Source organism: Mesorhizobium sp. C120A, from assembly GCF_030323105.1.
In the GTDB taxonomy this organism is placed as follows: Bacteria; Pseudomonadota; Alphaproteobacteria; order Rhizobiales; family Rhizobiaceae; genus Mesorhizobium.
Window position 1 is genome coordinate 4,591,638 of the sequence record NZ_CP100476.1, and the last position, 222,766, is coordinate 4,814,403.

Below are 222,766 nucleotides of genomic sequence, written 5' to 3' on the forward strand. Positions count from 1 at the left end.
CATGAACAGCCGGGCGATGCCCAGGTAGAACCTGCCATTTGCCAAGCTCAGCTTCATGACCCAAACAGTCTCCGGCGTCAGATGCGATGGCGGAGCGCGTCAATGATCACCGCCATCGCGGGCGAAAGCTGTCGCCTGCTCGGATAGTAGAGGTGATAGCCGGCAAATGGCGGGCTCCAGTCGTCAAGCACGAGCCTGAGGCGTCCCTCGGCGATGTGGTGGCTGACGAGGTTTTCCGGGACGTAGGCGATCCCGAAACCGCTTGTCGCAGCCTCGATCATGGGAATGGACGAATTGAAGGTGAGTTGGCCTTCCACCCGCACACGAAGGTCGCGGCCATCCCTGGCGAATTCCCAGGCATACAATCCGCCGAACGTCGCCTGCCGCATATTGATGCAGTCATGATCGACCAGGTCCTGGGGCGCGCTCGGAACCGGATGGCGGGAAAAGTAGTCCGGCGAAGCCACGGCCACGAGCCTCCAATCCGGCCCGATGCGCACTGCGATCATATCCCTGTCGATGCTCTCGCCAAGCCGCACGCCTGCGTCGAAGCGCTCCTCCACAATGTTCTTCATGCCGTTGTCGCTGTAGAGCTCGACGCGCACGTCGGGATTGTCGCTGAGCAAGGGCTGGAGCTTCGGCCAGACGGTCGTCTGGAGCGCATGGTCGGACAGGGTGATACGGACCGTTCCGGAGGGCTTGTCGCGGAAGGCCACCAGGCTTGCGAGGTCGGATTCGATTTCCTCGAAGCGGGGAACGAGAGATTGGAAAAGTCGCTCGCCGGCCTCGGTCGGAGAGACGCTCCGCGTCGTACGCGTCAGCAGGCGGACGCCAAGACGAGCTTCAAGCTCCTTGATTGTCGAACTCAGGGTCGACTGCGAGGTTCCGAGCTTTGCCGCCGCCCTGGTGAAACTGCGCTCCCGGGCGACCGCCACGAACCAGAGCAGATCCTTCATGCCATCGCGCTGCATAGGGCACCTCCCATCGGACATTCATATCATGAGCAGATAAGTCCATGCGGATTGCTTAGTCTACTTAAATGGGTTCCCCTGCAATATCTTCTGGCAGCGACGGGAATTTGCGGCTGATCCGTCCGGCGCTTTGCCAGGATGCCAATCATGGAAACCACATACGACACAAGGCTTGTTGAAAACCGCGCCGCATGGGGCGCGGTGTTGTCGATGGCGCTATGTGTTTTCGTGCTCATCGCATCGGAATTCATGCCGGTCAGCCTGCTGTCGCCGCTAGCGGCCGATCTCGGCATCACCGAGGGCCGCGCGGGACAGGCGATCTCGATTTCGGGCGCTTTCGCCGTCGTGACCAGCCTGCTGGTCGCCGGCCTCACGCGCCACATCGACCGCCGACTGGTCGTGACCGGCTTCACCCTCCTCCTCATCGTGTCCGGTCTGGCTGTCACCTTCGCGCCGAACTACGCGTTGCTCATGGTCGGCCGGGCGCTGCTCGGCATCGCGATCGGCGGGTTCTGGTCGATGTCGACCGCGATCGTCATGCGCCTCGTGCCGCAAGACATGGTTCCGAAGGGTCTCGCCATGCTGAACGCCGGCAATGCCATTGCGGCCACCATCGCGGCGCCGCTGGGCAGTTTCCTTGGCGCCTATCTCGGCTGGCGCGGCGCTTTCTTCCTCGTCGTGCCGTTTGGCCTCCTGGCGCTGGCCTGGCAGTGGACAAGCCTGCCGGCGCTGCCGCCGCGCCGGCGGAAGCGTGCCGGCAATCCGCTGGCGCTGCTCGGCCGTCTTCCCGTCGCCACCGGCATGGCGTCGATCATGATGCTGTTCATGGGTCAGTTCGCGCTCTTCACCTATCTGCGGCCCTTCCTCGAGAACGTCACCCGGCTCGACATCGCCGCCCTCTCGGCGGTCCTGCTGGCGATGGGGCTGGCCGGGGTGCTCGGCACATGGTGCGTCGGCCGGCTTTTGCGCACGCGTCTGTTCAGCATCCTCATCGTCATCCCGCTGGTCATGGCTGCGCTGGCCGCCGCGCTCATCGCCCTCGGTGCACTCCCGGGTCCCACAGCGCTGCTGCTCGTTGCCTGGGGCTTCTTCGGCATGGCCGCGCCGGTTGGTTGGGGCACGTGGCTCAGCCGAACGTTGCCGAACGACGCGGAGGCCGGCGGCGGGTTGCAGGTAGCCGTCATCCAGCTCGCCATCACCGGCGGCGCCGCGATCGGCGGCACGCTCTTCGATACGGTCGGCTGGTGGGGACCGTTCACCCTGGGCGCGGTGCTGCTCTGCGGATCGGCGCTCGCCGCCCTTGCCGCAGCGCATATGGCCCGGAGGTCTTTGCCATGACGATCGAACATGCGCCGCTCAGCCGCCGGACATTGCTCGGCGTCGCGCTCGCGGCGGCGGCACTGCCTCGCACAGCCGCCAGCCAGGAAGGCCAATCTCCCGTCAGCCAGGAGCCCACCGACATGAAGATCAGGATGGTTTTCAACGGCCGCACCATGACCGCCACGCTCTACGACAATCCCTCGGCGCGCGACTTCTTCTCCATGCTGCCGCTCGACCTCGAGATCGAGGATTACGCCCATAACGAGAAGATCGCCTATCTGCCGCGCAAGCTGACCGAGGAGGGAAGCGGTCCGTTCGCCGACGAGCAGCCCTACGACCTGTGCTATTTCATGCCCTGGGGCAACCTGGCCATGTTCTACGCCGACTACCGCCATCCCGGGCTGATCAGGCTTGGCCGCTTCGACGAGGGCGAGCAGGCCCTGCACATTCGCGGCAAATTCCCGCTTCGCATCGAGCGCATTTGAGGACGCAAAGGAGATCACCATGGACATTCTTCGCGCCGGCACCAGGCCTTCCGGCAAGGGACCGCCTGACTGGTTCACCGGAACGGTGCGGATCGATCCGCTCTTCAATCCCTTCGACGCCGAGCGGGTTCAAGGCGCACAGGTGACCTTCGAGCCCGGCGCCCGCACCGCCTGGCACACGCATCCGCTCGGCCAGACGCTGATCGTCGTCTCCGGCCTCGGCCGAGTTCAGCGCGAGGGTGGCCCGGTCGAGGAAATCCGTCCGGGCGACGTCGTCTGGTTCGCGCCCGGCGAAAAGCACTGGCACGGCGCGTCACCTCGGACCGCCATGACCCACATTGCCCTCCAGGAGGTCAAGGACGGCAAGGTCGTGGACTGGCTGGAACATGTCAGCGACGCCGACTACGGCGCCTGATCTCTCCCCTCGAAAGGAACCAACATGCTTGCAACCGTTCTTCACAAACCGGGCGACATCCGCTGCGAGGAAATCGCCGATCCGAAAATCATGCGGCCGACGGACGCCATCATCAAGCTGTCGGCAAGCTGCATCTGCGGCTCGGACCTGTGGCCCTATCGCGGGCTGCAGCCGGTCGCGGGGCCGATGCATATGGGCCACGAATATTGCGGCATCGTCGTCGAGGTCGGCGCAGAGGTGCGCACGGTCCGCCCCGGCCAGTTCGTCGTCGGGTCATTCTGCCTCTCGGACAATACCTGCCCGCATTGCCGCTTCGGCTTCCAGTCGTCTTGCGTGCAGCGCGAGTTCATGTCGGGCGCGCAGGCGCCTTACGCTCGCGTACCCTTGGCCGATGGCACACTGGTCGCCACCGCCGAGGTGCCGCCGGCCGACCTCATCCCTGACCTGCTGGCGGTGTCCGATGTGCTCGGCACCGGCTGGTATGCGGCCGACGCAGCCGAGGTCCGCGAAGGATCGACGGTGGTGGTGGTCGGCGACGGTGCGGTCGGCCTGATGGGCGTGCTTGCGGCCAAGGAGATGGGCGCCGAGCGCATCATCGCCATGAGCCGGCACGCCAGCCGCCAAAAGCTCGCCCGCGAGTTCGGCGCCACCGACATCGTCGCTGAGCGCGGCGAGGAAGGCGTGGCCCTCATCAAGGAACTCACCAAGGGCGTCGGCGCGGACTCCGTGCTGGAATGCGTCGGCACGGGAGAATCCTTCGACCAGGCGCTGGCCTGCTCCCGCCCCGGCGGCACCATCGGCTATGTCGGCGTGCCGCACGGCGTGAACTTCGACGGCCAAAAACTATTCTTCGGCCAGAAACGCATGCTGGGCGGCCCGGCGCCGGTGCGCCGCTTCCTGCCCGACCTGATGGACCGTGTGCTGCAAGGTCGGATCATGCCCGGCAAGGTCTTCGACCTCAAGCTGCCGTTGGCCGAGGTCGCTGAAGGCTATCGCGCCATGGACGAGCGTCGCGCCATCAAGGTCATGCTTTCGGTGTGAGCAAGATCGGGCGGACGGCCTGTGCGCACCCACAACTCAGAAAAGGAACAACGACATATGACTATGAGATTAAAGATTGCCGCCCTTGCGCTTGCCCTTTCGGTCGCCACGCCGGCTCTCTCGCAAGAATCCGCGATCATCGGCGCATGGCGCATGATTTCGCTCGAGGCCGGCGCCGAGGGAAACCTGAAGCCCGTGTCCTATTCCGGCCAGGTCATCTTCACCGAGGCCGGCACCCTCTCGGTGCAGGCGCAGAACCCCGACCCCAAGGCGCCGGACACGCCTTACACGGCGAATGGCTACGAAGCCTATTACGGGCCGGTCGCCATCAACGACCAGGACAAGACCTTCGTCATCACCATCGAGTCCTCCCTGGTCCGCAACCTTGTCGGCAAGAGCATGAAACGCAAATTCGAGGTCTCGGACAACAAACTCGTCCTCACGCCTGACAACCCGGCCGAAGGCTGGCGCGTAACCTACGAACGCTACTGATCCGAACAGTTGGGCTGCCGATGACCAGGATGGCGCGGATGTCAGACCGAAATGGCGTCATGGCGGAACTGGTGCCGATCATGGCGGCTGTCTTCGCCGGCTTCCTGCTGATCGGCCTGGCGCTACCCGTCTTGCCGCTGCATCTTCACCAGCAGCTTGGCTTCGGCCCCTTCGCAGTGGGACTGGTGACGGGCAGCCAGTTCGTCGCCTCGATGCTGTCGCGCATCGGCGCTGGCAACTATGCAGATGGGCGCGGCGGCAAGCGGGCCGTCGTCGTCGGCCTCATTGCCGCTGCCCTGGCCGGGTTATTTTACCTCGGCTCGCTGGCATTGCTCGACCGCCCGGTAGCGTCCGCATCGGCGCTGTTTGCCGGCCGGGCGGTACTGGGCGCGTCCGAGAGCTTCATCATCACCGGCGGCGTCGCCTGGGGCCTCTCCGTTGCGGGCGGACAGAACTCCGGAAAAGTCATAGCCTGGGTGGGCACGGCGATGTTTGCGGCGCTCGCGCTGGGGGCGCCGGTCGGATCTGCGCTTTATGCGGCGAGCGGTTTAACCGCGATCGCGCTCGCGACGATCATCCTGCCGCTGGCGACGCTGCTTGCCATCCTGCCGATGCGCGGCACCAGCGCCGCCTCGGGCAGCGTGCCGCAGTCATGGAGGAGCGTGGCGAAAGCGGTCTGGCTTCCTGGCGTCGGAGCTGCTTTCAGCAGCCTCGGCTATGGTGCTATTCTGGGCTTCGGCGCCCTGCTCTTCGCCGAGCGGAGCTGGCAGCCGGTATGGCTTCCCTTCACGGCCTATGCCGCGTCGCTGACCGTGGCAAGGCTGTGCTTCGGCCACCTGCCCGACAGGCTTGGGGGCGCACGCGTCGCCGTGATCTTCGTCGCGGTCGAGGCGGCAGGGCTGATGCTGATCTGGCTTGCGACCGGGCCTGTTGTCGCCGCGATCGGAGCGGGTCTGACTGGCCTCGGCTACTCGCTGGTCTATCCCGGCCTCGGCGCCGAGGCCGTAGGCCGTCTTCCGTCGCGCAGCCGCGGCCTGGCAATGGGACTCTACACCGTCTTCCTCGACGTGGCGCTCGGCTTCGGCAGTCCGGCGCTCGGCTTGGTCGCCGCGTCGACCGGGCTGCAATTCGTCTTCTTCGCCGTTGCGGCGGCAACGCTTCCGGCGTTGGGCATCGCTCTGCTGCTGGGTCGCCGTAACGCCCCATCGTAGACAGCTCGCCGGCGCCGTCCGCATGAGGTTCGCTCATAGTCTCTTTCCGGGTTGCCACGGAGGCTGAACCCTCCCCCGCAAGGTGCAGCGAGCGGCCGGCCAAGCTCCCCGCCCAGACACACTCCAGAAACAAAATTCAACAGTTCGGAAAAACCGGCGAAAAGATCGGGTGGCATAAGCTTCCCGGTCGGGATTCCGGGCACTTCCTTTTTGGAAGCCCTCCACCAACAAAATCGCAGCGGCGGCGCAGTGCCTCCTCCAGCGGCGGCATGAACAGCCGGGCAATGCCCGGCGAGGACGAGAAAGTATGGACATGGACTACGATATCGCCGAACTGGACAGCGACGCGGCAACGGCGATCGGCAGCCTGGCAAGCATCGATGCGCTGGCAAGGATCGCTCGCGCCGCGGCAAGGGACGGCCAGGTCCTGACGGGCGCCGACTTTGCCCTGCAGCCGGGTGAGCGGCTCGATACGGTGTTCGAGCAGCTCGCCGTGACATTCGCCACGTTGCCGGCGGTGATCTCCGACGGGCGCGTCTGGACGTATCAGGAGCTGAACAGCCGTGCCAACCAGTGCGCCCGCATGCTGATCAAGCACGGCGTGCGGCCGGGCCACCGGGTCGGGCTCATTCTCGACCGGTCGGCGGAGACCTATGTGGCGTTGCTGGCGGTGATGAAGGCGGGGGCTGCCTTCGTGCCGCTGGCCACCGCGTTTCCGCAGGAGCGGATGGCGCTGATCATCGAAGACGCCGCCGTCAGCATGATCGTCACCATCGCCGCCTATGCGTCGCGCGCCGGTCAACTGCCCGTTCCCCATGTGCTGATCGACAGCGCCGCCGCCGAAATCTCCGCACAGTCGCCCGCGCCGCTGAAGCAGCAGGCGACGGACGACATTTGCTACATCCTCTATACCTCGGGCACCACCGGCAAGCCCAAGGGCGTGGTCATCACGCACCAGAGTTTCGTCAATTTCATACACGTCGCGGCCGCCTCCTACGGCTACCGGCCGGGCGACCGGGTGTATCAGGGCATGACCATTGCCTTCGACTTTTCCTCCGAAGAGATCTGGGTGCCGTTCGTCGCCGGCGCGACGGTGGTGCCGGCACCTGGCCAGATGCCGCTGGTGGGCGAGGAACTGGCGGATTTCCTGCGCCTCCATGACATCACCTGCATGGCCTGCAGCCCGACATTGTTGTCATCGATGACATCGGACGTTCCCAGCCTGCGCACGCTTCTGGTGGGCGGCGAGGCCTGCCCGCACAATCTGGTGGTGCGCTGGTCGAAGCCGGGCCGGCAGATCCTCAACACCTACGGGCCGACCGAGGCGACCGTCACCGCAACGATGGGGGCGCTGACGCCGGACCGTCCCGTCACGATCGGCGCGCCGTTGCCGACTTACTCGATCGTCATTCTCGACGCTTCGCTGCCGCAACTTGCCGAGCCCGGTGAACTGGGCGAGATCGGCATTGCCGGCATCGGGCTCGCCGTCGGTTATCTGAACCGGCCGGACTTGACCGACCAGAAATTCATCGCCGATTTCGTCGGCCTGCCGAACAACCCGTCGCAGCGCATCTACCGCACCGGCGATCTTGGCCGGATCAACGATAGCGGCGAGATCGAGTATGCCGGGCGCATCGACACGCAGGTGAAGATTCGCGGATATCGCATCGAGCTCGGCGAGATCGAGGCGGTGCTGCTCGACCAGCCCGAGATCGCGCAGGCCGCCGTCACCACCTGGGAGATCGAGCCCGGCCGCGTCGAACTGGTTGCCTATTACGCGCTTAAAACCGGCTTAGCTGCGATTTCCCGAGGGGATCTCGCCCAGACGATGAAGCGGCGGCTGCCCGACTACATGGTGCCCGCCTATCTGGAGGAACTGCCTGCCATCCCGATGACCGTCTCCAACAAGGTAGACCTGCGCCAGCTGCCGAAGCCGACGAGCATCCGGCTTTCGGCCGATCGCACGATGGTGCCGCCCGCCAATGAGGACGAGCGTTTCCTGGCGGAAGCGCTGGCCACGGTGCTGAAATTCGACGCGGTGTCGGTCGAGGATCACTTCTTCGACGATCTCGGCGCCAACTCCTTGCTGATGGCGCATTTCTGCGCGCGCGTGCGCACCAGGAAGGAATGGGCGACGACGTCGATGCGCGACATCTATCTCTATCCCACAGTGGCGCGCCTGGCGCTGCATCTGGGGGTAGCGGAGGAGATGACGACGGCAACCAACGAGCCGGTCCTCACCCGCCGGGCCTCGAATTTCGCCTACTGGACCTGCGGCGCGGCGCAGCTTTCGTTCTACGGCCTCTACAGCTACGTGGCGCTCTGGGCGATCAATGACGGCCTCAACTGGATGTATGACGCGCTCGACGATCCGCTGCAGCTCTATATCCGGTGCGTGGCGCTCTCGGCCGCCGTGTTCTTCGGCATGTCGGGCTTTGCAGTCCTGGCGAAATGGGTGCTCATCGGCCGCTGGAAGGCCGAGGCGTTTCCGATCTGGGGCGTGCGCTACTTCCGCTTCTGGGTGGTCAAGACGTTGATCCGCACCGCACCCGTCGTGCTGTTCCGCGGCAGCCCGCTCTACAGCCTCTATCTGCAGCTGCTCGGCACCAAACTCGGGAAAAACGCCGTCATCGAATCGAAGTCCGTGCCCGTCTGCACGGATCTTATTTCCATCGGCGCCAACACCATCCTGCGCAAGGAATCGATGATCCTCGGCTTCAGGGCCCAGTCCGGTTATATCCACACCGGGCCGCTGACCATCGGCCGCGATGCCTTCGTCGGCGTCGGCTCCACGCTCGACATCGACACCAGGATCGGCAACGGCGCCCAGCTCGGCCATTCGTCCTCGCTGCATCGCGGGCAAAGCATTCCCGACGGCGAGCACTGGCATGGATCGCCGGCGGTGCCGACCACGGCGGACTATTGCAAGGTGCGCAATGTCAATCCTTACCAGGTCCGGCGCTTCCTCTATGAAGCGCTGCAGCTGGTCGGCCTGTTTGGCCTCGTCACCCCGCTGCCGCTCCTGTTCCACAGCTACTGGGAATATGTCGGCGACGACTATCAGGAGACGATCGGCCTTGTCGCAATCGGCACCACGGTCACGCTTTTCGGCTATATCGCGGCGGCTTTCCTGGCAGCGACGCTGGTGCCGCGCCTGACGAGCCTGATCTTGAAGCCGGGCCGCACCTACACGCTTTACGGTTTCCGCTACTGGCTGCAGACCGTCGCCGAATTCGCCAGCAATTCCCGCGTGCTCGGGCTCCTGGCCGGCGACAGCTCGGCGATCGTGCACTACATGCGCGCCATCGGCTGGAACCTCAACAGAGTGGTGCAGACCGGTTCCAATTTCGGCTCCAACCAGCAGCACGAAAACCCGCTTCTGTGCGAGATCGGCACCGAGACCATGGTGTCGGACGGGCTGTTCATGATCAACATGCACAAGTCCGCCTCGGCCTTCAGGCTCGAGCCGACGCGCATCGGCGAGCGCAACTATCTCGGCAACAACATCTATTATCCGCCGGACGGGCGCACGGGCGACAACGTCCTGCTCGGCACCAAGGTGATGATCCCCATCGACGGGCCGTTGCGCGAGAATGTCGGCCTTCTCGGTTCGCCCGCCTTTGAAATCCCGCGCATGGTGAACCGCGACAAGGAGCTTATCGCGGGCGTCGACGAGGCAGACCGGCGCCGGCGCATCCCGTTCAAGAACCGCCACAACCTGGTGACCATTCTTCTGTTCCTGGCAACGCAATGGGTCATGCTGTTCGTCACGCTGGCGATCTGGGACCGGGCGCTGAACTACTATACGGAATGGGCGGAGGTGGCGCTGTTCGCCGCCGTCATCTTGACCTCGGCGATCACCATTCCGTTCTACATTCTGGTCGAGCGGGCAAGTCTTGGTTTCCGCGGCTTGAAGCCGCAGATGACGACCATCTACGACGTCGCCTTCTGGCGCCACGAGCGCCACTGGAAGCTGGCGGATTCGCCCATCGTGCGCCTGTTCGCCGGCACGCCGTTCCGGCCGATGATCCTGCGCCTGCTCGGCGTCAAGGTCGGCAGCCGGGTCTATGACGGCGGCAGCAATTTGACCGAGCGTTCGCTGGTCGAGATCGGCGACGACGTCACGCTCAACGAGGGCTGCGTGATCCAGGCCCATTCGCTGGAAGAAGGCGCGTTCAAGTCCGATTTCATCCGCATCTGCGATGGCTGCACGCTCGGGCCTTCCGCCTTTGTCCACTACGGCGTGGTGATGGGCAAAGGCTCGATGGTCGACGCGGACTCCTTCGTGATGAAGGGCGAAGAGCTGGAGCCCAACTCGATCTGGCGGGGCAACCCGGCCAAGCTGCATCGCTTCGTCGAGCCGCTGCCGGAGGATAGCGTCAAGGCAACGGCTTGATGGGCGCAGACGTCCGTCTCGTTTCGGTGACTGCGGCCAACCGGGCCCTGGTCGCGGCTCTGGAACTGGCCGCGGATCAGATCGATTTTGTCGCCAGCAATGCGGAGTCGCTGGACGAAGCCGAAACCGACGGGGACGCACGGCCGCGCGTCGTCATGGCAGGGGATCGCGTCGTCGGTTTCCTGATGTATGAGGCGCCAGAGGACGACGACGAGGCGCGGATCTACCGCTTCATGATCGATCGCGTCCATCAGGGCCAAGGCTACGGCAAGGCCGCTTTGCGCGAAGTGCTGGATGAAATCATGCGGCTCGGCCACATCAGCCACGTTTCGATCTGCTACGAACCTGAGAATGAAGCGGCACGCCGCCTCTATCGCGCTGCCGGTTTCGTCGAAGAAGGGCCCGACGAGGACGGGGAAATGATCGCCGACCTCGCTCTGCGGGGCGAACAGCCATGACGCGCCCGCTCGATGCCGGCGCCAGCCTGTCGGCGCAGTTGCTGGCGGCGATGGCCGCCATGGCACCCGCCGGCGTTCGGATCGGATGCCGCACGATCCGCGAAGGCGATGAGAACCATTTGCTGCCGCAGGAAGCACGCTCCATCCCGTCACGCCTGCCGCTGATGCGGCGGGCGAGTGGCGCGGCGCGGTGGATCGCGCACGAGTTGCTGGCGGATATGGGCTTGAACGACGTCGCTATCCTCCGCGGCTCCTCCGGCGCACCGGTATGGCCTCATGGAGTAACGGGGTCGCTGGCTCACGACGACGAGATGGCCGTGGCGGCCGTCGCGCCGCTCTCCCACGTCGCCTCGCTCGGCATCGATATCGAGCCCGCTTTGCCCCTGCCCGACGACATCTTCGCGCTGGTTGCAGCCCCCGCTGACCGGATCGACGCAACCGACTTGTATCTTGCCGGTCGCATCCTTTTTGCCGCCAAGGAAGCTGTCTACAAGGCCGCCTACCCGCTTGATGGCGAAGTGCTGGGCTATGAGGACATCACCGTCGATCTCGACGCAAGCGACGCTGTGACGAAGACGGGCCGCAGAGCGAGACTGGTTTACTGCGTTGCTCCGTGTGTGGTCGTTCTGGCGTTTGTCGATGGTGTCCGAAGCGCCCCCCTTTAAGCGCGATGGGCCAGCGCCCGACAGCAACGCCTGCTCAACAAAGCGCTTTTTTTTCGCAGAGCGGTCGCAAAAGGCTCACACGGTTCGTCCTTTGACAGAAGAAGGAGAGCGCCATGAGAAACCTTATTGTCACCGAATTCATCAGCATCGATGGCATCGCCGAGGTCGAGAAGCTGCCCAGCGTGACCTGGAACGATGAGATGCAAAGGTTCAAGGAGGACGAGCTTGCCGACAGCGGGGCCATGCTTCTGGGGCGCACGACCTACGAGATTTTTGCCGGCTCTTGGCCCAAGGAAACCGGAGACTTCGCCGACCGGTTCAATGCGCTGCCGAAATATGTCGCGTCGACAAGCCCGAAGGCACTCGACTGGAAACCGGCCGAGTTGCTGAAGGGTGTGTTGCCGGAAGCGGTTCGGGCGCTGAAGCAAGGCAGCGGCGGCAACATCTATGTGCATGGCAGCCTGAGCGTCGCGCGGGAATTGCTGCGCCATGGTCTGGTCGATCGCGTCAGGCTGCTGAGCTACCCTGGCTCCGTCGGGGAGGGCAAGAAGCTGTTCCCGCCCGATATGCCGGTGGCGTTGGAGCCGATCTCGACCGTACAGTTCAGCAATGGCGTGGTGGCGCTGGAATATGCGGCTGGGAGGGTGTGAGACGCTGGTGGGGTAATCTCCCCTTTAGGGGAGATGTCGCCGAAGGCGACAGAGGCGGTCGGTCCGTCCTGACGCAACCTCCTATCGACAGTAGGAGGTCTAGCTTCACGCGAGACGACCCCTCTGGCCTGCCGGCCATCTCCCCCTCGAGGGGGAGATCGGCAGCTCACCCTACTTTCTTCCCCCGCTTGCCCTTGGCACGCGCCTCGACCACTCTTTCCACCTCGCGCTTCAGTTCGTCCTTGACCTCCTGCGTCTCGGCCATCAGCGTGTCGATCTTCATGAAATCGAGCACGCGGTATTTCGACACTGGCGGGCGGATCAATATGTCTGGTGGGCGCTGGTTCAGCTTGTGGGCGATGATCGACTGCATCATCAATTGCGTCGCGCCGTACATCAGGTCGACCGTGGTCGGGTGCTTGCGCTCGGCCTCGCTCGGCGCGCCGACGACGTCGATGGCGATGATGATGTCGGCGTCGTTTTCGATGAGGTCGAACGGCACCGGATTGTAGATGCCGCCGTCGATCAGCACGCGGTCGTCGCGCGTCACCGGGCGGAACACGGCGGGAATGGCAGCCGAGGCGGCGAGCGCCGAATGCAGGTCGCCCTCGTCGAAGACGGCCAGCTTGTGACCGAAATAGTCCGTCGCCGTCACCTTCAGCGGGATTTTCAGCTCGGCGAAGGTTTCCGGGATGGCTTCCGGCAGGAACGCCTTCAAGATGCGCTCTATGTTGAACTGGCTGACTCGGATGCCGCCCTGCATCGCCTCGGCGATGGTGCCGGGACGCGAGCGCCACATGCGCGCCGCCACCTCGGCGCGGCGGCCGAGGATCGAGCGGGCGTAGTCCTCGATGTCCTTGCCGCTCATGCCCGAGGCCATGCCGGCGCCCATGATGGCGCCGATCGAGGAGCCGGCGATGGCCACGGGCTTGATGCCGAGCTCGTCCAGCGCCTCGACGATGTGGATATGGGCGAGGCCGCGCGCGCCGCCGCCGCCAAAGGCGATACCGAAAGTCGGACCTGTCATTTGGCCTCCAGCTTCGGCCCGATGCTCATGATCGCGGGCGCCGGCGTCAGCAGCTTCTTCGCCGCTGCCTTGACCTGATCGAGCGTCACGCCGTTGATGAGCGCCGCGCGGCGCTGCACGTAGTCGATGCCGAGATTGTCGAGCTGCAATTCCACCAGGGTCGCGGCAATGGCGCTGGAAGAATCCAGATTGCTGATAGCATAGGAGCCGACCATGTATTTCTTGGTCGCGTCCAGCTCGGCCTCGGTCGGCCCCTCCTGCGCCATCTTCTTGACCACCTCCTTGACGATGCCGAGCGTCTCGGCGGCGCGGTCGGAACGCGTCGCCGTGGTGATGATCAGCGCATTGGAATGCTGGTGGTCGACCAGGTTGGAATCGACGGAGTAGGCCAAGCCGCGCTTTTCCCGCACCTCGTCATAGAGGCGCGAGGTGAAGGTGCCGCCGCCGAGAATCTGGTTCATCAGCACCGCAGGGAAGAAATCCGGCGCATCGCGCTTCACACCGGGATAGGCAAACTGCAGCGAGGTCTGCGGCAGGTCGTAGTCGACCTCGAGCTGCTGGCCGAGCTTCAGCTCGGTATCGGCAACCGGTTGCAGCACCTGCTTTTCCGGCAGATCGCCGAAGACCTCGTCGAGCTTCCGTTTCAGCGTCGCGGCATCTATGTCGCCGACCACCGCAACATGCAGGCCGCTGCGGGCGAAATTGGCCTTGTGGAAGGCAGCCAGATCCGCCGCCGTGATGGTGGCGATGCTGTCCTTGGTGCCCTGGTCGGGCCTGGAATACGGATGTTCGCCATAGATGGCGCGCAGCCATTTGGTTTGCGCGACGGTGTTGGGGTCACGCTCATTGGCGATGATGCCGGACAGGATCTGGGCGCGGATACGGTCGATCGGCGCCTGGTCGAAGCGCGGGCTGGTGACCGCCAGCCTGAGCAGGTCGAAGGCCGCATCCTTCTGCTCGGCCAGCATCCGCATCGCGCCATAGGTGCCGTCGCGCGCCGCTTCGAAGCCCATTTCGGCGCCGGCATCGTCAAGCTTGATCTGGAAGGCCTCGCTGTCGAGGTCGCCGGCGCCCTCGTCGAATAGGCCGGTCATCAGATTGACCAGCCCTTCCCGCCCCGCCGGATCCTGCGTCGAGCCGCCATCGAAGACGAAGCGGATGGCGACGATCGGAATGGAGTGGTCCTCGACCAGCCAGGCGTTGACGCCTTTCGATGAGGTCACCGGCTGAATGTCCATCGCGTGCGCGGCAAGCGCCGGCAGGATGAGGAAGAAGATGCCGAGGAACAGTGTGGCGAAGACGTGGAGAACCGCGATGCGCCTATGAGTAATCGCATCAGGCCATTGATCGCCAAGGTCAGCTCCGCCCCTCATCGCGCTGCCGGGCACTTCTCCCCGTATAGTGACGGGGAGAAGGGGTCTCGCCGCGACGCTGGCGCTCTTCTTACGACGCTGATGGTTGGCGAAATCGACGATGACAGCGCCCCTCTCCCCGTCACTATAGGGGGAGAGGATGCCGGCAGGCAGGTGAGGGGCAGCGCTAACGCTCAATCTCGTCATCATCAATTCCCCGCCTGTTGCTGCGGCAAGAGATAGCCGGTCGTCGTACGATCGAGCAGCAGATAGCGTGCGGCGACCGCCTTGATCTCATCGGCGGTGACCTTGCGAATGCGGTCCGGCCATTCCTCGATATCCCTGACGTTGCCGCCGGTGGCGAGCTCGGCGCCGTAGAGATTGGCCATCTCGTCCTGCTTGTCGCGGGCGAAGATCATGGCCCTGATATAGCGGGCCTTGGCCTTCTCCAGCTCATCGGCGGTGACGCCGTCCTTGACGATGCGGGCGATCTCGGCGTCGACGGCCGCCTCGACGTCGCTCAGCTTGGCGTCGCCGCGCGGCGCGCCATAGACGGTGAAATTGGTGGCGTCGAGCATCGTACCCTGGAAGAAGGCGCCGGTCGCCGATGCGATGCCTTGCTTGACCACGAGTTGCTGGTAGAGCCTGCTGCGGCTGCCGCCGCCAAGGATCTCTCCCAGCAGGTCGAGCGCCTCGGCCTCGCCGGGTTTTGCCGTGTGGTAGGACGGAACCACCCATTGCGTCGAAAAGCTCGGCACCGAAACGCGCCCATCGGTGAGCGTCACCGTGCGCTTGGTGTTCTGCTCCGGCTCGACCGGGCGGATGCGCGGGGGCAGGTCGGGACCGCGCGCGACCTTGCCATAGGTTTTTTCGGCCAGCGCCTTCACGACCTCCGGCTCGACATCGCCGGCCACGATCAGCACCGCATTATTGGGGCGGTAGTATTTGTCATAGAAGGCAACCGCATCGGTGCGGTTCAACTGCTCCATCTCCTGCATCCAGCCGATCACCGGAATGCGGTAGGGCTGGTTCTGCCAGAGCGTCGCGTCGACCTCTTCGTCGAGCACCGCCTGCGGATTGCTGTCGATGCGCGCGCGGCGCTCTTCCAGGATCACGTCGCGCTCGGTCTTGATGACCTCGTCGGTCAAGATGAGGTTGCGCATGCGATCGGCCTCGAAGCTCATCATCTCACCAAGTGCCGAGGGCGCCACCGTCTCGTGGAAGGCAGTGTAGTCATATGAGGTGAAGGCGTTGTTGGAGCCGCCGATGGCCGATATGGCGCGGTCGAACTCGCCCGCGGCGTGGTTGGTCGTGGCCTTGAACATCAGGTGTTCGAAGAAGTGCGCTATGCCGGACTTGCCTGGCGGCTCGTCGGCGCTGCCGATCTTGTACCACACCATATGGGTGACGATGGGGGCGCGATGATCGGGAACGACCACCACCTCCATTCCATTGTCGAGCAGGAAGTTGGCCACCTTGCCATCATCCGCGGCCAGGGCCGGGCCGGCCATGGTCAGCGCGGTGGCGAGCAAGGCTCTCCGCAGCCATTCAGTATGAAATGTCATTGATGGCTCCGGTTGTTATCGCGCGACGATAGGCAAGGTTAGCCGCGGAGGCAAAGTGAATTGTGCGTCATTTTGAAGGCGCCGGTCGCCCCACCCTTACGCAAGCTCGACGAACCGGATCACCGTCTCGCCGAAGTTTCGTTCATCAACCACCGAGAATTCCGGCCCAATCTCGAAGGGCGCCGAGGCGGCTTCCTCGACCACGCAGAGCGCGCCGGGCAGCAACCAGCCGCCATCCCTGGCCGAGCGCAGGGCGCGCTCGCCAAGGCCCTTGCCATAGGGCGGATCGGCGAAGACCAGGCCGAATGCCGCAAGCGTACCGGCCTCACCCAGGGCGGTCGCGTCGCGGCGGAAGATCTTGGTGCGGCCGGTAAGGCCAAAAGCTTCGACATTGGTGCGGATCAGGCCGCGCCCTTCGGCCGATTCCTCGATAAAGACGCCATAGGAAGCGCCGCGCGACAGCGCTTCGAGGCCGAGAGCGCCGGTGCCGGCGAAAAGGTCGAGCACACGCGCGCCGTCGAGCTTGTCGGCAAAGCGGTGCGCCAACACGTTGAAGACGGCCTCGCGGGCGCGGTCGGTCGTCGGGCGGATGGCATGGTCGCGCGGCGTCGCCAGCGGACGCCCGCGAAATTGGCCGCCGACGATTCTCATTTATGCCCGGGTCTCATTTAAGGCCGGATCTCATTTAAGTCCCGGCATCATCTGGTCCTCGGGGCCTTGGGACCGTTGCGTGGCCGCTCGCCGCCCCGACCGCCATCCGGACGCTCGCCACCCGGCTTGCCGAACGGCTTGGCTCCGCCCGGCTTGCCATCGGACGGCTTGCCATAGGACGGCTTGAACGACGCCTTGCGCGCCTTGGCCTCGGCCGCCTTGGCGGCATCGGCTTCCGCCCTGCCCTTGCCGATCGGACGCGCGCCCGGCGCCATCCAGACATTAGCCTTGCGCTGGCCCGGCGGATCGATCGGCCGCTGCTCGCGCTCGGGCTTCTTGCCGCCGCGCGGTTTGTCACCAAAGGCGCCGCGCGGCTTGTCGCCGAAGCCTCCACGGGGCTTGTCGCCAAAATCGCCGCGCGGCTTTTCGCGAAACTCGCTGCGCGGCTTGTCCGAAAACTCGCTGCGCTCGGGTCTCGGGCCGCGTTCGCCAAAGCTCTTTTCCGGCCTCGCGCCCCTTTCGGGACTGGTCGACAGCTTGCCGAGCGCTTCGTCGCGGCTGCCTTCGCGGCGCTTGCGGTTCTTGATCAGACCGCCCTCGCCGATCGGCCGATGGTCACCCTCGCGGGTGACTTTCGGCCGTTCCGGCTCCGCGTCACGCTCTCGCCGCACCGGCTGGTTGGAAAACGGCTTGATGATCTCGGCGTCGAAATTGGCGCCGGATTCCTCGACCAGTCGCTCGCCGAGCTGGTCGCGCAAGACGCGGCCCTTGATCTCCAGCACATGGCCTTCGGCGAGATCGTCGAGCTGGAACGGTCCGTAGGAGATACGGATCAGCCGCGTCACGTCGAGGCCGAGCGATCCAAGGATGTTCTTCACTTCGCGGTTCTTGCCTTCGCGCAGGCCGATCGTCAGCCACGCGTTGGTGCCTTGTTCACGATCGAGCGTCGCTTCGATGGCGCCGTAGAAGACGCCGTCGACGGCAATGCCTTCACGCAGGCCTGCGAGCATGCTTTCCTCGACCTTGCCATGAACGCGCACGCGGTAACGGCGCAGCCAGCCAGTGGCAGGCAGTTCGAGCACGCGCGACAGACCGCCATCGTTGGTGAGCAGCAGCAGGCCTTCGGTGTTGATGTCGAGGCGGCCGATGGTCATCAGCCGTGGCAATTCGGCCGGCAGCACGTCGAACACGGTCTTGCGGCCCTCGGGGTCGCGGTTGGTGGTAACGACGCCGGCAGGCTTGTGAAACAGGAACAGGCGGGTGCGCTCGATCGGCGGGATCTCCATGCCGTCGAGATGGATGATGTCGCCCGGCATGACGTTGAAGGCCGGCGAGGTCAAAGCCCGGTTGTTGACCTTGACACGGCCCGCCGCGATCAGGTCTTCGGCGTCGCGGCGCGACGCCAGGCCGGCGCGGGCCAACCGCTTGGCGATACGCTCGCCGGCTTCTTCCGCATCTGCCGGACGCGGGCGCGGCTTGAAGGCGCCGCCAGATGCTTGCGGCCGGTCACCACCGAAATCGCGCTTGGGGCGATCGCTGAAGTCACGCTTGGGACGATCTCCGGCGTCGCGCTGCGGGCGATCGCCAAAATCGCGCTTTGGCCGGTCAAAACGCTTTTCGCCCTCGGCGGAAGCAGGCCGATCGCCACGCGGTGCGTAGGGCTTGCGCGGCCCTTCACGCTTTTCGAAAGGCTTGCCTTCGGGACGCGGCCCCTTGCTGAATGGCCGATCGCCGCCCTTGAAATCGCGCTTTGGCCGCTCGCCATCGGCCGCAACCGGCCGATCGCCGCGCGGTGCATAAGGCTTGCGCGGCCCCTCGCGCTTTTCATACGGCTTGCGTTCACCCTCGGCCGCCATAGGGCGATCCCCACGCGGCGCATAGGGTTTGCGCGGCCCTTCGCGCTTTTCATACGGCTTGCGCTCGCCTTCGGCTGCCATCGGCCGGTCACCGCGTGGTGCATATGGCTTGCGCGGTCCCTCGCGCTTTTCGAAGGGCTTGCCTTCGGAACGCGGACCTTTGCTGAATGGCCGGTCGCCACTTTTGAAATCGCGCTTGGGCCGCTCGCCCTCAGCCGCTGCGGGCCGGGCGCCTCGCGGTGAATAGGGTTTCTTGGCCCCGAAGGAGGGTTTGCCGCTTTTGCCGGCGGCGCCATCGCGGCGCGGCCCCGCGGCTCCAGGGCCGCTTTTGCCCGGGCCTTTGTGGCGCGGAGATTTCTTGTCGTTGTCGTCCATGTGGCCTTTGCCTTGTTGCGCTGCTACAGCGTGGCGCATCCTTTCGGACGCGCAAAGGACGCTATAGCACTTTGATTTGGCGCATGATCATTTCCGAAAATCTGTTCCGATATTCGGGTTGACGCGCTCCATAACAGGATCACCGCCAAGTGGCGAGGAGATAATCGGAATGGAAACCGCGTGAAGCGGCCGGATTTCATGGCGCTGGCGCTGAAAGAGGCGCAAGCCGCCGCCTTGCGCGGAGAAGTTCCGGTTGGCGCCGTCATCGCCAGCGGCGACACGGTGGTGGCATCCGCCGGTAACCGCACCCGCGAACTTGCCGATCCGACGGCGCATGCCGAAATGCTGGCCATCCGCGCGGCCTGCCAAACGCTCTCCAGCGAGCGGCTGACCGGCCACGACCTCTATGTGACGCTGGAACCCTGCGCCATGTGCGCAGGCGCCATTTCCTTCGCCAGGCTGCGCCGGCTCTATTTCGGCGCGGCCGACGAGAAGGGCGGCGCGGTGGTCAACGGCGTGCGCTTCTTCGCCTCGCCGACCTGCCACCATACGCCCGACATCTATCCGGGCATGGCCGAGGCCGACGCGGCGCTGCTGCTCAGGGAATTCTTTCGGGAAAGACGCGAAACGTAGAGCCTTCAGCTACCGAAGGCGACGGTTCCTACCAGGAGGGCAGCCAGTCGAAGAGCCCGCCGCTCTTGCCCTTGGCGGCCGCTTCCTTCTTGAGGCGGCGTTCCTTCTTGTATTCATCCTCGCCGAGTTCGCCCTGCGGCGCCGTGTCGGAGGCAGCTCGATAGGCCAGAGGCGGCTCGCTCAGATATCTGCGAGTGTTGGGGTCGCCCTGCTTTTGCTCTGCGGTACGGCGCTGGATCTCGGCGGCGCGGCCCTTGTCTGAATCCTTCGGCGACCAGGCCGGTGGGTGGCTGGAGCCCGAATCCGCCAGCGCCTTCTTCACGGAAGCCGGATCGGTCTGCACGTCATCGACGATCCCCGATTGATAGGACGGGTCGTCCTGGTGGGCAGTGGCGTCGGCACGCAGACGGGCGCGGCGCTGCTCGGGCGATTCGGGCCAATCGGTGCTCGCCGTCTCGATGCTTTCCTGAGGCGGCGGCAGCACTTCCTTCTGCCCCGGCGCCGGCTTTACCAGCTCCGGACGCGGCCTGTAGTCGATCTGTTCCTTGTGCTTGGGCGTGATCGCGAAGGCGCCGGAAAGGTCGCCCGCAAGCTGCTCGCCAGCCGTCTTGTCGGTGCCGTAGGTCGGCGAACCCATGCAGCCGGACAGAGCGAGGCCGGACGCGACAAACGGCGCCAGCAGCGCAACGCGCGCATAAGTTCTCTTGGTCATGCCAAAAAGTCCCACTCTAGACAGCCTCTCGATCGTCACCGGCCGAAGGCCCGGTCCCCATCGTCCACGCTCTTGCGACGGAATTCCGGCGACAATTTGTCTTCCGGAGTTTCGCGTGTTTATCTCAACCACTCGTTAAGGGCAACGCGCGGGCGCTTTTCACCCGCCCGCCGTGGCATTTGTGCACCGGCTTTGAGCACTCACAAACGTCCCAGAGCCTTGAGTTCATGCAGCACGGCGGCATCGCGGGCAGACACGTCGGGGAATTCCACGTCCTGCCCGACATCGGCGGTATAGCGCCACGAGCGCGCGCATTTGACCAACCCACGGTCCTCGGCCTTTTCAACCACCACCGCGACACCCTTGACGTCGTCGAGCGCAAAGGCGCCTTCCGGCGCCTTGCCGTGGGCGATGACGAGATCGCTGGTGATCGCCATTTCGGCCATGTCGACATCGGCGATCGCGGCTTCAAGCGCGGCATCGTCGAGGGTCACGACCGGCACGGCTTCCAGCGAGGCACCGATGACCTTCTGAGCGCGTGCGATCTCGAGCGCGCCGGTGACGACACGGCGGACCTGCCGCACCTTGCGCCATTTTTCCGCCAGTGCCTCGTTCTTCCAGTCGGCCGGAATCTCGGGGAACTGGTCGAGATGCAGCGAGACAGCATCCGGATGACGGTCGAGCCAGGCTTCTTCCGTGGTGAAGGGCAGCATCGGCGCCAGCCATTTCACCAGGCAGTCGAAAAGGTGGCGCACCACTTGTACCGAGGCCTTGCGCTTCACGCTGGCGGGTCCCTCGCAATAGAGCGCGTCCTTCCTGATGTCGAAATAGAAGGCCGACAGCTCGACCACCATGAAGTCGAGCAAAGTGCGGGTGATGCGTTTGAACTCGAACGCGTCGTAGCCCGAGCGCACGACCTCATCGAGCTCGGCCAACCGATGCAGCATCAGCCGCTCCAGTTCCGGCATCTTGTCCAGCGGCACCTCCTCGCCATCGTCATGGGCGAGCGTGCCCAGCATCCAGCGGATGGTGTTGCGGAGCTTGCGGTAGGCGTCGATGTTGGTCTGCAGCACGTTCTTGCCGAGACGCTGGTCTTCCCAATAATCCGTCGTCACCACCCATAACCGCAGAATGTCGGCGCCGGACTGCTTGATGACGTCTTGCGGCACCACGGTGTTGCCGAGCGATTTCGACATCTTTCGCCCCTCCTCATCCATGGTGAAGCCATGGGTGACGACGGTGTCGTAAGGTGCCCTGCCCCTGGTGCCGCAGCTTTCGAGCAGCGAGGAGTGGAACCAGCCGCGATGCTGGTCGGAGCCTTCGAGATAGACGTCGGCCGGCCATTTCAGGTCCGGACGGTCTTCCAGCGTGAAGACATGCGTCGAGCCCGAATCGAACCAGACGTCAAGGATGTCCATCACCTGCTTCCATTTGGAGGCATCGTGATTGCCGAGGAAACGCTCCTTGGCGCCGGCAGCGAACCAGGCGTCGGCGCCTTCCTGTTCGAAAGCATCCATGATGCGCTGGTTGACGGCTTCGTCCTTCAGCACGTTGCCATCCTCATCGGCAAAGACGGCGATCGGCACGCCCCAGGCGCGCTGGCGTGACAAGACCCAATCCGGGCGTTCCTCGATCATGGCGCGGATACGGTTCTGGCCGGCCGCCGGCACGAAGCGTGTGTCGTCGATCGCCTTCAGCGCACGGCTGCGCAACGTCGTGCCGTCGCCGAGGTCCTTGTCCATATAGACGAACCATTGCGGCGTGTTGCGGAAGATGATCGGCTTCTTCGACCGCCAGGAATGCGGGTAGGAATGCTTCAGCCGGCCGCGCGCGAACAGCGCGTTGCGCTTGATCAGTTCGTCGATGACCGCCTGGTTGGCATTGCCCTTCTTGCCGTTATCGTCGATGACACGCGCGGCGCCACCTTCGCGATCCGGGCCAAAACCCGGCGCGTCCCTGGTTAAGAAGCCGGCATCATCTACAGTGAAGGGGATGGCAGGGTCGATGCCACGTGCGCGCAAATCCGATGCCGCATCCATCCAGGCATCAAAGTCCTCGCGGCCATGGCCGGGCGCGGTGTGGACGAAACCGGTGCCGGCATCATCGGTGACATGGTCCCCGGCAAGCATGGGTACGGCGAATTCGTAACCACCGCCGAGACCTTTGAAGGGATGTGAAAGTGTGAGGCTTCCAAGCTCTTCGACCGAAACGCTGCGAAGCCGATTCAAGGTGACGTTGGCCTTGGCCGAGGAGTCTTCGGCAACCGCATCTGCAAAGATCAGCTTCTCACCGGGCTGTGGACCGAACGAATTTTCGGCTGCGGTAACTTCATAAAGGCCGTAGCCGATCCGTGACGAATAGTTGACGGCACGGTTGCCGGGGATCGTCCACGGGGTTGTCGTCCAGATGACGACGTGGGCCTCCAGCAAATCCTGGAGCGCCTTCTTCCAACCATCGCCAGGGCCGTCGACGACGAAAGGACCCGAGCCGGTGTAGCGATCCGGGTCGACGGGAAATTTCACCCAGATCGTGTCGGACTCATAGTCCTGGTATTCGATCTCGGCCTCGGCCAGTGCGGTGCGCTCGACCACGCTCCACATCACCGGCTTGGAGCCGCGATAGAGCTGGCCGGACATGGCGAACTTCAACAACTCCCCGGCGATGCGCGACTCCGAGTGGAAAGCCATCGTCGTATAGGGGTTCTTGAAATCGCCGACGACGCCGAGCCGCTGGAACTCGCCGCCCTGCACCGTGATCCAGTTCGCGGCGAAGTCGCGGCATTCCTTGCGGAACTCGTTGACCGGCACCTCGTCCTTGTTCTTGCCCTTGGCGCGGTACTGTTCCTCGATCTTCCATTCGATCGGCAGGCCGTGGCAGTCCCAGCCGGGCACGTAATTGGAGTCATAGCCGCGCATCTGGAACGAACGGGTGATGACGTCCTTGAGGATCTTGTTCAGCGCGTGGCCGATATGGATGTTGCCATTGGCGTAAGGCGGGCCGTCATGCAGCACGTATTTTTCGCGGCCGGCGGCCGCCTCGCGCAGCTTGGCGTAAAGGTCCATATCCTGCCAGCGCTTGACCAGCAGCGGCTCTTTTTCAGGCAAGCCGGCGCGCATCGGGAAATCCGTCTGCGGCAGATAAAGCGTCTTGGAATAGTCGATCGTTTCAACAGTGTCGGTCATTGGTCTGCCATATGCATGCCCGGCGGGCGTAAAAGCTCGGGCGTGAACTATCATGATTGGAAAAGCGCGAGGGGGCGCGCAAAACTCCCGGCGGCTCCGGCGGCCCTCAGGCCGCCCGGAACACCGGGCCTGTAATTCGTATCGTCAGCGCGCGAAGGCGTGAAAAGCTCGTCATTGCCGGGCTTTTAGCCGAGAAAGCCGCAGGAATAAAGCGTCTCTTGTTCGATTCACTTACATCGCGAAGTCGAAGCGATAGGTGGTCGAGACGCCGACCGTGAACTGGTTACGGTCGCCGCGCTCCTTGACCAGGCTGGAATCGGCGGCCGGGCCCATCAGGCGCGCATATTCGCCGAACAGGCTGGCGGTCATCGGGTCGGTGACCTTCCAGGTGATGGCGCCGCCGAGGCCGGTCGATTTCAGGCCGCCGCCAGGATGGTATTCGCTCAGGCCCGAGGCCACAGCCTCCTTGGCGTTGACGCCATAATAGGAGTCGAAATAGCCCGACGAGGCAAAGGACACGCGTGGTCCGCCCGAAATTCTGACAGTCGGCGTCACGTCGTAGAAAGCATCGGCGGCGATGTCGGCGACAAAGCCATCATGGGCACGAATGCCGTGGCGCAATTCGGCGCGGGCGCGCAACCAGTCCGTCGGGTAGAATTCGAAGAAGCCCCCGACCTCACCGCCCCAGCGCACCGGGTCGAGGCCCTTGAGTTCATCCTTGCTGTCGCGTGAAAACAGGAACTTTCCGGTCAGGCCGGCGCGGACGCCGCCATCGTCGACCAGCGCCAGCGAGATGTTGTCGTTGCGCGAGGTAAAGCGCGCGGCCGGGCCGGCCTTGCCCAGCGAGATGATCGGCGATGCGCTGAGCAGATAGCTGTTGGAGCCCTCGAATTTCGGCGCGACCATGCCGGTGGCGCCAAGCGTCAGGTACCAGTCGCCGGACATCCAGCCGAAGGCACCCTCGCCCGCATTGGCGGTGGACACAGTGAGCAGCGCCGAGGCGAGAAACAGCGGAATCGTCCAGACAATACGCATCATCACCCCATACGCGAAACAAACGGAGAGAACACCCGGCAGCCAAAGCCATGGCGCCGGTTCGGTAAAATTTGACTTAAAATCTACAGCAGTGGCGGCAACTGCGACCCTGTTTTTTGCGCTGTGGCCCATTTGAACAGGGCGCCGCCGGGCCTGTGGCGATTTGACAGAAATAGCGAGGTTGCCTAAATTCGCGTTAGTGCAGACTAACATGAACAGATGGACCGCGCTTGGCGACCCGACCAGGCGGACGATCTTCGAACTGCTGGTCGAACAACCCTGTTCGGTCGGGGAATTGGCTCGTGCGCTTCCTGTCACCCGGCCAGCGGTCTCGCAGCACCTGAAGGTGCTCAAGGACGCCGGCCTCGTGGCCAACACACGGCTAGGCAAACAACGCATCTACCGGGTCGAACCGGAAGGCTTGGCCAGCCTGCGCGCCGAACTCGACCGGTTCTGGAGCAAGACCTTGGCGGCCTACAAAGTGGTCGTCGAACAGCCCTTGAAGGAGCAGGAATGAGCACACATCAACCGCCCGTGAGGCACTCCATCCTTGTCGAGGCTCCGATCGCACATGCCTTCAAGGTCTTCACCGAGGACTTCGGCAGTTTCAAACCCAAAGAGCATAACCTGCTTGCGGTGCCGATCGCGGAGACGATCTTCGAACCCCGCGTTGGCGGTCACGTCTACGACCGCGGTGTGGATGGCAGCGAGTGCCGCTGGGCACGGGTGCTGGCCTACGAGCCGCCGAACCGACTGCTTCTGAGTTGGGATATCAGCCCTCAATGGCAGATCGAGACCAATCCGGACAGGACCAGCGAGTGGGAAGTCCGGTTTACGGCGGAGACGAATAGCCGGACCCGCGTCGAGATCGAGCATCGCAATCTCGAACGTCATGGCGAAGGCTGGGAAGGCGTGCGCTTTGGGATTGACGGTGATCAAGGCTGGCCGCTGTATCTCAGGCGATTCCAAGATCTTTTTGCCGGCAAAGTGACCTGAAGGAGCACAACTATGGAACCCTATTGGCTAAGCATCCTCGGTGTACTGATCCTCTGTCTTTTGTCAGTCGCGCTGGCGGTTTACTCGGGTTCGTCCAAGGGATTTGCCGGAGCGCTTTCCGGTCCGGTGATCCCGGCCGACGACGCCAATCTCCTCTACAGGATCGACCGCGTGCATATGAACTCGGTCGAGGCGCTGGCGCCTTTTGTCGTCCCGGCGGTGCTGGCCATGATGGTTGGCGTTGGGTCGGCCACGTTGGCGACCATTGTCTGGGTTCATGTGGCGATACGCCTGCTTCACCTGGGGGTTTACCTACGCGGCGGCAATGCCGCCAAGGGTGGCAGTGTCAGAACGATCGTCTACGTCTCTGGAGCGATCGTCACGCTTGTCCTCGTCCTTGTGACTGGGTGGGCTGCCATAAATTGACACGTACGCGCGAACCTCAAGCCACCGACGCTTTGTTTGTTTGCTAGCCGTCGCCATCGGCTGGACGTCCGCTATAGCCGGGGCTAACCTCCCGGCAAGGTGCCAGGCGATTTCGAGGAGATGCAGCAATGTCCCTGCACGGTGATACCCTGAAAGATGCGATCGGCCGGACACGGGACAAATGGGGGTGGTTCGTCGCGCTCGGCGTGCTGCTGCTCATCTTCGGCGGCATTGCCTTCGGCAATCTGTTCATCGCCACCGTCGCCTCGGTCTATGTCGTGGGCTGGCTGATGCTGATGGCCGGCATCATCGAGATCGTGCATGCCTTCGGCGTGAAGACCTGGAGTCGCTTCTTCTATTGGCTGCTCAGCGGTCTACTTTATGCCGTTGCCGGTTTCTTTGCCTTCGACAATCCGCTGCTGGCCTCGACGGTGCTGACCTTGCTGCTGGCGGTGGCGCTGGTCGCTTCAGGCGCGCTCAGGGCCTGGGTCGGCTATAGCCACCGACCGGAAAAGGGCTGGGGCTGGGTCGTCGCGGCGGGCCTGATCAGCGTGCTGGCGGGGCTGACCATCGCCATGGGCTGGCCAGTCAACAGCCTGTGGGTGCTCGGCCTGTTCCTGGCCATCGACCTGATCTTCCAGGGCTGGAGCTTCATCGCTCTCGGACTGGCGTTGAAGAAGTAGGGGCTTGAAGAGGTAAGCGGCCGGAAGGCTCAAAAAGCGATGGCGCCGTCCAGATCCGAAAGCGGCCTGACGCCGGCCAGCAGCGCGCGCGCCTCCGCCTCGTCGCGCTTCATTTGTACCACCAGCCCATCGAGCCCATCGAACTTCACCTCGGGGCGCAAAAAGCCGAAGAACGATACGTCGCAGATCTCGCCGTAAAGATCGCCGGCAAAGTCGAAGACGAAGGTTTCGAGCAGCGGCGCGCCATTGTCGTCGACAGTCGGGCGACGCCCGAAGCTGGCGACACCATCATAGAGCGTGCCGTTGGCGCGGCGAAAGCGGACGGCATAAATCCCTTCCTTCAGAGTTGTTTCCGGCGAAAGCCTCATGTTGGCTGTCGGGAAGCCGAGCGTGCGGCCGAGCTGCTGGCCGCCGATCACTTCGCTTTCGACGGTGAAGCGGTAGCCGAGCAGGCCTGCGGCCTCGGCGACCTCTCCCTCGCAGAGCAGCTCGCGGATACGGCTCGACGACACCACCTCGGCGCCCTCGTCGCGAAAGGCGTCGACCAGGGTGACGCCGAAACCATGGCGCTCGCCTGCCGCCATCAGAAACGCAGGACCGCCCTGCCGGTCCTTGCCGAAGTGAAAATCGAAGCCGGTGACGGCATGGGTGATGCCGAGGTTCGTCTCCAGCACATCGGTCACGAAAGCCTCGGCCGACAGGCCGGCAAAGGCGCGCGTGAACGGCTGTTCGACGAGTGCGGCAAAGCCCAGATGCGACAGCAGCCGCGCCTTCATCGGCGGCGGCGTCAATACGAACAGCGGCATATCGGGCCTGAACACCTTGCGCGGATGCGGCTCGAAGCTCAGCACTAGCGCCGGCACGCCTCGCCGCCCGGCTTCGGCAAGCGCGCGATCGAGCACCGCCTGGTGGCCGCGATGGACGCCGTCGAAATTGCCGATCGCCACCACGCCGCCGCGCAAATGCGGCGGCAGCGGCGCGGTTGCTGAAATGTGTTCGAAAGCTGCGCTCATGCAGCAACCCTACCGCAGTCTCGGAATGACGGCGACCGGCCGGTAGCCGTGCTTTTGCAGAAAGGCTGCAAGCCTGGCGGGGTCCGGCTGCATGGGATCGCCATAGTCGCGCGCGTGAATGCCGCCCGAGACGTAAAGCACGTCGATGCCGTTGTCGGCGGCGCCCTTGACGTCGGTCATCATGCCGTCGCCGATGGCCAGCACCTCGGTGCGCGCGACGTCTCGGCCGAGAAGCACGGCAACCTCCCGCAGCGCTACGTCATAGACCGGCGCATAAGGTTTTCCGGCGATCAGCGTGCGGCCGCCAAGCTGGGCATAGTCGCGCGCCAAGGCGCCGGCGCACCAGATCATGCGCTCGCCGCGTTCGACCACGATGTCGGGATTGGCGCAGATGAAAGGCAGGTTCCTGGCGCGCAGCCGGCGCAGCAGATCGGCGTAATCCTCAGGCGTTTCCACCTCGTCGTCGAACAGCCCGGTGCAGACCGCGCCGGAGGCCTCGAACTCCTCGACGAGCTCGACGTCCAGACCGTCATAGAGGGTGAAATCGCGGTCGGCGCCGATATGGAAGATTTTTCGTGGGCCTTCGGCGATAAGGTCGCGGGTCACATCGCCTGAGGTCACGACGCGGTCGTAGGCGGCGGCGGGAACGCCGATCGCATTCATCTGCGCCACCACATCGGCATTGCGGCGCGGCGAGTTGGTGATCAGGACGACCGGGACCTTCGCCGCACGCGCGGCGGCAAGCGCTTGGGCAGCCGCCGGAAAATGCCATTCGCCATTGTGGATCACCCCCCAGACATCGCACAGGATGGCCGAGTAGGCGCCCGACAAATCCGCGAGCGAGCCGATGATATCAGGCGAATCCGCCATGCCGTTTACCTGCTGTGACGATCGTTGCGAGAGCTGCAGCCGACGGTCCGCCGCAACCGGCCCCGCATTAACCGAAGCGTTTCATCCTGTCACCAGCTTTTCGGCACTTGCCAGGCTGTTGCGCAACGGGCTGATCGAAGGTTGCACAGGCAGGAACCACCCTTCTCCGAGCTTTGGTCTATCGAAACAATGTCGCACCGCTGATCACCAGGGCCGAGTGGTTAACGAGCCTTGAAAAGATCGGCCTATGTTGAACGCATTTCAGCAACCTGAAATTTAACGATTTTGTGGGCATCTTCGGACCGATATTGGGGTCCTGGCAGGGGTGCTGAAGGCATGATCCGCAGATTTCTGAACGACAGACGCGGCAACTATGCCTTGATGACAGTGATCACCATGGTGCCCTTGATGGGCGCGCTGGCGCTTGCCATCGACTACACCGATCTCTTGCGCCAAAAGCAGAACATGCTGAACGCGCTGGATGCCGCCGGGATTGCCACGGCACAGCAGATCGTCACCGGGGCGACCGACACGGCAGTCAAGGCCTATGCGAAGGATTTCTTCGAAGCCAATCTCGGCCGCGTCAAAGCAGCCAATACGGTCCTGACGGTGACGCTTCCCAACAACAACGCAGGTGGTGGCACGCTGAAGCTGTGCGCCGAATTGACGTACCACCCCTATTTCCTGCCGGCAGCGGCCATGATGATCGGAAGAACCGCCGCCGACGTCACAACATCGGCATGCTCGGAGATCCGCCTCAAAAACACGCTGGAAGTGTCTCTCGTGCTCGACAATTCCGGCTCCATGAGCATCAACGGCTCCGGCACCGGCCAGCCGCGAATAGATTTGCTCAAGAAGGCCGCGACGGAGCTTGTCAATACAATGGCGCTCCAGGCCGCACAAATGAAGCAGGTGACCAAGCCGGTGCAGTTCTCGCTGGTCCCGTTTTCTGCGTCGGTCAATGTCGGCGCTCCGATCCCCCCGGCTCCATTGCCGACGTGGCTGGACACGACCGGCATTTCCCCGATCCATCATCAGAACTTCGATTGGTCGACGATGACAGCGGCAGCAAATGCCACCAAATGGATCGAAAAAGTAGGCAGCGTTTACTACCAGCGCGGCACGGGCTGGGGCACTGACAAAGACAAGGAGATGACGCGTTTCACCCTCTATCAGGACATGATGGCAACGACCTGTACGAAGAAAAACTCGAACGGCACTTGCAAGACCTCCGTCGTCGCCAAATACGAAGCCTGGAAGGGCTGCGTGGAGGCGAGGCCGTATCCCTATAATGACGACGACACGTCGCCGACCACTGGCACGCCCGCCACCATGTTCGTGCCGATGTTCGCGCCGGACGAAGCTGGCAATTTCTGGACCGACACAACTCGCACCAGCACATCGACGTGGGGTTACGCCAACAATTGGTGGATCGATTATTCCGACACGCTGACTGTCCCCAAACGCCAGGCGGATATGCGTAAGTATTTTCTGACAAAGCCCTGGGACGCAGCAGCCGCTGCGGCCGATGATGGACCCAATTCGGCATGCACGACCGCCGCGATCACGCCGTTGCAGGACATAACCACCACCGATGGCAAGAAAATCCTGACGGATGCCATCAATGCCATGGCCCCGACGGGCAACACCAACGTGCCGGAAGGGCTGGCCTGGGGCTGGCGGACGGTGTCGAGCAACGAGCCTTTTACGCAAGGCCGGCCGAACACCGAAAGAGGCAACGACAAAGTGGTCATCGTCCTGACCGACGGCGCAAACACCTATAGCATCGGCCCCAGCAACGACATGACCAGCAACTACGCCAAGAATGGATCGACCTACGCCGCCTATGGCTACACCGGCCCTAATTTTCCGAAGCCAGTGGAGCCTGCGACCCGCCTGTTCGTCAACACGACCGTCGCCAAGACAACCTATACGGCGACCAACTACACGGCCGCGCTTGACGAGCAGATGCAAACCCTTTGCGCCAATGCGAAGAATTCGAACATTCTCTTGATGACCGTCTCGCTCGACCTTGTTAGTTCCAAGCCGGCGGAAAAGACTGCCATAGATGCGCTCAAGAAATGCTCCTCGGATTCGCGCTTCCGCAAGGATCCGACCGACCCGAGCAAACCGGCGAAGCTGTACTGGAACGCGACCGGCGCCACCTTGTCGCAAAGTTTCAAGGAAATCGCCGACGAACTGTCGAACCTGCGCATCGTCAGCTGATCGGCGCGATCTTTCGAACAAGGCGCTCCGCCTCGGCGGGGCGTTTTGCGTTCGGCAGCTGGCGCATTTGGTTAGCGCCTGGTGAAGCGCTATCCGCGCAATCGAGCAGTTTCCCAAACCCGTCCTTCAACGTTTTGTGAAACTGTGGCGGCATTGAAGAATCCGCAGGCGGGGCCGCTTACATCACATGCGTGAACTCTGGCGCACATTCCGGCGTGACTTCTGGCGTGACCGCCGCGGCAATTACGCTCTGATGACCGTTGTGGCGATGGTGCCACTGATGGGCGGCGTGGCCATGGCCGTCGACTACACCGGCGTGGTCAGCGAGAAGCAGAGGGTGGTCAACGCGCTCGACGCCGCCAACTTCGCCACCGCGCGCCGGCTGGTGGAAGGCGCCACCGACGACCAGTTGCGGGCCTATGCGCTCGACTTCTTCAAGGCAAACCTCAACGACGTCGATCCCGCCGACACGACGCTCAGCGTTACGCTGCCCAGCAGCACGACCGGCGGCGGCATCGTCAAGCTGTGCGCCAGCCTGGTCTACAAGCCCTATTTCCTGCCGGCAGCGGCGATGCTGATCGGCAGGACGTCGGAAAACGTCACCTACTCCGTGTGTTCGCAAGTCCGGCTGAAGAACACGCTGGAAGTGGCCATGGTGCTCGACAATTCGGGGTCGATGTCGAACACGGGCACGGGTGCCGGACAAAAGCGCATCGACCTTCTCAAGCAAGCCGCCAAGCAGCTCGTCGACACGCTTGCCTTGCAGGCCGCGATGATCAAGCAGATCGACAAGCCGGTCCAGTTCAGCCTTGTGCCGTTCGCCGCCTCGGTCAATGTCGGCGCCAGCAACGACAACGCGTCGTGGATCGACGCCTACGGGCTGTCGCCCATCCACAATGAGAATTTCGCCTGGTCCACGCTTAACGCAGCCGACAAATATGCCCAGAAGATCGGCGGCATCTGGTACAAGAAAGGCACTGGCTGGGGTGAGCAGGAGGGGCAGATGCTGACCCGCTTCTCGCTCTACCGCGACATGAAGGTGGTCACCAGCCACGAGCGCATCGTCGGCAGCAAACGCGTGGTCTGCGACAAATATCGCGCCAATCATACATGCTCGGACAGCCACAACGAATACGACTACAACGACACATACGGACCGTTCGCCAGCTGGCAGGGCTGCGTCGAAGTGCGGCCCTATCCCTATAATGTCAACGACGCGCCGGCCTCCGGCGGACCGAACAACACCGGCACCGGCGTCGGCGATCCCGCGACCATGTTCGTGCCGATGTTTGCGCCGGATGAGCCGGGCAATCATTGGTACATAACGCAGGACCCCGACGAGGTGGCCCCCAAGACCTATGGCGCGGCCAACAGCTGGTGGAACGACGATCCGGCGAGCACCACCGGCAAGACCAGGCAATCCAACATGGCCAAATATTTCCAGCCACGGCCGATGAACGCGCCGGTGCTGGGGACGGGTGCCGGTCCGAATTACAGCTGCACCACCACGCCGATCACACCCCTGACCGACGTCGCCAACGCCGCCGGGCTGACAAAGATCAAGGCTGCGATCGACCTTATGGCGCCCAACGGCAACACCAATGTGCCGGAAGGCATGGCCTGGGGCTGGCGCACCGTCTCCAGCACGGAGCCTTTCACAGGAGGACGTCCTGAGACGGAGCGCGGCAACGACAAGGTGGTCATCGTGCTCACCGACGGCGAGAACACCTATTCGACGGTGAGTTCCGACCCCGCCGGCAACAAGTCGACCTATGCCGGCTATGGCTATGCCGGCGTCGGCTACAACGGCACTGCGGTCACCCGCCTGTTCGGCGGCACGTCGAGCGCCATCGGCCAGCTCAACTATTCGTCGAGCAACTACACCGCCGCGCTCAACGAGCAGATGGCGACGCTGTGCAACAACGCCAAGGCGGCCAACATCATGGTGATGACGGTGGCGCTCGATATGTCGACGACCGACGCCGGCGACAAGAGCGCGATGGAGGCACTGAAGACGTGCTCGTCGGACTCGCGCTTCCGCAAGGATCCGACCGACCCGAGCAAGCCTGCAAAACTGTTCTGGAACGCGACCGGCGCCACGCTGTCCGACAATTTCAAGGAAATCGCCAACGAGCTCTCGAACCTGCGCGTGGTGAGCTGAGGGTTGAAGCTGCTGATCTTCCCCCACCTTGCGGGGGAAATTGGCGGCTTCGCCGCTTTCGCCAATTTTCGACGCTGGCGCAAAGGCTCCGGCCATCATGCTCTTGCGGTGAGGTCAAAACGCGTGGTGGGTATCGTCACCGCTTCCCGGAGATTGCCAGTGCCCGAAACCGCCAACCATCTCGCCTTCGCGCTGGTCTGCCTGGGCATGGTGCTGACGCCCGGGCCGAACATGATCTACCTGATCTCGCGCTCGCTGTCGCAAGGCCCGAAGGCCGGGCTGATCTCGCTCGGCGGCGTGGCGGCCGGCTTTCTGTTCTATGTCGTATCGGCTGCGCTGGGCATCACCGCGCTGCTGCTTGCCGTGCCGTTTGCCTATGACGCACTGCGCATTGCCGGCGCGCTCTATCTGCTATGGCTCGCCTGGCAAGCGGTGCGGCCCGGCGGGCGCTCACCATTCCAGGTGCGCGAACTGCCGAAGGACAGGCCGCGCAAGCTGTTCGCGATGGGCCTGATGACCAATCTCCTCAATCCCAAGGTGGCGGTGCTTTATCTGTCGCTGCTGCCGCAGTTCATCTCGCTGGGCAACGGCCATGTGCTGTCGCAGCTTCTGGTGCTCGGCGCCACGCAGATCTCGATCAGCCTGACCGCCAATGCCATCATCGCGGTAACGGCCGGTTCGATCGCCACCTTCCTTGCCGGACGGCCGCTATGGATGGTCATCCAGCGCTGGATGATGGGCACGGTGCTCGCCGCGCTGGCGCTTAAAATGGCGACCGACGCGCAACGCTGATCGGACGCAGCGCGCCGAGACTACATCGGCCGCCGACCTTCCCATTCGAATCGGCCGGCCGAACCTGCACGGAGGCCAGCGATTGAGATTTTCGCAGCCCTGCCCGGCAAAAGCCATGATCGCCGCTAAGTCAGGCAGGCATGACAATGATCTGCACCACCAATCATCCGCTCGCGCAAACCCGCTCTGGCGCAGCAAGTCCAAAACCAAACAGGCGCCTGCTGCTGATCGGCCTTGCAGCCATGGCCGGCCTCGCTGCTTGCAGTACGGTCTCGGTGCCGACCGGCGAAGGCGCCGGTGTGTCGTCCTCGGCCACCGCGACGCTGGCCGGCATCCGAGCTTCGGCCGGACTGCCGGCGCTGGTGCCGGACGCCCAGCTCGAGCAGGCCGCTCGGCAGCAGGCCGGCTATATGGCCTCACGCGAACGCATGAGCCACACGACGGGCTGGGGAAAGGATTTCGCGTCGCGGATGAAGGACAATGGGGTGCAGGGCGCCGCCGCCGAGAACATCGCGGAGGGCCGCTTCGACCAGCAGAAACTGTTCGACATCTGGATGCATTCGGCCGGCCACCGCCGCAACATGCTCGATCCGGATTTCAGCCGCTTCGGCCTCGCCTATGTACGCGACGGGCGCGACAGCGCCATCCGTTACTGGAGCCTGGTGCTCGGAAAATAGCAGCCAGCGGTTACGGCGCGAGCCAGCCGTCAGCCTTTCGCGATCAGCTTGCCGATATCCCCAGCCGACAGGGGTTTGCTGAAATAATTGCCCTGCACCTCGTCACAATTGTTCTTGCGCAGGAAGGCGACCTGGTCTTCCGTTTCGACACCTTCGGCCAGCACCCGAAGGTTCAACTTCTGCCCCAGGGAAATCACGGCGCCAGTGACCGCCTGATCGTTCTCGTCGGTCGCGAGATCGTTGATGAAGGACTTGTCGATCTTCAGCCGCGCCACCGGAAACGTCTTGAGGGCGCTGAGACTGGAATAGCCTGTTCCGAAATCGTCGATCGATATCTGCACGCCGAGCTTTTGCAGTCCGTTCATCGTTGCGACCGCCAGCTCGAAATCCTGCATGATCAGGCTTTCCGTCACTTCGAGCTCGAGATACCTCGCCTCCAGGCCGCTTTCCTTCAATGCGTTGACGACGCGGTCGATCAGGTTCTTCTCCCGGAACTGCCGCGCCGACACGTTGACGCAGACGGTTACGGGCGACAGACCGGCGCGCTGCCAGGCTTTGTTCTGCCGGCAGGCTTCGTGCAGGATCCAGTCGCCGAGCGGCACGATCAGCCCGGTCTCCTCGGCGGTCGGGATGAACATCGCCGGCGAAACCAGGCCTCGCGTCGGGTGGTTCCAGCGCACCAGCGCTTCGACGGCGAAAACCTGCCCCGATCGCAGATCCACCTGTGGCTGATAATGCAGAGCGAATTCCGACCGGGCGAGCGCGTTTCGCAATTCCTCCTGAAGCAGGAATTTTTCATGTGCCGTTGAGTTGAACTCCGGGGCATAGAACTGGAAATTGTCGCGGCCGAATTCCTTGGCGCGATACATGGCGGCGTCGGCATTGGCCAACAGCGTATCCGGGCTGGTCCCGTCCTTCGGGTAATTTGCGATGCCGATGCTGGCCGTCGTTCTCAGCCGATGCTCTCCGACAAGAACCGGTTCCGCGATCGCATCCCTGATCGTCTGCAGGGTTTCCGAGACCACATCGACATTGGTGGTTTGGTCGAACAGGACGATGACAAATTCGTCGCCGCCAAGCCGCACGACGGTGTCGGTGGCCTTCACGCATCCAACCAAACGGCTGGCGACGGTCTTGAGGAGTTCGTCGCCGGCATTGTGGCCAAACGTATCGTTCACCAGTTTGAAATTGTCGAGATCGATGAACACCACCGTCATCCAGCGATTGTATCGCTGCGCGTAGAGGACCGCCTGGGAAAGCCGATCCTCCAGCAAAGCGCGATTGGGCAGGCCGGTCAGCGCATCATGGTTGGCCATGAAGTGGATCTGGTCTTCCGCCAGTTTGCGCTCGATCGCGATGCCGGCAATGTGTGTGGTGAATTCGATCAGGCGGGTCTCGGCATGGGTGGGTTCGCGCACGGTCATCGAATACATGGCAAAGGCGCCCAACACGACGCCCCGATGCGACAGGATCGGGGTTGACCAGCACGAACGATAGCCATGGGGTGCCGCCAGTTCGCGGTAATCGTCCCAAAGCGGATCCTGCAGAATATCGGTAACAATGACCGGTTCCCGCCGGTAGATGGCGGTTCCGCAGGATCCCACCTTGGGACCGATGGCCGCCCCATCGATGGCGCTCGTATAGGCTTTCGCCAGGCCCGGCGCCGCACCGTGACGCAAATGAATGCCGTCCTTGTCGAGCAGCAGGACGGAACCGAATATTCCCTTCAACTGAGCCTCGACGAAGCGCATGAGGCGGTCGAGCACGTCCTCCAGCGGCGCGCTCGTGGCAATCATTTCGAGGATCTGCGCCTGCCCGCTGCGAAGGACATCCGCCTGCTTGCGGGCGGTGATGTCGTGGGCAATGCCAACCAGGCCGAAGATTTCATTTTGGCGATTGCGCAACGGCACCTTCGTCGACGAAAGCCATTTGCCGTTCCCCGACGCATCGACGACAAACTCTTCCGCGTCGATCACTGGTTGTCCGCTCTTGAGCAGGCGCTGCTCGACCAGGCGAAATTTCCGCGCAACTTCCGGGGCGTGGAGATCAAAATCGGTCAAACCGATCATGTCGCTGGTCTTGTTGCGCCCGCTATCGGTCGCAAGGGCGCTGTTGACCACGACGAAACGGCTTTGCGTATCCTTGACCCAGAGATAATCCGGCACCCAGTCGATCAGCGCCTGCAGCGAAATGCGCTCGTCGACGATCTGCCGATTGGCGAGAAGTTCAGTGATGTCCTCATGCGTGGCGATCCAACTGCCATCGGGCATGGGCTGGTTACGGATCTGGATTGTGCGACCGTCGACAAGTTTGGCGGTCCAGAGCCGCGAAGCCTTGCCCGAATTGATCGAGCGAGCCGTTGCGAGATAGGTGTCGGCGGCCGTCGCCGCCGTGCCGGCGGCGACGCGGCGTTCGACGATTTCGCTCAGTGTCACGCCAGGCCGCAATTCCTCGGGCGCAATGCGGTAGATTTCCGCATAGCGCCGGTTGCTCAGGATCAGCCGTTCATCGGCATCGAAAAAGCAGATGCCTTGCGAAATATTCTCGATCGCAGTCTCGAAGCGCAGGGTCTGCCCTTCGAGACCCGCAATGGTCGTGCGAAGTTCTCCCTCGAGCGTATCGTAGGAAACGTCAGCCAGTCTTGCCAATGCGGCTACGCCCACCGGCCCGCGCGCCCCGACGGATCTTCTGGATGACTTCGTGACCAAACAGACCTCCTCCGGTTTGGCACCTGAAACAAGAAAGGGCCTCTGTCGTGCCAGACGAAAGTCGACTGACAATGTTACAGATGTGCTAATTCAAGATGAACTGTAACGGAATTGGAGGCGTCAGCAACCAGATACCAAAGGTGCAAATGTCATTTCAAATCAACTTCCAACGGCTCATAATCGATATTCTTTTGCACACGCGGGTTTTGACGATCATCCGAGCAACAAATCATCAGGGGCAACCAGCTTGCTGCCAGCGCTACCGGCGCCCGCCTCAATCCATATGCGCGGCAGGAGCTGCCGCGCCGGCCGGAGCGGTCTTCGGCTTGCGCAGCAGGAAGACAAACGGAATGGCAACCAGCGTCATCACCATCAGCAGTTTGAAGTCGTTGACGTAGGAGATCATCATCGCCTGGATGTTGACCATGCGGTCCACCTGCGAAAGTGCCGTCGGATCGCCGCCTGCTGCCGCCGGCGAGGCCGCCCACAAATTGGGGTTGAACGGGTTGATGAAAGCCGACAGTTCGGTGTGATTGACCTGCGTGTTGCGCACCATGAGAACCGTCACCACCGACACACCGATCGACGAACCGAGATTTCGAACCAGGCTGAACAGGGCCGTGGCGTCGGTGCGGAAGCGCACGTCGAGCGTGGCGAAGGCCACCGTGGACAGCGGCACGAACACCATGCCCATGCCCAGGCCCTGGATGACGCCGGAGCTGAGGATCAGCCAATTGTCCATCTGCGGCGTGAAGGAGGACATGGTGTAGAGCGACTGCGCGGTGAGCAGAAAGCCGATGACGACGAGGATGCGGGCGTCGATCCTGCTCATGAGCCGTCCAACGACAAGCATCGAAATCATCGTGCCGACACCGCGCGGCCCCAGGACGACGCCGATGGTGACGGTCGGATAGCCGAAGATGGTCGACAGCATCGGCGGCAGCAGCGACATCGAGGCCAGGATCAGCACGCCCATGACGAAGATGAAGGCCAGACCGGTGACGAAATTGCGGTCGAGGAAGATCTTGGGGTCGATGAAAGGACGTTCCGCCGTCAGTGTATGGATGATGAAAACCCAGAAGCCGGTGATCGAAAGAGCAAGCTCGATCCAGATTTCGACCGAGGAAAACCAGTCGACCTCGCCGCCGCGGTCGAGCAGCAGCTGCAGTGCGCCGACGCCGAGCGAAATCATGGCGAAACCGAAGAAATCGAAGCTGCGTATCCGCCGGGCAATGACCGGCAAATAGGCTGCCATGCCGAGGAAGGCGATGATGCCGACCGGCAAATTGATGAAGAACACCCAGCGCCAGTTGAAATTCTCGGTCAGCCAACCGCCCAGCGTCGGACCCAGGATCGGCCCCAGCATGATGCCGGCGCCCCAGATGGCCATCGCCTGGCCGTGGCGTTCCCTGGGGTTGATGTCGAGCAGGAAGGTCTGCGACAGCGGCACGATGGCTGCGCCGAACACGCCCTGCATCAGCCGGAAGAACACAATGCTCTCCAGGCTCCAGGCAATGCCGCACAGCATCGAGAACACGGTGAAGCCGACAACCGCCGCCAGGAACAGTTCCTTGCGGCCGAAGCGGTCGGCCAGCCAGCCGGTCACCGGCGTCATGATCGCGGCGGCAACGATGTAGGAGGTCAACACCCAGTTGATGTTGTCGGGCGACGCGCCGAGGTCGCCGGTCATGGTCGGCAGCGCGACATTGGCGATCGTGGTGTCGAGCGCCTGCATGACCGTCGCCAGCATCAGCGCCACGGTGATCAGGCCGCGATGCGGCACTTCCTTGAAAGGTTCTGGTGTGGTCATGATGCGGAACTTCCGACAGGTAACAATAACGTGTACACTAGGTTTCCGGGCGGCGAGGCCTTCTCTGGTGAAGAGACCCTCATCGCGGTGGGACGCGATCTATCGATGTGGGGGTTACATCGATCGAAGGTCTCGACACATCAGGCGCTTGCCGCCCGGAAATCCAAGGTCCGAAGGATGGGCGCCGAGATGGTCCAGGTTCTGGGCAGCCCGCAATGCGGCCCGGTCCAATCCACCCCTCGTTCAACCTGCCGTCGGACCGATCCTGTCATCTCAACTTCACCTCGCCTGCGGCGGGCGTTCTGCCGGGCCGTGATCCTGCTTTTCGAGATCACGGTCCATTCACAGTCTATTGTGCTTCGCCTGCGGTGGCGTGGCCGAAGATAGCGGGGAACCCGCGTGCCACGCCGGTATCCACCGTAACCGAGGCGCTCATGCCGGTGCGCAGCGCCATTTTGGCGTCGGCATCGGTCAGCTCCAGGCGCACCGGAATGCGCTGGGTGACCTTGACCCAGTTGCCGGTGGCGTTTTGAGCCGGCAGCAGCGAAAACTCCGCGCCAGTGCCGGCGCCGATCGCCTTGACGGTGGCCTCGAAAGTTCTGCCCGGATAGGTGTCGACGACGATCTCGGCCTTCTGGCCAGGCTTCATGTGGGTAAGCTGGGTTTCCTTGAAATTGGCATCGATCCAGGTGTCGCCGGTCTCGACCAGCGCAAACAGCGGCGTGCCGGAACCGACATACTGGCCGATCTTGAACGAGGAGGCCTGGCTGATGACGCCGTCGGCCGGCGCCTTGACCGTGGTCTGCGCCAGATCGTAGGCGGCCTTGTCGCGCGCGGCGAGTGCGGCCATCACCGTCGGATGCTTGTCGGTCTCGATATCGGGATTGCCGGCGAGAGCCGCCTTGGCGCTGATGATGCCTTGCTCGGCAACGGCCAGTTGCTGCCTGGCCTTGTCGAGATCGTTCTTGGCCTCGTCCAGCGACGATTTGGCGTTGATGCCCTTCTGGGCAAGGTCGGCGGCGCGGTCATACTGCGACTGCGCGTAGTCGACCTGGCTGGCATCGGACTTTTCCTGCGCCAGCGCCTGGCTGTAGGCGGCGCGCAGCTGTTCGATACCGACGCGTGCGACTGCGACCGCCGCGTCGGCCTGCGCCAACGCGATCCGGTAGGGCTCGGGGTCGATGGCAAACAGCACATCGCCCTGCTTGACCTGCTGATTGTCCGAGATGCCGACCTGAACGATGCGGCCGGCGGTGTCCGAGGCGATCGACACCTTGGCCTGCTGCAAATTGGCGTTCTCGGTTTCCTGATAGCGGCCGCCGGTCACCCAGACATAACCGCCACCAATGGCCAGCGCGGCTGGCAGGGCAACCATCAGCAGCAAGCGGCCGATGCGGCGCTTCTTGACCGGAGTCGGAGCGGGTTGAACCGGGGGAGCCACCGCGACAGGTGCTGCGGCCGGCTGTGCAGGCGCTTCGGCAGCAGGCTGTGCCGGCGCTTCGGCAGCCGGCTGTGCCGGCGTCTCGATCTTGGTAACATTCTCGTCTAGTTTGGCTGCCGCGTTCATGCTGCTGCCCCTTCCGTACTCTTCAAGGACGACGTCTCGCCGTCCGCCAGGTTTTGCACGATGGTGTCCAGCGCCCGGATCAGGACGCGGCGGTCGTCCGGCGAAACGCCGACCAGCGATTCCTCATAAACTTCGCCGGCAAGGCTTTTGACCTCGGCATAGGCCGCGTTCGCCTTGGCTGTCGGGAAGATCATGCGCACGCGCCGGTCAGTTGCATCGGAGCGCCGTTCGATCCAGCCGCCCTCCTCCATCCGGTCGACGAGGCGTGAAACGCTGATCGGCTCGATTTCGAGAAGTTCGGCGAGGCGAGCCTGGGCGACGCCGGCCTCCTTGGCGACGCGAACCAGAAGCCGCCATTGTGCCGAGGAAAGGCCAAGACCGCTGGCGCGCGCCTCGAAGCGCTTGCGCATAAGGCGCTGCACGTCGTGGATCAAAAAGCCCAATCTATCTATGCCGTCGGAAACCATGAGCGGTATATATTATAAGCGTGCTTACCATTCAAGGCGCCGCATTGCACCAGAGCCGAAAAAGAGGGATGGCAGCCATGCAGATGCGGTCATGGCACAGTCAATTACGGTTGCGGATGACCTCCCGACCGAGACGTGAATTGCCGTCGAGAACGCCGCGAGGAGAAAGGTCGTCTTGCGCGTCCTCGCCACCGGCACATCTAGGCTTTCGGCGGCATTTTCGCCGGCGGGGAAGGCATCGAGCCGGCGGTGGTTCCACAGGGCAAAGGCAAGGATGGTGCCCGCACCCAGCGCGCCCGGATATTGTCCCAGCGAGCCAGGCCGAGGCCGCCCAGCAGCGGCTTTCCACGATGGTGACCTGCCACAGTCGACCAGCGCCCTTCGATTTTACGACAGGCGCAATTTCGATCAAACTGGCCTCGCAAAAAGCCGGCAGCATGGTGTGGCCAAATGCGAGGAGACTCATGAACCCGACCGAGAAAGCGCTGTGGTTTGTCGAGAGCCATTTGCCGGAAGCGATCTCGCTTGAGGATGTCGCGCAAAGCAGCGGCGTCTCGCGCTTTCATGTGACGCGCGCCTTTGGCGCCGCCACCGGCCGTTCGGTGATGGGCTATATGCGCGCGCGCCGGCTGACCGAAGCGGCGCGCAAGCTGGCTTCCGGCGCGCCCGACATCCTCGCGGTCGCGCTCGATGCCGGCTACGCCTCGCACGAAGCCTTCACCCGCGCCTTCCGCGATCAGTTCGGCACGACGCCGGAACTGGTGCGCGCGCAGGGCAGCCTCAGCAATCTCGACCTGGTGGAGCCGATCCTGATGGACCAGTCCTTCCTCGCCTCACTGCCGCCGCCGCGCTTCGAGACCGGCCGTCCCTTCCTCATTGCCGGCCTCGGCGAGCGCTACAGCTGCGAAACCAGCGCGGCTATTCCGATGCAGTGGCAGCGCTTCGGTCCCTATATCGGCAACATTCCGGGCGAGACCGGCGACGTCGCCTATGGCGTCTGCGTCAACGGCGACGATGCCGGCAATTTCGACTATATCGCCGGCGTCGAAGTTTCGGATTTCTCGGACCTGCCGAAGGAGCTTTCGCGGGTGCGGGTGCCGGCGCAGAAATACGCCGTGTTCACCCATGCCGAGCACATCTCCACGATCCGCCGCACCGTCAACACGATCTGGAACAAATGGCTGCCGGCCTCGGGGCACGATATAGCCGACGGCCCCGAATTCGAACGCTACGGCCCGGAGTTCGATCCGCGCAGTGGCAATGGCGGGCTGGAGATATGGATTCCGGTTAGAGTGTGAGAGCGTTTGCGCGCGATCTTGCCTTCTTCCGGTGAAAAGGCGCTACAGCTCCAGGTTCCAGTTCTGGCCGACCAGATCCTTGCCGAAGGCGTGATGGCGCTCTTCGTCCACCAGCCTGAAGCCCGCACTCTCATAGATGTGCCGGGCGGCGGTCAAAATGTCGTTGGTCCACAGGGTCAGCGTCTTGTAGCCCCTGGCGCGGGCGAAGCCGATGCACTCCTGAACCAGCCGCTTGCCGATGCCGAGGCCGCGCGCCGATGGTTCGACATAGAGCAGGCGCAGCTTCGCCACCGCGTCGGATTTGCGCACGACGAAGACCGAGCCGACCACCTCCCCTTGCCGTTCGGCAATCCAGCTGCGTTCCCATTCTGGATCGAAGGATTTTACGAAGGCGCCGAGGATTTCGGCGACCAGCGCCTCGTAGGTTTCGTCCCAGCCATAGTCCTGTGCGTAGATCTGTCCTTGGCGGCGCACCACCCAGCCGATGTCGCCGACCTGCAAGGGGCGCAGCATATACGGCACTTTAGACTCCGGGCTGTCGCCCAGGAGTTGCTGCACCGTCTGCATGGCCTTGACCAGCCGGTCCTGTTCGGCAGCAGGAAGCCGCTCCAGCAAGGCCGCGACCTGGTCGTGCGAAGCCCGGTTCAGCGGCGCGAAGGCCTGCCGGCCCACCGGCGTCAGCGTGATCGACGACTGCCGCGCATCCGACGCCAGCGGCGCGCGCGCAATCAGCTGCAGGTGCTCGAACTTCTTCAGGAGCCGGCTGACATAACCGGCGTCGAGGCCGAGATCGCGGATGAGATCGCTGGCGGTCAGGCCATCGCGATGCGCCAGTTCGTAGAGCACCCGCGCCTCGGTCAGCGAGAAGGCGCTTTTCAGCAGGCCTTCGTCGAGCAGACCTATCTGGCGGGTGTAGAAGCGGTTGAAAGCCCGCACCGCGTCGATGCGTTCCTTGCCGGGTTGATGATGGATCGTCATGGGAAGCCTCCTGCCCATCAACGATCGGTCATTTATTTGACTTAGTCAAGTATCGAGGAGATGCTCCCCCGGTCGTGTCTCAGGCGATGGCGCGGCGGCGCCGTGCGATCAGGACGAACAGGCCGAGCAGCACAACGCTGGCCGCAGCACTGGCGGCGGCAAATTCCGGCACCGGCCGAAAATCCTTGCCGTCGATCAGCAGCGATGCCGCGACCGGGCCGATCGCCAGACCGAAAAGCTGGGCCGCCGGCACCAGAAGCACGGCCGTGCGCGTCTCGTCGGCGGTGATCGCCAGCCGGATCTGATAGGGCACGATGAACAGAAGGATGAAGCCCATGATCAAGGCCGCGACCCAGAAAACCGTCAGGCCGGGGCTGCCGGCGAGCACCACGGAACTGGCGACGGCGACCACGCCGATCGCCACGATGGCGAAGCGGTAGTCGATACGCGCCTCGAAGACGGTAGCCGTCATTGCGCCCAGCACCTGCAATGCCAGGCTGGCCGAGACGATCAGGCCGACGCTGCGGCCATCGATGCCGTATTGTGCGCCAAGCGGCTCGAGAAACGCCCAGACCGAGCCGAAGAACATAAAGTAGCAGAAGACGCACAGCAAAGCGGCAAGCGAAGGAACGGTCAGCACATTGCTGAACTGTTCCTCCTTGGCCAGGTCGGCATAGCTATCCGGGACGATGAAGGCGACGGCCACCGAGGCGATGCAGACGACGGCAAGAACGATGAAGCCGCCCGCCGATCCGGCGGCCGGGATGACGTAAAGCGCCAGCAGCAGGGCAAGGGCGCATTGCGCCAGGGTCTGAAGGGTGACGAAGAAGCCGCCGATGCGCTCGGCCCGGCGTGAACGGGCGATCAGTTCCGTGGCGACCGCCACCAGCCCACCCTCGGCGAGGCCTGCCACCGCGCGGGCGGCAATCAGCGAGGTCGAGGTCAGCGCATAGGCGGTCGCGCAGTTAGCCAGCGCCAGCAAGAGCAGAAGGACGGCACTTTTCAAGCGCATATTGTGGGCGGACAGCATCATGGCGATGGCCGCCGATCCGATGCCGATGGCGATCATCTCCGCCGTGGCGACCAGCGCGAGTTCGTCACCGCTGACATGCCCTTCGGTGTAGAGCGCGCCGAGAAGCACCGGCTGCAGCCCGAGAATGAGCAGCCCGACCGAGCCGATCCACAATGCCGAGGCGAGTTGCGCCCCAGTGGGGTTGCCGACCAGCCAGTCGCCGTTCCCGGCATCCGCGTTACCAGCAGAAGTCACGGTCGCCTCCCAACGTCCTTGCCTGACGGCAAAAAAACTGACAGTCTGTCAGCATTTAGAAACTGATACTCGATCATATTCGTTTGTCAATCAGTAGCGGGACTTGGCACCAACAAGGCTGGGGATGGTCTTGGCGATCGAATGGTCTGGGCGATCGAGAGGATGGCGGCATGAACGAAGCAGTGCAGATGACGACCGAACCGAGGCGCAGGCCCAAACAGGAGCGCAGCCGCGAGCGCATCGACGCCATCCTGTCGACGACCATGCGGCTGATCGGCGAGAAAGGCATCGACGCCGTCACCATGAAGGAAGTCGGCGCACAGGCCGGCGGGCCGATCGCCACCGTCTATCATTACTTCCCCAACAAGTCGGCGATCCTGGCGATGCTCTACGAGCGGTTCTCCGAAGTGAGCCGCTCTCGGCTTGCCGCGATCGTCGCCGACATTGGCGGGCTGGGCGACGTCATCGCGGCGGCCGACCGGCTGCTCGACGACTACTATGAGCGCGTCGCCGGCGACCCCGCCATTCAGGACCTGCAAAACGCCATACAGGCTGACAAGGCGCTGAAGAATCTCGACATCGCCGAAACCCGGCGCCAGGCGACGATGTTCTGCGACCATGTCGGCCCTTTCTCGCGCCAGAGCGACGCAATGAGTTCGGCCGTATGGTTTTCCTGATCTTCCAGCTGGCCGGCGGCGTCGTGCGCATGGCGCTGACCCAGGACCAGGAGGAAAGCCGCCACACCATCGAGGACTACCGGTCGATCATCCATACGCAGTTGGGACTGTTTCTCTAGCGCCCGATTCGACCCCGTCCGGTCTGGTGGATGAGGTTTTCGAAGCCGTCGGCCAGGTTGGCTGTGCCGGCGGCAACAATCTTCGACAGGTTCCTGGCGCGACCTGGGGTCTTGTTGGCATCGAGCAGCACGGCCCTGCCCTCATGCACGACAAAGTCGAATTTGCCATAGTCGAAGCCCAGCTTCCGACGCAAGGCGCGCAGTTCGTCGGGAACCGCAACCGGCTGCCGGCGGACGGTGTCGTCGCCCTTGACCAGGCGCTGCGGCGAGACATAGCGGGTGCAGCGCTCCCGATCGCCGCAGAATATCCAGAACCGCGCCGCAAACCCGTCGGGCTCGATTTCGGGAATGAATTTTTCCACGATCAGGTCGGCACGCCTGAAAATCTCCGGCGCCACATCGGCCAGCGAGGCATGCACCTGATAACGGTCGAAGGTCTGAGCGCCCGGGAAAGGCACTGCCTTGCCGGCGCGAACGGATTTTCGGTTGAGCTGCTCCTCGGGCGTCCCCCAATGATTGAGGTTGCTCTTGACGATGACCTGGCCGCTCCAGTTGGCACCCTCCTCGAGGATCGCACCGCTGATGCGGCGCTTGGAAATGTCGGTTGCACCAAGATTGAGACAAATCGGAAATCCGCGCGCGTAGTCGACATAGTCCGATGGCGTCACTGTCGCGTCGACATGCAGGACGGCAATATCGGCGTTATGACTTGCCGAGGGTCCACGCATGATCTGCACGGAGTGACCGCGCCGTTTCAGCTCCGCCAGGACGTCGAACAGCATGTAGGGGCTGTCCTGGCGCCGCAGGAGGCCCCGCCGGCTCTGGAAGCGGTCAAATTCATGCGTTATGACGGCAATGCGGGCCATGGCCTTTCCTGCATGAGGTAACTCGCAAGGCAACCAACAGCCTGGAAGGAAATATGTCCAGCCTTTCCCCAAACCGTTCCGCATGACTGAGCATTGGGACGCAATTCGCCGTCATTGGCGGCTTCTCGGGTCGCCGCTGTGTCCACCCCCGGAAGCTGTCGCCGCCTATGAGCGCGAACTTAGCCTGCAATCAGTCGATGTGGTGCTGCTCGGGGTCACGCCGGAGCTTGCCGGCCTCGGAAGGACCATGCTCGCGATCGACGAGTCCACTGCCATGATATCGGGCATCTGGCCGGGCGATACCGCCTCACGCAAGGCGGTGATCGGCAACTGGCTGGAGTTGCCGCTGGGCGACGAAAGCGCCGGGGCGGTGATCGGCGACGGCTGTCTGTCGGCGCTGGACTCCTCGGTTGCACGGCAGGCGCTGCTTGCCGAGATCGCGCGTGTGCTGAAGTCCGATGGGCGGGCTGCATTGCGCGCCTATGCAAGCCCTCAGGTGCCGGACGATCTGCAGGAGGTCCGGGCGCTGACGCTGTCCGGTGGTGTCGCGACCTTCCACGAACTCAAATGGCGCATTGCCATGGCTTGTGCCGGCGGCGATCCCGACCGCCCCATTCCGGTGCGGGCGATCCTCGACGCCTTCGATGCGCTGTTTGCCGACCGGGAGGCCCTTGCCGCGACGACCGGATGGGAGATGCCGGTCATCGGCACCATCGATGTCTATGCGAATTCGCAGACTGTCTACAGTTTCGCCCCGGCGGCGACGCTGGTCGAAGAGGCGAGCCGGTTTTTTGACAGTGTCCGCCTCGCGCCGACAGGGACCTATGGGCTGGCTGAACGCTGTCCGCTTCTGGTGCTTAAATCGCCGCGGCGCCGGTAGGGTCTGCCGTCGGATCGCGGCACGGCTCCAATTGGCACAATTGTGCTCACCGTTCGCCTTGACTCTCGAAAGCCACGCGCTTATTTCAGCGCACGTTAGCACTCTCCCCAGGTGAGTGCTAACGCACATCCGGCACCGCCGGATCGAGGAACAGCTCTCACCGTTCTCATTCGAGGAAGAAAAAATGGCAAAGTCGAAGTTCCGCCCGCTTCATGACCGCGTGGTCGTACGCCGGGTCGAATCCGAATCCAAGACCGCCGGCGGGATCATCATCCCGGATACGGCAAAGGAAAAGCCGCAGGAAGGCGAGATCATCGCCGTCGGCTCCGGCGCTCGCGACGAAGCCGGCAAGCTGGTCCCGCTGGACGTCAAGGCCGGCGACCGCATCCTGTTCGGCAAGTGGTCGGGCACCGAAGTCAAGCTCAATGGCGAAGACCTTCTGATCATGAAGGAATCCGACATTATGGGCATCATCGGCTGATCATCGGCCTCACCGTCAACTAATTTCGGGCTTGATCGCAAGCCCCCTGCCAGGAGCTAAAAAATGGCTGCTAAAGACGTAAAATTCTCCCGCGACGCCCGCGAGCGCATGCTGCGCGGCGTCAACATCCTCGCCGACGCAGTGAAGGTCACGCTCGGCCCCAAAGGCCGTAACGTCGTCATCGACAAGTCGTTCGGCGCACCGCGCATCACCAAGGACGGCGTCACCGTCGCCAAGGAAATCGAGCTTGAAGACAAGTTCGAAAACATGGGCGCGCAGATGGTCCGCGAAGTTGCTTCGAAGACCAACGACATCGCCGGCGACGGCACCACGACCGCGACCGTTCTGGCGCAGTCGATCGTCCAGGAAGGCCACAAGGCCGTTGCCGCCGGCATGAACCCGATGGATCTGAAGCGCGGCATCGATCTGGCCGTCACCGAAGTCGTTGCGGCTCTCGGCAAGGCTGCCAAGAAGATCAAGACCTCCGAGGAAGTTGCCCAGGTCGGCACGATCTCGGCCAATGGCGACGAGTCGGTCGGCGCCATGATCGCCGAAGCGATGCAGAAGGTCGGCAATGAAGGCGTCATCACGGTTGAGGAAGCCAAGACCGCCGAGACCGAGCTGGAAGTCGTCGAAGGCATGCAGTTCGACCGCGGCTATCTCTCGCCCTACTTCGTCACCAACGCCGACAAGATGGTTGCCGAGCTCGAGGACGTCTACATCCTCCTGCACGAGAAGAAGCTGTCCAACCTCCAGGCCATGCTGCCGGTTCTCGAAGCCGTCGTGCAGACCTCCAAGCCGCTTCTTATCATCTCGGAAGACGTCGAAGGCGAGGCTCTGGCCACGCTGGTCGTCAACAAGCTGCGCGGCGGCCTGAAGATCGCCGCCGTCAAGGCGCCGGGCTTCGGTGATCGCCGCAAGGCCATGCTGGAAGACATCGCCATCCTGACCGGTGGCCAGGTCATCTCGGAAGACCTCGGCATCAAGCTCGAGAATGTCGGCCTCAACATGCTCGGCCGCGCCAAGAAGGTGTCGATCTCCAAGGAGAACACCACCATCGTCGACGGCGCCGGCAAGAAGGCCGAGATCCAGGGCCGCGTTGCCCAGATCAAGCAGCAGATCGAAGAGACCACGTCGGACTACGACAAGGAGAAGCTGCAGGAACGTCTGGCGAAGCTCGCCGGCGGCGTTGCGGTGATCCGTGTCGGCGGCGCGACGGAAGTCGAAGTCAAGGAAAAGAAGGACCGCGTCGATGACGCCCTCAACGCGACCCGTGCGGCCGTGGAAGAAGGCATCGTTGCAGGCGGCGGCGTCGCTCTCCTGCGCGCTTCGGCCAACATCAAGGTCACCGGCGTCAATGCCGACCAGGCTGCCGGCATCAACATCGTTCGTCGTGCACTGCAGGCTCCGGCCCGTCAGATCGCTTCGAACGCAGGTGCTGAAGCTTCGATCGTTGCCGGCAAGATCCTCGACAACAAGGGCGCGACCTACGGCTACAACGCCCAGACCGGCGAGTATGGCGACATGATCGCCATGGGCATCGTCGACCCGGTCAAGGTCGTTCGTACCGCTCTCCAGGACGCGGCTTCGGTCGCCGGCCTGCTCGTCACCACCGAAGCCATGATCGCGGAGGCTCCCAAGAAGGAGTCTGCTGGCGGCGGCATGCCTGGCGGCATGGGCGGCGGCGGCATGGGCGGCATGGGCGGCATGGATTTCTAATCCAAGCTATCCGGCTTATGCATACGGAAAGGGCGCCGAGAGGCGCCCTTTTTGTTTTGGAAAGCGGATGGTTAGGCGGCGCTGTCCGCCTGCCGCGCAACCTTGCCTGCAAGCACCGCCTGCTCGACAAGCGCCGCCACCTCGTCGGCCACCACCAGCACCGGTGCACGGTCGCGGGTGGCCCTCGCAATCACCATCAGCCCTTCCAGCGAGGATTCGACCAGCAGTGCCAGGGCATGCGCCCGGCGTTCGGGCACTCCTGCCCTGACAAAGGCCTGTCGCAGCAAGCCGATCCATTGCTCGAAAGCCGATCGGCAGAGTTCCGCCAGTTCCGGCACATCGGTGGGTGAATCCAGCACCACCGGCGCGATGGGGCAACCCAGCGAAAAATCATTGTCCTCCAGCATGCGCCCGACCGACTGGTAGATGTGATGGACGGCCACTGCAGGATCGCTCTCGGCTGCCAGTGCTTCGCCCAGCCTTTTCGTGACGTCGGCAACGCTGTTGCGCGTCACCTCGATGACCAGTTGGTCCTTGCCGCCTGGGAAATGAAAATAGAGCGAGCCGCGCGGCGCCCCGCTGGCCCCCAGAATGTCGTTGAGCGAGGTGCCGTGATAGCCGCGCTGCCTGAGCAACAGGCCTGTGGTCTCGAGTATGCGGGTGCGGGTGTCGTTGGCCATGTCAACCTCTGTCAGCAGTGACGCATTATAGGCCTTGCCAAGAATATGACAATCGGTCTATATAATATGTAGATCAGTCTATAGATTATAAGGAGAATGACATGCGCAGCTACCGTCTTGAAGGGTTTGGTGGAACCGAATCCCTGGCGATGCGCGACGAGGCGCGGACGGAACCGAAACCGCATGAGATCGTGGTGCGAGTCCGCGCCGCCTCGCTCAATCGGCGCGACACGATGATCCTTGGCGGCACCTATCCGTTGCCGCCGCGGCAAGGCATCGTGCCGCTGAGCGACGGCGCCGGTGACGTCGTCGCAATCGGCGATGCCGTCACCCGTTTTGCCGTCGGCGACCGCGTCACCGGCAGCTACTTCGCCCGCTGGATCGATGGCCGCATCAATGCCGGTCTGATCGACCAGCTCGGCTGTACGCTGGACGGCATGCTGACTGAGTTTGCCGTGCTCGACGAACAATGGGCGGCGCGACTGCCCGATCATCTGAGCTGGCACGAAGCGGCGACGCTGACCTGCGCCGGCGTGACGGCCTGGAACGCGGTGACCGGGACCCGGATTCCGAAGCCTGGTCAATGGGTTCTCACCATCGGTTCGGGTGGCGTTTCGCTGTTTGCTCTGCAGTTCGCCAAGTTGCTCGGCTGCCGGGTTATCGCCATCACATCGCGCGCGGAGAAGGCCGACAGGCTGCGGGCGCTGGGCGCCGACCTCGTTGTCTCCAGCACCGACATACCGGAATGGGGCGGCTGGGCGCGCGAGCAGACAGGCGGCATCGACCTCGTCGTCGAAACCGGCGGCCCGGCCACCTTCGCGCAGTCGCTGATTGCCAGCACGCTTTATGGACACATCGTGCTGCTGACGCTGCAGGACGCCAGTGGCAGATCGATCGAGATGCCGGCAGCGCTTTATCAGCGCAGCCTCGCCACCATCAGCCGCCTGTTCGTCGGCAGCCGCAGCAATCTCGAGGCCATGCTGCGCGCCGTGTCGCAGCATCGCCTCAAGCCCGTTGTCGACAGGGTCTTCCCCTTTGCCGAAGCCCCCGAAGCGTACCGCCACTTCCAGCAGGGCGACGTGTTCGGGAAGGTTGTCATCGACTGCGCCTGACCCAATTGCCCGCTTTTCAACCCCGAACCAGGAGAACGACCATGACCATCCGTGAAGCTTCCGCAGAATGGCAAGGCACGCTGAAGGAAGGCGGCGGCCGTCTGCGGCTTGGCAGCGGCGTCTTCGAAGGCGCCTATTCCTTTCCGTCGCGGTTCGAGAACGGTCCGGGCACCAATCCCGAAGAGCTGATCGGGGCAGCACATGCCGGCTGCTTCTCGATGGCGCTGACCTTCATCCTCGGCCAGGAAGGCCACGTCGCCCGCACCATCCGCACCGTCGCCAAGGTGCATCTCGGCGCGACCGCCGCCGGGCCGACGATCACCCGCATCGAGCTCGAAACGGAGGCGGAGGTCACGGATCTCGCCGAAGACGAGTTCGAACGCCTGGCGCAGTCGGCCAAGGCGACTTGCCTCGTCTCGCGCGCCTTGGCCGGCGTGCCTCAGATCACCCTAAAGGCCGTGCTGGTCAAAGCCGTCAAAGATCAATGAAACCGGGAGAATATGATGAAACAGGAGCTTATCATGGACGCAGCCGGGAATGATTTGTCCCGGCAGACGGCCGAGATCATGCATCGCTTCAACGATGTGTTCCAGCTGCACGATCCGTCCGCGCTTGCCGAGTTGGTGGCGCAGGATTGCGTTATCGAAAACACCGTGCCGGCGCCGGACGGCGCCCGCCATGCCGGCAAAGAGGCGTGCATTGACCTATGGTCGGCGATCGCCACCCAGCCCGGCACGCGCTTCGACCTCGAGGAAACCTTCGTCGCCGGTGAACGGGCGACGATCCGCTGGCGCTACTTCATGGCCGACGGCAACTCCATCCGCGGCGTCAACCTGATGCGTGTCGCGGACGAGCTGATCGTCGAGGCGATGGGTTACGTCAAAGGATAGAAGCGTTGCCCGGCACTCCCGTTCCCAGCCCGGAATCTCGCTCAAGTCGAGTTTCCGGGCCGGTTTTCTGGTCACTGGATGACGCGGTGCAGCTTCACCGTGGTGCTGGGACTGTTCTGGATGGTCTGGAAGATCACGCAATAGCGATCCGTGAGTTCGAGCAGTTGGTCGAGCTGACTTTGGGGAGCGTCGGTGTCGATGTCGAACCGCAAGCGGATTTCCTTGAAGCCGACTGGAACACCCGCAGTCACGCCGAGCGTGCCGCGAAGATCGACGTCACCTTCCGCGGAAACTTCGGCGGACCTGATCGGAATTTCGAGCACGGCCGCCGCCGCGCGCATCGAGACACCGGCGCATGCGATCAGCGCCTCCAGCAGCATGTCGCCGGAGCACAGTTCCTGGCCGCTGCCCCCGGCCATCGGATGGATGCCGGCAAGCGCCAGCCCGCGTCCGGTCTCGACCTGGCAGGTGACGGTGGACGCGTCGGCGACGCCTTTGGCCTTCAAGGTGAGGAACGCGGCCTTCGCATCCCTGCGATAGAGATCCTTGATCGGCTCCTGCGTGGCGCGAAATGTTGCGATTTCCATGAACAATCTCCTGTCTTGAATTGTCGTTGTCAAAAATGGCGAGCAGTGGCCGGGCACCCTTATTCCGGCACCGCGATGCCGGAGCCGCCGAGCTCAGCCGGAAAGTCCCTGAGCTTGGGCAGCCCGTCCTTCATCGGCAGCACGGTCTCAGCGTAGTTGACGTGAACCCCAGGCGTGAATTTCACGCCTGGTATCGTTGCCGCATAGACATCGACCAGGCCGAGCGGCGGATGAACGGTCATCAGATGACCACCGCATTTCGTGCAGAACTGGCGATCGCTCATTTCGGTCTTCTCGAACCCGGACAGGAACTCCGCGCCCCCGGTGACCTTGACGTTCTGAGGCTTCCACAGCGTGAATGCGTTCACGGGAGACGCCGACCACGATCGACAAGAACCGCAATGGCAATAGCCCATTGCCTCGGCGGCTCCGTGCACTTCGATTTCCACGGCGCCGCAAAAACACCCGCCCTTATGTACCGTCATGACTTTTGTCCCTGGTTGGTTTCGACAGCACTCAGCGCCCACTCTCGGCAGCGCTTGAGCACCGGTGCAGGTTTAGGAGTTCTGGCCGCGAACTGAATGATACGGCGTCCGCCTCGCTTGACAGCGCGTCCGGAACTCGAAAGGGATGGCTCACCGGCTAGCCGGGTGCGGGACGAAACGGAATGGCCGGGGATGCTCTGTCTGACCTGTTGAGGACGGTACGCCTTACCGGCGCGACGTTTTTTGACATTGAGGGCCACGAGCCGTGGGCCGTCTGCTCGCCGGCGCCATCGTCCATCCTGCCGAAGATCCTGCCCGGTGCGGACCATCTGATCTCCTACCATGTGGTAACGGCCGGTCGCTGCTTCGCGCGCATCGTCGGCCAGGAAGCGATCGCGCTGGAGGCCGGCGAAGTCGTCGTCTTCACCAGGAGCGACCCGCATATTATGTCCAGCAATCCGGCGCTGCGCGCCGATCCCCCGACAGCCGACGTTCTCGACATCGCAACAGCCGGCCGGATGCCGTTTTACATCAACTGCGCCGGCGACGGCGCGACCTCGGCCAGGCTGGTTTGCGGCTATCTCGCCTGTGATGCACAGCCTTTCAATCCACTGCTCGAGGCTTTGCCGCCGGTGATCAAGGCCGGAGATGCCAAAGGCGATGGCGGCTGGCTCAGCCAGTTCATCAACCTGGCTGTCACGGAGGTGGCGCAAAAGCGCGCAGGCAGTGAAACGGTGCTCACCAAACTGAGCGAACTGATGTTTGTCGACGTGTTGCGCCGTTACTTGGAATCGCTGCCGCCACAAACCACGGGATGGCTGGCTGGCCTGCGCGATCTGCACCTGGCGAGGGCACTGGCGCTGATCCACGACCGGCCGGCGCATAACTGGACGGTGGAGGCGCTGGCGAAGGACTCCGCGCTGTCGCGCAGCGTGCTCGCCGAACGCTTCACCAGGCTGGTCGGCATGCCGCCAATGCATTATCTCGCCAAATGGCGCATGCAGATCGCCTCGGAACTGCTCAGCGCCGGCTCCAGCAACATGGCCAGCATCGCCGCTGAAATCGGCTACGAATCCGAGGCAGCGTTCAGCCGCGCCTTCAAGAAGATGATCGGCCTTCCGCCCTCGGCCTGGCGTCTAGGCATCCGGACCGGATCCGGAACCGACGAAGAGTAGGCCGAGGCCTGGCAGCTCCTGTTCTATCGATCAGCCAGCGCCAGCTTGGCGCCGAGCATGACAAAGGCGCCGGCGAAGGTGCGGCGCATCCAGGTCAGCACCATCGGCCGCGACACGACATGGCTGCGGATCGAGGCCGCAAAGATCCCGTAAGCGACGAAGACGACGAAGGTCAGCAGCATGAAGACGCTCGAGAGTTCGAGCATCTTGGCAAATGCGTTCGGTTCGGTCGTGCTGACGAATTGCGGCAGGAAGGCAAAGAAGAAGATCGACAGCTTCGGGTTCAGGATGTTGATCAGGATACCGGAGGTGATGACCTTGGCTGCCGAGCGGGGTGCCGCGTTTTCATCGACGCTCAGGCCGCCCTTCTCCTTCAGCGTGTTCCAGGCCATGTAGAGGAGATAGGCGACGCCGAGATATTTCAGCGTCTCGAAGGCGACAGCACTTGTGTGCAGCAGCGCCGCCAGGCCGGTGATGGCGGCGGCCATATGCGGGATGATGCCAAGCGTGCAGCCGAATGCAGCAGTGATCGAGGCGCGCGCGCCTCGCGAAAGCCCGGCGCTCAGCGTGTAGAGAACGCCGGTGCCGGGCGAAGCCACGACGATCAGCGACGTCAACAGGAATTCGATGCTCATGGTTCCTCCAACGCCCTGCCCGTGGTGGAAGCTATCGGGGGATGTGGGATCAGGCAAGGTGGGCGTCGACTAGATCGTTGGCATCCCGTGCGCCTTGCGCGCCATCAGGCAATCGTCGCCGCCAGGCATGCAGGCGTGGCAGACGTCCGGGCGGATCTCGTAGATGCCGCAGGCCGTGTGCTTGCCGATCTCGCCCGTAAGCGCCGAACAGCGCACGCCTTCGCAGCGCATCCCGGACAGGTCGGCGGACACGAACTTTTCCGGAATCCGGTCAAGTTGCGCATCGTCCTCGGTCGAGAAGCGCGGCCATTCGGCCGAGTAGGAGCAGCAGGCGCCGCAGCTCTGGCAATCGAAAACCGGCTGGTCGTCCTGTTTTGACGAACGGATATCCCTGGCGGCCAACGCGACCAGCCCAGGCGCTGCGAGATTGCGATCGGCTTGGTGCGGCAAGGCGCTATTTCTTCTTGCCTGCCTTGCCCTTGGGCGTGGCGGCTGGCGCCTCGAACAGATCGGTCGCCGACGGTTCGGCGGCCTTCGGCGCGGCAGCGGGCTTGGCCTGCTTTGCTGTGGCAGCAGCCGGCGCTGCCGGCTGGTCCTTGGTGGAAAACTTTATGGCCATGTCAGTCCTCGTCGGAAAAGCGGGATGATGGTGCGCGCGGATTGCGCAAGCGGCCGATCAGCGCCGAGACCGCTGTGATGTTCATTTCCTCGGGCGACCAGTTCCTCGCCTCGGCAATGTGGTGCGCCGCCAGTTCGCGATGCGTGCTGCCGCTATAGGCGGCATCCTGGTAGGTCACGCGCTCCTGGGTCTTTTTGTCCTCGCGGACATATTCGACCAGATAGTTCGGGGCTTCGGCACGGCCGCGCACGCCGACGCGCACCTGGGCATCGCCATGCGCGCGCTTGCAGCGCTCGAGCTTTTCCAGCACACGGCGGACATATTCGACCGGCTTGTCCAGGCCCGGGACCATGGACGCTATGGTCGCATCGGCATCGATCGGCGTCGGCGGTACGCGCTTGGTGGCCATCAGCGTTTGCCTGCCCGCTTCGGCAGCGCCGCAAGGGCTGCGGCCGCTGCCATGTCGTCGGCTTCCTTTTCCTTGCGCAGTTCGCGCAAGCGCGCGGTCTTGGCTTCGCGAGCCTCGCTGACGGCATCACGCTCGGACAGGATGCGGTTGAGTGACATCGACTGGGTTTGCGTCTTGCTGAACAGCGAGCCGGCCTGGTCGGCAGTCTTGGATTGAGTGGTCAAAACTTTCTCCTGTCGGGAGCCTGGTGCCGATAGAGCGAGAGCGGTCTTCGATTACGACCAAAGCAATACGGCAGCGGGGCAGTATGGGCGGTTCAGATTGCTGGATCGTCCCTTAGCACGTTCCGGCCGGCGTGCGGCGCACTTTTAGCGGCATGACGCACAAAATGAAAAAGGCCAGGCACCGCCTGACCTTCCATGAAAGCGCCGCGCATCCAGTTGGATGCGCAAGGCGCTCCTTTCAGCCTTTCATCGGTGCCAGTACATCCGTGGTCACCGGAAGGCCGAATTCCTTATCAGGCCGCCTTCAACTGGTCGGCGGACATCTTGCCCGACTTGTTGTCGCGGGTCATCTCGTAGCCGAGCTTCTGGCCCTCGACGATGTCACGCATGCCGGCGCGCTCTACGGCCGAGATGTGGACAAAAACGTCGGCGGAGCCGTCGTCAGGCTGAATAAAACCAAAACCTTTGGTGGCGTTGAACCATTTCACTGTGCCGGTGGCCATGAAGAACCCTTTCCCTGGCAAATATTCGTTCACCATCGTGCGACTGCACAACAGCGTTTTGTCTCGATTTTTGATGGGGAAGTTCGTCAAAGGCGCGCATCATGCGCGGATAACAAAAGTCGGTCAAACAAATATCGACATGTTTCTTATAGACTTCTTTTAGCGCCGAGTCAATTTCTGGTTGGCCGGAGCCCAAATTCAACCTGAGGGTGCCTGAGGCATAAGCCTCAACTGACGAGGTGGCGGAGCTCGAGGCGTTCCAAAAAATATTCCACGCCCCGGAACCAGTCGCAAGCCGGCGCATTTCCGTGGTGTCAGCAATTCAGAGAGCAATCTCGGTAATGCTGGCAAAAGAACGCCTCCCGCACATTAAACGGTGCGAGAGGCGTTCTTGTAAGTGCCGTTGTCTGACGCAATTCCCAAGGGAAAACCGTTTCACACTTTCCTTAAACTCACGCTGGCGGCCTACAGGATCGCGCTGATCAGCGGCAGGATCTCGTAGTGGAAACCGCGGCCGGAGCTCGACACCGGATCGCCGTCGGTGACCGCTCTTGCCTCGGCTTCGCTGCCGACACGCAGGATCAGCAGACTCCAAGGGCCGGCCGGGTCGGCGACCGGCCCGGCGAGGATCATGGTGCCCTCGGCAAGCTTGCCGCGCAGATAGTCGGCATGCCGGCCCATCAACTCCCTCTCCTCCTCCGTCAGGGTGAAGGCGAAGTCCGGCCGAGGCGGGATCAGCCGGCAGTGGAAGATTGTTGGCGCGGTAGTCTCACGCGGTCCATCATTGCTGGCCATCGGTCACTCACCGTGATGTCATTAGTGGTCCTATTCGTCCGGGCCGGGTTCCGGCCAGGTCTCCTTCGCTGCTTCCGCATACCAGTGCCGCATCGCCGGCGTTGCCAACACGGCGTCGACATAGGCGCGTGTATCCGGCGCCAGTTCGCCGCCATAGGTGTCGAATCGGGTGACAACAGGTGCATACATGGCATCGGCCGCGGTGAAATGACCGAACAGGAAGGGGCCGCCCTTGCCGTATTGTTCCCGGCACTGGCGCCAGATCGTTTCGATGCGCGCGCGCTGCATTTCGCCTTCGGCGTCGAGCGGCTTGTGGGCCTTCGGCCGGCGCAAATTCATCGGCCAGCCATAGCGCACCTCGCGAAAGCCGGAATGCATCTCGGTCGCCACCGAGCGGGCCAGCGCTCGGGCGCCGATATCCTGAGGCCAAAGCTTTTTCTCCGGAAACAGGTCGGCCAGATATTCAAGGATGGCAAGGGTTTCCCAGACAATCCTGCCATTGTGATTCAACACTGGCACAAGGCCGGTGGGCGAGACTTTCGCCAGAGCGGCAAAGGTTTCGGGCGTGCGCAGGCGCACGAAACCTTCCTCGAAAGGGATCTCCAGATGCTTCATCGCCACCCATGGCCTCAGCGACCAGGACGAAAAGCACTTGTTGGCGATGATGAGCGTAAATTCAGCCAAGGCGGTCTCCCCAAAATTTCGTCACACTAGTCACACGATACGACGCGGCAAAGCGTTTCGGCGACCATATAAGCGACCATATGCGACGATGATCGGCCGCCCAGGGAACCTAAGCCAAGCCGGCCCGTTTGCCTCCTGCGAAGGGATCCCCGGAAACCCCAGGAGATGTAAAGATGGTGAACAAGGATCAGGTTGCCGGCGTGGCCAAGCAGGTCAAGGGCTCGGTCAAGGAGGCCGGCGGCAAGGCGACCGGCAACAGGCAGACCCAGGCCGAAGGCACGGCCGACAAGACCGCCGGCAAGGTGCAGAAGGTCTATGGCGACGTGAAGGACAAGATCAAAAAGGCGCTCTGATTCGATCTTGCAGGCAATGAGGAAGGCGGCTCAAGGCCGCCTTTTTCTTGTCAGACGCTGAGGCTTTTGCTGAAGGCGCTGGTGAACTTGACCTCGCCGTGGTCGCCGGCCGCCTCGCCCAGCACCACGTCCATGCTGTCCCCGGTTACCCTCACCAGCGCGAAGCCACCCAAATAGGCAGCCTTCGGCTTGAACAGGTCGAGGCCATCGCTGTTGTAGATCATCGGCACTTCGTGCTGATGGCCATGGAAGATGGCGATGACATTGTAGCCCTTCAGCGCCGCCAGCATCGCCTGGCGGTCGGCCTCGCTCCACCAATGCGGCGCGCCTGCGCCGTCATCGTCATAGGTGCGCTTGGCCGGGTCCCAGCGCTCGACCGAGAAAGTGTCCCAGCCATAGTGCTGGAACAGGATGACGGGACGGCCATCCGCCGCGTAGGTCGCCAGATCCTGCTTCAGCCACGGCAGGCTGCTCACCGCGCCATGGCCGGTGTCGCCGGCAAAGCGGTGGGTCTGGACGAGATGCAGGCCGCCCCAGTCCCAGGAATAGCAGTCGGTGTCGACATCGTATTCGGTGGCCGGCACCGGGGGCTTGAAGAACACGCCGGGGCGATGGTTGACCTCGACATAGTCGCGCAATTCGCGCCGGTACCAGTCGACGTGCGGCGGCGAGCCGTTCTGGTCGAGATCGTGGTTGCCGAGGCCGACATAGACCGGCATGTGCACGCGATCGGGACCGACGCCCTGTTGATAGCGCTGGCTGAACTGCAACAGTTGCGTGCCTTCGCTGGGCTCGGTGATCTGGCCGCCGCCATCGTCGGTGATGTCGCCGCCGACAACGAGGCCGAGCGGCGCATCGATGCGGCCGCCGGCCGAACGCAGGCGGGTTGCAACGCCATCGATCTCGACTGGCCATTGCCGGCCGGCCAAGCCATTGAGGACAGCGACATTGCGCAACAGCGCGGCATCGGTCTTGCCTTCCTCCAGGCAGTTGGGGCTGAGGCCGCTCGACATGCGGCAGGCATGGACATCGGCGATGAACAGAAAGGTGGCGTCGATGGGCTGGATGCGCTTGCCGGTCTGGCCAAGCGCGGCGCGCGGCAGCATGCCAGCCATGGCAAGGCCGGCTGCCTGTGCGAGGAAATTGCGACGGGAGAGGACGAGCTTGCGATTCATGACCTGAAATTCAGCACAGCCGGCGCCCCACCGTCCAGTTGCCAGGAATGGCAGGTCGACACGGCACTGAGGCTCTGGCATTTCTTGGGTCATGCTGGCGCGCAGCAAATACAAGCAGAGGGGAGGATTTCATGAGAGCCGTTTCGATAGGCGTGGTGCTGGCTGGGTTGCTGCCGGCGGCTGCGGTGCATGCCGCCGATTGTGTCGACGCAAAATCGGCCAAGGCCGGCTTCGTTCTGGAAATGCCCGGCGTCCGCAGCGAGTTTCGGCCGGTGGCCGGCGGCATGGTCTCCGTTGCCAACACCTACGAATCGCAATCGCCGCAGACACAGTTCCTGTTTGCCGGCCTGGTCGAAGTGTTTCGCGACAGCGATACCGGACGGGTGGCGACGATCCCGTTTTCCGATCTGCGAAAACTGTTTCCGCTGAAGACGGGAGCCAAGAGCACGATCGAATTCGTCGAGCTGTCGCCGAACAAGCAGCCGAAGAGCACCAAGACGCTGAGCCTGGTCGTCAAGGGCAAGGAGACGTTCAGTGTCGGCGGCTGCAAATACAACGTGCTGGCGGTCACGGAGACCTTCAAGAACGGCGCCGGCGAAACGCTGGACACATTTACCGCGCTTTATGCGCCTGATCTGCAAGCGTCCCTCGCCCGGCGCTACGACGAAGGGACCAGCGCGGAATCGGTGAACGGTTACGAGACGATCAAGCCGCTTTCCAACTAGAACAGCGCAGTTCCGGCCTCAAGGTTTTCCCGGCCGCAGCAGGATCCTGCTACGCCGCTTCGCTCTGCTCGGGAATGGCGGCGTTGAGCTACCCTGAAGTTCGGCCAGGCAATCGCGCAGCACGCTGGCATCCTGTGCCGCCTTGGCCATCGACATGGCGCCGGAATAGGCGGCGATGGCGAGTGCCGCAAAGCGCTCGGGGTCGGTGCCCTGCTCCCTCCCCGACTGCTGGTCGGCTCGCACCTTGTCGGCAACCGCCTGACGCCATCCGGCAAAGATATCGTCCAGAGCGGCGCGGAAATCCGGGTCAGCGAGCGACAGTTCATGCGCCAGATTGTTGAGCGGACAGCCGCGCACGAAGCCTTGCTGCTCAAGCTCGGTCGCCACCGCCTCGAACACCGCGCGCACGCCTTCGCGCGCCGAGCCTGCCGCCCGTACAGGGTTGATCCAGGTTTCATCGAGGGCCGCTGCCACGCGCTCCTCGATCACCGCCAGAGCGAGCGCCTTCTTCGTCGGGAAATGATGATGCAGCGCGCCGCCGCTGACGCCTGCGGTCGTCATCAGCTCGCCAAGGGCGGATGCATGATAGCCACGCGCCTGGAACGACGCTTCGGCGATATCGAGCACCTTGTTGCGCAGCCCTTCGGGATCGTTGGTGCGTTTTCGCGGCGGCCCTTTCGGAGCCCGAGCAATCTCTGCTGACATTTGCCAACGATAGCAGATTGACAAAACAGGACAACCGGTCTGTTTTAACCGGATGATCATCCTGTTTTTTGGAGACGACACAATGACCGTACCCCTGAATGCGCCTGCGGCGGCAAAACTGCTCGCTTCGCCTGTCGTCGAGTTGCGGCAGTACACGCTGAAGCCGGGCCGGCGCGAGACGCTGATCGACATCTTCGACAGTCGGTTCATCGAAGGCCAGGAACACGCCGGCATGACCATCATCGGACAGTTCCGCGACCTCGACCGCCCCGACATATTCGTCTGGCTGCGCGGCTTCGGTGGCATGGAAGCGCGGAAGCAGGCGCTCACCGCCTTCTATGACGGGCCGGTGTGGACGGCGCACCGCGACGCCGCCAATGCGACGATGATCGATTCCGACGATGTACTGCTCTTGAAGCCGGCATGGCCAGGCGCCGGCTTCGATCTGTCAGGCGCGCAGCGAGGCGCCATGCCGCCGGATGGAAAGCTGAGAGCAGACAATCGCTTGACCGGTGTTGTTGTCATCCAGATTCATCATCTGCGGTCTGGCGCCGAAGCCGATTTCGCCGGCAATTTCGACACATATGCCCTTCCGGTCCTTATCGGCGCCGGCGGACGGTTGCTTGGCGCCTTCATCACCGAGCACGCCGAAAACAGCTTTCCCCGCCTGCCGGTGCGCTTGAGCGAAAACGTCTTTATCGCGGTGACGGGTTTCAACAGTCCCGAGGCGCATGCCAATTACGAAGCCGCAGTTGCCGCTTCGCTCCAATGGCAAGCGGCCGATGTGACCTGGCGGACCGAAACCTTGCGCCTGACGCCGACGTCGCAGTCGCTGCTGCGGTAACCGGATCGGCACGCGGCCAACCGAAGTTCATACTGAGCGATAGGCCGGCGGCTTGACCGCCCTCGCCGATCGGCATTGCCTTCGTGACGCGGGCAACAGCGAGAGCATTCGATGCGACTTGGCCTTCAATGAGACTTTCTGGCAAGCGAGCACTGGTGACCGGCGGCTCGGACGGCATCGGCCTGGCGATATCGGAAGCTTTCTTGCGCGAGGGCGCCGACGTGCTGATCGTCGGTCGCGACACCAGCAAGCTCGAGACCGCCCGCGAGACACTTGCGGCGGCGGGCAACGTCGGCACCCAGTCGGCCGATCTCTCGACCTCTTCCGGCATCGATGCCGTGGTCGATCGCGCGAAAGCAACCGGCCCACTCGACATCCTCGTCAACAATGCCGGCGTCGCTTATCTGGTGCCTTTCGAGACCGTCACCGAGCACCAATTCCAGCAATCCTTCGCGCTCAATGTGACGGCGGCGTTCTTCCTTACCCAGCGGCTGCTGCTGCATCTCGGCGCCAACGCCTCCGTCATCAACATCTCGTCCTACTTCGCCGACAAGATGATCCCGAAGCGGCCGTCGAGCCTGTATTCCTTGTCCAAGGGCGCGCTGAATTCGCTGACCAAGTCGCTGGCCTTCGAGCTTGGTCCGGGCGGCATCAGGGTCAATGCGATTGCGCCCGGCACGGTCGATACCGCCATGCGGCGCAAGTCGATCGACAACCTGCCGGCGGCAGCGCAGGCCGAGCTGAAAACCTATGTCGAGCGCAGCTACCCGCTCGGCCGCATCGGCCAGACCAGCGATCTTCCGGCATCGCCGTCTATCTCGCCAGCGACGAGGCGGCGTGGACCAGCGGCGGCATTTTCGCGATCGATGGCGGGTATACGGCGGGGTGACCGTTTGGACGGCCCTCTGCCTCGAACAAGCGGGCACTTGACCAAACTTCCGATACCGCGTCTGTCTGCAGATTGAGCAATGCTTCAGACATTCGTGGTGCCATGCTGTCTATCGATCCACTGATCCTCTTCTACACAACGTTCTTCAGCAAACCCGTCGATATCGCGTCGATACAGTGCGAAATGCCCGGGCGGTGGACACTGGACAAACGACGGATTTCCGAGGCCGCGGCAGTCGTCTTCCATATTCCGAACTTTCGCGAAGTTGGCGATGCCTACAAATACCCTGGTCAATATTGGGTCGCCTGGTCGATGGAATGCGGCCAAAACTACAAGCGACTTGCTGACCCCAAAATCATGCGGCACTTCGATATCATCATGACGCATGAATCCCGGTCCGATGTCTGGGTACCCTACCTTCCGCGTGCGGTGTGGTGGAAAGATGCGCTGGCCAGACCAATCGTGCCGAAAACGGAAGAAGCGCCGGTCGCACTCTTCCAGTCGGCCGGCCTGAATTATAGCGGCCGTGTCGATTTGGCGAACGAACTGGCGCGCCACATCAAGATCGATTCTTATGGCCGATATCGCAACAACCGATCGGTCTCTGGCCCCGATCTGGGCTCGAAGACCAAGATCGAAACCATTGCGCGGCACAAATTCTGCCTGGCCATGGAGAACTCGATCGAGGCCGACTATGTCACCGAGAAAATCTATGACGCGTTCATGGCGGGCACGGTGCCGATCTACCTTGGCGCTCCCAATGTGGACGAGTTCGTTCCGGAGCACTCCTTTATTGACGCCAGTGCCTTCGCCAGCGCCAGCGATCTTGCAGCCTATCTCCAGCACCTGATCGCAACGCCGCAAGACTACGAGGCTTATTTCGACTGGCGCTCAAAGCCATTGCCCGACAACCTCGTCAAACGGGTGCAATCATTGGAAACACCCGCGTTCTGCAGACTGATGAGCGTCGTGCGCCAGCGTCTGGAGGCGCGGACAAGCAAGCCTTCCGGACGGCGAACACTTCCGTTCGGCTATAGATCCTATCTCAGGACAAAGCTGCGCCGTTGGAGGAAAAAGGTTCCGAGCTGACGGTCCGCGATCAGGCGCGCTTTCAGCAAAATACGGAGAACAAAGAGCGTCTCTTGCGACGTCGAGACGGCTTCGACCTTGCCGCCATGCATCTTGGAAATCTCCGAGGCTATGTGGAGGCGCTCCCAGGGTGGACTTGAAATTCTCGGTTTCGCGATCCGAAGCTCGATCCGGATGCGATGCCGGATTTTGGTCGGGAAACTGAACAGAAGGACAAGTGCATAAGCTACCTCATCGCTGCTGTTGCCAGTGAGACGCCGGCACGGATGGTAGTTTGTGTGGCAGTGTCGCTCGTAGGTAGAGTAGGTAGACATGAATTGCGCATTGCTGATCCTGGGGGAAGTTTGCGTAGAGCAATCCGCCAGCTCGACATGATCTTATCGAGCTAAATCCGCAAGTTTCCGTCCACTTCATGGGATCAAGCCGCACTGAGGAGCAATTTCCTTCACACGAAAGTGGAGGGTGCAGGATCCCGAAGGCCGGCGCTACTGCTTCAACCGATTTACTGCCTGCCGGCCGCAATCTCTGCTTGAAGGCCATTGTGCAACGCGATACGCCGTTGCCGAATTCGATCGTCGGAGAGATAAGTGACCGCTGCCAGTACCAGAACCGAAACCGACACGTTCGGCCCCATCGAGGTTGCCGCCGACCGTTACTGGGGCGCGCAGGCGCAGCGTTCCCTCGGCAATTTCAGGATAGGCTGGGAAAAGCAGCCGGCCTCGATCGTGCGTGCGCTCGGCATCGTCAAGCGAGCGGCGGCGGAAGCCAATATGGAGTTGAAGCGGCTCGATCCGGCAGTCGGCAAGGCGATCATCGAGGCGGCGCAAGAGGTGATCGACGGCAAGCTGAACGATCATTTCCCGCTGGTCGTCTGGCAGACCGGCTCGGGCACGCAGTCCAACATGAACGCCAACGAGGTGATCTCCAACCGGGCGATCGAACTTCTGGGCGGCGTCATGGGCTCGAAGAAGCCGGTGCACCCTAACGACCACGTCAATATGAGCCAGTCGTCGAACGACACCTACCCGACAGCCATGCACATCGCGTGCGCCGAGCGCATCGTGCACGATCTGCTGCCGGCGCTGAAGCATCTGCACGCTGCGCTCGAGGTCAAGACGAAGGCCTTCGCCCACATCATCAAGATCGGCCGCACCCATACGCAGGACGCGACACCCCTCACGCTGGGCCAGGAATTTTCCGGCTACGCCGCGCAGGTGGCCTCTTCGATCAAGCGCATCGAGATGACGCTGCCCGGCCTGCAGGAACTGGCGCAGGGCGGCACCGCCGTCGGCACCGGCCTCAACGCGCCGGTCGGCTTTGCGGAAAAGGTGGCGGCGCGCATCGCCGAAATCACCGGCATTGCCTTCGTCACCGCGCCGAACAAGTTCGAGGCGCTCGCCGCGCACGATTCCATGGTGTTCTCGCATGGCGCCATCAACGCGGCGGCCGCCGCCCTCTTCAAGATCGCCAACGACATCCGCTTCCTCGGCTCCGGCCCGCGCTCGGGCCTCGGCGAACTGTCGCTGCCGGAAAACGAGCCGGGTTCCTCGATCATGCCTGGCAAGGTCAACCCGACGCAGTGCGAGGCTCTGACGCAGGTCTGCGTGCAGGTGTTCGGCAACAACGCCTCGCTGACCTTCGCCGGCAGCCAAGGTCATTTCGAGCTCAACGTCTACAACCCGCTGATGGCCTACAACTTCCTGCAGTCGGTGCAGTTGCTGGCCGACGCCTCGATCTCCTTCACCGACAATTGCGTCGTCGGTATCGAGGCTCGCGAAGACAACATCAAAGCCGCGCTTGACCGCTCGCTGATGCTGGTGACGGCGCTGGCGCCGACGATCGGGTACGACAATGCCGCCAAGATCGCCAAGACCGCGCACAAGAAGGGCACCACCTTGCGCGAGGAAGCACTGGCTACTGGGCTGGTCAGCGAGGCAGACTACGACCGCCTGGTACGGCCCGAAGACATGACGCATCCGGGTTAAAGCGATTCCAGGGAAAGTGCCTTGCGTTTCCTCGGGAAGCGCGCAGCCCTTCCTCTTGGGAATTGCGTCAACTAGAAATCCGAATCGTGTGGCGGGACAATTTGCTCCCGCCGCTGCTGGCAGCGACAAGAATTTTGCGTCGGTCGAACGATCCCGAAATGTACGTGCTGTGAACAATGTGTCGCCGGACTGGCGGCTTTGGTGAACAGTCGGCTTGGTCTATCTGACGAGGCATCAACCCTTTTTCGGAGAGCCACCATGTCCATCAACACTTCCGCTGCCGGCGCCGGCATCGCGTCCAACAGCTCCACCACCGTCCTGCTCGGCCGCATCCTGCTCGCCGCCATCTTCCTGCTTTCCGGCTTCGGCAAGCTCACCGCCATTTCCGGCACCGCCGGCTATTTCGGCGCCATGGGCCTGCCGGTGCCGACCATAACGGCCATTGTCGTCGGCGTGATCGAATTGCTCGGCGGCCTTGCCGTGCTCGTTGGCTTTCAGACCCGCATCGCCGCCTGGGTGCTCGCGGTCTTCACCATCGCCTCGGCCTTTGTCGCCCATACCGGCTGGGCCGACCAGAACCAGATGATCCATTTCCTGAAGAACGTCGCCATCACCGGCGGCTTCCTGCTGCTGGCTTCCTCAGGCCCTGGCACCTACTCGATCGACGCCAAGCGCGGCTGAGCTTTCCCTTCCCAAGCCTGAAAAAAGCGGCGTGGAATTTTCCACGCCGCTTTTTCGTTGTCTGCCCAAGCGCACGCTCGACCCATCCCTGCTAGGATCGGTCTCGAAACAGCCGGCGGACAGACAACGGAGATGACCATGCCCCGCGATGCATTGCTTCTGATTTCCCGGCTGCTGCTCGCCGTCCTGCTCGTTCCCTCCGGCTACCACGCGCTCGCCGACATTGCCGGGACGACCGGCTATTTCGCCGGCCTCGGCATGCCATTGCCGATGCTTGCCGCCTGGGGCACCGGGCTGTTCGAGTTGATTGCCGGTCTCTTGATACTGGTCGGCTTTCAGACGCCGGTCGTTGCGATACTTCTTGCCGCTTTCTGCATCGTTGCAGGCTCCATCGGCCACTACGGCCAGGGCGGCGATGACCCGATGCTCACCTTCCTGCACCAGCAGATGCTGATGAAGGATATTGCTATCGCCGGTGGATTCCTGGCGCTAGCCATGGCCGGCGCCGGGGCCTTGTCGATCGACGGGCGCCGCGCCGCGGTCTGATATCGTCAAATATCGTCCCAGGTTGATCCCTCGCCGAGGCAGGTCGACCCCCACTCCGTCTCGGCTCCGCCGAGCCACCTCTCCCCCGATCGACGGGGTAGAGGAAGGGCTCGAGCCTATTGCCGCCAACGCTTTCCAACGAGGCTCCCTTCCTTTCCCTCCGGAGGGGAGGTGGCGGTGCGAAGCAGCGACGGATTGAGGAAGCCGGTCCTCGAACGCGAGGCCGACGACGACATGGTTTTGCTGTCAGGCCGCGCCTACTTCACCGACACGCTCTGCCCACCCTCGACCGCCAGCACCAGCCGGCGGTTGGTGATCCGCGCCAGTTGCGCCAGCCGTCCGGCCGGGCGTTCGCCGTAAAGATCGGAAAGTGAGGCCGGCAGCACCAGCGCCAACGTGCCATTGCCGCGGTTTTCCCATTTCAGCCGCGGCATGACGCCGGGCATGGCCGCAGTCAGCAGATAGACGACGCGCAGCACCGCCGCCAGGATGCGGGCTCGCTCGAGATAGCGCGGCGTCGCCAGGCCGCGGATTTCCGGCGCCGCATCGTTGAACACGCCTTCGTGGCGGAACAGGCCGACCAGCGCCAGGAAGGCACGGCCGGGGTGATCGACGCCAATGAAGGAGGCGTGGGCAATGATGTTGAGCGACTGCTTGCCGCGATATTCCGGGTGTGCGCGCCAGCCTATATCGGCCAGCAGACAGGCAGCGTGGCGATAGCGCGCCTCATCCTCCGTCTCGTCGATGCCGAAGGCGGCAAAGGTCTTGTCCGTCCATTCGACAAGCTCATGCGCATGGGTGACCGAGCGCGACCGCAGCCGCGCCAGTTCCTCCGAAGCGGAGACCAGCGGATCGGCCTTCTGCTCGGCCGGGTCGAGCAGCGAATAGAGAAAGCCTTCGCGCACTCCCAATGCCGAGACGATGATCTTCGACGGCTGCATCGCCGCCATGATCTCCTGCAGCACGACCGCGCCATAGGGCAGCAGTGAACGGCGGTTCTTCGACACGCCTTCGATGCCCTTGACCTTCTCGATCTCGCCTTTCGCCACCTGCTTCAGGAAATTGGCGGCGCTGTCGACACCGATCTCATAGTGGTGCATGACGCCAAGCGGGTAGTTGGTCATTTCCATGTGCAGCCGGGCAAGGTTTCGCCAGGTGCCGCCAACGGCGTAGAAGGGCCGTCCCTGCCCGCCCTTCAACATTTTGGCGCGCGCCAGTTCGTCGCGGGTGATCTTTGCCGCCTGGGCGAGCGAATTCCTGGCCATGTCCTGCAGCCGCAGGCCACCCAACGGCAGCGTGATGCCGTCGCCGATCGCCTCGCCATTGATGTCGATAAGCTCCAGGCTGCCGCCGCCAAGATCGCCGGCAATGCCATCGGCGGGGTGGAAGCCCGAAATGACGCCAAGCGCCGAATAATGGGCCTCCTGCCGGCCAGTGAGCACGCGGATCTCGGTCTTGAGCACATCCTGGGCGCGATGGATGAAGTCGGGTCCGTTGATCGCTTCGCGGGCCGCGGCCGTTGCCAGCACAAACATGTGCTCCGCACCCGCCTGGTCGGAGAGCGCGCGGAAACGGCGGAACTCCTCCATCGAGCGCGTCACCGCCTCGGGGTCGAGCTTGCCGGTCGAAACGATGCCGCGGCCGAGGCCGGCCAGCATCTTTTCGTTGAACAGCAAGGTCGGCGAGCGCGCCAACCCTTCATAGACGACAAGGCGGATCGAGTTCGAGCCGATGTCGATGATGGACAGCGGCCGGCGATCCTGCAGCCGGCCTTGGGACGTTGAAATCATCAGCCGGTGTTCTTCTTGCGACGCTTGAACTGCGCGATGCGCTTGGGCGCATGCGACTTCAGCGCGTCACCCCGTCCCGACAGGCTCGGATTGGTCATGAAATATTCCTGCGCGTTGAACGGTTCCTCACCCTCCTCCAGCACGACGCGCCGGGAGGTTCCGTCAGCCAATACGTCGAAACTTTGCTGGTTGTCCATGATGTTGCCCAGCATGATCTGGCCAAGGATCTGTTCATGCACCGTTGGATTGGTGATCGGCACCATGGTCTCGACGCGGCGGTCGAGATTACGTGGCATCAAGTCGGCCGAGGCGATGTAGACGATCGCCTCGTCCGACGGCAGGCCATGGCCGTTGCCGAAGCAATAGATGCGGCTGTGTTCGAGGAAGCGGCCGACGATCGACTTGACCCTGATGTTTTCCGACAGGCCGGGCACATGCGGCCGCAGGCAGCAGATGCCGCGCACGACGAGATCGATCTCGACGCCGGCACGGCTGGCGTCATAGAGCGCGTCGATGATGTTGGGGTCGACGAGCGCGTTCATCTTCATCCAGATGCGCGCCGGACGGCCAGCCAGCGCGTAGGCGACCTCGTCGGCAATGTGCTTGAGGATACGGCTGCGCAGCGTAAACGGCGAGATGGCGATCCGCATCTCATCCGTCGGCTCGGCATAGCCGGTGATGAAGTTGAACAGCTGGGCGACATCGCGCGCGATCGTCGGATCGGTGGTGAAGAAGGACAGGTCGGTGTAGATGCGCGCGGTCACCGGATGGTAGTTGCCGGTGCCGAGATGGACATAGTTGCGCAGCTTGCCGTCCTCGCGCCGCACCACAAGCGACATTTTCGCATGGGTTTTGAGTTCGAGGAAGCCGAACACGACCTGGACGCCGGCGCGTTCGAGGTCGCGCGCCCAGCGGATGTTGGCTTCCTCGTCAAAGCGCGCCTTGAGCTCGACCAGGGCGGTTACCGATTTGCCGGCCTCGGCCGCGTCGACCAAGGCGCGCACGATCGGGCTGTCGTTGGAGGTGCGGTAGAGCGTCTGCTTGATCGCCACCACCTCCGGGTCGGCCATCGCCTGGCGCAGGAACTGGACCACCACGTCAAAGGATTCATAGGGGTGGTGGACGACGATGTCCTTCTCGCGGATGGCCGCGAAACAGTCGCCGCCATGCTCGCGAATGCGCTCGGGAAAGCGTGGATTGTAGGGGGTGAACTTCAGGTCGTCGCGCGGCACGGCGACGATCTCGGAAATCTGGCTGAGCGCCAGCGGGCCGGTCAGAACGCTGATGCGGCTCGAAGAGACGCCAAGCTCGCCGGCGACGAACTCGCGCAATTCGCCGGGCATCGACTTGTCGAATTCGATGCGGATGACCGAACCGCGGCGGCGCCGCTTCAGCGCCGTCTCGAACAGGCGCACGAGATCTTCCGACTCTTCCTCGACCTCGATATCGCTGTCCCGGATGATGCGGAACGTGCCGGAACCCTTGACCTCATAGCCGGGGAACAGCTTGCCGATATAGAGGCCGACAGCCTCCTCCAACGGAATGAAGCGAACGTGCTGCTTGCGGTCGGGCAGACGGATGAAGCGCTTCAGCGCCACCGGCAGGCGCAGAAGCGCGCTCATCTCCTCGCCATTCTTGCGATGGCGCAATTGCAGCGCCATCGAGAAGCCGAGATTGGGAATGAACGGAAACGGATGCGCCGGGTCGATCGACAGTGGAGTCAGCACCGGGAAAACCTGGTCCTGGAAATGGTCTTCCAGCCAGACTTTTTCATCCTTGGTCAGTGCGTCGCGGGTGATGCTCTCAATGCCTTCCTTGTTGAGCAGCAACATCAGCGCCGAAAGGCTGTTCTGCTGGTCCTCCTGCAGCCGCTCGACCTCGCGCAGCAATTGTTCCAGCTGCTGCTCCGGCGTGCGGCCGTCGGGGCTCTTGAGCGCAATGCCTTCGCGCACCTGGCCCGCAAGGCCGGCGACGCGGACCATGAAGAATTCATCGAGATTGGCGGCCGAAATCGACAGGAAACGGACGCGTTCGAGCAGCGGATGGTGCTCGTTCTGCGATTCCTCGAGCACACGCCGGTTGAACTGCAGCCAGGAGAACTCACGGTTGACGAACCTATCGGGGTTGCCGCCGTCGGGGCTCGCCACCTCGACATTGATGAATTCGCTCTGCACCGGCTTCAGTTCGTTCATGGTTCCTGCTCTTCCCCGCCAACCGTCCCTTGGAGCGCCGCTGGACGTGCCATGCCTCTAACACGCTTTTGTAACGCATGACCCTTCGGCGAAAACCATTCCGATTTCAGGGACATGCACTTAACCGGCTCACCGTATCCTCTGACAGGCTTTTGCGACAGTTTCATTTCATCGATCTTGCAAACAGGCCTGTTATGTTCCAGATGCTTTTCGACGAGATCAAGGAGACGACGATGGCAGGCGGTTCCATTCCCCATTTCCAGAACGATGCGGGCCATCCGGCAATCGACATCGGCGTCAAGGAATTCATGTGCACCGGCGCCAACCCGCCCTTCGACCACCCACATGTGTTCCTCGACATGGGCGACGACAATGAAAAGGTCTGCCCGTATTGCTCGACGCTCTACCGCTATTCGGCGAAGCTGAGGGCGACGGAAACGCTGCCGGCTGGTTGCCTTTATATCGACCAGGCCGCCTGATCCTTCCGCGACAAGCCCGATGGAAGACATAAGGTCCCGGCAGGTCATAATCGCCGGGGCCGGCATCGCCGGGCTGACCGCCGCCCTTGCCTTCGCCGGACGGGGTTATCCGGTAAAGCTTATCGAACAGGCACAGCACCTAGAAGCGGCCGGCGCCGGCATCCAGCTTTCGCCCAACGCAACACGCATTCTTCGAAAACTCGGCGCGCTCGACCGGCTGTTGCCGGCAGCGTTGCGGTCGGAAGCGGTCGTGCTCAAGGACGCCCGGACGCTGCGCGAACTGGCGCGGGTACCGCTCGGGCACGCCGCCGAAGCGCGCTGGCAGGCGCCCTATCTTGTCGCCCATCGCGCAGATGTGCAGGCAGCGCTGTTGGCGCAAATGGCTGAACGGCCGCAGATTGAGCTCATCACCGGCGCCCGCGTGACCGGCATCGTCAAAGACGCGCAATATGTCGCCGTGACCGCCGAAGTGGACGGCCGCGAGATCGAGGCACGCGGCAAACTGCTGGTCGGCGCCGACGGCGTCTGGTCGGCGGTCAGGGCGCAACTCGCAGGCGAGGACTTCGTCAAAAGCCGTTTTTCGGGCGAACTCGCCTGGCGAGTCACGATCGCGGCCGAGAGCGCCGCCGGCGAAGCCTTTGTCGCGATCGGCGCCGCCGACTGCGTCACCACGTTCCTGCATCCAGGCTTCCACATGGTCGCCTACCCCGTCAGCAAAGGCCGGGCCTTCAATCTCGCCGCCTTCACCAAGGGTGAGCGCATGGCCGAAGGTTGGTCGGGCCATGCCGATCCTGCGATCCTCACGGCTGCCCTGCGCGGCACCGCGCCGGGCCTGACGAAGCTTGTGGCACTGGCCGGCCCATGGACGGCCTTTCCGATCCACACCGTCGAACAGAAGCGGTGGACGAGCCCGCAGGGCATCGCGCTGATCGGCGACGCCGCGCACGCGATGACGCCGTTTGCGGCGCAAGGTGCCGCGATGGCGATCGAAGATGCCATCACGCTTGCCGAGGCTATCGCCGATTTCCCTGGCGATCTGCCCAGAAGTTTTCGAATCTGGGAAAATCTTCGGCGGCCGCGTGTCGCCAAGGCCGCGCGTCGTGGGGCCGTAAACCGCCTCGCCTGGCATGCTGCCGGCCCGGTGGCGATCGCCCGCAATCTGTTCCTGGCCATGCGCTCGCCCGACAAGCTCGCCGCCGACCTCGACTGGCTCTATGGATGGCGAGCGGACACTCGGCAGTCTAGATCGTCGACGTAGCGATCCTTCCCACCCCTCTGTCCTGCCGGACATCTCCCCCGCAAGGGGGGAGATTGGATGTCGCCGTCGCCTTCGCCAAAATCGCCGGCGTTGCAGCACGAGCGCCGCGGGCAAAACGGCTGATCTCCCCCCTTGCGGGGGAGATGGCCGGCAGGCCAGAGGGGGGTGCTGTCCCGCTGACTTCAAAAGATCCAACACTGTCGCGGTGCGATGAAGGACTGCTAGTTATAAAACCGCATCGACAAGCCCAGCGAGGCCGGCAGCGGGTTCCACCAGCCGGTGCGCAGGCCGGCGGTGCGCAGGCCGGCGGCTGTCCAGGTGTTACAGCCGACAAGCGCGTTGAAATGGCCGTTCGCCTCGAAGAAGCGGTCGAAGCTGGAATAGGCGGCGTTCTCGATGACGACCGGACCATGCGGCCCTTGCTGGAAACTCGCGTCGATATAGTTGAGCAGCGCTGCAAAACGTTCCTCATCGATGTCGAAACCGGTGACAGCAGGGTGCGGCTCGGCGATGGTCCCGGCGATATCGACATGCATGACCGAGGCGTCCAGTGTCAGCGCCTTGAGGACGGGCACTGCTTTCAGCTGCGACCAGCTCGGCGTCTCCAGATAGAAGGCCCGGCCGCCCCAGCCAAAGACGATGTAGCGCACTTCCGGGGCGTCGACAGGGATGCCGGCAGCGACCAGGAAATGGAAGCGCCGGCGCACCTCGTCATCGACTGGAATGGCGATGTCGGTGTGGATCGGATTCTCCAGCACCAGAATATGGCGCGTGCCCTCACCCGCCGCTGACGCCGGCCACAGCGGACGCGGCACCAGCGTGCCGAGCGCGGCAGCGAGCGCGACCACGATAATCAGCATGGCCACGAAACGCAGGGCTTTTCTCATGCGGCGGCGGCTTTGTGTTTCAATGGAGAAGATCAACCCCCCAGATAGCAAAAGAGCCCGGCCGCATTACGGCCGGGCTCTTTTGGTTCGCATGAAAATGCTCAGTGCAGGATCTGCGACAGAAACAGCTTCGTGCGCTCGTGGCGCGGATGGTCGAAGAACTCGGCCGGCGTGTTCTGTTCGACGATCTGGCCCTGATCCATGAAGATCACCCGGTTGGCGACTTTGCGGGCAAAGCCCATTTCGTGAGTGACGCACAGCATGGTCATGCCTTCCTCGGCCAGGCCCACCATCGTCTCCAGCACTTCCTTGATCATTTCGGGATCGAGCGCCGAGGTCGGCTCATCGAACAGCATGATGCGCGGGTTCATGCACAGCGAACGCGCTATCGCCACGCGCTGCTGCTGGCCGCCCGACAGCTGGCCCGGATATTTGTTGGCCTGTTCGGGGATCTTGACGCGCTTGAGGAAGTGCATGGCGATTTCCTCGGCCTGCTTCTTCGGCGTCTTGCGCACCCAGATCGGCGCCAGCGTGCAGTTCTCCAGGATGGTCAGATGCGGAAACAGGTTGAAGTGCTGGAACACCATGCCGACCTCGCGGCGCACCTCGTCGATCTTCTTGAGATCGTTGGTGAGTTCCTTGCCGTCGACGATGATCTTGCCCTTCTGGTGCTCTTCCAGCCGGTTGATGCAGCGGATCATGGTCGACTTGCCCGAGCCCGAAGGACCGCAGATGACGATGCGCTCGCCGCGCATCACCTTGAGGTTGATGTCCTTCAGCACATGGAACTCGCCATACCATTTGTGCATGCCGATGATGTCGATTGCGACATCGGTGGTCGAAATGTGCATCTTCTTGGCATCGACCTTGATCTCTTCGGCGCTGACGGCGTTTTCTATGACCATGGCAGGTTCCCCTTTTTGTTCTGTCTTTTAGCTATGATGCATGTCGTTGTCCCAAAACCGCTAAACACTTTTGGGCGACATGCATCAACGTTTGTGGCCGGTGTCGAGCCGGCGTTCCGTGTACATCGAATACCGCGACATGCCGAAGCAGAACAGCCAGAAGACGAAGGCTGCAAAGATGAGACCGGATCTCGCGGTCTGTGGGGTCGCCCAATTGGCGTCCGAGAAGTTCTGCTTGACGACGCCAAGCAGGTCAAACATCGAGATGATGATGACGAGGCTTGTGTCCTTGAACATACCGATGAAGGTATTGACGATGCCGGGGATGACCAGCTTCAGTGCCTGCGGCAGCACGATCAGCACCATCTTCTGCCAGTAGCCCAGGCCAAGCGAATCCGCACCCTCATACTGGCCCTTGGGGATCGCCTGCAGGCCGCCGCGCACCACTTCGGCCATATAGGCGGCGGCAAACAGCGAGACGCCGATCAGCGCCCTGAGATATTTGTCGAACGAAACCCCGGCGGGCAGAAACAGCGGCAGCATGACGCTGGCAAAGAACAAAACGGTGATCAGCGGGATGCCGCGAACGAACTCGATAAAGACCACGCACAGTGTCTTGACGATCGGCATCTTGGAGCGCCGGCCAAGCGCCAGCACGATGCCCATCGGCAGCGACACGGCAATGCCGACAAAGGACAGGCTCAGCGTCACCAGCAGCCCGCCCCATAGCTGGGTCTCCACATGCGGCAGGCCGAAGATGCCGCCGACCAGGAGCACGAACGCGATGATCGGCAATGCCAGGAATAGAAGAATGGCGTTCAACCCCTTGCGCGGCACGCGTGGCATCAGCAACGGCACCAGCAGCGCCACGAACAGGACGGCGACCAGGATCGGCCGCCAGCGCTCTTCCAGAGGATAGCGGCCAAGCATCAACTGGCCGAACTTCGCGTTGACGAAGGCCCAGCAGGCGCCTGACCAGCCGTCCGGCTGGATGCCGCCTTGCGCCACCGTGGCGCATACAGTCCGGTCCGGCCCCGTCCACTGGGCGTTGATGAAGGCCCAGTTGACGACGGGCGGCACGATCATCACCACCAGCGCAATAGCCACTATAGTCAGGATGACGTCGCCCACCGAACCGATCAGGTTCTTGCGAACCCAGGCCAAAGGCCCCCGCACGCCGGCCGGGGCTTGTTGAGCGAGTGCCATTTCGGTCCGCACCCAGGAGGTATCATGTTCCTGCATGGTCTTACCTCTCCACCAGCGCCATCCTGGCGTTGACCACATTCATCACCGCCGACGTCACCAGGCTGATGATGAGATAGACGACCATCATGATCAGCACACCCTCGACCGCTTGACCGGTCTGATTCAGCACTGTGCCGGCGATCGCCGTCAGGTCGGGGTAACCGATGGCAATGGCCAGCGACGAGTTCTTTGTCAGGTTGAGATACTGGCTGGTCAGCGGCGGGATGACGATCCGCATGGCTTGGGGAACGACGACAAGCCGCAGGATAGATCCCGGCCGCAGCCCCAGGGCGCCAGCCGCTTCGGTCTGACCCTTGCTGACGCCGAGAATGCCGGCGCGCACGATCTCGGCGATGAAGGAGGCCGTGTAACAGGACAGCGCCAAATAGAGAGACAGGAACTCCGGCCCGATCTGAAAGCCTCCGGTCAGGTTGAAGGTCGATTGCTTTGGAAAGTCGAAGCTCAAGGGAAAGCCGCTCAGCGCATAGGCCAGGAGCGGAAGGCCGACGATCAGCGCCGCCGAAGTCCAGAATACGGGAAACTGCTGGCCGGTTGCCATTTGCCGCTGGCGTGCCGTGCGCGCGACAAAAAAAGCCATGGCGATGCCGACAAGCAAGGCGACAAACATCAGCCAGGAGCCGTCGCCCCAGATAGCGCGCGGAAAATAGAAACCGCGTTGGTTGAGGAAAGAGCCGAACGGCAAATTGAAACTGTCGCGAGGCGCCGGCAGTACCGCGAGCACGCCTGAATACCAGAAGAAGATCACCAGCAGCGGCGGGATGTTGCGGAACACCTCGACATAGACCGTGCAAATCTTGCGAACCAGCCAGTTGCGCGATAACCGGCCGACGCCGACAATGAAGCCAATGATGGTCGCGGTGATAATGCCGGCAACGGCGACGATAATGGTGTTGATAAGCCCGACGACAATGGCCTGGCCATAGGTCGAATCGGAATCATAAGCGATGGGCCTGACTGGAATGTCAAAGCCTGCTCGGTTGTTCAGGAAGCCAAAACCGGAAGTAATATGCAGGCGCTGCAGGTTGACGATGACGTTGTGGACGATCCACCAGACGCCCGCCACCAGCAAGATGACAACCACCGCCTGGAAGAAAAACCCGCGGACTTTCGGATCGTTGATGAAGGAACCGCGGCTCGGCTCCTCGCGAAGAACTTCCTGCGATGCCATTGCTCATCCCCTGGAAAGAGAAACCGGAAGGCAGATGATCTGCCTTCCGGATCACATTTCGATCAGCGGATCGGCGGTGCGTATTGCAGGCCGCCCTTGGTCCACAGCGCATTGATGCCGCGCGCGATCTTCAGCGGGCTGCCGGTGCCGACATTGCGCTCGAACATCTCACCGTAATTGCCGACTGCCTTGACGATGTTGACGACCCAGTCATTGCTCACGCCAAGGTCGGTTCCGATCTTGGTTTCGGCTTCCTGACCGAGCACGCGCTTGATCTCCGGATTATCCGAGGTCTTCATCTCTTCGACATTGGCCTGGGTGATGCCCAGTTCCTCTGCCTGCAACAGGGCGAAGTAGGTCCACTTGACGATGTGGTACCACTGGTCGTCCCCCTGGCGTACGGCGGGGCCGAGCGGCTCTTTGGAGATGATCTCGGGCAGCACGACATGGTCGGCCGGCGCACTCAGCGTCAGGCGGATGCCATAGAGGCCGGATTGGTCGGTGGTGTAGACGTCGCAGCGGCCGGCGTCATAGGCAGCGTTGACCTCTTCCAGCTTTTCGAAGACGACCGGGTTGTACTCCATCTTGTTCGCCTTGAAGTAGTCGGCGAGGTTGAGCTCGGTGGTGGTGCCGCTCTGCACGCAGACTGCCGCACCTGAAAGCTGCAGCGCCGAATTGACGCCAGGCAGTTTCTTGGCGTTGATCATGAAACCCTGGCCGTCATAATAGGTGACGCCGATGAAGTTCAGGCCAAGCGCGGTATCGCGATTGATGGTCCATGTGGTGTTGCGCGACAGGAGATCGATCTCGCCCGACTGCAACGCGGTGAAGCGCTCCTTGGCGCTGAGCGGCGTGAACTTGACCTTGGAGGCATCGCCGAAGACTGCACCAGCAACAGCGCGGCAGAAATCCGCGTCGATGCCTTTCCAATCGCCTTTGTCGTCAGGCGCCGAGAAGCCGGCCAGGCCCGTCGAGACACCGCACTGGATGAAGCCCTTCGCCTTGACGGTATCGAGCGTTGTCGCCGACGCGGCCGAAGCCATCCATCCAAGCGCAGCGGCACCGAGAATGCCAATTGCAATATGTTTCATAACCCACAGACCCTTTTCTGTTTTCAGGTAAACCCTGATCCTCAGGCAAATCCTGATCTTTGCCCGCGTGAACCCGGCTCCCATCCGGCTCATTCCGGAACCTCGCGTCGTAACCGACGCCCGGCCCCTCCCATTCACGAACTGCATCGAAGGCGATTATCTCTGTGAGGTCAAGGGAAATGACCGTTTCACGACAGCTTTGAAAACCAATTGCCGCAAATGCCTGAATTGCGGACAACACCCTCAGGAAAGCAGCAAGCCCCGCAAACAAAAACGGCAAAGTCCGTCGACGCTAATCCACATCCACTCATGAAATCCGCGGCTCTGGATTGCCGCGCGTTCCAGACTATTCATAAGGGAATTGGCCTATGCAAAGGGCACCGCCTGGCGGGCGCCCACTGTTGCACGGCCAATGCCGCCGCTCTATGGCTAGCGCTTTCACCACGAGGCGAAGAGCAATGGCGACTGACGGCAACGAAATGGGTATCAACACGCGGCTTGCCCATTCGGGCAACAATCCGCACGACTATTTCGGCTTCGTCAATCCGCCGATCGTGCATGCCTCGACCGTGCTCTATCCCAATGCGTCGGCGATGGCGGCGCGCAGCCAGAAATACACCTATGGCACACGCGGCACGCCGACCACCGATGCGTTGGCGCATGCGATCGACGCGCTGGAAGGCTCCGCCGGCACCATAATCGTGCCGTCGGGCCTGGCGGCGGTGACCGTCCCGTTGCTGGCGTTTCTCTCGGCAGGCGATCACATCCTGATTGTCGATTCCGTCTACCATCCGACCCGCAATTTCGCCGACACGATGCTGAAGCGGCTGGGTGTCGAGGTCGAGTATTACGATCCGCATGCCGGCGCCGGCATCGCCAGCTTGATCAAGCCGAACACCAAAGTCGTGTTTACGGAATCACCGGCCTCCAACACCTTCGAGGTGCAGGACGTTCCGGCGATCGCCAAGGCGGCGCATGAAACGGGCGCCATCGTCATGATGGACAACACCTGGGCAACGCCGCTCTATTTCCGTCCGCTCGACCACGGCGTCGATATCTCGATCCATGCGGCGACGAAATATCCGGCCGGGCATTCGGATGTGCTGCTGGGCACAGTGTCTGCCAATGCCAACTGCTGGAAGCAGCTTTGCGAGACGTTCTACACGATGGGCTGCTGCGCCGGCCCCGACGACGTCTACCAAGTCCTGCGCGGCCTGCGCACGATGGGCGTTCGGCTGGATCACCATCAAAAGAGCGCGCTTGCCATTGCCGTCTGGCTTGAAGGCCAGCCCGGCGTGGCCCGCGTGCTGCACCCGGCGCTCCCCAGCCACCCCGACCACGCGGTGTGGAAGCGTGATTTTTCCGGCTCGAGCGGCATCTTTTCCATCGTGCTCAAAGGCGGCGGCCAGAGACAGCAGCATGCCTTCCTCGATGCGTTGAAAATCTTTGGTCTCGGCTATTCCTGGGGCGGCTATGAGAGCCTTGCCGTGCCGGTCTTCCTCGGCGACCGTACCGTCGCCAAGGGCCCCTATGACGGCCCGCTGATCCGGCTGCAGATCGGGCTTGAGGATGTCGAGGACCTCAAGGCCGATATCCTGCGCGGGCTGGAAGCGGCCGCTGCGGCATGACACCAGCAAACTTGCGAAGCTGATTCCGCTGGTCCGCCCAACCCGTTGAAAGGATTGGCGAGCGACTTTCGCAGGCGATCGACGTCGCAAAGCCGCTCATGGGTCGACCAAGCGCAATGTTATTTCCCCAATGCGCGCTTTTTCGGATCGGTTTGACTTTCAAAATCGTCGGTCCAACGCCATTGCAGGCGCTGCGCGCACAATTCCAGCAGGACTGAGCTTGCCATGGCCTTTCGTCTCTTTGTCCCCATTCTCGCCGGCGCGACGCTGCGCGAGCGCCTCATCGCCTGCATCGGGGCGATGATCGGCATTGCGCTGACCGGCGCGATCGGCGCGCTGGTGCTTGGCAATGGCCCGCATGTGCCGCTGCTGGTGGCGCCGATGGGGGCGTCGGCGGTGCTGCTGTTTGCGGTGCCTGCAAGCCCGCTGGCGCAGCCATGGTCGATCATCGGCGGCAATACAATATCGGCGCTGGTCGGCGTGATCGTGGCCCATTTCGTCCATCAGCCCGTTCTCGCCACGGGCATTGCCGTGGCGATGGCGATCGCCGCCATGTCGTTCTCACGCTGCCTGCATCCGCCGGGCGGCGCCGCCGCACTGACCGCCGTGCTCGGCGGGCCGGCCGTGATCGGTGCCGGCTTCCTATTTCCGTTCGTGCCGGTGGCGCTGAACTCCATGATGCTGGTCGCGCTCGGCTATGCTTTCCACAGGCTGTCGCGACGCAGCTACCCGCATGTGCCGGCCCCTGCCCCGAAAAGCACGCACGGAACCATCGATCCGCCGGCTCAGGAGCGCATCGGCTTCCGGGCCGAGGACATCGATGCCGCGCTGGCTGCACTCGACGAGACCTTCGACATCGACCGCAACGATCTCGAACAGCTGCTGCGACAGGTCGAACTGCAAGCGACGATGCGCGCACACCGAACCATGTTGTGCGAGGACATCATGTCCCGCGACGTGATTTCGGTCGATGAACACGCGTCCGCCGATCGGGCGCGTCATCTGCTGCTCGACCACAATATCCGCACGCTGCCGGTTGTAGACAAGGACGCCAGGCTGGTCGGCACCGTTGGATTGAGGGAATTGGCGCGAGCCGACGAAGCCGTCGGAAGCGTTACGTCGACAGCGTCGACCGCCGCCGCCTGTACGCCCGCCATGGCCCTGCTACCGGTGCTCACCGACGGCCGCACCCATGCAGTCATCATCTTGGACGGGGACAGCCGCATCCTTGGCCTGATCACGCAGACCGACCTGCTTGCGGCCACGGCGCGAGTGCAGGCTGCTGACAAGCCGCTGGCGGAAGCAGTATTCTAGGCGCCGCCGGAGCCGGGCGAAAATGGCCGGGAACCTTTTGCCGGCGATGTCATCCAATGTCTTGATCGAGGTTTCGGACGGGGATCGGATCGAGGAACTGGCCATGCCTGCTATGTCTCTACCAATGCCCACTGCTGCTTCAAGCGAGATGCTTCTCGTGCGCCGCGCGCTGGCACGCGAAGGCAACGCCTTCCGCATCATCATGAAGACCCATAATCAGCGGCTCTATCGCATCGCTCGCGGGGTGGTGCGCAACGATGCTGAAGCCGAGGACATCGTCCAGGAGGCCTATGTCAGAGCCTTTGCCCATCTCGATGCCTTTCGCGGGGAGTCCTCATTGGCCACCTGGCTGTCGCGCATCGTCATCAACGAGGCGCTCGGCCGTCTGCGCAAAAGGCGGCGGACGGTGGCGAAAAACCCGCAAGCCGAAATCATCCAGTTCCCCCTCAATCCCAGCGACGATCCGGAGCGGACGATGGCGCAGCGGCAGATCCTCGAGTTGGTGGAACGGGCGACCGACAGCCTACCCGATGTTTATCGGACGGTGTTCGTGGCGCGGGTTATCGAGGGGCTCAGTATCGAGGAGACCGCCGAGCTGCTTGGCGTGCGGCCGGAAACCGTCAAGACAAGGCTACACCGCGCCCGCGCCCTGGTACGCAAGGCACTCGACGACCAGATCGGGCCGGTGCTGCTCGACGCCTTCCCGTTTGCCGGCCGGCGCTGCGACAGGCTGACCAGCGCCGTCATGCAGCGGCTCGGCCTGGAGAGCTGATCATCGGCTGATTTGGCCGATTTCCCCGGGAACGTTTGCCACCGCTGCGCATCCAATGACCGTCAACTGAAAAACATGGCCCGGCGCGATCCCGCGTCCGGGCGAAGGAGATGCCATGCTTACCCGACACACCGCCGCCCTCGCTGCCTTGCTGCTGCTTGGCGCTGCCCCACTCGCACAAGCCGCCGACAAGCCGACGGACCCGCAGATCGCCCACATCGCCTACACGGCAGGCGTCATCGATGTGGAAGCCGCCAAGCAGGCGATCAAGAAATCGAAGACCAAGGAGGTCGTGGATTTCGCCAACGACATGGTGCGCGACCACGAAGCGGTCAACGCGCAGGCACTGGAACTGGTAAAGAAGCTGAAGGTGACGCCGGAAGACAACGCAACCAGCCAGGCGCTGACCAAGGCTGCGGCCGAGGAGCGGGCGAAGCTCGCCAAACTCGACGGCGCAGCCTTTGACAAAGTCTATGTCGACAACGAGATCGCCTACCACAAACAGGTCGACGGCGCGCTTGAAACCCTTTTGATCCCATCGGCCAGTAATACCGAGTTGAAGAGCCTGCTGGAGACCGGCCTGAAGATTTTCCAGGGCCATGAACAGCACGCCGAGCATGTTGCAGGTATGCTGAAGTAAGGACCAGGCTATGTCGAAACGGCAGCTGTGGATTGCACTGGCGCTGGTCTTCGGGACCTCACCCGTGCAGGCCGAAACCATCCAGGTCACCATCGACAAACTTATCTTTTCGCCGGCCACCGTCGACGCGAAGGTCGGCGACACGATCAAGTGGGTGAACAAGGACGTGTTCGCACATACGGCTACCGTCAAGGGTGGCTGGGAAGTGATGATCCCGCCGAAGACAACAGTGAGCCTGACCCTGCGGAAGGCGGAAGCGGTCGAATATTTCTGCCGCTTCCACCCCAACATGAAAGGTCATGTGGCCGTGACGGCGCCTTGATCCAGGTCCGCAAGCCCGTCCTGCTGCGTTGAGGCTCACCTGGCTTCATCCGGCCGGGTGATGTGCGTCCACGAGCCGTCACAGCCCGGCTGGCGCCGTGCGATCCAGGCATCCAGCCCTTCGCGCAGATCAGCGGTCGGAGCCATGCGGGCGAACTGCTCGGCCTCGACAGCCAAGCCTTCCGCGATGCTCTGGCTCAGGCCGCGCGCCACTGCTGTGAGGATCGAGGCAATTGCTGCAGGAGAATGCCTGGTCATGCGCCGGGCGAGATCAATTGCGGCGGGCATCAGCTCCTCATGCGGCACCACCTGGTTGACGAGGCCGAGTTCGACGGCGCGCGGCGGCGGGAACCAATCGCCGGTCAACAGCAGCTCGAGCGCCCTCTTGCGCCCTGCCAGTCTCGGAAGCCGCTGCGTGCCGCCGAAAGCAGGCGGCATTGCAAGGTTGATCTCAGGCTTGGCGAACAAGGCGCGGTCGCTGGCGATAGCGAGCGGCACGGCTTCGGTGATCTCGCAGCCGCCGCCGAAGGCGATGCCGTTGACGGCGGCGATGACGGGCTTGCGGAACGCCTCCAGCCTTGCCGTCAGCCGCTGTCCGCGCATGACGAAGTCGCGCAGGGCAACGTCGACGCCGATGGCCACGCTGCCTGAGAATTCATGGATGTCGCCGCCGGCGGAGAAGGCGCGCTCTCCTGCTCCAGTGAGGATGACGACGCGGATGGCATCGTCGGTTTCGGCGGCATCGAGGAGCACAAGCAGGCGATCAATCAGCGCGTAGCTCAAGGCGTTGAGCTTTTCCGGCCGATTAAGTGTGAGGATGGCGATCCCGTTGCGGGCCTCGGTGAGCACAAGCTCGGTCATGTCTTTTCCTTCCCTGTGTTTGTCGACGGAGAGGATCAGGCTTTCGGTTGTATGTATATTCACTAGTCGGTATACTTGCGTATGAGCGAAGCACCAAGCCCTACCCGCAAACGCATTGTCGATGCCGCAACGAAGCTGTTCTATGCCGAGGGGATCGGCCGCGTCAGCGTCGATGCAGTGGCGGAAAAAGCCGGGCTGACCAAGCGCACGCTCTACTATCATTTCAAGAGCAAGGACGATTTGATCGCGGCCTATCTCGACGGTCGCGACCAGCCGAACCTCAAGCAGATGGCCGGCTGGTTCGAGATGGCCGAAGGCGATGTCGAGCGCAAGGTCGAGGCGATTTTCACCAATCTGGCGCGCGTGGCGAAGCACCCGAAATGGAGAGGCTGCGGCTTCCTGCGCACGGCAGCCGAACTCGCTTCAATGCCCGGACACCCGGCCGTTAAAGCGGGGGCGCGGCATAAGCAGAATTTCGAGACCTGGCTGGCCGGCGAACTCACAGGCCACGGCGTCGACGAGCCGCAGACCCTGGCGCGCGAAATCGTGCTTTTGATGGACGGAGCGTTCTCGATCATGCTGATCCACCGCAACCCCGATTATGTCGAGGCGGCCGGACATGCCGCTGCAACGCTGGTTCGAGCAAGGTCAGGATCGGCGACTATCCGCTAGAGCGTTCACCGTTTAGTGGAGACGGCGAAACACGCTATCTCTTTGTTTCGACGCAATTCCGGACCGAAAAACCGCTTCACACTTTTTCCCGGAATTGCTCTAGAATCCAGCCGCCAGCCATGCCGTCCCGACGGCAAGGGTCAGCAGCGTCAGTGGCAGGCCGACCTTGAAGAAGGCTGAGAAGGACAGCTGCGTGCCGGCCGCCCGCGCCTGTTCGGCGACGATCAGGTTGGCGACCGAGCCAAGCAAGGTGAAGTTGCCGGCCAGCGTCGAGCTCATCGCCACCACCAGCCAGGCACGCCCGGGGTTTTCAAGGCCGGGTATGAATGGCCGCAGCGCCAGCACGGCCGGAACATTGCTCATGATGTTGGAGAGCATCGCGGTGAAGCCCGATAGCCGCCAGACGTCGTCCAGCCCTAGGTTCTTGGCCGATGCGATGATGTCGGGCGTCAGCAGCGTCTTTTCGGCGCCGGCGACAACGATGAACAGGCCGGCGAACATGAACAGCAGCGGACCGTCGATCTCGCGGTAGATGCGCGCCGGCTTGATGGCGCGGGTGAGCAACAGGATGGCGCCGCCGATGAGCGCTGCCTTGGCAACCGGAACGCCGGCGAAGAAGGCGATGGCCAGGCCGATGCAGACAACCACCGCCTTCAGCACCTGTCCCGGCAGCATGCGGCCGCGATAGACTTCCGGGTTGAGATCGGCGGTGCGGGCGAATTCGGCGCGGTAGACGATGCGCACGATGACGATGACCGCGACGAGGCCGAAGAGGGCAACCGGCGCCAGGGCGGCCGAAAAGGCTGGGTAGGAAATTCCCGACAGCGCGCCGATGACCATGTTCTGCGGGTTGCCGGTGATGGTAGCGACGCTACCGCAGTTGGACGCGGTGGCGGTGGCGATCAGATAGGGAATGGGATTGCGGTTGATGACACGGGTGACGTGGACGACGATCGGCGCCATGACCAGGCAGATGGCGTCGTTGACCAGGAACGCCGACAACACGCCGGTCAACAGCGTCACCATCACCAGCAGCACGAAAGGCGCGTGCGCATGCTCGATAGCATAGGCGCCAAGCGCCCGGAAGGCGCCGGACACCTTCAGATGCGCCACCACGATCATCATGCCGAGCAGCAGCGTAATGGTGTCGAAATTGATGGCGCGATAGGCATCTTCCATACTGAGTGCGCCGATGGCGATCATCGCCGCACCCCCCAGCAAGGCGATCCCTGCCCGGTCGAGACGGAGGCCTGGAATACGCCCGATTGCGACGCCGGCATAAGTCAGGACAAGGATCAAAAGTGCCGCTGCGCCCATCAATGTCATTGGCAGACATCCTTGTCCAAACGAACCGACGCAGGAACGGACTGTTCCCCGCCCAGGCATTTGCCGGGCAGCTTTAACGCCGCTCCAGCAAAGCGAAAGCCTATAACGATCCGAATGCGAAAATCGGGGGCAAAATCGCGGTCGACCGATGCCGGGAGCGACCAGAGCTTGATCTTCAGACGGCCGAGATTGGGAATGAGACACGCGCGGCGGACTGCCGGTGGCCTGAGATTGCCATCCGCGAAACTTCCCCCTCGGGAGGCTCGCGGCTTATGTAATTAAATTCTAATTTAGGCTTTCCGGGTATGGATAGCTTAGCCATATTTCGGCCTTGGGGTTTCAGATGGTTCAGGTTCTTGAGAGGGAATGCCGTGTCTCGGAAAACGAGGCTCTGCTGGCCCGCCCGATTGAATGTCCACAATGCCACGGAACCCGCAAGGTGTTTGTCTGTGCCCGGTGGGCGAGCTCGAACGGCCATTGCTGCCCCGGAGGAACACACCGGCTCAGTTGCCCCGGTCACAGCGTCGCGTGCATGGAGTGCGAAGAGAACCTTGAGCCTATCTGAAAGCGAGCGCGACTATTTCCTGTCGGGAAAACGCAAAAAGCCCGCTCCGGCGAACCGGAGCGGGCTTTGCAACCATACGCCAAGAGTACCCTGCTGAGACCAGTACCCTGCCGAGAGCCGACCCGCTTTGCGTTTCCGCCACCGCAATAAATTGGTAGCGGCACTTCCAGAAAAAGCGATTGTAGGCTAACCGCCGTCGAATTACTCGCCCGACTGGCCGTCGCCAGTCACACTGCTGCCCAGAATTCCAAAGTCCTGAGACTTAGTTCCTTGTCCCGCAGTCAGGAATCCATCCGCATCCAGGCCGCGCCGCAGCAGTTCCCGCACCGCCGCGGACCGGCTTGGCATGCGCTTTTCGAAGCGCCAGTTTTCCAAGGCAGCCAATTCCTCGGCTGTCAGCATGATCTGCAGTCGCTCGGGTCGTTCCAGCTCGGCCATTCGCGCCTCCAACCGTCAAGACCAAAAATATGGTGAGTTAGTATGTGTCTCAATTGCAGTATAGCTAGGGGTCCCCGTGCAGCGCGTCAAGAGAGGCTGATGGGTGACTCACATACAAGACCAACGATGAGGAAGACACGCCGATAGCACAACCCGCGCAGTCTGCTAACTAGTTGATTTACTTGAGAATATTTAATATTCTTCTTGCCATCTGAAGGTCGTTGGCGCATCTTGATCACGACGGGACAACCGGCTCCTGAAAGGAAGGTTTCCATGCGCTACGGATATTCGGCTCGGCTACGAGAGGATCTCAATTCACGGGTCCTGGGCGCGCTGCGCTCGCGCGGAATGGTCAATATTGCGGTGGTTGCCGAGGACATACGATTGCGTAACCTGGACGAGAACGTCGCCCTTGAAGATGTCGAGCGGCTTGTGATGCAGACGGCCCAACTCTACGGCGCGGTGATGGAATTGGACGGACTGACCTCCGTCGAGGCGGGGAGATTGACTTCGCTTGCCGACGATAAGCACGAACTGCCTGGCATCGGCAATTCCGACACCACAGGCGGTCAAACCGCTCCCCTGCTGGGATTGTCCTAAGCGCGACCCTCTCTTTCAATCGACAAAATCCGCGAGAGAGATTTGGACCGAACTCGGCGGCGCTTTGAGCGTCCAGACGACGCCTTGTCCCCAAATTCCAGTTGTCCGGTGCCGCTAAGCGCTTGTGGCGCAACCCGCTGGAGGACGACGGATCCAAAACCGCGGCGCGTCGTCCCACTCAAGTTCGGCGGCCTCGTTGTAGAACGTGATGCGGCCCTGTGTGTCGATGGTGTAGGCTGCAACGGGCAACACTTCCAACAAACTGGCGGGCCTGACACTTGGGATTCCAATCCCCGCATGTTGGATGACGTATTCCCCTACCCCAAATTCCCCACCTGCTCGATTTGCCCGTTCCGCGGTAGCTGAGATGCACGTGCGAGGTTTCGGTTCCCGTCGTCCCCTTGGGACGGCAATTGTTCTCCTGCGAAAAGGCGATTACCCGCCGGGCGGCGGCGGATCTCAGGGCTTGCGCAAATGTCGACAACGAAGCGCAACTCAGGCCGTTTTTGTCGGAACCCCGTCAACCCGAGGCGGTTCTCCCGTTAGCCCAGCCTGACGCCAGCAACAAGTCGCCTGGAAACCGTGTCGCCGATGGCAAACGACAACCTTGCGGCAAACAGGCCCTGATCGGCGTTCAGCTTCAAAGGCCGCGGAACGCTGTTTCGCAGCCTTTACGTTGCCGATGGCTTCGCATCGACAGGAACCAATCTATGGCCAGAGCGTTTGCCGCTGCGTACTCTTCTCAGACGTAGCCAGACGGAGTGAGGGACATGGCTTCATCGGTACTTATCGGCATTCTGATCACTTTCCTGGTGATCGTCCTGGTGCTCTATCTCGTCCAGCGTCTGCCGCTCGATGGCCGCACGAGGCAGATCGCGCAGATCGTTGTCATCATTATCGGCATCATTTCGCTGTTGAAATACCTGGCCGTATTTTAGGATAAGGATCGCCATGGCATCCCAAACAATCGCATGGATCATTGGAACGGCGTTGTTTGCAGCAACAAGCACGGCCTACGCCCGACCCGACACGCGTTCGATGAGCTGCGAGGAGACGCAGCACCTGATCCAGAGCCATCACTCGGCGGTGTTGACGACCGGCCGGAATACTTACGATCGCTATGTCCGCCAATACGGCAACGAGTGCGACTGGCCGGAGGTGCCGGTCGCTGCCTCCGTTCCGACACGTGATGGCCAGTGCCGTGTCTATTGGTGCCGGGAACCGGTGTTCGATTTCCCGAACTGACATATCCAGCAGCCTTGCGGCGGTCGTTGCCATGGCGCTCCCGGGTTCAGACGATGCATTGCGCGAGGCGACATGGAACCCTTGCGCCGCGCGTGAATTGATTGTGCGCATGGCGCTGCAAGATGTAGCGGTGTGATGCCCAACCAGATGGAGGAGCGGTCATGCCCAATGATACAAGGCGGAGCGGCAGCTGCCTGTGCGGCGGCATCCAGTTTTCGGTGACGGGAGATCCCTTTCGGATTGGCCTTTGCCATTGCAAGGACTGCCGCAAGGCTAGCGGGTCGGCTTTTTCGACGTTCGCAGTGTGGCCGCTCGAGGCGTTCGAAACGACGGGTATCGTCAACAGCTACGGCGACAGAAGTTTTTGTCCCACCTGCGGCGGCCGGGTCCCTTTGGTTCGTGAGAATGAGGTGGAAGTGACGATTGGCAGCCTCGATGAGGTGCCCACGGAAGGGCTGGAGCCCAGCTATGAACTCTGGGTCAATCGCCGTGAGCACTGGTTGCAACCCTTGCCTGCCGCCCGGCAATTCGAGCACGACCGGGTCGATGACGAGCCGACAAACCGGACAGCCGGACCGATTTCTGACGGTGTCGAGACGGCGTCAAGCTTGCCGCAACGCAAGTCGGCCTAGCGCGAGCGGCGCAGACAGCCGGCTGGCAGGAAATTCATTCTCGAAACCGCCCGATGCCGACAGGACCGGGTCCGACAACATTTCACCCGGTAGAAGCCAAACGCAAAAAAGCCCGCCTTGGCGTCAAGCCAAGGCGGGCGGTAGATCGTCCGGCCTGCGCTGCCGTGGAACGACGGGTTGGCCAAAGCGCTGGGCTGAGACCCGGTGCCGTTTGTAACCGGCGATTGACTACGGAGCGGCCCGGTCAGCTGGAATTCGTCTTGTGGTTGCAAGGATGCTACATTTGTTTGGAAACGAGAGCTTAAGACCACGCAATATCGTTACGTCAACTACGCTGCCCAAGTATCTCGTGGTGTGAACTGGAGGAACCTTCCTGACTCGTACAAAAGAACGCTTTGTTTATTTTGTTTCCGTCACATAGTGTAGCGAATCTTGAAGCCGGATGGGGCGGCTGTCATGCAGCCAGCGCCTTCGCAGGATCGCGGTCCGCACGTGCAATATCCACTTCACGGCAATCTTCATGCAAGCATAGCCAGCGCAAAGTTCATACGCAGACGTTGGGGGGCACCGATGGACCAGCCGAGCAAAATGGAGAACCTGCAGTTCGCGCAAGGGATACTGCGGGAGCTTAGGCAGAAAGCCGAAGCCGACGGCGAGAAGCTTCTGACTTATCTCATCGACATGGCCTACCTTGAAGTCAGCGACCGCATCCGTGCACATTGGGTCGGCAATCACGAGCCCGAAAGCCGCAGGGCCATGGGGTAACCGAAACGCGGCGATGGTTGCCCCCACGGGGCGTTTTTAACCAGACGCCTGGGGCCGGCGAGACCATTGGGCGATACCGGCTGAGAGGTCAGCCAGAACCTCGCTCACCCGAGTTTCGCTGATGCCCCGCGTGTCCTTGACCCAGCTGGGCGTCGAAAGCGGCGGTTCGATAAAGCGAACATGGTTGTTTACGGGCCCATGCACATAGGGGCGATTCAGCCCGTAGATGAGCGCGCATGGGACGTTCAGGGCAGCGGCGGCGTGGGAAATGCCGCCATCAACCCCGAGGAACATGGTCGACGCAGCGATCTGGCACATCGCGTCAGCAATCGACGGGGTCGAGGTGAAGTCGATTGCCTCAGGAATGGCGGCGCGGATTTTTGCGGCACCGGCGTGCTCGCGCGGTCCGCCTACAATCCAGATTGCCCAGCCGCGATCATGATGGTCTCTGGCGATCGAAATGAAGCGCTCGACGGGCCATGAGCGGAAATTCTCAATGTCGGCAGTATAGAGCGCCAGTGCCGGTCGGTCGGCATCGATCTTCTTGTGCTGGCGCCATTCGTCCAGTTCGGCCGGATCGACCACAAGCCGGGGCGCCGGCCACTCTGCGCCCGCAGCCGGCTTTTCGCCAAGCGAGGCAATCGAGCAGACCTCCTCGAACAGCCGCGTCTTGCGGGGTCCGAAGGCCCGTAGATGGGCCAACCAGCCGGCGGGGAAGCGATTGAGGAGGCCGAATTGCAACTCCTGCGGATAGCCGATGCGCTCCTCTATTCCGGCCATGAACGCCATCAGCGCCGCCTTGGTGCTGCTGGTCATCAGATAGGCCGTACGGTAATTTTCCTTGCGCAACTCGCCAACCAGGCGGCTGCGCTCGCCAAAACCGGGGCGCTGATGACGCTTGGCAAGCGCCCAGCCCTTCCTGACATGCGGCATCAGGCGCGCCAGCGGCGCTGCAACGGGCGAGGTGACGACATCTATGGGGCGATCAGGAAATCGCGCGGCAATGATCTGGATGGCGGAATGGCAACGGACGAAGTCGCCGACCGCGGGGAAGCCGACGAAGAGGATTGGATCGCCGGTCGTCAAGGAAGCGCTTCGCCGTCAAGGATGCGGGCATAGAGATCCAGATAGCCGCGCGCCGCTTTTTGGATGGGAAATCTCGTCGCGGCCGATTCGCGGCATTGCTGAGGCGTAAGGTCGGCGACGGCCTCGAAAGCGGCCGCAAATTCTTCATCGGTCTCAAAGAAGCGCCCGCTGTCGGCATCGACCGTCTCGGGCAATGCGCCTCGCGTCGTCGTCAGCACCGGAGTGCCGCACAACATGGCTTCGACCGGTGCGTTGCCGAACGGCTCCTCCCAGGCGATGGGGTTGAGGAAGGCTCGCGCTTCGCCGAGAAGGCGAAGCTTCGGCTCGCCGTCAACGATTCCGTGGAAACGGTATCGCCTGCCAAGGCTCTTGAAAAACAACCCTTCGCGGCGGGTCTGACTTCGGCCCAGCAGTTTCCAACGCGAGCCACCGGCGATATCGAGACCGAAATCGAATTTTTTGGCGAGATCGACGGCGCGGTTGAGGCCTTTGCTTGATCGTGCAATGCCGGCGAGAAATAGCAGGCGGTCGCCCTTTGCAGCCGACAAACGATAGGCGTCCACCGGAAAGCCATTGTAGACGAATGTCTCGCGCCCATGCTGGCGGGCATGATTGGCGCTGATAAAGCTCCAGTTCGCAACTGGCATGGGCTGGTCCGGCATAAAGCCGCGCTGCGTATTCAGCGTTGGAAATGGCACCTCGACGGGCCAACTATGGGTGTGGACGATTTGCGTGTCGCGCGGAATGGCTGCCCGGCATTCGGCATCGGTCGAAGCGTGCCGGACTTCGAAGAGCGGGTGGCTGGAGCCAGGGCCAGCGATCACCACGACTTCGTGTCCGAGACGAACCATCTCCGTGGCCAGCCATTCGACCTGACGCTGAATCCCACCGTAACCTCGGCAGGGTATTACGCCCTTCAAAACGAGCGTCACCCGCATTGACCTTGCCTCACAATGCTCTCAAAGACGGCCCAGTTGCGTCACGGGCTGGGCATTGTCAAGGTCGCGCCAGAAACGCAAAAAGCCGCGGCGGCCTCGATCGGGTTACGGAATCGTTAATCAGCGCTTGCTACTATACCGGATGACCAAGAATCTCGGCAATGCACCCAGGACCATCTCCAGGCAACAGCCAAAGACCTCCGCTCTTGGTGGGCTGACGCCCGCCCTGTTTCCCCTTGTGGTCGTCGCGCTCGGATACATGATCGGTCGGCAATTTTTCGGCTTCTAGGGCGACTCGTCTAGGCGCGCACGGTAAAGGCTCGCGCCACGCGGGGGACGCCGTCAATGTCCACCCAACCTCCAAAACCAACCGGCGGCACCGTACGCCGCTACCCACTGCCCCGCACGTAAGCAAATTTTGTGCAATCACGGGAACGTGATATTCACTGATCACCGGACAAGGGGGCGCTGATGAGGTGTCTGGTGATCAATCTTGATCGTTCTCGCGATCGGCTGGCGCATGTCGCGTCCGAGTTCGGCCGGATCGGAGTACCATTTTGAGCGTGTCTCCGCCATCGATTGCCCCGATTGCTGCTCTGTCGCCAAAAGCCCGCTAAGCGCTGCTGAGGTTTGCTGTTTCCTGAGCCACCGCTCGTGTTGGGAGATCGTTGCGAACGGCGCGGATCAATATGGCGCGGTTTTCGAGGACGACGTCGTTTTCGGCGCGGGCGCCGGCTCGCTGCTTGCTTCCGATCGATGGGTGCCGCGCGATGCCGATGTGATCAAGCTGGAAACGCATTTTGCCAAAGTGAGGGTCGGACGCAAGGAAGTCGCTCTCGATGATGGGTTTTCGCTTGCCAGACTTTATGGCCTGCACGCGGGCGCCGCAGGCTATGTCATCTCCAGATCGGCAGCGCAAAGATTGCTGCGCAGGACCATGCATCTGAGAGGAGAGGTCGACTTCGTTCTTTTTCACCCAGGATTCATGACCTGCTCGCTCAACCGAATCTATCAGATCATGCCGGCGCTTTGCGCACAGCACCATTTTGTTTCGGGACGAGAGCGCTTTCCAAGCCTCGTGCGACGGCCCGGGAGGCGGCCAAAACCGTTTCTCGATCGAATTGTCGGAGAAGCGGTGCGAACCTTCGCCTATCTTCGAAACCAGAGCCTGACCGGAACAAAGAAGATCGAGGCCGTCGCGTTCTCAGGCTCTGAGGTCGACGGCAAACCCGTCCACGGCGCGTTCATCTATGGGCAGCCCGAGCACGGCCACCTCAACAAGGCGGCCGGCATACCGATCGCGCGGAAGAATAGTTCGACCGCCAGATAAGCAGACGATAGCGGCTGCGTTACGAAACAGCCTTTTCGCGGACCGGAAGCTTCCAGCCCGGCCTGACAAAGTGGCAGGTATAGCCGTTGGGGTATTTCTCGAGATAGTCCTGATGCTCTGGCTCCGCCTCCCAGAAATCGCCCGCCGGCGCAAGCTCGGTGACGACCTTGCCCGGCCACAGTCCAGAGGCATCGACATCGGCGATGGTGTCTTCGGCGACGCGCTTCTGCTCGTCGCTGGTGTAGAAGATCGCCGAGCGATAGCTCATTCCGACATCGTTGCCCTGGCGGTTTCTGGTGGTCGGATCGTGGATCTGGAAAAAGGATTCGAGCAATGTGCGAAAGCTGATCCTGGCCGGATCGAAAACGATCTCGATGGCTTCGGCATGGCTGCCGTGGTTGCGATACGTGGCGTTGGGCACATCGCCACCGCTATAGCCGACGCGGGTAGAGATCACGCCGGGATAGCGCCGGATCAAATCCTGCATGCCCCAGAAACAGCCGCCGGCAAGGACTGCACGTTCGGTGGACGTCGCCATATCATACCTCCATTGGATTGCTCCTTAGGTAGGCATTGTCGCTGGCTTCTTCCAGCATCTCAAGTGCATCACTCGTTGCCGGCCGAGCCGAACCGCCGCACGATGACCTCGAAGACGATGTCGGAAATCCACATGGCCGAGACGCCGATCAAAAAGGCGGCGGCGAGCGTCGTGGTATCGTCGGCCGGATCGGGGATAGGCATGCCGGTTGCCCTGACCCAGGCGACGGCAGGCAGCGTCAGATACGCAGCCGCCAGCGCCCCGCAGATCGGCGAGGCAATCATCTCGCGCAGCTTGTAGCGATGGCGCGACAGTGCTCGCAGCACGCCGCCGGCTAGCCCGGCGGCGACGACCGGCCCCTTGATGCCGAGCATGTCGAAGAGGTCGTGCATCGGCTAAGGCCTCCATCCGCAGAGCTTTTGTCCCTTGCGGTTGTGCGCCAGGAGCGCTCTCGCCTCGGCGTCCGACAGGACGTCGACGGCTTCGGCCGACAGGCGCAGCGGGCTCGAAATCGCGCAGAAGCCGCCCGAAGCAGTCGTGCACCCGGCAAGCGCCACAAGCAGCGCAAGCATCAGTCCCTTGCCCATGATTTCAGCTCCTTTCGAACAGCGTCCGCCGGCAATGCGCCGACGTCGTTCTGCACCTGCTCAGCGACCGCGCGCGCCGCGGCCTCAGCGGCCGCCAGTTTGCCGCGCTCGGCCCTGGCGCCGGCCAGCCGCTGGTGAGCGCCCCAGCAAAGGGCGGCGATGACCGATGCCAGGAAGCCCAGCAGCGCTTTGTTGCCAAGCAGGACGGCGAGGAGCGCGCTCACAGCAGCCACCCGGCGACAAGCCCGGCGGCAAAGCCGATAGCATAGGGTTTCGCGGCTTCGAGATAGGCGACGAGCAGTTGTTGAAACCCTTCCATGTCAGTGCTCCCAGCCGGATTTGCAGGCCAGCCAGTGCCAGGTCTCGGTGACCGAGGCGATGGCGAGACCGGCGGCGATCTCCAGACCAGCTTGAATGTCGGGGTCGGAAGAAAATGCCGCCGCGTCGTCGGCGCCGAGCAGGCCACGCGCGACCAGAACACCGGCGCCGTAACGCAAGCCGATGCGGATGAAGACGGCGATCATGTCGAACTCCTTGCGAAAATCGATTTCAGGATTTGAAGCAGCGCACGCCAGAACGGCAGGCGTTCGACGGGGCTGACGCGCCCGCCGGTAGACACCGGCGGCATCGCACTGCCGGGCTTCGGCGAGAGCGCTGATGGCTGGGGCGGGGTGCCCGGCAAGGTGCCGCGGGCTGTAGTGCCGACATCAACAGCGCCTGGGAACGGACCGACCGGATGCGATCGCTCCAACCCTTGCCGAAAACCGGCCAGGTCGGCAGCCGCCGCAGGAATGCCAGGCGGGCATCGCAAAGATCGTCGATGACTGCGCCCGGTGGCCTGGCGCCGACAGCTTTGAGCGTGGCCGGGCCGATCCTGCCGTCCTGTGCGGTGCCAACTGCCGCCTGCAGATATTTAGCCGCCCTGCCCGGCCCACTGTTCACGGCGAAGTCGAAGACGGCATAGTCGACACCGCCGGGAAGCTCGGCGCCCGCAGCGGCATCCCAATAGAAGCGGCGATAGACCGTGGCCACCTGAGCATCCGTGATATGGCGAAGGTCGTCCTTCGTCGCATCCGCCTTCACGTAGCGGCGGAAGTTGGCCAGCGTCACGCCCTTCATGGTTGCGCCGCCGGGATCGGCCGGATTGTCGGACCAGCCGCCTTCCGATTTGAGGACGAGCGCAAGCGCCCGCGCGAAGTTGCGGTCCATTGGGGTTTTCCTTTCTGCCCGCGAAAGGCAGGTTGTCGATTTGCGAAGCTGCTTGCGGTTAGGCGTCGATCATCGAGACAACGTCGCTGGAGACCTTGGCGGGGCGGTATTTGGTGGCGTCGGCCGGAAAGGAGATCGGAACGGCGAACCGAGCGACGGCACCATTGCCGTCGTCGCCGCTGCGATGGTGATCGAAGATGCACCTCCGTATGCAGTGTTAGGAAGAATTCCGGCAAAGGTGATCAAGAAGCGCTTCGACGACGAAAATAGCCGAGGCTTATTGAGATTCGGTGGTGGATTGGGCAGACGCCATATCTCGAAAAGAGAGAGCGGCCTTTTGATCTTTCTTTTGAAGAATTCACTGGAATTTATGCTAGGCCCATGCCCTAATGACAAGCCGCCAGCTTGCATTGGTAATATTTAGAAATCCACCAGTGTCTTTGCGTGTAATCTGAACGGCACTAGAAGCCTGCGACCCAAATCTAACGACCATATTTGTAGCATCGGGAACGACACTTAGGCCTCGATTGGTGCTCGCTTCGTGCGATCCAATCGAGACAGGTTCTTCGTCTCCAATAGAATAGCCACCCTCAGCAGTGGTGCACTGTAAGAATGCAAGGTAATTTTTCGGCTTCACCCCCAGCCCATGAGCCAACGTCAGCGACCCGCCGGATGTGATGGTCTGTTGCGGGCTTTCATAAAACTTCTGAAGCAACGCCGTGGACGACTGGACATAGCGTGCATCCTGTTCGGCCTGCGACCATTGCAGCTTGATCCATCCTCCCCAGGCACCGCCAGCCTGCCTGCGCCGCCATAGCTTTTGGTCTGCCGCCGTAGTGTCGTTGACGAAATCATGCACCGTCTGCGTCCGGTAGCCAGTGCTTCCGTGCGCTTCCACAAACCCCAGGAACCAATTTACGCCGTCTGGCGCATTAGCCGCCGCCGAGGCCATATACCAGCCGTTGTCCAGGGCGTTGTTCCAATCGGTGATCGTCTGCGCGACGACACCAAGGTTGGGTCGGCTATCAAGTTTCAGATCAAACCCAGCCTTGACGAACCCCGTTGTAGCCAATTGCGTGGTATTCGTTCCAGGCGCTGCGGTCGGCCCCGTTGGCGTCCCGGTAAATGTCGGGCTGGCCTTCGGCGCCAGGCTGGACACCGCGATCCCACTATCCTTCCCCACCTTGCCCGTGGTGCCCGCGAAAGTGACAATATTGTCGGTTGCCGAAGACGCAGGCCCCAAAAAATCTCCTACTCCCGTCCCGTCGGCGCCTCTGTCGCCGGCACGGTCGAACATCAGCCAGATGCCGTTGGCCACCGTCGGCAAAGTGCCGGCGCCGCTGACATAGGCGAGCGTCAGTTTGCGGTAGCGCGTCGCGGCCATCAAATCGTCGCGCAGTTTCACCACCTTGCCGTCCTTGCGATGGTAAAGCCGAAATTCCTCGAACCAGGGCAGCAGCGACGAGAACACCTTGAAGCGGCCGGACTGCATGCGGTCGAGCATCTCCATCAGCCCGGCCTCGACCGAGACCGAGCCGTCGGCGAAGCGGGCGTGGCCGGTGAGCATGTTCAAGCCGTGGGCGGCATATTGCCTGGCGAGCGCCGTGCCCGCCCCTTCCAGCGTCTCGCGGCGGCCGTCGCGCGGCCAGGCCCAGGGCAGCCATTCGCCCCATGGCTTCAGCGCCAGCACCTGCATCGCCGGCGTCTGCTGCGAGGCCCGCGCCGCCTTGGAGATATAGACGACATCGGCCTCCGTATCCCAGGCCAGCTCGACCGCGGCCGACGGATGGTCCCAGCCGAAATCGAGGGCGCCGATCCGCGGCCAGTAGCGCGGCAGCCGGAACGGCTCGCAGGCAATCAGCTCCTCGGCAATCGGAAAGATGCGGCCGGAGCCCAGCACCGGAATGCCCTTGGCCCTCGCTTCGCGCTCATGTTCGGGATAGGCGGCGATGATCGCGGCACGCTCGTCCGGCGAATAGTGTTCGACGTCGTCTATGGTCATGAAGGTGACGTGACGGGTCATGCAAGCATGCTCCAATAGAGTGTGGCCATTGATACCACCGCTCGTCAATGCGAAGCTGACCCAAGACTTGGGGGAACACATGATTCGGATTGCAATCGTTGTCGCCATTGCCGCCAGTGCATCGGCATGCACCAGCCAGGCGAATGTTCCTTACGATACGAGTAAAAAAATCTGCAGAACCCGTACCGATCCAGGAACAGGGTTCAAACGCGAGGTCTGCGTCCCCGACACTCCCAATCAATCCTGTATGCTCTATATATATCAGTATACCGGTCGAGAGAAAATATTGTGCGGCCCATTAACGCGCAAATCGCCAACCGCCGAAGGTCGTGCCAGGCAACTTGCCGGCACCAAATACCCCTGATTCGACTTATCAACTGGGTTTGATGCGGATCACCTTTGGCGCCTGCGCATCCATGAACATGTAGCACCTGCCAAGCAGCGCCTTTTTGCCGAGCTCATCGAACACATTCTGCCCCAGCGGCGTGATCAGCACCTCGCCCGTAGCCAGCCCATCCTGGTGGCGGGCCTCGATCTCTTGCCAATGCGCATTCGCAACGTCGGAAAGCACGACATTGAAGGCTGGATGATTGTAGCTGACCAGCACGTTGCCATCATCCATGTCGGACGGCTTCATGTCCGGGTGATAGTTGTAAATCATGGCAAGCGTCTGGATGGCGGCCATGGCTGCCGCCTCATCGGACAGGCCGGCTTCCGTCAGCACGCAGGTGCCGTTTTCAAGGATGGCAAAGTCACGGCCTCTGTCGAAGTAATAGCCGAACCGTTCCTCGATGCGATCGATGGGTTGTGAAAACGAGGGTCGCCATTTGGGCACCTGGGGCTTTGACACCTCAGCACCACCCGCCGGCGACACGACAAGCGACGACAAACCGCCTGTCAATACCTGCCGCCTGTTCATGGACTTGGTTCCTCGACAACCTGGCCACCAGTCTAGTCGCGGTTCGCGATTCCGCAACGCGCCGAAACGGGAAAGCTTCGCTCTCATCTTTTCCTTTATCGCTTTATGCGGTAGGTCTTGCCGTGCATCGGCGACATCGATGCGTCTGGGCTGGTGCATTCTGCGCGGCCTGTACTCTACGCGGGTGGGACAGCCACTCTTTGCCATGACAGATCTATTCGAGGCGATGCGCCTGTCCGCCGAGGACAGCGAGGTTGCTCATCTTTTTTTCAGCGAAGGCGGTAAGATCCTGCTGCCACTCGGCAAATCGACAAATGCCATGACAGGTCAGGAGATGCTGGAGCGGCTGCTGTCGTCCCCGCATGATGACGATGGCGCGCTTGCCCACGACCTTCTCGGCGAGCTCGGCAAGACGGTGCCGTTGGAAAGCCTTCGTCTCCTGCTGACATCTGCCAATGCTGAGACGCGAGCGGCGGGTGCGTTTATTGCCACCTTTCAAAACCAGAACATAAGTTCGATGGTGGGTGAGCTGGCCGCGCTGCTTGGGGACAGCAACCCGCGCACGCGCTTCGATGCCGTGGAGTCTATCTTGCGATGCAGTACGCGGAACGATGGTCAGCATCTCGCGCAGGCGTTGTTTGCCCTTGATGATTATCACGATGGTGTACGCATGGGAGCCGTCAAATTTGTGCGCTTTGCAAAAGACTGGCAGTTAAAGCTTGCGCGTCAGCACGCCGCGTTGCTCAGGCCGCAAACGCCGTTTTCGGCGATCGCCGATATCTCCGGGCAATGGCGAGATGATGCATCAGGCATGATCCGTGCGATGCTCGACCATTCAGAGCCGGCAGTGCGCCGTTACGGCCTGGGGCTGGCCAGCCGGGCGAGGTTGGTCGTTGTTGACGCGTTCGTCGAATGGGCGCAGGCGTCCGCCGATCCTGAAATCAGCAAACTGGCAACCGATTGCATCGAGCACAACCAGATATCGCACCACGCCGTATGGCAATCATCATTGCCGGCAATCGCCTGAGGCACCGCTGATCTCGAGGTCAAGATAGCGACGTGACAGGACGTAGAGCCTGCCGAACTGATTCAAAGTAATGGTCGTATGATGTTGTCCGCGCACGATATTTGCGTCGGGCGTGGCGGTTCTTACCTTCTCCCCTTGTGGGGTGAGAAGCGGTCCGCGTGGCGGACGAAAAGCCATTGCTTGGCTTTTCGAGCTTCGAACGCCCTGAGCCTGCGAAGGGCCAGGTGGTCGCCGATCCAACCTGCCGGGTCCCGGCTGCTCCGCAGCGTCCCGGCGTTCGCCGGCCTTTCGTCGTGCCACTGGCACGACGAATTCGCTTCGCGAACCAGCTGCTCACCCCACAAGGGGGGAAGGGAGAACCTCCTGCGCCGTCAAGAACCGCAACACCACGTCGCTCATGCCCAGCAGCGGCGTGAACGTCACGATGGTGATGCCGCCCGTCGCGTTGGTGCGGGTCAGGCCTTCGGAATAGATATCGAGCGGCGGCTCCTCGTCGAACCAGACGCCGTGCAGGGTTTCGCCCTGCCACTTTTCGCGGCCCTTCTCATAGCTCTTGAACGAAAGCACCGATTCATCGGCCTGCACGTCGCCGCCGCCGCCCCAGCGCACCACGATGCTGTCGAGCGCGCCCGGGGCGCCGCGGCCCATGGTCGTGTGCAGGATGGCGTTGGCCGGGATCATGCCGGTGCCCCATGCCGCCTGCTGCTGCGGCGGGCCGACCAGCACGCGCTGCGGGTTGTCTCGCGTGCCCTCGCCGGTCACGCCGGCAGCCCATAGCCTGACGGCGGTGTCGAAGGTCTTGCCCTGCCACCACGCGGGATAGCGGCCGGTGAGGTGCATGGCCCATTCGGCGCCGCCGGCCCTGGTCTTGCCCAGCTGGTTGCCGGCCATGAACAGCCGTTCGCGGTTCTGCGCGCCCGCGGCGTGAAACTGCGCCTGCCTGGGATAAGGCCGGTAGGCGGCAAGCTGGTTAGTCCTGCGCCTGCGGTCCAGCTCCTGCAGCAGCGCCAGATAGTGGCGGCGCGCCTTCAGGCTGGTCGCCAAACGGCCCGAGGACGGCTTCGAGGCCACGGATGCGGCGGCGGATCTCGTCATCGCTCAAGGCTTCCAGATTGTCAGATGAAACATGCAAATCCTTGGCCAGATCCTTGGGCAGCACCGATTGCACGATCTTCAGATACTGGTCGGGCTTGTCGGCCCGGACCGCGGCAATCACGCCGGCGCCATGGGCGCGGAAATCGGCGCGAACCGCGTCGAGGAAATCATCGCCAAGCGTCTTCTTCGTCCGCTTCGGCTTGGCAGCGGCGGCGGCAGGCGCCTTGCGGTCAGGGCGCGCACGCGGCGCCGTCCGGTCAGCCATGATCCGAGATCCCGGCGGGCTCGGCGGTCGCTGCCTGCTTCGCCGGCTTTGCCGGCCTTGCCCGCTTGATCTTGCCGGACTTGATCTTGCCGGACTTGCGCCGTGCCGATTTTGGCCCTGACCGTTTTGGGGCGGCCTTGCGGGCCGCATCAGCGGCCGGCGCGTTGCGTTTTCCGGCGGGCTCGGCTTTCAGGGTTGCCCTGGCAAGGGCGATCGCCCGGCCGTCGTGCGTGCCGCGCGGAAAACCGAAGCCGCCGATGGCATCGACAGGACCACCGCGAACCATGCCGATCAGCACGCCCGGCATACCGGCTCGATACGGCCGATGCGCGCCTGCGGGGCAGCGCCCTCGAACACGCCAATGGCGCTGACGACCTCGCGGCCGTCATCGTCGGTGATGATGGTGGCATAGCGGTTGGACAAGGGAGGCCTCGCGGATAAGGCAGAATGAACCGAGGATAGCGTTCCTTCACGCCCCCCTCTGTCCTGCCGGACATCTCCCCCTCAAGGGGGGAGATTGGCAGCTCCAGGGTCGCGACCAATTTGCAGCGCTGACGATTGGCGAAAGCAAGGCGGCAGTCCGATCTCCCCCCTTGAGGGGGAGATGGCCGGCAGGCCAGAGGGGGGTGCTGTCCCGCCGACATCCGATATCCGCACGTTGTGGGCATCAGGAAAACAAAACCCGCCTTGTGGGCGGGTCGCTGGCGCAAATCAGCACCATGGGTAAATAATAGCAAAGCTGCCCTACCCGTCAATGCAGATAAGAAATATTCCTACTCTGGTCAAAGCCGCGTCTTGGCGCGGCCGCGCATTGCGCAAGGGCAGCATCGATGGGATGCTGCGTCTCGTCGGAGAGCGCAATGAGCAATGTGACCAGTCACTATGGCAGCGGCGGCATCGTCGAGCGCATCCTGGCGGCTGTGCCGGACGCCAGGGCCGGCAGCCTCGCGGCCGAACAACTCTATCCGTTCGACCAGCTTCATGGCCGCGAGCTGATCGCCACGCAGGACCATGCCGCGCGTCTTGCGCCCTCCGTCGGCGATCGGGTTCTGGACATCGGCAGCGGCATTGGCGGCCCGGCCCGGTTCCTTGCCGAGACCTATGGGTGCAGCGTCGACGGCGTCGACCTGACGCAGGCGTTCGTCGAGGCATCCCGCCGATTGACCGAGCTCTGCGGCCTCGGCGACAAAGTGCGTTTCCATGAGGCCGATGCGACAAGGCTGCCTTTTGCAGACGACACATTCGACGCGGCAATCTGCTTCTATGTCGGCATGAATATCGCTGACAAGGCGGCGGTCATCGGGCAGGCGTGGCGCGTGCTGAAGCCGAAAGCCAGGCTTGTCTGGACCGAGGCGGTGCTGGCGGACGGCGAGCCTACCTATCCCTTGCCTTGGGCGGTGTCGTCGGCGGCCAGCCATCTTGTCGACGGCGAGACCCTGAAGGCTCTGTTTGCTTCAGCCGGATTCCGGGTCGACGATGTCATCGACGAAACCGGCGATCACGTCGAGCTGGCGTTGAAACGGGCAAATTCCAGCATCGTGCCCTCGCCCGCCCAGCAGCAGGCCAATGAGATCGTGCTCGGCGCCGAGTTCGTGCATCGGCGAAAAAACTACATAAGCAGCCTGAGCGAGGGAAAACTCGCGTCACTGGCCGTCATCGCTTCCAAGCCGGCCTGAAAAACAAAACCCGCCTCGGCGGCGGGTCGGCGGCGCAAATCAGCACCATGAACAAATCATAGCATAGCTGCCCTCACCGGTCAAGATATGTCAGGAAAGAATTCCTACATCGACATCGATCGGAGACTCGGCGATGCTAGCGCTACCACATCCGGCGTCAAGTCATATGCATATGTTCTAAAGTGCCATGCCGTCGGCGGATGTTGTCTGATAATTTGCCCTTTGGCATCAAGGGGGCAAAAGAAGCCATGTCTGAGGACAAAATCCGAAATATAAATCTGACCGCCGACATCGTCGCGGCATTCGTGCGCAACAATTCAGTGCCTCCGGATAGCCTGCCGGCGTTGATCGAGAGCGTCAATGCAGCGCTCGCGGCCGTGGACAATCCCGTTGCTCCGCCGCAACCTGCGCCTGAGCCCGCGGTCAACCGCAAGCGCTCGGTAACGCCGAATTTCATTTACTGCCTCGAGGATGGCAAGAAGTTCAGGTCGCTGCGGCGTCATCTCGGCTCCGCCCATGGCATGACGCCGGAAGCCTATCGCGCCAAATGGGACCTGCCCGGCGACTATCCGATGACGGCGCCCAGCTACGCCGCCAAGCGATCGGAGCTGGCAAAGGAGTTCGGGCTCGGCATCAGGACACCCGAGGCGCCGGCCGCCAAGGCGCCGGCCAAGAGCAAGACCAAGGCGTAAAGGCACGCCCCCTCCGTGCCGTACGCCTGCTGGAGGACGATCGTGGTGGCCGGAGAGCCCAATGACGTTCGCGTGGAACGTGTCGACCGCCGCCAATGGGCGGTGCTGGTTGCCGAGAATGGCACGGTGACCCAGCATCTGTTCATGGCCCAGGAAGCGGCCGAGGAGTTTGCCGACGGCGAGCGGACAAGGCTCGGCCTTCCCGCCAGGCCGCCGGCGGCGGATCCGCTGGCCTGAACAGTCCTTCAACCGGCTGCAGGATACAAGACGCAGCCTTCGACAGGCCGTCTAGCGACTGGTCATTAGCTGGCTCTTATGGAATCATTCCACTCCAACTCGGGGGAGAGCGGGATGGACAAACCAGCCATGGCATCCGTGTTCAGGATGCGGCAAGCGCCAGCCACTGTTTCGGGCGTTCGCAGCGTCGGCCAAGGCCAGGCCGATCCGGTCATCGGCAGAAGGCCGCTCGGCGAGGCGATCCGCTTCGTCATCGACGCCCATCCCCATTACGACATCAGCTGCGTTTCGATCGCCTATGGCGACGGCTCGGCCCCGCGCCTCGGCAGCCGGGAGGTCAAGGCGCTGTGGGCCGAATATGGCCGCCGCTGGATGGAAGAGTAGCGCAGGCCATCGGCCGACGCCTATCGCTTGCATCCCCGTCCGGATCGTAACAGCGGCTCATGCGTTGAGCGTGAGCCAAATGGGAGCAACAGCCATGAACGTCGCCAATCTGCAACTCGAAGGCCTGCTGATGGCCGTCGCCTCGATCAATCAGGTGCTGGTGCGCAAGGGCCTGCTCACGGTGGAGGATATCGACATTGCGCTGCGCAAGGCCGAGGCCATCGAAACCGGCGAGGAGCGGTCCGACGGCATGTCGGAGTCCAACCGCGACGCCGTCAACTTTCCGATCCGACTGCTGGAACTGGCCAATCAATGCCAGCCGGAGGCGGACATGCCGTCCTTCTCGAAACTGGCCCGCATGGTCGGTCAGATGAAGGAACCCTACAACGACCAGATGTGAGGCGGTCTGCCGACGCGGGGCCTCACCCTCGGCCAATCTTCGAGGCCAGCACGCTGCCCGGTCCATGCACGGCGGCGAACAGCAGGCCGGCGGCGAACGGGAAATGGGACATGAAGGCGCCGAACTCGGCCTGGTTGCCGGTCCAGTGCGACGGACCGTGGAAGGCAAAGCCGAGGAAGACCACGTAGACGGCGGCGACCAGGGCGGCCGGCGTGAAGAACGCTCCGGTCAGCAAGGCGATCACCAGCAGCGTTTCGAGGATCGCGGCGCACCAGGCCAGAAACAGCGGGAACGGGAAGCCGGCGGCGGCGATGTAGCCGGCGGTCATGTTCATATCCATGAACTTGAAGGCTGCTCCCATCGCGAACATGGCGGCCAGGGTCAGGCGGGCGATGAGAATGGCCGCGGTCTGCCACGGCGATTGAACGGCTTCCATGATGTGCTCCAAAGGTTTGCAACGGGTTTCGCCCCAAGGACGGGCGCCACGCCGCCGATCCTACACCAGCCCGCGAAATTCTTTCGCGGCAAAGCCGGACCTCGCAAAAGGAGGCGCTTGCAATCCTCTTGCCGCGCGTGGCCGCTCAGAGCTTCGCCATCAGCTCCCGCCCCAACCGTTTCGGCGGCTCGGCGCGCAGCACCACATTGGTCGTCACCGCGCCGTAGCGGCCGATGGCATCGACGATGCTTTCGAGGTCGGGCGGCGACGGCACGACCACCTTGACCAGAAAACAATCCTCGCCGGTCACCCGCAGCACCTCGACCACTTCCGGCATGGCCGCGAATTTCTTCAGGCAGGTCTGGATGTGCTCATGCGTGGTGCGCAGGCGGATCATGGCCATGGTGCCGAGACCGAGGGCGGTGGGATCGATCGCGGCCCGGTAGCCGGCGATGATGCCGCGCTCCTCCAGCCGCTTCACCCGCTCCGACGTCGCGGGCTGGGACAGGCCGACGCGGCGGCCGAGTTCGGAAATGCCGATGCGGCCATCCTCCTGCATGATCTCGATGATTGCCATGTCGGTGGGGTCGAGCCGTGGCCGGTAATCGCCGTTTGCCATGAACACCTTCAATCCATCGGAATTCTTCATCGCTTTCCGATGATCTCTCATTCCGCGAACAAGGAGAAGCCCTAGGATTGGGACATCATCTGCGGCGAAGAAACAGGATTTTCCATGACCGACTTCATCATTCTGCCGGGCAGCGGCGGATCGGGCGAGGCCCACTGGCAGACACGCTGGCAACAGGCCGACCCGGCGATGCGCCGCTTCAGCCCGGCAAGCTGGGAGCTGCCGGATTTCGACGACTGGGTGGCGGCGCTGGACGTCGCGGTGTCACAGGCACAGACCCCGCCGGTGCTCGTCGCCCACAGTCTCAGCTGCCTGCTGGTCGCGCATTGGCAGGCGGTGTCGAGCCGTCGGATCGGCGGGGCGTTTCTGGTTGCGGTTCCCGACCCGGCCTCGCCGGTCTATCCCGCTTACGGAATTCCCTTCGCCGATACGCCGCGCGGGCCGCTTCGCTTCCCCTCGCTGATCGTGGCCAGCACCGACGATCCCTATGATCCGAACGGCTATGCCGGTGAGAAAGCCACACAATGGGGCAGCGAACTGCACATCGCCGGGCCGCTTGGTCACATCAACAGCAATAGCGGGCTGGGCGACTGGCCGGCGGGAATGGAGCTGCTGACGGCCTTCGTGAGAGACAGACAGGCCGACCACGCAATCGCACCGTAGGCGCCCGAAGCGTGCGCGCGGGCTTGCCCCGACTTGTCCCGCCAGCTATCTCTCGGGAGGGGCGTTTGTGAGGGAGCCTGCGAATGGTGTCCGTCCGATATCTGGTCCGCGATGTCGATCTGTCCATCGCGTTTTATACGAGCTATCTGGGCTTCGCGCTGAAGCAGCAATTCGGTCCGGCGATGCCATCCTGACGCGCGGCGACCTCTCGCTCTGGCTCGCCGGTCCCTTGGCGTCGGCAGCCAGGCCGATGCCGGACGGCCGGACACCCGAGCCGGGCGGATGGAACCGCTTCGTGCTCGAGGTCGAGCAATTGCCGTCAATCGTGACTAAGATGGTCGAAGCCGGCGTGCGGTTCCGCAACCAGATCGTCGAAGGTCCGGGCGGGCGACAGATTCTTTGTGAAGACCCGTCCGGCAACGTGATCGAGCTGTTCGAGCCCAGCTAGGCTTCGGCCGTCGCCTCGGATTCGGCGCCGGGCTTTGCCTGGCCTTCCCACTGCCGCTCCGCCTCTGCTTTGCGCTTCGGACAATCCTCGTAGTCATGCTCTCGCGAACCGCAATAGGAGCAGCATTTTGCCGGCGTGTCGGTTCGAAGCATTGTGGCCATGCACAAGAATGCACGAAAATTCATCCGGTTGCAGCAGCGTCTGCGACGTCGCTGCTGGGATGCGTGACCGCCAGCCTGGCGCCGCCCTCAATAGCCGCCGCCGAGGATCGCAGAATCTCGGCGGCAGACATTGCGCGCGGCGCGTATTCGTCCGGCCTATATCAAAGTTAAATGCGGATGCTGGGCGTGAGGTGGTAGGTGATCGCGATGGGGGGACTCTCAACGCGCTCGAGGTGTCCCATGGACGTTCGAAATCTGATTGCCAAATTGTCAGACGCGGTATTGTACCGCCGCGCCGCGTCTTCGCCGATACTGTTCAGGCCGATCCGCAACTCGCTCGCCGACATCCCGTTGAAGCCGGCGCCGCGGCCGCCTTATCGTCCGCATCGGCCGATCTGGCCGGCAAGCAACATGTAGCTCGCCGGGCTGCAACCAGTTTGTGATTTCCTCGTTTATGGCGATCCCGTTTTCAAGGAGGCAAGTGATGAGATCGATCCGGGCGAGGCGCGAATGGTTTGGATGGTGAGCGCATGAGCCGTTTTCTGCCCCTGACGATCAGATTCGTGGACGGAAGCGCGATGACGGTGTCGTCGATCGCCGACGCCAGGAGGGCGCTAGGCGGAACATGGAAGAACAAGCAGACGGCGGCCTACAAGGCGGCCGACAGGCTGGTGGACGACGCGTCGAACGGCATTTGCCGCCCGGACATCGCCTTTGCCGCTTTCCAGAATGCCGCCGCCCAACAGGGCTTGCTGAAGCCGGCCAAGCCAAGTGCCGCCCTTGCCATGCTCGACGAATTGGCGTCGCTGGATGGGCATCGTTGAAAGACCGGCTGACGGATTGCCGGCGATGTCATGGCGAACGCCGGATAGCCTATCTCGGCTCGCGGTTCATGCTGAGATAAGTCGGGTCGAACTCGGCGATTTCCACCAGTTGCTGCCAGTCCAGAATGGTCACCATGTAATTCGCCCAGCCGATCACACCGATCTTGCGCAGCGCGCCGATGACCCGGTTCATGTGGACGACCGAAAGCCCAAGCACATCGGCCAGTTCCGCCTGCGACAGGGGAAGCCGGAAACTCATGCCGTTGGTCTGCTTGACGACCTGGAGCCGCACGAACAGCTCGCACACAAGATGCGCCAGATGCGAAGTCTTGGACCGCCGGCCCATGGCCACGATCCATTCCCGATGGATGGCGCCATCGACGAGCGTGTCCAGCCAAAGCAAGCGGCTGAGATGAGGCGCCTGTTCGGTGATCGTCCTTAGCCGACTGTGGTCGGCGGCGATCACCCGGCATGGCGACAAAGCTATAATGCCATGGTCCATTGTCTTGAGCAGGAAGGCGTGCAAATCGACAAAATCGCCTGGCACCTGCAACGAGGTGAACTGGCGCCCGCCATCCTCCAGCACTTTGTAGCGCGCCGCCAGACCCTCGATGATGAGCGTGCTGTAGCCTGGCCTCGATCCCTCGGAAACGATGTCCTGACCGGTGGCAAAATCCATCTCGATGGTCATGGCGGCGGCCAGCAGCCCCTTTTCCTGCTCGGACAAAGCGTCATGCTGGCCAAGGTTGAGATAAAGCGGTTCTAGCATCGAGGATCCAGTTCGAGATTTCGTGGACATTCGTGGCCTAGCCAAACGCCGGAGATCGGGTGCGGTTGCAATCGGCCGGCACGGCGACGGCTCCTGGCAGGAAATCTGCTCAGGACACAGTCGCATGGAACCATGGGTGCGGGTTGGGATTTAATCCATGTCGCTCAAAAATGGCCCCGATTTTGAGACAACGACATGCATAAAAACACAGACCTGAAGCGCGTCGCCTGTCCTTTCAACCGCGATGCGCCTTAGCGTTCTCACGCAGGGATCCTTGCACACATGGAACGGTTCTACTTCGACTTGTACAACGCCGAGACCCAGATTGATGAAGAGGGGCAGCTTTTTCCCAGCCGGGAGCGTGCGGGAGCCGAAGCGCTGCGCATATTGCACGATGTGGCGCGCGACGAGATTCCGGAGGGCGACCACCGGCGGATCACCGTCAAGATGCTGAACGAGAACAGGGAGCAGATATTCGAAGCGTCGCTGACCATGGCGTCGCTGTGGAGTTGAACTCGTCGACCCTGTCGAGGACTGTATGGAACCTCTTGCCCTCCCCTCTGTTTCCTAAGGAGGGGCCAGCGGCAGAAGCTGCCCGGCTGATTGACTGGAGGCATCTATGTCCTTGCAAAAGCTTCATCCCGAGCAGGTCGACGACACACGCAGGCTTGCCTATTCGACCTTTGCCCCGGCGCTGATCGGTTCGCTCACCAAGCGTCTGGCGCGGTGTCAGGGCGTCAAGGAACTGGGCGCCCTGGAAAAGTCGCTCATCCGCCTGATCGAAGACTCTGATGTCGATGGGCCGCAAGCCGAGGCGATGAAAGAGTTCGCCATCGAGCTGGTGGTGTCGACGATATCGGAAGCCCGCGCTCACCCCGACACCAAGAGCGATGTCGAAGCCGTTGGCGAGCGCCGCGCCGAAGGCCGCTCCGAGAACCCGCAGACGCTCGAGGAGCAGTTGCAATCAGGCCTCGAAGACAGTTTTCCGGCCAGCGATCCGCCCGCCGTCATCTCGACCGCCATTTCCGGCGGCTCGAAGGACCTTGTCGGTACAGATGAGGTGTTGCGCCGCAAGAAGGAGGCGGCGCAGCGAAAGCAGGAAAAGGCCGACGCCGGTTAGCCGGACAATTCGCGCGAGCCCGAGGCGATGAGAGCCGTCAGCCGAAGCGCTTTTCCGGCGACTGTCCGCTGGCCGGTGACTGTTCGCCGGCCCGCGTGACGATCGCCTCGAGCGGCTCCGGCCGGTGAAGCAGAAAACCCTGGCCATAGGCCACGCCCATGCCGCGCAGAATGTCGAGCGCTTCCTGCTGCTCGATCTTTTCGGCCACCACCGCGCAGCCGAGACTTTTGGCGATGCCCGCTATGGCCGAGACGATCTCGCGGTCGAAACGGCTTTCCGCGATATTCTCGATGAACGAGCCGTCGATCTTGATCTGATCGACCGGAAAGCGCCGCAAATATTCGAACGAGCTCATGCCGGCGCCGAAATCGTCGAGGCTGACGCGGCATTGCCGCTCGCGCGCCTTGCGCACGAACTGCTCGGCGGCGTCGAAATTGGTGACGGCCGCGGTCTCGGTGATCTCGAAGCCGATGCCGGAATGCGGCGCCCCGGTCTCGGCGATGACGGCGTCGACGAAATCCCATAGCAGCGGATCGCTCAGCGTCTGCGCCGACAGGTTGAAGCCGAGCATGATGGCGCCTGACCGCATCGCCGCGCCATGCTGCGAAAGCGCTGTCCTGATGATCCAGCGGTCCAGCCGCGAGGCAATGCCGAAGCGCTCGGCGACCGGAATGAATTCGTTGGGCGGGATCAGCTTGCCATTGCGCCCGGCAAGCCGCGCCAGCACCTCGACGTGGCGGCTCTCCTGCCAGGGCTGGCCGAGCAGATGGATTTCCTGGCCGAACAGTTTCAGCCGCCCGTCATCCATGGCGTCGACCGTGTCGGCGGCGACACGCGCCGCGTTGAGGCCGCCGGAGCCCGACGCCGCATCGGCCGAAAACACCGCGAAGCGATTGCGCCCGGCCGCCTTGGCGGCATAGCAGGCGTCGTCGGCGCAGGCCAACGCATCGGCAACCGTGGTGGTGGTGTCCTCGACGAAGGCGATGCCGATGCTGGCCGCGAGTTTTCGCGAGGTCGCCGGCAGTCCGAGGTCGGCGTCACGGACCGCCGCAAGAATCGCGCCGGCCAGCGCCTCGGCCTTGGCCGATTGGCAATTGGGCACCAGCAGCGCGAACTCGTCGCCGCCGAGGCGCGCGGCACGTGCCGATGCCGGCAGGCAGCCCAGAATACCGGCGGCCACGCCCGTCAGCGCCAGGTCGCCGGCGGCGTGGCCGGCAAAGTCGTTGAGCGCCTTGAAGTAGTCGAGATCGACGTAAAACACCGCCAGCGGCAAAGCCCGCTCGGTGGCGATATGCACGGCCAGCAGCCGGTCGAAGGCGGCACGGTTCAAGAGGCCCGTCAGCGCATCGTGGTGAGCGGCGTAGGCGAGTTCCCGCTCGCGTTTCTTGTCCTCGGTGATGTCGCGCACGGTGCCGAGAATCTGGCCCGCCGTCTCGGGCGCCGCGATGAAGCGCACCAGCGATTCGACATGGCGGATTTCGCCGTCGCGCCTGACGATGCGGTATTGCGCGGCGACGACGCCGTCGGTCGAAAGCGGCGCCAGATGGGCGCGCTCTGCGGCATCCTTGTCGTCGAGATGCAGATAGGAATGCCAAAGGTCGGCAGCCACCTCGTCGGTGTCGGCGACCAGGCCGAATATCTCCCTGGTGCGGGCGTCCCAATAGCTCTTGCTGGCGTCGATGTCGTGATGCCAGATGCCTGTGCCACTGGCCGCCAGCGCCAGGCGAAAGCGCACATTGACCCGCTCCAGTTCGGCTTCCGCCTCTTTCTGCCGGCTGATGTCGGTCTGCACGCCCATCAGCCTGACCGGCTTGCCCGTCTCGTCACGCTCGACAATGCCGCCGCGGTCCAGCACCCAGATCCAGTGGCCGTCCTTGTGCTTGAGGCGTAGCTCGGTCTCGATCGAGGCGGTCAGGCCGGAAATGTGCCGCTCTCCGCTGGCCAGCGCCCGCTGGCGGTCGTCGGGATGCGTCAGCTTCAGCCAGAGGTCGTCGCTGTTGGCAAGCTCGCCATCCTCATAACCCAGCATGTGCGACCAGGTTGGCGAATAGAAACAGTCGCCGCTCAAAATATCCCAGTCCCATACGCCGAGATGAGCGCGTTCGAGCGCAAGCGCCCAGAATTCGCCGTTGCGTATTTTCTCTTCAGCCATGCCCTGGTTTCGCTCACTCCGTCGCCGCCACTATGCACGCAAGCAGAGAAGAAAGCGTTACCGGGTGCGCCGCGCCCACAGTGCGGACAAGGCCTGCAATCGTGCCGGACCATGCCGTAAGGCGTCATCATGCGATTGGGGCTCGTCATGCCATTGGCGCCCTGATTGGAACCGCCCTGCCCGGGCCTGGCTCGACGATCCTTATCGCGCGGCGGCGCGCATTGTCCTCGAGCAGGCCGCGCAGTTCCTCACGGCCGCGCGCGATGCGCGACATCAGCGTGCCGGCCGGCACGCCGAGCATCTCGGCGGCCTCGGCATAGGAGAAGCCCTCGATGGCGACCATGGTCAGCGCGGCACGGCGGTCGGGGCTGATCGCCTGCAGCGCGTCGATGATCTCGCGGGCCGCGACATTCTCCAGCTGGTCGGCGGGAGAGGCCTGCACCTCGCCGGCCTCCAGCGGCAGCATCGAGGCCTCGCCTCGCCGGTTCACCTTGCGCATCTGGTCGATGAACAGATGATGCATGATCGTGAACAGCCATTTTCGCGGGCTCTCTCCCGTCTGCCAGTTGTCCAGCCGCAGCAGCGCCCGCTCCAGGCAGTCCTGGACGAGATCGTCGGCGGAATCGCGGTCGCGCAGCAGCGAGCGCGCATAGCGGCGCAGGCGCGGGATTTCGTCGAGAATTGCTCTCTGCTTTTCGTCCATGACCTTTTGTCTTCGTTTCGGCATGCCGTTGCCGCAAAACCGCTGCGCCCCCGGGTGAGGACAGCTTTGGCTGATCTGAAAAATTCCTCTGTTCATGCCTGTCGTCGGCTCCAAAAACGCTGGGCACTTTTGGGCGACAGGCATGACGCGCTCAGCGCGGCGCGGCGTCGATGGTGACCCGGTGTGGGTAGAAGGCGCCGTGGGCGCAAATCTCGGCCATCTCGTCGAAGGGCTGCTCATAGGCCCACATCGCATCGTTACCGGTCTCGCCCGCCGGCAGCACGTTCCAGTAGCTGGCGTCACCCTTGTAGGGGCACAGCGTCGACCGCTCCGTCTTCTTGAGCTTGCGGAAGTCGATGTCCTCGAACGGGATGTAGAAGGAGAAGGGATGGGGCGGCTCGGTCACCATTTTGGCTTTTGCCGAGGAAGCGATGATGTTGCCGCTTGCAAACACGACGACACGCCCGTTGAAGGGCTCGACGGTGATCACCTTGCCCGGATTGCGCCTGAAGCCGGGTGACGGGTTCGCATGCTGATCCATGACTGCTCTCCTTGTCCGCTGGTGGTTCGATGCCGGTCGACGGCGTCAGCTCTCACTGGTCACTGATGGGCCGGCGACAGCCGTCACGCGCGACAGCTTCTGGCGCTTTTCGAGCTTTGGCTTTTCATAGGTCTTCTTCATCGTTCTTCCTTTTCTGACGTCTGGCAGCCGGTCCGCGCGGCTACCGGCCGTACGATCATGGCTCCAAGGGACAACAGGCGCATCTCCCGTCCGGCCGATGCGCCGCCGAAGAAATCGGGGTCAGCGTGGCAAGAATGATTCGCATCGCCGCGATCCGACGGCGGTGGATTTATCTCAGCCGGGACGGCCATGCTTGGGCCGGGCGGAACACGGTTTTGGCGAATGCGGCCCTGTCAGCATGATCGCAAGGCTTGGACAGGCGGGAACAGCCACCCGCGCGGCTATATGGCGATGGCTGCTTGGCGCCGGTGCACGCCGCGAAATATCGATAATAAAGGACGGCAGGTGAGACTCTACAAAATTAAGATGATTTGCCAGATATTTTCGCCTTTTCCGCACGAGAACTAAAATAAATTATCGACAGACGAACTTTCACTTTGGAAAAATGTCCATTTTATCTCTGTTAACCAAATATTAACCAAAATTATCCGATACATACCGAAGTTATTCGCTGTCGCAATCCGAATCTAAGTTGTAATAATAATTGCACAGTTCGCTTGTGACATTACTGTACCGTTGATGTCTTGCGAAGCATGCAGCGGAGGAGCTGTAGGGGTGAAATCCGGGTCAAGACCGTTTTGCGAAGAACGATCTGCCCCGACGGAGGGCCATCGCATGAGATTGCTAAAATACGCGCTGCTGCTGGGTGGGTCGCTGCTTGCAACCCTTCCCGCGACCTCCACCGTCTTGACCACCAACTTTAACGTGAAGATCACGATCACAAACGAATGCAAGATCCTGACGGCTAGCGATCTTATTTTCGGTTCGCACGGTATCATTGATACCAATGTGGACCAGACCAGCACCATTGGCGTGCAATGCACCGCCGGACAGACCTACGTCGTGGGTCTGGGTCTCGGAAATGGCGCGGGCACAACCGTCGGGAGTCGCAAGATGACCGGGCCGGGCGCAGCGGTGGTCAACTATAGTCTTTACCAGGATGGCGGCCATGCGCAGGTCTGGGGCATCACATCCGGCACCGACACGCAAGCGGGAACCGGCAATGGCAGCGTCCAGAGCCTCACGGTCTACGGGCGCGTTCCGATCCAGCCGACACCGGTGGCGGGCGACTATGCGGACATCGTTCAGGTCACCCTAACCTACTGATTATCGGCACCAATTACGAGGAAGACCATGCGATCCATGCTTTCATGCATTGGCGCCACGGCTCTTTTATTGCTCTGCGCCGGGACGTCACACGCTGCCTCGCTGAGAGTAGCGCCGACAGGCCTCGAACTGATCGCTCCCGACAGCGCGGCGGTTCTCAACCTCGCCAACGATGACGCCAAGCGGCCGATCAATGTGCAGATCCGGGTCTTCGCATGGAGCCAGGCCGGCGGCATCGAAACGCTGACGCCGACCACGGACGTGGTCGCCAGCCCACCATCGACCAAACTCGGACCCAATGCCCAATACGTGGTTCGCGTCGTGCGCGTGTCGAAGGCGCCGGTGCGGGCCGAGGAAAGCTACCGCGTCATCGTCGACGAACTGCCGGACCCCTCACGCAAGAAGGCCGGTACGGTCGCGCTCGCGCTTCGCTATTCGGTCCCGGTGTTTTTCCGCGACGCCGATGCCGCCGCGCCGGCAGTCGCCTGGAGTGTTTCGCGCAAGGGCGGCAGTCTTGTGCTGACAGCCAGCAATACCGGCGAAAGTCGCCTCCGCCTGTCCAACCTATCCCTGACCCAGAACGGCAAGAAGCTTGGCAGCCGAAACGGACTCGTCGGTTATGTCCTGGGCGGCGCGACCATGCAGTGGCCGATCGGCAGCAGCAAATCACTGTCCGCGGGCTCGGTGCTTTTGAAGGCACAGAGCGATCTTGGACCCTTCGATGCCAAAGTTGCCGTCAAGGGCAAATAGGATCGCGCTAGTCGTCGCGCTCGCGATTTTCACACCTTTCTCGGCGGTGAACGCGCAAGAATTGCCGGCCGTGACGAACCCTGAAGACCCTGGCCAGCAAGCCGGCCGCAGCCTTTATCTAGAGGTGTTCATCAACGACGTCTCGACCAAACTGATCGGCAGCTTCACCCAGATGCCGGATGGCGGCCTGGCATCGACGCCGCTAGAGCTGAAGGAGCTCGGGCTGAAGCCGCCGCAGGGCGCTGTAGACACCGACGGCCTGGTCAGGCTCGACCAGCTGGCGGATGTGTCGTTTCAGATCGACGAAGCGGCGCAGCGCCTCTACGTCACCGCCGCCAATGACAGCCGCGAGGCGCGCATGGTCGATCTCGGCTTGCGCTTGCAGGACCGGCCGGCGCCGCAATCGGGCTTGGGCGCGGTTCTCAACTATTCGCTGTTTGCCAGCTCCAACACATTGTTCGACAAGGACGTCGAGCTGTTCCAGGGCGTTTCCGGCGGCTTCGATGCGCGCGTGTTCAGCCCCTATGGAACGCTCAGCCAATCCTTCATCGCCGGCTATTCCGACGGCAGGCTGGGCGGCTTCACGCGGCTCAACACGACATGGAGTTATTCCGACCCCGACCGGCTGATGACCTATCGGGCCGGCGACTTCATCTCCGGTGGATTGTCGTGGACGCGTCCGGTCTATCTCGGCGGCATCCAGGCGCAACGCAACTTCCACCTGCGATCGGACCTGGTGACGCTACCCCTGCCCTCCTTCGGCGGCACCGCGGCGGTGCCGTCGACGCTGGAGGTCTATACGCAGAACGTGCGCACCTATTCCGGCGACATCCAGCCCGGGCCGTTCCAGGTCACCAATCTGCCGGTGTTCACGGGCGCAGGACAGGCGCAGGTGGTTCTGCGCGACAGCCTGGGCCGCGAGACCACGGCCACCTTGCCGTTCTATGCCTCCAGCATGCTGCTGCGCCAGGGACTGCTCGACTTTTCCGTCGAGGCAGGGATGGCGCGGCGCAATTTCGGCATCTCCTCCGACGATTATGACAGCCGCGTCATGGGGGTCGCCAGCGCGCGTTACGGCGTGACCGACCGGCTGACATTGGAAGCCCATGCCGAGGGCGGCGCCGATCTGATCAATGGCGGCATAGGTGCTGCCTTCCCGCTCGGGGCATATGGCGCAGCTTCGCTGGCCGTCGCCGGCAGCCATCATGACGGACGCACCGGGTCGCTGGTCGATGCCAGGGCCGAGTTCGGTTATGACGGCTGGGCGATCAACGCCCGCATGCAGCGGTCATTCGGCGGCTTTGAAGATATCGCTTCGGTGACGGCACAGCCGGTCATACTCGATCCCGATGATTTCACCCGTTTCAGCGCCGGCGTGCCGCGGGCGGTCGACCAGGTGACGCTCAGCGTGCCGATGCCGATCGACTTCTCCAGCCTCAACTTCTCCTATACCCACCTCAAGGATGCCGAAGGCGAGACCAGCCAGATCGTCGGCCTCTCCTACAGTCAGGAGATCTTCAAGCGCAGCACGCTCTATGCCACGGCCTTCGCCGATCTCGACGACGGCGACAGTTATGGCATCTTTGCGGGGATTTCGATCCCGTTCAATGACGACGTCATGGCGTCGACGGGTGTCGAGCATGGGCCTGACGGCCTCAATGTCGTGGCCGACCTCGCCAAATCGGAGCGGGCCGAGGACGGCAGCATCGGCTGGCGGCTGCGCACCTCCGAAGGCGAGGTTCCCAACCGTTCGGCAGCGGTGAGCTACCGCGCGTCGTTTGCGCGTTTCGAGGCCGGCGCCCAGCAATTCGACAAGGACTTTCGCGTGACCGGCCAGATGGACGGCGCCATTGCGGTCGCAGGCGGCGGGGTGTTCGCCACCAACCGCATCGACGATGCCTTTGCCGTCGTCGATGTCGGCACGCCTGATGTCGAGGTCTTGCATCAGAACCGGCCGGTAGGCAGGACCGACAGCAAAGGCCGCATCCTGGTCACCGGCCTCAACTCCTATGAGCTGAACACGGTCTCCATCGACCCGAAGAATCTACCAGTCGACGCGGATGTCCCGGCTACCAAGGAGACCGTCGTCCCAGCCGACCGCAACGGCGTCGTGCTGAAGTTCGGCGTGTCCGAGGCGGCGCAGGCCGCGCTGGTGACGCTGGTCGACTCGAGCGGAACGCCGCTCGAAGCCGGACTGTCGGGACGCGTCGATGGCGGCACCGAAGACTTCGTCGTCGGCTATGACGGGCAGGCCTATATCAAGGGCCTCGGCAAGCAGAATTCAGTGCAGGTCGAGCGCGCTGACGGCGGTTCATGCCGGGCAGAGTTTCCCTTCGAGGCGGCGCGCGGCCGGCAAGTGGTGATCGGGAACGTGGTGTGCCAATGAGAGCTGGAGGAAAAATGCTGCGCGCCGTAATCATCGCCCTGCTGCTGGTGCTGCTCCCGTCGCTCGCCCGGGCGCAGAGCTGCAGTTACACCGTCACCAGTTTGAATTTCGGCCTCATCGACACGCTGTCGGGCACCGCGGCGACATCGACAGCCACCTTCACCGCGACTTGCAGCGGCAGTTTGCCATTGCTGCTGCCCGTCCTGGTCTGTCCGCATATTGCCGCCGGCACCGGCGGTGCAACCTCGGCGGCGGCCCGGCAGATGGCGAGCGGCGTCAACAGCCTCAACTATCAACTCTATTCGGACCCCGCAATGAGCGTTGTCTGGGGCACCTATAACTGGGCCTATGCCTCGCGCCCGCCACCGCTGCTGCTGAGCCCCAATCTCTTCGGCAACTCAATCGACACCCTGACGCTCTATGGCCGGGTTCCCGGCGGCCAGGCGACCGTTCCGCCGGGCACTTATCTGTCGACATTTTCGGGCGGGCAACTCGAGTTCCGCTCCCGGACAACCCTGTTGAGCAGCAGCTGCAACACCGGCGCGGGCAACTTGGGCGCCAGTCCGACCTTCACCATCAACGCCACGGTCGCGGCAAACTGCCTGGTCGCCACCCAGAACATCGATTTCGGCTCCAAGGGCGTGCTCGACGCCAATGCCGATGCCACCGGCCAGGTCTCGGTCACCTGCACGCCGTCGACCGCCTATACGGTTTCCCTGAATGGCGGCACGACAGGCGGCACGCCGACCAATCGCAAGATGTCGAAGGGCGGCGAGCGGGTCACCTACGGCCTCTACAAGGACGCCGCGCGCTCGCAGCCCTGGGGTGACGCCGGAACGCCGGGAAGCACGGTGGCCGGCACCGGAACCGGCTTGGCGCAACCGCTCATCGTCTACGGCCGCGTGCCGCCGCAGACGACGCCCTCGGCCGGCGTCTACACCGACACGGTGGTGGTGACCATCACCTATTGATCGCGGCCCGCCTCGCCGTTGGCCGGCGCCAGCCAGCGCGCGTAAATCTCGCCGACGATGCCGCGGCGAAAGACCAGCACGCAGATCATGAAGATCAGGCCGGTGGCGATGGTCACCGGGAAGCCGGAGGTGGCGAGCGTGTTTTCCAGCCCGACGACGAGGCCGGCGCCGACGACAGGACCGACCATGGTGCCGATGCCGCCGAGCAGCGTCATCAGGATCACCTCGCCTGACATCTGCCAGGTGACGTCGGTCAGCGTCGCGAACTGGAAGACGACCGCCTTGGTGGCGCCGGCAAGCCCGGCAAGGGCTGCCGACATGACGAAGGCGGCGAGCTTGTAGCGGCCGACCGAATAGCCCAGCGAGATGGCACGGTTCTCGTTCTCGCGGATCGAACGCAGGATCATGCCGAAGGGCGAGTTGACGATGCGCCAGACGGCGAAGACGCCGATGAGGAATACGGCAAGCACGACGAAATACATGTTGAGCGTGACGTTGAGATCGACGATGCCGAACAGATGCCCGCGCGGCACGCCCTGTATGCCGTCCTCGCCTTCGGTGAACGGCGCCTGGACGCAGAAGAAATAAAACATCTGCGCCAGCGCCAGCGTGATCATCGAGAAATAGATGCCTTGCCGGCGGATGGCGAGGAAGCCCATGACCAGGCCGAGCACGGCCGCTCCGGCGGTGCCGAGCAGGATGCCGGCCTCGGGCGGCCAGCCCCATGCCTTGACGGCGTAGGCGCAGAAATAGGCGGCGGCGCCGTAGAAGGTGGCGTGGCCGAACGACAACAGCCCGGTGTAGCCGAGCAGCAGGTTGAAGGCGCAGGCAAACAGCGCGAAGCACAGCATCTTCATCAGGAAGATCGGATAGACGAAGAAGGGCGCGGCTATCAGCGCCAGTATGGCCAATGCCAGCAATACCCGCTCCAGCCGCACGGAGGCGGCGGTGCGCTGTTGGTGAAGGGTTGCCTCGCTCATCTCAGGCGTCCCTTCCGAACAGGCCGGCGGGGCGCAGGAGCAGCACGATCGCCATGATGACGAAGACGACGAGGTTCGACGCCTCGGGATAGAACACCTTGGTCAGGCCCTCGGCGAGGCCGAGCATATAGCCGGTGACGATGGCCCCAAGAATCGAACCCATGCCGCCGACCACAACGACGGCAAAGACGACGATGATGATATCGGAGCCCATCAGCGGACTGACCTGGTAGACGGGCGCGGCGAGAATACCGGCAAGGCCGGCGAGCGCCGCGCCGAGCCCATAGGTGAGCGTCAGCAGCAGCGGCACGTTGACGCCGAAGGCCTGCACCAGCTCCGGATTCTCGGTCGCGGCGCGCAGATAGGAGCCGAGCCTGGTCTTTTCGATCAGGAGCCAGGTGCCGATGCAGATAATGAGCGAGGCCACCACCACCCAGCCGCGATAGTTGGGCAGGAACATGAAGCCGAGATTGGTGCCGCCGGCAAGCTGCGCCGGAACGGCATATGGGTTGCCTGACACACCGTAGTAGAAACGGAACACGCCTTCGATGACCAGCGCCAGTCCGAAGGTGAACAGCAGCCCGTAGAGCGGATCCAGGCGGTAGAGCCGCGACAGCGCCACGCGCTCGACCGCCATGCCGAAGACGCCGACGATGAGCGGCACCAGGAGCAGCGCCGGCCAGTAGCCGATGCCGAGATGGACGAGCAGCAGGTAACCGATGAAGGCGCCGAGCATATAGAGTGCGCCATGGGCGAAATTGATGATCCGCAGCAGGCCGAAGATGACGGCCAGGCCGAGGCTCAGCATGGCGTAGAAGGAGCCGTTGATCAGCCCGACCAGCATCTGGCCGAGCAAGGCCTGGACGGGGATGCCGAAGATCATGGTCATGGCGTCACCGATGGTGTTGCAAGGGGGATGCGTCTGTGCGGCACGTACCCCCACCCGGACCTTCGGTCCGACCTCCCCACAAGGGGGAGGTAGGGCGGTGGCCCTCCACCCTCCCCCTTATGGGGAGGGTCGCTGCGCAGCAGCGGGGTGGGGGTACTGCCGTGGGCTGTCGTCATCATACCCCCAACACCTCGTGCAGCTGTTGCGTGTGAGCGGCAAGCTCGCTTACGGCAAAACCCTCCACCACCTTGCCGTGCTCCATCAGGTAGAAGCGGTCGGCGATGCGGGCGGCGAAGCGGAAATTCTGCTCGACGAGCAGGATGGTCATGCCGCGCTTTTTCAAGGTCGCCAGCAGTTCGCCGATGCGCTGGACGATGACCGGCGCCAGGCCCTCGGTCGGCTCGTCGAGCAGCAGCATCTGCACGCCCGTCCGCAGGATGCGGGCGATGGCCAGCATCTGCTGTTCGCCGCCGGAGAGTTTGGTGCCGGGGCTGTTGCGGCGCTCCTTGAGGTTGGGAAAGAGATCGAAGATCTCGTCGACGCTCATGCCGCCCTTGGCCACCACCGGCGGCAGGATCAGGTTCTCGTCGACGGTGAGCGTGGCGAAGATGCCGCGTTCCTCCGGCACGAAGCCGATGCCGCGATGGGCAACACGATGCAGCGGCAGGCGCATCAGGTCGCTGCCATCGAAGGCGACGCTGCCGCTGCGCTTGCGGACCAGCCCCATGATGGCGCGCAGCGTTGTGGTCTTGCCGACGCCGTTGCGGCCGAGCAGCGTCACGGTCTCACCGCGAAAAACGTCGAGGTTGACGCCATGCAGCGCATGGCCCTCGCCATACCAGGCATGGAGATCGCGCACGGCAAGCAGCGGCTCACTCATGCTCGGTCCCCCTGCTCGGTCCCCATGTAGGCGACCCTGACGCGCTCATCGTTGCTCACCGTCGCGTAGTCGCCGGCGGCGAGCACCTGGCCGCGCTGCATGACGGTGATCCAGTCGCAGAGGTCGGCGACGACGGTGAGATTGTGCTCGACCATCAGCACGGCGCGGTCCGTTGCCAGCGAGCGGATGATGCCGGAAATGACGCCGACATCCTCGTGCCCCATGCCGGCCATCGGCTCGTCGAGCAGCAGCACTTTCGGGTCGAGCGCCAGCGTGGTGGCGATCTCGAGCACGCGCTTTCGGCCATAGGAGAGATCGCCGGCCGGACGATGCGCGACATCGTCGAGACCGACGACGGCAAGCAGTTCGCGCGCCCGTGGAGTCAGTTGGTCAAGCGCGGCCAGCGAGCGCCAGAACTGGAAGCCGAGCCCGCTCGGCCGCTGCAAGGCGACGCGGACATTGTTGAGCACGCTCAGATGCGGAAAGATCGCCGATATCTGGAACGAGCGGACGAGACCCATGCGCGCCACCCTGGCCGGCGCGGTGCGGGTGATGTCGTTGCCCAACAGTTCGATCCTGCCGCTGCTCGGCTGCAGGAACTTGGTCAAGAGGTTGAAGATCGTCGTCTTGCCGGCGCCGTTCGGCCCGATCAGTGCATGGATCTGGCCGTGATGGACGTCGAGGTCGACATTGTTGACGGCGACGAAACCGGCAAAGTCGCGCCGCAGGCCGCGGGCGGAGAGCACCACCCGCGGCTTGATTTCGGCACCGTCCGGCTGGACGGCCACGGCTTGCGCCAGCGTCACTTGGTGACGAGCGGGCAGCCGCTGTCTTCAGCCTTGATGAAGGCCTTGTCGCCCGGAATGGTCGCAAGGTAGGTGTAGTAGTCCCAGTCCTTCTTCGACTCCTCGGGCTTCTTGACCTGATAGAGATACATGTCGTGCACCATCGAGCCGTCGGCCTGTACCTTGCCGTTGGCGTTGATGATGTCGTCGACGGGCATTTCATGGAGTTGCTTGGCGACCGCCTCGGTCTCGTCGGTGCCGGCCTTGTCGATGGCCTTGAGATATTGCAGCACCGCCGAATAGGTGCCGGCCTGGATCATGTTGGGCATGCGGTTGGTGCGCTTGAAGAAGCGCCCGGCGAAGTCGCGACTCTTGTCGTCGCGGTCCCAGTAAAACCCTTCGGTGAGCACCACGCCCTGCGCCGCCTGCAGGCCGAGGCCGTGCACCTCGGCAAGCGTGAACAGAAGTGCTGCCAGCCGCTGGCCGCCGGCGACGATGCCGAACTCGGCCGCCTGCTTGATGGTATTGGAGGTGTCGAGGCCGGCATTGGCAAGGCCGATAACCTTGGCGCCGGAGGACTGCGCCTGCAGCAGGAAGGAGGAATAATCCGTCGATCCCAAGGGGTAACGCACCTCGCCCAGCACTTTGCCGCCGCTTGCCTCAACAACCTTTGAGGTCTGCTCCTTCAGCGAATAGCCGAAGGCATAGTCGACGGTGATGAAATACCAGCTGTCGCCGCCCTGCTGCACCAGCGCGCCGCCGGTGCCGACCGCCTGCGAGTGGGTATCGTAAGCCCAGTGGAAACCGTAGGGCGAGCATTGCTTGCCGGTCAGGTCGGCCGATGCCGCTCCGGTGACGATGTCGATCTTCTTCTTTTCCTTGGACAACCCCTGGACGGCGAGCGCCACCGAGGATGTCGTCAGTTCCATGATCGCGTCGACCTGCTCGGTGTCGTACCACTGGCGCGCAATGTTGGAGGCAATGTCGGGCTTGTTCTGGTGATCGGCGTTGACGATCTCGATTGGCGCGCCCTGCACCTTGCCGCCAAAATCCTCGACCGCCATCCTGGCGGCCTCGACCGACCATTTGCCGCCGAAATCGGCATAGACGCCCGACTGGTCGTTGAGGATGCCGATCTTGACCTTGCCGTCGGAAATTTCGCCGGCCGCCGCCGGCATCGCAGTCGCCGCAAGCAGCGCGGCTGAGACGAGATAGGATGCTTTCACAGGTGGTTCCTCCCTTGTGGCCGACGCTGGAAAACGCGGCGGCCTTGCAATGGTTCAACAGCTCCGTCCGGTACTCGCTGAAATCCGGGCCAGCGCCCGCCACTTCTCCTCTTGGCAACCCCTCCGCCCTGGGTGCGCCGGGAACCGTAGCATCACATTTCGCAAGGGGAGAATGCTATTTTCGTAGCATGGCGTGTGGGCGCTACCAGTCCGGCTCAATTGGAAGGTCTTCGGAAAAGCCGCTCGGGCCAGGAAGGGACAGCGTTGCGGCCGCGGCGTCTCGCAATGCCGCCGGAGGCCTTTTGAGATGTTCGCTGTCCAGCGGAAGGGCAAGATAGGCGGTGGCAATGCGTGCAGCCGCTTCCGCCTGTTCACGATCTCTCATTGCCTTGACCGCAGACCGATCAGGCAGCGTGGCCAGCCAAGCCTTGTGCAGAGCGAACATTCGAGGGTCGACCGTCGGCATGCTTACGGGATAGCCACGCTCATCGATCGCCACAGCCTCCACCTTCGGGGCGTTGATGAGCCATTGCAGCCCCTCCATGGGTGCGCTGTCGAGATCGTCGGCATGCTGTGTAATCGAGGTAGTGGCGTTGTCCTTGAGGACATGTCTTGCCTGCGGACGGATCAGGTCGACCAGATAGCCATCACGGTTCGCTGCCCTGAAGGCCCGGGGCTGGAGCGGCTTGAAGGACCTGTCCACTTTACGCAACACGCCTATCAGGCCGGACTGGCTTACCCTCTCGCCGGTCACGAAGCTGATGCGACGTCGCGAATCGAAGAGCAGGTCGATGTCGCCGGTTGCCGTGAGACCGCTGGTGATCTGGACGCCCGCCAGAGCCTCGTAAGCGAACAGCGCATTCGTGCCGACAACCAGCAACTGCTTGCCCAGCAGGTCTGTTTCGGCGCACCGCCGCAATATCCGTGCGGCGATGGCCGGTACCCTGCCCAACCCCATTGCCACATTGACTTTCGCCAGGCCGTTCAGGCGATCGGCCAGACCTGCCAGCAGATCCTTGTTCTGCACCCTGCCCTCGGAAAACGCAGCGAACGCCTTCTCCGTCTGGCTGCTTTTCGGCCCGAGTGAATTCTCGACCTGCCGGACCTTCCGCAGCAGGTATTCAGCACCGCTGCGCTCAACCCAGCGCATGCTGCCTGCAAAGCGCCTTTGGCGCTGGTCATCAGCACGCTGCCAGGCCTCGTAGACCTGTTGCGTATCTATGAGTTGGCGCCGCTGCTCGCCGGTCAACTCTCTCAGCATCGTTTTCCACTCTTAAGCCAAGATCAAGTTAACATAGTGGAAAACTCTTAATTAACAATATGTTGCTATGTTTTTTCCACTATCGCAGCTATCACCCACACGCCGAGTGGAAAATACCCTAAAAACAATAGGTTATGTCCAAGAAAGGGAGGCCAGAACCTCACACGCGGGTTTTTAGCTGCGCGCACCATGGCAGCCGCTTGCCGTCGCCTCACCGCTTCTGCGGATAGATCGTCTCGCCGCGCTTCAGCATCTCGACAAAAGCCTCGATCTTCTTCCTGCGCCCCGCCTCCGTCTTCATGTTGTGCGTTCGAAACGCCAGCGCGAACCGGTTCTGGGCGGAAAGCTTTGCCAGCATCTCCTTCGCCTTCGGCTCGGCATCGATGGCGGCCTGCAGATCGTCAGGGATCTTCATGTCCTTGCCTGAGGCATAGGCGCGGTCCCAGCGGCCGTCGGCCTTGGCCGCCTCGACCTGTTTCAGCCCGTGTTCGGTCATGCGGCCCTCCTCGACCAGGCGGGCGACATTGTCGATGTTGATCTTGCTCCAGATGCTCTTCTTGCCGCGCGGCGTGTAGCGCTGCAGAAAGCTCTTGTCGTCGAGCGGCTTGCGTATGGCGTCGATCCAGCCGAAGCACAGCGCCACGTCGATGGCCTGCTTCGGCGTGATCGAGGCGAGGCCCGAGCCGACCTTGTGGACCTTGATCCAGACCTCGCTCTCGCCGGCATGATTTTCGCGCAGCCAGGCGTAAAAACTGTCGGGATCGGGGAATTCATGAACCTTGTCGGGATCGACCTTGAACGGCGCCATCATCACCTCGTTGTTGCCGGGCCGGCTGTATCGGCTGTCGATGCCAGTTTCCGTCAGCGGCGTCGATACCCCCTAGCCTATTGCGAGCCGGCTTGCGCCGCAGCCGACGCCCGTGGCAGTTTCCTGCTGGTCAGCCGGGCAAGGCAGACTGCAATTCGGGGGAAATGCCATGCGAGCGATGTTACTCGGCCTCATCCTTCTGCTGCCGACCTCGGCACTGGCCGAACCGATCGAAACCCAGAAAATCATCACCGCGCTGACCGGCGACTTCAATGGCGACGGCGCCGCCGATCTGGCGATGATCGTCGAGACCGAGCCCGAAGACGATACCATGGACATGCATTTCTTCCTGAGGGACAAAAAGTACAATTTTCTGAAACCCGCCGGCGTCGTGCATGAGCAGGTCTACGGCGAATGGAACGACTACGACCAGCCGCATTATGAGGGCTCCGGCATCGAACCGGAGTTGACCTTGCTGCCCAACGGCTCGATCAAGATCTATCTGCCGGGGCTGATCGGCCCCGGCGAGCGGACCGACATGACGCTGACCATCGCCTGGCGCAACGAGGCCTTCGTCGTCGCCGGCGTTGCCTATGACCATTACAAATACCAGTCCGTTGTCGTCTACAGCAGCTGCGACTACGACGTGCTGACCGGCAAGGGCAAAAGTATGCAGACGCAGGATGATGATAGCAAGGTGAACAGTATCGTGTCTGTCGAAGGCCAGGTCGTGCCCTTCGCGGAGTGGGACACGGGGACGCCTTTTAGGGTGTGCGGGGATTGAGGGGGCAGCCAATCTCCCCCTTGTGGGGAGATGGCCGGCAGGGGGGCCGCTGTCCCGCCAACGCACCGGCTAGTGTCAGCCACGTTTATCCCGCGATTCTTGTCAGAAAATAGATCGAGAGGTCGCGATCCTTCGCGCCCCCCTCTGCCCTGCCGGGCATCTCCCCCACTTGGGGGAGATTGGCTTCACTGCAGATGCGGTTTCTTCAAAAAGCTGTTTCGGTCGGCGGATTTCACTCGCAGCCAAGTCTCACGACCGTCACGCACGACCCTGAGAGGAATCTCCGAACCCGCCGGATTCTGCCATAGCTTGCGGTAGAAATCGGCGAGACCGTCGACCTCGCCATCGCGCACGTCGGAGATGATGTCGCCCTGGCGCAGGCCGGCCTTGGCGGCGGGGCCGCCTTCGGCGACGCTCATCACCACGACCGCACCGTTCGACTCGGCCGAGAAGGCGCCGAGCCATGGGCGCGGCGGCTTCGCCACCTGGCCGCGCGTCAGGAGATCGTCGAGGATCGGGGTCAGAAGGTTGATCGGCACGACCATGTTGATGTCGGCGACCTCGCCGTTGCGGCTCATCTGCAAAAGCAGCGAACCGATGCCGAGCAGGCTGCCATCCTGGCCGATGAGCGCCGCGCCGCCCCAGGACGGATGCGCCGGGGCAATGAAGATCGCCTCGTCGAGCAGATATTCCCAATAGCCGGCGAATTCCTGCTTGGTGACGATGTGTGCCTTGACCGAGCGGCCGGTGCCGTCGGCAAACACCACGGGGTCGCCGATCTTCGCCTTCGAGGCGTCACCCAGCGCCACCGCCGGCAGGCCGAGCGGCGCCAGCGCCTGCACCAGGCCGAAGCCTGTCTCCTGGTCATAGGCCAGCGCATGCGCCGGCACGACGCGGCCGTCCTGGTCGGTCAGCCAGACCTCCTCGGCCTCGGTGATGAGATAGCCGATGGTGAGCACCAGCCCGTCGCCGCGGATGACGACGCCGCTGCCTTCCCGGCGCGTGCCCAGGGCATTGGCCGTGAAGGCATCGTCGGGAACCATGGCGCGCACGCCAACGACGGAGCGCAAGAGCGGGGAAACGGGATCGATCGGCATGCGGTCATCCTGGCAGATATGCGTGGGCAGTATCCTCTATAGGTATGCCGCGCTGCACAGGGCGCAAGGGCTTAGGCAACAAGGCAATCATTTCAGAGGCTGGCGCTGCCCCTCATCCGCCTGCCGGCACCTTCTCCCCGTATAGTGACGGGGAGAAGGGAGATGGCCGCAACATCGGCGCTCTTGGCAACGCTGGCAATTGGGGAAATCAGTAGGCGACAGCGTCCTTCTCCCCGTCACTATACGGGGAGAAGTGCCCGGCAGGGCGATGAGGGGCGGCGCCGACATCGATAATAGTTCAACACAAGTTGAACCTTTCTGAATTGCACCTATGTGTTCCCGTATCTAGGTTCCGCCGACTTTTCCGCCATCAGTCTCGCGCCGTCGCGCAAGTCGTTTCGCCCGCCAAACCAAGGAATTTCCCGCATGACCGAATACACCCCGCCGAAAGTCTGGAGCTGGAAGAAAGCCAATGGCGGTACGTTCGCCAGCATCAACCGGCCTATTGCCGGTCCGACGCATGACAAGGTGCTGCCGGTCGGCAAGCATCCGCTGCAGCTCTATTCGCTGGCGACGCCGAATGGGGTCAAAGTGACTGTCATGCTGGAGGAGCTTCTGGCGCTCGGCCACAAGGGCGCCGAATACGACGCCTGGCTGATCCGCATCAACGATGGCGACCAGTTCGGCTCGGGCTTTGTCGAGGTCAACCCCAACTCCAAGATCCCGGCGCTGCTCGACCGCAGCGGCAAGACGCCTGTCCGCGTCTTCGAGTCCGGCTCGATCCTGCTTTATCTCGCGGAAAAGTTCGGCGAGTTCCTGCCGACCGAACAGCCGGCGCGCGCGGAAACCTTGTCCTGGCTGTTCTGGCAGATGGGTTCGGCGCCCTATCTCGGCGGCGGCTTCGGCCATTTCTACGCCTATGCGCCCGAAAAAATCGAATACGCCATCGACCGCTTCGCCATGGAGACCAAGCGCCAGTTCGACGTGCTCGACCGGCGGCTGGCGGAGACCGAATACCTCGGCGGCGCCTTCTATTCGATCGCCGACATGGCGGTATGGCCCTGGTATGGCGGCCTGGCGCTCGGCCGCATGTACAATGATTCCGCCGAGTTCCTGTCGGTGCAGGACTACGAGCACGTACAACGCTGGGCCAGGGCGATCGACGCCCGCCCGACCGTGCAACGCGGCCGCATGGTCAACCGCGCCTTCGGCGACCCCGCCATGCAACTGCACGAGCGCCACGACGCCAGCGATTTCGAGACGAAGACGCAGGATAAATTGGTGGTGGCGGAGTGAGCTAATCTCCCCCCTTGAGGGGGAGATGGCCGGCAGGCCAGAGGGGGTCGGCTCGACTGGGCGCGACCTCCTGCGACTGATGAAGGTTAGCGCTCCACGCGCGGCGACCCCCTCTGTCGCCTTCGGCGACATCTCCCCCTCGAGGGGGGAGATTAGCCCATCAATTTCGCCAGCCTCGGCACGCCTTCACCCACGGCGCGTTCATCTGCGAGCGTAAAGCTCATCCGCATCGTGTTGCGGCCCGAACCGTCGGCGTAGAATGCGTTGCCCGGCACGAAGGCGACGCGGGCTTCCTTGACCGAGCGGGCGAGCAGTGCCGTGGCGTCCGCACCTTCGGGCAGCGTCAGCCAAACGAACATGCCGCCTTCCGGTCGGCTCCAGCTGACGCCATCCGGCATTTCCGCTTCGAGTGCCGCAAGCAAGCCGTCGCGGCGCTGGCGATAGGCGCCGATCAGCTTTTCCACCTGGCCGTCATACACGGCCTCGGAGACGCGGTGCATGACCAGCTGGTTGATCGACGGGCTGTGCAGGTCCGACGCCTGCTTCATCAGCACCAGCCGCTCGACGACGCGGCGCGGCGCGCAGACCCAGCCGACGCGCATGCCCGGTGACAGGATTTTCGAGAACGAGCCGCAATAGAGCGTGCGGGCGTTTTCGATGCCGCCGGAGCGTTCGCAGTCGAGCGCCAGGATCGGCGGCTGGCCCTCGCCGTCATAGCGCAGCGCGCGATAGGCGGCGTCCTCGATGATAGCAATGTCGAGCTCGTCGGCGAGGTCAAGCACCGCCTCGCGCTGCTGGCGATTCAGCGTCTCGCCGGTCGGGTTGTCGAAATCGGGCACGAGATAGGCGAATTTCACCTTGCCGCCTGCAGCGGCAGCAGCGGCCTGGTAGGCGGCAGGCGTCATGTTGCCGCCGTCCGGCGTCAGCCGGTCGTAGCGCGGTTCGTAGGCGTTGAAGGCCTGCAGCGCGCCGAGATAGGTCGGCCATGTTACCAGTGCTGTGTCGCCGGGCGACAGGAAAAGCTTGCCGAGATAATCCAGCGCCTGCTGCGAGCCGGAGGTGATGAAGATGTTGTGCTCGTCGCAGGCAATGCCGAGCTTGCCCATCTGGCCGGCCAGCCATTTTCTGAGCGGCAGATAGCCTTCGGAGACCTGATACTGAAGTGCTGCGCTCGCCTCCGCACCGCCCAGCACCGAGGCATAGGCATCGGCGATCGCCTGGGCCGGAAACAAGGCCGGATCGGGGATGCCGCCGGCAAAGGAGATGATGTCGGGCTGGTCGAGCAGTTTGAGCAGCTCGCGGATTTCCGACGCCTTCATGCGCGAGGCGCGCGACGCCAACAGGTCCATCAAACTCACGAGCCCACCTCCCGGGATACGGCATCTGGTCCAGCATGACCGTTCTGGCCATGCGATTTAGGTCAATCTGACTGACCTATTATCAGGCTCCCTCACCCGCTGGAATAGCCAAACCCTCATTCCGCGTGGCCCAGACGAAAAAGCAAACACATTTCTGCCCTGGACAGGGAAAATTGTTGCGCGCCGAGGGGCGCGGATGCAACCTCATTCCGAGCGGACCGGCATAAAAAGAAAAGCGGTCTCAACAAGGGGGGTAAAATGACGCTTGAGCTCATCGGGGCCGGATTCGGCCGCACCGGCACATGGTCGACCTTTGCCGCGCTGAACAGGCTGGGCCTTCCCAGCTATCACATGCAGGAAGTCATCCTCAACAAGGCCAACAAGGGCCATCTCGACTTCTGGCGCAAGGTGGCCAACAGCCCGCCCGGCAGCCAGCACGACTGGACCAGAGTCTTTGCCAATTACAAGGCGACGGTCGACAATCCGGGATGCTGCGTGTGGCGCGAATTGATGGCCGCCTATCCCGACGCCAAGGTGCTGCTCACCCTGCATCCGCGCGGCGCCGAGGCCTGGTACGACAGCACCATCGACACCATCCACTTCACCGAGACATTGTGGCAGTTCAAGGTGCTGGAATGGCTGACGCCGTTCGGCCGCAAATTCGGCGACATGTCGCACAGGCTGATCTGGGGCCGCACGCTTGCCGGCGTGATGGACGACCGCGCCAAGGCGGTGGCGCGCTACAACGCCTATACCGAGGAGGTGATAGCGGCCGTGCCGCCGGAGAAGCTTCTGGTGTTCAAGGTCAGCGATGGCTGGGCGCCGCTCTGCGGCTTCCTCGGCGTGGCGCTGCCCAACGAGCCTTTCCCCAACCTCAACGACCGCGAAAGCGTGAAGAAGATCATCCGCGACATCATCAAGGGCAGCTACATCATGCTGGGGCTGTCGGTGGCGGCGGTGCTTGCGGCGGTCGCGGCGCTGTGGTGGTGGCTGGGGTAGCCGCCGGACCGTCAGAATATTGCTACTTGCGCGTGATCCAGCCGAGCAGATCCGGCTCGACGTCTTCGTGGTCGGTCAGGTCGCGAACCAGGGAGGCGGCGAGCGCGCGCCACCGCTTTTCCGGGACATTGTCTTCCATCACCGATTTGATGAAGGCGGCGCGCAGGATGGCGCAATCGAAGGCGGATACATCGAAAAGCAGTTCTGCCATTTCGGTTTTCCCCGTTCACATCGGGCGCGCGAGCCTGTCGAAGTCTCAGGCGCCAGCGCCCCATACAATGGTCGACGACAGCGGATTCATACTCTTGCCGAACCAAGGTTCAACACAATTCGATTGTACGGTTTTTACCAAGCGATTGCGGTTCGTTGCCCGCTTTTGCGCCGATGCTAGATTTGCCGGGCGGCCTCTCCCCAGATGGCCGCAAATGGCCGGCGCGGCTCTGGCAACATGCTTTCACCGGCATTCGCGTCGGCCATTTCCAGCCCGTGCCAGGCTCAGCCCAGCAGCCGTTCGTATTCGGCCTCGGCCTGGCCGTAGAAACCATCGGCGACGGCGATCAGGCCATCCCGGTCGCGAATGACGATCTCGCCGCGCCGCGACCGGATCAGGCCGCGCCCTTCCAGGATCTGCAGGCCGATGGTGACGCCCGGACGCCTGACGCCGAGCATGACGGACAGGAACTCATGCGTGATCTGGATCTGATGGCCGACCACCCTGTCGTCACACATCAGGAGCCATCGGGCCAGCCGATCCTCGAGCTTGGCGCGGGCATTGCTCAGCGCCGTGGATTTGGTCTGGCCGTGCAGATAATGGGCATAGCGCAGCAGGAAGGCGCGAAGCGTCGGGCTTTTCTGCAACGCTGCCTTGAACGGCTCGGAATCGATGCACACCGCCTCGCCCGGCATCTGCATGTAGCAGTCATGGGGCGCCCAGTCGGCGCCCATCACCAAGGCGGAGCCCGACATGCCTTCGTGGCCGATGATGCCGACCTCGGTGTCCAGGCCCGGCCGGTTCCTCGCCACCACCGAGGCCAGGCCGCTTTCCAGGAAGCAGACCGAGGCGACCGGCTCGCCCGCCATTTCGAGCGGGGCTTTGAGATCGAGCACACGATGGTGCAAATGCGGCGCAAGCAGTGCGAAGTCGGCCGGGTTCATGCGGCGCAAAAGGCCGCTTTTCTCCTTGCTGACCGACTGGTCCATCGCTCTCTCCCGTCAAGGGCAAGAGCACATGTCATCTCCCAGCCGTCGGCGCCCTGCCCAAATGCAAACGGTCATTGGACGATAGCTGACTCGGATTCAGCCATTGTACTTCGTACAAAACCGACAAATCAGGGGCGACGCCCCATCAATCAATCCAGCAGCTTTTTCCTGGATCAGCGCTTCGGGCGGTCAGCCGCAACCATGCGCGCTTCGCGCACGATGGACGAGCGATCGTTGCCGATCAGCGATGCGATCTCTTGTATCTGCTGCTCGGAGGCCCCGGTTTCCCGCGCCAAGGCCGCGAGCGTCTCGGCGCTCAGACCGGACTGTCTCGGTTGCTCCGCCATGGCTCCAATGCCTCCTCTCGGGGCAGGAGTGCGATGGTCGCTCCCAAGCGTCAGCGCCCATTGATGTGGCTGACGATGCTATACTGTACGCTTCCGAACAATCGATGGCGAGCGATATATTAGCGACGCTGGATGCGGCCCTAGAACGGCAGCCTTATCTCATCGATCGACCTCGACTCCGTCCAGCCAATGTCCTTCTGGATCTCCGTCGGCAGCGCATTCAGTGCGCGCACGGTCTTCCTGTGCTTGCTGGCGCGCGCCAGGGCAGCACGAATTCTGCTGAGACTTTCAAACATCGGTTACCTCCATGCAGCAGCAAAGCGCTGCCTCAGGCCCGCTCTTGCACGGCCTCTGTAACCGATCGATTGCGCGGCAACGGTGAAGCGCTTCACAAACCGATGTCGCCCAGAAACATTTGTATACAAATTAGTTGCGCTCCCGCGGTTGCGTGATCCGACCTATGGCAGGGCGATCGCATATGGCGCTCCCTCGGGTTCGGCGACCCACCTTCCCTTCGTCGGCGCAAGGCGATCACATATGAGTTCTTACGAAGAGGACCCCCACCCTAACCCTCCCAAAAAGGGGGAGGGAACGCTGCCGCAAGCCACCCTTTCTGGCGTCGAACTTAGGCGATTTGCGGCGATCAGCGCCTACCAAGTCTCCCTCCCCCTTGTGGGGAGGGATTAAGGGTGGGGGTATTCGTAGAGCGGAAACCTGTCATATGCGATTGCCCGCTCCGCGGAGGGAGAGGAAATGCCAATCACCGAGGTGGCGGCCTTGATGGGCTGGGTTTCCTCTCCCCATGGACATGGGGGAAGTGGCCGCGGCGGACGGAGTGGGGCTGGCGCCGCCTTATGCGATTGCGCTGCCCTCCTCCGCACCATTGCCCGCATCCTCGTCCGCCAGCCTCGGCTATGGACGAATCCCATCATGCGCAATAAGGATGGGGTCTGCCGTGGCGCTTTCGCGCCGGGGCAGGCGACGTTCGTACAATGACGCTGCGCCGGGCGCCTTTGACGCCGCCCCGCAAAAGTGTCGATACCGGGGGATCTGGTCATGACCGACAACAAGCCGACCGTAGACGTTACCAAGGACTGGCAGGCAACGCAGGGCCAGAAGTCCGGGGCCACGCGGCTGCGCCTGTTCGCCGTGCTGTCGTGGGTCATCGCCATTGGCGGCGAGATCGCCGGGATCGTACTGCTCTACAAGCACAAGTTCGATCAGGGCAACCTGCCGCTGCTGATCGGCATTCTGGTCGGGATCGCGATTTTCGCCATCGCCGGCAGCCTGCTCTGGAAGGCGGCCAACCGGAAGGACCCGGCCCGCGAATCCGACACGTTCCGGTTCTTCGTCCAGAACCAGCTCGGCGCGATCATCACGCTGATTGCCTTCCTGCCGCTGGTTCTCTTGATCCTCAACGACAAGAACATGGACCCGAAGAGCAAGAAGGTGGCCGGCGGCATCGGCGCCGTGCTCGCCGTGCTGGCGACGCTGATCGGGGTCAGCTACCAGCCGCCATCGGTCGAGCAGTACACGCAGGACATGAACACGTGCGCGGAACAGATCAAGGCGGGGCAGCCGACCACGGCATGCTCGCCCGAGGTCGCCGCCCAGGCGCAGGCGATCGCCACCGACTCCACCACGGTGGCCGCGGCGACGAAGGACGCGGCACACCCCAATGGCCAGGATATCGTCTACTGGATCGCGCCGGAAAACGGCGCCGCCAAGTCCGACACCGAGCACGTCTTCCACCTCTGCGCAGCCGTCAGCCCGCTGAAGGACAAGACCGTCAACAGCGGCTCGGTGACGGAGGCCTACGCACAGAACGCCATCCGCATCACCAAGCAGATCGAGATGGAACAGAAGCAGTGCGGGTTCACGGCGACGCCGTGAATCCGTTCTCTCGCACCAGACAATCAGCAATCGCGCTGATAGCGTTTCGCCTCTTTATGCTGAGTAACATCAGCTACTCTCTCTCAGCATTTTTCGGCGCCTGGTGCGGATGACTGGCTGGTGTCTGGATTTCGACGTCGCAAACCACGCAACAGAAAAAACCGTTCGTGGTGGCGAGTTGGCTGGTTTGGGCATCTATCGATCCGTCGGCTTTCCTCGTCAGTGACCGACTGTGATCGTCCGACCGAAACCGCATGTATCGACTAATGTTGGCTAGGCCGACAAACAATGGCCGAAACCCAAAACCATGCCCCTGTTCGGTGTAGTAACGGGACACTCCTTCGTCCAAGGCCAATTCGAGCGCGGTCCCGGCATCAACCAGATGGGCATATGCCGGGTTGCTGCGGAGGCTGTTCAGAACCCCTATTCCACCATCCGCCACAACAAATTCGAAGCGGCCGGGAGAGGCGCTATAGACAACGTAGCCGGAATCTATACGCCCGCTATGGTCGATGACGTTCGCATAAAACTCGCCAATGGCCGCCATTTGCTTACCGCCATAGTCCTCAGAAAAACCGGCCGATATCGCTGCCCGTTTGGCGCGTAGCACGAAGCCGGTCCATGCGAGTTCATCTCGCCGAAGTGTCTCGACCGAAATAAATCCCTGGTGTCCAGATCTTGGCTCAAACCAAGCATCCGCTTCGCGCATGTTGCTCATAAGTTCGCGGTAGTTGTCGGCACTTAGCCAAAGGGATCCGCCATCTCGGCTCAAGATGTTTGGCTGCGTGTGCCGCAACTCTAGAAGCGGACCCATGCCATCGGCATTGACCGTCGGCAGGTCAGCCTCCGTAATTGTGCCGCTCTGCAATCCAAGACAAATGTCATCTACAAGATCGAAGGTCAGCGTCTCGATTTTCCACCTCACGCAGCTTCTGCAGGGGTCGCATCGCAGCCGTAGTAGGTGGCTCGCAAAAAGGCGATCTGCTCTTCAACATTGTGGTTCAACAGCTTGTCGACCGTCTCGCCGACACCGGTCGGCGTCGGGGGCCAACGGAGCGCATTGTTATCCAAACGTTCGGCGCGCCGGCGCTTCAAAGTTTTCATGAAAGCATTGGTATCAATGTAGATGACGCGACGATAGAATTGCCGAAGGAACGGAATGACCTGAGGATCGCCGCGAACCACAATGTCCAGCGCCCTGCGAGAGGACTTGGCCAGATCAGCCAGCCTATCCAAGTGAAACTGCGTTCTAAGCTTCTGACCAGAGCCGGTGATGAATTCGTAAGATAGCGTCTCTATCTCGGAGTGCTCTGCAATGAATTTCGACCAGCGCTCAAAGTCCCGATAGGTCCGACCGTTAGGATGAAGTGCGCAGGATAGTCCTTCACGCTGAAACTCCTCGAACGTGATGGCGATGCGCTTCATGGCGTGAAGATCATCTGTTCGCGGGTTATCAAGGAGAAGACTGAAGTTTGGCGCAGTCACGAGTGCAATTCCAAGTGCCATCATCGCCCTGATAATAGGGATGCGCTGCTCGCCAAGGGTCCACCAGGGCTCGATTCGGTGATCGTGATTGACGCCAGTTAGAATCAGCTCAGCCACTGGGTCTAAGCTATATGCCTGACACAAAGCCTCGCGCGTTTCGAAGTGAAGCTTACCGCGCTTGAAGTCGATGAGATCGGGCAAGCGCAGGGCGAACGCTTTCCCAGCGAGAGCTGTCGTCCGACTGCTTCCATGGTAGATGAGCGGCACGATATCCGCGCTCAGTGGGGCAGGACGAACGGCTGTGCATGGAATGTCCTCAAATCCGAAACCGCCAACCTCCCGCATCTGCTGTACAAACAGCTGTGGCTTGTGCCGGCAGACGCGCGTGCAGTGAGTCGGGTCTCCGCAACAGAGTTGCAAACAATCGAAAAGTGGATCGCGTACCGACAGGCCGCCGCACTCAGAAAAGTGCGGGCATCCGGGGCATCCTAAGGCCATAGTGTTCCGATAGGGATCGTCTGTCAGCGACCGGACGATCAGCTCATGGCTTCGTGTATCGGGACGAAGGAGATTCAGCACAGAGATACTTCTGCTTTCTTCGAGAGCTTGTGTACCCGGCCAACAACACCGTTCGCCGCTCCCCCCGATTTTTCAATTGCAGAAATTACATCACCAGCTGGATTATCAAACGAACCGACGACGCTATTGCCCCGTCGCAAACTCACCCGTCCGCTCTTAGTCTCAACAATAAGCACTTCACCGTTGGCGACATTTACCCCGGCGGTGATCGACGCAATCGCGCGGCGCGGCTGGTTCGTGGGATTGACTGTGAACAAACCCGGCGTCGCAAGCTCTGCCCGCTTGGTATCTACGTGCTTATGGATAGTTTTCTTTGTTCGGTTTAAAAACTCGACTCCCATCAGATTACTCCTCAAATAACGGACGGTAGAATTTCGACCGGCCCTGAGCGAATTCACGAATCACGCCACGAGCCGCAAGACTGGCAAGGCGATTGTTCCACGCGGTTGTGCTCTTGGTTTGCTCAGCTTCTCCAAATTTTTCCATAAGGTGGTTGGCATCTACCTCATTATATTCGTTCACCAAGTCGAATGTCATCTGTTGCTTCGGATCAAGGCTGCCAATCAACTCCGCTCCCGAGACGCGTTCGTCGCAGTCCAGGCGGCAGCTCATAATCGCATCACCTTTGGTATTCGCAACAACCAGTAGCTCATCCAAAACATCGTCGTTTATGTTCGCAACGACAGGATAATACTTGGATGAAAGGGTGCGCATGTACGCTTTCAGAGCGAACACCGATTCTCGAAGATAGCTGGCCGTAGCCACGTTGATATTTGCAAAATCGAGGAACAGCGGTGTCGGAGTTGCCGGCTCGCGATCAATGGCCTTCACAAAGGCCGCAAAAGCAGCTTTGCCATTGATAGAGCCGGATAGCACTGGGCCGCTCCCAATGATTGCCATGTTAACTCTCATAATCATCACCTTCCTCACATGTCTAACGTGAGAATGATGTTGCTACTACGCAATGTCAAGAGTTTTCTTGGACACGACGAGTGCTGCCAAAATAAACAAGGCCGTCCGGGGCCTTTACGCATGCGGGCGACAGGCCCAAGCGATGCCGGAGACTTTTGGTCAAAATTGCAAGATCAGCGCATTCATCTGTGCTAAGTCTGTATATTTATAGGAGGCGTAAACAAGGGGGGAGACACATGTTCACGTTGGTAACTAACCGCCGGAAGCTTCAACATGCAAGGGACACGCTGGCTATCGGCATTCAGCATAGTGCACAAGAACTAGCACAAACCATTTCTACCCCCGGAGGCAAGATAACGGACGCCATCGTCTACTATCATCCCAACCTCCATCTTTGGGGTCATGTCGCGGACCACCTTTGGAGCAGAAATAGATACTTTTGCGGCTTCGGCGTTGGTAAGCCTCACTGGCAGCCCGCTATCGAAATTAACATCCCGGTTAAGCGACTGCTCGGATGCAACGGGCAGGTGGTTGAGGATGAGAATGGCGATCTTTATCTGGCTCACAAAGGCGGCTTAGGAGGGGGCAAGTTTTCAGTTTCTGCGAGCGCCTTCTCAGACCTCATTCGAGGCTTCGAGCGCGAGCAGGTCCAGGATGGAAAGAAACCACTACCCCTCTTCATTCTTGGCCGAATTGTACCGACCGCACTACCTGCCAAACTTCCGAATTTTGTGCGCGAAGCGTTTCGCATACGCGAGCTACGTCGCAGTCTTCCTGCATTTCGAAAGGCGCTCGTCGCAGCGGGCGTGCCGCAAGAAGATGCCGAAAGAGCTGGTACCGATAAATATAAACCGGAGAACGATGAGGACGGCGTCTACTCCATCCAGCGCCAAGTCGCTTTCAGACGCATTCATGCAAAAATCCAAAAAGCTCTTGCGGCCGAACTTCTAGCATTAGGGTTGTCTTGTGGGAATAAACGTCTTTCCGGAAACATCGCGCCGGACCTGTTCATCAAAGACAAGAAAGGGAACGCTACTATTCTCTTTGAGATCAAAGTTCCTCCCGGCGCGCAAAGCGCGTTTACGGCAATCGGACAACTGGTTGTTTACGCTATCGGTGAGCAATCCAGCATACGCCGAATCCTTGTCTCTCGTGGACTGCCAGCCAGTCCGTTGTTTATCAGCGCACTGAAGAAAATGAAAATCGAGCATCTTCCATTCGAAATCGATGGTGGCAAAATAAAATTTCCGGGGCTGCAGAAATTAGTCGCGATTTAGCAAGCCTTACCCAACACCTTCCCCACACTTCCCAAAATCTGCCTCAGCGCCCGGCGCAGACATTGCGAAGGATGGAGCCGCTCACTGACTCATAACGCAAACAAGGCCCCTCCCCGGGGCCTTGCTTTCAACCTCACTGCCGGGCTCTAATTGCCCCTCACTTCCCCATCAGCTGCTTGGCATTCTCGGCCGTGATCGCGGTGGTCTCCACCGTCACCGTCTTGTCCACCTCGGTCGCGCAATCGAGCAGGATCTTTTTCGACATCTCGATCGCTTCCTTGGCGCCCGTCGGGTAGGTGAAGGTTGCGGCCCAGTCGCCCTTGGCCACCGCCTCGATGCCGCCGGCCGGGCCTGGCAGGCCGTCGGTGCCGATGATCTTGACGTCCTTGCCCGCCCCCTTGGCGGCGAGCAGCGCGCCGGCGGCCATCATGTCGTTGGAGGCGTAGAGCACCTTGATGTCGGGGTGTGCCTGCAGCATGGCGGCGAAGGCGACCTGCGCCTTGTCCGGCACCCAGTCGGCGGCCTGCTCGGCGACGATCTGGACCTTCGGGTTGCCTTTCACGCCTTCCTTGAAGCCGTTGAGGCGCTCGACGGCCGGCGTCGAGCTCGGCAGGCCTTGCAGCACGGCCGCCTCGCCGCCGTCGGGCAGCAGGGTCTTGGCGGTGTACTTTCCGGCTTCCTCGGCGATCTTGAAATTGTCGCCGCCGATGAAGGCGGTGTAGTCCTTGCCCGGGTCGCCGACCGTCTTGCGGTCAAGCTCGATGACCGGGATGCCGGCATCCATGGCGCGCTTCACCGCCGGCGTCAGCGGTGCGGCCTCGAAGGGCGAGATCAAAAGGATATCGACCTTCTGGGTGATGAAATTGTCGACCTGCGAGGTCTGCGTGTTGACGTTGCCGGCGCCGTCGGCGATCTGCAGCGTGAAGCCGGGCACTTCCTTGGCCGCCGCCTCCAGCTCGTCATTGACGTGCTGGCGGTAGGGCTCGGCATTGTTGGCCTGCGAAAAACCGATGACGAACTGGCCGTCCTTGGCGCAGGCTTTCACCAGCGGCTCGGCGGCGTAAGCGGAGCCTGCAATGCACAGGCCGGCGCCTGCCAGCAGCACGGCCTTGAGGGTCGATCCTCTTAGTGTCGTTTTCATAACTCACTCTCCTCCTCGTCCGGCCGGGGGGCCAGACCTTGGTTTGACGTTCACGTGTTGCCGTCTCCTCCTTGTTTGTTTGTGCATGTCGTCATCGCAAAACCTTTTGCGCGACATGCACTAACGACCCAACCCCTCGCGGCGGCGAACGAGGGATTGAAGCACTGCCGCCAGGACGATGATCGCGGCGGTCGCGAGCAGCTGCATGGCGGGCGTGATGTTGTTGAGCTGCAGGATGTTGGCGAGCGCGCCCAGCATGATGGTGCCGGCAACGGTGCCGACCATGGAGCCGGCGCCGCCGAACAGGCTGGTGCCGCCGATGACCACGGCGGCGATGGCCGTCAGCTCATAGCCCATGCCGTCATTGGCGCTGCCGAAATTGAACTGGCCGGCATGGACGATGCCGGCAAGGGCGGCGGCAAAGCCGGTGATGGCGTAGACCGAGATCTTCACCATCGACACCGGCACGCCGGATATGCGCGCGGCGCGCTCATTGCCGCCGACGGCAAAGACATAGCGGCCGAAGCGCGTGGTGTTGAGCACGATGGTGGCGATCGCGGCAAAGACGACGAACACAAGCGTCGCCACCGGCACGGTGTTGTTGAACAGCCGCTCGCCCAGCACGGCGAACACCGGCGGCGCCAGGCCCGGCCCTTCGCCATAGGAAATGTTGATGTACTGATTGCCGGAGACGACCAGCGCCAGCCCGCGCGCGGCCTGCAGGCCGGCCAGCGTGACGATGAACGGTTCCAGCCGAAAGCGGGTGGAGATGGTGCCCTGGATGGCGCCGAAGAAGATGCCCAAAGCGAGCACGGCGAGGATGGTGGGGATCAGGCCGAAGCCGCCGGAGATCATCATCGATGCGGTGACGACGCTGGACAGGCCAAGCACCGCGCCGACGGAGAGGTCGATGCCGGCGGTGATGATGACGAAGGTCATGCCGATGGCGATGATGCCGGTCTCCGACACCGCGCGCACGATGTTGGCGATGTTGTCGGGGTTGAGGAACAGGATCTCGCCGTGGCGGCGCGGCGAGAAGATGATGCCGCCGATCGCCACCAGCACGAGGCCGATCAGGCTCTGGAAGCGCACGATCAGCGCCAGCGGGTCGCGATGCTTTTGAGGCGCCGCCGTCACTGGGCTCGCTGCCACTGGATTGTTGTCCTGAGACATCAGGCCTCCCTGCCGTTAGCCGCGGCCAGCACAGTGTGCTCGTCGACGCCGCCCAAAAATTCCGCCACATTGCGCCCCTGGCGCAGCACCACGATGCGGTCGCACAGACCGATCAGCTCCGGCATCTCGCTGGACGCCACCAGAATGCCCAGCCCTTGCGCCGCGAGTGCCCTGAGCCGCTGGTAGATCTCGCCCTTGGCGCCGACATCGACGCCGCGTGTCGGCTCGTCGAGCAGCAACAGGCGCGGATTGCCGAGGATCTCCTTGGCCAGCACCACCTTCTGCTGGTTGCCGCCAGACAGCGCGCCGACGGCGATATCGGGGTTCTTCGGCCGGATATCGAACTGACCGAAGGATTCCTTCACCGCCTCGGCCTGGCGGCGCGGCGAGACCAGCCAGTTCGGCGAGATCCTGGATATGACCGACATCACCAGGTTGAGGCCGACGGCCATGCGCAGCATCAGGCCCGACCCCCTGCGGTCGTCGGTGACGAAGGCGATGCCGGCGTGGCGGGCAGCGCTGATCGAATCCAGTTTTACCGGCTTGCCCGATATGACGACCTCGCCCTCCCAGCGGCCCGACAGGCCGGTGCCGTAGAGCGCGGACAAGAGTTCGGTGCGCCCTGCCCCCATGATGCCGGCAAGACCGACGATCTCGCCTTCATGGACATCGAGCGAAACGCCTTGCGGCGCCTGCCAGCCGGCGCTGTCGCGGGCGAGTTTGAAGCTGGCGTTCCTCAGGCTGAGCAGCGGCTTGCCCGCGGCCTTGGCGCGTTGCGGATAGAGTTCGTCCAGCGGACGTCCGACCAGCAGCCTGACCAGCTCGGCCTGCGGCGCGTGCGGCTCGGTGATGCCGGCGACACGGCCGTCGCGCATCACCGTCACCCGGTCGGCAATGCCGGGCACTTCCTCCAGCCGATGCGAGATATAGACGATGCCGACGCCGGTGGCGGCGAGCTTGCGCATGATATCGAACAGCCGCTCGACTTCGCCGACGGTGAGTGCGGCCGTCGGCTCGTCCATGATCAGCACGCGGGAGGCGTAAGACAGCGCCTTGACGATCGCCACCACCTGGCGCTGGCCGATCGACAGATCCGCCACCATGGCGGCCGGATCGATGGCGATCTCGATGGCTTCCAGCCGCTTCTTGGCCTCGCGGCGCATTGCCGGCACGTCGAGGAAGCCGCCCGGACGCATCAATTCGCGGCCGAGGAACAGATTGGCGGCGACATCCAGCGACGGCACCAGGTCGAGCTCCTGGAAGATGGTGGCGATGCCTGCCGCTTGCGCCTCGCGCGGGTTGTTGAAGCGCACCGGTTTGCCGTCGATCTCGATCGTGCCTTCGTCCGGCGTGTAGACGCCCGACAGAAGGTTCATCAGCGTCGACTTGCCGGCGCCGTTTTCGCCGAGCAGCGCGTGGATTTCGCCCGCCTTGAGGTCGAAGTCGACGCCGCGCAGCGCCTGCACGCCGCCGAAGCGTTTGACGGCGCCGGTCATTATCAGCAGCGGCGCGCTCATGTTAGCCTCGTGTGGGTCGGCCTTCCGCAGGAGGCGCGCGCCCGCAGCGTCGCCTGCAGCCGCACCGAACGCGGCGCTGAAGCGGTCGCGGCTATACGGGCACTGAGCAGCGCTGCCGCCTGGCGGCCGATCTCGGTGCAGGGCTGCGCCACCAGCGTCAGGCGCGGCTCGAAACAATCGGCCCATTCGAAATCGTCGAAGCCGGCCAGCGACAGATCGCCCGGAATGGTGAGGCCTTTTTCGCGGATGGCGCGGACGGCTCCGATCGTCGTCATGTTGTTGCCGGTGACCAATGCGGTTGGTGGCGACGGCAGCGACAGGATGGCGTGGGTGGATGCGGTCGCCGCCGCCGTGTCGACATTCTCGGCCGAGAGATAGCGCGTCACGCACTCAAGTCCATTGGCGGCGAGCGAAGCCTGGAACGCCTCGATGCGCTCGCGCGTCGTCGTCAGGCCGGGCTGTCCGGCGATATAGCCGATGCGCTTGTGGCCGAAGGAGGCGACATGGTCGATCAGCGCGCGCATCGACGTTTCGTTCTCGACGCCGATCTGATCGAAGCGCTCGTCGGCGAAACGGTCGATCAGAACGCATGGCATCTTCTTGTCGGCGAGATAGTCGATGGCCCGCTGCGGCGAGCCCGACGGCGCCAGGATGACGCCGTCGACGCGGCGCTGATGAAAAGCGCGCACCACCTGCAGTTCGCGGTCGGGATCTTCCTGGGTGTCCGACAGGAAGACCATCAGCCCGAGCCGCGCGCATTCGGCCTCGACCGCGCAGATGATGTCGGTGAAATAAGGGTTGGAGATCGCCGAGATCGCCAGGCCGACGCTGTTGGTGGTCGAGGCCTTCAGTGAGCGCGCCAGCTCGTTGGGCTGGTAGCCCATGGCGGCAATGGCGTCGTTGATCAGCCTCGCCTTTTCCAGCGAAACGAAGCGCGTGTTGTTGACGACATGCGAGACGGTCGACACCGACACACCGGCGCGCCGCGCCACTTCAGCCATTGTCGGCAAGGCATATCAGCGCCTGCAAGCGCTCCTCCCTATGCGTTTCCCGTCCGCTCTGATGGCGGATTTTGAGGGAGTTTAGGGCCATCGAAACGTTTGCGCAATCGATTCGATGCAAATTTTTAGCGGGGCTTATCTCCCCCCTCGAGGGGGAGATGTCGCCGAAGGCGACAGAGGGGGTCGCCGCGCGTGAAGCGCCAACCTTCCATCTGCAGCAAGGACGTCGAGCCCAGTCGCACCGACCCCCTCTGGCCTGCCGCCATCTCCCCTCAAGTGGGGAGACTCGCGGTTTCAGCAAACTCCGCCACCAGCCCCTCATATTCCTCAAAGGCCGGCAGCGCCTCATAACTGTGCACCGCAGGCGTCGTCGCCCAGGGCAGCTTCTCGCTGGTCCATGTCTCGATGAACGGCGTGAACCAGCCGGGCTCGTCGAGCATGGTCGGACGCAGATTGACGAACCAGTCGAGCCCTTCGGGGCGCGTGAACATCCAGCTCATGCAATGTGGGCAGAAGAAATGTTTCGAGGCGCCGTGCAGCCCGCCGATCACCGGCTCGCCTAGCGTGATCTCGAAGCCGTCGGAGCGAATGGCGGCGCTTAGCGAATAGGCGCTGGCCGACATGGTCTGGCAGCCGGTGCAATGACAAGCCATGGTCAAAAGCGGCTTTGCGGAAATCTTGAGCCGCACGCGTCCGCAGCGGCATCCGCCTTCGGCCGGCAATTTCAGGGTTGGCACGGCAGTCTCCCACTCTTCGAAGCGCGGTGCTTCAGTCGCCGGTCAGCGCCTTCGTCGTCACCAGCGTGACGCCGGCATCGGTGAAATCAGCATTGTACCGGGCGATGATCTCGGTCGCGGTTTCGCCTTCAGTGTCCAGCGTCGAGTGCGCATCGGAAACGACAGTGACGCCGAGGCCCTCGGCCAGGGCGCCCTTGACGGTGCCGGCGATGCAGAAATCGGTTTGCGCTCCGGCGAGCACGACTTCGCCGGCCCCCTGCCCGGCCACCCAGGCGCCAAGCTCGGCATTCGAGAATGCGTTGCGGACGGTCTTGGAGAATGTCGGCTCGTCCTTGGCCTGGCCGAGTTCCGGCCATACCGGCCAACCCGGCTCGCCCGGCGCCAGCGGATCGCCGGCCGGCCCGTCATGCCGCACGAACGCGATTTTTCGCCCGCTGCGCCGTGCCCAGTCGATCAATGAGCGTGTGCGCTTGGCGATGCCTGGTGCATCATGGATCGGCGGCTCGACGCGCCCGTCGAACATGTTGGTCTGGAGATCGATGACGACGAGGGGAGCGAGGTTTGACATGGCGCGAAGATAACGCGGGCGATGGGAGGGTCAAGACGGCGAAGCTGCTGATCTCCCCCTTGGGGAGATTACCTGTACCCTCACCCGATTCCGCCGGTAACCACGTAAGCACCAGCCGTGCGTCCATCCTCCAGCCGCATGACGGCCGTAACGATCGAGCCGTAAGCGCCTCGCCACACACTGTGCATTCTTTCATGCTCGCCGGCCGGCACCAGGATGCGGCCGTGAAAGCTTGTGCCGCTGCGCCGCAGAGCGACCGGTTCGCCATTGACGTGAACCTTGACGCCAGCGGTCTCCGCATCGAGTTCAACCGTCACGGCGATCTCGGCCTGGTCTCCTCGCCGCATCGTCTCGGCAACAAGCGTAAGCCTCGGCGCCGGCGCATCGCTGGCCCGCAATCCACCAGGCCGCCCCGCAAAGACATCGTCCGGCAGTTCCGGCGTGCGCGGCGGGGCCGTGCGGCCTTGGGTGGCGCGCTCGTAGTCGCCGGCGAGGCGCAGCAATTCCACATCACCATAAGCCTTGCCCGCAAAGGTCAACCCGACCGGCATGCCGATATCGGCCATCGTTCCCATCGGCACGGTGACGGTCGGGATGCCAAGATGACGCCACACCAGATTGCCATTGGCAACCCAGGTGCCGTTGCGCCAGGCGATTTCTGCAGAGGTCTGGTTGACGTCGGCATCGGCCGGGCCGACATCGGCGACCGCCGGCAGCACGACGGCGTCGAGCCTGTGCTCGTCCAGCCAGTCCTCGAAGTCGATGCGCCGCGTCGCCTCCAATCCCTTCAGACCTTCCGCCAGCGTTGGGATATCCAGCAATGGCATCACGCCCTGCTTGGCGCTCGTGACGTAGTCGGCCAGATCGAAACCGTCGTCGCCATAGCGGTCCGGCAGCGCGCCCGGCGGCTGCGGGAAAATCTTTGGGCCGTCGACCGCAGCCAGATCGGGGATCGCCGGATCGGCATTTGCGCGCAGAAAATCGTCCCAGCCCCAGATGCAGAGATCCCAGATTTCGCGCTCTGCGAAGGCTTCCGGCACCAGCCCGCGTTCGACCATGGTTTTTGTGCCCGGACGGTCGCGCTCATAGTTCGAGACGACGGGGAAATCGACCTCGACCACCTCCGCGCCGAGCTTTTCCAAGTCACGCGCTGCCTGCCGCCAGAGGTCGAGCACCGAGGCGCGGGTCTCGATGGGTTTGAGCGCGCCGCCGTCGCGGCCAATATACATTTTCGGCACGCCGAGGCGTTTGCCTTGTAATGAGCCTTGCAGTTGGAGCGCAGTGTAGCTTGGCGGCCTGAGAGCAGCGCTTTTCGCGATCGACACCCAAGGCTGCACACGCCAGAAATCGCCGCGCGTCTCCGCATCGTCGGCGACGATCACATCCAGCAACTCCAGCATGTCGGCAATGCCGCGCGTGTGCGGCACCACCACATCCATGGTCGGCACCAGCGGCCAGTTGCCCCTGACCGAAATGACGCCGCGCGACGGCGTGTAGGCGACAAGTGCATTGTTGGACGCCGGCGCGCGGCCGGAAGACCATGTCTCCTCGCCCAGCCCGAAGGCGGCGAAGCTGGCGGCGGTGGCCGTGCCCGAGCCGTTGGACGAGCCGGAAGCGAAGGCGGCGGTCAAATAGTCGGCATTGTAGGGGCTCTCGGCGCGGCCATAGACGCCACGCTGCATGCCGCCATTGGCCATAGGCGGCATGTTGGTCAGCCCGATCAGCACAGCACCACCGGCCCTCAGCCTGGCAATGGTGAAAGCGTCCTCGTTGGCGACGAGATGCTCGAAGGCGGGCGAGCCGGCGGCCACCGTCAGGCCCTTCACCTTATAGCTGTCCTTGGCGGTGTAGGGGATGCCGTCGAGCGGCCCGAGGGTGGCACCATTGCGCCGCCGCAGGTCGGACGCCGCCGCCTCCTCGAACATTGCCGGGTTAAGCACCGGCACGGCATTGAGCGCAATGCCATGGCGGTCGTAATGCGCGATGCGCCTGAGATAAGCGCCCACCAGCTCGACGCTGGTGACGGTGCCGGCCTCCAGCGCCCGGCGCAGGTCGGCGATCGTGGCTTCGACGAGCTGGAGGTTGGGCATGGGATTCTCGAGATGCAGCGGCAAATGAGTCTTCGCATCGTGCGATGCGAGTGTCACGCCTCAAACGAAAGGCGTGACGGCGACGCTTATGCACTCGGCTCACAGCATCTTGCTGTCGAGCTGGCCGTTTTCCTTCATCAGGTCGAGATAGGTCTTGGCGCCGGAACTGCCGTGGCCTGCCGCCTTGAAGAACCATTTGGCGGCTTCCTTGTAGTTTGGTTTCCCATCGACGCCGCGGTAGTAGAGCGAGCCCAGACTGAACTCGGCATCGACGCTGCCGGCCTTTGCGGCTTCCAGCCACCAGGACTCGGCAGCCTTGTCGTCTCTGGCAATGCCCACGCCGTTGGCCGAGGCATACGCTAAGGCGAGCTGGGCATCGACATTTCCCTGCCGCGCCGCCTTGAGCCACCAGCCCGCCGCATCCGCACTGCTTTGCGCAACGCCAACACCCTCGGAATAGGCTGTGCCGAGCGCTTTCTGCGCGAATGCATTGCTCTGGTCGGCGGCTTTGCGCCAGAGCCTTGCCGCCTGAACGGGGTCCTTCGTTACTCCTAGACCATCCCAATACAGTCCACCGAGAGCGAACTGCGCAAGGTCATTGTCCTTGTCGGCAGCCTTGCTCAGCCACTCGAATGCCTGCCTTTCATCCTTCCCGACGCCCTGCCCGTCCCGATACACGACCCCGACATTATACTGCGCTACCACATGGCCTTGGACAGCAGCCTTCATCCACCATCGGAAGGCCAGATCATTGTCTTGCGCAACGCCGCGGCCCTGGCTGTAGAGGATACCAAGCAGATATTGAGCGTCGGCGTTTCGCCCGTCGGACGCCTTTTGCGCCCAAGTCGCGGCCAACGCATCGTCCCGTCCCACGCCTTCGCCGAGCGAATACGCCCGGGCCAGATTGGCACCGGCTTCGGCATTCCCCGCTTCCGCGGCCTTGCGCCACCAATAGACCGCCTGCCCGGCGCTCTTCTCGACGCCTTGGCCCATCGAATAATATCCGCCCAGATTCGACTGGGCGAACACAAAGCCCTGATTGGCGGCTTTGCTCATCCACGCAAACGCCTGGCCGTCGTCCCTAGGGGTACCTTTTCCCTGGCCATAAGCGGCCGCCACCGCGTATTGCGCTTCTGTCAGACCGGTGGTTGCGGCCTTCATCCACCACCCGAACGCAAGGCGGTCATCCTGCTCAACGCCGTGGCCCCGCGAGTACAAAGTGCCCAGCAAAGCCTGGGCATTCGGCTCACCCAGATCGGCTGCCTTTTTCACCCACACTATGGCGGCCTGATCATCCTTCTTGACGCCTTGGTTAAGATAGTAGGCGCGTCCGAGACAGAAAGCGGCCTCCAGGCTTCCTTGGTCAGCCGCCTTGCGCCACCATGAGGCAGCCTGCTCGAAGCTTTGCGCAACACCCCGACCCTGCGCATACAGGACGCCGAGGGCGTACTGAGCGTTCGCATTGCCCTTGTCGGCTGATTGCCTGGAAAACTTCAACGCCAGTTGATCGTTTCTTTCGACCCCTTGGCCATTTAAATAGACTTGGCCGAGAGAATATTCAGCCTCCCCGCTCCCCTGATCGGCCGCCTTGCGCCACCAATAGAGCGCCTGCTCATAACTTTGCGCGACCCCTTGGCCCTGCCAGTACAACACGCCGAGCTGGTACTGCCCATTCATGTTGTCTTTATCGGCGGCCTTTCGTGAGAAACTCTCGGCAAGCCGACTGTCCTTTTCAACGCCCCTGCCCATAAGGTAGGCTTGACCCAGTGCTGCTATGGCTTCCGCATTGCCGCCATCGGCGGATTTCTTCCACCAATACACCGCCTGGCTGTCGTTCTGAGCCACGCCCTCACCGCGCCAGTACAGCGCACCAAGCTGGCCTTTTGCGTCAACATTGCCAGCGTCCGCCATGATCTTCATTTGACGGAATACCTCGGCATAATCCTTTGCCTGGAGAGCCGCTGCACCCTTTTGTGCCGCTGACCACTGCACATAGTAATTTCGGCCAGGACCGAGCAGCACAAAAGCCGCCAGCAACACCAGAACGACGGTAAGGACCCCTCGGCGACGCGACTTGGGCGGGCTGTAGACAGGTGTATCCACTTTGGGCGCCCAGTCGTTGTTGCTCACCGGCCCCAATCCATTTGCAGCCACAGTAATCCATAGCGCAAGCCAGGCTGTTCTGGAATATCCAAAGCATTTGATGTCGCTACTGCGGTGCGCCGGCGAACAGGATTTCGCCATCGCCGCCAGCCGCCGGCCAATCCCTGATGGTGCGATCGTCGCCGCCGGTGAGCAGCGTGCCGTCGGTGGCGAAGGCAACGGCGTAGATCGGGCCGGTGCGGCTGTCGAACATGGCGGTCTGGCCGCCGGTGCCGACATCCCACAGCCGCGCCGTGCCGTCGAGCGAGCCGGAGGCCAAGCGCTTGCCGTCGGCCGACAGCGCCAGCGTATAGACGGTGCCTTCGTGACCCTCGAAGCGGCGCAATTCCCTAAACGTGTCGAGGTCCCAGAGCTTGATCGTGTAGTCGCCGCTGCCGGTGACGACATGATGGCCGTCGGCGGTGAAGACAGCGCCGTAAGTGCCCTGCTCGTGGCCGTGCCAGCTTCGCAATTGCTTGCCGCTTTCGACGTCCCAGAATTTAAGCGTGCCGTCGATGGAGCCGCTGAGCGCGCGCGTGCCGTCGGGCGAGATTGCGACCGTGCTGATCGGCCAGTCATGTCCGGTCATCACATGCAGCACCGATTTGTTGACGAGATCCCAGACGATGACGTTGCCGGTGTCGTGGCCACTGACGGCGCGCTTGCCGTCCGGGCTGATCGCCAGCTTGCGCACGCCGCCATTCGCGCCCGACGAGAAGACATGCAGCACCGCGCCGTCGGCAAGCTTTCGCAGCACGATCTCGCCATCGTCGCCGGCGGTCAGCGCGGTTGCGCCGTCGGGCATGAACAGCGCCGTGCGCGCCATGTCCTTGTGTTCACCAAGGTTGCGGATCAGCCGCTTGCCGGCGATGTCCCAGAGCTTGATCATATGGTCGGTGCTGGCGCTCATGATGTCGCGGCCATCGGCCGAGACGGCGAGCCAGACGACGGCGTCGCGATGGCCGTCGGGCTCGGTCGGCAGCGCCGGCGGAGGCGGCGGCAACGGCGCGACGGTTTGCGGTGGCGGTGTCGCCGGAGCGACTGCGACTTGTGGCGGCCGAGGGGGAGCAGCCGGAGGCGTAGGCTGCGCCGGTTCCGGCGGTTTGGCAGCCTGCTCAGGCGGGGTTGGCTCGGGAGGCGTGGCGAGCGGCGGCGAACTCGGTGGAACCGCCGGCGTCGCCAGGTCCGGTGGGACGCCGGCGATATCCTGGCCCTTCGGCTCGGCTTTGGGCTCCCTCGGGGCGACGACCTCAGCGCCCGGGCCGGCGTCACGCGCCCAAGGGAAGTGGTCGGCCAGCAGCGCCAACACGGCGAGCACCGGCAACATGAGGAAGGCGCGCCGCCAGCCCGGGCGACCCTTGGATTCCATCTCGGCGTCGCGGCCAAAAAGCGGCGTTCCAGCAGGCTGGCTTCGCCGACCCGGCAGCAGTCCGGCCCAGAACAACAGGGCGCCAAGCAGGCAAAGCCCGCCGACGGTCAGGAACACCACCGGTCGCAGCGTGGCTGGGCCGTGCAGCATGTGGTCGATCCCGCTCCAGCTGAAATCTCTGTCGCCGAGCAGCAGATACGCCCGCACCAGACAAGCCAAAGCGGCCGCCAGCAGCGGAAGCGCAAACAGCCTTTCGGCCAACCTGTCCATCGGACTCCCCTCCGGTGCCGCACCTTGCTCATCATGCGGCCGCCGCAGCGAAACAAATAGCGCAAAACTGCGCCCACGAAAGTGGGCGCGATCACGCAGCCAAATTCACTTCAATTCGACCCATACCGGCGCGTGGTCGCTGGCGCCGTCCTCACCTCTGACATCGCGGTCGATGCCGGCAGCAGTGAGGCGGCGCGCCAGTTTCTTCGACAGCAAGATGTGGTCGAGCCGCAGCCCGGCATCGCGCGGCCAGCGGTTGCGGCGGTAGTCCCAGAATGTGTAGAGCGTTTCCTTCGGATGCTTCTTGCGCAGCGCATCGGTCCAGCCCTGCTCGAGCAGACGCTGGAACGACGCCCGGCTTTCCGGCTGCACCAGCGCGTTGTCGTCATAGGAGCGGGTGGCGTAGATGTCGCGCGGCTCGGGCACGATGTTGTAGTCGCCGACCAGCGCCACCGGCAGGCCGGTGTCGAACAGTTCTGCGGCATGCGCCTCCAGCCGCGCGTGCCACGCCAGCTTGTACTGGAATTTCGGCCCCGGCTGCGGGTTGCCGTTGGGCGCGTAGACACAGGCGATGACGATGCCGTTCACGGCCGCCTCGATGTAGCGGCTCTGCTTGTCGGCGGTATCGCCGGGCAGGACGTCACAGGTCAGCACCGGCTCGGACCCGCGCGCGAGTATCGCGACGCCATTCCAGGTCGGTTCGCCCTTCCACACCGCGCCATAGCCGGCCGCCGCAAGCGCCGTGCGCGGAAACTGCAGGTCGCGCGCCTTCAGCTCCTGCAGGCAGACGACATCGGGCTTGGCTGCCGCCAGCCACGCCAGCAGGTTTTGCAGCCGGCTGTTGACGTTGTTGATATTGAAGGTGGCGATTTTCATTTGGCGATCAGGAAACGATCCGCCCTGTCCACGCCTTCACCGTCCCGGCCAGCGTCTTCAAATGATCGGCGGTCGAAAACCCCGACACGCTCTTGCGCGGCTTCAGGTCGTGGTCGCCATCCTCCAGCCAGATCACCTCGATGGCTTTGGAAAGGCCGTAGGTCGCGACCTCTTCTTTCGTGCCGAACTCGTCGCGGGTGCCCTGGAAGATCAGCGTCGGCGTCTTGAGGTCGGCGAGATGTTTTGTCCTGAGTTGCTCGGGCTTGGCCGGCGGATGAAAGGGATAGCCGAGGCAGATGAGGCCCGAAATCTCGCCCTTGGCGAACATCTCGTCGGCGACCATCGAGGCGACGCGCCCGCCCATCGACTTGCCGCCGATGATGAGCGGACCAGCGACGCCCCTCGCCCTCAGATCGGCGATGGCCTTGATGTATTCCGGGTCGACCGTCTCGGCGCGCGGTGGCGGCTTGCGCTGGCCATAGCGGCGGGCCGCCATATAGTGAAATTCGAAGCGCGCGACCTGGAAGCCGGCGGTGGCGAGCGCCTTGGCGGTGTCGGTCATCGAGGGGGAATCCATAGACGCGCCGGCGCCGTGGGCCAACACGATGGTGACCGGGGCTGTGTCAAAGCCGTCGAAGAGGAAGCTAGTGGGCATCAGGCTGCGGGACCCCGATATAGTGGTAGGTGGTTTTGGAACCGTGAACTTCCTTACGCCACTGCTCCGGATGCAGGGTAACATGGGTGAAAATGGCTGCAAAAAACCCCACGAGCACGATGAAGAATGGCCGGCCGAAGCAAACGCGCTGCTTGTTCGACATACGGTCCTCGGGGCGCTGGGGAAATGGCCAAGTTCTGCGGTTGTAATATGTGGCCCAATTGATTTTGCTGTCTTCGAAAAAATTCCAGCCATTGCTCCAGTAGAAGAGCAGCTCGCGGGCCTCCTGCACCGCCAAAACGATGAAGCACGCGGTTAATCCCATACTCGAAATCTGAACAAGATTATCCACGGCAGCCTCACCCCGCCGTCCGCGCCAGCTGCAGATCGACGAACTGTATCCCCTTTTGCGCAGTGCGCGCCCATTCGCTGTCAGCATCGAGTTCGAGATAGCGCACCCAGTGGCGGCGGGCTTCGGTCAGATTGCCGGCGTCGAACTCCAGCCGGGCAAGGTTGAACACCGGATCGGCGTAGCTCTTGTCGAGCGCGATGGCCTTGACCAGATGCCGGCGCGCCGAGGCGATCTTGCCTTCGTCGCTCATCAGCCCGGCGAGGTTGAACCAGGCCTCGACGAACGCCGGATCGAGCTTGATCGCTCTTGCATAGTCATGCGCCGCGTCGGCCACGCGACCGGCGCCACGCAAGCAATTGGCGCGGTTGAACGCGGCGATGGCGTCGCTCGGATCGATGCTGAGGCAGCGTTGGTAGAGCGCCGCGGCATCGTCGTGCCGGCCCTCCTCTTCCGCGCTTTCAGCCTCGGCGAACAATTCTTCCAGCGTGTCGTCGCCGGCTGCGCTTGCGCTGCCGAGATCGAACAGCAGCTGGCCGTCGAGTTCGCTCTGGCCATCCTCGAGATAGATCTGATCGGGCCGGCCATGCTGCGAGCCGACATTGAGCGATTTGGCGGTGAGCGAAGCGACCGGACCGGAGCGATGCACGGAGCGCGCGATCGCGCCCCAGGATGCACCGCCGGCGACCAGCCCGGCATATTTGCGGGCAAGGATCAGATCGCGGAACGAGTAGGGTTCACAATCGTGCTCGAAGGCGTCGAACAGGCTGAGCAGGTCGAGGTCGGCACCGGACAGTCTGGACTGGTCGACGAGAGACTGCCTGGACAGCGAAGACGCCTCCGGCGCCTTCATCAGACCAAGCAGGCGCAGGAAGCCATTTTCGCTAAGGAGTGTTCGGCCAGCGGAGCCCTCGGCTGCAACCCGGCGCTCGATCTCGGCATCGCCGCCCTTCGCCGTGCCGGCCTTGGCGATCAGCGTTCGGCCGAACACAACATGGCTGGTGCGCCTGGTGACGCCGCGCCGCAACTGGCCGTGCTGACGCTCCACCTCACGGGCCGCGAGCCGCAGCGGAAATGCCGCCAGCGCGCCGATGGCGCCGAAGACGGCGCCCGGGATTATACCGGTCGGCGCCGTCACCCCTTGCTCTTGCCGACGGCCTTGAGCAGATTGGCCTTCAACGGGTTTTCCTTGGCCGCACCCGCCTTACCCTTGGCGGCAGGTTTTTCAGCGTCGTCGGCCTTGCTCTTCGACTTGGCCGGCGGCTTGGCTGATTGCGACAGGCTCGCCTTCAACGCGTCCATGAGGTTGATGACATTGCCACGCTCGGGCGCCGCCGCAATGATCGGCTTATGGCCCTTCAGTTTCTCGCGGATCATCGTCATCAGCGCGATCTCGTAGCGGTCCTCATAATTCTTCGGATCGAAGGTGGTTTCCTTCTGCTTGATCAGCGCTTCGGCCAATTGCAGCATTTCGGGATCCGGCTTGCCAGCCGGGATGTTGCCGAAATATTCAGCCGTGCCGCGCACTTCGTTCGGGTTCCTCAACGTACACACGAACATGCCGTTCTCGCGCGCGCCGATCGTCACCACGCGCTCGCGGCTGGACAGGACAAGGCGGGCAATGGCCAGCTTGCCGGATTTGCGCATTGCCTCGCGCAGCACGGCGAAGGTTTCTTCCGCCATGGCGCCATCCGGCGCCATATAGTACGGCGCATCTTGATAGATGACGTCAACCTCGTCTTCGTCGACGAAGGCCTCGATGTTCATCGTGTGATTGGATTCGATGCGCACTGCTTCGAGGTCGGCCTCATCGATGATGATGTACTGCTTGTCCTCGTATTCGTAACCCTTGACCAAGTCCGCGCGCTCGACGAGGCCGAGTTCAGGGTCGACCGGCTTCATGTTGATGCGGTTGTGGGTCTTCTTGTGCAATTGGTTGAACGATATGCGCTCGCTGGTGGTCGTTGCCGGATAGAGCCGGACCGGACAACTGACGAGGCTGAGCTTGAGGTAACCCTTCCAACTTGCCCTGGGCGCCATGATACTCTCCTACGCGGCCATGCACTGACATTTCAGACTGAGCATGATCTTAACCGAAAACCGGTTCCCACGTTTCGGGATCATGCTTACTGCAGCGCTTCGTTCCGAGGACGATTGGCACTGCGCAAATCCTACACCGGCCCCAAACATACCGGCAAATTCCTGACGAAACCTTCCAGGTGAGCTGGAGGGCACCGACGGAGGATAATTCAAATTGTCCGCATGGTCGATGGACTTGGGGAAGTAAGTCATGCCGGAGGGACAGCACCCCCCTCTGTCCTGCCGGACATCTCCCCCGCAAGTGGGGAGATTGGCAGCTTCAACCTTATCGCTCCTCTTGCAAGGTTTGCGATTGGCGAAAGCAGAGGCGACATCCGATCTCCCCCCTTGCGGGGGAGATGTCCGGCAGGACAGAGGGGGGGTGTGCCGGATCGCCAACACCTCCCGATCTACTTCCCCGAAAACAACGGCAAATCTCTTCCGAAATCCTCCATGTCCGCCCACGGATCGCCCGACGTCGCCAACAGCCCCGGCAAGGACGAATAGTTCAGATCCTGCGGCGCATCGATCGTCTCAAGGTCTGCCCAACTCACCGGCGTCGACGCCGGCAGGTTGGTGCGGGCGCGCAGCGAATAAGGCGCCGCGGAGGTGTGGCCGCGCGCGTTGCGGTGATAGTCGATGAAGATGCGGCGCTTGCGGTTTTCCTTGCCCATTGTGGTGGTGAAAGTGTCGGGCGCGGTGGCCGCCAGGTGCGTGGAGATGGCGCTGGTCGCCTGGTGCAGCTTCTTCCAGTTCTGCTTTTGCGTCACCGGCACGGTTATGTGGATGCCGCTGCCGCCGGATGTCTTGGCGAACGGCACCAGGCCGAACCGCTCCAATTCGCCCTTGATGTGGACGGCGGCCTCGACCACCTCGCGCCAGGCGATGCCCTCACCCGGATCGAGATCGAAAACGATCTGGTCGGGCTTGTCGAGGCTCAAGCGATGCGTGCCCCAGGTGTGGAACTCAACGACGCCGAACTGCGCGAGTGCCAGATAGCCTTTTGCTCCCTCGACCGACAGATAGGATTTGGTTTCACCTTCGAAGTTGGTGGCGTCAAAAGTGACCACCGACGGCGGCATGCCGGTGAAGGCGTGGCGCTGGAAGAAACAGTCCTTCGGCAGGCCCGTCGGGCAGCGCACCAGCGACACCGGGCGGCCCATAATGTGCGGCAGCATGAAATCGCCGACCAGCGCGTAATAGACGGCGATGTCGAGTTTGGTCGGTCCGGTCTTGCCGAACAGCCGCCGCTCCGGATTGGTCACCCAGATGGTTGCGAGATCGGCTTCGGCGATCAGCCGCTTGCGCTTCGGCGACACCGGCGTCGACAGGCCGACATCGCGCAAGCCCCGAAACACACCGTGGCGCAGCGAATTGTCCGCCGTGCGGTTGGCGTAGTGGATGCGGGCCGACAGCATCGGCCGCACCCATTTCATCTCGCGCATGATCTCGCGCGGCACACCCTCGGGTGCTGTCGCGCCGTCGCGCAGCGGCTGCAGCCGGGCCAGCAAGTCGCCCGCCGTCGCGGCATCGAAGCCGGTGCCAACCTTGCCGCGATAGTGCAGTTCACCATCCGCGAATTCAGCCATGCCGATTGCCGCCAGTCCTTCGGCCGCGTCGGAAACGGTGTAGCCGGCGATGATGAAATCGCCGGTCTCAAGCGCTTTGACCTTGGTCCAGCTCTTCGTGCGGCCGCTCTGGTAGATGGCGTTGGCGCGCTTGGAGACGACGCCTTCCAGTCCAAGGATCGAGGCCTGATCGTAAAGCCCCTGTCCGTCGCCTTCGACATGGTCGCTCAGCTGGATGGCGGAGGTAGCGCCCTGCCCGGCTAGCAGTTCGGCGAGCAGGGCCTTGCGGTTTGCGAGCGGCGCCTTGCGGAGGTCCCAGCCGTCGAGATGCAGCAGGTCGAAGGCATAGAAATGGAGCTTGCTGCCCGCACCCGCCGACAGCGCATCCTGCAGCAGCGCGAAACGCGAGATGCCCTTCTCGTCCAGCACCATGATCTCGCCGTCGATGATCGCCTGGCTGAGCGGTAGCCGGGAAAAGGCTTGCGGCAGGTCGCCGTAACGCTTCGTCCAGTCGATGCCGCCGCGGGTGATCAACCTGACCTCGCCATCTCCGACATGCGCCATGGTACGATAGCCGTCGAATTTTATTTCGTGCAACCAGAGTTCACCTGTGTCTTCCACTGGCCCACCCGGTGGCTTCGGCACCTGCGTGGCGAGCTGCGGCTCGATGCGCGACGGCGGATCGCCCCTGACCGCACCGGGCAACGCACCGGGTTTCAGCGCGCCGGGTTTGGGGGGCAGGCGGGCCGGCTTTTTCGGCGGCGCCACCAGCTCCTCGATGCGCTTGCCGGACTTCACGCTTTCCGGCCGCGCTTCCAGGATGTCGAGGCCGGTATCGGCGGCGAGGTCGCGCTCCTTGAACAGCAGCCAGTTTTTCTTCTCGCTGTCTTCGCCGGGCTTGGGCTTCAGACGGGTCAGCATCCAGCCGCCATTCAACTTGTCGCCGGCCAGCCGGAACTTGAAGGCGCCGGTGCGCAGGCTCTTGTCGACATCGTCCATCGGCGCCCAGGTGCCGGTGTCCCAGACGATCATCGGCCCGCCGCCATATTCGCCTTCGGGAATGACGCCCTCGAAGTCAATATATTCGAGCGGATGGTCCTCGGTTTCGACCGCCAGCCTTTTGTCGGCAGGGTTGAGCGAGGGGCCGCGCGGCACCGCCCAGCTTTTCAGCACGCCGCCGACCTGCAGGCGCAAATCGTAATGGTCGGCGGTGGCGTGATGCTTGTGGACGACGAAGCGGTTGCCGTCGCCTGAAATAAGCCCGCCCGCCGGTTCCGGCGTCTTCGTAAATTCGCGCTTGGCGCGATAGGCCTTGAGTGTTGGCGGGGTTGGCATGGGTCAGGCGGGAGCGGCGGCGGCGGACGAACCTTCCCGGCGCCGCGTTCCTGCACAGTGCTGTCCCGCCAACATTTCAAATTTCCCAGCGCGGTGCGAAGAATGTGGAGATCACGCTCAATCGTCTGAGGCGGGCGTCAGGTCTAGCTCGGCCGGGGACAGCCCTTGCTGGAGCTGGCTCAGCCGGAACTCGTCGACCCAGTAGGCCTCGCCGTCGACCAGCACGCGGGCCGAGTAGACGCCGCCGGAAAAGCTTTGCGCGGTGACGTAGACCTTGTGGCGGTCGAGCGCCTTGCGCACCGCGGCGCGCTTGGAATTCTGGCTGGTGACGGAACTGGCCATGGCTCACTCATACACAAGACCGCAAGACATGGCGGCGGCATAAGGATGCTGGAGATCGGCTGCTCTGTCAATTTTGACCGCCTGCTTCTGGCAGCGCTACGATCCGACGGCAGCAAAAAACCGCTGAGCCTCGGCAGTGGGCTTTGCAATGGCGACGACAATATTCGGTTAGTGGTCCGAAGGAATTATGAGCGCGGTGACGCGCGAGAGCTGCTGACGCCGGTTCAGCGTCGGCTTCTCGTAGATCTTCTTCATTGGTATCCCCATGGCCCCCAATGGCCGCCGGCAAAGGCGCTTGCGGCTGGGTTTTGTCAAGGGAAGCGCTGTTCTTCCGCCGAACAGCTATGGAAACTGGAGGAGCGGCCGCTATAGTTTTCCTCAGCCCCAAGGAGAACGGCAATGACCCTCAGCAACCGCAAACTCGGCAGCCAGGGGCTGCAGGTCTCGGTGATCGGCCTCGGCTGCATGGGCATGAGCCAGTCCTACGGCCCTGCCGACGAGGCGGAATCGATCGCCACCCTGCACCGCGCCATCGAACTCGGCTGTACCTTCCTCGACACGGCGGAAGTCTACGGCGCCTATGCCAATGAAGAGCTGCTCGGGCGGGCGCTGAAGGGCCGGCGCGATGAGGTGACCCTTGCCACCAAATTCGGCTTCCGCATCGAAAACGGCAGACAGGTCGGCACGGAGCGTGACAGCCGGCCCGACCATATCCGCGAGGCGCTGGAGGGCTCGCTGAAGCGGCTCGGTACCGACCATATCGACCTCTACTACCAACACCGCGTCGATCCGGCCGTGCCGATGGAAGACGTCGCCGGCACGGTCGGCCGGCTCGTCGCCGAGGGCAAGGTGCGCTTCTTCGGCCTGTCGGAGGCTGGTGCGGCCAACATCGGCCGCGCACATGCCGTGCATCCGGTCTCGGCGCTCCAGAGCGAGTATTCGCTGTGGGAGCGCAATCTGGAGCCGGAAATCATCCCGCTGCTCAAAAAGCTCGGCATCGGCCTGGTGCCGTTCGCGCCGCTCGGCCGCGGTTTCCTCGCCGGCGATGTCAAGCGCGCCGAGGATTATCCGGAAGGCGATTTTCGGCGCGGCGACCCCCGCTACCAGGGCGCCAACTACGACGCCAATGTCGCGGCAGCGGCTGCGGTGCAAGAGGTGGCCGCGGCCAAAGGGGTAAAGCCCGCACAGATCGCGCTGGCCTGGGTGCTCGGCAAGGGCGACGGCTTCGGCATCGACATCGTGCCGATCCCGGGGACAAAGCGGCGCAAGTATCTGGAGGAAAATGTCGCTGCCGCAGCGATCACGCTCGAAGCCGCCGAGATGGCTGCGCTCGACGCGGCACTCGCGCCGGGCAAGGTCTCAGGGCCGCGCTACAATGAGCGGGTGATGACGACCATCGACAGGTAGAGGCGTCTAAGCTGCCAATTTCCCCCCTCGTGGGGGAGATGCCTGGCAAGGCAGAGGGGGCGCGAAGGATCGCCCGCATCAAGTATTCTGCGTAGAGGTTAGCTCAAAGATGTAAGTGAAATTGGCCAATGTCGGCGGGACAGCGCCCCCCTCTGTCCTGCCGGACATCTCCCCCACAAGCGGGGAGATTAGCAGTTTCAGCCCCTCGCCTCACCTTGCGTAATCGATTTTCCTTGGCTAGCATCCTCGGGTCGGCGCCGTGCGGAGGAGAACGTTGCGGCGGACCGGCTGGAGCGCCTCGCGTCCCCTCGGGGCGTTCACAGGACACTCCATTTTTGAATTGACGCAAGGACCGTCCCGAGCCGCTCCCGGTTTCGGGCTCCTGCGTTCATGTGGAGGATATCTGATGAACAGACGCGAATTCCTGTTGTCGACCGTGGCGACCAGCGCTATGGCGCTGGCCGCACCCATGGCCTTTGCCGCCGACAAACTGACCATATTGGGTTCGGTGCCCAATCTCGGCTTCCCGTTCTTTGTGCACATGCTGAACGAGATCAAGGCGGAGGCGCAGGCGCAAGGCGTCAACCTGACCGAGAGCGACGGCCAGAACTCGGCGCCGAAGCAGACCGCCGACATCGAGGCCGCACTTGTGCAGAAGGTCAACGCCATCGTGATTTCGCCGCTTGACGTCAACGCGCTGGCGCCGGCGATCGAGGAAGCGGTCAAGGCCGGGGTTCCCGTGGTGACGATCGACCGCCGCGTCGACGGCGTCGAGGGCATTCTGGCCCATGTCGGCGCCGACAATGTCAAGGGCGGCGAGGCCGAGGCGCAGGCCATGGTGGCGGCGTTCCCCAACGGCGCCAAGCTGTTCCATTTGCAGGGCCAGCCGGGTGCCGGGCCCGCGATCGACCGCAACAAAGGCGTCCACAATGTGCTCGATCCGCTCAAGGACAAGTACCAGATCATCTTCGAGCAGACCGCTAATTTCGCCCGCGCCGAAGCGCTGTCGGTGACCGAGGCCGGGCTTGCCGCCAACGGCAAGCCGGACGCCATCATCTGCGCCAATGACGACATGGCGCTCGGCGCGCTCGAAGCCTGTGCCGCGCGCAATTTCACCGACGTCAAGATCTACGGCTTCGACGCGCTGCCGGAAGCGCTGGTCGCCGTGCGCGACGGCAAGCTCGCCGGCACGGTCGAGCAGTTCCCCGGCGAACAGTCGCGCAAGGCGGTGCAGATCGCGGTCGCCTTCGCCAGGGACAAGACCGAGCCGAAGGAGAAGCTGGTGCTGTTGACGCCGATCGTCATCGGCAAGGACAATCTCGACAAGGCGGAGAGGTTGAACGAGACGAAGTGAGAGTAGGGCCCATGACGGGTGGAGGTCGCGCTCTGTCGCGCCCCCCTCTGTCCTGCCGGACATCTCCCCCACTTGGGGGGAGATTGGCCGTCACGTCTGCTTTCGCCAATCGCCAACGTTATAGAAATAGTGCTGCCGGCAAAACTGCTGATCTCCCCCCGTGTGGGGGAGATGTCCGGCAGGACAGAGGGGGGCGCTGTCCCGCTGCCTATCGCAATCCGGGAGCAATGCTTGTCCGCCGTTGAACCCACCGCATCATCGCCACCGCTCCTTTCCGTCGAAGGCGTGACCAAGCATTTTTCCGGCGTCACCGCGCTCATCGACGTTTCGCTCGAGGTGCGGCCCAGTGAGATCCTTGGCCTGCTCGGCGAGAACGGCGCCGGCAAGTCGACGCTGTTGAAAATCCTGTCCGGCGTGATGCCGCCGTCAAGCGGCCGCATCGTCTTCGACGGCGCCGACTACGCGCCGTCCAGTCCGCAGGATGCGAAGCGGCATGGCATCGTCACCATCTATCAGGAACTGAGCCTGATCCCGACGCTGACGGTTGCGGAAAACATTTTCATCGGCCGCGCGCCGCTCGGGCCGCTCGGGCTGGTCAGCTGGCGCAGGATGGAGGACGCCTCGCGCGCGATCATCGCCCGCGTCGGTCTCGACATCGATCCGGCGACGCCGGTGTCCTCGCTGTCGGTAGCCGAACAGCAGCTGGTCGAAATCGCCCGCGCTCTGTCGCTGGAAAGCCGCCTGATCATCATGGACGAGCCGACCTCGGCGCTGACCGAGACCGAGGTGCAGAAACTGATGTCGATCATGGACAGGCTGCGCAAGGACGGTGTCGCCATCATGTTCGTCACCCACCGGCTGGAGGAAGCGTCCGCCATTTGCGACCGCATGACCGTGCTGCGGGATGGCAGGCTGGCCGGTCATCTCGACCGCGACGGCCAGCCGATCCAGATCCCGAAGATCATCGAGAAGATGGTCGGCCGCGCCGCCTCCGAGCTCTACGCGCGGCCGACGCAGCGCGATGTCGCCGGCGAGGTCAGGCTCTCGGTGCGCGGGCTGCGGACGGTACGCGACCCGTTGGCGCCGCATGCCATCGTACTCGAAGGCGTCAACCTCGATCTGAAGGCCGGCGAAATCCTCGGCGTTGCCGGCCTCGTCGGTTCCGGCCGCACCGAGCTTGCCCGCGCCATTTTCGGCGCCGACCGCATCGCCGCCGGCACGATTGCGCTCGACGGTAAGCCGATCGCCCCGGCCTCCCCCGCCGACGCCATCAAACTCGGCATCGGGCTGGTGCCGGAAGACCGCAAGCACCAGGCGATCTTTGCAGCACTGGGCATTCTCAACAATTTCTCGATCGCCTCGCTCGGCCGCTACAGCAATGGGGCCGGCTTCATGGCCGAACGGCGCGAGCGCGAGGCGCTGGCCGGCTATCGCAAGGCACTGTCGATCCGCATGGCCTCGCCCGACCAGGCGATCGAGGGCCTGTCCGGCGGCAACCAGCAAAAAGTCATCCTGGCCCGCTGGCTGGCGCGCGACCCGAAAGTACTGATCGTCGACGAGCCGACGCGCGGCGTCGATGTCGGCGCCAAGGCCGAAGTGCACCAGATCCTGGTCCAGTTGGCTGCGCGCGGCATCGCCATCATGATGATCTCGTCGGAGCTGCCGGAGGTGCTGGCAGTGTCGGATCGCATCGTTACGATGCGGCGCGGCCGTATCACCGGCGAAATGCCGGGCATCGAAGCGACCGAGGAAAAACTGATGGAACTGATGGCGCTCGACCGCAAGCAGGACGCAACGCAATGACCAGCACCACCGAACAGACCCAGCGCAGCGGCATCAACATCGCGCGGCTTCTGATGAGTTTTGGGCCGCTGATGTTCCTGGCGGTGTTGATCGTCATCTTCACCGTGCTGAAGCCGAGCTTCATCGATCCAATCAACCTGTTCAACATTTTGAGGCAGATCTCGATCACCGGGCTGATCGCGCTCGGCATGACTTTCGTCATCCTCACTGCCGGCATCGACCTGTCGGTCGGCTCACTGCTCGCCTTCTGCGGCATGGTGGCGGCGGTGGTGGCCAAGGGCGGCACCGCCAACACGCTGTCGCTGTCGACCACGGGCACGCAAGGATATGGCTGGTTCGCCGCCTTGCTTGCCGCCGTCATCGTCGGGGCGCTGGCCGGCGGCGTCCAGGGCTTTGCCATCACCAGGCTGAAAGTGCCGCCCTTCGTCGTCACGCTGGGTGGTCTCACAGTGTTTCGCGGCCTGACGCTGACCATCTCCAATGGTGGACCGATCTCCGGTTTCGACGCCTCGATGCGCTGGTTCGGCGCCGGGCTCATCGGACCGGTGCCGGTGCCGGCGATCATCTTCGCGGTGGCGGCCATCCTGTGCCACATCGTGCTGCGCTATACGCGCTACGGCCGCGCCGTCTATGCCGTCGGCGGCAATGCCGAGGCCGCGCGCCTTTCGGGCCTGCGCGTCGACCGCATTCTGATCTCGGTCTATGTCATCGTCGGCTTCTTCGCCGGGCTGGCGGCCTTCGTTTTGTCAGCACGGCTCAACTCCTCCGAAGCCGTAGCCGGCATCGGCTACGAACTTACGGTGATTTCCGCCGTGGTCATCGGCGGTACCTCGCTATTCGGCGGCATCGGCTCGGTCGGCGGCACGGTGGTGGGCGCAGCGCTGATCGGCGTGCTGCAGAACGGGCTGCAGTTCAACAATGTCTCGTCCTACACACAAAGCATCGTCATCGGCCTGATCCTGATCCTGGCCGTGGCCTTCGATCGTTGGCTGAAGTCGCGGGTAAGGCGGTAAGGGATCGGCCATGGTTCAGATCAGGGCGATGGCAGAGAACGATGTAGCGTCGGTATCGCGGCTGCTGGGAGAGTCTTGGCGGCGCACCTATTCGTCGATCCTGGGACCTGAAAATACCGCGCGGCTCTCGGACGACAAGCATGCGCCCGAGCGGCTGGCAGAGGAACTTGGGGACGACAACAAGATGTCGTTCGTGGCCGAACGGCCGGACGGTTCGATCGCCGGCTACGCGATGGCGGCGATGGACGATCGTGGCGATGTCCTGCTCGACCGGCTGCACATCGACAAGACAGAGTTCGGCAGCGGGCTCGCCACCGACCTGCTGCACGCGGTGCTTGTCGCGCATGCCGGCATCCCCAGCATTGCGCTGGAAGTGATCGAGGGCAACGACCGGGCGATCGCCTTCTATCGCAAGCACGGTTTCGAAGTGGTCGAGCGCCACACGGCCGCGCACGGCGTTGGCGGCCACGCCTCGCTGATCATGCGCCGGCTGCTGTCGAGGGCGTAAGGAAGGGAACAGGCAGTGTGGAATAGGGAATAAGGTGGCGCGGATCGATACCCTACGCCTACAGCCTACTGCGCCGCCGCTTGCCGGCCGTCCTCGTCGTCCGGCATATCGAGAATTTCGATCAGCCGCGCCACCTTCGTTCCCGGCAAGCGGCGGCCCTCGTTGACCAGCGCCTCGTCGGCACCGAGCCAGGCGAACGCCTCGCGCAGTTCTTCAAGGGTGGCGCCGGTCAGCGCGATGTCGGCTATGACTGCCTCGTCTACCGGCCCCAACACCGAAATGATGTCGTCGCGTGTCATGGTCACCTCCATGCTAAGTGCCGGCCGGTCGTCGAGATGACGCCGAGACCCGGCCATCCAGCCAACGGATTGCGAGTAAAAACCGCCGACAAAGCAGAATCTGGGTCTTCTTTTCGACTAAGCAAGGTGAACGCGCCTTTTGCCTTCAAGCAGCCGAATGCCGATCGATGCTGTAGAGATGCACGGGATAGCCGGGACCGATGGCGTCGCGTACCCGGCCCGTCCAGGCACGAACCGCCGGATAAGCCGCCAGCGCAAAGCCGCAATCTTCGGCACGGTGGCCGTAGGCATAGACAGCAATGTCGGCGATGGTGAGCATGTCGCCGACAAGGAACGGCGTGTCGTTCAGGCTGCGCTCCAGCGCTGCCAGCGTGCGGGCGCCGGCTTCGCGCTTGGCCGGAAGCGTCGCCTGGTTGCGCTCCAGCCTTCCGGCCAGCGTCCAGAAGCGCAGGGAGCCGATGACCGGCTCGACATGGTACTGTTCGAAGAACAGCCATTGCATAACTTTCGCGCTGACATAGCGATCCGCCGGCAGCAAGGGCGTGCCTTCGGCGAGATAAATGAGGATCGCATTCGATTCGGCGATCGCACGGCCATCCTCGAGTTCGAGCACAGGAACGGCGCCGGCCGGGTTGAGCTTCAGGAAGCGTCGGTGTGGCTCTCGCCCTCGAAAATCGACACCAGGCGGCTTTCATAGGGAATGTTGAGCAGGCCGAGCACGACCCTCGCCTTCCAACCGTTTTGCGACGGCAAATAATCATGAAGCGTGAGCATGGCTGTCCTTTCGCTGCGGTCGACGCCTGATTTGCACGGTGCCACGATACCAGCCACCCGAATCCTGCAATGTGTACGCGCGGAAACAGATAAACTATACGCATGTAGAGTTTTATTGACCGCTGTATGTGCGATTTACCCGATAAACACTTGCGTCGGATAACTGCGCGGGCAAGCAATCAGTTTGCGTGTGAGAGGAATCGCAAGCATGAGCCTTTCGCGCCGAAGCGAGATCGCCGCCGAGGCCGTGGGGCCAACGATTGCCGCCGGCGAAATCCTGGTCGAGATCATGGCGACGGAACGGGGTTTCGGCTTCCTCGAGCCGCAATCGCTTGTCGGGCCATTCCCCAGCGGTGCGCCGGCGATCTTCATCGATCAGGTCGCCCGGCTGGGAGGCGGCGCCGGCATTATCGGCTGCGTCGGCCGCGACGATTTCGGCACGCTCAACCTGGACAGGCTGGAGCGCGACGGCGTCGACGTCTCAGCCGTCGATATCAGCGACCGCTTCCCGACGGGATGCGCCTTCGTGCGCTACCGGCCCGATGGTATCAGGGACTTCGTCTACAACATCGCCGAATCCGCCGCCGGGCAGATCCACCTGACCACTGCTGCGCGCCTGCTGGCGGACAGGGCCGGCCATCTGCATATCATGGGATCGACGCTGTCGGTGGCAGGGCTGAAGGAGATCGTCAGCTACGCAGTGCAGGCGGTTCGTGCCCGCGGCGGCTCGACCTCATTCGACCCGAATGTGCGCAAGGAGCTGATCGACGGCTCCGACGGCGCACTGTTTTCCGCACTCATCGACGATGCCGACCTGCTGCTGCCGTCCGGCGACGAATTGCTCGCTACGGCGGGCGTCGATGACGAGCACCGGGCGGTGGCGGCGCTGTTTGCCAGGGGCGTCGGCGAGATCGTGCTGAAGCGCGGTGCTGACGGCTCTTCCTGGTTCGGCGCCGACGGCGCCAGGATCGACTGCGCCGGTTTTCAGGTCGAGGAAGTCGACCCCACGGGCGCCGGCGATTGTTTCGGCGCCACCTACCTGACCTGCCGCCGCCAGGGGATGGAGCCCGGCAAGGCGCTGCTTTATGCCAATGCCGCCGGCGCCCGCAACGTCACCCGGCGCGGCCCGATGGAGGGCGTCACCAGCTTCGACGGACTCGATCAATTCATCAAGGGAACAGCGAGACGGACATGAGCGCCAACCCGCTTGCAGGCCTCGCCAGCGCGCGCAAAAACGGCTCGCCCTACGGCATCACCTCGATCTGCTCCGCGCATCCGCTGGTGATCCAGACGGCGATCAGGCGCGCCGTTGCCGACAGGGAGAAAAACCTGCTGATTGAGGCAACCTGCAATCAGGTCAACCAGTTCGGCGGCTATACCGGAATGACCCCGGCGCTGTTCGTCGCCTTCGTGCTGGAGATAGCCTGCCGCGAGGGGCTGGAAGCCTCGCGCATCATCTTCGGCGGCGATCATCTGGGACCGAACCCGTGGCGCGCAGAGCCGGCGGCGCAGGCGATGGACAAGGCCGAGGCCATGGTCGGCGCCTATATCGCGGCCGGCTTCACCAAGATCCATCTCGACGCATCGATGGGCTGCGCCGGCGAGCCGGCGGCGCTCGACGACGAGACCATCGCCACCCGGGCGGCGCGGCTGGCAAAGGCGGCCGAAACGGGCGCGCACGCCGCAGGCAGCACCTTGCCGGTCTACATCATCGGCACCGAAGTTCCCGCCCCCGGCGGCGTCGACCATGCGATCAGCGAGTTGAAGCCGACCGAGGCGGCGGCGGCGCGGCGCACGATCGAGGTTCACCGGGAGATCTTTGCCCGCGAAGGCCTGACCGAGGCGTTCGGCCGCGTCATGGCCGTGGTGGTGCAGCCGGGCGTGGAATTCGGCAGCCAGAATGTCGTCGCCTACGCGCCCGAAAAATCCAAGGGCCTGACCGGCTTGCTCGATAAGCAGCCGTCGCTCGTCTACGAGGCGCATTCGACCGACTACCAGACCCGTGCGGCTTTGACCGCGCTGGTCGCAAACGGCTTTCCTATCCTCAAGGTCGGCCCCGGCCTGACCTTCGCCTTGCGCGAGGCGCTTTACGGGCTCGACCTGATCGCCTCCGAAATGGCCAGGGACTATGGCGACCGGTCGCTCGCCCGGACCATGGAAAGCGCGATGCTGGCAGCCCCCGGCCATTGGCACAGCCACTATCATGGCAATGAAGCAGAGCTCTATGTGCAGCGGCATTACAGCTACAGCGACCGCATCCGCTATTATTGGGGCAACCCCACCGCTGTCGCGGCCGTCGAGCGCCTGCGCAAGGCGCTGGACGACGTTGCCATTCCCGAAACGCTGATGCGGCAATTCCTGCCGGCGCTGCCGGCCGAACTCGGGCCGGCGGGCAATCCCGAGGCTATCCTTCTCGAAGCTGTCGATCAGGTGCTGGCCGACTATGACGCGGCCTGCCGTGGGACCTGAGTGCATTGCGCCGGGTTGATCTTTGCCTCAGCCCAGTGTCTCTGACGTTTCCATGAAACCAGCCATGTTCTTTCTCCTGTTCGCGGCCTCCCTGCTGGCGTCGCCGGCACGCGCCGACTGGAAGCCGGTCGAAAAGGTCGAGACCTACGCCATCGCAGGGCGGACCGGCCCGGAACTCTATGCCGCGATCGGCGAAGCCGGCCCCTTGCTCGGCAAGGGTCGGGTCATTGCGCACACCAATTTCAAGCTGACCTGGACCAGGGACTACAGGCCGCAAGGCGACGCCTGCGTGCTCAAATCGGCGCGCCCGAAACTGATCATCACCTACACCTTGCCAAAGCCGGCCGAACCGTTGCCGGCTTCCGTCCAGAAGAACTGGACGGTGTTCATCGCCGGGCTCGCCGCCCACGAGAGAGTGCATGGCGCAGCCATCGCCGAGATGGTGCGCAAGATCGAGGCGGTGAGCGTCGGCCTGACCGTTACTGATGACCCCGGCTGCAGCAAGATCAGAACCGAGCTGACGAGGCAACTCGCCCAGATCTCGCTGGCACAGCGGCAGGCGAGCCGCGACTTCGACCGGGTCGAATTCGGCCCCGGCGGAAACCTGCAGAAGCTGGTGCTGGCTTTTGTGAATGGGAGGTAGTTTGCCGGTGTGCCGGTCATAGCGCCGAGTGTTCCGAACGACAAGAGTACCGGCCGCATGGCCGCTTTACAGGCAGGCTTGGTAGCGCTACCGTCTGATTGTCGCGCGACCTGTTCGGGGAATGGGAGACGGTCGCGAGGCGGGAGAGGAGCGGTTTCCTTCGGGGCGTCGCAAGAAGCATTCGGGAGGAGATCGATGGCGTCTGTCGCGATCGGCGATGTTTACAAATCGTTCGGGACCGTCGAGGTCCTGCATGGCGTCAGTGTGGATATCGACGACGGCGAATTCGTCACGCTGGTCGGCCCGTCGGGTTGCGGAAAATCGACCCTTCTCAGGATGATCGCCGGTCTGGAAAAGATTTCTCGGGGCGAGATCGCGATCGGGGATCGGGTCGTCAACAACGTTGCGCCGAAAGAGCGCGACGTTGCCATGGTGTTCCAGAACTACGCGCTCTACCCGCACATGACGGTCGCCGAGAACATGGCGTTCTCGCTCATGCTCAAAGGTGTTTCGAAGGCCGATTGCGCTACCAGCATTCAGCGCGCCGCCGAAATCCTCGGGCTGGTGCCATTGCTGACGCGATATCCGCGCCAGCTTTCCGGCGGCCAGCGCCAGCGCGTCGCCATGGGCCGGGCGATCGTGCGCGATCCACAGGTTTTCCTGTTCGACGAACCGCTCTCCAATCTCGATGCCAAACTCAGGGTGCAGATGCGCGCCGAGATCAAGGAACTGCACCAGCGGCTCAAGACGACCACAGTCTATGTCACCCACGACCAGATCGAGGCCATGACCATGGCCGACAAGATCGTCGTCATGCATGACGGCATCGTCGAACAGATCGGACCCCCGCTGGAGCTCTACGACAGGCCAAACAATCTCTTCGTCGCCAGTTTCATCGGCTCGCCCGCCATGAACCTGATCAAGGGCGAGATCGTCACCGACGGGTCTCCGTCCTTTCGCGGCGCCGGGGGAATTTCCGTGCCGCTGGCCGGCGCGCCGGCCGTTGGCAACGGTCATCCGGTGGTGCTGGGAATACGGCCCGAGCATTTGCGGCTATCGTCAGACCAAGGCATTCCAGTCACCGTCGCGGTGGTCGAGCCGACCGGGTCGGAAGTGCAGATCATCGGCCGCACCGCCGGCGGCGACGAGATCGTCGCCAATTTCCGCGAACGCCATGCCTTCACACCGGGCGAATCCATACGGCTCTCTGCCGCGCCTGGCCTGATTCATCTCTTTGACGGCAAGACCGGAACACGATTTGAAACGCGTAACGGATGGTAAGGACCGCATAGCAAGGAAGATAAACCGGAGGAGACGACCATGAAATTCACGAGACGCGATGTAATCCGCACGACCGCAGGTGCCGCGGCGGGAGCTCTGGGAAGCCGGTTCGTCGGCTCGCCGGCTTTTGCCCAGGAGGGCTTGAAATACAAGCCCGAGGAAGGCGCAAAGCTGCGGCTGCTGCGCTGGTCGCCCTTCGTCAAGGGCGATGAGGATCAATGGCTGGCCAACACCAAGCGCTTCACCGAGGCGACAGGTGTCGAGGTTCGTGTCGACAAGGAAAGCTGGGAGGACATTCGCCCCAAGGCAGCGGTCGCCGCCAATGTCGGTTCCGGCCCGGACCTCATGTTCGTCTGGTTCGACGACCCGCATCAATATCCCGACAAGCTGCACGACGTGACCGAGCTCGGCGAGTATCTGGGCTCGAAATATGGCGGCTGGCACGACGGACCAAAGCAATATGCGACGCGGGACGGCAAGTTCGTCGGCCTGCCGCTGGCCACGATCGGCAATGCCATCGTCTATCGCGAAAGCTGGGTGAAGGAGGCCGGCTTCTCCGAATTTCCGAAGGACACGGCAGGCTTCCTCGAGCTTTGCAAAGCGTTGCAGGCGAAGGGACATCCGGCCGGCTTCACGCACGGCCACGGCGTCGGCGACGGCAACAATTACGCGCACTGGCTGCTGTGGAGCCATGGCGGCCAGATGGTCGACGAGAGCGGCAAGGTGGCGATCAACAGCCCCGAGACGCTAAAGGCGATCGAATACGCGCAGGAACTCTACAAGACCTTCATTCCCGGGACCGAAAGCTGGCTCGACGTCAATAACAACCGCGCCTTCCTGGCCGGCGAACTCGGCGTCATCGCCAACGGCATTTCCGCCTACAATACGGCCAAGATCAACAAGGACAACGATCCGAAGCTGGCTGAGATCGCCAAGGACATCCGCACCACCAACCTGCCGATCGGTCCCGTCGGGAAATCGGTCGAACTGTTCCAGGTGACCACCGCCGTCATCTTCAACTACACGCCCTACCCCAATGCGGCCAAGGCCTATCTGCAGTTCATGTTCGAGGATCCGCAGATGACCGACTGGATCACCTCCTCGGCGGGCTATTGCTGCCAGACGCTGAAGGCCTTCGACAACAATCCGGTGTGGACGGCCGACCCGAACAATGCCGCCTATGCCAAGGCCTCGGCGACGCTGCGCCCCAACGGCTATGCCGGGCCGCTCGGCTATGCCTCGGCGGCGACCATGGCCGACTATGTCCTGGTCGACATGTTTGCCAAGGCGGTGACCGGCCAGGCGACGCCGCAGGAGGCGATGGAGGAGGCGGAGAAGCGCGCCAACCGCTACTACCGCGTTTGATCACGGCACCGCCGGGCAGCGTCTAGTGCGCTGCCCGGCCCGTCCCACAATCCCATGGCGGCCGTTGACGCCGTGACCTGATTCCCCGATGAGGAGCCCTCCATGGCCGTGCCGTCCGTTGCCGCCCAGCCGCGTCCGTCGATGCTTTCGCGGATCTCCGAAAGCCGCAACGCGCTGGGCTTCGGCTTCATGCTGCCGGCGGCGGCGCTGCTGCTGGTCTTCCTGACCTATCCGCTCGGGCTGGGCGTCTGGCTCGGTTTCACCGATGCCCGGATCGGCCGCCCCGGCATCTTCATCGGCGTCGAGAATTATCAGTACCTTTGGAATGACAACGTCTTCTGGCTCTCCGTCTTCAACACGCTGCTCTACACGGTCAGCGCCTCGATCCTGAAGTTCGTGCTCGGCCTGTGGCTGGCGCTCATCCTCAATGAAAACCTGCCGTTCAAATCGTTCTTCCGCGCGATAGTCCTGCTGCCTTGGGTGGTGCCCACCGTACTTTCGGCCATCGCCTTCTGGTGGATCTACGATTCGCAGTTCTCGATCCTGTCCTGGGCGCTGCAGCAAATGGGCCTGATCGACCACCGCATCAATTTCCTCGGCGATCCGGAGAATGCGCGCGCTTCGGTCATCGCCGCCAACGTCTGGCGCGGCATTCCTTTCGTCGCCATCACGCTGCTCGCCGGCCTGCAGACCATTCCGCAGTCGCTCTACGAGGCGGCCACGCTCGACGGCGCCAGTCGCTGGCAGTTGTTTCGTTATGTGACTCTGCCGCTGCTGACGCCGATCATCGCCATCACCATGACCTTCTCGGTGCTGTTCACTTTCACCGATTTCCAGCTGATCTACGTGCTGACCCGGGGCGGACCGGTGAATGCCACGCATCTGATGGCGACATTGTCTTTCCAGCGCGGCATTTCCGGCGGCCAGCTTGGCGAGGGCGCGGCCATCGCGGTGGCCATGATCCCGTTCCTGCTGGCGGCGATCCTGTTCAGCTATTTCGGCCTGCAACGCCGCAAATGGCAACAAGGCGGCGGAGACTGACATGGTCAAGACGGCCGCGACAAGGAAGGCGAAACGTGGGGATATCGACGAAGGCGGCATGGGCTACCTGCAGAGCCTGCCGCGCCGCGTGGTGACGGTCTATCTGCCGCTGCTGGTGTTCGTCTTCGTGCTGTTGTTTCCGTTTTACTGGATGACGATCACCGCGGTTAAGCCCAATCTCGAGATGACCGACTATGCGCAGTTCAATCCGTTCTGGGTGGTGCATCCGACATTGGAGCATATCCGCTACCTCCTGTTCGAGACCTCCTATCCGGGCTGGCTGCTCAACACGATCATCATCTCGACCGCCGCTACTTTCCTGTCGCTGCTGGCGTCGGTGTTCGCCGCCTATGCGATCGAGCGGCTGCGGTTTTCCGGGGCGCGGCAGGTCGGCCTCGGCATCTTCCTCGCCTATCTGGTGCCGCCCTCGATCCTGTTCATTCCGCTGTCGGTGATGGTGTTCAACCTCGGGCTCTACGACACGCCCTTCGCGCTCATCCTTACCTATCCGACCTTCCTGGTGCCGTTCTGCACGTGGCTGTTGATGGGTTACTTCCGCTCCATTCCGTTCGAACTGGAAGAATGCGCGCTGATAGACGGAGCGAGCCGGTGGCAGATCCTCACCAAGATCGTGCTGCCGCTGTCGGTGCCCGGCCTGATCTCCGCCGGCATATTCGCCTTCACCCTGTCATGGAACGAGTTCATCTATGCGCTGACATTCATCCAGTCCTCGGAAAACAAGACCGTGCCGGTGGGTGTGCTGACCGAGTTGGTGCGCTCCGACGTCTACGAATGGGGGGCGCTGATGGCGGGAGCGCTGATCGGCTCGCTGCCGGTGGTGGTGCTCTATTCGTTCTTCGTCGAGCACTATGTCTCGTCGATGACCGGCGCGGTGAAGGAGTGACGCGCCGGCTCACGCAAGGCGACCGGCGCGGTCAGATCGCGCCGATGATGCCGCCGTCGACGCGGATGTTCTGGCCGGTGATGTAGCCCGCACCTTCGGAAGCGAGGAACGCGATGGTCGCGGCGATCTCCTCCGACGTGCCGTAGCGCTGCATCGGCACGCTGTCGCGGCGCTCCTCGGTGGCCGGCAGGCTGTCGATCCAGCCGGGCAGCACATTGTTCATGCGCACATTGTCGGCGGCGTAGGTGTTGGCGAAGATCTTGGTGTAGGCGGCAAGCCCGGCTCGGAACACGGCGGATGTCGGGAACATCGGGCTCGGCTCGACCACCCAGGCGGTCGAGATGTTGATGATGGCGCCGGCCCTCTGCTTGACCATCTGCGGCGCCACGATGCGCACCGGCCGGATGACGTTCATCAGATAGACGTCGAGACCGGTGTGCCACTGCTCGTCGGTGATTTCGAGGATCGGCGCGCGTGGCCCGTGGCCGCCGCTGTTGACCAGCACGTCGATGCGGCCGAAGCGCTCGAGCGTCAGATCGGCGAGCCGCTGCAGATCGTCATTCGACTGGTTGGAGCCGGTGACGCCGAGGCCGCCAAGCTCCTTGGCCAGAGCCTCGCCCTTACCGGAGGACGACAGGATCGCGACCTTGAACCCGTCCGCCGCCAGCCGCTTGGCCGCCGCCGCGCCCATACCGCTGCCACCCGCGACGACGACTGCTACTTTTTCTACACTCATTTTTCTCTCCTTGGGGTTTTGCGGCGTGTGTCTCGCGACTTCAAAGGATGATATAGCCGGTCTTGCCATCTGGTTCGAACCAGAAAGCCTGAAATCAAGCTGTAGAAAAACTCCTGCATGCCCGAAGCCTTCCTGAGCCTGCCGCCGTTGAATGCGCTGCGTGCCTTCGAAGCCGCCGCGCGTCATCTCAACTTCCGCATCGCCGCGCAGGAGCTGAACGTGACGCAAGGGGCGGTGGCGCAGCATATACGCGGGCTGGAGGCGGATCTCGGCGCAAAGCTGTTCGACCGGCTGCCGCGCGGCCTGGCGCTGACCGATGAGGGACGTGCCTATGCGCCGAACATTCGCCGCGCCTTCGAGCTGATCTCCGAGGCAACGCTGCTGTTGCGGCCCGAGCCGGCGCGGCTGACGATCAGCGTCACGCCGAGCTTTGCCACCAAATGGCTGATCCCCAAACTGCCGGAGTTCGTCGCCCACAACCCGCTCGTCGATTTGCGCATCCTGGCCAGCCAAAGCCTGTCGAGTTTTCAGGCCGACGGCGTCGACATTGCGGTCAGGCAAGGCCGCCCGCCCTTCGGCGCCGGCCTGATGGTCGACCTGTTGTTCCCACAGCAGATCGTCGCCATCTGCAGCCCTGCCCTGCTGCCAACCGAGGCGAACGAGATCGCGACGGCCGATATCCAGCATCATGTCCTGTTGCACGACGCGCACAATCTGTGGCCGGAATTCATGGAGAGAGCGCTCGGGCTGAAGATGGCCACCGAGGCCAAACGCATGCGCTTCAACCAGACAGGCCTCGCGATCGACGCCGCCATTGCCGGCCAGGGCATCGCGCTGGCCAGCCGGTTTCTCGTCGCTGCCGACATTGCCGCCGGCCGGCTGGTGCAGCCGATCAACGCAGAGATGCGTGGGACGCACGATTTCTATGTCGTGATGCCGCGCAAGCAACGGCACCCAGAACCGACGCAAGCCGTGCGGCAATGGCTGCTCGATGAGGGCGACGCGGCGGGGCTGTGATGGATAGCCGATCTCCCCGCAAGGCGGGAGATCCGCAGCTTGGCCGACGCCGCCCCTTTCAGCCTCGCCGAGCAATGTCGGCCGCCACTGCCTTCGCCTCGCGTCCAATTTCCCTGAGCAGACCGGTGACCGGATTGTAGAAGCCGACGAGGTAGAGGCCGAGTTGCGAGGCGCGGGCGTTGACGCCACTGCGCTCCGGCTGCAATTCCACGGGCAGAAACTTTTCGTAGCCCGGGCGATAGCCGGTGGCGAGGATGACGGCGTCGAAATTTTCCTGCCTGCCGTCGGTGAACGCAGCGCCGCGCTCGGTGAAGCCCGCTATGTCGGGCGCGATCTTGATGGCGCCTTTGGTGATGGCGTCGACCGTGCCGACGTCGATGACCGGGATGCGGCCGACTTCGTCGATCTGTTGCAGGATGCCCTGTTTCGGCCTGACGATGCCGTATTTCTCGAGCTTGCCCAGCGCGAAATCGAGGATGATCGGAAACATCCAGTCGTTCAGCGCCTGCGGCATTGGCCGGCTGGCGATGCCGACCATCTGGATCGGCACGCCAAACAGCTGGCGCGGCACGATGTGGACGCCCTTGCGCACCGAAATGGTCGGACGCGCGCCACTTTCCACCAAGTCGAGCGCGATCTCGGCGCCGGTGTTGCCCATGCCGACGATCAGCACCGAGCGGCCGGCAAAGGGCGTCGCTTGCGTATAGTCGGCGCTGTGCAGCACCTCGCCCTTGAAAGCCTCGATGGCAGGGAGCCGGGGGATGATCGGCTCGGCATTGTTACCGCTGGCGATAACGACATGGCGCGCCTTGAGGTTGTCCGATCCTGTCTCGACCAGAAAACCGCCGTCCCCGAGGCGAATGGCTTTCACCGTCACGCCGAAGCGCGGGCGCAGATCGAATTTTTCCGCGTAGTCGTCGAGATAGCGGACCACCAGTTCGCGCGGCACGTAGCGCGGATAGTTTTTGGGAAAGGGCAGGAACGGCAGCGACGAGAACGACTTGACCGTATGCAGATGCAGCCGCCGATAGTGCCGCCGCCAGGCGGGCGCGATCTCCTGCGATTTTTCGAGCAGGATGAAATCCACTCCTGCCCGCTTCAGGCAGGCACCGACCGCAAGGCCGGCGGGCCCGGCGCCGACAATAACGACAGTGGTGTCCAAGCGATTCTCCTCCCGCTAGCTCCTTAGGCTACGCGTAGAAGAGCAGGCGGGACAAGGCGCGCCTCACCTTCTCCCCTTGTTGGAGAAGGTGGATCGGCGCGCTAGCGCCGAGACGCCTTCGCATCGCGGCGCGCACGCTGCGCATCCTGTCCGGTCTCGGCTCACCCCCGGTGACGAATGTCTATCCCGGCAATCGCCCCATGCTGTCGGACGGGCTGCCTGTCGCCGGCCGCACCGCGACCGAAGAGCTCTACGTGCATGGCGCATGGCCCAATCGGCATGCATGCCGCCCCCGCCACCGCGCGCTGGCTGGAAGAGGCCGTGGTTCGGGCGATGGCAATCCGAAGCAGACATGGCTCCGGCCACAGCGATTTGCGGGATGGGAAGGGTGAGGCTGCGCGACGTCGTGTCGATCTAGCCCGCCACCAGCGCGAAGGGAGGCGTTCCTCCCTAGCCGACATGCTCGGCGCGCAGCTTCTTCTTTATCTGCTCGAGCGCTGCCTCGCCGCCCCTCGCCAGTTCATCGGCGATCCTTGCCAGCTTGTCATCGGCGTTGCGGTATTTGCTGCCCCAGGCGCCGAGCGTCGCCAGCACCGGCAACAGGTCGATGCCCGCCTCCGTCAGCTTGTAGATCGCCTTGAGCTTGTGCGTGGGGTCGTCGCTTCTGGTGACGATGCCCTCATCCTGCAAGGTCTGCAGCCGCTCGGCCAGGGTGCGCGACGAGATGCCTTCGCCTGATAGCAGAAACTCCCGGAAGTGCCTTTTTCCGGCGAAAATCATGTCGCGGATGATCAGCAGCGTCCAGCGGTCACCGAGCAATTCGAGCGATAGGCTGATGGGACAGCCGGATCTTTCCCTGGTCGACATTTAAATGCTTCCATTTTTAAATCACTTTACTATTGACATCATTTTTCACTCATGTCAATGGTTCCGAAAGTAAAGCAATAACCAACGCCGCCTGACCTGGCGCTGGTGACACCAGAGCTCAGGAGAACGACGATGAGAAAACTGATCCTGCAGATACAGATATCGGTCGACGGTTTTGTCGGCGCGGCCGGCGATGAGCACTGGCAGCTCTGGGAATGGGGCGCCAACTGCCCGTGGGACGACGACTTGAAGCAGGATTTCAACGCGGTGTTCGCCGGCATCGACACCATTCTGCTCAGCCGCAAGATGGCCGAAGAAGGCTATCTAATCCATTGGGGCAATGCGGCAAAAAACTATCCGCGCGATCCCTTCTACGCCTTTGCGCAGCGCATCGTCGAGGCGCGCAAGGTGGTGCTGAGCGACAAGCTCGCGGCATCGCGGTGGGAGCGCACGACGGTTGCCAGCGGCAACCTGCCGCGCGAGGTCAAGGCGCTGAAAGCTGAAGGTGAAGGCGACATGGCGGTATTCGGCGGCGCCGGCTTTGCCTCGGCGCTGATTGCAGCGGGACTGGTCGATGAGTTCCAGCTGTTCATCAATCCGGCCGCGCTGGGCGACGGCGAGCGGATTTTCGACCGTGGTGGCTTCCGGAAATTGCGCCTGCTCGGCTCTAAAGCCTATGCCTGCGGAATGGTGGTGAACCGCTACGCGCCGGCAATGTGAAGCAGTTCAGCGATTGAATCCGTGGACCGCTTCAACTCTTTGTTTTTGCGAGAACTCCGGACGGATCACCGCAACCCGCTCCTCGTGAACCTGCGCTAGAAATTGATCTCGACCGAAGCGGCACTTCGCTTTGCCGGCCCGTGAAACACCGCCTCGATGTTGTTGCCGTCGGGGTCGAGCAGGAAGGCGGCGTAGTAGCCGAGGTGGTAGGGCCGCTCACCCGGCGCGCCATTGTCGGCCCCGCCGGCATTGAGGCCGGCCCTGTAGAAGGCATCGACCATGGCGTTGTCGCTGGCCTGGAAGGCCAGATGATGGCGCCCGGTCAGTTGTCCTCTCGCCGCCCGGCTGTCGAGGCTTGAGATGAACAGTTCGTCGGCCCAGAAATAGTCCTCGGCCTCGCCGCCGATCGGAATGCCGAGCACCTTGAAGACGGCTTCATAGAAGCGCCGGCTCGCCTCGAGGTCCCTGACCACCAGCTGGACGTGGTCGATGAGGCGGCCGCGATGCAGTTCCATGAGCGATCTCTCCCGTCGCGAGACCACAAAGCTAGTGCCGCGGAGCGGCTCGTCAATTCGGCAGTCTATCTTGTCGGCGCGCTTGGCAGCCTTACACCCTGCTTTTGTCATATCCGGATGGACTTCCACGCAGACCGGATAAAAATGCAACCGGATTGTCGGATTCGAAATCCCGCCAACGTCCTTCGGACGCAAGCGGCGCAACGGAGCTGGAGCGAGTGGCGCCGCATCGAAACCGATCTCGGGAGAAGAGCATGAACAATTCCTACCGTTGGGTGATCGTCGCGTGCGGCGCGCTGATGACCTGTGTGGCGCTCGGCGCGATGTTTTCGCTGGCGATCTTTCTCGAGCCGATGGCGCTCGACACCAACTGGTCGCGAACCGGCATTTCCAGCGCCATGACGCTGAATTTCTTGGTGATGGGTGCAGGCGGTTTCGCCTGGGGCGCCATCTATGACCGTGTCGGCGCCCGCCCGGTGGTTTTTGCCGGCGCGGTGCTGCTCGGCCTGTCGCTGGTGGTGGCGAGCCGAGCCCAATCGCTGCTGGTCTTCCAGCTGAGCTATGGCGTCATCGTCGGGCTGGCGGCCAGCGCCTTCTTCGCGCCGATGATCGCGCTGACCACCGCCTGGTTCGAGACCCATCGCAGCCTGGCCGTGTCGCTGGTCTCGGCCGGCATGGGCGTGGCGCCGATGACCATTTCGCCCTTCGCGCGCTGGCTGATCACGGCCTATGACTGGCGTACCGCCATGTTCGACATCGGGATCATGGCCTGGGTGCTGTTGCTGCCGGCCGTCTTCCTGGTGCGCCAGCCGTCGGCGGCGGTCGCGGCAGCGGATGGCAGCGCGCCCGCGCCTGCCGCGGCCCCCGGCATGTCAGTCGGCCAGGCGCTGCGCTCGCCGCAATTCCTGGTGCTGGGCATGACCTTCTTCGCCTGTTGCGCGGCGCATTCGGGGCCGATCTTCCACATGGTGAGCTATGCCATGTCGTGCGGCGTGGCGCCGATGGCAGCCGTGTCGATCTACAGCGTCGAGGGCCTTGCCGGCCTTGGCGGGCGCGTGCTCTACGGCGTGCTCGGCGACAGGTTGGGCGCCAAGCCGGTGCTGATCGTGGGCCTCGCCATCCAGGCGGTGGTGATCGCCGCCTATCTCGCCGTCGGCAATCTCGAGCAGTTCTATCTCCTGGCGATCATCTTCGGCGCCACATATGGCGGCGTCATGCCGCTCTATGCGGTTCTGGCGCGCGACTATTTCGGGCCACGCATCATCGGCACGATACTTGGCGCCGCGACCCTGTTGTCCAGCCTCGGCATGTCGTTCGGCCCGCTCGCCGGCGGCATGATCTTCGACGCCTATGCCAGCTATTCCTGGCTGTTCATCGGCTCGGCGCTGATCGGCCTCGGTGCTGCCGGCATCGCCATCGCCTTCCCGCCGCAGCCCGGCCGAGAGAGGCTGCAGGCGGCATGAGCGAAATTTCCCCTCGAGGGGAAATACTCATCACCCTGTCCCCGTTCCCGAGCGCAGCTCTTCTCTGCCCTCGTCGTCGCGGCTGAGCCTGGCGTCCGAGATCAGCACCACCGGGCATTGGCAGCGCTGCAGCACGCCGGTGGTCGTCTCGCCGAAGAAGAGTTCCTCGCCAGGGCGCCGCGCCACGCCGATGACGATCAGCGCCGCCCCCCTGCCGGCCTGGCGGGCAATGGCATCGGCGGCGGCGGCCCGGCTGCGGATGGCCGTCTCGATCTCGACGCCATAGCGGTCGGCTAGTGCGACGGTATCCTTCAGCACCGCCTCCCTGCGGCGATGCGAGACAGTGTCGCGCGGTTCGTCGCGGCCGACGCGCGCGACATAAAGTATCTTGACCCGCGCACCCGTGACCGCTGCAATCGCCAGCGCCATTTCTGCACCCCGGCGGGCGATCGCGGTGCCGTTGACCGGAACCAGAATCTTCCCGCCTTCAGGTCCTAGCCTTGGCATCTGGCGGCCGGCGCCGGTCGCCTTCAGCACCAGGCATAGCGGGCCCTCGAAGGCGCCGGCGATCTCGTTGATGCGGCGGGCAAACCCACCTTTCGACGTGACCGCGCGGCCGAGCCCGATCAGCAGCAGCCCATAGCCTTTGCGCGCCTCCTTGGCAACCGTTTCGGCCGAAAGCTCGGCCTCGTGGCGCCGCGTGACAGGCGCCGCGCGGGCCAGCTCCTCGTCCGAACTCCTGGCGGCCTCGCGGCTGTCCTCGGCACCCTTTTCGATCGGCTCGAGCTTCGCATCCGTGCCGGGCTCGGCCTCCTCCCCCTCGCCTCGGGCATGCAGCACCGTCGTCGGCCTGCCGGCGCCCACGACTCCTGCGAGGTAAGCAGCAAAGCGGCCGACAACGCCCTCATCGGTCACCACCAGCAGTCGTTCCAGATTGGCGATGAAGCCGCGTTGGTCGATCTCCTCGCGCTCCAGACGCTTCTTCTCGGTCTCGCCCATCGGCAAGCGGCCGAGTGCCCAACGCAAGGTCGGCGGCATGGCGAGCGTGGTGATGACGGCCATGGTCACGATCATGGTGAAAAGATTGTGCGACAGAACGCCGATCGACAGGCCAATAGAGGCGACGATGACTTCGGTCGAGCCGCGCGCGTTCATGCCGCAACCGACGGCGATGCCTTCCTTGCGGCTCAAGCCGGCAAGCTCGGCGCCGATGAAGGCGCCGGCGAATTTGCCGAAGCTGGCGATCAGCACCAAAGCGGCCGTGAGTAGCGCAAGCTCGTGGTCAACAAGCACGGTGAGATCCGCCGAAAGGCCGGCGACGCCGAAGAAAACCGGCATGAACAGCGCCATGATGACGCCGCGCAATTGCCCTTCGATATGACGCGACAGGATCGGCGATTCCCCAACCAGTATGCCGGCGACGAAGGCGCCGAGCACGGTGTGGACGCCGATCAGATCGGTGATCAGCGCCATTGCGCCCATGATGGCGAGAATGACGGTGACGACGGCGTATTCGCTGCGGAACGTATCGTTGGTCCAGCGGATGGCGTCGAAGACGATGCGGCGGCCAATCGTGAAGGAAAACCCCATGAAGGCGGCGACGCCGACAATGGTGAAGGCAAGGCTGCCGAGCTCGATGCGCCCCTTGGTGGCGATGCCGATGGTGATGGCGATGATCACCCAGCCGATCGTGTCCTCGATGATGGCCGACGAGACGATGATCTGACCGAGATCGCGGCGCATGAAGTTCATCTCGCGCACCACCATGGCGACGATCTTGACCGAGGAGATCGACAGCGCCGTGCCGAGGAAGAGACCGGCGACAAGGCGCTCGGTTCCGTCGGCCAGCAGCGAGGCCGGCATGAACTGTGCGGCGGTGAAGCCGAGCGCGAAAGGCACGGCGACGCCCGCGGCGGAGATGGAAAAGCACGCACGGCCGACCCTGCGCACCAGCCGCAGATCCGTCTCCATCCCGGTGAGCAACAGAAGCATCAACACGCCGAGCTGGGCGATGGCGCTGATCATGCTCTTTTGGGTGGCGTCGCCTGAAAAGATCACGCGTTCTGCTTCCGGCAATAGCCAGCCGAGCAGCGATGGCCCGAGCAGGATGCCGCCGATGAGCTGACCCATCACCGCCGGCTGGCCGAGACGCTCCAGCAATTCGCCGATGCCGCGGCCGACGAGAAGCAGAAGGAGGATTTCGAGAACGAAAATGCCCTCGCTGGACATGCCGGTCTTTTCGGCTGCTAACGATGCGGCCGGCATGAATGCGAAAGCTGCCGCGGCAAGCGCGACCGGCCGGCGCCGGTTGACCACGAAGGACATGCACCCCCTCATTGTGCCCGGTATAACGTTTTGAGGGCGAGATCGGTTGCACGCCACGCTCCCTTAGCGCGCCGCAGGTTCCTCCTTACCTGAATCGCATAACGGGCCTATCTGACTGCGGATAAACCGCCGAGACCCGGGCCGGCGACGGAACATTTTCAACCGATTGCGCGTTGCGCGGATGGGGATGACCGGCGTCGTTTCGGCCGGCCATGGCGTTGGGAGGCGCGTGGCAAGGGATGTCCCAGGTCAAGACCGTGAAAACCGACGAAGCGGCTGCAGCGCCGCGGGCCTCTGATGCGTTCGCGCTGAAGCTCACCTCATCGGAATTCGTGGCCACCATGTCGCATTTCCACCGCGCCGAAATCGCCCGCATGGCCGGCTGGCGCGACCGGCTGGACCGTACCAGCAACTGGGCGATTACTGTCGTCGCCGCCATGCTCTCAGTCTCACTCTCGACGCCCAGCGCCCATCACGGGGTGCTGCTCTTTGCCATGCTGCTGACCACGCTGCTGCTATGGATCGAGGCGCGGCGCTATCGTTTCTTCGATGTCTACCGGGCCAGGGTGCGCCAGTTCGAGCGCTATTATTTCGCGCAGATCTTCTCGCCGCAGCCCGACTACGCCTCCAACTGGCTGGCCATCGTCGGCGAAGGCCTGCGTTCGCCGCGCTTCCTGATCTCGCAACGCGCGGCGTTGGTGCGCCGGCTGCGCCGCAACTACATTTTCATGTACACGATCCTGATGCTGGCGTGGGTGCTGAAGATCACGACGCCCAGTCTGCAGCGCGAAGGGTCGCCGATAGGCTTGGGCGCGTCATTTCTCGACGCCGCGCGCGTGGCGCAGCTCGGCCCGGTTCCAGGCATCTATGTCGTGTGCATGGTCGGGCTGTTCTATGTCGGCCTGCTCGCAGCCGCTTTCCTCATCTCAAGCGACGAGGGCGAGCTTTCGCATGGCACCGTGCATGTCTGAGAGCGGCCTCGAAAAGCGCAATCTGCCGCGGTGATCTTCAGCAGACATTGTCGACCAACAGAGCGGTCGCTTCCGACCGGCTTGCGGCTTCCTCAACCGGAAGCCGTGCGCGATGGCGCTTGTAGGCGGTGAGCGCGATGACCAGCACGCAGCATACGGCGTTCAGCCAGTTGATCGCCGCCAGAGCGGGATCGTTCAGATTGATGTGGGCGTAGAGTCCCGTCGTGGCGTTGGCGCCTGTCCACAACAGCCAGGTCGCGTAGGAAATCGCCGACGCCCCGTGCCTGTCCCGGGCCACCCGCACGATCTGCGGCAGGTAGGACACCACGCGCAAGCCATTGAAAATAGTGAAGAGATAAAAAGACAGATCTGCAAGTGTCATCCGAAACCCCTGTCATGGCCGGACGTCCCATAGCGTTCCTTGCAGTGGCGGCATGTGAGCCCGTTCACATGCCGGCTTTGATTTTCCTGTTGCGGCCCGGCACCCGGATTCTTTCGCCATGTGGGCGTTCGCCGTGAGCCAGCCCGACGAGGTCGACATGAACCAGATCCTGTTTCGGCCGACGGCGCGGGAGTACTAAACAGATCTCGTGCTTGGGCAAAGTTCGGGTTGACCGCTGCCAAGAGCGCGGCGACTATCCCTGCAACGTGCAGGAGGACATGAGAATGGACGAACCCGATCGCTGGCGGCACATGGCGAGCGCGCCCAAGGACGGCAGCCGCATCCTGGTCACGGTCAGGCCATCGGAACAGGGGCCGGCCGAGGTCGACCTCGCTTACTGGTCGCGCGCCGACCAGTTCGGCACGGAGGGCTGGCGCTCTTCCGATTCGTCGCCAGGACGGGTGATCGAATACCCCGAACCGGAGTTAAAATGCTGGATGCCGCTGCCGACGGCCAATCTGAGCCGGGCTTCAATGCCAAGTCCGTGGCAAGGCGAAGACGTCCCGCTGCTCGACGGCTCCGGGATATGATCTCGGCGGGATGACCGTAGGAAATATGCTGCCGGCCCAATACTTGACGGCCTTACTTCGGCCGACGCACTGATCGCACCATGCCGCCGGGGCCGCTGCCGCAGAAGAAGCGGTCGCCGCCGTCGGATTCGAGCCCGGAAACGCCCACCCCTGCCGGCATGTCGAGCCGTTCCAGCACCTTTCCGCTTTGCGGATCGACGCGCCGGACATCGCTCTGGTCGCCTTCCCAGGTGCCGTGCCAGAGCTCGCCATCGACCCAGGTCACTCCGGTGACGAAGCGGTTTGAGTCGATGGTCCGCAGGATTTTCCCGGTCTCGGGATCGATCTGGTGGATCTTGCGCTCCCGGTTTTGCCCCACCCAGAGCGTGCCCTCGGCCCAGGTCATGCCGGAATCGCGGCCGCCGCCGGGCGCCGGGATGATGGAGAGCACCTTGCCGGTATCCGGGTCGATCTTCTGGATGCGGTCCCCGGCGAGCTGAAACAGATGTCGGCCGTCATAGGCGGTGCCGGCATGGGCGGCGACATCGATCGAGCGCAGCGTCTCACCGCTTGCCGGATCGAAGGCGGTCAGCCGCTCGCCCGTCGCAAACCAGACATTCTGTCCGTCGAAGCTCACGCCGTGCACGGTGTCGACATCAGGAAAGGGCCCGTATTCGCGCAGGATTTCCGCTGCTGAATGTTTCATGTCCTGGTCCTCGATCATGGTCACCTTTCCTAGCCGTTCGGCAGCGGCGACGGGAGTAACAAGGTGGTCGTGAAACCAGCGACCGGTGGCGTCATCCAGCGCCGCGCCCGGCCGTGGCCGAAGGACTGCACTTTGCCGGTCTCGGCCAACTGCTCGAGCGCCCGCTGTACGCTGCGCTGTCCGGCGCCCAGCGCCAGCGCCAACGCCGAGCTGGCCCAGGATTCACCATCAGCCAGGAAGGCCAGCACCGCGGCGTGCCGCTCCTCGATCGGCCGCGCCAGCACCGCCACGGAGCCTGCTTCGCGCGGCTTTAGCGCAAAGCCCTGGCTGGTCGCGCCTATGCCCGCCAGCGGCCGCAATTCGGCGCGCAGCCGGCCGATCTCGACCCGCAGCCTGGCGCGATGCGATTCATCGGCATGCCGGCCGCCAAAGGCGCGGGCAATCAGCGTCGCCCTCGGCACATCCGCCGGCCAGGCTTCGGCAAGCGCGCGCGCCAGCGCAAACAGCACCGGCCTCGTTGCCAGCGAGATCGTTGTTTCCTGCTTGTGCACGATATAGCGGAACGTATCGACGACCAGCGCGCGCGACGCCTGCAGCGCTTCGACCTCTTCGAGCAACAGCGGATGCTCCTCGCCGCCTGCGATCAGCCGCGCCGCCGGCGTCTCCAGCGCCAGGAAGGCGCTGTCGACCTCCGCCATGAGACCCGGAATGCCGGCCCGGCGGGCGGCATGGCGCGCCCACTCAAGGGCTGCGCGCGCGGCCTTCGTCTTCAGGCGCCGCATGGCGATGCCGGCAACCGCGAGTTCATGCGCGGCGCGTGAGGCCGGCGGAAGCGGCGACGGATCGAGCCCAGCCAGCACGTCTTCAGCCTCGTCGAGGCGGCCGATCAGAAGCAGGCGGCGCACTTTGAGATGCCCGGCATGCGCCGCGTTCAGCCGGTCGCCATGCTTTTCCAATGTCGACCGCGCCGCGTCGAGCGCCTTGGATGGCCAGCCGAGATCACGCGAAACAAGCGCGATCTCGGCTTCGGCGACAACGCATCTGGCGCGCGCCACCGCCTCCTTTGGACCGAAGGCACGGCCGGCCCTACGCAACAGTACTTTGGCGCGATCGAAATCGCCGAGCTGCGCCATGGCAATGCCGCGCAACGCCAGCGCCGGGGCATCCTCGCGCAAGGCGACGCGGTCGAGTGCCGCCAGCGGATTGCCCGCCGCCAGCGCCAGCCCTGCCGCGGTGATCAGCGAGTCCATGCAAATCCCGTCACATTTGTAACTCCCACCGCTCCCCTTATCGGCCCTAACTTAAGTCACCACCGCCAAGCAGCAAGCCGCGGACGGCGACCTAGCCATCTGGACTGGTTGAAGACGCCCGGGCCTGCGTTGACGGCAATATTCGCATTCGCTAGCCTGAGCATCTCAGACAGTCGTGTTAAGCTTCTCAACAAGGAAAAACCGACCATGCCTGCTTCCGAGGACTTCGAGCCCACCGTGCGGCCTCGCCACCCCTGCTGCGGTGGCCCGCCTGCAAATGCCGTCACATTTGTAACTCCGCCCTCGCCGCCTCGCGGCCCTAGCCTGCCTCACGATCAACAGTCAACGACAAGCCACAACGGCTCAACAACTGGCAAAGGAAACAAGCAATGACCAAGCACGTGGCAATGAAGACCCCACCGGTCGTTTCAAGGCAGGAATGGGAAGCCGAGCGCGAAAAGATGCTGGTGAAGGAAAAGGCAACGATGCGCGCCAGGGACGCGCTGTCGGCCGAGCGCCGGCGCATGCCATGGATGGAAGTAGACAAGGCCTATGTGTTTGAAGGTCCCAACGGCAAAGCGAGCCTGCTCGATTTGTTCGAGGGCCGGCGGCAGTTGATCGTCTACCGCGCCTTCTACGAACCCGGCGTCCACGGCTGGCCCGAACATGCCTGCCGCGGCTGTTCGCTCGGCGCCGACCAGGTCGGCCATCTCGCCCATCTGAACGCCCGCAACACCACGCTTGCCTATGCCTCCCGCGCGCCGCAGGCCGACATTGCCAGCTTGAAGCAGCGGATGGGTTGGGAGATGCCCTGGTACACAATCACCGACAGTTTCGACAAGGATTTCGGCGTCGACGAATGGCACGGCCACAACGTGTTCATCCAGGACGGCAAGAAAGTGTATCGCACCTACTTCATCAACAACCGCGGCGACGAGCAGATGGGCACGGTCTGGAGCTACCTCGACGCAACGCCGCTCGGCCGCCAGGAAATCTGGGAGGATTCGCCCGAAGGCTATCCGCAGACCGAGCTCTACAGCTGGTGGAACTGGCACGACAATTACGACGCCGCACCCGACAAGACGTGGGAGGAAGTGTCGGCGGCCGGCGAAGCCGCGTTCCGCAACAAGGACGGCAAGTAAGGACCTGGAGCGGCGCCCATCCAGCTTGGTTTCCTGTCCCTCACGGGACAGGAAACCCGGGCATTGATCATCAAGGGATTACGACCATGAGCGATATCGGCACAGGCACCGACAGTGAGGTCCCTCAACGCTCCGATGCAGTTTCTCTCCGCACCGCCGACTGGCTGTGCCTCGCCGCGGCCCCCGTTTTCGCCGTGATGGCGCTGCTTACCTGCATTCACGCTGGCGACGGCGTCATGTCGTGCCTAGGGGCCGATGCCTCCCCGCTCACCGGCATGCCGCTGATGTATCTCTTGATGAGCGCCGTCCATCTGGCGCCTTGGCTGCGCGTGATTTCCGGCCGGCCGGTCCGGCGATAGGCTGGACCGCCGCCGCCATGCTAACGCTCTTTACGTCGGAGAGAGACTATGAAGCTGGTCAGGCTGAGAGCGCCGGGCGGGTTGGACAAGCTCGACCTAGTCGAGGAGGATCAGCCCCGGCCCGGGCCGGGAGAAATGCTGGTCAGGATTCGCGCCTGCGCGCTGAACGTGCGCGACGATTTCGCCGTACAAGGCAAGGTGCCGCTCGCCGACGGCCGCGTGCCGCTGTCGGATGGCGCCGGCGAGGTGATCGCGATCGGTGACGGCGTCGACACGTTCAAGCCGGGCGACAGCGTCGTCAGTGTTTTCTACCCCTGGTGGCTGGCCGGCGACATGAGATCCGATACAAGCCGCGACATTCCCGGAGACAGTTTCGACGGCTTCGCCAGCGAGTATGTGTGCATGCCGGCGCACGCTTTCACCAGGGCGCCGGCGGGCTATACGCATCTCGAGGCGGCAACGCTGACCTGCACGGGCGTCACGGCCTGGCGCGGCCTGGTGACATGCGGCAAGGTAAAGCCCAGCGACACCGTGCTGATCCTTGGCACCGGCAGCGTGTCATTGTTTGCGCTGCAATTTGCCAAGGCCGCCGGCGCAAGGGTCATCGCCACGTCGTCCGATGAAGAGAAGCTGGAGAAGCTCAGACGGCTCGGGGCCGACAGCGTCATCAACTACAAGGCGGTGCCGGAGTGGGGCGGCAAGGCCAGGGAACTGACGGACGGACGCGGCGTCGACCATGTGATCGAGGTCGGTGGACCGGCGACGCTGGCGCAGTCGATAGCGGCCTGCCGGACAGATGGGCATATCGCACTCATCGGCGTCCTGACCGGCTTTGCAGCAGAAGTGTCAATCCCGGCGCTGTTTTCAAACCAGATCCGCATCAGCGGGATTTCCATCGGCAGCAAAGCCGACCAGCAGGACATGATCCGTGCCATAGAGGTCAACCGCCTGAAGCCCGTCATCGACAGCAGCTTTCCACTGCAGGATATCGCCGCCGCCTTCAGGCACTACGAAGCGCAAAGGCATTTCGGCAAGGTCTGCCTCGAGCTTTAGATCCTGTGATCGGCATTCCTACCCAGCGGCCGGCGCCAGCGTCCCGCTTGCCATCAGGCCCCAGAGTTGATCGGCCGTCAGCTGTCTGGCCGAGCCGTCGTAGGCCACCCGGCCGAGGCTGAGCACCACGATCCTGTCGGCCAGCGCCCTGACCGTCGACAGGTCGTGCGTGACCAGGATGACGCCGGTGCCGCTGACGGCGATCGAACGGATCAGTTTGACGACCTGCGCGGTCTGCTTGACGCCAAGCGCGGCGGTGGGCTCGTCAAGGCAAATCAGCTTGACGTGATCGGCAAGCGCGCGGGCAATGGCGATGGACTGCCGCTGGCCGCCCGACAGCGAGCGCACCAGAACGTTTTCGTCGCGAAGCGTGACGCCCAGCGCGGCAAGCCGGGCACGACACTGCTCGGCGGCCTTTCGGTCGCCGCGAACTGGGAAGACACCGAGCCAACGCCGCGTTTCCTCACGCCCGAGGATCATATTGTGGGCGACGCTGAGGTTCGGGCAGAGCGCCAAATCCTGATAGACGGTCTCCAGGCCGGCGCCGCGTGCATCCTGCGGGCTCCTGAAGGAAATCGGCTGGCCCTCGAGGGTCATCGCGCCGGCATCGGGCCGGATGGCGCCCGAAATAATCTTCACCAGCGTCGACTTGCCGGCGCCATTGTCGCCGAGCAGACAGACGATCTCGCCTTTGCCGACCGTGAAACTCGCCTCTTCCAATGCCGTCAGCGCGCCGTAGGATTTGCGGGCGCCGGCAATCGAGAATGCCGGACCTTGCGGGGCTTCTCCATTGCCCTCCGTCACGGCAGGGCCGGCCGAGGCGACGGCACCATTGTCCGCCACCGTGAAGTTGGTCGCGGCGGCCCGAGCGCGCCGGCCGCGAAAACCGATCGCAGCCTGGTCGGCCACCAGCGCCAGCAACAGCATGCTTCCCACCGAAATGGATTGCCACCATGATTGCAGGCCGACGAAGATCAGTCCTGCATTGAGGATGCCGATGGTGGCAACGCCGATGGCGATGCCGAGCGGCCGGCCGGAGCCGCCGGAAAAAGCGACGCCGCCAAGGATCGCGGCGGTGAGCACGTCGAGCTCGAAGCGAACGCCGATGGTCGGCGTGATGCTGCCGAGACGGCCGGCGATCAGCACCGAGACCAGGCCGATCAGCAAGCCATTGGCGGCGTAGAGGCCAACCACCGTGCGCCCCACCGGAATGCCGCAGAGTTCGGCTGCGCGCGGGTCGCCGCCTATGGCGTAGAGCCTCAAGCCGGTGACCGTGCTGGTCAAAACAAAGGCTCCGATCACAAAGACCAGCGCGGCGATGATCACGGTGTACTGGATGCCGAAGATCTTGCCCCGCCCCAATTCGAGCAGAGCCTCGGGAAAACCATAGACCGCGGTGCTGGAGACGACGAAGGCAAGGCCGCCATAGAGCGCCAGCATCGCCAGCGTGACGATCAACGGCGAGATGCTCAGCCTGCGCACCAGCAGACCGTTGAGCAGACCGAGCAAAAGGCCCAGACCCAGGCCGACGCAGATCGCCAGCAGCGCGCTCTGCGTCGCCACCGCAACCTTGGCGGTGATGATGCCGATCAAGGCGACCATGCTGCCGATGGAGAGGTCGACATAGCCGGCGATCAGCAGGGCGGAGGTGCCGAGCACGGCGATCAGAATCGAGGTCGAGTTGACGCCAATGACGACGAAATTGTCGAGGCTGAAGAACGATTTGTTGAACAGCGAGAAGGCGACGATCAAGCCCAGCGCGACCAGCGCCAGCCCGATGCGGCCAGACGCTTCGCCCGGTGCCTTGACGCCCGGCAGCAAGGATGAAAACCGGCCCGTTTGCAGCGTTGTCGTCCCCGTTCGAAGGCTGTCTGTGCTCATGCTTGCCTCTCACTGAAGCGGGCGGTTTCAGGTCAGGCTGAACCCGCCCGTATCGCGCGGGAAAAACAGGCGCTACTTTGCCTCGGATGACCAGGGGAAATTCACATACTGGTCGCGCGTATCGTAACAGATGTTGCCGTACATCCTGAGATAGATGTCGCGGCGCTTCGGGTCCTTGTAAACCGCGGCCGGGTCGGCGACATCGGCCTCGTATTGGGCCATGTAGTCGCTGGTCAGCGCCACGGGGAGGATATCCATCGCCTGCGGGATGCTCTTGCCCTCCAGCCAGTCGGCGGCGTGCTGGCCCATGGCATAAGCGAAGACCGGCGACGCCAGGCTGATGCTTGCCTTGTAGGGACCGCCGCCTTTCTTGATCGCGGCGACCGCCTCCGGCTCGCCGTCGATGCCGCCAAGGAACTGGTCCGGCCGCGCCTTGCCCGCCGCTTCCAGCGCAGCCAGCGCGCCGAGCACGACCGTGTCGGCGCCGAGCACGACATCGACGTCGGGATGGGCCTGGAGAATAGTGCTCATCGTGGCAAAGCCGCCTTCCTTGTTGACGGGATTGGGCGAGATGTCGGCGACGATGGTGACGCCTGGCATAGCCTTGAAGATGTCGCGCATGGCGGCAAAGCGCGGCGCCAGGAATTCCATGCTGTCATGCGACAGGATGACGACATTGGCCTTGCCGCCGAGCTTGTCCTTTATGTAGGCCGCGGCCGCTTCGGCCAGCACCTTGCCGGTCTCGTATTGCGGCGCGTTGAGCAGCGACGTCGCCGGCGGCGGCACGATGGTGCCGACATAGGCGCCCGACCAGATAAGCTCCTGCAGGCTGCGGCTCATCGAGCCGGGTCCACTGGGGCTGCGACCAGACCGCCGATCTTGGAGGCGAGAAACAATTGCACCTGCTCGACCCCCTTGGCGGCGTCATTGTTGGCAAGCGCGCGGCGATATTCCAGGCCGCGATCCTTGGCGGCGGCGGCCAGGCCGCGGTCGACGCCCTGCATGAATTCACGCTCGTTGTCCTGCGCGAAGGCCAGCACCTTGCTCAGGCCGGGCGGTGGGCTGCAGGCCGGCGCCTTCGGGTCGAACGGCGCAAATACCGCCGGCTTGGTGAGCCCGGCCGGGCCGTCCTGCGCGCTTGCCAGGATGGTACCGCCCGCGAGCACAGCGGCAACGCCGAGCAGCGTCGCCAGCATCATGTTCCTGTCAGATCGCATTTTACTTCCTCCCTGTCGTTGATTGTTGCCGCGCTTCGTAAGCCTCGCGGTCGCTACTCTTCCCAGTCTCCCAGATACCCACCTTCCCGCTTGCAAGTCAAAAGTTTTTCCAGTGGAATTAATTAATCAGAGATAGTCGGGTGACTCGCCCACGCGATCACGCCTTGGCGATCAGCGACTGGACGGCTTTGGCCAATTCCGTGCCGAGCACGCGATGCGCGTCGCTGTCGAGGTGAATGCCGTCTACCGCGCTCGATTCGACGACGTCGCCGGCGTTGAAGAAGGCGGCGCCGGCGCGCCGGGCCGCATCGCGGAACAGGCCGGCAAAGTGCATCGACTTTGAAGCGCCGCCCAGGAACATCTGGCCGAACCAGTCGACCTCCAGCATCGGCGGCGGCGCAACAATCAGGACCGCGGGCGCCACGCCTGCGGGGCCAGCTTCGCTGCGCAGCACAATTCTGGCCAAGATCTCGATAGAATCAGCGACATCATTCGGCGTTACCGAGAACCTATGCTTGAGATCGTTGGTGCCGAGCATAAGGATAACGAGGTCGAGCGGCATATGCGTTTCCAGGCACACCGGGAGCGATTTGAGCCCGTTCTTGTGGAGACCTTCGATCGGATCGTCGTGCACGGTGGTGCGCCCGCCCTGCCCTTCTTCGATCACATCCCATCCGCTGCCGAGCTGGCGGCGCATGATGCCCGGCCAGCGCCGGTCGGGCGTGAAGCGGTGCCGTCCGACCCGGGCCAGGGTGGGAATGGCGCCATAGGTATTGGAATCGCCAAAGCACATGATGGTCCGGGTCTGCGTCACGGCATTGCTCCTCCAGGCCTGCATACTTTGAACGACAGCAGGCCGGCCGGCGTCAACTACATTTTTCCATCGGGTGGATTTAAGTGTTGCCTTGCCATGCCCGCATTGCTACGTCAGCGCTTTGATCGGCTCGCCTTGCGGCCAAACTCCTTGCGCAGGGGAAAGCGTGACCGGAACCAGCTTCTTCAGTCTCGAAAAGATCGCCGAGGGCCGCAGCGGCGGAACCACGCAGGCCGAGAGCCGCATCTACAACGAACGCCTGATCGTCTCGCTCATCCGCCGGCACGGGCAGCTGGCCAAGACCGATTTGACGCGGCTGACCGGGCTGGCCGCGCAAACCATCACCACCATCGTCAACCGCGCCGCCGACAACAAGCTGCTGCTGCGCCTGGAGCCTTTGCGCGGACGGCTGGGGCAACCCTCGGTTCCCTATGCGTTGAACCCGAAAGCCGCGTACGCCTTCGGCCTCAAGGTCGACCATCGCAGCGCCGATGTCGCCCTGGTCAATTTCGTCGGCGACGTGATGGCGTTCGAACGCACACTGTTCGACTATCCGACGCCGGTCGAGGTGATGAAATTCGCCAAGGGCGCCATCGCGCGCATGTGCCGCAAGCACAAATCGATAGAAAAAGACCGCATCGCGGGTCTTGGCATCGCCTCGCCATTCCATCAGTGGAACCTGAGCGAAGAGGGCGCGGTGCCGGCGAGCAGGCTGGATGCCTGGAAGGAAATCGACATTCGCGCCGAACTGGACCGGGCGTTCGACTGGCCGGTGTTCCTCTACAACGACGCCACGGTGTCGGCCGCGGCCGAACTGATGTTTGGCGCCGGCGGATCGCGCGCCGACTTTCTCTATGCCTATGTCGGGCACTTCATCGGCGGCGGCCTGGTGCTCGATCATCACTTGTTCCCCGGCCGCAACAAGCTGGCCGGAGCGCTGGGCGACATGCCGGTGCCCGCGCCGGGGCGCAAGGGCGACCGGATGACCCCGTTGCTGCGCGTCGCTTCGCTGCATTCGCTGGCCGGCAAGCTCAACGACCAGGACAATGGGGACGAGGGCGCCGGCCGCATCTGGTCGTCGCCCGACGACTGGGGCGACCTTGGAGAGCCGCTCACCGCGTGGATCGATGAGGTTTCGGACGGGCTTGCCTATGCCGCCCGCAGTGCCGTTGCCTTGCTCGACATCGACAATGTGGTGATCGATGGCGCCATACCGAATGGCGTGCGCAAGGAGATCGCCAAGGCCATGCGCAGAAAGCTGGCACGGATCCTTGTCGATCGCCCCGAGCCGTTCTCCGTCATCGAGGGGACGTTTGGCCATCTCGGCCCCGTCATCGGCGGCGCCAGCATTCCGCTGCTGGTGAAATATTCGAACGACAAGGAACTGCTCTTCAAGGAATAGGCGCGCAGCCGCCGGCACCAGGCATTCCCCAAACAGCGAACTGTGAGACTTGTCACATACCTGCTCGTGAAGCGCGTGCTACTTGCACCCTGCGGTCGGTCGACGCCGAAAGAAATCGCCTGCCATGGTCTGGCGGTGACGGGCCTTTCACTTTATGCTGTGGCAGGTTGCATACTCTCAACGGACCTTGATGCCGCAAGCGGTGTTCTCGTCGGCGTCAGGCCGCGACCAGGAGTTTTGTCATGCTCCGACTTTGCGGATTCATCGCGGCCTTCATCCTTGCCGGCTTCACAAGCTTCGAGGCCTGCGCCGATCGAAGGGTCGCGCTCGTCATCGGCAATTCCGATTATCGCGACATCCCGGCGCTGAAGAACCCGGCCAAGGATGCCCAGGACGTATCGGCCACGTTCCGGCTGGCCGGCTTCGAGGTTTTCGTCGCCGAGAACCTCACCAAGCAGCAGTTCGAAGGCCAGTTCCGGGACTATCTGGCCGCCGCCGACGGCGCCGATCTCGCCGTCGTCTACTATTCCGGGCACGGCTTTCAGATCGGCGGCGAGAATTTCCTGATACCCGTCGACGCCTCGTTGAAGAAGGCGGCCGACATCGAGGTCCAGGCCATCAAGCTCAACGACGTGCTGGAGCAGCTGCGCTCGAAGTCGAAGATCCAGGTGATCATCCTCGATGCCTGCCGCAACAACCCCTTCCCGCGCAACAATTACTGGCTGCGCGACCAGCTTGTCACCGCCGGCAATACCGGGCTGGCGCAGGTGCGAAGCTCGCTCAACACGCTGATTGCCTTCGCCACCGAACCAGGCGCGGTCGCCTATGACGGCAGCGGCGACCTCAGCCCGTTTTCATCGGCCTTTTCGCGGCGCGCGCTGGCGCCGAACCAGGAGATCCGCACGGTCATGTCGGCGGTGCGCCGCGATGTCGTGCAGGCCACCAACGGCATGCAGGTGCCCTGGGAAAATTCCTCGCTGATCGATGACGTGGTGCTGGTGCGCCGCAACAACCGGCCTTCGCTGCCGCCAGTGCTGGAGAAGGTAGTGCTCTCGGGGGTCGGTCCTGTCGCTCTCGGCCTGCCGGAGCCGGTCGATGTCGATGGCGGCGCTATCAGCGTCAGCATCGAACGTCCGCCGGCAATGGGCCGTCTGGTGCTGGACGGCAAAGACGTCGCGGTGGGCGAACCGATCGCCGGCAAGGACCTGCCGCGCCTGCAAATGGATGTCCCCAAAGGCGCCGCCACGCAGGACGAGGTGGATATGCTGGCCTATGCCACGCATGACAATTGGGGCGGCGGGAGCCAGGGCATACTCGTGTTCCGCGTCAAGAGCGGCGAAGGTGCGGCGGGTCAGCAGATCATGGCTTCGCTCGAGGCCGAGCAGAAGCAGCAGGTGCTGGATCGCGGCATCCACATCACCGGCGCTGCCGAAGCGATCGAGAACCGCAAGCTTGATATTCCCGTCGGCGTCGGCCCGGTCGCGCTCAATCTGGATTTCCCCACCGACGATCCGGCGGTCAGCCTGAAGGTCACGGGGTATCCGGCAACGGGAACGCTGTCATTGCCTGATCGAACCTTGTCGCCGCAATCCAGCCTTCTGGCCGGTGAAGTCGACCATCTCCGTTACGAGCCGCAGATCGGCGCCGGCGCGCCGGTCGAGGTCGGCTTCGAAATCCGGGCCGACAGCAGCTCGGCTAAGCCCGCGACAATGAAGCTGTCGCCGATGGTCGATGCCTGCGATACCGCCGCCGGCGAGCCTCTCGACCTGCAAGGGGTGGTGCCCGGCCTGCTGCCGAACGAGATCGGCGCCGGTGCGGTGGCAGCCTGCGAGGCGGCCGTGAAAACCTATCCAGACGTCGCCCGCTTCCACTACGAGCTCGGCCGCGCCCTGCTTGCGGCAGGCAGGGTCGGCGAGGCCAGGTCAGCCATCGAGGACGCCGCCAAGAAAGGCCATGTGCGCGCCGTCTTCGAACTCGGCTATCTCAACGCAACCGGAACCGGAACGACCATAGACCGCACCCAGGCCAACGCTCTCTACAAGGCTGCCGCCGACAAGGGTGATCCTTACGGTATGACCTCGTGGGGACGCGCGCTGTTCAATGGCTATGGCGTCAACCGCGATACGGCCAAGGGCCTCGACCTGCTGCTCAAGGCGGCGGCCATGGGGCACACCTATGCCATGAACGATCTTGCCGCCATCTTCACCGAGGGCCGCAATGGCGTGCCTGCCGATCCGGCCCGCGCCGTCGCCTTCCTGCAAGCGGGGGTGCAGCGCCAAGACATGTATTCGATGAACCTGCTCGGCCGCAATTACCTCGCCGGCCAGGGCATCGACAAGGATCCGAAGACGGCGCAGGCCCTGTTCCAGCAGGCCACCGATCTTGGCCAGCCCTACGCGCCCGGCAGCCTCGCCCGCATGTACAGGGATGGCGCCGGTGTGCGCCAGGACCCGGCGGAAGCGCAAAGGCTGTTCGAACTGGCGACCACGCGCGGCGATCCGTCGAGCGCCTATGATCGCGCGGCGCTTGAAATGGCGAAAGGCGACAAGGCCGATCAGGCTGTCGCGGTGCGCTTCCTGGCATTCGCCGTCGCGCTCGATCTGCGCAAGGAGCTGCCGGACGCCAAAAAGGGCCTGGCGCAGTTCGGCACCAAGCCGAAAACGGCAGCTTTGGACGCCCTGCGTCGAGAGCTCAAGTCGAAGATTCCCGCGTCCGGTTCGCTGGACACGCAACTGGTCAATGCGGCCCGGGGGGTCTGGGAAGAAGCCAATCCGCGTCGGGATTTGTTCTGAACAATAAGGAGGCCATGGTGGGCAAGGCATTCAAGCAGACATTCGGGCAGGCATTCATCGGGATAATTCTATCCGGCGTTCTGGCCGGGCTCATGGGCTGCACCTCGGTGTCGCCGATGTTTGAGCCGGCGCCGCCGGTGAACCATCGCAAAGTGGTTCGCGTAGCACCTCAGCCAAAGGTGGTCAGATACAAGAAGGCGGCCACCGGCAAAGTGGTCAAGCCGGCCGAGGAGATCCCGCAAAAGCCGCCCGTGATTCCTTCTCTCGGCGGCAGCGGAGGCGGCGGTGGGGCTGGCGGCGGCGGCGGCGGTTGGGGATGAGATCGTCGACCAAGGGCGCTGCACTCAGCGGCCCCAAAGGGTCTTGCTAAATTCCGCATGAGCCTTGGACAACGTCAAGCCGAAATCGTCCATCCCTGTCGCGGCATCGGTTGGCCAGCGGACAATTCGGCGCAGCGCTGCACGGAAAAGGCAGCGGACGAACGCTGCCAGTGCGGAGGCCACGACCGCCGCCGGATCGAGTCTGCGAGCCGCCAATGCCCGATGGGCCTGTTGTGTTTCGAGATAGCGGGCCAGCGCAATATCGTGACGCGATGGTGCGCCAAGCTCCTGCCGGTCGCGCCCGGGGTCGTCATGCCAGATGGGCCACTCGGTCGGGCCAGGGTGATGCACGGTATCCTCCTGCGAAAAGAGATCCAGTGCGAACAATCTCCTCAAGCGCCGTGAGCAACGCGTGGGAACCTGCGTGATGGAATCGTGAAAAGCGCCTCGGCGGCGGAATAAGTGTTGAAATGGACCGAGCTTGAGCGGATCGTCGTCGCGCTGTGACCGTGGCGGATCCGATGACCGGACCTTATCTTCACCTGCTGGGTGGTTTCGACTTTGCTGGCGTCGGGGCCACGGTTCCAGCCATCAGCCGCAAGGCGCGTGCGATGGTCGCCTATCTCGCGCTGCAGTCGGGGCATTCGCAGTCGCGCGAGAAGCTGGCGACCCTGCTCTGGGGCATCAACAGCGAGGCGCAGGCGCGAATGAGCCTGCGGCAAGCGGTATCGTCTGTCAGGAGGCCATGCAGACGTGCGGCGGCGGCCGCTTCCTCACCGATGGCAACAGCGTCGCTCTGCATCTCGACGGCCTTGATTTCGACGTCGCGCGGTTCGAGGCGCTGGTCGCCAGCCCGGCACCCGAAGACCTCGAACTGGCGCTCAATGTCTACCGCGGCGACCTGCTCGACGGCTTCGGCCTGAAGGAGGAGCCATTCGAGGACTGGCTGAGGATCGAACGCGAGCGGCTGCGGGCACTGGCCGTCGCGGCGCTCGACAGGCTCGTCGCGCATTATGCCGCGACGAACGATCCTGCCGCATGCGTGCGCGCGGCGGCGCGCCTGCTGGCCATGGACCCGTTGAGGGAGGATGTCCACCGTGCCCTGATGCGCGCCTATGCGGCGCAAGGCAGGACCAATCTCGCGCTGAAGCAATATGAGCACTGCCGCACCGCGCTTCTACGCGATCTCAAGCTGCAGCCGGAGCCGGAGACGCGGCAATTGTTCGAGACGCTGCGCACACGCCGCACAATGGCGCCGGCACGGCCACCCACGACTGATGCGGATGACGCTACCGGCTTCAGCCACGAACTCGCAGCCCCCCCGACCCACTATGTCAAATCGGCCGGGATCAACATCGCGTATCAGGTGACCGGCGACGGTCCGGTCGACCTGATCCATGTGCCGGGATGGGTCTCCAACCTCGACCACGCCTGGGGCTCGCCGCGGCTTTCGCATGTGCACCGGCGGCTCGGCACTTTCTCGCGCCTAATCCGCATGGACAAGCGCGGCACCGGGCTCTCGGACCGCAATGTCGGTCTGCCGACCCTGGAAGAGCGGATGGAAGATGTGCGGGCAGTGCTGGATGCGGTTGGCTCGAAGCGCACGGTGCTTTTCGGCAGCTCCGAGGGCGGCCCGATGTGCATGCTGTTCGCGGCGACCTATCCCGAGCGCACAGCGGCACTCGTGCTCAATGGGGCCTACGCCCGCGGCAGGTGGTCACAAGACTATCCGTGGGCGAAGACAAGCGAGCAGGTGGAAGAGGATCTGGCGATCGTCGAGAAAGAATGGGGAGCGGCGGCGGATATGAGCAACGCGGCGCCCAGTCTGATGAGCGACACGTTCGAGACAGAATGGTTCGCCGCCTATCTCAGGAATTCTGCCTCGCCCGCCGACGCGATCGCCCTGTGGCGCTGGGGAGCCGAAATCGATGTTCGCGACATTCTGCCTGCTGTCCATGTTCCGACACTGATCATGCAGACGACTGGCGACGGCTGGGTGAAGCGGGAAGAAGGACGTTACCTGGCGACGCACATCGAGGGCGCCCGATACATTGAGTTCGCCGGCCGCGACCACGTCATCTGGGGCGAGAATTCCGATCGGATCGTCGACGAGATCCAGGCTTTCGTCACCGGCGCCTTGCCGGCGGCCCCAGGCGAACGGCTGCTTGTGTCGGTGCTGTCCCTCGATATGACGGGCTCGCCTTTCGGCATCGACCCGGCCGAGCGGCACGCCGAAGCGCTCCGTGGCGAACTCCTCGCGGCCGAAGGCAGAGAGATCAGCCGATCGGACGGCAAGGTGCTCGCGGTGTTCCAGCGGCCAACGCGGTCGATCCAGTGCGCGATCGCCATCCGCGATCGCTTGCGGCAATCCGGTGTCGAGGTCCGCTCGGCGGTGCATATCGGCGAGTGCGAGCAGCGGGGCCATCAATTTTCAGGCGCGGCGATCGAACTGTCATCGCGTCTGCTTGACCATGCGCGGCCGGGCGAAATCATCGCATCAAGGACGGTGCGCGATCTCGTGGTCGGCTCCGGCCTGCGGTTCGAGGAGCGTGGCGAAATGGCGGCAAGCGGGCTGCCCGGCGCGTTTCGGTTCTATGCGGTCGATGGTTCGGCTTGAGCCGCTAGGTCACCTCTTCCCTGCCCCGAACCGCAGCCCGTCCATCAGCAGCTTGACCAGCCGGCGCGAGCGGTCGCGCCAGTCCTTGGTGTCGGGGGCCGAGTAGATGCCGCCGAGTGCGTGCAGCACATCGGAGGCGTCGACGTCGCTGCGGATCGAGCCTTCGGCCACCGCCGCCTCGACCAGTTGCCGCAAGGCCAGCGACACCCGGCCCGACATGTCGGAGAACACGGCGGAATTGGTGTTGAACAGGATGCGCAGGCTGGCCGCCAGGCCGCGCTTGGTGGCGATGTAGTCGACGAAGCGCTGCATCCACTGTTCCAGCGCCATGTCGGCCGAATGGTGGCTGGCGAGGTCATCGGCCGCCGCACAGAGCGCCTCGACTTCACGCCGGTAGACCACTTCGACCAGATGCTCGCGGGTTGGGAAATGCCGGTAGAGCGTGCCGATGCCGACGCCGGCCTGGCGCGCGATCTCCTCCAGCGAGGCATCGACACCGTGCTCGGCAAAGGCCGCTGCCGCAACCTCGACCAGCCGGTCGCGGTTGCGCTGCGCATCGGCGCGCAGCGGCCTTGGCGCTGCGGCTTCGCGCTTCTCGTCGGCAATTGCTTGCGACTGCTCGGTCAATTTTTTCTCCACTGTCGATATATGGGGGCTTGAACCCAAAGGGGTAAGTCCCCAACTAGATAAACGGAGGCGCCTCCGTTTTAGTGGAGCAGTCTTATCATATAATCAGGGGAGCCGGTATGTCACGTGTTTAGATTGTGAAGACTGAAGCATCCCTGCCCGCTGGAGAGTTGGGGCGGCAGAGCTGCCAATCTCCCCACTCGTGGGGAGATGTCCGGCAGGACAGAGGGAGCGCTGTCCCGCCGACCAACACCCGCTTGGAAAGGTCTATTTCGACGCATGTAAATCGGGAACGTCGCATTCCTTCGCGCCCCCCTCTGCCCTGCCGGACATCTCCCCCACAAGGGGGAGATTAGGCGCACCGTCGCCTCTTCCCTTGTCCTCTCCCACTCGAGCCCATTTCAATCCCCTAGCGTCAAGCAACTGGAGCCAGACGCCTCATGACCGACCAAACCAAATCCACCACTATCCCAATCCGTCTCACCATCAACGGACACAGTCACGAACTGCAGGTCGAGCCGCGCGTCACGCTGCTTGACGCCTTGCGTGATCGCCTCGACCTGACCGGCACCAAGAAGGGTTGCGACCAGGGCCAGTGCGGCGCCTGCACGGTGCATGTCGAGGGACAGCGCGTGCTGTCCTGCCTGACGCTTGCAGCACAGGTCGAAGGCCGCGAGATCACCACCATCGAAGGATTGGCCGGCGATGACGGCACGCTCAACGCGGTTCAGGCTGCTTTCCTCGACCAGGATGCTTTCCAGTGCGGCTACTGCACGCCGGGACAGATCATGTCGGCGGTCGCCTGCATCCGCGAGGGCCATGCCGGCTCGGATGACGAGATCCGCGAATACATGGCCGGCAATCTGTGCCGCTGCGGCGCCTATCCGCACATCGTTGCCGCCGTGCGCCAGGCGGCACTGGAGGTCGCGTCATGAGGGATTTTTCCTACGTTCGCGCCCATAGCATCGACGCCGCACGCCAAGCTGCCGCCCTGCCCGGCGCCATGCTGCTTGCCGGCGGCACGACGCTGGTCGATCTCGCCAAATGCGGCGTTGCCGAACCCGACAGCCTTGTCGACATCACCCATCTCAAAGGGCTCGACGCCATCAAGGTCGACGCTGACAGTGCCATCATCGGCGCGCTGGCCAAGATGAGCCACGTCGCCGACCATGCCGAGATCAAGAGCCGCTTTCCCGCGGTCTCCGAAGCGCTGTGGCAGGCGGCTTCCGCGCAACTGCGCAACATGGCGACCATCGGCGGCAATCTGATGCAGCGCACGCGCTGCCCCTATTTCCGCGATCCCGCGAATTTTTCCGCCTGCAACAAGCGCTCGGCCGGCAGCGGCTGCTCGGCGATCGGCGGCGTCACCCGCGGCCATGCCGTGCTCGGCACCAGCGACGCCTGCATCGCCATGTATCCCGGCGATCTCGCCACCGCGCTGGTCGCCTTCGACGCCGTGGTTCATCTTGGCGAACGCCAGGTTGCCGTCGACGACTTCTTTCTCCTGCCCGGCGCCACGCCCGACAGGGAACATGCCATCCAACCGGGCGAGATGATCACGGCCATCAGCATCCCGGCTTCAGCCGCCGCCCGGCGGTCGACCTATCTCAAGGTTCGCGACCGGCAGTCCTATGAGTTCGCGGCTGCAAGCGCCGCGGTCGGCATCGACTTCGAAGCCGATGGCCGCACCATTCGCGACCTGCGCGTCGCGCTGGGCGGCGTCGCGACGAAGCCGTGGCGGGCGCACGCCGTGGAAGCGGCGTTGAAGGGCAAGGTGCCCAGCGAAGACAGGGTGCGGGCCGCCAGCTTGCTCGCCGTGGAAGGCGCCGTCGACCACGGCGCCAACCACTACAAGATCGAACTGGCGCCGCGCGTCGTCGCCCGCGCGATCCTCAAGACGGGAGCCATGGCATGACCATTCACGACCCAAGAACTCGGCACGGCGACGCTTCGGACGGCACTGCCGATCAGGTTGGCGGGCGGCTGTCGCGCGTCGACGGCCCGGCCAAGATTACCGGTGCGGCAAAATATGCCGTCGAGCAGCAGCTCGACGGGCTAACCTACGGCGTCCTGGTCGAAAGCACGATCGCATCAGGCAAGGTGCGCTCGATCGACACGTCAGCCGCCGAGGCGGCACCTGGTGTGCTCAAGGTGCTGACGCCGGACACCATCATGCCGCTGAAGACTGCATCGGACTGGTTCGGCACACCGCCGCCGGACAAGCCCTACTGCCCGCTGGCGCGCGATATCACCTTTTCGGGCCAGCATGTCGCCGCGGTCATCGCGGAGACCTTCGAGCAGGCCGTTGCGGCCGCAGCCCTGGTCAAGGTCAGCTATGACGAGACGCCGGCCATCGTCGACCTCAGCGACGCCAAGGCGGGCGACGGCATTCCGATCGCCGCCATGACCAAGGAATGGGGCGATGCGCAGGCCGCTTTCGCCGCTGCCCCGGTGCGCGTCTGCGGCGCCTATAACACGCCGCGCGAATACCAGGCGCCGATGGAGCCGCATGGCCTCATCGCCCGCTGGGAGGGCGACAAGCTCACCGTGTGGGAACCGAGCCAGTGGCTCGACGGCATGGCCCGCACCTATGCCGAATGGTTCGGCGTGCCGTTCGAGAATGTACGGCTGGTCTCGCCTTATATCGGTGGCGGCTTCGGCTCCAAGGCATTGGCGCTCGGCCATGGCGCGGTGGCGGCTGCCGCAGCAAAAATGCTGGGACGGCCCGCGAGGGTGGTGATGACGCGGCCGCAGACTTTTACCGGCTATGGCGGCCGCGCCGCGACCCGCCAGACGGTGACGATCGGCGCCGACCGTGACGGAAAGATCCAGTCGATCGTGCATCGCGGCGTCAACGAAACATCCATAGACGGAATGTGGGTCGAGCCGTTGGGCGTCGTCACCTCGATCATGTATGCGACGCCCAACTTCTCCTCGAAGCAGAATGTCGTGCGGGTGAATTCGGTGGTGCCCGGCGCCATGCGCGCGCCGGGCGAAAACCCTAGCGCCTTCGGCATCGAAAGCGCCATTGACGAGCTCGCCTACGAGGTCGGCATCGATCCGCTGGAGATCCGGCTGAGGAATTACGCCGAGCAGGATCCGCACGCAAAAAAGGCTTGGTCGACGCGGCAGTTGCGCGAGGCTTTCGCGGCTGGCGCCGAACGCTTCGGCTGGGCCCAGCGCACGTCCAAACCGCGTTCGATGCGCGACGGCAACCAGCTGATCGGCTGGGGCGTCGCCGCCGGCACCTATCCGGTACGGCGCGCTTACGGCGAGGCCATCGTGCGTATCCTTGCCAACGGCTCGGTCGAGGTCGAAAGCTCCTCGATCGACATGGGCCAGGGCACCTACACGATCCTGGCGCAGACGGCGGCCGAAACGGTCGGCGTGGCGGCCGACCATGTCGTCGTGAAGCTCGGCGATTCCCGGTATCCCCGCGCCGGCGTGGCCGGCGGGTCGCGGCTGGCCGGCGTGATGACGGGCGCGGTCTACAAGGCGGCGACATCGGCGCTCGATCAGCTTGTCGGACTGGCGATCAGCGATCCGCGCTCGCCCTTCCACGCGCTCCAGGCCAACACGCTGGTCGTCGCCAATGGCCGCATCAGGTCGCCGCGCGGCGATGGTCCCGATGTCTCGATCGCCGACCTGCTGGCCAGCGTCGGCCGCGACCGCATCGAGGCCACCGGCGACACCATGCCGGCGAACTCGACCGCCGAGGATCGCTACAAGAACTACACCACCATCGCGGCGGCACTGCCGCACACCGAGGGCGACTATTCGCGCCACTCCTGGTGCGCGCATTTCATCGAGGTGCGCGTCGACGAGGATTTCGGCACCGTGCGCGTGTCGCGCGTGGTGTCGGCGCTGGATTCCGGCCGGCTCTACAACCCGAAACTCGCGGAGAGCCAGTGGAAGGGCGGCATCATCATGGGCATCGGCCAGGCGCTGCTGGAAGAAGGCATTGTCGACCGCAGGCATGGCCGCATCGTCAACAACAATCTCGGCGACTATCTGGTGCCGACCAATGCCGATATCCCCGATATCGAGGTCATCTCGGTCGGCGTTCCCGACCTGCACTCTTCGGTGCTCGGCGGCAAGGGTGTCGGCGAACTGGCCATCGTCGGCGTAGCGCCGGCGATCGCCAATGCGGTGTTCCATGCGACGGGAAAAAGAGTGCGGGACTTGCCGATCACGCTGGAGAAGTTGATCTAGGAAGCGGCGTGCGTAATCTCCCCCTCGAGGGGGAGATGTCGCCGAAGGCGACAGAGGGGGTCGCCTCTCGTAGAGCGCCAACCTCCTTCCGCCGCAGTAGGTCGAGCCCGGTCGGACCGACCCCCTCTGCCCTGCCGGGCATCTCCCCTCAAGGAGGGAGATTGGCAGCTCGCGCGCCTCGGTTACCAGTCGAGCTTGAACGCAAGCTTGCCGAAATGCTGCCCGCCCGCCGCCATGTGCGCGTAGGCTTCGGCCGCCTGCTCCTGGCTAAACACCTTGTCGACGACCGGGTCGATGCGGGCGGCGGCGATGGCGCGGACGGCGGCGCGAAGGTCAGATACCGACCCGGTGTTGTTGCCGACCACCTTCAGCGCCTTGATGATGATCGGCAGCAGGTCGACCGTGGCCTCGGCGCCGGTGACGAAACCGATGGTGAACAGCGTGCCGCCAGGCGCGGTGGCGTTGACGGCGCGGGCGAAGGTGGCGGTGCCGGCGGTCTCGACGACGAGGTCGGCGCCGAGGCCGCCGGTCAGTTCCAGCACCTTGCCGTCCCAGTCGGGCGTCGCGCGGTAGTTGATGAGATGATCGGCGCCGAGCGCCTTCGCCCGCCCCAGCTTCTCGTCCGACGAAGAAGTGATGATGACGGTGGCACCGGCGGCTTTCGCCAGCTGCAGGGTGAAGATGGAGACGCCGCCGGTGCCGAGCAGCACGACGACCGAGCCCGGCCCGACATCGGCGGCGCAGACCGCGTTCCAGGCGGTGGTCGCGGCGATCGGCAGTGTCGACGCCGCCTCGAAGGAGAGACGAGCCGGTACCGGCACGAGCGAGTTGGCCGGCAGCGCGACATATTCGGCGAGCGACCCCGGCAGCGAAATTCCGCGCATCTGTGTCATCTCGTTAGGCCGGGGCGGACCGCCGATCCAGCGCGGCTTGGCATGGGCAACGACGCGATCGCCGACGGCGAAATCCGTAACGCCCTCCCCCAGCGCGACGATCTCGCCGGCGCCGTCGGCGACGGGAATGAGCGGAAAGCCGGGCACGCGATAATTGCCGCTGGCCACCGCCACATCGACGAAATTCAGGCTCGCGGCGCGCTGGCGGATCAGCACTTCGCCGCGCTGCGGTTCAGGCGTGGCAATGGTGGTGGCGCGAAAGGCGTCCAGTTTGGCGGCGGTCAGTTCGATGGCTTTCATGGCTCACGCATTCCTGTTTAAGGGGTCAATCGTCAGGATTGAGTGAAGCTATCTGCTGCGCTACAAGCAGATAATCCGGAATTTTTACATTTGAGTCCTGTGCTTTATGCAGCAATCACACGACCCCGCCAGCCTTGCCGAAATGGCCGCCTTTGCGGCCATCACCGAAGCGCGCTCCTTCACCAAGGCAGCGTTGCGCGTTGGGCGCGACTCGACGGTTCTGTCACGCCGCCTGCAATCGCTGGAGGAGCGGCTCGGCGTGCGGCTGCTGCACCGGACCACCCGAAGCGTGTCGTTGACGGAGGCCGGAGCGGAGTTCCTGGTGCGTGTCCGCGCCATCCTGGCCTCGGTAGACGAAGCTGAGGCTGCTGCTTCCGCGCATGCCAGCGGGGCTCCGCGGGGCTTGCTGCGGCTGGCGCTGCCGGGAACCTTTGGCCGTATGTGGATCGGGCCGCTGCTGCCGCAATTTCTAGCGACGTTCCCGGATGTCAGCATCGAGGCCGAGTTCTCCAACCGGTTCGTCGATCTCGTTGCAGAGAACTTCGATGTCGCCGTCCGTCTCGGCGCGCTGGAGGACTCGCGCCTGGTGGCGCGCAAGATCGCGACACGGCGGCGGTTGCTGTGCGCTGCTCCCTCCTACCTCGCCCGCCGGGGCACGCCGGAAGCGCCGGAAGCGCTCACAGAACACGCCTGCCTCGGCTTCTCCGGCTTCCAGACCTTTCCAACCTGGGAGATGACCGACAGTTCGGGACGCCGCGTCAACGTCGACGTCTCGGGGCCGATGGTGTGCGACGATGCCGAGGTGCTGGTCGAAGCCGCGGTGCAAGGCCTCGGCCTGATGATGAGCACCGACTGGCTTGTCGGACGCGAACTCGCCGACGGACGGCTGGTGCCGGTGCTGGCGGACTGGACGCTGGCCGACGAAGGCGCGGTCTATGTCGTCATGCCCTCGGCCAAGGGACAAGCCGCCAAGACACGCGCCTTCGCCGACTGGATCGGCAAGCGCTTCGCGCCGGAGCCGCCCTGGACGTCGAGGCCGGTCTCAAAGGCTTGATCAATGGGGCGGGCCGGGGCTAAGACGGCATGCCGCTGTCGCGAGGCATTTTGTCCTGTATGATCTCGTTGAATGTAGCTTGGGAGGGGATCATGCAAAGTGCATTGGCGAAGTTCATGATGGCAGGTTCCGTTCTGGCCGCGCTGCAAGCCGCGCAGCCGGCTTTTGCCGCGTCCTGCAACTGGAGCGCCAAGATGGAAGAAGACGAAGGCGGCAGCGTGCTGACGGCTTCGGTGTGCGGCGGACCGAAGGCCGATGCGCATCTGATGCTCGTCTGTTTCGACAAGCCGGTGCTGAGCTACGATCTGGGTGCGGCCGGCCAGCAGCTGGAACCCGGCATCAGCGCTTCCTTCACCTTCAAGGGCGGTGACAAGAGCGTGACCAAAAAGCTCGACCTCGAGGCCATGTATAATTACTTCACGGCTGAGCTGAGCAAAGACGATCCACTGCTCGGCCTGTTGCGCAGCAAGGGCGACGTCACGGTTACGGCCGACAAATATGGCGAGAACAGCTTTCCGCTGACGGGCTCGAGCGCGGCCATCGGCAAGGTGCTGACGCAGTGCGGCAAAGGTTCGGCCGGCGACGCGGACTGAAGCTCCCTACTTTCGACCACGCAGCTTGGTCCCGCGCCTCCGTCAGGGCAAAGCCAAGCAGGTTCTCGCCGCGCCCGGTTTGCCGTTTCGCTCATCGACGAGGGCACGGGTTTGGAGGCGGCAATATGGGGCGCGAGTTTTCAACGCGAGCTGCGCTCTCCCTCCGGTGTCGCCACCAGCAAGGCGGCGGCGGCATTGGCCGTGGCAATCGCCGCTTCCATCTGATGGCCACGCGCAAGGCCTGCCGCGAAGGCGCCGACGAATTCGTCGCCGGCGCCATGGGTGCTGACGACCTTGACCGGGACGGCCGCCAGTGCGAAGGCCGCGCCGGTCCGGTCGCAATAGGCGACGCCTTCGCCGCCGGCTGTAACGATCGCCGAGGGGTAGGCATCGATAAGTCGCCGCGCGGCTTCGGCTGCGCCGGCGAGCGTGTCTACGACCGGAACGCCGGCCAAAAATTCCGCTTCGATGGCGTTGACGATGACGATGTCTATCAGCGCGGTCAATTCGGCCGACAGTGTTCGCGCCGGTGCGGCGTTGAGCACGACGCGGCCTCCGGATGCCTTCACCGCGCGCGCGGCAGCGATGTTGGCGGCATCGGGCACTTCGTTCTGCAGCAACAGCACTGCCGTCTGTACCACCACCTCGCCCGCAGCCGCGATGTCATCACCGCCCAGGGTGCGATTGCTGCCGGAGACGATCACCGCACCATAGTCGCCATCGCTGTCGAAGATCGCCACGCTCATGCCGGAGCCTGCGCCTGCCGCCACGCGCACGAAGCGGCGATCGACGCCGGCGCGATCGAGATTGGCCAGCAGCGCCGTGCCGAAATCGTCGTCGCCGACGGCGCCGATCATCGCCGCGCGCACGCCGGCGCGTGCCGCCGAGACCGCCTGGTTGCCGCCCTTGCCGCCGCATTTCGGCTGCCAGGCATGGCCGGTCACCGTCTCGCCCTTGCGCGGACGGTCGGGCGCGTCGACCATGATGTCGTAATGCAGGCTGCCGAAGACGGTGACCAGCGGAACCGTCATGTGCCCCGGTCTTTTCGCTTCGAGGTGACCGCCGACATGGTGCGGCCGAGATTGCGCTCCGCCGCCTGGTAGTCGCGCTGCGCCACCGCCACGAACAGCGCGTCGAGAATGTTGAGCTGCGCGATGCGCGCCGCCGCGTTTTCGCCCATCAGCGGCGAGCCTTGCGCGGTCGAGCACAGCACGATGTCGGCGATCCGGGCCAGCGGCGAGTTGTCGTAGTTGGTGATGGCCAGCGTGCGGGCGCCGCTCTTGCGGGCAAGATGGATGGCGTCGATGACGGCCGACGTGTTGCCGGAATGCGAGAAGCCGACGGCGATGTCGTCGGCGCCGAGCAGCGAGGCCGACATCAGCATCATGTGCGAGTCGTCATAGACCGATGCGCGGATGCCGATGCGCAGGAATTTGTGCGAGACATCGCGGGCGATCTGGGCGGAGCCGCCGACGCCATAGAAATCGCGGTTCCTGGCGCGGTAGAGCAGATCGGCGGCACGGTCGAAATCGTCCATGTCGAGGATCGCGAGCGTCTCCTCCAGCGCCTGGATCGAGGTGCGGAACACTTTCTGCACGATCTCGGCCGAGCTGTCGTCGACCGACAGTTCCTGGTGCATCTCGGCGGTCGGGAGGCGGCTGTATTCATAGACGGCGGTGCGGAAGTCGCGGTAGCCGGAGAAGCCGAGTTTCTTGGCGATCTTGACCACCATCGCCTCCGACACGCCGGCCTCCTCGGCGATCTGCTTGAGCGGAATGGTCTCGTCGAAACCGCGCCGGCCGAAGACGGTTTCCACCACCTTGGCCTCAAGCGGGGTGAGATGCGGCATCATCATGCGGATGCGCGGCCCCACGGCTTTCAGATCGAGATTGCTCAACGTCATCCACGTCCCCTCGTCTCCGGCCCGAGCATGGCTTCCTGGACGATAGCCTGCGACGTCACGGCGTCCTGGCTGGCCATCGCGGCGGACAGGCGGTTATCCTTCTCCAGCCGGTCGACAACGCGCAGCAGGCGCTTGACGGTGGCGATGTTGACTTCGCATTCGCGCACCGGATCGAGCCCGGTCATGTCGGGGAAAGTGTCGAAGTAGATGGCGCCGGCGTAGCCGTCGCGACGGATCTGGCACAGCAGTTCGATGGTCTGCAGCGTGTGCACCGCGCCGACCATCAGGCCGTCGTCGCGCTTGGCATAGCCATCGTTGAGATGGACGCCGAGCAGCTTGCTGTGGCGAGCGATCAGCGCCGCGGCGAAGGCCGGCTGTTCGTCGGCATAGAGCACATGGGCGAAATCGAGCGTGACGCCGAGATTGGGTAGGCCGACCTCGCGGATCGCCAGCAAGGTGGTCGCCGCATCCGGCATCAGCGAGTAGGAGCGCGGTTCGTTAGGCTTGTACTCCAGGCTGATCTGGCAGCCGGGATCATGCGCGGCAACTTCACGAATCCCCTCGATTTCGTGCTGCCAGAGCGTCGCATAGTCAGTTTGAAATGCATAGTCGAAGCCATCCTGGCCCAGCCACAGCGTCATCAGACTGGCGCCGGCCGCGCGCACCGCATCGATACCGGCCTTGGTCAAGTCGATGGCTTCGCGGCGCACCGCCGGGTCCGGATTGGTGAAGGCGCCTAGCTTGAAGGCCGGATTGGAGTAGTAACGCATGGCAAAGCCATTGATGGAAAGCCCGAAATCGCCGAGCTTTCGGGCGATTTCAGCCGGCTTTTCACTGACATGATCGGGGAAATTAAGATCAAGATCGGTCAACCCGTCGACCTTGGCCGCGCGAGTGGCCATCTGCAGCATGGACGGCTTGCCGGTGAGATCAGGCCATTCGGCTTGCGGCCGCGAGGCGAAGGAATTCAGGCGGGTGGCGAAGCGACTGTTTGTCATGATCGACCTTTCAGTGATTTGCTTCACATAAATACGAGTATTTGTAAAGTTATCATTTGCGAGGCGGTTTGTAGCGCGCAACATCCTGCTTGGCCGAGATCTTCGGCTGCGCCTCTGCATCCATGCCGGGAGTTTCGAGTCCCGCAACGGTGCGGATGCTGGTGCGAGCCCTTGCGCCCTGCCTGCCGATTGACCAATCTGGCCGACACTGTCATGAGCCGCGGTTGGGGGATCGCACATGCCAACGCTTTATCAACTGAAACCGGCCTTTCAGGCCAGGCTGCGGCCGTTGGCCGACCGGCTGGCCGATGCCGGCGTCACCGCCAACCAGATCACGCTTCTCGCCGCAGCACTGTCCATCGCCACAGGCCTGGTGGTCACTGCCTTTGCCTTCCATCCCCTGGTGTTCCTGTTGATGCCGGTGGTGCTGTTTGTGCGCATGGCGCTCAACGCCGTTGACGGGATGCTGGCCAGGGAACATGGACAAGCATCAAAACTCGGCATGTATCTCAACGAACTCTGCGACGTCGTCTCGGACCTAGCGCTGATCCTGGCCTTTGCCACCTTGTTCCCGGCCTGGGGTGTCGTCGCCTTCGCTATTACCGCCATGCTGGTCGAGTTCGCCGGCGTGCTTGGCGTTGCCGCAGGCAGCGGGCGCAACTATGCCGGGCCGTTCGGCAAGAGCGACCGGGCCCTGGCGCTCGGCGTCATCGCCTTCCTCATCGCCTGCGGCCTGTGGTTCCAAGCGATTGTGCCCTTTGTGTTTCCGGTCATGGCTACACTGTCAGTCGTAACCGCCATCAACCGGATACGCGGCGGCCTTAGAGCGGGCGGCGCATGATGCCAAAGCGTCAGGCGCCCGACCGCCAGAGGGAAACCATGATCCACCAGACCATTGCAGCCGGAGCACCGGCAAGCCTCGAGCGCATCGCGCTGGAGCGCACGTTCAAGAGCCATGACGGCACCGAGATCTTCTACCGCTACTGGCCGGCCGCCGGGTCGACGCCAAAGGGTGCGATCCTTCTGTTCCATCGCGGCCACGAGCATGGCGGCCGCATGGCGCATCTGGTCGACGAACTCGCCATGCCCGACCATGCCTTCTACGCCTGGGACGTGCGCGGCAATGGCCGCTCGGCCGGCGAGCGCGGCTATGCGCCATCCTTTGCCGCCCTGGTTCGTGACATCGAATGCCTGGTGCGTGAGATCGGCCGGGATGGTTTTGGCCAGCGCGACATCGCGCTGATCGCGCAGTCGTTCGGCGCCGTGCTGGCTGCTGCCTGGGTGCATGACTATGCGCCCGACATCCGCGCGCTGGTGGTGGCTTCACCGGCCTTTTCGGTCAAGCTCTACGTGCCCTTCGCCAAAGAGGGCATTGCGCTGTGGCAGAAGCTCAAGGGCCGCTTCTTCGTCAATTCCTACGTCAAGGCGAAGTTCCTGACGCATGATGCCGAGCGCATCGCTTCCTTCGACGCCGATCCGCTGATCACGCGACCGATCGCCTCCAACATCCTGGTCGAGCTTTACGACCACGCTGCCCGCATCGTCTCGGACGCGCGCGCCATCACCGTGCCGACGCAGCTCTTGATCTCCGGCAGCGATTGGGTGGTGCGGCATGGACCGCAGCACGAGTTCTTCGTCAATCTCGGCAGCAGCGCCAAGGAGCGGCATGTGCTGCCCGGCTTCTTCCACGACACGCTGGGCGAGCGCGATCGCAAGCAGGCGCTGGACCTGATCCGGCCATTCCTCGAAAAGCAATTTGCCACGCCGGAGAAAACCATCGACTTGCTTCAGGCCGACCGCGCCGGCTACACCCGCGACGAGGCCGAGAGGCTGGCCTCGCCGCTGGCGCTGCTGTCGCCAAAGGGTATCTACTGGGCGATAAGCCGCGCCTCGATCGGCATCGGCGCCTGGCTGTCTTCGGGCATGAAGATTGGCATCGCCACCGGCTTCGATTCCGGCTCGACGCTCGACTATGTCTACGAGAACGACGCGCGCGGCATCGGCTTCATCGGCCGCATGATCGACCGCACCTTCCTCGACGCCATCGGCTGGCGCGGCATCCGCCAGCGCAAGCTGCATCTGGAAGAGCTGATCGGCAACGCCGCCGCCAGCCTGAAGGCAGCCGGCCGTCCCGTCCACATGCTCGACATCGCCGCCGGTCACGGCCGCTATGTGCTCGATGCCGTCGCCAAATGCACTGAACCACCAGCAAGCGTGCGGCTGCAGGATTATTCCGAGCTCAATGTCGGGTTGGGTTCGAAGCTGATCGCCGAGCGGCGTCTGCCGACCAGCGTCAGCTTCCACCAGGCCGACGCCTTCGATGCCGACATGCTGGCCGGGCAAAAGCCGGCGCCGGACCTCGCCATCGTCTCCGGGCTTTACGAATTGTTCGCCGACAACACGATGATTTCCCGCTCGCTCGGCGGGCTGGCCAGCGCCATGCAGTCCGGCAGCCTGCTCGTCTACACCAACCAGCCATGGCATCCGCAGCTGGAGATGATCGCGCGCAGCCTGACCTCGCATCGCGGCGGCCAGGCCTGGGTGATGCGGCGGCGCACGCAGGGCGAGATGGACCAGTTGGTGACGGCTGCCGGTTTCGAAAAGATCGACCAGCGCATCGACCAATGGGGCATCTTCACCGTCTCGGTCGCACGGCGCGTCTGAGACCATGGCCCTGCCTGTCACTGACCCTGCCCCGGCGCGGGAACCCTATTTGGGCATCGTGCTGAGGGCCGCCCTTTGGCTGGCGCTGCTGGCGCCGTTCTTCTATTCGACCTATGGCTTTGCCAACTGGCTGGCGTCGCGGCGCGACCATGTCGGCAGCATCATGTTTGCCTGGGAACACGCCATCCCTTTCGTCGCCTGGACGATCGTGCCCTATTGGTCGATCAATCTGTTCTACGGCCTATCGCTGCTGCTCAACACGACCAGGCGCGGTGTCAACCGGCTCGCCGGCCGCTATCTCTCGGCGCAGATCATTGCCGTCGCCTACTTCATAGCGTTCCCGCTGACGGCGACCTTCGTGCGGCCGGAAACCACCGGCCTGCCGGGTTTCCTGTTTGCGGTGCTCGGTGGTTTCGACAAGCCGTTCAACCAAGCGCCATCCCTGCACATCGCACTCCTGGTGATCATCTGGGACCATTGGCGTCACGTTCTGGCACGTCACCGTCTCGGCGGCATTCTCCGCCCGGTCTGGCACGTCTGGTGTTTTCTCATCGGCGCCTCGGTGCTGACGACCTGGCAGCATCATTTCATCGACATTCCGACCGGCGCCCTGCTCGGCCTGTTTGCGCTGTGGCTGTTTCCGTCCAAGGGCGAGCTGCCATTCTGGGGTTTTCGGTTGACCGCCGACCCAAGGGCGCGGCGGCTGGCGGGTTATTACGGGCTGGGGGCGGCCCTTGCCCTGGCCGGCGCTGCCGAGGGCGCGTTGGTCTCCGCCGATTTTCTCATCCTGTTGTGGCCGGCATTGGCGCTGGCCATCGTCGCCTTCGGCTATGCTGGGGCCGGCGCCAAAGTGTTCCAGAAGGCAGCCGATGGTAGCGTCTCACTGGCCAACCGTATCCTGCTCCTGCCCTACCGGCTTGGCGCCCGGATCAATGTGTGGGTATGGACCCGCCAACTGGCGCCGCAAGTGGAGATCACCGACGGTGTTTTCCTCGGCCGGTTTCCGAGTGACGACGAGGCCAACCGCTTCGGCACAGTGATCGACCTTGCCGGCGAGATGGAACGGCCGCGCGGCGTGACCTGCCGCTGGATCAGCTACGCGATGCTCGACCTCGTGGCGCCGCCTCACGACAGGCTGGAGCGAGCGGTGGCGGCGATCGAGCTGGCGCGCCGGCGCGGCACCGTCCTGGTCTGCTGCGCGCTCGGCTTTCAGCGCAGTGCAGCCATCGTCGCCGACTGGCTGGTGGTGACGGGGCGCTCGCACACAACTGCACAGGCGCGCAAGAAACTCGCCGCGTCGGGCAGGCCCGTGCACCTTCAGATCGGGCTGGAAGAACCGACATGAGTTGGCCGGCATGAGTGGCGAGAATTTTCCCGAGAAGGCCGAAATATTCGCCGCCGGACTGATGGTGCAGGCGGTGTGGCCGATCCTGCTGGTGGTGGCGGCTGTGATGGCAACGCCGGTCATCGGCCTGGTGGCCGGGCCGCAGACGACAGCGCTGCCCGCGGCGGCCTGGCTGGTCGAGGCGGCGAGCGCCGTGGCCACGCTGGCTCTTTCGGCCGTGCTTTTGTTCGATGCGCTGCTGTTCCGGCTGATGGCAAGCCACGCCAGCGAGGCCGCCGGCGGTGCCGCAGTCGACGATGTGCTGACGCGCATGCGCCTGAAATCCACCGGTGCCGGCGGCCGCTCGCTTAACCATCGCATGGCAGGCACGCGCCGCCTGCTGACAAGGCAGCGCATGGCGCTAGCCATGTTTGCTGCGGCATCCCTTTTCGCAGCATTTGTTTGAGCCATGACCAAGCTTCACCTGCGCGCCAACACCTTCACCTTGCTGCAGACGGTGACCTCGGTCGGCCTGTCGGCGGCGGCCTGGGTGGTGACCGGCGTCAGGCCAATCTGGAACGGCAGCCAGCCGTCGGAGCGGCAGCGCATCTACTTCGCCAACCATGCCAGCCATGGTGATTTCATCCTGCTGTCGGCCTGTCTGAGTGAGAAGGTGCGCGCCCGGACCCATGCGATCGCGGCGGCCGAATATTGGGGCAAGTCGCGGCTGCGCCGCTTCATCGCGCAGGACATGCTGTCGTCCGTGCTCATCCACCGGCAGTGGACCGACGAAACGCAACACCCGATCTCGATCATGCTGTCGGTGCTCGACGACGGCCACTCGCTGATCCTGTTTCCCGAAGGCACTCGCAACACGACGGAGGCGGATCTGCTGCCGTTCCGCTCCGGCCTCTACAATCTGTCGATGGCGCGGCCGGATGTCGAACTCATCCCGTGCTGGATCGAGAACATGTCGCGCGTGCTGCCCAAGGGCCAGTTCCTACCGGTGCCGCTTTTGTGCCGCGTCGTCTTCGGTCCGCCGGTGGCGATCGCGCCCGGCGAAGAACGCCGCACCTTCCTCGAGCGCGCGCGCCAGACGCTGCTGTCGCTCAACCCGCGTCCCGATCGGGACCACTAGCATGACCAGGCAAAGAGACTTCGTATGACACTGCCGCCAATGCATGAAACCGTCATCCTGCTGGCCGGCCTGATCTGCGTGCTGACCATGGCGAGCATCGTTGCCGGTATCCTCTCATGGCGGGCGCCGAAGCCGCTGCCCTCGACGCTCGTCAACTTGAACCAGCGCATCAACGCCTGGTGGGTGATGGTGCTGGCGATCACCGTCGCCTTCTTCTTCGGCCGCACCGGCATGACCATCCTGTTTGCGCTGATCTCGTTTGCCGCGCTGCGCGAGTTCGTGACGCTGACGCACAGCCGGCGCAGCGACCACTGGGTGCTGCTCGGCATGTTCGGCATCATCATTCCCTTCCAGTACTGGCTGGTGTGGACCGCCTGGTACGGGCTCTTCACCATCTTCATCCCGGTCTACTGCTTCCTCTTGATGCCGGCGATCACAGCGCTCAACGGCGACACCGAACGCTTCCTCGAGCGGGTGTCGGCGCAGCAATGGGCGGTCATGATCTCGGTCTACTGCGTCAGCCATGTGCCGGCGCTGCTGACGCTCAACGTGCCCGGTTTCGAGGGCCGCAACCTCCTGCTGATCGCCTTCCTGATCATCACCGTGCAAGGCAGCGATGTGCTGCAATACATCTTCGGCAAGCTGTTCGGCCGGCACCTTCTGTCGCCTTCCGTCTCGCCGTCAAAGACCTGGGAGGGGCTGGTCGGCGGGCTGGTGGCATCGAGCCTGCTCGGTGCGCTCTTGTCGTTCCTGACGCCGTTCTCGCCGCTGGCGGCGGCAGGCGTCGCCTTCATTGCCTGCCTGATGGGGTTCCTCGGCGGGCTGGTGGCGTCGGCGATCAAGCGCGACCAGGGGGTCAAGGACTGGGGCCACCTCATCGAAGGCCATGGCGGCATGATGGACCGCGCCGACAGCCTGGTCTTCGCCGCGCCGGTGTTCTTCCACATCGTCCGCTATTTCTGGACGTGAGCGAAGCCGCTCAATCGCGGATCGCGCGGCCCGCCTGCTGCAACAGTTCGAAGGCGGCGAAGCGCTTGTCGTGCCAAGGCACCAGATCGCCGCCGGCCGGGCGATAGATGTCGCCGATGCGCGACATGCCGGTCATCGCCGCGATCACATCGGGATATTTTTGCGCCGCCACCGCCGCCAATATGGACGAGCCGAGCAGCACCGGTTCGGGCGAGGTCGAACCGGCGACGGTCAGGCCTGTGGTGTCGGCCAAAAGCTGACGTACCAGCTCGCTTTGCGCGGCACCGCCGCTGACGACGATGGTGTCGATGGCGATGCCTTTGTTGGCCATCGCCGCAAGGATCTGGCGCACGCCGTAGCCGATGCCCAGCAGGCCGGCGACATAGAGCGCGACCAGACTGTCGAGGGACGTGTCCATGCCAAGCCCGGCGATCAAGGCCTTGGACTCGGGATCGGCGAAGGGCGAGCGGTTGCCGAGGAATTCCGGCACGACATGCAGTCCATCGGCCAGGTGCGCTACGGCGGACAGGTCGGCGGACTGCTTCGCCGCCTGCTGACCAAGCCAAGCGGTCAGGCCGAGACCTTCCGCCTTGGCTTTTGCGGATGCCTCAGCCGTGGCCGGATGGAAAGCGACGAGGTGGTCGATTGCAGCACCCGCCGCCGATTGCCCGCCTTCATTGAGCCAAAGCCCCGGCACCATCGAGGAAAAATACGGACCCCAGACGCCGGGCACGAAGGCCGGCTCGCTGGTGCTGGCCATGGTGCAGGCCGAAGTGCCGAACACATAGGCCATGCGCGACTGCAAGGTGCCGACGGAGCCCTGCCCGCCAACCGTGCCGACTCCCCCGGCATGGGCATCGATCAGTCCGGCAGCAACCGGCGTTCCCGGCAGCAGGCCGAGATCGGCCGCGGCGGCCTCAGTCAGGCCTTGGGCAAGTGCCGTGCCGCCTTCGACGATTTCGGTGCCGATGCGGGCAAAGCCTTCATCGGCGAGCGCGCCGAGGCCGACGGCACGGAAATAGGCGTCGTCCCAGCGCCGCTCATGACCGAGATAGGTCCATTTGCAGGTCAGCGTGCAGATCGAGCGCGCCAGGCTGCCGGTTGAGCGCCAGGTCAGATAGTCCGTCAGGTCGAAGAAATGCTCGGCCGCATCGAAGGTGGCGGGCAGGTTCTCGCGCAGCCACAGCAGCTTCGGCGTTTCCATTTCCGGCGAGATGGTGCCGCCGACATAGTCGAGCACGGCGTGCTTGCCGGCATTGATGCGCTGCGCCTGGTCGAGCGCGCGGTGATCCATCCAGACGATGATGTTGCGCTGGCTGTCGCCGGAACTGCCGGCCGGCAACGGCGCGCCATCCTGGCCGACCACGACCAGCGAACAGGTGGCGTCGAAGCCAATGCCGGCAATGTCGCGCCCGGCAAGCCCCGACTCCGTCACCGCCTCGCGCACGCTGGCGCAAACCGCGCGCCAGATGTCCTCGCTCGACTGTTCGGCGATTTCGCCGGGCTCGATGAACAGAGCGATGTCGCGCTTCGCCGAGGCAAGCATGGTGCCCTTGCTGTCGAACACCCCCGCCCTGGCACTGCCAGTGCCGACGTCGATGCCGAGGAAGTGGGACATGGGAAACCTCAGAAGTTAGGCAGTAGGCAGTAGGCGAGATGGTCGGCAGTGAATGGTCAGTTGCAAGAGCCTCTCCCCATTCCCTGCTGCCTAACGCCTAAGGCCTAACGCCTACTGCCTCACAAATCATTGCTCTGCGGCAGGATCACCAGATCCCTGATGGTGACGTTCCTTGGCCGCGTCAGCATGAACAGCACGGCTTCGGCGACCTCGACCGGCTGAATCAGGCCGCCCTTGGCCAGTTCATCCTCGAGCTTGTCCTTCGGCCAATCGCTGATCAGCGCTGTCACCACCGGCCCCGGCTGCACCGCGCCGACGCGCAGGCCGTGCGGGGCGACCTGGCGGCGCACCGTATGGACGAAGGCCTGCACGGCGTGTTTCGACGCTGTGTAGATCGGCTCCCAGACCACGGGCACCAGTCCGGCGATCGAAGACGTGACGATGATGTCGCCGGTCTTGCGTTCGACCATATGCGGCAGCACGGCGTGGATGGAACGAAAGACCGCATTGATGTTGAGGTTCAGCATGCGGTCCCAGGCATCCGGGTCGCCTTCGAGCACCGGGCCGCCGACATAGGCGCCGGCATTGGCGTGGAAGATATCGAGCTGGCCTGCCTTGTCCAGGATTTGCGGCATCATCGTCGCGACGCTGGCCGGCTTCATCAGATCGATCACCAGCGGGATCGCGTTGGGACCGAGTTCGGTGCAGACGCTTTTCAGCGCGTCTTCGGCGCGATCGACGAGCACAACGCGAACGCCGGCGGCAATCAGCGCTCTCGCGCATTCCAGGCCTATGCCCGACGCGGCGCCGGTGATCGCCGCGACTTTTCCACTCAAATCCTGAGCCATTCTTCTATCCTCGTATTCTCTGTTGGTTCAGGCTCGGCCGTGGGAAACCCGCGAGCGGCGTGCCAGGGAGTCGACGATGACCGCAATTGCCAGAACGGCGCCGGTGATCATGTAGCGAAGCGACGATGACAGATCGAGCAAGGTCAGCCCGCTGGCGATCGACTGGATGACGATGATGCCGAGCAGCGCGGAATAGGCGCTGCCACGGCCGCCAAACAGGCTGGTGCCGCCTATGACCGCCGCCGCAATGGCGTTGAGGTTGACGTCGCCGGTGCCGGCCTGCTGGCTGGCGGAGGCCAGCCGCGCCGCCGACAGGACGCCGCCGAGGGCGGCAAACATCGAGCACATGACGAAGGCGCTGAGGTAGATCGAGCGCACCTTGATGCCGGCCCGGCGCGCCGCTTCGCGGTTGCCGCCGACGGCGGTCATCGAGCGGCCCCATTGGGTGCGGGTCAGCGCATAGTTCATCGCCACCACCAGGCCGACGAACAGGCCGAACATCCACGGTATGCCGCGCGCCTGGTTGAGATAACCGACGATCAGTTCTAGCAGGATGGTCAGGGCGGCGACGCGCACGATGAGGCCGCCGACAGACGGCGCCGACAAATTGACGGCCCGGCGGCGGCTGACGGTGCGCAGGCCGGTGATCAGCATGACGATGCCGGGCAATGCCGCCAGTGCATAGGACAGCCAGTCCGGCATGACCAGCAACTGGCCGAAATTCACCAGGTTCGACCCATAGGGCAGATTGATCGAGCCGGTGGAGCCCAGAATATACAGCTGCAGGCCGAGCACGGCGAGCAGGCCGGCGAGCGTCGAGACGAAGCTTGGCATGCCGAGCCGGTTGAACAGCAAGGCATAGAGCCCGCCGATGAAACCGCCGACGGCGATCGCGGCGAGGATGGCGAGCGCCACCGGCCAGCCCTGGTTGACCCACAGCGTGCCCACCATGGCCGAGGCAAAGCCGCTGATCGAGCCGACCGACAGGTCGATCTCGCCGACCATCAGCACGAAGACTATGCCGAGCGCGATGACGCCGACGGTCGAGCAGTCGAACAACAGATTAACGAGGTTGCTTGACGAAACGAACACCGGGTTGAGCGCGGTGAACACGCTCCAGATGATGACCAGGCCGACGATGACCGGCAACGAGCCGAGGTCGCCGGAGCGGACGCGGTCGAAGAAGGCGCTGATGGCGCCACCGACGCCGGCCTGGTGCTTGACGCGGACGTCGCTGCGGTCGAGCGCCGTCGACGAAGAGGTGTCCTGCTTGGGCTCCGCGCTCATGGCCGCTGCTCCTGGTTGTGCGCTTGTTCGGCGGCCTTGCGCCGTTCGGCGCGGCGCGACACTGCATTGTTGGCGGCGCCGGTGATGGCGCTGACCAGTTCCTGGTTCGAGGCGTCGGGTTCGAAGACGCCGTTGTTGCGGCCGAGCCTGAGCACGACGATGCGGTCGGCGACGGCGCGCACGTCCTCCATATTGTGACTGATCATCAGCACGCCGAGCCCACGCTCGCGCACCCGGTCGATGAGGTTCAGCACTTCCGCCGTCTGGGCGACGCCAAGAGCGGCGGTCGGCTCGTCGAGCAGGATGACCTTGGGGTCGAGCAGCAGCGAGCGGGCGATCGCCACGGTCTGGCGCTGGCCGCCGGACAGCGAGGCGACCGCCTCGCGGACGCTTGGAATACGCGCCGACAATTCGTTGAGCAGCGTCCAGGCGCGAATTTCCATCGCCACCTCGTCCAGCCGCAGCGGGTTGATCTCCTTGCCTAGAAAGATGTTGGCGACGACGTCGAGGTTTTCGCACAGTGCGAGATCCTGGAAGACGGTGGCGATGCCGAGCGTCAGCGCGGCGCTCGGGTCGGGCATCGTCACTTGCCTGCCGCGGAAATTGATGGTGCCCGAGCTCGGCTGGTGGACGCCGGCCAGAATCTTGACCAGCGTCGACTTGCCGGCGCCATTGTCGCCGACCAGCGCCACCACCTCGCCGGCATGGACATCGAGATCGATATCGGTGAGCGCCGAAACGGCGCCGAAATTCTTCGAGATGCCGCGCAGGCTGAGCACCAGCTCGCCTGCCGAAACCGGTCCGTCAGAGATGTCAGACATGGTGGCAAACCTTTCCGGATGGGCGGTCAAGAGTGACTGCGAACTTCCGGCCGCCGCAAGGGCGGCCGGAAAGCAGGATCAGGATTCTAGGTCATCCTTTTATGCATGTCGTTATCCCAAAACCGCTGCGCACTTTTGGGGCGACCTGCATTGTCACTTTGTGATGCCGAGCTTCTTGCAGCCTTCGGCATAGCGGTCGACGCAAAGCTCTTCGGCGGTGTTGATCTTCTTGTCGATGATCTCGGCCTTGAGGTTTTCCTGCGTCACCACCGCCGGCGTGAACAGCTGCGACGGGGTGTCGTAGAGGGTCATTTCGGCCTTCGGCGTCTCGCCCGACAGAAGCTGGACGGCGACGTTGGCTGCAGCCGCCGCAACGATCTCGCTCGGCTTGGAGATGGTGTTGTACTGGTCGCCGGCGATGATCAGCTGCAGGGCGGCGATGGTCGCATCGTTGCCGGTCACCGGCGGCACCGGATCGACACCGGCGGCCTTGAAGGCGGCGATGGCGCCACCACCGGTGCCGTCATTGGCCGCAACGACGCCGACGATCTGCGTGGAGAAGCGGGTGATCTGGCCGCTTGCCCATTGCTGCGCCTTCGGCGGCGCCCATTCCGGCGTGTCGTATTCGGCAAGGATCTTGTAGCCGCTGTTGTCGAGGCTGGAATGGATGCCCTTCTTGATCAGCCCGGCGGCCGCGTCGGTCGGCGATCCGTTGATCTGCAGCAGGCCGCCGCTGGCGGGGTCGACCTTCAGCGCCTTGAGGTGTTCGACGAGCGAGTCGGCAATGGCCTTGCCGATGCCTTCATTGTTGAACGAGACGTAGAAGTCGGCAGGTGCGGTCGGGATCGGGCGATCATACGCGATGACCTTGACGCCCTGGCTCTGCGCCAGCTTGACCAGCGAGGCGGCGGCGGTCGAGTCGACAGGGTCGAGCACGATCGCCTTGGCGCCTTGCGAGATCACCGAGTTGAACTGCTGCTGCTGGCGCGAGGCGTCGGCATCGGCGTTCTGGTAGATCACCTTGCAGCCGGGGCAGAGTTTTTTCATCTCGGCGACGAAGCCGGGATAGTCGTGCTGCTCGTAGCGCGTCGAGGCTTGGTCGGGCATCAAGAAGGCGACCGTGGCGTCGGTAACCGGGGCAGCAAAGGCAGCGGTGCCGCCAAGAAGAGAAAGAGTGAGCGCGATGGCTCCCGTCGATTTCCAGGCAAATCTGGTCATTTCGATAGCTCCGTTTCAAGGAATGGTTTCATGAAGCCCTGGACACCATATGGCACCGGGCCTTGACTGCAGTCGGGCTGTTGCGAGGAACAACGGAGCACTTGATCCGTGCTGCGCATCCTCTAGATATCTCTGGATTTCGGGACAAGCGATCTCCAGCACGGAGCGCCTCCAACGCACCCCGCGTTCTTACCTCAGTAAATGTCTAGGCTCCTCCCGGTCCTCCCTGTTAGGCGGCAATCTCCGCGCTGACGTTTTCCGCCAGCAGGGCCCTGAAGCGCGAAGGCGACATGCCTTTCTGGGTCAGGAACTGGCGGTTGAAATTCGAGATGTTGTTGTAGCCGGCGGCATAGCAGATCTCGGTGATCGGCATGTCGGCCTCGCTCATCAGCAACTGGCAGGCAAGGTTGATGCGCAGCCGGTTGACATACTGCACCAGCGCCATGCCGGTATGGCGGCGGAAGCTGCGCGAAAACGCGCTCGGGCTGCGGCCGGCGATCGCCGCCAGATCGCTTTCGCTGAACGGCTCGGTCAGGTTGGCGTTGATATAGGCAAGCGCCTTGTTGACGCCGGCCGACATGAAGCCTGAGGGATCCGGCAGATAGCTGGCGCTGGTGAGCGTCCGCACATCGGCGGCGCGGCTCAGAATATCGATCAGTTCCATGAACAAAGCGATGCGGCGAACGCCTTGCGCTTCGACCAGTTCGGCCAGCACAGGTGCGGCGAGCTTGGCGGTAGCGGTGGAGAACAGCGCGCCGCGGCGGCTGAGCTCGAGAATGTTTTCACAACCGGCAAGTTCCGGCAACGCGGCGGTGGCGTCGGCAATGAACTCTTGCGAGAACTGCACGACGCGGCCGCGCAGCGGCACGCTGGCGCCTGCCGGCACGTCGCTGACCCAGTTGTGCGGCAGGTTCGGGCCGGTGAGCACGAGGTTGCCGGGCTCGAACTCGCCGATGAAGTCACCGACGAAATAATGGCCCGTGGTGGCGACAACGTGATGGATTTCGTATTCGGGGTGGAAGTGCCAGCGCACCGTGTGGAAGGGGTAGCCGTGGGCCCAGGCCTTGAACGACTCGCCGCGTCTGATCTGGACGACTTCCAAGTCCGGATTCATGTCAGTTCCTCCCGGCGCCGGTCCGGTCATGCGACCAGTTGCAGTGCCATCTCCCGCAGGCCGCGTTTGCCGCTCTCTGCAGTGATCGAAGCTTAGGCGGCAATTCATGCAGCCGCCACCACGGTGTGTCCACCTCACTGATACTTTTTTGACGTTTTTGTGGTCAAGGCGATACGTTTGCGAGTACGCGGGAGAGATCAGGGCCCGCTTGCGAGACGGTGACGACGCAAACGATGTCGTCGGCAGCGAGAGCTGGCCGCTCGATTTCGGCTCCGTCACAGTGATAATATGCAAAGGGAGCGGATCGGCATGACAAGGACGTTCACCTACTCCGGCAGCCCTGCGCATATTGTCTTCGGCAATGGCGCGTCGTCCGAGGTGGGCACCTGGATCGAAAAACTCGGCTGCAATCGCGCGCTGGTGCTGTCGACGCCGCATCGGGCTGCCGACGGCGAGGCGCTTGCCGAATCCCTCGGCGCGCTGGCGGCCGGCACCTTTTCGGGCGCCGCCATGCACACGCCGGTCGAGGTAACCCAAACGGCAATGGCCAAGGCGACCGAGGTCAACGCTGACTGCGTTGTCGCGCTTGGCGGCGGCTCGACCACCGGTCTCGGCAAGGCGATCGCCTGGCGCACCGACCTGCCGCAGATCGTCATCCCGACCACCTATGCCGGCTCGGAGGTGACGCCGATCCTCGGTCAGACCGAGAACGGCGAAAAAACCACAATGCGT

At 63.4% G+C, this 222,766-nt stretch carries 227 protein-coding genes and 4 pseudogenes (2 of these 231 only partly in view); 108 read left to right on the forward strand and 123 right to left on the reverse strand.

Annotation, left to right across the window (positions count from 1 at the left end):
- Both NL532_RS22320 and NL532_RS22325 read right to left on the reverse strand, forming a co-directional pair.
- Positions 1-57, reverse strand: the 5' end (the start) of a protein-coding gene (locus NL532_RS22320; protein ID WP_286487469.1) for a hypothetical protein. Its footprint begins 354 nt before the window's first position; only the first 57 of its 411 coding nucleotides appear in the window; it begins with the start codon at positions 55-57; its stop codon lies off the left edge, out of view.
- Between the two features lie 20 nt (positions 58-77).
- Positions 78-971, reverse strand: coding sequence for a LysR family transcriptional regulator (locus tag NL532_RS22325; RefSeq protein ID WP_023739233.1), 894 nt, complete (start codon positions 969-971; stop codon positions 78-80).
- Positions 972-1,118: 147 nt separating this feature from the next.
- Here NL532_RS22325 and NL532_RS22330 point away from each other — a divergent pair, with 147 nt between their 5' ends.
- The 10 genes from NL532_RS22330 (at position 1,119) to NL532_RS22375 (ending at position 12,104) form a co-directional block, all read left to right on the forward strand.
- Positions 1,119-2,309: an MFS transporter gene (locus NL532_RS22330; RefSeq protein WP_031195983.1), complete on the forward strand. Its 1,191-nt coding sequence runs from the start codon at positions 1,119-1,121 to the stop codon at positions 2,307-2,309.
- Complete coding sequence (locus NL532_RS22335) at positions 2,306-2,776, forward strand: cyclophilin-like fold protein (RefSeq protein ID WP_023697678.1); 471 nt, start codon at positions 2,306-2,308, stop codon at positions 2,774-2,776. Before NL532_RS22330 ends, NL532_RS22335 begins: the two co-directional genes overlap by 4 nt.
- Before the next feature lie 19 nt (positions 2,777-2,795).
- On the forward strand, positions 2,796-3,191 hold the full coding sequence (locus NL532_RS22340; RefSeq protein WP_023697679.1) for a (R)-mandelonitrile lyase: 396 nt from the start codon (positions 2,796-2,798) through the stop codon (positions 3,189-3,191).
- Between the two features lie 24 nt (positions 3,192-3,215).
- Positions 3,216-4,232 (forward strand): zinc-dependent alcohol dehydrogenase family protein, encoded by a 1,017-nt coding sequence (locus tag NL532_RS22345; protein ID WP_023682961.1) that lies wholly within the window; start codon positions 3,216-3,218, stop codon positions 4,230-4,232.
- 57 nt (positions 4,233-4,289) lie between these two features.
- Positions 4,290-4,724, forward strand: coding sequence for a lipocalin-like domain-containing protein (locus NL532_RS22350; RefSeq protein WP_245266214.1), 435 nt, complete (start codon positions 4,290-4,292; stop codon positions 4,722-4,724).
- A 38-nt stretch (positions 4,725-4,762) separates the two neighbouring features.
- Complete coding sequence (locus NL532_RS22355; RefSeq protein ID WP_031203348.1) at positions 4,763-5,935, forward strand: arabinose transporter; 1,173 nt, start codon at positions 4,763-4,765, stop codon at positions 5,933-5,935.
- Positions 5,936-6,242: 307 nt separating this feature from the next.
- Positions 6,243-10,331 (forward strand): Pls/PosA family non-ribosomal peptide synthetase, encoded by a 4,089-nt coding sequence (locus NL532_RS22360; protein WP_023829504.1) that lies wholly within the window; start codon positions 6,243-6,245, stop codon positions 10,329-10,331.
- Positions 10,331-10,789 carry a GNAT family N-acetyltransferase gene (locus tag NL532_RS22365; RefSeq protein ID WP_031203347.1) on the forward strand — a complete coding sequence of 153 codons (459 nt, stop codon included), beginning with the start codon at positions 10,331-10,333 and terminating at the stop codon, positions 10,787-10,789. Before NL532_RS22360 ends, NL532_RS22365 begins: the two co-directional genes overlap by 1 nt.
- Entirely contained in the window at positions 10,786-11,454 is a 669-nt protein-coding gene (locus NL532_RS22370; protein WP_023752074.1) for a 4'-phosphopantetheinyl transferase family protein, read from the forward strand. Before NL532_RS22365 ends, NL532_RS22370 begins: the two co-directional genes overlap by 4 nt.
- A gap of 113 nt (positions 11,455-11,567) precedes the next feature.
- The gene (locus NL532_RS22375) at positions 11,568-12,104 is read left to right on the forward strand and encodes a dihydrofolate reductase family protein (protein ID WP_023712768.1); all 537 of its coding nucleotides are present in this window, start codon (positions 11,568-11,570) and stop codon (positions 12,102-12,104) included.
- A gap of 166 nt (positions 12,105-12,270) precedes the next feature.
- Here the strand turns inward: NL532_RS22375 and NL532_RS22380 are convergent, their stop codons facing one another.
- The 5 genes from NL532_RS22380 to NL532_RS22400 form a co-directional block, all read right to left on the reverse strand.
- On the reverse strand, positions 12,271-13,131 hold the full coding sequence (locus NL532_RS22380) for a patatin-like phospholipase family protein (protein WP_023712767.1): 861 nt from the start codon (positions 13,129-13,131) through the stop codon (positions 12,271-12,273).
- Positions 13,128-14,504, reverse strand: a complete 1,377-nt coding sequence (locus NL532_RS22385; protein ID WP_031203346.1) for a M16 family metallopeptidase — start codon at positions 14,502-14,504, stop codon at positions 13,128-13,130. Before NL532_RS22385 ends, NL532_RS22380 begins: the two co-directional genes overlap by 4 nt.
- Positions 14,505-14,692: 188 nt before the next feature.
- Positions 14,693-16,048: a M16 family metallopeptidase gene (locus NL532_RS22390; RefSeq protein ID WP_023829501.1), complete on the reverse strand. Its 1,356-nt coding sequence runs from the start codon at positions 16,046-16,048 to the stop codon at positions 14,693-14,695.
- Positions 16,049-16,144: 96 nt separating this feature from the next.
- Entirely contained in the window at positions 16,145-16,699 is a 555-nt protein-coding gene (gene rsmD, locus NL532_RS22395) for a 16S rRNA (guanine(966)-N(2))-methyltransferase RsmD (RefSeq protein ID WP_023829500.1), read from the reverse strand.
- Between the two features lie 47 nt (positions 16,700-16,746).
- Positions 16,747-18,930, reverse strand: a complete 2,184-nt coding sequence (locus NL532_RS22400) for a pseudouridine synthase (protein WP_023829499.1) — start codon at positions 18,928-18,930, stop codon at positions 16,747-16,749.
- A gap of 180 nt (positions 18,931-19,110) precedes the next feature.
- Here NL532_RS22400 and NL532_RS22405 point away from each other — a divergent pair, with 180 nt between their 5' ends.
- Entirely contained in the window at positions 19,111-19,563 is a 453-nt protein-coding gene (locus NL532_RS22405; RefSeq protein WP_023694762.1) for a nucleoside deaminase, read from the forward strand.
- A gap of 28 nt (positions 19,564-19,591) precedes the next feature.
- On the opposite strand, the gene NL532_RS22410 is transcribed toward NL532_RS22405, so the two are convergent.
- The 3 genes from NL532_RS22410 to NL532_RS22420 form a co-directional block, all read right to left on the reverse strand.
- Complete coding sequence (locus NL532_RS22410; protein ID WP_023700630.1) at positions 19,592-20,275, reverse strand: hypothetical protein; 684 nt, start codon at positions 20,273-20,275, stop codon at positions 19,592-19,594.
- Positions 20,276-20,475: 200 nt separating this feature from the next.
- Positions 20,476-23,457, reverse strand: coding sequence for an isoleucine--tRNA ligase (ileS, locus tag NL532_RS22415; RefSeq protein WP_023829498.1), 2,982 nt, complete (start codon positions 23,455-23,457; stop codon positions 20,476-20,478).
- 231 nt (positions 23,458-23,688) lie between these two features.
- Positions 23,689-24,492 (reverse strand): MipA/OmpV family protein, encoded by an 804-nt coding sequence (locus NL532_RS22420; protein WP_023829497.1) that lies wholly within the window; start codon positions 24,490-24,492, stop codon positions 23,689-23,691.
- Between the two features lie 211 nt (positions 24,493-24,703).
- Between NL532_RS22420 and NL532_RS22425 the strand changes: the two genes are divergently transcribed.
- The 4 genes from NL532_RS22425 to NL532_RS22440 all read left to right on the forward strand — a co-directional run bounded on the left by NL532_RS22425 (position 24,704) and on the right by NL532_RS22440 (position 26,597).
- Positions 24,704-25,009, forward strand: a complete 306-nt coding sequence (locus NL532_RS22425; protein ID WP_023689559.1) for an ArsR/SmtB family transcription factor — start codon at positions 24,704-24,706, stop codon at positions 25,007-25,009.
- Positions 25,006-25,488: an SRPBCC family protein gene (locus NL532_RS22430; RefSeq protein WP_023671537.1), complete on the forward strand. Its 483-nt coding sequence runs from the start codon at positions 25,006-25,008 to the stop codon at positions 25,486-25,488. Before NL532_RS22425 ends, NL532_RS22430 begins: the two co-directional genes overlap by 4 nt.
- Before the next feature lie 12 nt (positions 25,489-25,500).
- The gene (locus NL532_RS22435; RefSeq protein ID WP_023671536.1) at positions 25,501-25,914 is read left to right on the forward strand and encodes an MAPEG family protein; all 414 of its coding nucleotides are present in this window, start codon (positions 25,501-25,503) and stop codon (positions 25,912-25,914) included.
- Positions 25,915-26,042: 128 nt separating this feature from the next.
- A complete protein-coding gene (locus tag NL532_RS22440) occupies positions 26,043-26,597 on the forward strand; it encodes an HdeD family acid-resistance protein (protein ID WP_023829496.1) in 555 nt (184 codons plus the stop codon).
- Between the two features lie 29 nt (positions 26,598-26,626).
- Here NL532_RS22440 and NL532_RS22445 read toward each other — a convergent pair whose 3' ends face one another.
- On the reverse strand, positions 26,627-27,610 hold the full coding sequence (locus tag NL532_RS22445) for a bifunctional riboflavin kinase/FAD synthetase (protein WP_023829495.1): 984 nt from the start codon (positions 27,608-27,610) through the stop codon (positions 26,627-26,629).
- Between the two features lie 9 nt (positions 27,611-27,619).
- A complete protein-coding gene (locus tag NL532_RS22450) occupies positions 27,620-28,480 on the reverse strand; it encodes a TIGR01459 family HAD-type hydrolase (RefSeq protein WP_023829494.1) in 861 nt (286 codons plus the stop codon).
- A 336-nt stretch (positions 28,481-28,816) separates the two neighbouring features.
- On the opposite strand from NL532_RS22450, the gene NL532_RS22455 reads away from it, so the two are divergent.
- The 4 genes from NL532_RS22455 to NL532_RS22470 all read left to right on the forward strand — a co-directional run bounded on the left by NL532_RS22455 (position 28,817) and on the right by NL532_RS22470 (position 34,336).
- Positions 28,817-30,706: a pilus assembly protein gene (locus NL532_RS22455; protein WP_023829493.1), complete on the forward strand. Its 1,890-nt coding sequence runs from the start codon at positions 28,817-28,819 to the stop codon at positions 30,704-30,706.
- Positions 30,707-30,893: 187 nt separating this feature from the next.
- Positions 30,894-32,867, forward strand: coding sequence for a pilus assembly protein (locus NL532_RS22460; RefSeq protein ID WP_023753761.1), 1,974 nt, complete (start codon positions 30,894-30,896; stop codon positions 32,865-32,867).
- A 159-nt stretch (positions 32,868-33,026) separates the two neighbouring features.
- Positions 33,027-33,659, forward strand: coding sequence for a LysE family translocator (locus NL532_RS22465; RefSeq protein ID WP_023671530.1), 633 nt, complete (start codon positions 33,027-33,029; stop codon positions 33,657-33,659).
- 146 nt (positions 33,660-33,805) lie between these two features.
- Entirely contained in the window at positions 33,806-34,336 is a 531-nt protein-coding gene (locus tag NL532_RS22470; RefSeq protein ID WP_502881987.1) for a CAP domain-containing protein, read from the forward strand.
- 29 nt (positions 34,337-34,365) lie between these two features.
- Here NL532_RS22470 and NL532_RS22475 read toward each other — a convergent pair whose 3' ends face one another.
- From NL532_RS22475 to NL532_RS22495, 5 genes and pseudogenes are all read right to left on the reverse strand, one after another.
- Positions 34,366-36,984 (reverse strand): EAL domain-containing protein, encoded by a 2,619-nt coding sequence (locus NL532_RS22475; protein ID WP_245270330.1) that lies wholly within the window; start codon positions 36,982-36,984, stop codon positions 34,366-34,368.
- A gap of 334 nt (positions 36,985-37,318) precedes the next feature.
- Entirely contained in the window at positions 37,319-38,854 is a 1,536-nt protein-coding gene (locus NL532_RS22480; protein WP_023694754.1) for a DHA2 family efflux MFS transporter permease subunit, read from the reverse strand.
- 349 nt (positions 38,855-39,203) lie between these two features.
- The gene (locus tag NL532_RS22485) at positions 39,204-40,421 is read right to left on the reverse strand and encodes an HlyD family secretion protein (protein WP_023821182.1); all 1,218 of its coding nucleotides are present in this window, start codon (positions 40,419-40,421) and stop codon (positions 39,204-39,206) included.
- Positions 40,418-40,888, reverse strand: a complete 471-nt coding sequence (locus NL532_RS22490; protein ID WP_023705728.1) for a MarR family winged helix-turn-helix transcriptional regulator — start codon at positions 40,886-40,888, stop codon at positions 40,418-40,420. The genes NL532_RS22485 and NL532_RS22490 overlap by 4 nt, the downstream gene beginning before the upstream one ends.
- 126 nt (positions 40,889-41,014) lie before the next feature.
- A pseudogene (locus tag NL532_RS22495) lies at positions 41,015-41,223 on the reverse strand (iron chelate uptake ABC transporter family permease subunit); the annotation flags it as partial.
- Between the two features lie 129 nt (positions 41,224-41,352).
- Between NL532_RS22495 and NL532_RS22500 the strand changes: the two are divergent.
- Positions 41,353-42,186 (forward strand): AraC family transcriptional regulator, encoded by an 834-nt coding sequence (locus NL532_RS22500; RefSeq protein ID WP_023829491.1) that lies wholly within the window; start codon positions 41,353-41,355, stop codon positions 42,184-42,186.
- 42 nt (positions 42,187-42,228) lie between these two features.
- On the opposite strand, the gene NL532_RS22505 is transcribed toward NL532_RS22500, so the two are convergent.
- Positions 42,229-43,164 (reverse strand): bifunctional helix-turn-helix transcriptional regulator/GNAT family N-acetyltransferase, encoded by a 936-nt coding sequence (locus tag NL532_RS22505; RefSeq protein ID WP_023829490.1) that lies wholly within the window; start codon positions 43,162-43,164, stop codon positions 42,229-42,231.
- A gap of 79 nt (positions 43,165-43,243) precedes the next feature.
- Positions 43,244-44,431 (reverse strand): MFS transporter, encoded by a 1,188-nt coding sequence (locus NL532_RS22510; RefSeq protein WP_023829489.1) that lies wholly within the window; start codon positions 44,429-44,431, stop codon positions 43,244-43,246.
- A 188-nt stretch (positions 44,432-44,619) separates the two neighbouring features.
- On the opposite strand from NL532_RS22510, the pseudogene NL532_RS22515 reads away from it, so the two are divergent.
- Positions 44,620-45,227 (forward strand): annotated as a pseudogene (locus tag NL532_RS22515) (TetR/AcrR family transcriptional regulator).
- Here NL532_RS22515 and NL532_RS22520 read toward each other — a convergent pair.
- Positions 45,224-46,093, reverse strand: a complete 870-nt coding sequence (locus tag NL532_RS22520) for a hypothetical protein (RefSeq protein WP_023829487.1) — start codon at positions 46,091-46,093, stop codon at positions 45,224-45,226. The pseudogene NL532_RS22515 and the gene NL532_RS22520 overlap by 4 nt on opposite strands.
- Before the next feature lie 82 nt (positions 46,094-46,175).
- On the opposite strand from NL532_RS22520, the gene NL532_RS22525 reads away from it, so the two are divergent.
- The 3 genes from NL532_RS22525 (at position 46,176) to groL (ending at position 49,173) form a co-directional block, all read left to right on the forward strand.
- The gene (locus tag NL532_RS22525; RefSeq protein ID WP_023829486.1) at positions 46,176-46,973 is read left to right on the forward strand and encodes a class I SAM-dependent methyltransferase; all 798 of its coding nucleotides are present in this window, start codon (positions 46,176-46,178) and stop codon (positions 46,971-46,973) included.
- 184 nt (positions 46,974-47,157) lie between these two features.
- Entirely contained in the window at positions 47,158-47,454 is a 297-nt protein-coding gene (gene groES / locus NL532_RS22530) for a co-chaperone GroES (RefSeq protein WP_006203049.1), read from the forward strand.
- A 63-nt stretch (positions 47,455-47,517) separates the two neighbouring features.
- Positions 47,518-49,173: a chaperonin GroEL gene (gene groL / locus NL532_RS22535; RefSeq protein WP_023709705.1), complete on the forward strand. Its 1,656-nt coding sequence runs from the start codon at positions 47,518-47,520 to the stop codon at positions 49,171-49,173.
- A 71-nt stretch (positions 49,174-49,244) separates the two neighbouring features.
- On the opposite strand, the gene NL532_RS22540 is transcribed toward groL, so the two are convergent.
- Positions 49,245-49,853, reverse strand: a complete 609-nt coding sequence (locus NL532_RS22540; protein WP_023828903.1) for a TetR/AcrR family transcriptional regulator — start codon at positions 49,851-49,853, stop codon at positions 49,245-49,247.
- A 101-nt stretch (positions 49,854-49,954) separates the two neighbouring features.
- Between NL532_RS22540 and NL532_RS22545 the strand changes: the two genes are divergently transcribed.
- The 3 genes from NL532_RS22545 to NL532_RS22555 are packed head-to-tail and all read left to right on the forward strand — an operon-like array spanning position 49,955 to position 51,855.
- Positions 49,955-50,965 carry a zinc-dependent alcohol dehydrogenase family protein gene (locus tag NL532_RS22545; RefSeq protein ID WP_023828902.1) on the forward strand — a complete coding sequence of 337 codons (1,011 nt, stop codon included), beginning with the start codon at positions 49,955-49,957 and terminating at the stop codon, positions 50,963-50,965.
- A gap of 41 nt (positions 50,966-51,006) precedes the next feature.
- On the forward strand, positions 51,007-51,453 hold the full coding sequence (locus NL532_RS22550; RefSeq protein WP_023689922.1) for an OsmC family peroxiredoxin: 447 nt from the start codon (positions 51,007-51,009) through the stop codon (positions 51,451-51,453).
- A 15-nt stretch (positions 51,454-51,468) separates the two neighbouring features.
- Positions 51,469-51,855, forward strand: a complete 387-nt coding sequence (locus NL532_RS22555; RefSeq protein ID WP_023828901.1) for a nuclear transport factor 2 family protein — start codon at positions 51,469-51,471, stop codon at positions 51,853-51,855.
- Positions 51,856-51,926: 71 nt separating this feature from the next.
- On the opposite strand, the gene NL532_RS22560 is transcribed toward NL532_RS22555, so the two are convergent.
- Together NL532_RS22560 and NL532_RS22565 are read right to left on the reverse strand one after the other, a co-directional pair.
- Entirely contained in the window at positions 51,927-52,442 is a 516-nt protein-coding gene (locus NL532_RS22560) for an OsmC family protein (protein WP_023684308.1), read from the reverse strand.
- Between the two features lie 59 nt (positions 52,443-52,501).
- Positions 52,502-52,927, reverse strand: coding sequence for a GFA family protein (locus NL532_RS22565; RefSeq protein ID WP_023715197.1), 426 nt, complete (start codon positions 52,925-52,927; stop codon positions 52,502-52,504).
- Positions 52,928-53,109: 182 nt separating this feature from the next.
- Between NL532_RS22565 and NL532_RS22570 the strand changes: the two genes are divergently transcribed.
- Positions 53,110-54,102, forward strand: coding sequence for an AraC family transcriptional regulator (locus tag NL532_RS22570; protein ID WP_023828900.1), 993 nt, complete (start codon positions 53,110-53,112; stop codon positions 54,100-54,102).
- Between the two features lie 23 nt (positions 54,103-54,125).
- Here the strand turns inward: NL532_RS22570 and NL532_RS22575 are convergent, their stop codons facing one another.
- The 8 genes from NL532_RS22575 to NL532_RS22610 form a co-directional block, all read right to left on the reverse strand.
- Entirely contained in the window at positions 54,126-54,737 is a 612-nt protein-coding gene (locus tag NL532_RS22575) for a LysE family translocator (protein WP_023689918.1), read from the reverse strand.
- Positions 54,738-54,806: 69 nt separating this feature from the next.
- Positions 54,807-55,187, reverse strand: a complete 381-nt coding sequence (locus NL532_RS22580; RefSeq protein ID WP_023715196.1) for a YkgJ family cysteine cluster protein — start codon at positions 55,185-55,187, stop codon at positions 54,807-54,809.
- Between the two features lie 4 nt (positions 55,188-55,191).
- Positions 55,192-55,356, reverse strand: a complete 165-nt coding sequence (locus NL532_RS22585; protein ID WP_023671505.1) for a hypothetical protein — start codon at positions 55,354-55,356, stop codon at positions 55,192-55,194.
- Between the two features lies 1 nt (position 55,357).
- Entirely contained in the window at positions 55,358-55,765 is a 408-nt protein-coding gene (locus NL532_RS22590) for a hypothetical protein (RefSeq protein WP_023671504.1), read from the reverse strand.
- Positions 55,765-55,989, reverse strand: a complete 225-nt coding sequence (locus NL532_RS22595; protein ID WP_023671503.1) for a hypothetical protein — start codon at positions 55,987-55,989, stop codon at positions 55,765-55,767. The genes NL532_RS22590 and NL532_RS22595 overlap by 1 nt, the downstream gene beginning before the upstream one ends.
- A gap of 293 nt (positions 55,990-56,282) precedes the next feature.
- Complete coding sequence (locus NL532_RS22600) at positions 56,283-56,492, reverse strand: cold-shock protein (RefSeq protein ID WP_023671502.1); 210 nt, start codon at positions 56,490-56,492, stop codon at positions 56,283-56,285.
- 465 nt (positions 56,493-56,957) lie between these two features.
- Positions 56,958-57,287, reverse strand: a complete 330-nt coding sequence (locus NL532_RS22605) for a YciI family protein (protein WP_023715194.1) — start codon at positions 57,285-57,287, stop codon at positions 56,958-56,960.
- A 30-nt stretch (positions 57,288-57,317) separates the two neighbouring features.
- Entirely contained in the window at positions 57,318-57,971 is a 654-nt protein-coding gene (locus NL532_RS22610) for a glutathione S-transferase family protein (protein ID WP_023821198.1), read from the reverse strand.
- Positions 57,972-58,144: 173 nt separating this feature from the next.
- Here NL532_RS22610 and NL532_RS22615 point away from each other — a divergent pair, with 173 nt between their 5' ends.
- Positions 58,145-58,324, forward strand: coding sequence for a CsbD family protein (locus NL532_RS22615; RefSeq protein WP_023671498.1), 180 nt, complete (start codon positions 58,145-58,147; stop codon positions 58,322-58,324).
- Positions 58,325-58,374: 50 nt separating this feature from the next.
- Here the strand turns inward: NL532_RS22615 and NL532_RS22620 are convergent, their stop codons facing one another.
- Positions 58,375-59,499, reverse strand: a complete 1,125-nt coding sequence (locus NL532_RS22620) for a metallophosphoesterase (RefSeq protein ID WP_023828899.1) — start codon at positions 59,497-59,499, stop codon at positions 58,375-58,377.
- A 131-nt stretch (positions 59,500-59,630) separates the two neighbouring features.
- Here NL532_RS22620 and NL532_RS22625 point away from each other — a divergent pair, with 131 nt between their 5' ends.
- Positions 59,631-60,224, forward strand: coding sequence for a hypothetical protein (locus NL532_RS22625; RefSeq protein ID WP_023671496.1), 594 nt, complete (start codon positions 59,631-59,633; stop codon positions 60,222-60,224).
- 18 nt (positions 60,225-60,242) lie between these two features.
- On the opposite strand, the gene NL532_RS22630 is transcribed toward NL532_RS22625, so the two are convergent.
- Entirely contained in the window at positions 60,243-60,929 is a 687-nt protein-coding gene (locus NL532_RS22630) for a TetR/AcrR family transcriptional regulator (RefSeq protein ID WP_023755902.1), read from the reverse strand.
- An 82-nt stretch (positions 60,930-61,011) separates the two neighbouring features.
- Here NL532_RS22630 and NL532_RS22635 point away from each other — a divergent pair, with 82 nt between their 5' ends.
- From NL532_RS22635 to NL532_RS22660, 6 genes are all read left to right on the forward strand, one after another.
- Positions 61,012-61,773, forward strand: coding sequence for an NIPSNAP family protein (locus NL532_RS22635; protein WP_023828898.1), 762 nt, complete (start codon positions 61,012-61,014; stop codon positions 61,771-61,773).
- Positions 61,774-61,901: 128 nt separating this feature from the next.
- Positions 61,902-62,738: an SDR family NAD(P)-dependent oxidoreductase gene (locus tag NL532_RS22640; protein WP_245270241.1), complete on the forward strand. Its 837-nt coding sequence runs from the start codon at positions 61,902-61,904 to the stop codon at positions 62,736-62,738.
- 26 nt (positions 62,739-62,764) lie between these two features.
- On the forward strand, positions 62,765-63,751 hold the full coding sequence (locus NL532_RS22645; protein ID WP_023828897.1) for a glycosyltransferase family 10 domain-containing protein: 987 nt from the start codon (positions 62,765-62,767) through the stop codon (positions 63,749-63,751).
- 587 nt (positions 63,752-64,338) lie between these two features.
- The gene (gene fumC / locus NL532_RS22650) at positions 64,339-65,736 is read left to right on the forward strand and encodes a class II fumarate hydratase (RefSeq protein ID WP_023828896.1); all 1,398 of its coding nucleotides are present in this window, start codon (positions 64,339-64,341) and stop codon (positions 65,734-65,736) included.
- Positions 65,737-65,994: 258 nt separating this feature from the next.
- Positions 65,995-66,417, forward strand: a complete 423-nt coding sequence (locus NL532_RS22655) for a DoxX family protein (RefSeq protein WP_023827233.1) — start codon at positions 65,995-65,997, stop codon at positions 66,415-66,417.
- 138 nt (positions 66,418-66,555) lie between these two features.
- Positions 66,556-66,963, forward strand: coding sequence for a DoxX family protein (locus NL532_RS22660; protein ID WP_023828895.1), 408 nt, complete (start codon positions 66,556-66,558; stop codon positions 66,961-66,963).
- Positions 66,964-67,220: 257 nt separating this feature from the next.
- Here the strand turns inward: NL532_RS22660 and ppx are convergent, their stop codons facing one another.
- Together ppx and NL532_RS22670 are read right to left on the reverse strand one after the other, a co-directional pair.
- A complete protein-coding gene (gene ppx / locus NL532_RS22665) occupies positions 67,221-68,753 on the reverse strand; it encodes an exopolyphosphatase (RefSeq protein ID WP_023827231.1) in 1,533 nt (510 codons plus the stop codon).
- Positions 68,753-70,945: an RNA degradosome polyphosphate kinase gene (locus tag NL532_RS22670; RefSeq protein ID WP_023827230.1), complete on the reverse strand. Its 2,193-nt coding sequence runs from the start codon at positions 70,943-70,945 to the stop codon at positions 68,753-68,755. The genes ppx and NL532_RS22670 overlap by 1 nt, the downstream gene beginning before the upstream one ends.
- Positions 70,946-71,178: 233 nt before the next feature.
- Between NL532_RS22670 and NL532_RS22675 the strand changes: the two genes are divergently transcribed.
- Positions 71,179-71,424: a zinc-finger domain-containing protein gene (locus NL532_RS22675; RefSeq protein WP_023705697.1), complete on the forward strand. Its 246-nt coding sequence runs from the start codon at positions 71,179-71,181 to the stop codon at positions 71,422-71,424.
- A 19-nt stretch (positions 71,425-71,443) separates the two neighbouring features.
- A complete protein-coding gene (locus NL532_RS22680; RefSeq protein WP_023827229.1) occupies positions 71,444-72,682 on the forward strand; it encodes an FAD-dependent monooxygenase in 1,239 nt (412 codons plus the stop codon).
- A gap of 221 nt (positions 72,683-72,903) precedes the next feature.
- Here NL532_RS22680 and NL532_RS22685 read toward each other — a convergent pair whose 3' ends face one another.
- From NL532_RS22685 to NL532_RS22705, 5 genes are all read right to left on the reverse strand, one after another.
- The gene (locus NL532_RS22685) at positions 72,904-73,569 is read right to left on the reverse strand and encodes a TIGR02117 family protein (protein ID WP_023827228.1); all 666 of its coding nucleotides are present in this window, start codon (positions 73,567-73,569) and stop codon (positions 72,904-72,906) included.
- 101 nt (positions 73,570-73,670) lie between these two features.
- Complete coding sequence (locus NL532_RS22690) at positions 73,671-74,474, reverse strand: amino acid ABC transporter ATP-binding protein (protein ID WP_023671483.1); 804 nt, start codon at positions 74,472-74,474, stop codon at positions 73,671-73,673.
- Positions 74,475-74,558: 84 nt separating this feature from the next.
- Entirely contained in the window at positions 74,559-75,716 is a 1,158-nt protein-coding gene (locus tag NL532_RS22695) for an amino acid ABC transporter permease (protein ID WP_023828894.1), read from the reverse strand.
- A gap of 4 nt (positions 75,717-75,720) precedes the next feature.
- The gene (locus NL532_RS22700) at positions 75,721-76,908 is read right to left on the reverse strand and encodes an amino acid ABC transporter permease (RefSeq protein WP_023671481.1); all 1,188 of its coding nucleotides are present in this window, start codon (positions 76,906-76,908) and stop codon (positions 75,721-75,723) included.
- A 62-nt stretch (positions 76,909-76,970) separates the two neighbouring features.
- On the reverse strand, positions 76,971-77,999 hold the full coding sequence (locus NL532_RS22705) for an amino acid ABC transporter substrate-binding protein (RefSeq protein WP_023671480.1): 1,029 nt from the start codon (positions 77,997-77,999) through the stop codon (positions 76,971-76,973).
- A 458-nt stretch (positions 78,000-78,457) separates the two neighbouring features.
- Between NL532_RS22705 and NL532_RS22710 the strand changes: the two genes are divergently transcribed.
- The 5 genes from NL532_RS22710 (at position 78,458) to NL532_RS22730 (ending at position 82,675) form a co-directional block, all read left to right on the forward strand.
- Positions 78,458-79,627, forward strand: coding sequence for a cystathionine beta-lyase (locus tag NL532_RS22710; RefSeq protein ID WP_023827227.1), 1,170 nt, complete (start codon positions 78,458-78,460; stop codon positions 79,625-79,627).
- A gap of 225 nt (positions 79,628-79,852) precedes the next feature.
- Entirely contained in the window at positions 79,853-80,941 is a 1,089-nt protein-coding gene (locus NL532_RS22715; RefSeq protein ID WP_023827226.1) for an HPP family protein, read from the forward strand.
- 103 nt (positions 80,942-81,044) lie between these two features.
- Positions 81,045-81,713 (forward strand): RNA polymerase sigma factor, encoded by a 669-nt coding sequence (locus NL532_RS22720; protein WP_023705692.1) that lies wholly within the window; start codon positions 81,045-81,047, stop codon positions 81,711-81,713.
- A 115-nt stretch (positions 81,714-81,828) separates the two neighbouring features.
- Positions 81,829-82,353 carry a DUF4142 domain-containing protein gene (locus tag NL532_RS22725; RefSeq protein ID WP_023828893.1) on the forward strand — a complete coding sequence of 175 codons (525 nt, stop codon included), beginning with the start codon at positions 81,829-81,831 and terminating at the stop codon, positions 82,351-82,353.
- Between the two features lie 10 nt (positions 82,354-82,363).
- Positions 82,364-82,675 carry a cupredoxin domain-containing protein gene (locus NL532_RS22730; protein ID WP_023828892.1) on the forward strand — a complete coding sequence of 104 codons (312 nt, stop codon included), beginning with the start codon at positions 82,364-82,366 and terminating at the stop codon, positions 82,673-82,675.
- 35 nt (positions 82,676-82,710) lie between these two features.
- Here NL532_RS22730 and NL532_RS22735 read toward each other — a convergent pair whose 3' ends face one another.
- Complete coding sequence (locus tag NL532_RS22735) at positions 82,711-83,535, reverse strand: crotonase/enoyl-CoA hydratase family protein (RefSeq protein ID WP_023828891.1); 825 nt, start codon at positions 83,533-83,535, stop codon at positions 82,711-82,713.
- Between the two features lie 81 nt (positions 83,536-83,616).
- Between NL532_RS22735 and NL532_RS22740 the strand changes: the two genes are divergently transcribed.
- On the forward strand, positions 83,617-84,207 hold the full coding sequence (locus NL532_RS22740) for a TetR/AcrR family transcriptional regulator (protein WP_023694672.1): 591 nt from the start codon (positions 83,617-83,619) through the stop codon (positions 84,205-84,207).
- Positions 84,208-84,306: 99 nt separating this feature from the next.
- Here NL532_RS22740 and NL532_RS22745 read toward each other — a convergent pair whose 3' ends face one another.
- Both NL532_RS22745 and NL532_RS22750 read right to left on the reverse strand, forming a co-directional pair.
- Complete coding sequence (locus NL532_RS22745; protein WP_023828890.1) at positions 84,307-85,533, reverse strand: anion transporter; 1,227 nt, start codon at positions 85,531-85,533, stop codon at positions 84,307-84,309.
- A gap of 766 nt (positions 85,534-86,299) precedes the next feature.
- On the reverse strand, positions 86,300-86,536 hold the full coding sequence (locus tag NL532_RS22750) for a hypothetical protein (protein WP_023671471.1): 237 nt from the start codon (positions 86,534-86,536) through the stop codon (positions 86,300-86,302).
- 273 nt (positions 86,537-86,809) lie between these two features.
- Here NL532_RS22750 and NL532_RS22755 point away from each other — a divergent pair, with 273 nt between their 5' ends.
- From NL532_RS22755 to NL532_RS22775, 5 genes are all read left to right on the forward strand, one after another.
- Positions 86,810-87,136: a hypothetical protein gene (locus NL532_RS22755; protein WP_023712723.1), complete on the forward strand. Its 327-nt coding sequence runs from the start codon at positions 86,810-86,812 to the stop codon at positions 87,134-87,136.
- A 770-nt stretch (positions 87,137-87,906) separates the two neighbouring features.
- Positions 87,907-88,074 carry a Thivi_2564 family membrane protein gene (locus NL532_RS22760; RefSeq protein ID WP_023804977.1) on the forward strand — a complete coding sequence of 56 codons (168 nt, stop codon included), beginning with the start codon at positions 87,907-87,909 and terminating at the stop codon, positions 88,072-88,074.
- Positions 88,075-88,087: 13 nt separating this feature from the next.
- Complete coding sequence (locus NL532_RS22765) at positions 88,088-88,381, forward strand: hypothetical protein (RefSeq protein ID WP_023804976.1); 294 nt, start codon at positions 88,088-88,090, stop codon at positions 88,379-88,381.
- Positions 88,382-88,542: 161 nt separating this feature from the next.
- The gene (locus NL532_RS22770; protein WP_023828889.1) at positions 88,543-89,013 is read left to right on the forward strand and encodes a GFA family protein; all 471 of its coding nucleotides are present in this window, start codon (positions 88,543-88,545) and stop codon (positions 89,011-89,013) included.
- A 570-nt stretch (positions 89,014-89,583) separates the two neighbouring features.
- A complete protein-coding gene (locus NL532_RS22775; RefSeq protein ID WP_023697737.1) occupies positions 89,584-89,778 on the forward strand; it encodes a hypothetical protein in 195 nt (64 codons plus the stop codon).
- Between the two features lie 36 nt (positions 89,779-89,814).
- Here the strand turns inward: NL532_RS22775 and waaF are convergent, their stop codons facing one another.
- Positions 89,815-90,864 carry a lipopolysaccharide heptosyltransferase II gene (waaF, locus tag NL532_RS22780; RefSeq protein ID WP_023828888.1) on the reverse strand — a complete coding sequence of 350 codons (1,050 nt, stop codon included), beginning with the start codon at positions 90,862-90,864 and terminating at the stop codon, positions 89,815-89,817.
- A complete protein-coding gene (locus NL532_RS22785; protein ID WP_023808296.1) occupies positions 90,861-91,802 on the reverse strand; it encodes a glycosyltransferase in 942 nt (313 codons plus the stop codon). Before NL532_RS22785 ends, waaF begins: the two co-directional genes overlap by 4 nt.
- A gap of 493 nt (positions 91,803-92,295) precedes the next feature.
- Between NL532_RS22785 and NL532_RS22790 the strand changes: the two genes are divergently transcribed.
- Positions 92,296-93,132: a glycosyltransferase family 25 protein gene (locus NL532_RS22790; RefSeq protein WP_023755885.1), complete on the forward strand. Its 837-nt coding sequence runs from the start codon at positions 92,296-92,298 to the stop codon at positions 93,130-93,132.
- Between the two features lie 19 nt (positions 93,133-93,151).
- On the opposite strand, the gene msrA is transcribed toward NL532_RS22790, so the two are convergent.
- The 8 genes from msrA to NL532_RS22830 all read right to left on the reverse strand — a co-directional run bounded on the left by msrA (position 93,152) and on the right by NL532_RS22830 (position 98,567).
- Positions 93,152-93,670: a peptide-methionine (S)-S-oxide reductase MsrA gene (msrA, locus tag NL532_RS22795; RefSeq protein WP_023694663.1), complete on the reverse strand. Its 519-nt coding sequence runs from the start codon at positions 93,668-93,670 to the stop codon at positions 93,152-93,154.
- Positions 93,671-93,738: 68 nt separating this feature from the next.
- Complete coding sequence (locus NL532_RS22800) at positions 93,739-94,062, reverse strand: hypothetical protein (protein WP_023671460.1); 324 nt, start codon at positions 94,060-94,062, stop codon at positions 93,739-93,741.
- Positions 94,063-94,065: 3 nt separating this feature from the next.
- Complete coding sequence (locus NL532_RS22805; RefSeq protein ID WP_023671459.1) at positions 94,066-94,257, reverse strand: hypothetical protein; 192 nt, start codon at positions 94,255-94,257, stop codon at positions 94,066-94,068.
- Positions 94,242-94,481: a hypothetical protein gene (locus NL532_RS22810; RefSeq protein ID WP_023684348.1), complete on the reverse strand. Its 240-nt coding sequence runs from the start codon at positions 94,479-94,481 to the stop codon at positions 94,242-94,244. Before NL532_RS22810 ends, NL532_RS22805 begins: the two co-directional genes overlap by 16 nt.
- Positions 94,482-94,577: 96 nt before the next feature.
- Positions 94,578-94,781 carry a Pam3-gp28 family putative phage holin gene (locus NL532_RS22815; RefSeq protein WP_023755883.1) on the reverse strand — a complete coding sequence of 68 codons (204 nt, stop codon included), beginning with the start codon at positions 94,779-94,781 and terminating at the stop codon, positions 94,578-94,580.
- A gap of 25 nt (positions 94,782-94,806) precedes the next feature.
- Entirely contained in the window at positions 94,807-95,466 is a 660-nt protein-coding gene (locus NL532_RS22820; protein WP_023755882.1) for a glycoside hydrolase family 108 protein, read from the reverse strand.
- Positions 95,467-95,839: 373 nt separating this feature from the next.
- Positions 95,840-97,621: a phage terminase large subunit family protein gene (locus NL532_RS22825; protein WP_286487480.1), complete on the reverse strand. Its 1,782-nt coding sequence runs from the start codon at positions 97,619-97,621 to the stop codon at positions 95,840-95,842.
- A gap of 241 nt (positions 97,622-97,862) precedes the next feature.
- Complete coding sequence (locus NL532_RS22830; RefSeq protein WP_155923799.1) at positions 97,863-98,567, reverse strand: hypothetical protein; 705 nt, start codon at positions 98,565-98,567, stop codon at positions 97,863-97,865.
- On the opposite strand from NL532_RS22830, the gene NL532_RS22835 reads away from it, so the two are divergent.
- Positions 98,548-99,435 (forward strand): HEAT repeat domain-containing protein, encoded by an 888-nt coding sequence (locus NL532_RS22835; RefSeq protein ID WP_155923798.1) that lies wholly within the window; start codon positions 98,548-98,550, stop codon positions 99,433-99,435. The genes NL532_RS22830 and NL532_RS22835 overlap by 20 nt on opposite strands.
- Before the next feature lie 333 nt (positions 99,436-99,768).
- Here the strand turns inward: NL532_RS22835 and NL532_RS22840 are convergent, their stop codons facing one another.
- The 4 genes from NL532_RS22840 to NL532_RS22855 are packed head-to-tail and all read right to left on the reverse strand — an operon-like array spanning position 99,769 to position 101,218.
- A complete protein-coding gene (locus NL532_RS22840; protein WP_245270244.1) occupies positions 99,769-100,506 on the reverse strand; it encodes a terminase large subunit domain-containing protein in 738 nt (245 codons plus the stop codon).
- Complete coding sequence (locus NL532_RS22845; RefSeq protein ID WP_023693740.1) at positions 100,406-100,795, reverse strand: hypothetical protein; 390 nt, start codon at positions 100,793-100,795, stop codon at positions 100,406-100,408. The genes NL532_RS22840 and NL532_RS22845 overlap by 101 nt, the downstream gene beginning before the upstream one ends.
- On the reverse strand, positions 100,788-101,102 hold the full coding sequence (locus NL532_RS22850; protein ID WP_245270240.1) for a hypothetical protein: 315 nt from the start codon (positions 101,100-101,102) through the stop codon (positions 100,788-100,790). The genes NL532_RS22845 and NL532_RS22850 overlap by 8 nt, the downstream gene beginning before the upstream one ends.
- On the reverse strand, positions 101,087-101,218 hold the full coding sequence (locus tag NL532_RS22855; RefSeq protein WP_280799790.1) for a hypothetical protein: 132 nt from the start codon (positions 101,216-101,218) through the stop codon (positions 101,087-101,089). The genes NL532_RS22850 and NL532_RS22855 overlap by 16 nt, the downstream gene beginning before the upstream one ends.
- 437 nt (positions 101,219-101,655) lie before the next feature.
- Here NL532_RS22855 and NL532_RS22860 point away from each other — a divergent pair, with 437 nt between their 5' ends.
- From NL532_RS22860 to NL532_RS22880, 5 genes are all read left to right on the forward strand, one after another.
- Positions 101,656-102,471: a class I SAM-dependent methyltransferase gene (locus NL532_RS22860; protein ID WP_023828884.1), complete on the forward strand. Its 816-nt coding sequence runs from the start codon at positions 101,656-101,658 to the stop codon at positions 102,469-102,471.
- 248 nt (positions 102,472-102,719) lie between these two features.
- Complete coding sequence (locus tag NL532_RS22865; protein ID WP_023671447.1) at positions 102,720-103,163, forward strand: Ros/MucR family transcriptional regulator; 444 nt, start codon at positions 102,720-102,722, stop codon at positions 103,161-103,163.
- A 42-nt stretch (positions 103,164-103,205) separates the two neighbouring features.
- Positions 103,206-103,400: a hypothetical protein gene (locus NL532_RS22870; protein WP_023689866.1), complete on the forward strand. Its 195-nt coding sequence runs from the start codon at positions 103,206-103,208 to the stop codon at positions 103,398-103,400.
- Between the two features lie 114 nt (positions 103,401-103,514).
- Complete coding sequence (locus tag NL532_RS22875) at positions 103,515-103,784, forward strand: hypothetical protein (RefSeq protein WP_023671445.1); 270 nt, start codon at positions 103,515-103,517, stop codon at positions 103,782-103,784.
- Between the two features lie 94 nt (positions 103,785-103,878).
- The gene (locus tag NL532_RS22880) at positions 103,879-104,184 is read left to right on the forward strand and encodes a hypothetical protein (RefSeq protein WP_023671444.1); all 306 of its coding nucleotides are present in this window, start codon (positions 103,879-103,881) and stop codon (positions 104,182-104,184) included.
- A gap of 22 nt (positions 104,185-104,206) precedes the next feature.
- Here NL532_RS22880 and NL532_RS22885 read toward each other — a convergent pair whose 3' ends face one another.
- Together NL532_RS22885 and NL532_RS22890 are read right to left on the reverse strand one after the other, a co-directional pair.
- Entirely contained in the window at positions 104,207-104,620 is a 414-nt protein-coding gene (locus NL532_RS22885; protein WP_023700688.1) for a DoxX family protein, read from the reverse strand.
- A 145-nt stretch (positions 104,621-104,765) separates the two neighbouring features.
- A complete protein-coding gene (locus NL532_RS22890) occupies positions 104,766-105,239 on the reverse strand; it encodes an Lrp/AsnC family transcriptional regulator (RefSeq protein ID WP_023693744.1) in 474 nt (157 codons plus the stop codon).
- A gap of 114 nt (positions 105,240-105,353) precedes the next feature.
- On the opposite strand from NL532_RS22890, the gene NL532_RS22895 reads away from it, so the two are divergent.
- Both NL532_RS22895 and NL532_RS22900 read left to right on the forward strand, forming a co-directional pair.
- Positions 105,354-105,911 carry an RBBP9/YdeN family alpha/beta hydrolase gene (locus NL532_RS22895; protein ID WP_023697757.1) on the forward strand — a complete coding sequence of 186 codons (558 nt, stop codon included), beginning with the start codon at positions 105,354-105,356 and terminating at the stop codon, positions 105,909-105,911.
- An 83-nt stretch (positions 105,912-105,994) separates the two neighbouring features.
- A pseudogene (locus NL532_RS22900) lies at positions 105,995-106,359 on the forward strand (VOC family protein).
- Here NL532_RS22900 and NL532_RS22905 read toward each other — a convergent pair.
- Positions 106,356-106,520, reverse strand: coding sequence for a hypothetical protein (locus NL532_RS22905; RefSeq protein WP_023671439.1), 165 nt, complete (start codon positions 106,518-106,520; stop codon positions 106,356-106,358). The pseudogene NL532_RS22900 and the gene NL532_RS22905 sit on opposite strands and share 4 nt — an antisense overlap.
- 240 nt (positions 106,521-106,760) lie before the next feature.
- Here NL532_RS22905 and NL532_RS22910 point away from each other — a divergent pair, with 240 nt between their 5' ends.
- Both NL532_RS22910 and NL532_RS22915 read left to right on the forward strand, forming a co-directional pair.
- Positions 106,761-106,937, forward strand: a complete 177-nt coding sequence (locus NL532_RS22910; RefSeq protein WP_023828882.1) for a hypothetical protein — start codon at positions 106,761-106,763, stop codon at positions 106,935-106,937.
- Between the two features lie 113 nt (positions 106,938-107,050).
- A complete protein-coding gene (locus NL532_RS22915) occupies positions 107,051-107,344 on the forward strand; it encodes a DUF982 domain-containing protein (protein WP_031202968.1) in 294 nt (97 codons plus the stop codon).
- Between the two features lie 49 nt (positions 107,345-107,393).
- On the opposite strand, the gene NL532_RS22920 is transcribed toward NL532_RS22915, so the two are convergent.
- Positions 107,394-108,113, reverse strand: coding sequence for a Crp/Fnr family transcriptional regulator (locus tag NL532_RS22920; RefSeq protein WP_023671436.1), 720 nt, complete (start codon positions 108,111-108,113; stop codon positions 107,394-107,396).
- A 282-nt stretch (positions 108,114-108,395) separates the two neighbouring features.
- Here NL532_RS22920 and NL532_RS22925 point away from each other — a divergent pair, with 282 nt between their 5' ends.
- The gene (locus NL532_RS22925; protein WP_023671435.1) at positions 108,396-108,626 is read left to right on the forward strand and encodes a DUF6894 family protein; all 231 of its coding nucleotides are present in this window, start codon (positions 108,396-108,398) and stop codon (positions 108,624-108,626) included.
- 106 nt (positions 108,627-108,732) lie between these two features.
- Positions 108,733-109,233, forward strand: coding sequence for a hypothetical protein (locus tag NL532_RS22930; protein ID WP_023828880.1), 501 nt, complete (start codon positions 108,733-108,735; stop codon positions 109,231-109,233).
- A 37-nt stretch (positions 109,234-109,270) separates the two neighbouring features.
- Here NL532_RS22930 and NL532_RS22935 read toward each other — a convergent pair whose 3' ends face one another.
- The 3 genes from NL532_RS22935 to NL532_RS22945 form a co-directional block, all read right to left on the reverse strand.
- On the reverse strand, positions 109,271-111,385 hold the full coding sequence (locus NL532_RS22935; RefSeq protein WP_023828879.1) for an EAL domain-containing protein: 2,115 nt from the start codon (positions 111,383-111,385) through the stop codon (positions 109,271-109,273).
- Between the two features lie 145 nt (positions 111,386-111,530).
- Entirely contained in the window at positions 111,531-112,088 is a 558-nt protein-coding gene (locus NL532_RS22940) for an RNA polymerase sigma factor (protein WP_023693751.1), read from the reverse strand.
- 151 nt (positions 112,089-112,239) lie between these two features.
- The gene (locus tag NL532_RS22945; RefSeq protein ID WP_023828878.1) at positions 112,240-112,629 is read right to left on the reverse strand and encodes a DUF427 domain-containing protein; all 390 of its coding nucleotides are present in this window, start codon (positions 112,627-112,629) and stop codon (positions 112,240-112,242) included.
- Between the two features lie 816 nt (positions 112,630-113,445).
- On the opposite strand from NL532_RS22945, the gene NL532_RS22950 reads away from it, so the two are divergent.
- Genes NL532_RS22950 through NL532_RS22965 form a run of 4 tightly spaced genes read left to right on the forward strand, consistent with a single transcriptional unit; the run spans position 113,446 to position 118,044 of the window.
- Positions 113,446-113,937: a Csu type fimbrial protein gene (locus NL532_RS22950; RefSeq protein ID WP_023671429.1), complete on the forward strand. Its 492-nt coding sequence runs from the start codon at positions 113,446-113,448 to the stop codon at positions 113,935-113,937.
- A gap of 27 nt (positions 113,938-113,964) precedes the next feature.
- Complete coding sequence (locus NL532_RS22955; RefSeq protein ID WP_023828877.1) at positions 113,965-114,687, forward strand: fimbrial biogenesis chaperone; 723 nt, start codon at positions 113,965-113,967, stop codon at positions 114,685-114,687.
- On the forward strand, positions 114,659-117,073 hold the full coding sequence (locus NL532_RS22960) for a fimbria/pilus outer membrane usher protein (protein ID WP_023828876.1): 2,415 nt from the start codon (positions 114,659-114,661) through the stop codon (positions 117,071-117,073). Before NL532_RS22955 ends, NL532_RS22960 begins: the two co-directional genes overlap by 29 nt.
- 14 nt (positions 117,074-117,087) lie before the next feature.
- Complete coding sequence (locus tag NL532_RS22965; RefSeq protein ID WP_023693755.1) at positions 117,088-118,044, forward strand: Csu type fimbrial protein; 957 nt, start codon at positions 117,088-117,090, stop codon at positions 118,042-118,044.
- Here the strand turns inward: NL532_RS22965 and NL532_RS22970 are convergent.
- From NL532_RS22970 to NL532_RS23000, 7 genes are all read right to left on the reverse strand, one after another.
- On the reverse strand, positions 118,038-119,024 hold the full coding sequence (locus NL532_RS22970) for a branched-chain amino acid ABC transporter permease (protein WP_023693756.1): 987 nt from the start codon (positions 119,022-119,024) through the stop codon (positions 118,038-118,040). The genes NL532_RS22965 and NL532_RS22970 overlap by 7 nt on opposite strands.
- Position 119,025: 1 nt before the next feature.
- Positions 119,026-119,913, reverse strand: coding sequence for a branched-chain amino acid ABC transporter permease (locus NL532_RS22975; protein WP_023693757.1), 888 nt, complete (start codon positions 119,911-119,913; stop codon positions 119,026-119,028).
- Positions 119,914-120,088: 175 nt separating this feature from the next.
- Positions 120,089-120,793 carry an ABC transporter ATP-binding protein gene (locus tag NL532_RS22980; protein WP_023671422.1) on the reverse strand — a complete coding sequence of 235 codons (705 nt, stop codon included), beginning with the start codon at positions 120,791-120,793 and terminating at the stop codon, positions 120,089-120,091.
- Complete coding sequence (locus NL532_RS22985; protein WP_286487481.1) at positions 120,790-121,581, reverse strand: ABC transporter ATP-binding protein; 792 nt, start codon at positions 121,579-121,581, stop codon at positions 120,790-120,792. The genes NL532_RS22980 and NL532_RS22985 overlap by 4 nt, the downstream gene beginning before the upstream one ends.
- Positions 121,582-121,595: 14 nt before the next feature.
- Positions 121,596-122,804 carry an ABC transporter substrate-binding protein gene (locus NL532_RS22990; protein ID WP_023689847.1) on the reverse strand — a complete coding sequence of 403 codons (1,209 nt, stop codon included), beginning with the start codon at positions 122,802-122,804 and terminating at the stop codon, positions 121,596-121,598.
- A gap of 202 nt (positions 122,805-123,006) precedes the next feature.
- On the reverse strand, positions 123,007-124,065 hold the full coding sequence (locus NL532_RS22995) for a GSU2403 family nucleotidyltransferase fold protein (RefSeq protein ID WP_023689846.1): 1,059 nt from the start codon (positions 124,063-124,065) through the stop codon (positions 123,007-123,009).
- A gap of 211 nt (positions 124,066-124,276) precedes the next feature.
- Complete coding sequence (locus NL532_RS23000; RefSeq protein WP_023693762.1) at positions 124,277-124,873, reverse strand: YdeI/OmpD-associated family protein; 597 nt, start codon at positions 124,871-124,873, stop codon at positions 124,277-124,279.
- A gap of 169 nt (positions 124,874-125,042) precedes the next feature.
- Between NL532_RS23000 and NL532_RS23005 the strand changes: the two genes are divergently transcribed.
- Positions 125,043-125,657, forward strand: coding sequence for a hypothetical protein (locus NL532_RS23005; protein WP_023693763.1), 615 nt, complete (start codon positions 125,043-125,045; stop codon positions 125,655-125,657).
- A gap of 185 nt (positions 125,658-125,842) precedes the next feature.
- Here NL532_RS23005 and NL532_RS23010 read toward each other — a convergent pair whose 3' ends face one another.
- Positions 125,843-126,754 carry a S1C family serine protease gene (locus tag NL532_RS23010; RefSeq protein WP_023671416.1) on the reverse strand — a complete coding sequence of 304 codons (912 nt, stop codon included), beginning with the start codon at positions 126,752-126,754 and terminating at the stop codon, positions 125,843-125,845.
- A gap of 426 nt (positions 126,755-127,180) precedes the next feature.
- On the opposite strand from NL532_RS23010, the gene yghU reads away from it, so the two are divergent.
- Positions 127,181-128,050: a glutathione-dependent disulfide-bond oxidoreductase gene (gene yghU / locus NL532_RS23015; RefSeq protein WP_023689843.1), complete on the forward strand. Its 870-nt coding sequence runs from the start codon at positions 127,181-127,183 to the stop codon at positions 128,048-128,050.
- A gap of 152 nt (positions 128,051-128,202) precedes the next feature.
- On the opposite strand, the gene NL532_RS23020 is transcribed toward yghU, so the two are convergent.
- Positions 128,203-129,399, reverse strand: a complete 1,197-nt coding sequence (locus tag NL532_RS23020; RefSeq protein ID WP_023697772.1) for an aminotransferase-like domain-containing protein — start codon at positions 129,397-129,399, stop codon at positions 128,203-128,205.
- A 267-nt stretch (positions 129,400-129,666) separates the two neighbouring features.
- Between NL532_RS23020 and NL532_RS23025 the strand changes: the two genes are divergently transcribed.
- Positions 129,667-130,407 (forward strand): sulfotransferase family protein, encoded by a 741-nt coding sequence (locus NL532_RS23025; protein WP_023697773.1) that lies wholly within the window; start codon positions 129,667-129,669, stop codon positions 130,405-130,407.
- A gap of 22 nt (positions 130,408-130,429) precedes the next feature.
- On the opposite strand, the gene NL532_RS23030 is transcribed toward NL532_RS23025, so the two are convergent.
- From NL532_RS23030 to NL532_RS23045, 4 genes are all read right to left on the reverse strand, one after another.
- Positions 130,430-130,618, reverse strand: coding sequence for a hypothetical protein (locus tag NL532_RS23030; protein ID WP_023671412.1), 189 nt, complete (start codon positions 130,616-130,618; stop codon positions 130,430-130,432).
- A 284-nt stretch (positions 130,619-130,902) separates the two neighbouring features.
- Positions 130,903-131,607 carry a Crp/Fnr family transcriptional regulator gene (locus tag NL532_RS23035; protein WP_023685922.1) on the reverse strand — a complete coding sequence of 235 codons (705 nt, stop codon included), beginning with the start codon at positions 131,605-131,607 and terminating at the stop codon, positions 130,903-130,905.
- A 173-nt stretch (positions 131,608-131,780) separates the two neighbouring features.
- Positions 131,781-131,954 (reverse strand): hypothetical protein, encoded by a 174-nt coding sequence (locus NL532_RS23040; protein WP_023671410.1) that lies wholly within the window; start codon positions 131,952-131,954, stop codon positions 131,781-131,783.
- A 140-nt stretch (positions 131,955-132,094) separates the two neighbouring features.
- Positions 132,095-132,250, reverse strand: coding sequence for a DUF1127 domain-containing protein (locus NL532_RS23045; protein WP_023671409.1), 156 nt, complete (start codon positions 132,248-132,250; stop codon positions 132,095-132,097).
- A gap of 760 nt (positions 132,251-133,010) precedes the next feature.
- On the opposite strand from NL532_RS23045, the gene NL532_RS23050 reads away from it, so the two are divergent.
- A complete protein-coding gene (locus tag NL532_RS23050) occupies positions 133,011-133,847 on the forward strand; it encodes an SLC5/6 family protein (protein WP_023828874.1) in 837 nt (278 codons plus the stop codon).
- Between the two features lie 73 nt (positions 133,848-133,920).
- On the opposite strand, the gene NL532_RS23055 is transcribed toward NL532_RS23050, so the two are convergent.
- The 4 genes from NL532_RS23055 to NL532_RS23070 all read right to left on the reverse strand — a co-directional run bounded on the left by NL532_RS23055 (position 133,921) and on the right by NL532_RS23070 (position 136,811).
- Positions 133,921-134,772: an ATP-binding protein gene (locus NL532_RS23055; RefSeq protein WP_023828873.1), complete on the reverse strand. Its 852-nt coding sequence runs from the start codon at positions 134,770-134,772 to the stop codon at positions 133,921-133,923.
- The gene (locus NL532_RS23060; RefSeq protein WP_196813844.1) at positions 134,769-135,599 is read right to left on the reverse strand and encodes a DUF4417 domain-containing protein; all 831 of its coding nucleotides are present in this window, start codon (positions 135,597-135,599) and stop codon (positions 134,769-134,771) included. Before NL532_RS23060 ends, NL532_RS23055 begins: the two co-directional genes overlap by 4 nt.
- A 305-nt stretch (positions 135,600-135,904) precedes the next feature.
- Positions 135,905-136,252 carry a hypothetical protein gene (locus tag NL532_RS23065; RefSeq protein WP_155923796.1) on the reverse strand — a complete coding sequence of 116 codons (348 nt, stop codon included), beginning with the start codon at positions 136,250-136,252 and terminating at the stop codon, positions 135,905-135,907.
- A 4-nt stretch (positions 136,253-136,256) separates the two neighbouring features.
- Entirely contained in the window at positions 136,257-136,811 is a 555-nt protein-coding gene (locus tag NL532_RS23070; RefSeq protein WP_155923795.1) for a hypothetical protein, read from the reverse strand.
- A gap of 248 nt (positions 136,812-137,059) precedes the next feature.
- On the opposite strand from NL532_RS23070, the gene NL532_RS23075 reads away from it, so the two are divergent.
- The gene (locus tag NL532_RS23075; protein ID WP_023828870.1) at positions 137,060-138,100 is read left to right on the forward strand and encodes a hypothetical protein; all 1,041 of its coding nucleotides are present in this window, start codon (positions 137,060-137,062) and stop codon (positions 138,098-138,100) included.
- A 157-nt stretch (positions 138,101-138,257) separates the two neighbouring features.
- Here the strand turns inward: NL532_RS23075 and NL532_RS23080 are convergent, their stop codons facing one another.
- The 16 genes from NL532_RS23080 to NL532_RS23155 form a co-directional block, all read right to left on the reverse strand.
- A complete protein-coding gene (locus NL532_RS23080) occupies positions 138,258-139,241 on the reverse strand; it encodes a substrate-binding domain-containing protein (protein ID WP_023828869.1) in 984 nt (327 codons plus the stop codon).
- A gap of 120 nt (positions 139,242-139,361) precedes the next feature.
- The gene (locus tag NL532_RS23085) at positions 139,362-140,414 is read right to left on the reverse strand and encodes an ABC transporter permease (RefSeq protein ID WP_023807760.1); all 1,053 of its coding nucleotides are present in this window, start codon (positions 140,412-140,414) and stop codon (positions 139,362-139,364) included.
- On the reverse strand, positions 140,414-141,931 hold the full coding sequence (locus tag NL532_RS23090; protein WP_023828868.1) for a sugar ABC transporter ATP-binding protein: 1,518 nt from the start codon (positions 141,929-141,931) through the stop codon (positions 140,414-140,416). The genes NL532_RS23085 and NL532_RS23090 overlap by 1 nt, the downstream gene beginning before the upstream one ends.
- The gene (locus tag NL532_RS23095) at positions 141,928-142,941 is read right to left on the reverse strand and encodes a LacI family DNA-binding transcriptional regulator (protein WP_023715155.1); all 1,014 of its coding nucleotides are present in this window, start codon (positions 142,939-142,941) and stop codon (positions 141,928-141,930) included. Before NL532_RS23095 ends, NL532_RS23090 begins: the two co-directional genes overlap by 4 nt.
- Positions 142,942-143,204: 263 nt before the next feature.
- Entirely contained in the window at positions 143,205-143,669 is a 465-nt protein-coding gene (locus NL532_RS23100) for a GFA family protein (RefSeq protein ID WP_023715154.1), read from the reverse strand.
- Positions 143,670-143,700: 31 nt separating this feature from the next.
- A complete protein-coding gene (locus tag NL532_RS23105; protein ID WP_023828867.1) occupies positions 143,701-144,237 on the reverse strand; it encodes an isochorismatase family protein in 537 nt (178 codons plus the stop codon).
- An 80-nt stretch (positions 144,238-144,317) separates the two neighbouring features.
- Positions 144,318-146,327, reverse strand: coding sequence for an amidase (locus tag NL532_RS23110; protein ID WP_031202958.1), 2,010 nt, complete (start codon positions 146,325-146,327; stop codon positions 144,318-144,320).
- A 99-nt stretch (positions 146,328-146,426) separates the two neighbouring features.
- Positions 146,427-148,457, reverse strand: a complete 2,031-nt coding sequence (locus tag NL532_RS23115) for an SEL1-like repeat protein (RefSeq protein ID WP_196813843.1) — start codon at positions 148,455-148,457, stop codon at positions 146,427-146,429.
- Between the two features lie 79 nt (positions 148,458-148,536).
- On the reverse strand, positions 148,537-150,108 hold the full coding sequence (locus tag NL532_RS23120; RefSeq protein WP_023715151.1) for a WD40 repeat domain-containing protein: 1,572 nt from the start codon (positions 150,106-150,108) through the stop codon (positions 148,537-148,539).
- 105 nt (positions 150,109-150,213) lie between these two features.
- On the reverse strand, positions 150,214-150,984 hold the full coding sequence (locus NL532_RS23125; RefSeq protein ID WP_023828864.1) for an exodeoxyribonuclease III: 771 nt from the start codon (positions 150,982-150,984) through the stop codon (positions 150,214-150,216).
- Between the two features lie 7 nt (positions 150,985-150,991).
- A complete protein-coding gene (locus NL532_RS23130; RefSeq protein ID WP_023699157.1) occupies positions 150,992-151,639 on the reverse strand; it encodes an alpha/beta hydrolase family protein in 648 nt (215 codons plus the stop codon).
- The gene (locus NL532_RS23135) at positions 151,629-151,991 is read right to left on the reverse strand and encodes a hypothetical protein (protein WP_155923794.1); all 363 of its coding nucleotides are present in this window, start codon (positions 151,989-151,991) and stop codon (positions 151,629-151,631) included. Before NL532_RS23135 ends, NL532_RS23130 begins: the two co-directional genes overlap by 11 nt.
- Before the next feature lie 7 nt (positions 151,992-151,998).
- Positions 151,999-153,126 carry a tetratricopeptide repeat protein gene (locus tag NL532_RS23140; RefSeq protein ID WP_023699156.1) on the reverse strand — a complete coding sequence of 376 codons (1,128 nt, stop codon included), beginning with the start codon at positions 153,124-153,126 and terminating at the stop codon, positions 151,999-152,001.
- Positions 153,123-154,028 carry a non-homologous end joining protein Ku gene (ku, locus tag NL532_RS23145; RefSeq protein WP_023685883.1) on the reverse strand — a complete coding sequence of 302 codons (906 nt, stop codon included), beginning with the start codon at positions 154,026-154,028 and terminating at the stop codon, positions 153,123-153,125. The genes NL532_RS23140 and ku overlap by 4 nt, the downstream gene beginning before the upstream one ends.
- A 449-nt stretch (positions 154,029-154,477) precedes the next feature.
- Complete coding sequence (gene ligD, locus NL532_RS23150; RefSeq protein ID WP_023828863.1) at positions 154,478-156,970, reverse strand: DNA ligase D; 2,493 nt, start codon at positions 156,968-156,970, stop codon at positions 154,478-154,480.
- A gap of 117 nt (positions 156,971-157,087) precedes the next feature.
- Entirely contained in the window at positions 157,088-157,312 is a 225-nt protein-coding gene (locus NL532_RS23155) for a hypothetical protein (RefSeq protein WP_023673483.1), read from the reverse strand.
- A 45-nt stretch (positions 157,313-157,357) separates the two neighbouring features.
- Here NL532_RS23155 and NL532_RS23160 point away from each other — a divergent pair, with 45 nt between their 5' ends.
- From NL532_RS23160 to NL532_RS23185, 6 genes are all read left to right on the forward strand, one after another.
- On the forward strand, positions 157,358-157,684 hold the full coding sequence (locus NL532_RS23160; protein ID WP_155923792.1) for a hypothetical protein: 327 nt from the start codon (positions 157,358-157,360) through the stop codon (positions 157,682-157,684).
- Positions 157,685-157,711: 27 nt separating this feature from the next.
- A complete protein-coding gene (locus NL532_RS23165; RefSeq protein ID WP_023828862.1) occupies positions 157,712-158,719 on the forward strand; it encodes an aldo/keto reductase in 1,008 nt (335 codons plus the stop codon).
- Positions 158,720-159,125: 406 nt separating this feature from the next.
- On the forward strand, positions 159,126-160,073 hold the full coding sequence (locus tag NL532_RS23170) for a substrate-binding domain-containing protein (RefSeq protein ID WP_023828761.1): 948 nt from the start codon (positions 159,126-159,128) through the stop codon (positions 160,071-160,073).
- Positions 160,074-160,244: 171 nt separating this feature from the next.
- Complete coding sequence (locus tag NL532_RS23175; protein WP_444849007.1) at positions 160,245-161,876, forward strand: sugar ABC transporter ATP-binding protein; 1,632 nt, start codon at positions 160,245-160,247, stop codon at positions 161,874-161,876.
- Entirely contained in the window at positions 161,873-162,889 is a 1,017-nt protein-coding gene (locus NL532_RS23180) for an ABC transporter permease (RefSeq protein ID WP_286487482.1), read from the forward strand. The genes NL532_RS23175 and NL532_RS23180 overlap by 4 nt, the downstream gene beginning before the upstream one ends.
- A gap of 10 nt (positions 162,890-162,899) precedes the next feature.
- Positions 162,900-163,397 carry a GNAT family N-acetyltransferase gene (locus tag NL532_RS23185; protein ID WP_023828764.1) on the forward strand — a complete coding sequence of 166 codons (498 nt, stop codon included), beginning with the start codon at positions 162,900-162,902 and terminating at the stop codon, positions 163,395-163,397.
- 65 nt (positions 163,398-163,462) lie between these two features.
- Here the strand turns inward: NL532_RS23185 and NL532_RS23190 are convergent, their stop codons facing one another.
- Positions 163,463-163,696 (reverse strand): hypothetical protein, encoded by a 234-nt coding sequence (locus NL532_RS23190; protein ID WP_031202909.1) that lies wholly within the window; start codon positions 163,694-163,696, stop codon positions 163,463-163,465.
- Between the two features lie 145 nt (positions 163,697-163,841).
- Positions 163,842-164,470 (reverse strand): annotated as a pseudogene (locus tag NL532_RS23195) (glutathione S-transferase family protein).
- Positions 164,471-164,678: 208 nt separating this feature from the next.
- On the opposite strand from NL532_RS23195, the gene NL532_RS23200 reads away from it, so the two are divergent.
- From NL532_RS23200 to NL532_RS23230, 7 genes are all read left to right on the forward strand, one after another.
- Positions 164,679-165,665: a tagatose kinase gene (locus NL532_RS23200; RefSeq protein ID WP_023735433.1), complete on the forward strand. Its 987-nt coding sequence runs from the start codon at positions 164,679-164,681 to the stop codon at positions 165,663-165,665.
- On the forward strand, positions 165,662-166,939 hold the full coding sequence (locus tag NL532_RS23205; RefSeq protein WP_023828766.1) for a D-tagatose-bisphosphate aldolase, class II, non-catalytic subunit: 1,278 nt from the start codon (positions 165,662-165,664) through the stop codon (positions 166,937-166,939). Before NL532_RS23200 ends, NL532_RS23205 begins: the two co-directional genes overlap by 4 nt.
- Before the next feature lie 64 nt (positions 166,940-167,003).
- A complete protein-coding gene (locus tag NL532_RS23210; protein ID WP_348524267.1) occupies positions 167,004-167,582 on the forward strand; it encodes a DUF922 domain-containing Zn-dependent protease in 579 nt (192 codons plus the stop codon).
- A gap of 195 nt (positions 167,583-167,777) precedes the next feature.
- On the forward strand, positions 167,778-168,863 hold the full coding sequence (locus NL532_RS23215; RefSeq protein ID WP_023689809.1) for an ABC transporter ATP-binding protein: 1,086 nt from the start codon (positions 167,778-167,780) through the stop codon (positions 168,861-168,863).
- 39 nt (positions 168,864-168,902) lie between these two features.
- Entirely contained in the window at positions 168,903-170,228 is a 1,326-nt protein-coding gene (locus NL532_RS23220; protein WP_023828768.1) for an ABC transporter substrate-binding protein, read from the forward strand.
- Positions 170,229-170,369: 141 nt separating this feature from the next.
- Complete coding sequence (locus NL532_RS23225) at positions 170,370-171,269, forward strand: carbohydrate ABC transporter permease (protein ID WP_373432851.1); 900 nt, start codon at positions 170,370-170,372, stop codon at positions 171,267-171,269.
- A gap of 1 nt (position 171,270) precedes the next feature.
- On the forward strand, positions 171,271-172,173 hold the full coding sequence (locus NL532_RS23230; protein ID WP_023673469.1) for a carbohydrate ABC transporter permease: 903 nt from the start codon (positions 171,271-171,273) through the stop codon (positions 172,171-172,173).
- Positions 172,174-172,204: 31 nt separating this feature from the next.
- Here NL532_RS23230 and NL532_RS23235 read toward each other — a convergent pair whose 3' ends face one another.
- Entirely contained in the window at positions 172,205-172,909 is a 705-nt protein-coding gene (locus tag NL532_RS23235) for an SDR family oxidoreductase (protein WP_023673468.1), read from the reverse strand.
- A 117-nt stretch (positions 172,910-173,026) separates the two neighbouring features.
- Here NL532_RS23235 and gcvA point away from each other — a divergent pair, with 117 nt between their 5' ends.
- Positions 173,027-173,926, forward strand: coding sequence for a transcriptional regulator GcvA (gene gcvA, locus NL532_RS23240; protein WP_023685899.1), 900 nt, complete (start codon positions 173,027-173,029; stop codon positions 173,924-173,926).
- A 58-nt stretch (positions 173,927-173,984) separates the two neighbouring features.
- Here the strand turns inward: gcvA and NL532_RS23245 are convergent, their stop codons facing one another.
- Positions 173,985-175,088 carry a flavin-containing monooxygenase gene (locus tag NL532_RS23245; protein WP_023828769.1) on the reverse strand — a complete coding sequence of 368 codons (1,104 nt, stop codon included), beginning with the start codon at positions 175,086-175,088 and terminating at the stop codon, positions 173,985-173,987.
- Between the two features lie 450 nt (positions 175,089-175,538).
- Positions 175,539-175,955 (reverse strand): winged helix-turn-helix transcriptional regulator, encoded by a 417-nt coding sequence (locus tag NL532_RS23250; protein WP_023703095.1) that lies wholly within the window; start codon positions 175,953-175,955, stop codon positions 175,539-175,541.
- 132 nt (positions 175,956-176,087) lie between these two features.
- Between NL532_RS23250 and NL532_RS23255 the strand changes: the two genes are divergently transcribed.
- Positions 176,088-176,675: a dihydrofolate reductase family protein gene (locus tag NL532_RS23255; RefSeq protein WP_023828771.1), complete on the forward strand. Its 588-nt coding sequence runs from the start codon at positions 176,088-176,090 to the stop codon at positions 176,673-176,675.
- 95 nt (positions 176,676-176,770) lie between these two features.
- Here NL532_RS23255 and NL532_RS23260 read toward each other — a convergent pair whose 3' ends face one another.
- Positions 176,771-177,190: a VOC family protein gene (locus NL532_RS23260; RefSeq protein ID WP_023828772.1), complete on the reverse strand. Its 420-nt coding sequence runs from the start codon at positions 177,188-177,190 to the stop codon at positions 176,771-176,773.
- A 254-nt stretch (positions 177,191-177,444) separates the two neighbouring features.
- On the opposite strand from NL532_RS23260, the gene NL532_RS23265 reads away from it, so the two are divergent.
- Positions 177,445-178,653, forward strand: coding sequence for an MFS transporter (locus tag NL532_RS23265; protein ID WP_023693802.1), 1,209 nt, complete (start codon positions 177,445-177,447; stop codon positions 178,651-178,653).
- A gap of 30 nt (positions 178,654-178,683) precedes the next feature.
- Here the strand turns inward: NL532_RS23265 and NL532_RS23270 are convergent, their stop codons facing one another.
- Positions 178,684-180,978, reverse strand: a complete 2,295-nt coding sequence (locus NL532_RS23270) for a cation:proton antiporter domain-containing protein (RefSeq protein ID WP_023828773.1) — start codon at positions 180,976-180,978, stop codon at positions 178,684-178,686.
- A 239-nt stretch (positions 180,979-181,217) separates the two neighbouring features.
- Here NL532_RS23270 and NL532_RS23275 point away from each other — a divergent pair, with 239 nt between their 5' ends.
- A complete protein-coding gene (locus NL532_RS23275; protein WP_023673885.1) occupies positions 181,218-181,949 on the forward strand; it encodes a DUF2270 domain-containing protein in 732 nt (243 codons plus the stop codon).
- Between the two features lie 37 nt (positions 181,950-181,986).
- On the opposite strand, the gene NL532_RS23280 is transcribed toward NL532_RS23275, so the two are convergent.
- Entirely contained in the window at positions 181,987-182,331 is a 345-nt protein-coding gene (locus NL532_RS23280) for a PQ-loop domain-containing transporter (protein ID WP_023685493.1), read from the reverse strand.
- 284 nt (positions 182,332-182,615) lie between these two features.
- Here NL532_RS23280 and NL532_RS23290 point away from each other — a divergent pair, with 284 nt between their 5' ends.
- Complete coding sequence (locus NL532_RS23290) at positions 182,616-182,921, forward strand: hypothetical protein (protein WP_023689804.1); 306 nt, start codon at positions 182,616-182,618, stop codon at positions 182,919-182,921.
- 52 nt (positions 182,922-182,973) lie between these two features.
- Here the strand turns inward: NL532_RS23290 and NL532_RS23295 are convergent, their stop codons facing one another.
- Together NL532_RS23295 and NL532_RS23300 are read right to left on the reverse strand one after the other, a co-directional pair.
- Entirely contained in the window at positions 182,974-183,606 is a 633-nt protein-coding gene (locus NL532_RS23295; protein ID WP_023715140.1) for a Vgb family protein, read from the reverse strand.
- A gap of 29 nt (positions 183,607-183,635) precedes the next feature.
- On the reverse strand, positions 183,636-184,856 hold the full coding sequence (locus NL532_RS23300) for a hypothetical protein (protein ID WP_023685490.1): 1,221 nt from the start codon (positions 184,854-184,856) through the stop codon (positions 183,636-183,638).
- 389 nt (positions 184,857-185,245) lie between these two features.
- Here NL532_RS23300 and NL532_RS23305 point away from each other — a divergent pair, with 389 nt between their 5' ends.
- From NL532_RS23305 to NL532_RS23315, 3 genes are all read left to right on the forward strand, one after another.
- Positions 185,246-185,998 carry a DUF899 domain-containing protein gene (locus tag NL532_RS23305; protein WP_023695474.1) on the forward strand — a complete coding sequence of 251 codons (753 nt, stop codon included), beginning with the start codon at positions 185,246-185,248 and terminating at the stop codon, positions 185,996-185,998.
- Positions 185,999-186,084: 86 nt separating this feature from the next.
- Positions 186,085-186,357, forward strand: a complete 273-nt coding sequence (locus NL532_RS23310) for a hypothetical protein (protein WP_023828774.1) — start codon at positions 186,085-186,087, stop codon at positions 186,355-186,357.
- Positions 186,358-186,405: 48 nt separating this feature from the next.
- Positions 186,406-187,410: a zinc-dependent alcohol dehydrogenase family protein gene (locus NL532_RS23315; RefSeq protein ID WP_023828775.1), complete on the forward strand. Its 1,005-nt coding sequence runs from the start codon at positions 186,406-186,408 to the stop codon at positions 187,408-187,410.
- An 18-nt stretch (positions 187,411-187,428) separates the two neighbouring features.
- Here the strand turns inward: NL532_RS23315 and NL532_RS23320 are convergent, their stop codons facing one another.
- The 4 genes from NL532_RS23320 to NL532_RS23335 form a co-directional block, all read right to left on the reverse strand.
- Positions 187,429-189,291: an ATP-binding cassette domain-containing protein gene (locus tag NL532_RS23320; RefSeq protein ID WP_081730945.1), complete on the reverse strand. Its 1,863-nt coding sequence runs from the start codon at positions 189,289-189,291 to the stop codon at positions 187,429-187,431.
- 72 nt (positions 189,292-189,363) lie between these two features.
- The gene (locus NL532_RS23325) at positions 189,364-190,131 is read right to left on the reverse strand and encodes a sugar ABC transporter substrate-binding protein (protein WP_245270230.1); all 768 of its coding nucleotides are present in this window, start codon (positions 190,129-190,131) and stop codon (positions 189,364-189,366) included.
- The gene (locus tag NL532_RS23330) at positions 190,128-190,508 is read right to left on the reverse strand and encodes a type 1 periplasmic-binding domain-containing protein (protein ID WP_245270232.1); all 381 of its coding nucleotides are present in this window, start codon (positions 190,506-190,508) and stop codon (positions 190,128-190,130) included. Before NL532_RS23330 ends, NL532_RS23325 begins: the two co-directional genes overlap by 4 nt.
- 157 nt (positions 190,509-190,665) lie before the next feature.
- On the reverse strand, positions 190,666-191,322 hold the full coding sequence (locus NL532_RS23335) for an SGNH/GDSL hydrolase family protein (RefSeq protein ID WP_023828777.1): 657 nt from the start codon (positions 191,320-191,322) through the stop codon (positions 190,666-190,668).
- Between the two features lie 166 nt (positions 191,323-191,488).
- Here NL532_RS23335 and NL532_RS23340 point away from each other — a divergent pair, with 166 nt between their 5' ends.
- The 3 genes from NL532_RS23340 (at position 191,489) to NL532_RS23350 (ending at position 195,836) form a co-directional block, all read left to right on the forward strand.
- The gene (locus tag NL532_RS23340; protein WP_023828778.1) at positions 191,489-192,724 is read left to right on the forward strand and encodes an ROK family protein; all 1,236 of its coding nucleotides are present in this window, start codon (positions 191,489-191,491) and stop codon (positions 192,722-192,724) included.
- A gap of 242 nt (positions 192,725-192,966) precedes the next feature.
- Positions 192,967-195,516, forward strand: a complete 2,550-nt coding sequence (locus tag NL532_RS23345) for a caspase family protein (RefSeq protein ID WP_023828779.1) — start codon at positions 192,967-192,969, stop codon at positions 195,514-195,516.
- 14 nt (positions 195,517-195,530) lie between these two features.
- On the forward strand, positions 195,531-195,836 hold the full coding sequence (locus NL532_RS23350; protein ID WP_023705136.1) for a hypothetical protein: 306 nt from the start codon (positions 195,531-195,533) through the stop codon (positions 195,834-195,836).
- 24 nt (positions 195,837-195,860) lie between these two features.
- On the opposite strand, the gene NL532_RS23355 is transcribed toward NL532_RS23350, so the two are convergent.
- Positions 195,861-196,223, reverse strand: a complete 363-nt coding sequence (locus NL532_RS23355) for a hypothetical protein (protein ID WP_023672522.1) — start codon at positions 196,221-196,223, stop codon at positions 195,861-195,863.
- A 358-nt stretch (positions 196,224-196,581) separates the two neighbouring features.
- Here NL532_RS23355 and NL532_RS23360 point away from each other — a divergent pair, with 358 nt between their 5' ends.
- Positions 196,582-198,453: an alpha/beta fold hydrolase gene (locus NL532_RS23360; RefSeq protein ID WP_196813839.1), complete on the forward strand. Its 1,872-nt coding sequence runs from the start codon at positions 196,582-196,584 to the stop codon at positions 198,451-198,453.
- A gap of 9 nt (positions 198,454-198,462) precedes the next feature.
- Here NL532_RS23360 and NL532_RS23365 read toward each other — a convergent pair whose 3' ends face one another.
- Complete coding sequence (locus tag NL532_RS23365) at positions 198,463-199,080, reverse strand: TetR/AcrR family transcriptional regulator (RefSeq protein WP_023709407.1); 618 nt, start codon at positions 199,078-199,080, stop codon at positions 198,463-198,465.
- Positions 199,081-199,520: 440 nt separating this feature from the next.
- Here NL532_RS23365 and NL532_RS23370 point away from each other — a divergent pair, with 440 nt between their 5' ends.
- From NL532_RS23370 to NL532_RS23380, 3 genes are read left to right on the forward strand one after another with little or no spacing between them, the layout of a single operon-like run.
- Complete coding sequence (locus NL532_RS23370) at positions 199,521-200,015, forward strand: (2Fe-2S)-binding protein (protein WP_023672519.1); 495 nt, start codon at positions 199,521-199,523, stop codon at positions 200,013-200,015.
- Entirely contained in the window at positions 200,012-200,995 is a 984-nt protein-coding gene (locus NL532_RS23375) for an FAD binding domain-containing protein (protein ID WP_023712506.1), read from the forward strand. Before NL532_RS23370 ends, NL532_RS23375 begins: the two co-directional genes overlap by 4 nt.
- Positions 200,992-203,292, forward strand: coding sequence for a xanthine dehydrogenase family protein molybdopterin-binding subunit (locus NL532_RS23380; RefSeq protein WP_286487483.1), 2,301 nt, complete (start codon positions 200,992-200,994; stop codon positions 203,290-203,292). Before NL532_RS23375 ends, NL532_RS23380 begins: the two co-directional genes overlap by 4 nt.
- A 182-nt stretch (positions 203,293-203,474) precedes the next feature.
- Here NL532_RS23380 and NL532_RS23385 read toward each other — a convergent pair whose 3' ends face one another.
- Positions 203,475-204,485, reverse strand: coding sequence for a zinc-dependent alcohol dehydrogenase family protein (locus NL532_RS23385; protein ID WP_023727036.1), 1,011 nt, complete (start codon positions 204,483-204,485; stop codon positions 203,475-203,477).
- Between the two features lie 106 nt (positions 204,486-204,591).
- Between NL532_RS23385 and NL532_RS23390 the strand changes: the two genes are divergently transcribed.
- Complete coding sequence (locus NL532_RS23390) at positions 204,592-205,539, forward strand: LysR family transcriptional regulator (protein WP_023828781.1); 948 nt, start codon at positions 204,592-204,594, stop codon at positions 205,537-205,539.
- Positions 205,540-205,631: 92 nt separating this feature from the next.
- A complete protein-coding gene (locus NL532_RS23395; RefSeq protein ID WP_245270235.1) occupies positions 205,632-206,132 on the forward strand; it encodes a hypothetical protein in 501 nt (166 codons plus the stop codon).
- Between the two features lie 140 nt (positions 206,133-206,272).
- On the opposite strand, the gene NL532_RS23400 is transcribed toward NL532_RS23395, so the two are convergent.
- From NL532_RS23400 to NL532_RS23410, 3 genes are read right to left on the reverse strand one after another with little or no spacing between them, the layout of a single operon-like run.
- A complete protein-coding gene (locus NL532_RS23400; protein WP_023828783.1) occupies positions 206,273-207,163 on the reverse strand; it encodes a ribokinase in 891 nt (296 codons plus the stop codon).
- Positions 207,160-208,035, reverse strand: coding sequence for a MurR/RpiR family transcriptional regulator (locus tag NL532_RS23405; RefSeq protein WP_023730361.1), 876 nt, complete (start codon positions 208,033-208,035; stop codon positions 207,160-207,162). Before NL532_RS23405 ends, NL532_RS23400 begins: the two co-directional genes overlap by 4 nt.
- Positions 208,032-209,033: a sugar phosphate isomerase/epimerase family protein gene (locus NL532_RS23410; RefSeq protein WP_023672509.1), complete on the reverse strand. Its 1,002-nt coding sequence runs from the start codon at positions 209,031-209,033 to the stop codon at positions 208,032-208,034. The genes NL532_RS23405 and NL532_RS23410 overlap by 4 nt, the downstream gene beginning before the upstream one ends.
- A gap of 238 nt (positions 209,034-209,271) precedes the next feature.
- Between NL532_RS23410 and NL532_RS23415 the strand changes: the two genes are divergently transcribed.
- The 6 genes from NL532_RS23415 to NL532_RS23440 are packed head-to-tail and all read left to right on the forward strand — an operon-like array spanning position 209,272 to position 215,128.
- Positions 209,272-209,874, forward strand: a complete 603-nt coding sequence (locus NL532_RS23415) for a CDP-alcohol phosphatidyltransferase family protein (protein WP_023735447.1) — start codon at positions 209,272-209,274, stop codon at positions 209,872-209,874.
- A 41-nt stretch (positions 209,875-209,915) separates the two neighbouring features.
- Positions 209,916-211,697 carry a bifunctional alpha/beta hydrolase/class I SAM-dependent methyltransferase gene (locus NL532_RS23420; protein WP_031202917.1) on the forward strand — a complete coding sequence of 594 codons (1,782 nt, stop codon included), beginning with the start codon at positions 209,916-209,918 and terminating at the stop codon, positions 211,695-211,697.
- Between the two features lie 4 nt (positions 211,698-211,701).
- Positions 211,702-213,042, forward strand: a complete 1,341-nt coding sequence (locus NL532_RS23425; protein ID WP_023828785.1) for a phosphatase PAP2/dual specificity phosphatase family protein — start codon at positions 211,702-211,704, stop codon at positions 213,040-213,042.
- Between the two features lie 10 nt (positions 213,043-213,052).
- Positions 213,053-213,487 carry a hypothetical protein gene (locus NL532_RS23430; RefSeq protein ID WP_023828786.1) on the forward strand — a complete coding sequence of 145 codons (435 nt, stop codon included), beginning with the start codon at positions 213,053-213,055 and terminating at the stop codon, positions 213,485-213,487.
- Between the two features lie 3 nt (positions 213,488-213,490).
- Positions 213,491-214,159, forward strand: a complete 669-nt coding sequence (locus tag NL532_RS23435; protein WP_023672504.1) for a lysophospholipid acyltransferase family protein — start codon at positions 213,491-213,493, stop codon at positions 214,157-214,159.
- Between the two features lie 39 nt (positions 214,160-214,198).
- Positions 214,199-215,128: a phosphatidate cytidylyltransferase gene (locus NL532_RS23440; protein ID WP_031202921.1), complete on the forward strand. Its 930-nt coding sequence runs from the start codon at positions 214,199-214,201 to the stop codon at positions 215,126-215,128.
- Positions 215,129-215,138: 10 nt separating this feature from the next.
- Here NL532_RS23440 and NL532_RS23445 read toward each other — a convergent pair whose 3' ends face one another.
- The 6 genes from NL532_RS23445 to NL532_RS23470 all read right to left on the reverse strand — a co-directional run bounded on the left by NL532_RS23445 (position 215,139) and on the right by NL532_RS23470 (position 222,034).
- Positions 215,139-216,746: an FGGY-family carbohydrate kinase gene (locus NL532_RS23445; protein WP_023828788.1), complete on the reverse strand. Its 1,608-nt coding sequence runs from the start codon at positions 216,744-216,746 to the stop codon at positions 215,139-215,141.
- A gap of 119 nt (positions 216,747-216,865) precedes the next feature.
- Positions 216,866-217,594 carry an SDR family oxidoreductase gene (locus tag NL532_RS23450; protein WP_023688988.1) on the reverse strand — a complete coding sequence of 243 codons (729 nt, stop codon included), beginning with the start codon at positions 217,592-217,594 and terminating at the stop codon, positions 216,866-216,868.
- A gap of 27 nt (positions 217,595-217,621) precedes the next feature.
- Positions 217,622-218,881 (reverse strand): sugar ABC transporter permease, encoded by a 1,260-nt coding sequence (locus NL532_RS23455; RefSeq protein ID WP_023828789.1) that lies wholly within the window; start codon positions 218,879-218,881, stop codon positions 217,622-217,624.
- On the reverse strand, positions 218,878-219,702 hold the full coding sequence (locus NL532_RS23460; protein ID WP_023688990.1) for an ATP-binding cassette domain-containing protein: 825 nt from the start codon (positions 219,700-219,702) through the stop codon (positions 218,878-218,880). Before NL532_RS23460 ends, NL532_RS23455 begins: the two co-directional genes overlap by 4 nt.
- Positions 219,703-219,855: 153 nt before the next feature.
- The gene (locus tag NL532_RS23465) at positions 219,856-220,920 is read right to left on the reverse strand and encodes an ABC transporter substrate-binding protein (RefSeq protein ID WP_023672498.1); all 1,065 of its coding nucleotides are present in this window, start codon (positions 220,918-220,920) and stop codon (positions 219,856-219,858) included.
- Between the two features lie 229 nt (positions 220,921-221,149).
- Entirely contained in the window at positions 221,150-222,034 is an 885-nt protein-coding gene (locus tag NL532_RS23470) for an AraC family transcriptional regulator (protein WP_023702911.1), read from the reverse strand.
- Positions 222,035-222,343: 309 nt separating this feature from the next.
- On the opposite strand from NL532_RS23470, the gene NL532_RS23475 reads away from it, so the two are divergent.
- Positions 222,344-222,766: the start of a maleylacetate reductase gene (locus NL532_RS23475; RefSeq protein WP_023828790.1), read on the forward strand. Its footprint extends 639 nt past the window's final position; only the first 423 of its 1,062 coding nucleotides appear in the window; it begins with the start codon at positions 222,344-222,346; the stop codon falls past the right edge of the window.

What these genes read in the sequence shown, in the direction of transcription:
- NL532_RS22600 (WP_023671502.1), bottom strand. Translation starts at nt 56,492, where the DNA reads ATGGCCACCGGCACAGTGAAATGGTTCAACGCCACCAAAGGTTTTGGT.
- NL532_RS23165 (WP_023828862.1), top strand. Translation starts at nt 157,712, where the DNA reads ATGACCCTCAGCAACCGCAAACTCGGCAGCCAGGGGCTGCAGGTCTCG.
- NL532_RS22340 (WP_023697679.1), top strand. Translation starts at nt 2,796, where the DNA reads ATGGACATTCTTCGCGCCGGCACCAGGCCTTCCGGCAAGGGACCGCCT.
- msrA (WP_023694663.1), bottom strand. Translation starts at nt 93,670, where the DNA reads ATGGCGACGTCCACCGAACGTGCAGTCCTTGCCGGCGGCTGTTTCTGG.
- NL532_RS22435 (WP_023671536.1), top strand. Translation starts at nt 25,501, where the DNA reads ATGGAACCCTATTGGCTAAGCATCCTCGGTGTACTGATCCTCTGTCTT.
- NL532_RS23465 (WP_023672498.1), bottom strand. Translation starts at nt 220,920, where the DNA reads ATGACCAGATTTGCCTGGAAATCGACGGGAGCCATCGCGCTCACTCTT.
- NL532_RS22570 (WP_023828900.1), top strand. Translation starts at nt 53,110, where the DNA reads ATGGCCGGGGATGCTCTGTCTGACCTGTTGAGGACGGTACGCCTTACC.
- NL532_RS23330 (WP_245270232.1), bottom strand. Translation starts at nt 190,508, where the DNA reads ATGCGATCTGACAGGAACATGATGCTGGCGACGCTGCTCGGCGTTGCC.
- NL532_RS22965 (WP_023693755.1), top strand. Translation starts at nt 117,088, where the DNA reads ATGCTGCGCGCCGTAATCATCGCCCTGCTGCTGGTGCTGCTCCCGTCG.
- NL532_RS23280 (WP_023685493.1), bottom strand. Translation starts at nt 182,331, where the DNA reads ATGACACTTGCAGATCTGTCTTTTTATCTCTTCACTATTTTCAATGGC.
- NL532_RS23345 (WP_023828779.1), top strand. Translation starts at nt 192,967, where the DNA reads ATGCTCCGACTTTGCGGATTCATCGCGGCCTTCATCCTTGCCGGCTTC.
- NL532_RS23305 (WP_023695474.1), top strand. Translation starts at nt 185,246, where the DNA reads ATGACCAAGCACGTGGCAATGAAGACCCCACCGGTCGTTTCAAGGCAG.
- NL532_RS22715 (WP_023827226.1), top strand. Translation starts at nt 79,853, where the DNA reads ATGGCCTTTCGTCTCTTTGTCCCCATTCTCGCCGGCGCGACGCTGCGC.
- NL532_RS22995 (WP_023689846.1), bottom strand. Translation starts at nt 124,065, where the DNA reads ATGCTGAGAGAGTTGACCGGCGAGCAGCGGCGCCAACTCATAGATACG.
- NL532_RS23070 (WP_155923795.1), bottom strand. Translation starts at nt 136,811, where the DNA reads ATGGCAATCATTGGGAGCGGCCCAGTGCTATCCGGCTCTATCAATGGC.
- NL532_RS22360 (WP_023829504.1), top strand. Translation starts at nt 6,243, where the DNA reads ATGGACATGGACTACGATATCGCCGAACTGGACAGCGACGCGGCAACG.
- NL532_RS22670 (WP_023827230.1), bottom strand. Translation starts at nt 70,945, where the DNA reads ATGAACGAACTGAAGCCGGTGCAGAGCGAATTCATCAATGTCGAGGTG.
- NL532_RS23005 (WP_023693763.1), top strand. Translation starts at nt 125,043, where the DNA reads ATGCGAGCGATGTTACTCGGCCTCATCCTTCTGCTGCCGACCTCGGCA.
- NL532_RS22805 (WP_023671459.1), bottom strand. Translation starts at nt 94,257, where the DNA reads ATGGGCAAGGGACTGATGCTTGCGCTGCTTGTGGCGCTTGCCGGGTGC.
- NL532_RS23085 (WP_023807760.1), bottom strand. Translation starts at nt 140,414, where the DNA reads ATGTCTCAGGACAACAATCCAGTGGCAGCGAGCCCAGTGACGGCGGCG.
- NL532_RS22895 (WP_023697757.1), top strand. Translation starts at nt 105,354, where the DNA reads ATGACCGACTTCATCATTCTGCCGGGCAGCGGCGGATCGGGCGAGGCC.
- NL532_RS23170 (WP_023828761.1), top strand. Translation starts at nt 159,126, where the DNA reads ATGAACAGACGCGAATTCCTGTTGTCGACCGTGGCGACCAGCGCTATG.
- NL532_RS23435 (WP_023672504.1), top strand. Translation starts at nt 213,491, where the DNA reads ATGACCAAGCTTCACCTGCGCGCCAACACCTTCACCTTGCTGCAGACG.
- NL532_RS22720 (WP_023705692.1), top strand. Translation starts at nt 81,045, where the DNA reads ATGCCTGCTATGTCTCTACCAATGCCCACTGCTGCTTCAAGCGAGATG.
- NL532_RS22355 (WP_031203348.1), top strand. Translation starts at nt 4,763, where the DNA reads ATGTCAGACCGAAATGGCGTCATGGCGGAACTGGTGCCGATCATGGCG.
- NL532_RS22875 (WP_023671445.1), top strand. Translation starts at nt 103,515, where the DNA reads ATGGACAAACCAGCCATGGCATCCGTGTTCAGGATGCGGCAAGCGCCA.
- NL532_RS22500 (WP_023829491.1), top strand. Translation starts at nt 41,353, where the DNA reads ATGAACCCGACCGAGAAAGCGCTGTGGTTTGTCGAGAGCCATTTGCCG.
- NL532_RS23400 (WP_023828783.1), bottom strand. Translation starts at nt 207,163, where the DNA reads ATGACGGTTCCGCTGGTCACCGTCTTCGGCAGCCTGCATTACGACATC.
- NL532_RS23350 (WP_023705136.1), top strand. Translation starts at nt 195,531, where the DNA reads ATGGTGGGCAAGGCATTCAAGCAGACATTCGGGCAGGCATTCATCGGG.
- NL532_RS22375 (WP_023712768.1), top strand. Translation starts at nt 11,568, where the DNA reads ATGAGAAACCTTATTGTCACCGAATTCATCAGCATCGATGGCATCGCC.
- NL532_RS23040 (WP_023671410.1), bottom strand. Translation starts at nt 131,954, where the DNA reads ATGGCGGAGCAACCGAGACAGTCCGGTCTGAGCGCCGAGACGCTCGCG.
- NL532_RS22645 (WP_023828897.1), top strand. Translation starts at nt 62,765, where the DNA reads ATGCTGTCTATCGATCCACTGATCCTCTTCTACACAACGTTCTTCAGC.
- NL532_RS22865 (WP_023671447.1), top strand. Translation starts at nt 102,720, where the DNA reads ATGTCTGAGGACAAAATCCGAAATATAAATCTGACCGCCGACATCGTC.
- NL532_RS22700 (WP_023671481.1), bottom strand. Translation starts at nt 76,908, where the DNA reads ATGGCATCGCAGGAAGTTCTTCGCGAGGAGCCGAGCCGCGGTTCCTTC.
- NL532_RS23275 (WP_023673885.1), top strand. Translation starts at nt 181,218, where the DNA reads ATGTCCCAGGTCAAGACCGTGAAAACCGACGAAGCGGCTGCAGCGCCG.
- NL532_RS22560 (WP_023684308.1), bottom strand. Translation starts at nt 52,442, where the DNA reads ATGGAAATCGCAACATTTCGCGCCACGCAGGAGCCGATCAAGGATCTC.
- NL532_RS22770 (WP_023828889.1), top strand. Translation starts at nt 88,543, where the DNA reads ATGCCCAATGATACAAGGCGGAGCGGCAGCTGCCTGTGCGGCGGCATC.
- NL532_RS22330 (WP_031195983.1), top strand. Translation starts at nt 1,119, where the DNA reads ATGGAAACCACATACGACACAAGGCTTGTTGAAAACCGCGCCGCATGG.
- NL532_RS22845 (WP_023693740.1), bottom strand. Translation starts at nt 100,795, where the DNA reads ATGGCTGACCGGACGGCGCCGCGTGCGCGCCCTGACCGCAAGGCGCCT.
- NL532_RS22820 (WP_023755882.1), bottom strand. Translation starts at nt 95,466, where the DNA reads ATGGACCGCAACTTCGCGCGGGCGCTTGCGCTCGTCCTCAAATCGGAA.
- NL532_RS22520 (WP_023829487.1), bottom strand. Translation starts at nt 46,093, where the DNA reads ATGGCCCGCATTGCCGTCATAACGCATGAATTTGACCGCTTCCAGAGC.
- NL532_RS22980 (WP_023671422.1), bottom strand. Translation starts at nt 120,793, where the DNA reads ATGAGTGAGCCGCTGCTTGCCGTGCGCGATCTCCATGCCTGGTATGGC.
- NL532_RS22740 (WP_023694672.1), top strand. Translation starts at nt 83,617, where the DNA reads ATGAGCGAAGCACCAAGCCCTACCCGCAAACGCATTGTCGATGCCGCA.
- NL532_RS23445 (WP_023828788.1), bottom strand. Translation starts at nt 216,746, where the DNA reads ATGTCCCACTTCCTCGGCATCGACGTCGGCACTGGCAGTGCCAGGGCG.
- NL532_RS23130 (WP_023699157.1), bottom strand. Translation starts at nt 151,639, where the DNA reads ATGCCCACTAGCTTCCTCTTCGACGGCTTTGACACAGCCCCGGTCACC.
- NL532_RS23430 (WP_023828786.1), top strand. Translation starts at nt 213,053, where the DNA reads ATGAGTGGCGAGAATTTTCCCGAGAAGGCCGAAATATTCGCCGCCGGA.
- NL532_RS22620 (WP_023828899.1), bottom strand. Translation starts at nt 59,499, where the DNA reads ATGAATCGCAAGCTCGTCCTCTCCCGTCGCAATTTCCTCGCACAGGCA.
- NL532_RS22635 (WP_023828898.1), top strand. Translation starts at nt 61,012, where the DNA reads ATGACCGTACCCCTGAATGCGCCTGCGGCGGCAAAACTGCTCGCTTCG.
- NL532_RS22830 (WP_155923799.1), bottom strand. Translation starts at nt 98,567, where the DNA reads ATGCACCAGCCCAGACGCATCGATGTCGCCGATGCACGGCAAGACCTA.
- NL532_RS22325 (WP_023739233.1), bottom strand. Translation starts at nt 971, where the DNA reads ATGCAGCGCGATGGCATGAAGGATCTGCTCTGGTTCGTGGCGGTCGCC.
- NL532_RS22815 (WP_023755883.1), bottom strand. Translation starts at nt 94,781, where the DNA reads ATGATCGCCGTCTTCATCCGCATCGGCTTGCGTTACGGCGCCGGTGTT.
- NL532_RS22380 (WP_023712767.1), bottom strand. Translation starts at nt 13,131, where the DNA reads ATGACAGGTCCGACTTTCGGTATCGCCTTTGGCGGCGGCGGCGCGCGC.
- NL532_RS23065 (WP_155923796.1), bottom strand. Translation starts at nt 136,252, where the DNA reads ATGGGAGTCGAGTTTTTAAACCGAACAAAGAAAACTATCCATAAGCAC.
- NL532_RS22890 (WP_023693744.1), bottom strand. Translation starts at nt 105,239, where the DNA reads ATGGCAAACGGCGATTACCGGCCACGGCTCGACCCCACCGACATGGCA.
- NL532_RS22575 (WP_023689918.1), bottom strand. Translation starts at nt 54,737, where the DNA reads ATGAGCATCGAATTCCTGTTGACGTCGCTGATCGTCGTGGCTTCGCCC.
- NL532_RS22935 (WP_023828879.1), bottom strand. Translation starts at nt 111,385, where the DNA reads ATGGCTGAAGAGAAAATACGCAACGGCGAATTCTGGGCGCTTGCGCTC.
- gcvA (WP_023685899.1), top strand. Translation starts at nt 173,027, where the DNA reads ATGCCCGAAGCCTTCCTGAGCCTGCCGCCGTTGAATGCGCTGCGTGCC.
- NL532_RS22445 (WP_023829495.1), bottom strand. Translation starts at nt 27,610, where the DNA reads ATGAGCGCAGCTTTCGAACACATTTCAGCAACCGCGCCGCTGCCGCCG.
- NL532_RS22450 (WP_023829494.1), bottom strand. Translation starts at nt 28,480, where the DNA reads ATGGCGGATTCGCCTGATATCATCGGCTCGCTCGCGGATTTGTCGGGC.
- NL532_RS23215 (WP_023689809.1), top strand. Translation starts at nt 167,778, where the DNA reads ATGGCGTCTGTCGCGATCGGCGATGTTTACAAATCGTTCGGGACCGTC.
- NL532_RS23270 (WP_023828773.1), bottom strand. Translation starts at nt 180,978, where the DNA reads ATGTCCTTCGTGGTCAACCGGCGCCGGCCGGTCGCGCTTGCCGCGGCA.
- NL532_RS22695 (WP_023828894.1), bottom strand. Translation starts at nt 75,716, where the DNA reads ATGCAGGAACATGATACCTCCTGGGTGCGGACCGAAATGGCACTCGCT.
- NL532_RS23225 (WP_373432851.1), top strand. Translation starts at nt 170,370, where the DNA reads ATGCTTTCGCGGATCTCCGAAAGCCGCAACGCGCTGGGCTTCGGCTTC.
- NL532_RS22785 (WP_023808296.1), bottom strand. Translation starts at nt 91,802, where the DNA reads ATGCGGGTGACGCTCGTTTTGAAGGGCGTAATACCCTGCCGAGGTTAC.
- ligD (WP_023828863.1), bottom strand. Translation starts at nt 156,970, where the DNA reads ATGCCAACCCCGCCAACACTCAAGGCCTATCGCGCCAAGCGCGAATTT.
- NL532_RS23265 (WP_023693802.1), top strand. Translation starts at nt 177,445, where the DNA reads ATGAACAATTCCTACCGTTGGGTGATCGTCGCGTGCGGCGCGCTGATG.
- NL532_RS23325 (WP_245270230.1), bottom strand. Translation starts at nt 190,131, where the DNA reads ATGAGCCGCAGCCTGCAGGAGCTTATCTGGTCGGGCGCCTATGTCGGC.
- NL532_RS23390 (WP_023828781.1), top strand. Translation starts at nt 204,592, where the DNA reads ATGCAGCAATCACACGACCCCGCCAGCCTTGCCGAAATGGCCGCCTTT.
- NL532_RS23025 (WP_023697773.1), top strand. Translation starts at nt 129,667, where the DNA reads ATGACGCTTGAGCTCATCGGGGCCGGATTCGGCCGCACCGGCACATGG.
- NL532_RS22750 (WP_023671471.1), bottom strand. Translation starts at nt 86,536, where the DNA reads ATGGCCGAGCTGGAACGACCCGAGCGACTGCAGATCATGCTGACAGCC.
- NL532_RS22755 (WP_023712723.1), top strand. Translation starts at nt 86,810, where the DNA reads ATGCGCTACGGATATTCGGCTCGGCTACGAGAGGATCTCAATTCACGG.
- NL532_RS22615 (WP_023671498.1), top strand. Translation starts at nt 58,145, where the DNA reads ATGGTGAACAAGGATCAGGTTGCCGGCGTGGCCAAGCAGGTCAAGGGC.
- NL532_RS22960 (WP_023828876.1), top strand. Translation starts at nt 114,659, where the DNA reads ATGCCAAAGTTGCCGTCAAGGGCAAATAGGATCGCGCTAGTCGTCGCG.
- NL532_RS22760 (WP_023804977.1), top strand. Translation starts at nt 87,907, where the DNA reads ATGGCTTCATCGGTACTTATCGGCATTCTGATCACTTTCCTGGTGATC.
- NL532_RS22885 (WP_023700688.1), bottom strand. Translation starts at nt 104,620, where the DNA reads ATGGAAGCCGTTCAATCGCCGTGGCAGACCGCGGCCATTCTCATCGCC.
- NL532_RS23175 (WP_444849007.1), top strand. Translation starts at nt 160,245, where the DNA reads ATGTCCGGCAGGACAGAGGGGGGCGCTGTCCCGCTGCCTATCGCAATC.
- NL532_RS22585 (WP_023671505.1), bottom strand. Translation starts at nt 55,356, where the DNA reads ATGGCCATAAAGTTTTCCACCAAGGACCAGCCGGCAGCGCCGGCTGCT.
- NL532_RS23360 (WP_196813839.1), top strand. Translation starts at nt 196,582, where the DNA reads ATGCAGACGTGCGGCGGCGGCCGCTTCCTCACCGATGGCAACAGCGTC.
- NL532_RS23160 (WP_155923792.1), top strand. Translation starts at nt 157,358, where the DNA reads ATGCTGGAGATCGGCTGCTCTGTCAATTTTGACCGCCTGCTTCTGGCA.
- NL532_RS23035 (WP_023685922.1), bottom strand. Translation starts at nt 131,607, where the DNA reads ATGGACCAGTCGGTCAGCAAGGAGAAAAGCGGCCTTTTGCGCCGCATG.
- NL532_RS22850 (WP_245270240.1), bottom strand. Translation starts at nt 101,102, where the DNA reads ATGCCGGGCGTGCTGATCGGCATGGTTCGCGGTGGTCCTGTCGATGCC.
- NL532_RS22835 (WP_155923798.1), top strand. Translation starts at nt 98,548, where the DNA reads ATGCGTCTGGGCTGGTGCATTCTGCGCGGCCTGTACTCTACGCGGGTG.
- NL532_RS22680 (WP_023827229.1), top strand. Translation starts at nt 71,444, where the DNA reads ATGGAAGACATAAGGTCCCGGCAGGTCATAATCGCCGGGGCCGGCATC.
- NL532_RS22660 (WP_023828895.1), top strand. Translation starts at nt 66,556, where the DNA reads ATGCCCCGCGATGCATTGCTTCTGATTTCCCGGCTGCTGCTCGCCGTC.
- NL532_RS23385 (WP_023727036.1), bottom strand. Translation starts at nt 204,485, where the DNA reads ATGAAAGCCATCGAACTGACCGCCGCCAAACTGGACGCCTTTCGCGCC.
- NL532_RS22800 (WP_023671460.1), bottom strand. Translation starts at nt 94,062, where the DNA reads ATGCACGACCTCTTCGACATGCTCGGCATCAAGGGGCCGGTCGTCGCC.
- NL532_RS22400 (WP_023829499.1), bottom strand. Translation starts at nt 18,930, where the DNA reads ATGGACGACAACGACAAGAAATCTCCGCGCCACAAAGGCCCGGGCAAA.
- NL532_RS22710 (WP_023827227.1), top strand. Translation starts at nt 78,458, where the DNA reads ATGGCGACTGACGGCAACGAAATGGGTATCAACACGCGGCTTGCCCAT.
- NL532_RS22410 (WP_023700630.1), bottom strand. Translation starts at nt 20,275, where the DNA reads ATGACCAAGAGAACTTATGCGCGCGTTGCGCTGCTGGCGCCGTTTGTC.
- groES (WP_006203049.1), top strand. Translation starts at nt 47,158, where the DNA reads ATGGCAAAGTCGAAGTTCCGCCCGCTTCATGACCGCGTGGTCGTACGC.
- NL532_RS23125 (WP_023828864.1), bottom strand. Translation starts at nt 150,984, where the DNA reads ATGAAAATCGCCACCTTCAATATCAACAACGTCAACAGCCGGCTGCAA.
- NL532_RS23050 (WP_023828874.1), top strand. Translation starts at nt 133,011, where the DNA reads ATGACCGACAACAAGCCGACCGTAGACGTTACCAAGGACTGGCAGGCA.
- NL532_RS22920 (WP_023671436.1), bottom strand. Translation starts at nt 108,113, where the DNA reads ATGCTAGAACCGCTTTATCTCAACCTTGGCCAGCATGACGCTTTGTCC.
- NL532_RS22470 (WP_502881987.1), top strand. Translation starts at nt 33,806, where the DNA reads ATGATCTGCACCACCAATCATCCGCTCGCGCAAACCCGCTCTGGCGCA.
- NL532_RS23320 (WP_081730945.1), bottom strand. Translation starts at nt 189,291, where the DNA reads ATGAGCACAGACAGCCTTCGAACGGGGACGACAACGCTGCAAACGGGC.
- NL532_RS22420 (WP_023829497.1), bottom strand. Translation starts at nt 24,492, where the DNA reads ATGCGTATTGTCTGGACGATTCCGCTGTTTCTCGCCTCGGCGCTGCTC.
- NL532_RS23300 (WP_023685490.1), bottom strand. Translation starts at nt 184,856, where the DNA reads ATGGACTCGCTGATCACCGCGGCAGGGCTGGCGCTGGCGGCGGGCAAT.
- NL532_RS23235 (WP_023673468.1), bottom strand. Translation starts at nt 172,909, where the DNA reads ATGAGTGTAGAAAAAGTAGCAGTCGTCGTCGCGGGTGGCAGCGGTATG.
- NL532_RS23250 (WP_023703095.1), bottom strand. Translation starts at nt 175,955, where the DNA reads ATGTCGACCAGGGAAAGATCCGGCTGTCCCATCAGCCTATCGCTCGAA.
- NL532_RS22915 (WP_031202968.1), top strand. Translation starts at nt 107,051, where the DNA reads ATGAGCCGTTTTCTGCCCCTGACGATCAGATTCGTGGACGGAAGCGCG.
- NL532_RS22860 (WP_023828884.1), top strand. Translation starts at nt 101,656, where the DNA reads ATGAGCAATGTGACCAGTCACTATGGCAGCGGCGGCATCGTCGAGCGC.
- NL532_RS23295 (WP_023715140.1), bottom strand. Translation starts at nt 183,606, where the DNA reads ATGAAACATTCAGCAGCGGAAATCCTGCGCGAATACGGGCCCTTTCCT.
- NL532_RS22555 (WP_023828901.1), top strand. Translation starts at nt 51,469, where the DNA reads ATGAAACAGGAGCTTATCATGGACGCAGCCGGGAATGATTTGTCCCGG.
- NL532_RS22350 (WP_245266214.1), top strand. Translation starts at nt 4,290, where the DNA reads ATGACTATGAGATTAAAGATTGCCGCCCTTGCGCTTGCCCTTTCGGTC.
- NL532_RS23230 (WP_023673469.1), top strand. Translation starts at nt 171,271, where the DNA reads ATGGTCAAGACGGCCGCGACAAGGAAGGCGAAACGTGGGGATATCGAC.
- NL532_RS22930 (WP_023828880.1), top strand. Translation starts at nt 108,733, where the DNA reads ATGTCCTTGCAAAAGCTTCATCCCGAGCAGGTCGACGACACACGCAGG.
- NL532_RS22775 (WP_023697737.1), top strand. Translation starts at nt 89,584, where the DNA reads ATGGACCAGCCGAGCAAAATGGAGAACCTGCAGTTCGCGCAAGGGATA.
- NL532_RS23045 (WP_023671409.1), bottom strand. Translation starts at nt 132,250, where the DNA reads ATGTTTGAAAGTCTCAGCAGAATTCGTGCTGCCCTGGCGCGCGCCAGC.
- NL532_RS23380 (WP_286487483.1), top strand. Translation starts at nt 200,992, where the DNA reads ATGACCATTCACGACCCAAGAACTCGGCACGGCGACGCTTCGGACGGC.
- NL532_RS23415 (WP_023735447.1), top strand. Translation starts at nt 209,272, where the DNA reads ATGCCAACGCTTTATCAACTGAAACCGGCCTTTCAGGCCAGGCTGCGG.
- NL532_RS23375 (WP_023712506.1), top strand. Translation starts at nt 200,012, where the DNA reads ATGAGGGATTTTTCCTACGTTCGCGCCCATAGCATCGACGCCGCACGC.
- NL532_RS22705 (WP_023671480.1), bottom strand. Translation starts at nt 77,999, where the DNA reads ATGAAACATATTGCAATTGGCATTCTCGGTGCCGCTGCGCTTGGATGG.
- NL532_RS22730 (WP_023828892.1), top strand. Translation starts at nt 82,364, where the DNA reads ATGTCGAAACGGCAGCTGTGGATTGCACTGGCGCTGGTCTTCGGGACC.
- ku (WP_023685883.1), bottom strand. Translation starts at nt 154,028, where the DNA reads ATGGCGCCCAGGGCAAGTTGGAAGGGTTACCTCAAGCTCAGCCTCGTC.
- NL532_RS22565 (WP_023715197.1), bottom strand. Translation starts at nt 52,927, where the DNA reads ATGACGGTACATAAGGGCGGGTGTTTTTGCGGCGCCGTGGAAATCGAA.
- groL (WP_023709705.1), top strand. Translation starts at nt 47,518, where the DNA reads ATGGCTGCTAAAGACGTAAAATTCTCCCGCGACGCCCGCGAGCGCATG.
- NL532_RS22460 (WP_023753761.1), top strand. Translation starts at nt 30,894, where the DNA reads ATGCGTGAACTCTGGCGCACATTCCGGCGTGACTTCTGGCGTGACCGC.
- NL532_RS22480 (WP_023694754.1), bottom strand. Translation starts at nt 38,854, where the DNA reads ATGACCACACCAGAACCTTTCAAGGAAGTGCCGCATCGCGGCCTGATC.
- NL532_RS22440 (WP_023829496.1), top strand. Translation starts at nt 26,043, where the DNA reads ATGTCCCTGCACGGTGATACCCTGAAAGATGCGATCGGCCGGACACGG.
- NL532_RS22540 (WP_023828903.1), bottom strand. Translation starts at nt 49,853, where the DNA reads ATGGCCAACGACACCCGCACCCGCATACTCGAGACCACAGGCCTGTTG.
- NL532_RS22905 (WP_023671439.1), bottom strand. Translation starts at nt 106,520, where the DNA reads ATGGCCACAATGCTTCGAACCGACACGCCGGCAAAATGCTGCTCCTAT.
- NL532_RS22525 (WP_023829486.1), top strand. Translation starts at nt 46,176, where the DNA reads ATGACTGAGCATTGGGACGCAATTCGCCGTCATTGGCGGCTTCTCGGG.
- NL532_RS22925 (WP_023671435.1), top strand. Translation starts at nt 108,396, where the DNA reads ATGGAACGGTTCTACTTCGACTTGTACAACGCCGAGACCCAGATTGAT.
- NL532_RS23105 (WP_023828867.1), bottom strand. Translation starts at nt 144,237, where the DNA reads ATGTCAAACCTCGCTCCCCTCGTCGTCATCGATCTCCAGACCAACATG.
- NL532_RS22385 (WP_031203346.1), bottom strand. Translation starts at nt 14,504, where the DNA reads ATGAGGGGCGGAGCTGACCTTGGCGATCAATGGCCTGATGCGATTACT.
- NL532_RS22345 (WP_023682961.1), top strand. Translation starts at nt 3,216, where the DNA reads ATGCTTGCAACCGTTCTTCACAAACCGGGCGACATCCGCTGCGAGGAA.
- NL532_RS23310 (WP_023828774.1), top strand. Translation starts at nt 186,085, where the DNA reads ATGAGCGATATCGGCACAGGCACCGACAGTGAGGTCCCTCAACGCTCC.
- ppx (WP_023827231.1), bottom strand. Translation starts at nt 68,753, where the DNA reads ATGATTTCAACGTCCCAAGGCCGGCTGCAGGATCGCCGGCCGCTGTCC.
- NL532_RS22630 (WP_023755902.1), bottom strand. Translation starts at nt 60,929, where the DNA reads ATGTCAGCAGAGATTGCTCGGGCTCCGAAAGGGCCGCCGCGAAAACGC.
- NL532_RS23455 (WP_023828789.1), bottom strand. Translation starts at nt 218,881, where the DNA reads ATGAGCGCGGAGCCCAAGCAGGACACCTCTTCGTCGACGGCGCTCGAC.
- NL532_RS23090 (WP_023828868.1), bottom strand. Translation starts at nt 141,931, where the DNA reads ATGAGCGCGCCGCTGCTGATAATGACCGGCGCCGTCAAACGCTTCGGC.
- NL532_RS23030 (WP_023671412.1), bottom strand. Translation starts at nt 130,618, where the DNA reads ATGGCAGAACTGCTTTTCGATGTATCCGCCTTCGATTGCGCCATCCTG.
- NL532_RS23190 (WP_031202909.1), bottom strand. Translation starts at nt 163,696, where the DNA reads ATGACACGCGACGACATCATTTCGGTGTTGGGGCCGGTAGACGAGGCA.
- NL532_RS22690 (WP_023671483.1), bottom strand. Translation starts at nt 74,474, where the DNA reads ATGGTCATAGAAAACGCCGTCAGCGCCGAAGAGATCAAGGTCGATGCC.
- NL532_RS22425 (WP_023689559.1), top strand. Translation starts at nt 24,704, where the DNA reads ATGAACAGATGGACCGCGCTTGGCGACCCGACCAGGCGGACGATCTTC.
- NL532_RS22550 (WP_023689922.1), top strand. Translation starts at nt 51,007, where the DNA reads ATGACCATCCGTGAAGCTTCCGCAGAATGGCAAGGCACGCTGAAGGAA.
- NL532_RS23010 (WP_023671416.1), bottom strand. Translation starts at nt 126,754, where the DNA reads ATGCCGATCGATCCCGTTTCCCCGCTCTTGCGCTCCGTCGTTGGCGTG.
- NL532_RS23255 (WP_023828771.1), top strand. Translation starts at nt 176,088, where the DNA reads ATGAGAAAACTGATCCTGCAGATACAGATATCGGTCGACGGTTTTGTC.
- NL532_RS22655 (WP_023827233.1), top strand. Translation starts at nt 65,995, where the DNA reads ATGTCCATCAACACTTCCGCTGCCGGCGCCGGCATCGCGTCCAACAGC.
- NL532_RS22910 (WP_023828882.1), top strand. Translation starts at nt 106,761, where the DNA reads ATGGACGTTCGAAATCTGATTGCCAAATTGTCAGACGCGGTATTGTAC.
- NL532_RS22590 (WP_023671504.1), bottom strand. Translation starts at nt 55,765, where the DNA reads ATGGCCACCAAGCGCGTACCGCCGACGCCGATCGATGCCGATGCGACC.
- ileS (WP_023829498.1), bottom strand. Translation starts at nt 23,457, where the DNA reads ATGACCGACACTGTTGAAACGATCGACTATTCCAAGACGCTTTATCTG.
- NL532_RS23260 (WP_023828772.1), bottom strand. Translation starts at nt 177,190, where the DNA reads ATGGAACTGCATCGCGGCCGCCTCATCGACCACGTCCAGCTGGTGGTC.
- NL532_RS22765 (WP_023804976.1), top strand. Translation starts at nt 88,088, where the DNA reads ATGGCATCCCAAACAATCGCATGGATCATTGGAACGGCGTTGTTTGCA.
- NL532_RS23370 (WP_023672519.1), top strand. Translation starts at nt 199,521, where the DNA reads ATGACCGACCAAACCAAATCCACCACTATCCCAATCCGTCTCACCATC.
- NL532_RS22485 (WP_023821182.1), bottom strand. Translation starts at nt 40,421, where the DNA reads ATGAACGCGGCAGCCAAACTAGACGAGAATGTTACCAAGATCGAGACG.
- NL532_RS22430 (WP_023671537.1), top strand. Translation starts at nt 25,006, where the DNA reads ATGAGCACACATCAACCGCCCGTGAGGCACTCCATCCTTGTCGAGGCT.
- NL532_RS23205 (WP_023828766.1), top strand. Translation starts at nt 165,662, where the DNA reads ATGAGCGCCAACCCGCTTGCAGGCCTCGCCAGCGCGCGCAAAAACGGC.
- NL532_RS23410 (WP_023672509.1), bottom strand. Translation starts at nt 209,033, where the DNA reads ATGACAAACAGTCGCTTCGCCACCCGCCTGAATTCCTTCGCCTCGCGG.
- NL532_RS22370 (WP_023752074.1), top strand. Translation starts at nt 10,786, where the DNA reads ATGACGCGCCCGCTCGATGCCGGCGCCAGCCTGTCGGCGCAGTTGCTG.
- NL532_RS22955 (WP_023828877.1), top strand. Translation starts at nt 113,965, where the DNA reads ATGCGATCCATGCTTTCATGCATTGGCGCCACGGCTCTTTTATTGCTC.
- NL532_RS23020 (WP_023697772.1), bottom strand. Translation starts at nt 129,399, where the DNA reads ATGGACCTGTTGGCGTCGCGCGCCTCGCGCATGAAGGCGTCGGAAATC.
- NL532_RS23315 (WP_023828775.1), top strand. Translation starts at nt 186,406, where the DNA reads ATGAAGCTGGTCAGGCTGAGAGCGCCGGGCGGGTTGGACAAGCTCGAC.
- NL532_RS22725 (WP_023828893.1), top strand. Translation starts at nt 81,829, where the DNA reads ATGCTTACCCGACACACCGCCGCCCTCGCTGCCTTGCTGCTGCTTGGC.
- NL532_RS23080 (WP_023828869.1), bottom strand. Translation starts at nt 139,241, where the DNA reads ATGAAAACGACACTAAGAGGATCGACCCTCAAGGCCGTGCTGCTGGCA.
- NL532_RS22455 (WP_023829493.1), top strand. Translation starts at nt 28,817, where the DNA reads ATGATCCGCAGATTTCTGAACGACAGACGCGGCAACTATGCCTTGATG.
- NL532_RS22975 (WP_023693757.1), bottom strand. Translation starts at nt 119,913, where the DNA reads ATGACCATGATCTTCGGCATCCCCGTCCAGGCCTTGCTCGGCCAGATG.
- NL532_RS22545 (WP_023828902.1), top strand. Translation starts at nt 49,955, where the DNA reads ATGCGCAGCTACCGTCTTGAAGGGTTTGGTGGAACCGAATCCCTGGCG.
- NL532_RS22365 (WP_031203347.1), top strand. Translation starts at nt 10,331, where the DNA reads ATGGGCGCAGACGTCCGTCTCGTTTCGGTGACTGCGGCCAACCGGGCC.
- NL532_RS22880 (WP_023671444.1), top strand. Translation starts at nt 103,879, where the DNA reads ATGAACGTCGCCAATCTGCAACTCGAAGGCCTGCTGATGGCCGTCGCC.
- NL532_RS22605 (WP_023715194.1), bottom strand. Translation starts at nt 57,287, where the DNA reads ATGGCCAGCAATGATGGACCGCGTGAGACTACCGCGCCAACAATCTTC.
- NL532_RS23450 (WP_023688988.1), bottom strand. Translation starts at nt 217,594, where the DNA reads ATGGCTCAGGATTTGAGTGGAAAAGTCGCGGCGATCACCGGCGCCGCG.
- NL532_RS23440 (WP_031202921.1), top strand. Translation starts at nt 214,199, where the DNA reads ATGCATGAAACCGTCATCCTGCTGGCCGGCCTGATCTGCGTGCTGACC.
- NL532_RS23425 (WP_023828785.1), top strand. Translation starts at nt 211,702, where the DNA reads ATGGCCCTGCCTGTCACTGACCCTGCCCCGGCGCGGGAACCCTATTTG.
- NL532_RS23460 (WP_023688990.1), bottom strand. Translation starts at nt 219,702, where the DNA reads ATGTCTGACATCTCTGACGGACCGGTTTCGGCAGGCGAGCTGGTGCTC.
- NL532_RS23180 (WP_286487482.1), top strand. Translation starts at nt 161,873, where the DNA reads ATGACCAGCACCACCGAACAGACCCAGCGCAGCGGCATCAACATCGCG.
- NL532_RS23155 (WP_023673483.1), bottom strand. Translation starts at nt 157,312, where the DNA reads ATGGCCAGTTCCGTCACCAGCCAGAATTCCAAGCGCGCCGCGGTGCGC.
- NL532_RS23395 (WP_245270235.1), top strand. Translation starts at nt 205,632, where the DNA reads ATGCAAAGTGCATTGGCGAAGTTCATGATGGCAGGTTCCGTTCTGGCC.
- NL532_RS23185 (WP_023828764.1), top strand. Translation starts at nt 162,900, where the DNA reads ATGGTTCAGATCAGGGCGATGGCAGAGAACGATGTAGCGTCGGTATCG.
- NL532_RS23200 (WP_023735433.1), top strand. Translation starts at nt 164,679, where the DNA reads ATGAGCCTTTCGCGCCGAAGCGAGATCGCCGCCGAGGCCGTGGGGCCA.
- NL532_RS23120 (WP_023715151.1), bottom strand. Translation starts at nt 150,108, where the DNA reads ATGGACAGGTTGGCCGAAAGGCTGTTTGCGCTTCCGCTGCTGGCGGCC.
- NL532_RS22745 (WP_023828890.1), bottom strand. Translation starts at nt 85,533, where the DNA reads ATGACATTGATGGGCGCAGCGGCACTTTTGATCCTTGTCCTGACTTAT.
- NL532_RS22675 (WP_023705697.1), top strand. Translation starts at nt 71,179, where the DNA reads ATGGCAGGCGGTTCCATTCCCCATTTCCAGAACGATGCGGGCCATCCG.
- NL532_RS22950 (WP_023671429.1), top strand. Translation starts at nt 113,446, where the DNA reads ATGAGATTGCTAAAATACGCGCTGCTGCTGGGTGGGTCGCTGCTTGCA.
- NL532_RS22625 (WP_023671496.1), top strand. Translation starts at nt 59,631, where the DNA reads ATGAGAGCCGTTTCGATAGGCGTGGTGCTGGCTGGGTTGCTGCCGGCG.
- NL532_RS22945 (WP_023828878.1), bottom strand. Translation starts at nt 112,629, where the DNA reads ATGGATCAGCATGCGAACCCGTCACCCGGCTTCAGGCGCAATCCGGGC.
- NL532_RS22940 (WP_023693751.1), bottom strand. Translation starts at nt 112,088, where the DNA reads ATGGACGAAAAGCAGAGAGCAATTCTCGACGAAATCCCGCGCCTGCGC.
- NL532_RS22685 (WP_023827228.1), bottom strand. Translation starts at nt 73,569, where the DNA reads ATGAGAAAAGCCCTGCGTTTCGTGGCCATGCTGATTATCGTGGTCGCG.
- NL532_RS23110 (WP_031202958.1), bottom strand. Translation starts at nt 146,327, where the DNA reads ATGCCCAACCTCCAGCTCGTCGAAGCCACGATCGCCGACCTGCGCCGG.
- yghU (WP_023689843.1), top strand. Translation starts at nt 127,181, where the DNA reads ATGACCGAATACACCCCGCCGAAAGTCTGGAGCTGGAAGAAAGCCAAT.
- NL532_RS23290 (WP_023689804.1), top strand. Translation starts at nt 182,616, where the DNA reads ATGGACGAACCCGATCGCTGGCGGCACATGGCGAGCGCGCCCAAGGAC.
- NL532_RS23470 (WP_023702911.1), bottom strand. Translation starts at nt 222,034, where the DNA reads ATGAATCCGGACTTGGAAGTCGTCCAGATCAGACGCGGCGAGTCGTTC.
- NL532_RS22335 (WP_023697678.1), top strand. Translation starts at nt 2,306, where the DNA reads ATGACGATCGAACATGCGCCGCTCAGCCGCCGGACATTGCTCGGCGTC.
- NL532_RS22970 (WP_023693756.1), bottom strand. Translation starts at nt 119,024, where the DNA reads ATGAGCGAGGCAACCCTTCACCAACAGCGCACCGCCGCCTCCGTGCGG.
- NL532_RS22735 (WP_023828891.1), bottom strand. Translation starts at nt 83,535, where the DNA reads ATGACCGAGCTTGTGCTCACCGAGGCCCGCAACGGGATCGCCATCCTC.
- rsmD (WP_023829500.1), bottom strand. Translation starts at nt 16,699, where the DNA reads ATGAGAATCGTCGGCGGCCAATTTCGCGGGCGTCCGCTGGCGACGCCG.
- NL532_RS22640 (WP_245270241.1), top strand. Translation starts at nt 61,902, where the DNA reads ATGAGACTTTCTGGCAAGCGAGCACTGGTGACCGGCGGCTCGGACGGC.
- NL532_RS23210 (WP_348524267.1), top strand. Translation starts at nt 167,004, where the DNA reads ATGTTCTTTCTCCTGTTCGCGGCCTCCCTGCTGGCGTCGCCGGCACGC.
- NL532_RS23220 (WP_023828768.1), top strand. Translation starts at nt 168,903, where the DNA reads ATGAAATTCACGAGACGCGATGTAATCCGCACGACCGCAGGTGCCGCG.
- NL532_RS22390 (WP_023829501.1), bottom strand. Translation starts at nt 16,048, where the DNA reads ATGACATTTCATACTGAATGGCTGCGGAGAGCCTTGCTCGCCACCGCG.
- NL532_RS22505 (WP_023829490.1), bottom strand. Translation starts at nt 43,164, where the DNA reads ATGACGATCCATCATCAACCCGGCAAGGAACGCATCGACGCGGTGCGG.
- NL532_RS23000 (WP_023693762.1), bottom strand. Translation starts at nt 124,873, where the DNA reads ATGGCGCCGTTCAAGGTCGATCCCGACAAGGTTCATGAATTCCCCGAT.
- NL532_RS23405 (WP_023730361.1), bottom strand. Translation starts at nt 208,035, where the DNA reads ATGACGTTGAGCAATCTCGATCTGAAAGCCGTGGGGCCGCGCATCCGC.
- NL532_RS23075 (WP_023828870.1), top strand. Translation starts at nt 137,060, where the DNA reads ATGTTCACGTTGGTAACTAACCGCCGGAAGCTTCAACATGCAAGGGAC.
- NL532_RS22490 (WP_023705728.1), bottom strand. Translation starts at nt 40,888, where the DNA reads ATGGTTTCCGACGGCATAGATAGATTGGGCTTTTTGATCCACGACGTG.